The organism is Cytobacillus oceanisediminis 2691 (genome assembly GCF_007678455.1).
Classification (GTDB): domain Bacteria; phylum Bacillota; class Bacilli; order Bacillales; family Cytobacillaceae; genus Mesobacillus; species Mesobacillus oceanisediminis_A.
This window is the reverse complement of the sequence record NZ_VEEP01000005.1, coordinates 46380-272630: the sequence shown is the minus strand read 5'-3', so window position 1 is coordinate 272630 and position 226251 is coordinate 46380. Positions and strand designations below refer to the sequence as shown.

The 226251-nt window shown below is 44.6% G+C and carries 214 protein-coding genes, 1 tRNA gene, 2 riboswitches and 5 other annotated features; of the genes, 41 read left to right on the top strand and 174 right to left on the bottom strand.

Annotated elements, in window-relative coordinates; all coding sequences use genetic code 11:
• Positions 1-360: 360 nt before the first annotated feature.
• From FS736_RS12355 to FS736_RS12225, 27 genes are all read right to left on the bottom strand, one after another.
• A complete protein-coding gene (locus tag FS736_RS12355; protein ID WP_144477657.1) occupies positions 361-573 on the bottom strand; it encodes a hypothetical protein in 213 nt (70 codons plus the stop codon).
• Between the two features lie 200 nt (positions 574-773).
• Positions 774-2039, bottom strand: coding sequence for an ATP-dependent protease ATP-binding subunit ClpX (clpX, locus tag FS736_RS12350; RefSeq protein ID WP_144477655.1), 1266 nt, complete (start codon positions 2037-2039; stop codon positions 774-776).
• A 362-nt stretch (positions 2040-2401) separates the two neighbouring features.
• A complete protein-coding gene (locus FS736_RS12345) occupies positions 2402-2581 on the bottom strand; it encodes a hypothetical protein (protein WP_144477653.1) in 180 nt (59 codons plus the stop codon).
• A 56-nt stretch (positions 2582-2637) separates the two neighbouring features.
• The gene (gene tig / locus FS736_RS12340; protein ID WP_144477651.1) at positions 2638-3927 is read right to left on the bottom strand and encodes a trigger factor; all 1290 of its coding nucleotides are present in this window, start codon (positions 3925-3927) and stop codon (positions 2638-2640) included.
• Between the two features lie 157 nt (positions 3928-4084).
• Complete coding sequence (locus tag FS736_RS12335; RefSeq protein ID WP_186326765.1) at positions 4085-5107, bottom strand: tetratricopeptide repeat protein; 1023 nt, start codon at positions 5105-5107, stop codon at positions 4085-4087.
• 155 nt (positions 5108-5262) lie between these two features.
• The gene (gene leuD / locus FS736_RS12330) at positions 5263-5859 is read right to left on the bottom strand and encodes a 3-isopropylmalate dehydratase small subunit (protein WP_144477647.1); all 597 of its coding nucleotides are present in this window, start codon (positions 5857-5859) and stop codon (positions 5263-5265) included.
• 209 nt (positions 5860-6068) lie between these two features.
• Positions 6069-7478, bottom strand: coding sequence for a 3-isopropylmalate dehydratase large subunit (gene leuC / locus FS736_RS12325; RefSeq protein WP_144477645.1), 1410 nt, complete (start codon positions 7476-7478; stop codon positions 6069-6071).
• A 73-nt stretch (positions 7479-7551) separates the two neighbouring features.
• Positions 7552-8664, bottom strand: a complete 1113-nt coding sequence (gene leuB, locus FS736_RS12320; protein WP_144477643.1) for a 3-isopropylmalate dehydrogenase — start codon at positions 8662-8664, stop codon at positions 7552-7554.
• A 33-nt stretch (positions 8665-8697) separates the two neighbouring features.
• Positions 8698-10236, bottom strand: a complete 1539-nt coding sequence (locus FS736_RS12315; protein ID WP_144477641.1) for a 2-isopropylmalate synthase — start codon at positions 10234-10236, stop codon at positions 8698-8700.
• Complete coding sequence (gene ilvC, locus FS736_RS12310) at positions 10223-11245, bottom strand: ketol-acid reductoisomerase (RefSeq protein WP_144477639.1); 1023 nt, start codon at positions 11243-11245, stop codon at positions 10223-10225. Before ilvC ends, FS736_RS12315 begins: the two co-directional genes overlap by 14 nt.
• Before the next feature lie 38 nt (positions 11246-11283).
• On the bottom strand, positions 11284-11799 hold the full coding sequence (gene ilvN, locus FS736_RS12305) for an acetolactate synthase small subunit (RefSeq protein WP_144477637.1): 516 nt from the start codon (positions 11797-11799) through the stop codon (positions 11284-11286).
• Complete coding sequence (ilvB, locus tag FS736_RS12300; RefSeq protein ID WP_144477635.1) at positions 11796-13511, bottom strand: acetolactate synthase large subunit; 1716 nt, start codon at positions 13509-13511, stop codon at positions 11796-11798. Before ilvB ends, ilvN begins: the two co-directional genes overlap by 4 nt.
• An 85-nt stretch (positions 13512-13596) precedes the next feature.
• Positions 13597-13833: a binding site (T-box leader), on the bottom strand.
• A gap of 74 nt (positions 13834-13907) precedes the next feature.
• On the bottom strand, positions 13908-14810 hold the full coding sequence (ilvE, locus tag FS736_RS12295) for a branched-chain-amino-acid transaminase (protein ID WP_144477633.1): 903 nt from the start codon (positions 14808-14810) through the stop codon (positions 13908-13910).
• A gap of 326 nt (positions 14811-15136) precedes the next feature.
• Positions 15137-15213: transfer RNA gene (locus tag FS736_RS12290), tRNA-Arg, on the bottom strand.
• A 120-nt stretch (positions 15214-15333) separates the two neighbouring features.
• Positions 15334-15858, bottom strand: a complete 525-nt coding sequence (locus FS736_RS12285) for a metallophosphoesterase (RefSeq protein WP_144477630.1) — start codon at positions 15856-15858, stop codon at positions 15334-15336.
• A 5-nt stretch (positions 15859-15863) separates the two neighbouring features.
• Entirely contained in the window at positions 15864-16457 is a 594-nt protein-coding gene (locus FS736_RS12280) for an XTP/dITP diphosphatase (protein WP_144477628.1), read from the bottom strand.
• Positions 16458-16470: 13 nt separating this feature from the next.
• Entirely contained in the window at positions 16471-17226 is a 756-nt protein-coding gene (gene rph, locus FS736_RS12275; protein ID WP_144477626.1) for a ribonuclease PH, read from the bottom strand.
• 113 nt (positions 17227-17339) lie between these two features.
• Positions 17340-18410 (bottom strand): GerMN domain-containing protein, encoded by a 1071-nt coding sequence (locus FS736_RS12270; RefSeq protein ID WP_144477623.1) that lies wholly within the window; start codon positions 18408-18410, stop codon positions 17340-17342.
• A gap of 127 nt (positions 18411-18537) precedes the next feature.
• Positions 18538-19335 (bottom strand): glutamate racemase, encoded by a 798-nt coding sequence (gene racE / locus FS736_RS12265; protein WP_144477620.1) that lies wholly within the window; start codon positions 19333-19335, stop codon positions 18538-18540.
• Positions 19336-19345: 10 nt separating this feature from the next.
• On the bottom strand, positions 19346-19804 hold the full coding sequence (locus FS736_RS12260) for a MarR family winged helix-turn-helix transcriptional regulator (protein WP_144477617.1): 459 nt from the start codon (positions 19802-19804) through the stop codon (positions 19346-19348).
• A 189-nt stretch (positions 19805-19993) separates the two neighbouring features.
• A complete protein-coding gene (gerE, locus tag FS736_RS12255) occupies positions 19994-20218 on the bottom strand; it encodes a spore germination transcription factor GerE (protein ID WP_019154738.1) in 225 nt (74 codons plus the stop codon).
• A 258-nt stretch (positions 20219-20476) separates the two neighbouring features.
• A complete protein-coding gene (locus tag FS736_RS12250; protein ID WP_144477591.1) occupies positions 20477-20944 on the bottom strand; it encodes an acyl-CoA thioesterase in 468 nt (155 codons plus the stop codon).
• A gap of 130 nt (positions 20945-21074) precedes the next feature.
• Positions 21075-23363: a DUF6359 domain-containing protein gene (locus FS736_RS12245; protein ID WP_144477589.1), complete on the bottom strand. Its 2289-nt coding sequence runs from the start codon at positions 23361-23363 to the stop codon at positions 21075-21077.
• Between the two features lie 213 nt (positions 23364-23576).
• Positions 23577-24158, bottom strand: a complete 582-nt coding sequence (locus tag FS736_RS12240; protein WP_144477586.1) for a class D sortase — start codon at positions 24156-24158, stop codon at positions 23577-23579.
• Between the two features lie 190 nt (positions 24159-24348).
• Positions 24349-25110 (bottom strand): succinate dehydrogenase iron-sulfur subunit, encoded by a 762-nt coding sequence (gene sdhB / locus FS736_RS12235; RefSeq protein ID WP_144477583.1) that lies wholly within the window; start codon positions 25108-25110, stop codon positions 24349-24351.
• A gap of 6 nt (positions 25111-25116) precedes the next feature.
• Complete coding sequence (gene sdhA, locus FS736_RS12230) at positions 25117-26874, bottom strand: succinate dehydrogenase flavoprotein subunit (RefSeq protein ID WP_144477581.1); 1758 nt, start codon at positions 26872-26874, stop codon at positions 25117-25119.
• A 94-nt stretch (positions 26875-26968) separates the two neighbouring features.
• Complete coding sequence (locus tag FS736_RS12225) at positions 26969-27577, bottom strand: succinate dehydrogenase cytochrome b558 subunit (protein WP_144477578.1); 609 nt, start codon at positions 27575-27577, stop codon at positions 26969-26971.
• A 455-nt stretch (positions 27578-28032) separates the two neighbouring features.
• On the opposite strand from FS736_RS12225, the gene FS736_RS12220 reads away from it, so the two are divergent.
• The gene (locus FS736_RS12220; protein WP_144477576.1) at positions 28033-28485 is read left to right on the top strand and encodes a YslB family protein; all 453 of its coding nucleotides are present in this window, start codon (positions 28033-28035) and stop codon (positions 28483-28485) included.
• A 245-nt stretch (positions 28486-28730) separates the two neighbouring features.
• On the opposite strand, the gene FS736_RS12215 is transcribed toward FS736_RS12220, so the two are convergent.
• The 19 genes from FS736_RS12215 to FS736_RS12130 all read right to left on the bottom strand — a co-directional run bounded on the left by FS736_RS12215 (position 28731) and on the right by FS736_RS12130 (position 50341).
• On the bottom strand, positions 28731-29963 hold the full coding sequence (locus FS736_RS12215) for an aspartate kinase (RefSeq protein ID WP_144477573.1): 1233 nt from the start codon (positions 29961-29963) through the stop codon (positions 28731-28733).
• Positions 29964-30122: 159 nt separating this feature from the next.
• Positions 30123-30300, bottom strand: a riboswitch (Lysine riboswitch).
• Positions 30301-30369: 69 nt separating this feature from the next.
• A complete protein-coding gene (uvrC, locus tag FS736_RS12210) occupies positions 30370-32142 on the bottom strand; it encodes an excinuclease ABC subunit UvrC (protein ID WP_144477570.1) in 1773 nt (590 codons plus the stop codon).
• A gap of 15 nt (positions 32143-32157) precedes the next feature.
• Entirely contained in the window at positions 32158-33618 is a 1461-nt protein-coding gene (locus FS736_RS12205) for a hypothetical protein (RefSeq protein WP_144477567.1), read from the bottom strand.
• A 94-nt stretch (positions 33619-33712) separates the two neighbouring features.
• Positions 33713-34642 carry an FTR1 family iron permease gene (locus tag FS736_RS12200; protein WP_144477564.1) on the bottom strand — a complete coding sequence of 310 codons (930 nt, stop codon included), beginning with the start codon at positions 34640-34642 and terminating at the stop codon, positions 33713-33715.
• 35 nt (positions 34643-34677) lie between these two features.
• The gene (locus FS736_RS12195; protein WP_144477561.1) at positions 34678-35430 is read right to left on the bottom strand and encodes a hypothetical protein; all 753 of its coding nucleotides are present in this window, start codon (positions 35428-35430) and stop codon (positions 34678-34680) included.
• Positions 35431-35480: 50 nt separating this feature from the next.
• Positions 35481-36260, bottom strand: a complete 780-nt coding sequence (locus tag FS736_RS12190; protein ID WP_144477558.1) for a glycosyltransferase family 2 protein — start codon at positions 36258-36260, stop codon at positions 35481-35483.
• The gene (locus FS736_RS12185) at positions 36247-37722 is read right to left on the bottom strand and encodes an alkaline phosphatase family protein (protein ID WP_144477555.1); all 1476 of its coding nucleotides are present in this window, start codon (positions 37720-37722) and stop codon (positions 36247-36249) included. Before FS736_RS12185 ends, FS736_RS12190 begins: the two co-directional genes overlap by 14 nt.
• 1 nt (position 37723) lies before the next feature.
• On the bottom strand, positions 37724-38665 hold the full coding sequence (locus tag FS736_RS12180) for a lysylphosphatidylglycerol synthase transmembrane domain-containing protein (RefSeq protein WP_144477552.1): 942 nt from the start codon (positions 38663-38665) through the stop codon (positions 37724-37726).
• Positions 38652-39605 carry an NAD-dependent epimerase/dehydratase family protein gene (locus tag FS736_RS12175; RefSeq protein WP_144477549.1) on the bottom strand — a complete coding sequence of 318 codons (954 nt, stop codon included), beginning with the start codon at positions 39603-39605 and terminating at the stop codon, positions 38652-38654. Before FS736_RS12175 ends, FS736_RS12180 begins: the two co-directional genes overlap by 14 nt.
• A gap of 110 nt (positions 39606-39715) precedes the next feature.
• On the bottom strand, positions 39716-40909 hold the full coding sequence (locus tag FS736_RS12170; protein WP_144477546.1) for a hypothetical protein: 1194 nt from the start codon (positions 40907-40909) through the stop codon (positions 39716-39718).
• 233 nt (positions 40910-41142) lie between these two features.
• Complete coding sequence (trxA, locus tag FS736_RS12165) at positions 41143-41457, bottom strand: thioredoxin (protein WP_144477543.1); 315 nt, start codon at positions 41455-41457, stop codon at positions 41143-41145.
• Between the two features lie 161 nt (positions 41458-41618).
• Positions 41619-42596 (bottom strand): electron transfer flavoprotein subunit alpha/FixB family protein, encoded by a 978-nt coding sequence (locus FS736_RS12160; RefSeq protein WP_144477540.1) that lies wholly within the window; start codon positions 42594-42596, stop codon positions 41619-41621.
• Positions 42597-42634: 38 nt separating this feature from the next.
• Complete coding sequence (locus FS736_RS12155) at positions 42635-43408, bottom strand: electron transfer flavoprotein subunit beta/FixA family protein (protein ID WP_144477537.1); 774 nt, start codon at positions 43406-43408, stop codon at positions 42635-42637.
• An 87-nt stretch (positions 43409-43495) separates the two neighbouring features.
• Complete coding sequence (locus tag FS736_RS12150) at positions 43496-44269, bottom strand: enoyl-CoA hydratase (protein WP_144477534.1); 774 nt, start codon at positions 44267-44269, stop codon at positions 43496-43498.
• Between the two features lie 122 nt (positions 44270-44391).
• A complete protein-coding gene (locus FS736_RS12145) occupies positions 44392-44994 on the bottom strand; it encodes a TetR/AcrR family transcriptional regulator (protein WP_144477531.1) in 603 nt (200 codons plus the stop codon).
• A gap of 212 nt (positions 44995-45206) precedes the next feature.
• On the bottom strand, positions 45207-46910 hold the full coding sequence (locus FS736_RS12140; protein ID WP_144477528.1) for a long-chain-fatty-acid--CoA ligase: 1704 nt from the start codon (positions 46908-46910) through the stop codon (positions 45207-45209).
• Positions 46911-47193: 283 nt separating this feature from the next.
• A complete protein-coding gene (locus tag FS736_RS12135) occupies positions 47194-47598 on the bottom strand; it encodes a DUF350 domain-containing protein (RefSeq protein WP_144477525.1) in 405 nt (134 codons plus the stop codon).
• A gap of 77 nt (positions 47599-47675) precedes the next feature.
• Complete coding sequence (locus FS736_RS24315) at positions 47676-47849, bottom strand: hypothetical protein (protein ID WP_186326764.1); 174 nt, start codon at positions 47847-47849, stop codon at positions 47676-47678.
• 137 nt (positions 47850-47986) lie between these two features.
• A complete protein-coding gene (locus tag FS736_RS12130) occupies positions 47987-50341 on the bottom strand; it encodes an endonuclease MutS2 (protein WP_144477522.1) in 2355 nt (784 codons plus the stop codon).
• 87 nt (positions 50342-50428) lie between these two features.
• On the opposite strand from FS736_RS12130, the gene FS736_RS24310 reads away from it, so the two are divergent.
• Positions 50429-50566 (top strand): hypothetical protein, encoded by a 138-nt coding sequence (locus FS736_RS24310; protein ID WP_186326763.1) that lies wholly within the window; start codon positions 50429-50431, stop codon positions 50564-50566.
• 198 nt (positions 50567-50764) lie between these two features.
• On the opposite strand, the gene polX is transcribed toward FS736_RS24310, so the two are convergent.
• The 3 genes from polX to zapA all read right to left on the bottom strand — a co-directional run bounded on the left by polX (position 50765) and on the right by zapA (position 53444).
• Complete coding sequence (gene polX, locus FS736_RS12125; RefSeq protein WP_144477519.1) at positions 50765-52486, bottom strand: DNA polymerase/3'-5' exonuclease PolX; 1722 nt, start codon at positions 52484-52486, stop codon at positions 50765-50767.
• Positions 52487-52633: 147 nt separating this feature from the next.
• Positions 52634-53176 (bottom strand): CvpA family protein, encoded by a 543-nt coding sequence (locus FS736_RS12120; RefSeq protein WP_144477516.1) that lies wholly within the window; start codon positions 53174-53176, stop codon positions 52634-52636.
• A gap of 7 nt (positions 53177-53183) precedes the next feature.
• On the bottom strand, positions 53184-53444 hold the full coding sequence (gene zapA / locus FS736_RS12115; RefSeq protein ID WP_144477805.1) for a cell division protein ZapA: 261 nt from the start codon (positions 53442-53444) through the stop codon (positions 53184-53186).
• A gap of 132 nt (positions 53445-53576) precedes the next feature.
• On the opposite strand from zapA, the gene rnhC reads away from it, so the two are divergent.
• Positions 53577-54506 (top strand): ribonuclease HIII, encoded by a 930-nt coding sequence (gene rnhC / locus FS736_RS12110; RefSeq protein WP_144477513.1) that lies wholly within the window; start codon positions 53577-53579, stop codon positions 54504-54506.
• A gap of 339 nt (positions 54507-54845) precedes the next feature.
• On the opposite strand, the gene pheT is transcribed toward rnhC, so the two are convergent.
• The 3 genes from pheT to FS736_RS12095 all read right to left on the bottom strand — a co-directional run bounded on the left by pheT (position 54846) and on the right by FS736_RS12095 (position 59442).
• Entirely contained in the window at positions 54846-57260 is a 2415-nt protein-coding gene (gene pheT, locus FS736_RS12105; protein ID WP_144477510.1) for a phenylalanine--tRNA ligase subunit beta, read from the bottom strand.
• A gap of 19 nt (positions 57261-57279) precedes the next feature.
• Positions 57280-58317, bottom strand: a complete 1038-nt coding sequence (pheS, locus tag FS736_RS12100) for a phenylalanine--tRNA ligase subunit alpha (RefSeq protein ID WP_144477507.1) — start codon at positions 58315-58317, stop codon at positions 57280-57282.
• A 55-nt stretch (positions 58318-58372) separates the two neighbouring features.
• Positions 58373-58616 (bottom strand) — a binding site (T-box leader).
• A 70-nt stretch (positions 58617-58686) separates the two neighbouring features.
• Positions 58687-59442, bottom strand: a complete 756-nt coding sequence (locus FS736_RS12095; RefSeq protein ID WP_144477504.1) for a TrmH family RNA methyltransferase — start codon at positions 59440-59442, stop codon at positions 58687-58689.
• A gap of 124 nt (positions 59443-59566) precedes the next feature.
• Here FS736_RS12095 and sspI point away from each other — a divergent pair, with 124 nt between their 5' ends.
• A complete protein-coding gene (sspI, locus tag FS736_RS12090) occupies positions 59567-59779 on the top strand; it encodes a small acid-soluble spore protein SspI (RefSeq protein WP_144477501.1) in 213 nt (70 codons plus the stop codon).
• 286 nt (positions 59780-60065) lie between these two features.
• On the opposite strand, the gene FS736_RS12085 is transcribed toward sspI, so the two are convergent.
• Together FS736_RS12085 and FS736_RS12080 are read right to left on the bottom strand one after the other, a co-directional pair.
• Entirely contained in the window at positions 60066-61151 is a 1086-nt protein-coding gene (locus FS736_RS12085; protein ID WP_144477498.1) for a M42 family metallopeptidase, read from the bottom strand.
• Positions 61152-61226: 75 nt separating this feature from the next.
• Positions 61227-61718, bottom strand: coding sequence for a dUTP diphosphatase (locus tag FS736_RS12080; protein ID WP_144477495.1), 492 nt, complete (start codon positions 61716-61718; stop codon positions 61227-61229).
• A gap of 175 nt (positions 61719-61893) precedes the next feature.
• Between FS736_RS12080 and FS736_RS12075 the strand changes: the two genes are divergently transcribed.
• Positions 61894-62292, top strand: coding sequence for a sigma-w pathway protein ysdB (locus tag FS736_RS12075; protein WP_144477492.1), 399 nt, complete (start codon positions 61894-61896; stop codon positions 62290-62292).
• A gap of 61 nt (positions 62293-62353) precedes the next feature.
• On the opposite strand, the gene FS736_RS12070 is transcribed toward FS736_RS12075, so the two are convergent.
• From FS736_RS12070 to infC, 5 genes are all read right to left on the bottom strand, one after another.
• Positions 62354-62926, bottom strand: coding sequence for a TVP38/TMEM64 family protein (locus tag FS736_RS12070; protein WP_144477489.1), 573 nt, complete (start codon positions 62924-62926; stop codon positions 62354-62356).
• Positions 62927-62983: 57 nt separating this feature from the next.
• Positions 62984-63259, bottom strand: a complete 276-nt coding sequence (locus FS736_RS12065) for a DUF1294 domain-containing protein (protein ID WP_313959720.1) — start codon at positions 63257-63259, stop codon at positions 62984-62986.
• A 386-nt stretch (positions 63260-63645) separates the two neighbouring features.
• Positions 63646-64005 (bottom strand): 50S ribosomal protein L20, encoded by a 360-nt coding sequence (gene rplT, locus FS736_RS12060; RefSeq protein WP_102263819.1) that lies wholly within the window; start codon positions 64003-64005, stop codon positions 63646-63648.
• A gap of 37 nt (positions 64006-64042) precedes the next feature.
• Positions 64043-64243 carry a 50S ribosomal protein L35 gene (rpmI, locus tag FS736_RS12055; RefSeq protein ID WP_023627047.1) on the bottom strand — a complete coding sequence of 67 codons (201 nt, stop codon included), beginning with the start codon at positions 64241-64243 and terminating at the stop codon, positions 64043-64045.
• A 16-nt stretch (positions 64244-64259) separates the two neighbouring features.
• Entirely contained in the window at positions 64260-64763 is a 504-nt protein-coding gene (infC, locus tag FS736_RS12050) for a translation initiation factor IF-3 (protein WP_144477486.1), read from the bottom strand.
• A 131-nt stretch (positions 64764-64894) separates the two neighbouring features.
• Positions 64895-65021: a sequence feature (ribosomal protein L20 leader region), on the bottom strand.
• 255 nt (positions 65022-65276) lie between these two features.
• On the opposite strand from infC, the gene FS736_RS12045 reads away from it, so the two are divergent.
• The gene (locus FS736_RS12045; RefSeq protein WP_144477483.1) at positions 65277-65480 is read left to right on the top strand and encodes a hypothetical protein; all 204 of its coding nucleotides are present in this window, start codon (positions 65277-65279) and stop codon (positions 65478-65480) included.
• Positions 65481-65887: 407 nt separating this feature from the next.
• Here FS736_RS12045 and thrS read toward each other — a convergent pair whose 3' ends face one another.
• The 5 genes from thrS to FS736_RS12020 all read right to left on the bottom strand — a co-directional run bounded on the left by thrS (position 65888) and on the right by FS736_RS12020 (position 71540).
• Complete coding sequence (gene thrS / locus FS736_RS12040) at positions 65888-67819, bottom strand: threonine--tRNA ligase (protein ID WP_144477480.1); 1932 nt, start codon at positions 67817-67819, stop codon at positions 65888-65890.
• Entirely contained in the window at positions 67749-68102 is a 354-nt protein-coding gene (locus tag FS736_RS12035) for a hypothetical protein (RefSeq protein ID WP_144477477.1), read from the bottom strand. Before FS736_RS12035 ends, thrS begins: the two co-directional genes overlap by 71 nt.
• A 75-nt stretch (positions 68103-68177) precedes the next feature.
• On the bottom strand, positions 68178-69053 hold the full coding sequence (gene ytxC, locus FS736_RS12030; protein ID WP_144477474.1) for a sporulation protein YtxC: 876 nt from the start codon (positions 69051-69053) through the stop codon (positions 68178-68180).
• A 133-nt stretch (positions 69054-69186) separates the two neighbouring features.
• The gene (gene dnaI, locus FS736_RS12025; RefSeq protein ID WP_144477471.1) at positions 69187-70119 is read right to left on the bottom strand and encodes a primosomal protein DnaI; all 933 of its coding nucleotides are present in this window, start codon (positions 70117-70119) and stop codon (positions 69187-69189) included.
• Between the two features lie 5 nt (positions 70120-70124).
• On the bottom strand, positions 70125-71540 hold the full coding sequence (locus FS736_RS12020) for a replication initiation and membrane attachment family protein (protein ID WP_144477468.1): 1416 nt from the start codon (positions 71538-71540) through the stop codon (positions 70125-70127).
• 163 nt (positions 71541-71703) lie between these two features.
• Here FS736_RS12020 and FS736_RS12015 point away from each other — a divergent pair, with 163 nt between their 5' ends.
• The gene (locus FS736_RS12015; protein ID WP_144477466.1) at positions 71704-71889 is read left to right on the top strand and encodes a hypothetical protein; all 186 of its coding nucleotides are present in this window, start codon (positions 71704-71706) and stop codon (positions 71887-71889) included.
• Between the two features lie 76 nt (positions 71890-71965).
• Here FS736_RS12015 and nrdR read toward each other — a convergent pair whose 3' ends face one another.
• The 18 genes from nrdR to FS736_RS11925 form a co-directional block, all read right to left on the bottom strand.
• Positions 71966-72424 carry a transcriptional regulator NrdR gene (nrdR, locus tag FS736_RS12010; protein ID WP_144477801.1) on the bottom strand — a complete coding sequence of 153 codons (459 nt, stop codon included), beginning with the start codon at positions 72422-72424 and terminating at the stop codon, positions 71966-71968.
• Between the two features lie 127 nt (positions 72425-72551).
• Positions 72552-72956, bottom strand: coding sequence for a hypothetical protein (locus tag FS736_RS12005; RefSeq protein WP_144477463.1), 405 nt, complete (start codon positions 72954-72956; stop codon positions 72552-72554).
• 105 nt (positions 72957-73061) lie between these two features.
• Positions 73062-73442, bottom strand: a complete 381-nt coding sequence (gene speD / locus FS736_RS12000) for an adenosylmethionine decarboxylase (RefSeq protein WP_144477460.1) — start codon at positions 73440-73442, stop codon at positions 73062-73064.
• Positions 73443-73827: 385 nt separating this feature from the next.
• Positions 73828-74859 carry a glyceraldehyde-3-phosphate dehydrogenase gene (locus tag FS736_RS11995; RefSeq protein WP_144477457.1) on the bottom strand — a complete coding sequence of 344 codons (1032 nt, stop codon included), beginning with the start codon at positions 74857-74859 and terminating at the stop codon, positions 73828-73830.
• A 347-nt stretch (positions 74860-75206) separates the two neighbouring features.
• Positions 75207-75803: a dephospho-CoA kinase gene (gene coaE / locus FS736_RS11990; protein WP_144477445.1), complete on the bottom strand. Its 597-nt coding sequence runs from the start codon at positions 75801-75803 to the stop codon at positions 75207-75209.
• Positions 75804-75828: 25 nt separating this feature from the next.
• Positions 75829-76461 carry a sporulation membrane protein YtaF gene (gene ytaF, locus FS736_RS11985; RefSeq protein WP_144477442.1) on the bottom strand — a complete coding sequence of 211 codons (633 nt, stop codon included), beginning with the start codon at positions 76459-76461 and terminating at the stop codon, positions 75829-75831.
• Between the two features lie 85 nt (positions 76462-76546).
• The gene (gene mutM, locus FS736_RS11980) at positions 76547-77374 is read right to left on the bottom strand and encodes a DNA-formamidopyrimidine glycosylase (RefSeq protein WP_144477439.1); all 828 of its coding nucleotides are present in this window, start codon (positions 77372-77374) and stop codon (positions 76547-76549) included.
• A 38-nt stretch (positions 77375-77412) separates the two neighbouring features.
• Entirely contained in the window at positions 77413-80043 is a 2631-nt protein-coding gene (gene polA / locus FS736_RS11975) for a DNA polymerase I (RefSeq protein WP_144477436.1), read from the bottom strand.
• 115 nt (positions 80044-80158) lie between these two features.
• The gene (gene hflC / locus FS736_RS11970) at positions 80159-81094 is read right to left on the bottom strand and encodes a protease modulator HflC (protein ID WP_144477799.1); all 936 of its coding nucleotides are present in this window, start codon (positions 81092-81094) and stop codon (positions 80159-80161) included.
• Positions 81087-82055 carry an FtsH protease activity modulator HflK gene (gene hflK, locus FS736_RS11965; protein WP_144477433.1) on the bottom strand — a complete coding sequence of 323 codons (969 nt, stop codon included), beginning with the start codon at positions 82053-82055 and terminating at the stop codon, positions 81087-81089. The genes hflC and hflK overlap by 8 nt, the downstream gene beginning before the upstream one ends.
• Before the next feature lie 285 nt (positions 82056-82340).
• On the bottom strand, positions 82341-82907 hold the full coding sequence (locus FS736_RS11960; protein WP_395883515.1) for a DUF4256 domain-containing protein: 567 nt from the start codon (positions 82905-82907) through the stop codon (positions 82341-82343).
• A 73-nt stretch (positions 82908-82980) separates the two neighbouring features.
• Positions 82981-84747 (bottom strand): two-component system histidine kinase PnpS, encoded by a 1767-nt coding sequence (pnpS, locus tag FS736_RS11955; protein ID WP_144477426.1) that lies wholly within the window; start codon positions 84745-84747, stop codon positions 82981-82983.
• On the bottom strand, positions 84744-85460 hold the full coding sequence (locus tag FS736_RS11950) for a response regulator transcription factor (protein WP_144477423.1): 717 nt from the start codon (positions 85458-85460) through the stop codon (positions 84744-84746). Before FS736_RS11950 ends, pnpS begins: the two co-directional genes overlap by 4 nt.
• A gap of 135 nt (positions 85461-85595) precedes the next feature.
• Positions 85596-86072 carry a MaoC/PaaZ C-terminal domain-containing protein gene (locus FS736_RS11945; protein WP_144477421.1) on the bottom strand — a complete coding sequence of 159 codons (477 nt, stop codon included), beginning with the start codon at positions 86070-86072 and terminating at the stop codon, positions 85596-85598.
• Positions 86073-86252: 180 nt separating this feature from the next.
• Positions 86253-87191, bottom strand: coding sequence for a malate dehydrogenase (gene mdh, locus FS736_RS11940; RefSeq protein WP_144477418.1), 939 nt, complete (start codon positions 87189-87191; stop codon positions 86253-86255).
• A 90-nt stretch (positions 87192-87281) separates the two neighbouring features.
• Positions 87282-88550 (bottom strand): NADP-dependent isocitrate dehydrogenase, encoded by a 1269-nt coding sequence (icd, locus tag FS736_RS11935; RefSeq protein WP_144477415.1) that lies wholly within the window; start codon positions 88548-88550, stop codon positions 87282-87284.
• Positions 88551-88721: 171 nt separating this feature from the next.
• The gene (citZ, locus tag FS736_RS11930; protein ID WP_144477412.1) at positions 88722-89837 is read right to left on the bottom strand and encodes a citrate synthase; all 1116 of its coding nucleotides are present in this window, start codon (positions 89835-89837) and stop codon (positions 88722-88724) included.
• A gap of 372 nt (positions 89838-90209) precedes the next feature.
• A complete protein-coding gene (locus FS736_RS11925; protein ID WP_144477409.1) occupies positions 90210-90668 on the bottom strand; it encodes a DUF441 domain-containing protein in 459 nt (152 codons plus the stop codon).
• 296 nt (positions 90669-90964) lie between these two features.
• Here FS736_RS11925 and ytvI point away from each other — a divergent pair, with 296 nt between their 5' ends.
• Positions 90965-92092: a sporulation integral membrane protein YtvI gene (gene ytvI, locus FS736_RS11920; RefSeq protein WP_144477406.1), complete on the top strand. Its 1128-nt coding sequence runs from the start codon at positions 90965-90967 to the stop codon at positions 92090-92092.
• Between the two features lie 97 nt (positions 92093-92189).
• Here ytvI and FS736_RS11915 read toward each other — a convergent pair whose 3' ends face one another.
• The 8 genes from FS736_RS11915 to dnaE form a co-directional block, all read right to left on the bottom strand.
• Positions 92190-92576: an FxsA family protein gene (locus FS736_RS11915; RefSeq protein WP_144477403.1), complete on the bottom strand. Its 387-nt coding sequence runs from the start codon at positions 92574-92576 to the stop codon at positions 92190-92192.
• A gap of 507 nt (positions 92577-93083) precedes the next feature.
• Positions 93084-94844 carry a pyruvate kinase gene (gene pyk, locus FS736_RS11910; RefSeq protein ID WP_144477400.1) on the bottom strand — a complete coding sequence of 587 codons (1761 nt, stop codon included), beginning with the start codon at positions 94842-94844 and terminating at the stop codon, positions 93084-93086.
• Between the two features lie 33 nt (positions 94845-94877).
• On the bottom strand, positions 94878-95837 hold the full coding sequence (gene pfkA / locus FS736_RS11905; protein ID WP_144477397.1) for a 6-phosphofructokinase: 960 nt from the start codon (positions 95835-95837) through the stop codon (positions 94878-94880).
• A 381-nt stretch (positions 95838-96218) separates the two neighbouring features.
• Entirely contained in the window at positions 96219-97196 is a 978-nt protein-coding gene (gene accA / locus FS736_RS11900; protein ID WP_144477394.1) for an acetyl-CoA carboxylase carboxyl transferase subunit alpha, read from the bottom strand.
• Positions 97181-98059, bottom strand: a complete 879-nt coding sequence (gene accD, locus FS736_RS11895; RefSeq protein WP_144477392.1) for an acetyl-CoA carboxylase, carboxyltransferase subunit beta — start codon at positions 98057-98059, stop codon at positions 97181-97183. Before accD ends, accA begins: the two co-directional genes overlap by 16 nt.
• 219 nt (positions 98060-98278) lie before the next feature.
• Entirely contained in the window at positions 98279-98902 is a 624-nt protein-coding gene (locus FS736_RS11890; RefSeq protein ID WP_144477389.1) for a FadR/GntR family transcriptional regulator, read from the bottom strand.
• A 7-nt stretch (positions 98903-98909) separates the two neighbouring features.
• Positions 98910-100148, bottom strand: coding sequence for an NADP-dependent malic enzyme (ystJ, locus tag FS736_RS11885; RefSeq protein ID WP_144477386.1), 1239 nt, complete (start codon positions 100146-100148; stop codon positions 98910-98912).
• 221 nt (positions 100149-100369) lie between these two features.
• Positions 100370-103729 carry a DNA polymerase III subunit alpha gene (gene dnaE / locus FS736_RS11880; RefSeq protein WP_144477383.1) on the bottom strand — a complete coding sequence of 1120 codons (3360 nt, stop codon included), beginning with the start codon at positions 103727-103729 and terminating at the stop codon, positions 100370-100372.
• 169 nt (positions 103730-103898) lie between these two features.
• Between dnaE and ytrH the strand changes: the two genes are divergently transcribed.
• The 3 genes from ytrH to FS736_RS11865 all read left to right on the top strand — a co-directional run bounded on the left by ytrH (position 103899) and on the right by FS736_RS11865 (position 105874).
• Entirely contained in the window at positions 103899-104228 is a 330-nt protein-coding gene (ytrH, locus tag FS736_RS11875; RefSeq protein ID WP_144477380.1) for a sporulation membrane protein YtrH, read from the top strand.
• 1 nt (position 104229) lies between these two features.
• Entirely contained in the window at positions 104230-104733 is a 504-nt protein-coding gene (gene ytrI / locus FS736_RS11870; RefSeq protein WP_144477378.1) for a sporulation membrane protein YtrI, read from the top strand.
• 817 nt (positions 104734-105550) lie between these two features.
• Complete coding sequence (locus FS736_RS11865; protein ID WP_144477375.1) at positions 105551-105874, top strand: hypothetical protein; 324 nt, start codon at positions 105551-105553, stop codon at positions 105872-105874.
• A gap of 38 nt (positions 105875-105912) precedes the next feature.
• On the opposite strand, the gene FS736_RS11860 is transcribed toward FS736_RS11865, so the two are convergent.
• Positions 105913-106848 carry a DHH family phosphoesterase gene (locus tag FS736_RS11860; RefSeq protein ID WP_144477372.1) on the bottom strand — a complete coding sequence of 312 codons (936 nt, stop codon included), beginning with the start codon at positions 106846-106848 and terminating at the stop codon, positions 105913-105915.
• 368 nt (positions 106849-107216) lie between these two features.
• On the opposite strand from FS736_RS11860, the gene FS736_RS11855 reads away from it, so the two are divergent.
• Positions 107217-107513 carry a YtpI family protein gene (locus FS736_RS11855; protein ID WP_144477369.1) on the top strand — a complete coding sequence of 99 codons (297 nt, stop codon included), beginning with the start codon at positions 107217-107219 and terminating at the stop codon, positions 107511-107513.
• A gap of 44 nt (positions 107514-107557) precedes the next feature.
• On the opposite strand, the gene FS736_RS11850 is transcribed toward FS736_RS11855, so the two are convergent.
• From FS736_RS11850 to FS736_RS11840, 3 genes are all read right to left on the bottom strand, one after another.
• Positions 107558-108877, bottom strand: coding sequence for a CBS domain-containing protein (locus FS736_RS11850; protein WP_144477366.1), 1320 nt, complete (start codon positions 108875-108877; stop codon positions 107558-107560).
• Between the two features lie 149 nt (positions 108878-109026).
• Positions 109027-109275, bottom strand: coding sequence for a hypothetical protein (locus FS736_RS11845; protein ID WP_144477364.1), 249 nt, complete (start codon positions 109273-109275; stop codon positions 109027-109029).
• Between the two features lie 102 nt (positions 109276-109377).
• Positions 109378-110058 carry a metal-dependent hydrolase gene (locus FS736_RS11840; protein ID WP_144477361.1) on the bottom strand — a complete coding sequence of 227 codons (681 nt, stop codon included), beginning with the start codon at positions 110056-110058 and terminating at the stop codon, positions 109378-109380.
• A 210-nt stretch (positions 110059-110268) separates the two neighbouring features.
• On the opposite strand from FS736_RS11840, the gene FS736_RS11835 reads away from it, so the two are divergent.
• On the top strand, positions 110269-111366 hold the full coding sequence (locus FS736_RS11835; RefSeq protein WP_144477358.1) for a M24 family metallopeptidase: 1098 nt from the start codon (positions 110269-110271) through the stop codon (positions 111364-111366).
• Positions 111367-111655: 289 nt separating this feature from the next.
• Here the strand turns inward: FS736_RS11835 and queF are convergent, their stop codons facing one another.
• The gene (queF, locus tag FS736_RS11830; RefSeq protein WP_144477355.1) at positions 111656-112153 is read right to left on the bottom strand and encodes a preQ(1) synthase; all 498 of its coding nucleotides are present in this window, start codon (positions 112151-112153) and stop codon (positions 111656-111658) included.
• Between the two features lie 95 nt (positions 112154-112248).
• A riboswitch (PreQ1 riboswitch) is annotated at positions 112249-112295 on the bottom strand.
• A 266-nt stretch (positions 112296-112561) separates the two neighbouring features.
• Here queF and deoC point away from each other — a divergent pair.
• The 3 genes from deoC to FS736_RS11815 all read left to right on the top strand — a co-directional run bounded on the left by deoC (position 112562) and on the right by FS736_RS11815 (position 114444).
• Positions 112562-113236, top strand: a complete 675-nt coding sequence (gene deoC / locus FS736_RS11825) for a deoxyribose-phosphate aldolase (RefSeq protein ID WP_144477352.1) — start codon at positions 112562-112564, stop codon at positions 113234-113236.
• Between the two features lie 36 nt (positions 113237-113272).
• Positions 113273-113695, top strand: coding sequence for a cytidine deaminase (locus tag FS736_RS11820; RefSeq protein ID WP_144477349.1), 423 nt, complete (start codon positions 113273-113275; stop codon positions 113693-113695).
• A 134-nt stretch (positions 113696-113829) separates the two neighbouring features.
• Positions 113830-114444 carry an AmiS/UreI family transporter gene (locus FS736_RS11815; protein WP_144477346.1) on the top strand — a complete coding sequence of 205 codons (615 nt, stop codon included), beginning with the start codon at positions 113830-113832 and terminating at the stop codon, positions 114442-114444.
• Positions 114445-114524: 80 nt separating this feature from the next.
• Here FS736_RS11815 and FS736_RS11810 read toward each other — a convergent pair whose 3' ends face one another.
• The 3 genes from FS736_RS11810 to FS736_RS24305 all read right to left on the bottom strand — a co-directional run bounded on the left by FS736_RS11810 (position 114525) and on the right by FS736_RS24305 (position 117281).
• A complete protein-coding gene (locus FS736_RS11810) occupies positions 114525-115454 on the bottom strand; it encodes a manganese-dependent inorganic pyrophosphatase (RefSeq protein WP_144477797.1) in 930 nt (309 codons plus the stop codon).
• Between the two features lie 159 nt (positions 115455-115613).
• The gene (gene ald / locus FS736_RS11805; protein ID WP_144477343.1) at positions 115614-116735 is read right to left on the bottom strand and encodes an alanine dehydrogenase; all 1122 of its coding nucleotides are present in this window, start codon (positions 116733-116735) and stop codon (positions 115614-115616) included.
• A 390-nt stretch (positions 116736-117125) separates the two neighbouring features.
• On the bottom strand, positions 117126-117281 hold the full coding sequence (locus FS736_RS24305; protein ID WP_186326762.1) for a hypothetical protein: 156 nt from the start codon (positions 117279-117281) through the stop codon (positions 117126-117128).
• A 105-nt stretch (positions 117282-117386) separates the two neighbouring features.
• On the opposite strand from FS736_RS24305, the gene FS736_RS11800 reads away from it, so the two are divergent.
• Complete coding sequence (locus FS736_RS11800) at positions 117387-117836, top strand: universal stress protein (RefSeq protein WP_144477340.1); 450 nt, start codon at positions 117387-117389, stop codon at positions 117834-117836.
• Between the two features lie 42 nt (positions 117837-117878).
• Here FS736_RS11800 and argH read toward each other — a convergent pair whose 3' ends face one another.
• Together argH and FS736_RS11790 are read right to left on the bottom strand one after the other, a co-directional pair.
• Entirely contained in the window at positions 117879-119255 is a 1377-nt protein-coding gene (gene argH, locus FS736_RS11795; RefSeq protein ID WP_144477337.1) for an argininosuccinate lyase, read from the bottom strand.
• The gene (locus FS736_RS11790; protein WP_144477334.1) at positions 119252-120457 is read right to left on the bottom strand and encodes an argininosuccinate synthase; all 1206 of its coding nucleotides are present in this window, start codon (positions 120455-120457) and stop codon (positions 119252-119254) included. The genes argH and FS736_RS11790 overlap by 4 nt, the downstream gene beginning before the upstream one ends.
• 198 nt (positions 120458-120655) lie before the next feature.
• On the opposite strand from FS736_RS11790, the gene FS736_RS11785 reads away from it, so the two are divergent.
• Positions 120656-120973, top strand: coding sequence for a hypothetical protein (locus FS736_RS11785; RefSeq protein ID WP_144477331.1), 318 nt, complete (start codon positions 120656-120658; stop codon positions 120971-120973).
• Positions 120974-121321: 348 nt separating this feature from the next.
• On the opposite strand, the gene FS736_RS11780 is transcribed toward FS736_RS11785, so the two are convergent.
• The 10 genes from FS736_RS11780 to sppA all read right to left on the bottom strand — a co-directional run bounded on the left by FS736_RS11780 (position 121322) and on the right by sppA (position 130404).
• A complete protein-coding gene (locus FS736_RS11780; RefSeq protein ID WP_260983588.1) occupies positions 121322-121681 on the bottom strand; it encodes a GNAT family N-acetyltransferase in 360 nt (119 codons plus the stop codon).
• A 702-nt stretch (positions 121682-122383) separates the two neighbouring features.
• Positions 122384-122896 carry a MogA/MoaB family molybdenum cofactor biosynthesis protein gene (locus tag FS736_RS11775; RefSeq protein WP_144477329.1) on the bottom strand — a complete coding sequence of 171 codons (513 nt, stop codon included), beginning with the start codon at positions 122894-122896 and terminating at the stop codon, positions 122384-122386.
• 3 nt (positions 122897-122899) lie between these two features.
• A complete protein-coding gene (locus FS736_RS11770; RefSeq protein ID WP_144477326.1) occupies positions 122900-123736 on the bottom strand; it encodes an EcsC family protein in 837 nt (278 codons plus the stop codon).
• Between the two features lie 98 nt (positions 123737-123834).
• Entirely contained in the window at positions 123835-125022 is a 1188-nt protein-coding gene (locus FS736_RS11765; protein WP_144477323.1) for an acetate kinase, read from the bottom strand.
• Positions 125023-125281: 259 nt separating this feature from the next.
• Entirely contained in the window at positions 125282-126271 is a 990-nt protein-coding gene (locus FS736_RS11760; RefSeq protein WP_144477320.1) for a class I SAM-dependent methyltransferase, read from the bottom strand.
• A 409-nt stretch (positions 126272-126680) separates the two neighbouring features.
• Positions 126681-127181: a thiol peroxidase gene (gene tpx / locus FS736_RS11755; protein ID WP_144477317.1), complete on the bottom strand. Its 501-nt coding sequence runs from the start codon at positions 127179-127181 to the stop codon at positions 126681-126683.
• Between the two features lie 140 nt (positions 127182-127321).
• Positions 127322-127837, bottom strand: coding sequence for a GerW family sporulation protein (gene ytfJ / locus FS736_RS11750; RefSeq protein WP_144477314.1), 516 nt, complete (start codon positions 127835-127837; stop codon positions 127322-127324).
• Between the two features lie 18 nt (positions 127838-127855).
• Positions 127856-128554, bottom strand: a complete 699-nt coding sequence (locus FS736_RS11745; protein ID WP_313959719.1) for a DUF2953 domain-containing protein — start codon at positions 128552-128554, stop codon at positions 127856-127858.
• Between the two features lie 71 nt (positions 128555-128625).
• The gene (locus tag FS736_RS11740) at positions 128626-129075 is read right to left on the bottom strand and encodes an RDD family protein (RefSeq protein ID WP_260983591.1); all 450 of its coding nucleotides are present in this window, start codon (positions 129073-129075) and stop codon (positions 128626-128628) included.
• Positions 129076-129393: 318 nt separating this feature from the next.
• The gene (gene sppA, locus FS736_RS11735) at positions 129394-130404 is read right to left on the bottom strand and encodes a signal peptide peptidase SppA (protein ID WP_144477311.1); all 1011 of its coding nucleotides are present in this window, start codon (positions 130402-130404) and stop codon (positions 129394-129396) included.
• Between the two features lie 144 nt (positions 130405-130548).
• Here sppA and FS736_RS11730 point away from each other — a divergent pair, with 144 nt between their 5' ends.
• Positions 130549-131349, top strand: a complete 801-nt coding sequence (locus FS736_RS11730) for an NAD kinase (RefSeq protein WP_144477308.1) — start codon at positions 130549-130551, stop codon at positions 131347-131349.
• 44 nt (positions 131350-131393) lie between these two features.
• On the opposite strand, the gene rarD is transcribed toward FS736_RS11730, so the two are convergent.
• From rarD to ezrA, 7 genes are all read right to left on the bottom strand, one after another.
• Complete coding sequence (gene rarD / locus FS736_RS11725; RefSeq protein WP_144477305.1) at positions 131394-132329, bottom strand: EamA family transporter RarD; 936 nt, start codon at positions 132327-132329, stop codon at positions 131394-131396.
• Between the two features lie 105 nt (positions 132330-132434).
• Positions 132435-132755, bottom strand: a complete 321-nt coding sequence (locus FS736_RS11720) for an iron-sulfur cluster biosynthesis family protein (protein ID WP_144477302.1) — start codon at positions 132753-132755, stop codon at positions 132435-132437.
• A 131-nt stretch (positions 132756-132886) separates the two neighbouring features.
• Positions 132887-134467: an acyl-CoA synthetase MbcS gene (gene mbcS, locus FS736_RS11715; protein WP_144477299.1), complete on the bottom strand. Its 1581-nt coding sequence runs from the start codon at positions 134465-134467 to the stop codon at positions 132887-132889.
• 195 nt (positions 134468-134662) lie between these two features.
• A complete protein-coding gene (locus FS736_RS11710; RefSeq protein WP_125479516.1) occupies positions 134663-134869 on the bottom strand; it encodes an alpha/beta-type small acid-soluble spore protein in 207 nt (68 codons plus the stop codon).
• A gap of 91 nt (positions 134870-134960) precedes the next feature.
• Positions 134961-136169, bottom strand: coding sequence for a tRNA uracil 4-sulfurtransferase ThiI (gene thiI / locus FS736_RS11705; protein ID WP_144477296.1), 1209 nt, complete (start codon positions 136167-136169; stop codon positions 134961-134963).
• The gene (locus tag FS736_RS11700) at positions 136166-137311 is read right to left on the bottom strand and encodes a cysteine desulfurase family protein (protein WP_144477293.1); all 1146 of its coding nucleotides are present in this window, start codon (positions 137309-137311) and stop codon (positions 136166-136168) included. Before FS736_RS11700 ends, thiI begins: the two co-directional genes overlap by 4 nt.
• 130 nt (positions 137312-137441) lie before the next feature.
• Positions 137442-139133, bottom strand: coding sequence for a septation ring formation regulator EzrA (gene ezrA, locus FS736_RS11695; protein WP_144477290.1), 1692 nt, complete (start codon positions 139131-139133; stop codon positions 137442-137444).
• A gap of 161 nt (positions 139134-139294) precedes the next feature.
• Here ezrA and hisJ point away from each other — a divergent pair, with 161 nt between their 5' ends.
• Entirely contained in the window at positions 139295-140134 is an 840-nt protein-coding gene (gene hisJ / locus FS736_RS11690; RefSeq protein ID WP_260983587.1) for a histidinol-phosphatase HisJ, read from the top strand.
• A gap of 58 nt (positions 140135-140192) precedes the next feature.
• Here hisJ and refZ read toward each other — a convergent pair whose 3' ends face one another.
• A complete protein-coding gene (gene refZ / locus FS736_RS11685) occupies positions 140193-140795 on the bottom strand; it encodes a forespore capture DNA-binding protein RefZ (RefSeq protein ID WP_144477288.1) in 603 nt (200 codons plus the stop codon).
• A gap of 153 nt (positions 140796-140948) precedes the next feature.
• Between refZ and FS736_RS11680 the strand changes: the two genes are divergently transcribed.
• Positions 140949-141428, top strand: a complete 480-nt coding sequence (locus FS736_RS11680; RefSeq protein WP_144477285.1) for a GAF domain-containing protein — start codon at positions 140949-140951, stop codon at positions 141426-141428.
• A gap of 56 nt (positions 141429-141484) precedes the next feature.
• Here the strand turns inward: FS736_RS11680 and megL are convergent, their stop codons facing one another.
• Positions 141485-142696: a methionine gamma-lyase gene (gene megL / locus FS736_RS11675; RefSeq protein WP_144477282.1), complete on the bottom strand. Its 1212-nt coding sequence runs from the start codon at positions 142694-142696 to the stop codon at positions 141485-141487.
• A 285-nt stretch (positions 142697-142981) separates the two neighbouring features.
• Positions 142982-144868, bottom strand: coding sequence for a sensor domain-containing diguanylate cyclase (locus tag FS736_RS11670; RefSeq protein ID WP_144477279.1), 1887 nt, complete (start codon positions 144866-144868; stop codon positions 142982-142984).
• Positions 144869-145319: 451 nt separating this feature from the next.
• Between FS736_RS11670 and rpsD the strand changes: the two genes are divergently transcribed.
• Positions 145320-145922 (top strand): 30S ribosomal protein S4, encoded by a 603-nt coding sequence (gene rpsD / locus FS736_RS11665; protein WP_079510073.1) that lies wholly within the window; start codon positions 145320-145322, stop codon positions 145920-145922.
• Between the two features lie 313 nt (positions 145923-146235).
• Here the strand turns inward: rpsD and tyrS are convergent, their stop codons facing one another.
• Entirely contained in the window at positions 146236-147495 is a 1260-nt protein-coding gene (gene tyrS, locus FS736_RS11660) for a tyrosine--tRNA ligase (RefSeq protein ID WP_144477276.1), read from the bottom strand.
• 73 nt (positions 147496-147568) lie between these two features.
• Positions 147569-147788, bottom strand: a binding site (T-box leader).
• A gap of 142 nt (positions 147789-147930) precedes the next feature.
• On the opposite strand from tyrS, the gene FS736_RS11655 reads away from it, so the two are divergent.
• Positions 147931-150852, top strand: coding sequence for a transglycosylase domain-containing protein (locus FS736_RS11655; protein WP_144477273.1), 2922 nt, complete (start codon positions 147931-147933; stop codon positions 150850-150852).
• Positions 150853-150950: 98 nt separating this feature from the next.
• On the opposite strand, the gene acsA is transcribed toward FS736_RS11655, so the two are convergent.
• Positions 150951-152669, bottom strand: coding sequence for an acetate--CoA ligase (gene acsA, locus FS736_RS11650; RefSeq protein WP_144477270.1), 1719 nt, complete (start codon positions 152667-152669; stop codon positions 150951-150953).
• 225 nt (positions 152670-152894) lie between these two features.
• Here acsA and FS736_RS11645 point away from each other — a divergent pair, with 225 nt between their 5' ends.
• The 3 genes from FS736_RS11645 to FS736_RS11635 are packed head-to-tail and all read left to right on the top strand — an operon-like array spanning position 152895 to position 155383.
• Positions 152895-153527: a GNAT family N-acetyltransferase gene (locus FS736_RS11645; protein ID WP_144477268.1), complete on the top strand. Its 633-nt coding sequence runs from the start codon at positions 152895-152897 to the stop codon at positions 153525-153527.
• A gap of 39 nt (positions 153528-153566) precedes the next feature.
• Positions 153567-154214 (top strand): acetoin utilization AcuB family protein, encoded by a 648-nt coding sequence (locus FS736_RS11640; RefSeq protein ID WP_144477265.1) that lies wholly within the window; start codon positions 153567-153569, stop codon positions 154212-154214.
• On the top strand, positions 154211-155383 hold the full coding sequence (locus FS736_RS11635; protein ID WP_144477262.1) for an acetoin utilization protein AcuC: 1173 nt from the start codon (positions 154211-154213) through the stop codon (positions 155381-155383). The genes FS736_RS11640 and FS736_RS11635 overlap by 4 nt, the downstream gene beginning before the upstream one ends.
• Positions 155384-155777: 394 nt before the next feature.
• On the opposite strand, the gene ccpA is transcribed toward FS736_RS11635, so the two are convergent.
• Both ccpA and FS736_RS11625 read right to left on the bottom strand, forming a co-directional pair.
• Complete coding sequence (ccpA, locus tag FS736_RS11630; protein ID WP_144477259.1) at positions 155778-156776, bottom strand: catabolite control protein A; 999 nt, start codon at positions 156774-156776, stop codon at positions 155778-155780.
• Between the two features lie 260 nt (positions 156777-157036).
• Entirely contained in the window at positions 157037-158110 is a 1074-nt protein-coding gene (locus FS736_RS11625) for a bifunctional 3-deoxy-7-phosphoheptulonate synthase/chorismate mutase (RefSeq protein WP_144477256.1), read from the bottom strand.
• A gap of 372 nt (positions 158111-158482) precedes the next feature.
• On the opposite strand from FS736_RS11625, the gene FS736_RS11620 reads away from it, so the two are divergent.
• A complete protein-coding gene (locus FS736_RS11620) occupies positions 158483-160642 on the top strand; it encodes a cell division FtsA domain-containing protein (protein ID WP_144477253.1) in 2160 nt (719 codons plus the stop codon).
• A 23-nt stretch (positions 160643-160665) separates the two neighbouring features.
• Here the strand turns inward: FS736_RS11620 and ytxJ are convergent, their stop codons facing one another.
• The 3 genes from ytxJ to FS736_RS11605 all read right to left on the bottom strand — a co-directional run bounded on the left by ytxJ (position 160666) and on the right by FS736_RS11605 (position 162141).
• Positions 160666-160995, bottom strand: coding sequence for a bacillithiol system redox-active protein YtxJ (gene ytxJ / locus FS736_RS11615; protein WP_144477250.1), 330 nt, complete (start codon positions 160993-160995; stop codon positions 160666-160668).
• 166 nt (positions 160996-161161) lie between these two features.
• Positions 161162-161644, bottom strand: coding sequence for a YtxH domain-containing protein (locus FS736_RS11610; RefSeq protein WP_251544734.1), 483 nt, complete (start codon positions 161642-161644; stop codon positions 161162-161164).
• A gap of 17 nt (positions 161645-161661) precedes the next feature.
• Positions 161662-162141, bottom strand: coding sequence for a DUF948 domain-containing protein (locus FS736_RS11605; RefSeq protein WP_144477247.1), 480 nt, complete (start codon positions 162139-162141; stop codon positions 161662-161664).
• Between the two features lie 1001 nt (positions 162142-163142).
• Here FS736_RS11605 and FS736_RS11600 point away from each other — a divergent pair.
• Positions 163143-164258, top strand: a complete 1116-nt coding sequence (locus FS736_RS11600; RefSeq protein ID WP_144477244.1) for an aminopeptidase — start codon at positions 163143-163145, stop codon at positions 164256-164258.
• A 55-nt stretch (positions 164259-164313) separates the two neighbouring features.
• Here FS736_RS11600 and FS736_RS11595 read toward each other — a convergent pair whose 3' ends face one another.
• The 9 genes from FS736_RS11595 to FS736_RS11555 all read right to left on the bottom strand — a co-directional run bounded on the left by FS736_RS11595 (position 164314) and on the right by FS736_RS11555 (position 174812).
• Positions 164314-164523 carry a hypothetical protein gene (locus FS736_RS11595; protein WP_144477241.1) on the bottom strand — a complete coding sequence of 70 codons (210 nt, stop codon included), beginning with the start codon at positions 164521-164523 and terminating at the stop codon, positions 164314-164316.
• A 54-nt stretch (positions 164524-164577) separates the two neighbouring features.
• Positions 164578-165879 carry a UDP-N-acetylmuramate--L-alanine ligase gene (murC, locus tag FS736_RS11590; RefSeq protein ID WP_144477238.1) on the bottom strand — a complete coding sequence of 434 codons (1302 nt, stop codon included), beginning with the start codon at positions 165877-165879 and terminating at the stop codon, positions 164578-164580.
• Positions 165880-166142: 263 nt separating this feature from the next.
• A complete protein-coding gene (locus FS736_RS11585; protein ID WP_144477235.1) occupies positions 166143-167243 on the bottom strand; it encodes a nicotinate phosphoribosyltransferase in 1101 nt (366 codons plus the stop codon).
• An 83-nt stretch (positions 167244-167326) separates the two neighbouring features.
• Complete coding sequence (locus tag FS736_RS25160; RefSeq protein WP_260983586.1) at positions 167327-170752, bottom strand: DNA translocase FtsK; 3426 nt, start codon at positions 170750-170752, stop codon at positions 167327-167329.
• A 205-nt stretch (positions 170753-170957) separates the two neighbouring features.
• On the bottom strand, positions 170958-171752 hold the full coding sequence (locus tag FS736_RS11575; protein ID WP_144477231.1) for a DUF1444 domain-containing protein: 795 nt from the start codon (positions 171750-171752) through the stop codon (positions 170958-170960).
• A gap of 86 nt (positions 171753-171838) precedes the next feature.
• The gene (locus FS736_RS11570) at positions 171839-172153 is read right to left on the bottom strand and encodes a thioredoxin family protein (protein WP_144477228.1); all 315 of its coding nucleotides are present in this window, start codon (positions 172151-172153) and stop codon (positions 171839-171841) included.
• 321 nt (positions 172154-172474) lie between these two features.
• Positions 172475-172978 carry a hypothetical protein gene (locus tag FS736_RS11565; RefSeq protein WP_144477225.1) on the bottom strand — a complete coding sequence of 168 codons (504 nt, stop codon included), beginning with the start codon at positions 172976-172978 and terminating at the stop codon, positions 172475-172477.
• A gap of 177 nt (positions 172979-173155) precedes the next feature.
• Positions 173156-173674, bottom strand: coding sequence for a DUF84 family protein (locus FS736_RS11560; RefSeq protein WP_144477222.1), 519 nt, complete (start codon positions 173672-173674; stop codon positions 173156-173158).
• A gap of 64 nt (positions 173675-173738) precedes the next feature.
• Positions 173739-174812 (bottom strand): M42 family metallopeptidase, encoded by a 1074-nt coding sequence (locus tag FS736_RS11555; protein WP_144477219.1) that lies wholly within the window; start codon positions 174810-174812, stop codon positions 173739-173741.
• A 200-nt stretch (positions 174813-175012) separates the two neighbouring features.
• On the opposite strand from FS736_RS11555, the gene FS736_RS11550 reads away from it, so the two are divergent.
• On the top strand, positions 175013-175327 hold the full coding sequence (locus FS736_RS11550) for a PepSY domain-containing protein (protein ID WP_144477216.1): 315 nt from the start codon (positions 175013-175015) through the stop codon (positions 175325-175327).
• Positions 175328-175359: 32 nt separating this feature from the next.
• Here FS736_RS11550 and FS736_RS11545 read toward each other — a convergent pair whose 3' ends face one another.
• Complete coding sequence (locus FS736_RS11545) at positions 175360-176199, bottom strand: YtnP family quorum-quenching lactonase (protein WP_144477213.1); 840 nt, start codon at positions 176197-176199, stop codon at positions 175360-175362.
• A 333-nt stretch (positions 176200-176532) separates the two neighbouring features.
• Positions 176533-177177 (bottom strand): tRNA (guanosine(46)-N7)-methyltransferase TrmB, encoded by a 645-nt coding sequence (gene trmB, locus FS736_RS11540; RefSeq protein ID WP_144477210.1) that lies wholly within the window; start codon positions 177175-177177, stop codon positions 176533-176535.
• Positions 177178-177324: 147 nt separating this feature from the next.
• Here trmB and FS736_RS11535 point away from each other — a divergent pair, with 147 nt between their 5' ends.
• A complete protein-coding gene (locus FS736_RS11535) occupies positions 177325-177603 on the top strand; it encodes a YtzH-like family protein (RefSeq protein WP_144477207.1) in 279 nt (92 codons plus the stop codon).
• Between the two features lie 6 nt (positions 177604-177609).
• Here FS736_RS11535 and FS736_RS11530 read toward each other — a convergent pair whose 3' ends face one another.
• The 5 genes from FS736_RS11530 to thpR all read right to left on the bottom strand — a co-directional run bounded on the left by FS736_RS11530 (position 177610) and on the right by thpR (position 183351).
• Positions 177610-178383: a phosphotransferase family protein gene (locus FS736_RS11530; protein WP_144477204.1), complete on the bottom strand. Its 774-nt coding sequence runs from the start codon at positions 178381-178383 to the stop codon at positions 177610-177612.
• Between the two features lie 227 nt (positions 178384-178610).
• The gene (gene pulA, locus FS736_RS11525) at positions 178611-180752 is read right to left on the bottom strand and encodes a type I pullulanase (protein ID WP_144477201.1); all 2142 of its coding nucleotides are present in this window, start codon (positions 180750-180752) and stop codon (positions 178611-178613) included.
• Positions 180739-181719 (bottom strand): diacylglycerol/lipid kinase family protein, encoded by a 981-nt coding sequence (locus FS736_RS11520; RefSeq protein WP_144477198.1) that lies wholly within the window; start codon positions 181717-181719, stop codon positions 180739-180741. Before FS736_RS11520 ends, pulA begins: the two co-directional genes overlap by 14 nt.
• Before the next feature lie 48 nt (positions 181720-181767).
• Positions 181768-182739, bottom strand: coding sequence for an NERD domain-containing protein (locus FS736_RS11515; RefSeq protein ID WP_144477195.1), 972 nt, complete (start codon positions 182737-182739; stop codon positions 181768-181770).
• Between the two features lie 36 nt (positions 182740-182775).
• Entirely contained in the window at positions 182776-183351 is a 576-nt protein-coding gene (thpR, locus tag FS736_RS11510) for an RNA 2',3'-cyclic phosphodiesterase (protein WP_144477192.1), read from the bottom strand.
• A gap of 222 nt (positions 183352-183573) precedes the next feature.
• Here thpR and cysK point away from each other — a divergent pair, with 222 nt between their 5' ends.
• Entirely contained in the window at positions 183574-184509 is a 936-nt protein-coding gene (gene cysK, locus FS736_RS11505; RefSeq protein ID WP_144477190.1) for a cysteine synthase A, read from the top strand.
• 1111 nt (positions 184510-185620) lie between these two features.
• Here the strand turns inward: cysK and speD (FS736_RS11500) are convergent.
• The 3 genes from speD (FS736_RS11500) to pepV form a co-directional block, all read right to left on the bottom strand.
• Positions 185621-186469: an adenosylmethionine decarboxylase gene (gene speD / locus FS736_RS11500; RefSeq protein WP_144477187.1), complete on the bottom strand. Its 849-nt coding sequence runs from the start codon at positions 186467-186469 to the stop codon at positions 185621-185623.
• Positions 186470-186666: 197 nt separating this feature from the next.
• A complete protein-coding gene (gene dat, locus FS736_RS11495) occupies positions 186667-187521 on the bottom strand; it encodes a D-amino-acid transaminase (protein WP_144477184.1) in 855 nt (284 codons plus the stop codon).
• Between the two features lie 32 nt (positions 187522-187553).
• Positions 187554-188969, bottom strand: coding sequence for a dipeptidase PepV (pepV, locus tag FS736_RS11490; RefSeq protein WP_144477181.1), 1416 nt, complete (start codon positions 188967-188969; stop codon positions 187554-187556).
• A 479-nt stretch (positions 188970-189448) separates the two neighbouring features.
• On the opposite strand from pepV, the gene FS736_RS11485 reads away from it, so the two are divergent.
• Entirely contained in the window at positions 189449-189670 is a 222-nt protein-coding gene (locus tag FS736_RS11485) for a DeoR family transcriptional regulator (protein ID WP_079510115.1), read from the top strand.
• Between the two features lie 77 nt (positions 189671-189747).
• Here the strand turns inward: FS736_RS11485 and FS736_RS11480 are convergent, their stop codons facing one another.
• Positions 189748-190464 (bottom strand): pseudouridine synthase, encoded by a 717-nt coding sequence (locus FS736_RS11480; protein WP_144477178.1) that lies wholly within the window; start codon positions 190462-190464, stop codon positions 189748-189750.
• 104 nt (positions 190465-190568) lie between these two features.
• Here FS736_RS11480 and FS736_RS11475 point away from each other — a divergent pair, with 104 nt between their 5' ends.
• Entirely contained in the window at positions 190569-190817 is a 249-nt protein-coding gene (locus tag FS736_RS11475) for a hypothetical protein (RefSeq protein WP_144477176.1), read from the top strand.
• Between the two features lie 42 nt (positions 190818-190859).
• Here the strand turns inward: FS736_RS11475 and FS736_RS11470 are convergent, their stop codons facing one another.
• The gene (locus FS736_RS11470) at positions 190860-192488 is read right to left on the bottom strand and encodes a putative polysaccharide biosynthesis protein (protein ID WP_144477173.1); all 1629 of its coding nucleotides are present in this window, start codon (positions 192486-192488) and stop codon (positions 190860-190862) included.
• 269 nt (positions 192489-192757) lie between these two features.
• Here FS736_RS11470 and FS736_RS11465 point away from each other — a divergent pair, with 269 nt between their 5' ends.
• Positions 192758-194026, top strand: coding sequence for a BaiN/RdsA family NAD(P)/FAD-dependent oxidoreductase (locus FS736_RS11465; protein WP_144477170.1), 1269 nt, complete (start codon positions 192758-192760; stop codon positions 194024-194026).
• Positions 194027-194547: 521 nt separating this feature from the next.
• Here FS736_RS11465 and FS736_RS11460 read toward each other — a convergent pair.
• The 6 genes from FS736_RS11460 to FS736_RS11435 all read right to left on the bottom strand — a co-directional run bounded on the left by FS736_RS11460 (position 194548) and on the right by FS736_RS11435 (position 202706).
• Positions 194548-194733 carry a sporulation protein Cse60 gene (locus FS736_RS11460; RefSeq protein ID WP_144477167.1) on the bottom strand — a complete coding sequence of 62 codons (186 nt, stop codon included), beginning with the start codon at positions 194731-194733 and terminating at the stop codon, positions 194548-194550.
• Between the two features lie 56 nt (positions 194734-194789).
• Positions 194790-195101, bottom strand: a complete 312-nt coding sequence (locus tag FS736_RS11455; RefSeq protein ID WP_144477164.1) for a rhodanese-like domain-containing protein — start codon at positions 195099-195101, stop codon at positions 194790-194792.
• Between the two features lie 179 nt (positions 195102-195280).
• Positions 195281-197695 carry a leucine--tRNA ligase gene (gene leuS / locus FS736_RS11450; RefSeq protein WP_144477161.1) on the bottom strand — a complete coding sequence of 805 codons (2415 nt, stop codon included), beginning with the start codon at positions 197693-197695 and terminating at the stop codon, positions 195281-195283.
• Between the two features lie 74 nt (positions 197696-197769).
• Positions 197770-197989: a binding site (T-box leader), on the bottom strand.
• A 190-nt stretch (positions 197990-198179) separates the two neighbouring features.
• Positions 198180-199511, bottom strand: a complete 1332-nt coding sequence (locus tag FS736_RS11445; RefSeq protein ID WP_144477158.1) for a (Fe-S)-binding protein — start codon at positions 199509-199511, stop codon at positions 198180-198182.
• On the bottom strand, positions 199508-200920 hold the full coding sequence (gene glcD, locus FS736_RS11440; protein ID WP_144477155.1) for a glycolate oxidase subunit GlcD: 1413 nt from the start codon (positions 200918-200920) through the stop codon (positions 199508-199510). The genes FS736_RS11445 and glcD overlap by 4 nt, the downstream gene beginning before the upstream one ends.
• A 91-nt stretch (positions 200921-201011) precedes the next feature.
• Positions 201012-202706, bottom strand: coding sequence for an L-lactate permease (locus FS736_RS11435; RefSeq protein ID WP_144477152.1), 1695 nt, complete (start codon positions 202704-202706; stop codon positions 201012-201014).
• Positions 202707-203003: 297 nt separating this feature from the next.
• Here FS736_RS11435 and FS736_RS11430 point away from each other — a divergent pair, with 297 nt between their 5' ends.
• The 4 genes from FS736_RS11430 (at position 203004) to FS736_RS11415 (ending at position 206802) form a co-directional block, all read left to right on the top strand.
• The gene (locus FS736_RS11430) at positions 203004-203738 is read left to right on the top strand and encodes a FadR/GntR family transcriptional regulator (protein ID WP_144477149.1); all 735 of its coding nucleotides are present in this window, start codon (positions 203004-203006) and stop codon (positions 203736-203738) included.
• Positions 203739-203914: 176 nt separating this feature from the next.
• Positions 203915-204631 (top strand): (Fe-S)-binding protein, encoded by a 717-nt coding sequence (locus FS736_RS11425; protein WP_144477147.1) that lies wholly within the window; start codon positions 203915-203917, stop codon positions 204629-204631.
• A 24-nt stretch (positions 204632-204655) separates the two neighbouring features.
• Entirely contained in the window at positions 204656-206086 is a 1431-nt protein-coding gene (locus tag FS736_RS11420) for a LutB/LldF family L-lactate oxidation iron-sulfur protein (RefSeq protein WP_144477144.1), read from the top strand.
• A complete protein-coding gene (locus FS736_RS11415) occupies positions 206080-206802 on the top strand; it encodes a LutC/YkgG family protein (RefSeq protein WP_222125069.1) in 723 nt (240 codons plus the stop codon). Before FS736_RS11420 ends, FS736_RS11415 begins: the two co-directional genes overlap by 7 nt.
• Before the next feature lie 174 nt (positions 206803-206976).
• Here FS736_RS11415 and FS736_RS11410 read toward each other — a convergent pair whose 3' ends face one another.
• The 5 genes from FS736_RS11410 to FS736_RS11385 all read right to left on the bottom strand — a co-directional run bounded on the left by FS736_RS11410 (position 206977) and on the right by FS736_RS11385 (position 212802).
• Complete coding sequence (locus FS736_RS11410; protein ID WP_144477138.1) at positions 206977-207753, bottom strand: 3-hydroxybutyrate dehydrogenase; 777 nt, start codon at positions 207751-207753, stop codon at positions 206977-206979.
• Between the two features lie 16 nt (positions 207754-207769).
• Positions 207770-209089 carry a GntP family permease gene (locus tag FS736_RS11405; RefSeq protein ID WP_144477135.1) on the bottom strand — a complete coding sequence of 440 codons (1320 nt, stop codon included), beginning with the start codon at positions 209087-209089 and terminating at the stop codon, positions 207770-207772.
• 351 nt (positions 209090-209440) lie between these two features.
• On the bottom strand, positions 209441-210805 hold the full coding sequence (locus FS736_RS11400) for a sigma-54 interaction domain-containing protein (RefSeq protein ID WP_144477132.1): 1365 nt from the start codon (positions 210803-210805) through the stop codon (positions 209441-209443).
• Between the two features lie 90 nt (positions 210806-210895).
• Positions 210896-211423, bottom strand: coding sequence for a CueP family metal-binding protein (locus tag FS736_RS24300; protein WP_251544753.1), 528 nt, complete (start codon positions 211421-211423; stop codon positions 210896-210898).
• A 188-nt stretch (positions 211424-211611) separates the two neighbouring features.
• Positions 211612-212802 (bottom strand): MDR family MFS transporter, encoded by a 1191-nt coding sequence (locus tag FS736_RS11385; RefSeq protein ID WP_144477785.1) that lies wholly within the window; start codon positions 212800-212802, stop codon positions 211612-211614.
• A 91-nt stretch (positions 212803-212893) separates the two neighbouring features.
• On the opposite strand from FS736_RS11385, the gene FS736_RS11380 reads away from it, so the two are divergent.
• Positions 212894-213118: a hypothetical protein gene (locus FS736_RS11380; protein ID WP_144477126.1), complete on the top strand. Its 225-nt coding sequence runs from the start codon at positions 212894-212896 to the stop codon at positions 213116-213118.
• Positions 213119-213592: 474 nt separating this feature from the next.
• On the opposite strand, the gene FS736_RS11375 is transcribed toward FS736_RS11380, so the two are convergent.
• From FS736_RS11375 to FS736_RS11305, 15 genes are all read right to left on the bottom strand, one after another.
• The gene (locus tag FS736_RS11375) at positions 213593-215026 is read right to left on the bottom strand and encodes an ammonia-forming cytochrome c nitrite reductase subunit c552 (protein WP_144477123.1); all 1434 of its coding nucleotides are present in this window, start codon (positions 215024-215026) and stop codon (positions 213593-213595) included.
• Complete coding sequence (locus FS736_RS11370; RefSeq protein ID WP_144477119.1) at positions 215019-215543, bottom strand: NapC/NirT family cytochrome c; 525 nt, start codon at positions 215541-215543, stop codon at positions 215019-215021. The genes FS736_RS11375 and FS736_RS11370 overlap by 8 nt, the downstream gene beginning before the upstream one ends.
• A 94-nt stretch (positions 215544-215637) precedes the next feature.
• Entirely contained in the window at positions 215638-216144 is a 507-nt protein-coding gene (locus tag FS736_RS11365; protein ID WP_144477116.1) for a TlpA family protein disulfide reductase, read from the bottom strand.
• A 16-nt stretch (positions 216145-216160) separates the two neighbouring features.
• Positions 216161-216292, bottom strand: a complete 132-nt coding sequence (locus tag FS736_RS11360) for a CcmD family protein (protein WP_144477114.1) — start codon at positions 216290-216292, stop codon at positions 216161-216163.
• Positions 216293-216312: 20 nt separating this feature from the next.
• Positions 216313-217023 carry a cytochrome c biogenesis protein CcsA gene (gene ccsA / locus FS736_RS11355; RefSeq protein WP_144477113.1) on the bottom strand — a complete coding sequence of 237 codons (711 nt, stop codon included), beginning with the start codon at positions 217021-217023 and terminating at the stop codon, positions 216313-216315.
• Complete coding sequence (locus FS736_RS11350) at positions 217023-217706, bottom strand: heme exporter protein CcmB (RefSeq protein WP_251544756.1); 684 nt, start codon at positions 217704-217706, stop codon at positions 217023-217025. Before FS736_RS11350 ends, ccsA begins: the two co-directional genes overlap by 1 nt.
• Positions 217703-218407 carry a heme ABC exporter ATP-binding protein CcmA gene (gene ccmA / locus FS736_RS11345; RefSeq protein WP_186326760.1) on the bottom strand — a complete coding sequence of 235 codons (705 nt, stop codon included), beginning with the start codon at positions 218405-218407 and terminating at the stop codon, positions 217703-217705. Before ccmA ends, FS736_RS11350 begins: the two co-directional genes overlap by 4 nt.
• Positions 218408-218421: 14 nt before the next feature.
• Entirely contained in the window at positions 218422-218763 is a 342-nt protein-coding gene (locus FS736_RS11340) for a hypothetical protein (RefSeq protein ID WP_144477107.1), read from the bottom strand.
• A gap of 5 nt (positions 218764-218768) precedes the next feature.
• Positions 218769-219146 (bottom strand): hypothetical protein, encoded by a 378-nt coding sequence (locus tag FS736_RS11335; protein WP_144477104.1) that lies wholly within the window; start codon positions 219144-219146, stop codon positions 218769-218771.
• Positions 219147-219158: 12 nt separating this feature from the next.
• The gene (locus tag FS736_RS11330; RefSeq protein ID WP_186326759.1) at positions 219159-219629 is read right to left on the bottom strand and encodes a cytochrome c-type biogenesis protein CcmH; all 471 of its coding nucleotides are present in this window, start codon (positions 219627-219629) and stop codon (positions 219159-219161) included.
• A gap of 5 nt (positions 219630-219634) precedes the next feature.
• Entirely contained in the window at positions 219635-221608 is a 1974-nt protein-coding gene (locus FS736_RS11325) for a heme lyase CcmF/NrfE family subunit (RefSeq protein ID WP_144477098.1), read from the bottom strand.
• A gap of 21 nt (positions 221609-221629) precedes the next feature.
• Positions 221630-222079, bottom strand: coding sequence for a cytochrome c maturation protein CcmE (locus tag FS736_RS11320; RefSeq protein WP_144477095.1), 450 nt, complete (start codon positions 222077-222079; stop codon positions 221630-221632).
• Positions 222079-223038, bottom strand: a complete 960-nt coding sequence (locus FS736_RS11315) for a hypothetical protein (protein WP_144477092.1) — start codon at positions 223036-223038, stop codon at positions 222079-222081. The genes FS736_RS11320 and FS736_RS11315 overlap by 1 nt, the downstream gene beginning before the upstream one ends.
• Before the next feature lie 293 nt (positions 223039-223331).
• Positions 223332-223511, bottom strand: a complete 180-nt coding sequence (locus tag FS736_RS11310) for a glycogen biosynthesis protein GlgD (protein ID WP_144477090.1) — start codon at positions 223509-223511, stop codon at positions 223332-223334.
• A gap of 17 nt (positions 223512-223528) precedes the next feature.
• Positions 223529-223792: a YtzC family protein gene (locus FS736_RS11305; RefSeq protein ID WP_144477087.1), complete on the bottom strand. Its 264-nt coding sequence runs from the start codon at positions 223790-223792 to the stop codon at positions 223529-223531.
• Between the two features lie 254 nt (positions 223793-224046).
• Here FS736_RS11305 and mnmL point away from each other — a divergent pair, with 254 nt between their 5' ends.
• Positions 224047-225021 carry a tRNA modification radical SAM protein MnmL/YtqA gene (mnmL, locus tag FS736_RS11300; RefSeq protein ID WP_144477084.1) on the top strand — a complete coding sequence of 325 codons (975 nt, stop codon included), beginning with the start codon at positions 224047-224049 and terminating at the stop codon, positions 225019-225021.
• A complete protein-coding gene (gene mnmM, locus FS736_RS11295) occupies positions 225011-225583 on the top strand; it encodes a tRNA 5-(aminomethyl)-2-thiouridylate-methyltransferase MnmM (RefSeq protein WP_144477081.1) in 573 nt (190 codons plus the stop codon). The genes mnmL and mnmM overlap by 11 nt, the downstream gene beginning before the upstream one ends.
• Positions 225584-226251 lie beyond the last annotated feature (668 nt).

Below are 226251 nucleotides of genomic sequence, written 5' to 3'. Positions count from 1 at the left end.
CGCTAAACCTGTCCGAAGTTGGCTCTGATTCTGACAGCTTTTCCTCTTTCACCGCTAAACCTGTCCGAAGTTGGCTCTGATTCTGACAGCTTTTCCTCTTTCACCGCTAAACCTGTCCGAAGTTGGCTCTAGTTCGGACAGCTTTTCCTCTTCTACCACTAAACCTGTCCGAAGTTGCCTCTGATTCTGACAGCTTTTCCTCTTTCACCGCTAAACCTGTCCGAAGTTGGCTCTAGTTCGGACAGCTTTTCCTCTTCTACCACTAAACCTGTCCGAAGTCGGCTCTGATTCTGACAGCTTTTCCCTTTCCACCGCTAAACCTGTCCGAAGTTGCCTCTGATTCTGACAGCTTTTCCTCTCTTAACACTTAACCTGTCCGAAGTTCGCCATGATTCTGACAGCTTTTCCTCTCTTAACACTTAACCTGTCCGAAGTTGCCTCTGATTCTGACAGCTTTTCCTCTTTCACCACCCAAGCTGTCCGAAGGTGGCTCTGGTTCGGACAGCTTTTCCTCTTCCACCACCCAAGCTGTCCGAAGGTGGCTCTGGTTCGGACAGCTTTTTCTCTATTCATTCCAAACCTGTCCGAAGGTGACCCGGGTTCGGACAGCTTTTACTCTTCCACTACTAAACCTGTCGGAAGTAGGCTCTAGTTCGGACAGCTTTTACTCTTCTACCACCAAACCTGTCCGAAGTTCACCTCCGATCGTCCCAGCAATCGGAATTTTTCACACTAAAAAATCCCGGTGAGCACTCACCGGGATTTAAGAAGCATTAAGCTGAATTTCTTTCGTCTTTCAGGACTGTACCGTCTTCTAGGACTAGCTTTGGCGGCATGTTGTTCTCGACTGTTTCCTTCGTGATGATGCACTTAACAATATCGTCACGTGATGGAAGGTCGAACATGACATCAAGCATGATGCCTTCAATAATGGAACGCAGTCCGCGTGCTCCCGTCTTGCGCTCGATTGCCTTTTTCGCAATCTCGATTAAAGCATCATCTTCAAAATCAAGCTCGACATCGTCCAGCTCAAGCATTTTCTGATATTGCTTCACAAGTGCGTTCTTCGGCTTTGTCAGGATTTCAACCAGTGCTTCTTCGTCAAGCGGAGTTAGGCTCGCAATCACTGGAAGACGGCCAATGAATTCAGGGATCAAACCGAACTTCAGCAAGTCTTCAGGAAGCACTTTTGACAGCAATTCCTTCTTGTCTAGGTCTTCTTCTTTTTTATCAGAACCGCCGAAGCCGATTACTTTCTGGCCAAGGCGGCGTTTGATAATTTGTTCGATACCATCAAATGCCCCGCCGCAAATGAACAGGATATTCGTTGTATCAATCTGGATGAATTCCTGATGAGGATGCTTTCGTCCACCTTGTGGCGGAACGCTTGCAACTGTTCCCTCAAGAATTTTAAGGAGCGCCTGCTGCACGCCTTCACCGGATACATCTCTTGTAATAGATGGGTTTTCGGATTTTCTTGCGATTTTATCGATTTCATCGATATAAATGATTCCTTTTTCAGCTTTTTCCACATCATAGTCAGCTGATTGGATCAGTTTCAACAGGATATTTTCAACGTCTTCACCGACATATCCTGCTTCAGTCAATGATGTTGCATCCGCGATTGCGAAAGGAACATTAAGAATACGAGCCAATGTTTGGGCAAGTAAGGTTTTTCCGCTACCTGTCGGCCCAATCATCGCAATATTACTCTTTGACAGTTCAACATCATCAATCTTGCTGTTTGAGTTGATACGCTTATAGTGGTTGTAAACGGCTACAGAAAGGTTTTTCTTCGCCTGGTCCTGGCCAATTACATACTCATTAAGGATATCACGGATTTCCTGTGGCTTCGGAACATCCTTGAACTCAACTTCTTCTTCAGTACCAAGTTCTTCTTCAACGATTTCTGTGCATAATTCAATACACTCGTCACAGATATAGACACCTGGACCGGCTACCAGCTTGCGGACCTGATCCTGAGTCTTGCCGCAGAAAGAACATTTGAGCTGTCCTTTTTCATCATTAAATTTGAACAATGCCTTCACCCCTTGAGAACTTCTAAAACATATATAAAGCTGCGATTCATAAGCAAACGAACAGTTAAGTGACGGTTTTTCTGCTGCATTGTAGCAGGTATGTATTGCATTGTATCATATTTTGCCAGGGTACAGGAAATAATAACCCTCGGCTATTTCAGGTTCGCGCTTATGAATCGAAAAAAAAATATGTACTAACTCATCTTAACCATAAATCCGGCCATTAAATCGGCTTACAGGAAATTGCTAAAAAATTATGTATGTATATTGGTGATAATGGTAGAAAACAAGGCACGATTTACTCGCGCCTTGTTTCTATCTTTTATACTAAGTATAAAATTCACTTTGAGAAATGTCTAGCTTCAGCGCCTAGCCCCTCGAGTCACTTGTCTAGTGTCGCCTCCTAGAAACTCCGAAACTTCAACTCCGCCGGCAGAAGCAAAAAGCGCTTCTTTGTCGAAGTCTCCAGTTTCTGCGTTTCTGGACAGTCGGCTATACTTTTCGATTTCGGTCCGCCCAATGAAGTCAAGGAACGACTTCACCGGTCGGCCCTCCAGTGCTTGTCGGGGCTGACCAAGGCGCTTACGCTTTTCTAATATTATGCAACAGTTTTGCTGTTTTCTACAAGGAAATCAACTGCTTTTTTCAGTTGAAGATCGCCTTTGATTCCTTCAAGGCTTCCGCCTAGTGCTGCCTGGATTTGGTCAGCAGTCATATTGTACATTTCAGACATCTTTTCAAGCTCTGCATTTACTTCTTCATCAGTTACTTCGATGTTTTCAGCTTTTGCGATTGCTTCAAGAGTCAGGTTCACACGAACGCGTGTAGCAGCTTCTTCTTTCATTTGTTCGCGAAGAGCAGCTTCATCTTGTCCTGAGAACTGGTAGTACAGGTCAAGGTTCATGCCTTGCATTTGCAGGCGCTGTTCGAATTCGTTCACCATGCGGTCGATTTCAGTGTCGATCATCGCTTCAGGAACTTCGATTTCAGCATTAGCTGCTGCCTTTTCAACAACAGTGTCGCGCTCGAAATGTTCTTTCTGGTGCGCTTTGTCGTGTGCAAGACGATCTTTGATTTTTGTTTTAAGCTCATCTAAAGTTTCAACTTCTTCGTCAGCATCTTTAGCGAACTCGTCATCTAGAGCTGGAAGTTCTTTTCCTTTGATTTCGTGAACTTTCACTTTGAAAGTTGCAGGCTTACCAGCAAGTTCAGCTGCATGGTACTCTTCTGGGAAAGTAACCTCTACATCTTTTTCTTCGCCAGTAGCTGTTCCAACTAGTTGTTCTTCGAAACCTGGAATGAATGAACCTGAACCAAGTTCAAGTGCATAGTTTTCAGCTTTGCCGCCTTCGAAAGCTTCGCCATCAACGAATCCTTCGAAATCGATGACAACATTGTCGCCATTTTCAGCTGTGCCTTCTTCTTTAACAACAAGCTCAGCCTGCTTTTCTTGCATTGCTTTCAATTCGTTCTCTACTTCTTCATCTGTAACGTTTGTGTCGAATGCTTCTACTTCAAGTCCTTTGTATTCGCCAAGCTTCACTTCCGGCTTAACTGTTACAGTTGCCTTGAAGATCAGGCTCTTGCCCTTCTCGATTTGTTCTACATCGATTTCAGGACGGTCAACTGGCTCGATTCCAGTTTCGTCGATTGCACTTGCATATGCTTCTGGAAGAAGGATATCAATTGCATCCTGATATAAAGATTCTACGCCGAAACGCTTTTCGAACATTTGGCGTGGCATTTTTCCTTTACGGAATCCTGGTACGTTAATTTGCTTAACGACTTTCTTGAATGCAGCGTCAAGACCCTGGTTGACCTTTTCTGCATCTACTTCAATTGTTAGAACCGTTTGGTTCCCTTCTCTTTTTTCTACCTTTGCAGACATACAGTTCCCTCCAACAATAATCTATTGTCATTTTCATTCGACGATGAATACTCTTGTTAACCAAGCAATATTCCAGATTAAATGTAAAATAGAATGATTTTTACATAATACAACCACTACATTATAACACAGGTTTATTTCGTTTCAACAGCCTGGACTATATTATCGGGTAAGAAATTTCTTCTAACTCTCTGATAAACTCAAGAACCTTTGCTGCTTCAACATGGTGACTGCCGTAAAGATCAGCAAACTCCTCAAGCGGATCATCAAATCCATAGTACTCGTTGGCAGTGAAATGAACTGCAGCAGCCCAGGCAGCAGGCTTGCCGACAGGAGTTTTATACGGATAAACCAGAAAAAAATACCGCTCAACGAGGCTTTGCACCTGGTCATACAATACAGGATCATCATTTTCAATCTCATCGGCTAATAACTGAAGCACTCCGCTGTCCTCAATGTACTCCTTCACATCAGGTAAATGAGTGGGGGTAAAAGATTCATTCCAGCCGAATTTACTTACACCAATTTCCTCTGAATACTCTTGTTCTCTCAATATATTGACCAGCATGGTTTTTATAAAGGGATGGCCCTCTTCTGAACCTGCAAATTTTTTCAAAACCTTGATGAACGGACGAATGTTCACATTGGTGAGACTTCCTAAAGCCAAAACCTGCTTATTTATGTCTTCCGATTCAAACAGATCTAGTTCCTGTTCTTCTGGTTGTTCATCATCCATCTCAGCAGTCTCATATTTTTCTGTCCCATCTTTCATCTTTCGGCCAAACTCAAGCATTTTCATAAAATGCTCATGCTTATCAACAGGGATTTCCCGATCTTCGAGCAATGCTTCAATCGCAGTAACTACTTCACTGTACTCATTCAACTGGACGAGGATCATCAAATACATTTCGATCACCTGGATATAATCACCTCGGCCGCTCTTTAGCATATCCGCCGCGATTTCCTTGGCCATCTTTAGGTTGCCCGTTTCATAATGGACGAGTATGAGTCCTACATATATATCGCTGTTCTCAGGTTCGTGCTCCAGGGCTTGCTCCAGACATTGAATGGCTTCCCTGTACTTTTGCTGTTTTAAATAATCCAGGCCTTTTTCCAAAAGCCTCTTTCCCAGACCGGGAAACAGGATCAGATTATCCTTATTTGAATCCCGTTTTTTCATACACATACCGCCTTACTTATAAAAAAATATCTATTTGGTAATCGATTTTGCACTTCAGCTTTTTAGAAAGTGTAGCACGATTTCTGGAAAAAACAAAAAGATTCACAAGCAGAGCCTGTGAATCTTTTAATTTCTATAAAGTTTAGTTGCCAAAACTAGCATCCTATCTTCGCAACCCCATCCTCATATTCCTTAATGCTTCCTTCGAGCTGGAGGGTCAATTCGATTTCGTCCCATCCGTTCAGGAGCATATTATACCAGTAAGGGTGAATTTCAAATTCTGCCCTAAAACCCTCATTGTCATAAACACATTTCTGCTCAAGCGAAACGGTCATCTCATACTCCTGCCCGGCTGCTTTTCCAAGCAGGCAGGTTACTTCCTTTTCAGACAATACCACAGGGAGAATTCCATTTTTAAGGCAGTTCTGCTTAAATATGTCTGCGAATGATGGAGCAATGATCACCCGGAACCCATAATCCTGCAATGCCCATGGCGCGTGTTCCCTGGAGGAGCCACAGCCAAAATTTTCGTTGGCGATTAAAATCGATGCTCCCTGGCTGGCAGGGTGGTTGAGTTCGAACCTTTCATCTGGTTCACCATCTGGCTTGAAGCGCCAGTCGTAAAATAAATATTGACCAAACCCGGTCTTCTCGATTCTTTTCAGGAATTGCTTCGGAATGATCTGGTCTGTATCTACGTTGGTCCGGTCCATTGCAGCAGCTTTTCCTGTCATTTCTTTAAAACTGGACATTTCAGGCTCCTTTCATCGTAAAATTTTTCCTTGCGAATTAACTTTTAGGAAGCGGCCGGAAATTGCGTAGAGTTCCGGACTATTTTTTAAGCTATTCTTTCTTCTGGAAGACTTTGCATTAAAAGATAGCGAGAATAGTGTCTTTCGTGCCGTTAATTGCAATACTCATGGTCATTAATTGCGCCATCAGTCACTATTTGGTATAAACACTAAACCGTTACTCCAGCCATCGACCTGACATCAACAAAGTGTCCGTTAAGCGCAGCTGCAGCTGCCATAGCCGGGCTCACTAGATGCGTCCGTGCTCCAGCACCCTGTCTTCCCTCAAAGTTCCGGTTTGAAGTGGAGGCGCAATGCTCCCCGGCTGGTACGATATCAGCATTCATGCTGAGGCACATGCTGCAGCCTGATTCCCTCCACTCAAATCCTGCTTCGATAAAAATAGCGGCTATGCCTTCTTCTTCTGCTGCCTTTTTCACCTGCTGGGAACCTGGTACGACAATCGCATTTACTCCTGCAGCGACCTTCTTCCCTTTGACAATCTCGGCGGCAGCACGGAGGTCCTCGATCCTTGAATTCGTACAGGAACCGATGAATACTTTCGTCACGTGGATATCTTTGATAAGCTGACCTTCCTCAAGTCCCATATATTCAAAGGCTCTTTGAACGGATTTCTTTTCTGCATCCGTTTCACATTCTGCTAAATATGGCACTCTTTCCGTAACCGGGGCCGTCATCGCTGGGTTCGTTCCCCAGCTGACCATCGGTGCGATTTCTCTTCCATCAACTTCAATCACATCGTCATGCTCCGCATCTTCATCAGAGGCAAGCTTCTGCCATTCAAGGATATGATCAAGAAACGCATCTCCCTGTGGTGCATACTTCCTTCCATTAAGGTAGGCGAAAGTCTTTTCATCAGGAGCAACGATTGATGCTTTTGCCCCGCCCTCGATTGACATATTGCAAAGCGTCATCCTTTCTTCCATCGACATATTCCTGATCACATCGCCGCAAAATTCAATAACATATCCTGTACCGAATTTGACGCCATATTGACCGATAATAAACAGAATGACATCTTTGGCGCTGACTCCAGGGCCGAGTGAGCCGGAAACTTCTATTTTCAATGTTTTCGGTTTTGTCTGCCAGAGCGTTTGCGTAGCAAGTACATGTTCAACCTCACTTGTTCCTATCCCGAAGGCAAGTGAACCGAAGGCTCCGTGTGTCGATGTGTGGCTGTCTCCGCAGACGATGGTCATCCCTGGCTTCGTCAAACCGAGCTCAGGCCCGATGACATGGACGATTCCCTGTTCCGGACTGTCAAGGTCAGCGAGCGGAATTCCGAACTCCTCGCAATTATTCCTTAATGTGTCCATCTGGTTCCTGGCAACCTGGTCATTGATCTCCCGGCGATTAAGGGTGGGAACATTGTGGTCCATCGTCGCAAATGTCAGGTCAGGCCTCCTTACTGTCCGATTTTTCATCCTCAGCCCTGAAAAAGCCTGCGGGGAGGTCACTTCATGGACAAGATGCAAGTCAATGTATAATAGGTCCGGCCTGCCCTCTTCCATATGGACGACGTGCTTCTCCCAGATTTTTTCAATGATCGTTTTTCCCAAAATACCCTCCCCTTTCATTTGTATATAAGATAGATTTATACTCAGTTAAGATCTTAGAATCATTAACACCGGTTTAAGCATAAGCACCCATGATATTGAAAATTGCTTCATTATCAAGAAGGGCAGCTTTGATTTCTTCGGCCATTTGTTCAGTTGTGACCGGGAAGCTTCCCATTACAGCGATATCACGTGTCCTGCTTCCTGATTCAAGAACCTGCTTCACGGCGTTCTCGACTGCTTCTGCTTCCTCATCCAGCCCAAAAGACATTCTCAGCATCATCGCAGCTGAAAGGATCATCGCGATTGGGTTGGCAGCATTCATTCCGGCGATATCTGGTGCTGAACCATGGATCGGCTCATATAAATATGGTCCCTGGACTGAAACGCTGGCTGACGGCAGCATGCCAAGCGATCCGGTCAGCACCGAGGCTTCATCACTTAAAATATCTCCAAACATGTTTTCTGTTACAATTACATCGAACTGCCGAGGATTTTTGATCAGCTGCATTGCTGCGTTATCCACGAGCATATGGTCAAGCTGCACATCCGGGAACTCTCTCGCGATTTCTTCAGCTGTTTCCCTCCACATTCGGCTTGATTCCAGGACATTGGCCTTATCCACTGAAGTGACCTTGCTTTTGCGCGTTGCGGCCAGCTCGAACGCGTAGCGAATGACTCTCTCCATCTCTTTTTTCTGGTAAAACAAAGTATCTACTACAGAAGCTTCACCTTTTTGGACTGTCCGCTCACTCGGTTTCCCGAAGTAAAGCCCGCCTGTCAGTTCCCTGACTACGACCATATCAGCACCCTCGACGACTTCCTCGCGAAGCGGAGATACACCGGAAATACTGGAGTAATATTGGACTGGCCGGACATTCCCGTACAATCCAAGCTCTTTCCTGATTTTCAACAACCCTTTTTCAGGACGCAGATGCCCGGGCATCCCATCCCATTTCGGTCCGCCTACTGCCCCTAAAAGAACAGCATCGCTGGTTTTACAAAGATCCAGGGTGTGCTCCGGAAGCGGGGTTCCATACTCATCGATGGCTGCGCCGCCAATTTCTCCATACACACAATGGAATTTGTGCCCGAAAAGCTCGGCTACTGCCTGGAGGATCGTGACCGCCCCCTTGCTTACTTCTTTACCTACGCCATCTCCTGGCAGGATTGCGATCCTTTTTTCCATTACACTCGCCTCCACTTTTTTAGTAGTTGTTGATCAGCCGTTAACGGCAACCTTCTTTGTTTCTTCCATATAAAGGACTCTGTTGACAGCATTGAGATACGCCTTCGCAGAAGCTTCAAGCACATCCTGTGCGAGGCCTCTTCCGCTTGTCTCGATTCCCCCGAAATCCAGTTTCACGTAAACCTGTGCAAGAGCATCCCTGCCCGCCCCGACTGACTGGATCCTGTAATCTAACAAGCTCGCTGTTTCTTCCATGCATTTTTCAAGCGTATTATATAAAGCTTCGATACTTCCGGAGCCTGTTGAAGCTTCCTGGATTTTTTCATTCTGACAGCCAGACAGGGTGACCGTTGCAGTAGGTACCTGGTTGGTCCCGTACTGTACCTGAATGGAATCGAGCCGGTAATACTGCTGTTCTTTAGACAGCTTCTCTTCGAGGATGATGGCTGCAAGGTCATCATCAGTCATTTCCTTTTTCCGGTCTGCCAGCTCCTTGAATACAGAGAATAAGTGATTGATCTCTTGTTCTGGAACAGATAGCCCAATTTCATTTAATCTGTTTCGGAATGCATGTCGTCCAGAGTGCTTTCCGAGTACCATCGAGTTATTCTGAAGGCCGACCAGCTCTGGAGAAATGATTTCATAAGTCGTTTTCTCTTTCAGCACTCCGTCCTGGTGGATTCCCGACTCATGAGCGAAGGCATTCCGGCCGACCACCGCTTTGTTCGCCGGAACCGCCATACCCGTGAGCTTGCTGACAAGGCTGCTTGTTCTGCTGATTTCCTTGAGGTTCATCCTTGTTTCCGCCTCGTAAAAATCTTTACGGATATGGAGGGCAACAGCGAATTCTTCGAGTGCTGCATTCCCTGCCCGCTCGCCAATTCCGTTAATGGTTCCTTCCACCTGTGAAGCACCCGCAGATACAGCGGCAAGGGAGTTGGCGATTGACATCCCAAGGTCATCATGACAATGCGCTGAAAGTTCGACCTTACTAATAGAAGGAACGTGTTCCTGCAAGTAAGTAAAAATCTGTCCATATTCCTGCGGAGAGATATATCCAACAGTATCTGGAATGTTGATCACATTTGCACCTGCCCTGATCACCTCTTCAACAATCTCAGCCAGGAAATCAAGCTCAGTCCGGCAAGCATCCTCAGCAGACCATTGAATGACCGGGAATTTGGCTGCCGCATATTTCACCGTTCTTATCGCTGTTTCGATCACTTCTTCTTTGGTCTGCTTCAGCTTGTGGACCCTATGAATAGGCGAAGTTGCGATAAAAAGATGCAATCTTGGTTCTGCACCATGCCTCAAGGCTTCCCACGCAGAGTCAATATCCGTTATAACCGAGCGCGCGAGCCCTGTCACCGAACAGTCTTTGATCTCACGGGCAATTTCCGCAACTGAGGCAAAATCCCCTTTGGAAGCGGCCGGAAACCCGGCTTCAATGATATCGACATTCAGCCGCTCAAGCTGTCTGGCAATCTCTAGTTTTTCCGTGAAATTCAAATTGACCCCGGCTGACTGCTCCCCATCACGCAATGTCGTATCAAAAATTTTAATTTTTCGCACTGGCAGCCACTTCTCTCTGCTTTTGTTTGTTGACAAACGGCATCATCTTTCTTAGTTCTCTTCCCACCTCTTCAATCTGGTGGCTGTTTTCTTTTTCATTGATCGCATTGAAGACCGGTCTGTTGTTTTCGTTTTCTTCAATCCAGCCTTTTGCAAAGGTTCCTTCCTGGATGTCTGTCAAAACTTTTTTCATTTCCGCTTTCACCTGATCATTTACAACCCTTGGCCCGCTGACAAAATCGCCCCATTGTGCCGTGTCAGAAATGGAATAGCGCATTCCTTCCAATCCGCCTTCATACATCAAATCAACGATCAGCTTCAGTTCATGCATCGTTTCAAAATATGCCAGCTCCGGCTGGTATCCTGCTTCGACAAGTGTTTCAAAACCCGATTTAACGAGTGAAGTCAACCCGCCGCAAAGCACAGCCTGCTCCCCGAATAGATCTGTTTCCGTTTCCTCCTTGAAGGTTGTTTCCAATGCTCCGGCCCTTAATGCTCCAATTGCTTTTGCATAAGCGAGCGCTAGTTCCCTTGCTTCTCCCGATACATCCTGATGGATGGCGAAAAGCGCTGGAACGCCTGCCCCCTCTTCATATGTCCTTCTGACAAGATGTCCCGGCCCTTTTGGAGCGACCAGCAACACATCACAAGTTTCCGGCGGAACGATCTGGTTAAAATGGACATTAAAACCATGGGCAAACATCAAAGCCTGATTTGAAAGCTGGGGTTCAATTTCATTTTTGTATACTGCTGTCTGCCGCTCATCCGGCAGCAATACCATGACCACATCTGATGAGGCAACTGCTTCAGCCACTGTCTTGACCTCAAAGCCATCTTCAACAGCCTTTTCCCATGACTTTCCTGATCTTAAGCCAACAACAACCTCAACGCCACTGTCGCGGAGATTCTGTGCGTGCGCATGTCCCTGTGAGCCATAACCGACAACCGCAACCCTCTTTCCGTTGAAATAAGCCTCATTTGCATCACCGTTATAGTACATTTTCGCCATATTCTCTCTCCCTTTCTATTTTAAAAATTGGTTTTTGATCAGACAAAAGAAAATGTTTTTTGCTGGCTGGTCCGCTGGTTCCCCCGCGGGAATGCAGTCGTTCCAGTCCGGGCCAGCTCCCTGATTCCATATGGTTTGATCAGATCGATAAATGCCTCGATCTTTTCCGTTTCACCTGTCAATTGGATGATGATGCTATCCTTGCTCACATCAATCACTGATGCCCGGAATGGTTCAATGATGGAGTAGATTTCTGCCCGATTCTGGGGAAGGACCGGCACTTTCACAAGAACCAGCTCACGGGCGACTATCGCCTGGTCGCTGATATCCGCCACCTTCAGCACATCGATCTGCTTGTTCAACTGCTTCGTGATCTGCTCAACCATCCCGTCATTCTCCACATGGACAACACAGGTCATCCGGGAGACTCCTTCCTGCTCTGTAAGACCAACCGAAATGCTTTCAATATTGTAATTTCGTTTTGTAAAAAGATTGGTGATCCTGTTCAAGACTCCGGGCCGGTTCAGGACCGTCATCGTTATGATTCGCTTCATTTCCTCACTCCCACCATTTCGTGGATTCCTTTTCCTGGGGCAATCATTGGATATACATTTTCAGCTCCATCGACCCTGAAATCGAGCAGCACCGGTTCATTGTCATTGAGCACTTCATCCAGGATGGCATGCGCTTCAGCTTCGGAGTGGATTTCAAACCCTTTGATGCCATATGCTTCAGCCAGTTTTACGAAGGATGGCTGTATCGGATTTTTGCTGTGAGAATACCTTTCCTGGTAGAAAATCTCCTGCCATTGCCTTACCATCCCAAGTGCCTTGTTATTGAAAATCGCAATCTTGATCGGCAGCTGGAATTCGGCAATCACAGCCAGCTCCTGGGTTGACATCTGGAAACCGCCATCACCGAGAACGGCGACTACGCAAGCCTGCGGGTCTGCCAGCTGTGCGCCTATACTGGCTGGAAGACCAAATCCCATTGTTCCGAGCCCTCCTGAGGTGACCCATCGATCAGCTGTTTTGAACTGATAGTATTGAGCAGCCCACATTTGATGCTGACCGACATCGGTAACGACAATCGCTTCGCCTGCTGTTTTTTCATATAGCAGTTCCATGACCTTTTGCGGTTTTAGAATTTCATTGTCTTCGTAATGAAAAGGAAATTCATTTTTCCAGGACTCCAGAGTTTCAATCCATTCTTGCTGCTGCGGAGGTTTCCCTTCGAGCTTGAGCAGCTGTTTTAAAGCTTCCCTGGCATCTCCTACAACCGGAATCTTCGTAGGCACGTTCTTCCCGATTTCCGCAGGGTCTATATCAATATGGGCGACAGTTGCTTTTGGCGCAAAGTGCTGCAGGTTGCCTGTCAGCCGGTCATCAAAGCGTGCCCCGATATTGATCAGCAAGTCACAATGATAGAGAGCCATGTTGGCCGTATAGCAGCCATGCATCCCCGCCATCCCCATAAACTGTTTATGTCCTGCCGGAAATCCACCCAAGCCCAGCAGTGTGTGGACAACCGGAATGTTCTGCTGTTCAGCGTATTCTTTTAATAGATTTGATGCCTTTGAATGAAGGATGCCAGCTCCAGCGAGGATGACTGGTCTTTTTGCCTTGCTGACTGCTTCTGACAGCTTTCTGACTTGCAGGAAATTCGGCTCCGTTGTCGGCTGATAACCTGGTAAATAAATTTCCTGATCTGCCGACTCCGGTTCTGCCAGTATTCCCGACGCAAGGTCCTTTGGAAAATCGATGACCACCGGACCAGGCCGGCCGCTTGTCGCAATATAAAAAGCTTCCTTGATGATCCGTGGGATGTCTTTGATCTCCCTGACCTGATAGTTATACTTCGTGATTGGGGTGGTGATTCCCAGAATGTCAGCTTCCTGGAAGGCATCTGTACCGATGACCCCTGTCGCCACCTGGCCGGTGAAAACGACCAGCGGCAGCGAATCCATCATCGCATCGGCAATGCCGGTGATGATGTTGGTCGCGCCCGGACCAGAAGTTGCGATGACCACACCCGGTTTCCCGCTGATCCGCGCATATCCTTCAGCCGCATGGATTCCTCCCTGTTCATGTCTTGGCAGCACATGAAGGATCTTAGAATCATAGAGTTTGTCGTAAATCGGGAGGACAGCTCCTCCTGGGTAGCCGAAAATGACTTCGACGTTTTCCTTTTCCAGAGCCTTTAGCAGCAAATCTGCGCCGCTCACTTTACTCGTTTTAGCCTTTGTTTCCTTCAAGGCAGCTTCCATTTATCGAACCTCCCATATTTGGATTCACTGTATTTTTTCAAAATAAAAAAGCCCATCCATCTCCATATGCCTAAGGTTTCCCAGGCAAAGGGATGGAATAGGCTTTATCTCCTTGTTCCACGGTACCACCCTTCTTCACGCTTAACGCGTGCGCTCGTGATTTTGATAACAAGTGCGTTGCACTCGACCAGTTTTACTAGTATCCTTTCAAACTGGCGCTCCAGGGTGAGTTCATTCAATACGGCATCACCGGCTTCCAGCTAACCCGGCTCTCTGTGCATGCTGATCGCATTGAATTACTTGTCCCTGTCTTCGCTTTATCTATATTCGATTAAAAACCCAGATAGGTTGATGTTGTTTGCAACATAATCAACTAAGCTTGACATAAAACTATATTTAACTGACTTGATGGGCTGTCTCCGGATAGACCTGGATGCCATCGGCTACAACAGTAGCCCTGAATTCCTTCAGGATGTTTTGGGTATGCTCGCCTGGCATCCCATCGCCGATGACTCTTCCATCCACTTTGACAACGGCGATCACTTCGGCTGCAGTTCCGGTAAGGAACACTTCATCTGCCGTGTAAACATCATGGCGGGTAAACGGTTCTTCCTTCACCTCGTATCCTAGTTTAGAAGCAATTTCAATCACCGCGCTCCTTGTGATTCCTTCAAGGGCCCCTACATAACTAGGCGGGGTAAGGAAAGTGTTGCCTCTTACGATAAAAATATTATCCGCGGACCCCTCGGCAACATAGCCCTGGTCATTCAGCATCAGAGCCTCGCTCACATTGGCCAGATGCGCCTCAATCTTTACGAGGACATTATTTAAATAATTCAGTGACTTCACTTTCGGGCTTAAAACATCAGGACGGTTTCTTCTAGTCGCCACCGTAACAATCTCAAGTCCGCTCTCATACAATTCCTTCGGGAAGATGGACAGCGGCTCCACAATGATAACGACATTCGCATTAGGGCACTTATACGGATCCAGTCCCAGGTCACCAACACCCCGTGACACGACCACCCGGATATAGGCATCTCTTAATTGGTTCCGTTCTACTGTCTCTACTACAAGATCAGTGAACTCCTCTTTAGAGTGTGGCATATTCAGCATGATGGATTTAGCTGACCGGTAAAGACGGTCCATATGTTCTTCCATCCTGAAAATATTGCCGCTGTATACCCGTATCCCTTCAAAAATACCGTCTCCGTATAAAAATCCATGATCATATACCGAAATCTTAGCATTTTCCTTGGTGACGAATTCCCCGTTTAAGTAGATCCACTGCTCGGGCACAACACAACACTCCTTTAATGAATAGACGCTTTAAATGAATAAAATTAGGTTTAAAAAAAATACAATTTTACACAATGGGCTGTTGCAAAAACTGCATTGGTGAAACTTGTATTTTTATATTTGAGGATTATCTTACGCCCATTTATCAGCCTCGTCAACACCCTTTTTCTAAATTATTTGATAATTTTGACTTGTTGACCAATCTGTATACGCTTACATTGTTGATATATTCACATTTATAATTTTTTATTTTTTTTCTCTTTAGGGTTCCTGAGCATAAAAAAAACTCACCTTCCATGAAGGTGAGTTAAGGTATGTAGTTTAAATGGCGTCCCAGGAGAGATTCGAACTCCCGACCGTACGCTTAGAAGGCGTATGCTCTATCCGGCTGAGCTACTGGGACATAGTTGTTTTTTAAAGACAAGATTTATTATATTAGGCTAATAACAAAATGTCAATATGAAACCTAAACTTTTTTCCGAGGGGAAAGATTGATTCCCCTCAGAAAACTATTATAGTAGTATCAGTCTTTTTTGTGAAGTGTAAACTCCTGCCTTAAGTCGGATAATTCTCCGTTACCATAGTCAAAGATCCTAAATAAGACTTTATTACTGTCCAGCTCGAGGATCACATAGGTCTTTTCAATTCTGCCGCGAGGAAGTCTGATGCTTCCCGGGTTGATGAAAAGCACATCATCGACCATTTCAGCACCGAGAATATGCGAGTGTCCAAAACAAACAATATCTGCCTCTGCTTCTTTGGCCTTATAGTACAGGTTCACGAGTGTGGATTTCACTGAGTATAAATGCCCGTGTGTCACAAGAATTTTCAGGCCGCTTAAGTCGTGGACTTCATTGTCAGGATAATTGCCGTAAAAATCGCAATTCCCTTTGACTGACCTGAAATTCATAATGGCAGGATCCTTCTCGGAAAGCTCCGAATCACCGCAGTGAATCATCAGGTCTACATCCCTTCCGTGCTCTCTTTCGATTCCTTCCAGCACCTCTGTTGACCCATGGCTGTCACTGACAATCAGCACTTTACTCATATCGTTTACTCCCGTTCCTTGAGAACTTCATCCAGTTTTCTGATCGCATTGGCCCGGTGGCTGATGCTGTTTTTTTGCTCTGAAGTCAATTCTGCCATGGCTTTCCCTTCTGTCTCAACGAAGAAAATAGGGTCATAGCCAAATCCATTGCTGCCCCTTCGTTCACGAAGGATTCTCCCCTCACATGTCCCGAAAACCGTCAATGTTTCCTTGCCAGGCTCAGCCATCGCCAATGCACAGCAAAATCTGGCAGTCCGTTCGTTTTCTGGCACATTTTGAAGTCCATCGAGAACTTTGTCGATGTTTGCTTCGTCATTCTTTTCAATTCCTGCATATCGTGCCGAATAGACACCAGGGCGGCCATCCAGCGCGTCAATTTCAAGTCCTGAATCGTCTGCGATCACCCGGACTCCGAGTACTCTGGCAATTGTCTCGGCTTTCAGGACTGCATTCTCCTCGAAAGTCGAACCAGTTTCTTCAACATCCTCAAGCTCCGGGTAGTCAAGCAGTGTTTTTACAGTAAGTCCTTTAGGCAAAAATAACTTCTCGAACTCCTTTGCTTTCCCCTTATTTTTTGTTGCGATAATAACTGATTCCATTTTTAGATCTCCCCTAGCGCTTTTTTGCTCTCTCGATCTTTGCGGCCAATTCCTCACCGAGTGCAGACTTTTGCAATTCGAATAATTCCGTAATCCCATCCTGTGCAGCCTTCAATAGCTCCTGCAGCTGACTGTAGGAAAATGTAGCTTCCTCTCCTGTTCCCTGCAATTCAACGAATTCTCCATTGCCCGTCATCACCACATTCATGTCGACATGGGCAGCCGAATCTTCTACATAATTCAGGTCCACAACAACTTTTCCATCTTTCAAGACACCAACGCTTGTTGCTGCCAGTAAATCATTTACCGGGAAAGCAGACAGCTTCTTTTGCTTACTAAGCTTCTCAAGAGCCTGTGCCATGGCAATAAATGCTCCTGTAATCGATGCCGTCCGGGTGCCTCCATCTGCCTGGATGACATCACAGTCAACCCAGACCGTCCGCTCGCCAATAGCCTCCAGATTCACGACCGCGCGCAAAGCCCTGCCAATCAGACGCTGGATTTCCATTGTTCTTCCAGAAATTTTCCCTTTTGCCGCCTCACGAATATTCCTTTGCTCTGTCGCTCTAGGCAGCATGGAATACTCAGCCGTGATCCATCCTTTTCCCTCGCCGCGCATGAATGGCGGCACCCGATCCTCAATGCTCGCGGTACAGATTACTTTCGTATCGCCCACAGAAATCAGCACAGAGCCCTCAGGGTGTTTTAAATAATCGGTTTCTATATGTATTGGTCTTAATTGTAAGGGTTCTCGCCCATCGTATCTCATTTAAAGCCCTCCTTAGCATGTTCAAGCAGTTTGCCTGGAACAACAATAAATAAGAGGCAGGAAAATCGCCTGCCTCTTTGAATGTCTTTAATTAGTATATCAAAATTTTGTTATTAAAAACTACCTGTGTTTACTTTTTCAGGTCTTGTGACTGGCTCTGCCAGTTTCTCGCCCTTTTCTGACAGCACATCTGCCTTTCCATTCACCGTCAGTGCCACACTCTTGACACCTTCCTGCTCTGTCAGTGACAACACAAGAGAATTCAGCAGATGTTCAGATACCATTTTTTCTTCCAGGCTTCCGAAAATAGATTCGTTGAAGTTCAACGTTACCTTGCCATCTTCGATCTTTGGCTCATCAAGCAGCTTCACACCGGACTGGAAATCCGACAGCAGATTCGAAGCATATGCTGGACCCTCAACAAGCTCATTGACAATGGCAGTGATATTATCTTTCTGATCATTGCTGACACGCTTGGTTACCGGAACATAGTAGTACGCGCCTTCTTCACCGCCAATATAATAAACGGTCACTGCTTTCGTATTAGTGATATCTACGACATCTGAATTGTCGACATTGATGCCATCAGCACGGCTCAACTCTTCGCCGATTGGAGTTCCATTCACAGGCATCGCTTCGAGCGGCGTGCCATTCATCTGGAGTTTCACCTCATCGATGGAATCAAATTGTGTAAGCGTCCAGGTCACCGCTTGAAGGATTCTTTTCTCATCCTCTTTTTTGTAGGTTGCGAATTCCTTTGAAAAATCAACCGTTGCTGTCCCGTCCTTGATGTTCAGTGTCATTTGCGTGTCAGCTGGGAGGACGGCCCTGAAGCCATTAGGGAGCATTTGCTCCACAGGGCCATTGGCCACGAGGTATTCCAATGCCTGCTTGGCGACACTCTCTGTTTTTGGAAGTTCCATCGTCTGGGAGACGACATATCCATTTTTATCAATCAGGTACAGTTCTGTCTGGATGGATGTCTCCACCGCTTCTTTACCATTCTCTTTTGTTTCAGTCGTAACATTTTCATCAAGCGCTTCCCCATTCTCCATGAGAGTCACGTCCTGAGGCGGGTCGATCTTCTTCTTCTCCTCGCCCCCGAATAGACCACAGCCTGACAGGAATACAGTAGTTGCCAATGTAGCAGCTGTAACGACCACAGCCTTTTTATTTTTTGACATATAAATCCCTCCAAAGACAGTTTGTACTATCATGTATACGAGCCTTTCGATATTTTAGACCCTCTTTGGTAAGATTTTTAGTATAAACTGAAAACAAAAAGACCTCCATCTCTGGAGGTCTATAACATCATCCTAATTTGATTTTCTCCGCGTTCTCGATTGGCCGTTCGAGCCACTGTGAAGCGATCGTGGTAAAGATCGTCCTGGATCCAGTCATGTAAAATGAATGCTCAGGCAGCTCGTCCCGGTCTGCAAACATATCGTTGTGGCCAAGGATCGTACTTACTTCGCGTGCGGTTTCCTCTCCAGAACTGATGACCTTCACTTCAGGTCCCATGACTTCTTTGATGAGCGGCTCAAGCAAAGGGTAGTGGGTGCAGCCAAGGATCAATGTGTCGAGTCCTTGTCGCTGCAATGGCTTCAGGGTTTCCGTTACGACTTTCTTGGCAACACGGCCATCAAATTCCCCGCTTTCCACCAGAGGCACGAATTTTGGGCAGGCGAGTGCTTCAACCGCAGTCTTTCGGTTGATTGATTTCAAAGCATGCTCGTACGCACGGCTTTTAACCGTGCCTTCCGTCCCGATAATCCCGATTTTGTAATTATCCGTTACCTTGATGGCTGTCCTTGCGCCCGGCTGGATGACACCCAGTACCGGTATGGAGAGCTCTTCCCTGATTTCTTCCAGAACCACCGCGGTCGCTGTATTGCACGCGATGACTAGCATTTTAATATTCTTCTCAAGCAGGAACCGGGTCATTTGCCAGGTGAATTTTTTCACTTCCTCAACAGGCCTTGGTCCATAGGGACAACGAGCAGTATCACCGACGTAGATGATCTGTTCGTAAGGCAACTGTCTCATGACTTCCTTGGCAACGGTTAACCCGCCTACTCCTGAATCAATGATTCCGATTGGTCGATTCAAAAAACTCGCCTCATTCTCCACGCATTTCTTGATGTAATTTTGCCAGGCCTTCCTTAAGTGACACGATTTCTTCGCCGGAGAAATCCTTCAATACCTCTTGAAGGTACAGCTGGCGTTTCTTGATCACTTCATCGATGATCCTTTCGCCTTCCTCCAGAAGATGGATGCGGACCACACGCCTGTCATTCGGGTCCTTCACCCTTACAACCAGCTGATTCTTTTCCATCCTGTCAACAAGGTCCGTCGTCGTGCTGCAGGCGAGGAACATTTTGTTCGACAATTCCCCGATTGTCATATCTCCGTCTTCAAACAGCCATTGCAGGGCAATGAACTGGGGTGGTGTAATGGTGTAATTGCTGAGGATCTCCCGGCCCTTCTGCTTAATGATTCCTGATATGTACCTTAGATCCTTTTCAATACCAGCTACCGTCTCCAGCCCTTTATTTTTTTCTACCCCTTCAAGTTTCATCCGTAACAACTCCTAAAAAAATCTAATTCTATAATCAATTAAAACTTGGTATCCAAGCCGAGATGATTTTTACTATTGCCCTTATTTTCTACTTTTTTCGAGCAAATTTCAAGAAAGAATTCCGATACTCGCCTGTTTTACCCCTATAAACATCTTAACCGGCCCACCTCTAGGGTTGGCCGGTCATGATTAAAGTTCTAGCTCTCCCATTCGCAGGAGCTCTACAACAGCTTGGGAACGCCCCTTTACACCAAGCTTTTGCATGGCGTTTGAAATATGGTTCCGAACTGTTTTTTCGCTGATAAATAATTCACTAGCGATCTCTTTTGTTGTTTTGTCTTGTACTAACAGTTCGAAAACTTCTCTTTCGCGTTTAGTGAGTAATGGCTTGTGAGTATATTCATTTTCCTTCAAGTATTGTAACCCTCCTTGCCTTCGCCAGCTGTGAACTGCGGGGTGGGTATAAATTTAGTCAAAATATCATATGTGAAGGAAAGTAGTGGAGTGACAATAATTAAAGGACTTCAGCCAATTTTTATAATTAGGCTAAATTCCAAGTCCATATTCGTTTTCAAATACCTTATTTTATTGATTTACCAGGCGCTAGCAGCAGACTTAAAATCTCTGCAAATTAATTTTTTAAGCTTTACGAAAAATTAATTTCACAACACCTTATTGAACGGTGGATTTTTTGCTTTTTAAAAATAGCTCCCTCATTTCTTCTGTCCAGGGTTCGCCCTTGCCTGTTTTCTTGGAAATCTGGACAATCGTCCCCCTGCCAGTAAGGCAAATGGAACCATCGGCTTTCTTTGCCATATAATGAAGGTCTACCGAGGAATTGCCGACTGAGTTGGCCTTGACAAAAATCCTCAGGTCTTCATCAAAAAAGATCTGGCTTAAATAATCGCATTGCAGATCTGCTACAACCGGGATTGTTTTGTTTTCCGGCTTTACCCAATCCTGCATGAATCCCTGACTCTTGAAATATTCAATCCTCGCCTGTTCAAAATATGTAAACGGAACGGTGTTATTTAAATGTCCGAACATATCTGTTTCAGAAAAGCGCACTTTCACCTGGTAAAAAAAATCAAATTCCTTTTCCCAGCTGACAATCTCATCAATATATTCCATCTTCTTCATGTTGAAACCTCCCGAAAACTGAATGAACATTCATTCTTTTCTTTATTATAAGTATTTTTATGAATTTTGGAAATAAAAATAGATGAAAAAACGAAAAGGAAGGATTGGGAGTCCCAATCCTTCCTCTTCATTAGCCTGCGCTTCTATACCCGCAAGCCTTTGCTTTTTTATCGTGTCCCAAGTGTTTTCCGTTATTATCCATTACCTTGTCTTTCGCAGGGTTACCACTTTGTTCCGGACACTGATTCTGTCCAAAATCGATTTGTACCAATACTGGATCATGGTCGCTTGCACGTCCATGTTCTTCCATATACAAAGAATTGATATTGACGATATCAGCAACACTGCTGCCTGCAAGGTGGTTGGATACGAGAATATGGTCCAGCACCTGTGAATTCCCTTGATAATTGTACGTGAACCTTTCCCCAGATGGCAATGTTTCAATCATATTGGTTAGTTGGCCGTTTTCAAGGGCATCAATTGGATTTGAAAATTCGAAGTCGTTCAGATCACCAAGTACGACTACATTTGCTTCAGGATCTTGAGCGTGTATCCCCGCCACAAATTCATTCAGCAATCTGGCAATCTCGATTCTTTTCACTTCACTATCAAGTACTGGCGGCTGCGTTTTGCCGAATATTGGGTCATCTCCGCCTTTAGAGTTAAAATGGTTGGCAATGACAACCACATCATCCCCTTTGAACTCAAACTCTGCTGCCAGTGGTTTTCTAGTGTCTTCAAAAATAGAATTCTGCGGATCGATTCTTCCTGGGTTCAATGTCAGATCCCCATTCTCATAGGCAACTGCTTCTGTCGAAGTGCCTTTAGGGGCATCTTTCAATTGCACTCGTTCCGGGTTAAATAAGTATCCGACACGTATATTTCCGCCTGGTGCCCCTCCGTCCTGATTGTATTCAGGAGCAATATCCGTCCACTTGTATACAGGCCCGCCCTGCGCCGCGATTTCATCGATCAGTGTCTGGTAACTCTGGGATGCATCTGCGGATCCGCTAGCTGTCTGGCCGTCATTATCCTGAACTTCTACCAATCCAATGATATCAGGCGAGTTCAAATTTTGGATGATTGAACCAGCAATTCTTTTTGTCTTAGCTGCGTCAGTTTCAGCGGAGAAGTTTTCAATATTATAGCTGGCGATTGTCAGTTGATCTTTTCCCGCTTCCAACTCCGAATAATCTTCTACAAATTCAGCTTCATTTAACTCAGGCAGAGTTTCCTGGTCCACCAATATCTTAAAATTGGAGAAGCTATAACTTACAACACCTGTGACCAATCCATCAAAACGGTCTCCTGCCTTTGCGATAAAGTCTCGATTGATCAGCAGGAACAATCTTTCAGGGTTGCTGCTTTCCTTCGTCAGCAAAATTCCGCCTTGAGGGCTATATACCTTCCCTTCAACCTGATTGGCGATGACAGGTACTTCGCCATACTTTTGAGGGCCGATTACCTGGGGACTTTCAACCCCGATCCTCATGCCTTCAAGACTTTCATAAAAATCGATCCCATCTTCTTCTGGATCAAAAACACCAAACTGATCATTGTCAATGACCCTGGTTGGCTGCATTCTATCTTGATCAATGATGACCGGCTCGGGGAGCTCCGTGCCTGAAGCCAGCTTTGTTACGGCAGTCGCATTGATTTCAGTCATCGCCAGATCCGTTTGCAGCTTATCGCCGTACCCATCAAGAACCCATTCCTTAACGAGTCCATCCACTTTTACCAAATCACCCACAGCAAGCCCATGAGATTTTTTGTATACGTAGATAGCTTCAGAAGTATTAGGGTTCCCATCTCCTTGTGGTTCCTGCATAAAGAAGGCGCTATTACCCTCTATTTTTGTCACGACACCTGTTACACCGGCAACATTCTGGTCCTTATATGGAGAGATATGACCTTCACCCTGAATATCATGGATTTTTAAATTAGTAACAGCCGGGGGCTCAGGTTCTCCTGGGTCACCAGGGTTCCCGCCGCTGCCATCTGCAAATTGCATCGCTGTTGGGGATTTGAGGCCAGGTACAGTGAAATAAGCTTCGAGAGAGCCTGTAACCTGAACTTTTTTACCGATGAGATCCGGATTTGACATTAAACCAAATTCAGCCCTGAAAGTAGTCTTAATCTGGACTGGCAGGATCTTTGATGCATCTTTTTCATCGGGGCTGTCTGCAAGCGCAAAGTTGTAATCATCTTTGAAAGGAGCTTCAAAATCATACGAATTAGTTCCTGTTGTATGGGCAACTATGTATCCTTCAACCGTTACGGTACCGCTATTATTTTCTATTGCCTGCTGGACAGTCAGTATGCCTTCTGCAGATGTTTGGCCTGTAAAGGGCATACCAATACTGATCACCAAAATAACAGCTGTCAGCAATGAAAAAAGTTTCTGTCGAATCTTCCCCACATGTATTCCTCCTCAGATTTTTTTATGAAATATAAAGCTTTGTCAGAAGGAATATAACATGGATAAATCAGCTATTCCATGAAGGTACTGTAAATTATGACTATTTTTTGAAAAATGAGTCAATAGTATGAAAACGCTATCAATTCCTATAGTTACCATCTTACCATTTTAAAAACCGTCCAGGACTTTTGATCCTGGACAGTTTTTGTTAGATTAATTACCTTCTGCTATTCTCTTGGCATAGATAATATACCGGTCAGGAGCATCCCCAACATAACTGAAAGGGTAGCAAGTTGTCAGCACGAGTTCTTCTTCATTATTCTGAAGTGTTATGATGCTGGTATCATCTGCGCTGACAATTTTTGTGCTGACGATCTCGTATGAATAATCTCCGTACGGCATTTTCACTGTCAAAAGATCCCCCACTTTCAAATCACCTGCTTTTCGGAAAACAGTATCACGATGACCCGAAAGCACGATTTGACCATTTTCATCAGGATAAAAAGAGTCTTTAAAATGGCCTACACCTTTTTCAAGATCATCCGGTTCCGTTCCTTCTACAATCGGCAGTTCTGCTTCAATTTTTGGGATTAATAGCAGGCCTGATGTCTCACCTGTTTCCGGCTTAAATTCTTCATTTTTCACGGACTTTCGATCTTCTTTAACCAATTCTCTGGCAGCTTTTAGCGAAGCCTGCTCCTGGCGCTTCATATCCCATAATTGGAACAAACCAATTCCGAGAACCAAGATTCCACTGATGACAATTACAATAGCCAACAATTTTGTTAGTTTCATATACTGCTCCTAATTGAGTTCTTAGTCTCAGTATACCAAGCTGTACTTATGTAAAAAAAGCATAAATTGAAAAGCCTCCTCTTCCATAAAGAAAGGGAGGCTGTGCTTTACAATGGATAAAGTTTTCAAATCCAATTAGACTCCAGCTCCAGAACTTGCCGGGGACTGACCAAGGCGCTTTGGCTTTTCTTTACACCTGGTCGCTTCCGAAGAAGTTCTTGAAAGATTGGAATGTTGTATCACGGTTCAAGGCAGCAATTGATGTCGTCAATGGAATGCCTTTAGGGCAGGACTGGACACAGTTCTGGGAGTTACCGCAGTTTGCAAGTCCACCGTCTCCCATGATGGTTTCAAGGCGCTCGCCTTTGTTCAATGCTCCAGTTGGATGAGCGTTGAACAGACGAACCTGTGATAATGACTGTGGACCAATGAAGTCTGATTTGCTGTTTACATTAGGGCAAGCCTCTAAGCAGACACCGCAAGTCATACATTTCGAAAGTTCATATGCCCATTGACGCTTTTTCTCCGGCATACGAGGTCCTGGTCCAAGATCATACGTTCCATCGATTGGAATCCATGCCTTTACCCGCTTCAACGAGTCAAACATGCGGCTGCGGTCAACCTGAAGGTCACGGACAACCGGGAATGTTCTCATTGGCTCAAGTCTGATTGGCTGCTCAAGCTGGTCAACCAGCGCTGAACAAGACTGGCGCGGACGGCCATTGATGACCATCGAACATGCACCACATACCTCTTCAAGACAGTTCATATCCCAGGCAATTGGTGTTGTCGCCTCACCTTTAGCATTAACCGGGTTACGGCGAATTTCCATCAATGAGGAAATGACATTCATATTTGGACGATACTCAAGTTCAAACTCTTCCTGATAAGGGGCTGAATCAGGAGTCTCCTGGCGGCTGATGATAAAACGGACAGTCTTTTTCTCTGACATACCTTATTACTCCCCTTTCTTCTTGGAATAATCGCGCTTACGCGGTTTGATTAAGGAAACGTCAACATCTTCATAATGGAAAGCCGGTGCTGAATTTGCATCAACAAACTTAGCCATAGTCGTCTTCAAGAACTCGTCATCATTACGGTCAGGGAACTCTGGCTTATAGTGTGCTCCGCGGCTTTCATTACGGTTATAGGCACCGATTGTGATAACACGTGCAAGCTGAAGCATGTTTTGAAGCTGGCGTGTGAACACCGCACCCTGGTTGCTCCATTTTGCAGTATCGTTGATATTGATATTTTTGTAACGCTCCATCAGTTCAACGATTTTATCATCGGTTTTCTTCAGTCTGTCATTGTAGCGGACAACTGTGACATTGTCTGTCATCCATTCGCCAAGCTCTTTGTGAAGGACGTATGCATTTTCAGTTCCATCCAATGACATAACATTGTTCCACTTTTCCTGTTCCATCTTGATTGCATCATCAAACAGAGCTGATGAAACAGCATCTGAGCTCTTTTCAAGCCCGTTGATGTAGCGGATTGCATTCGGTCCTGCCACCATTCCGCCGTAAATTGCGGACAATAATGAGTTGGCGCCAAGACGGTTTGCACCGTGCTGTGAGTAATCAACTTCACCGGCAGCAAACAGGCCAGGAATATTGGTCATCTGATCATAATCAACCCACAGTCCGCCCATGGAATAGTGAACAGCAGGGAAGATTTTCATCGGAACTTTTCTTGGGTCATCACCCATGAATTTTTCATAGATCTCAATGATTCCGCCAAGCTTGATATCAAGCTCTTTAGGATCCTTGTGTGATAGGTCAAGGTAAACCATGTTTTCGCCGTTGATGCCAAGCTTCTGGCTTACACACACGTCAAAGATTTCACGTGTAGCGATATCACGCGGTACAAGGTTGCCATAAGCAGGATACTTCTCTTCAAGGAAGTACCATGGCTTACCATCTTTGTAAGTCCATACTCGTCCACCCTCACCGCGGGCAGATTCACTCATCAGACGAAGTTTGTCATCGCCAGGAATTGCCGTTGGGTGAATCTGGATGAATTCACCGTTTGCATAATAACCACCCTGCTGGTATACGATCGCAGCTGCTGAACCAGTATTGATAACCGAGTTAGTCGTTTTACCGAAAATAATGCCAGGGCCTCCAGTTGCCATGATTACGGCATCTGAAGCAAATGATTTGATTTCCATTGAAGTCAGGTTCTGTGCTACAACTCCGCGGCACACACCTTCCTCATCCTTAACTATTCCGAGGAATTCCCATCCTTCGTACTTGGTAACCAAACCAGCCACTTCATGGCGGCGAACCTGCTCATCCAAAGCGTATAATAGCTGCTGGCCTGTTGTCGCACCAGCGAAAGCTGTACGGTGATGCTGTGTACCTCCGAAACGGCGGAAGTCCAGCAATCCTTCAGGTGTACGGTTGAACATTACACCCATACGATCAAGAAGATGGATGATTCCCGGTGCTGCTTCAGCCATTGCTTTTACAGGAGGCTGATTCGCAAGGAAGTCACCGCCGTAGATTGTATCATCGAAGTGCACCCATGGAGAGTCACCTTCACCCTTTGTATTTACTGCACCGTTGATTCCGCCCTGTGCACAAACAGAGTGGGAACGTTTTACCGGCACAAGAGAAAACAGTTCAACAGGAGTTCCTGTTTCTGCAACTTTTATAGTAGCCATTAAGCCAGCCAAACCGCCGCCGACTATGATAACCTTACCTTTACTCATCGTGACTCACTCCCTTAAATCCAAGTCTGTCTTTCATATCCGTTCATGGGTAAATCTATTTTTTAGCATAAGCTTGTTCATTTTTTAAAAAATCTTATACAAATGCCAGGATCGCACGGACACCAACGATGGAAAGCGCAATGAATACACCGATTGTGACATAAGTGGAAATCACTTGAGAACGCGGTGTAACAGTGATGCCCCAGCTTACGAAGAATGACCATAATCCGTTAGCAAAGTGGAAAGTAGTAGAAATGATACCAATCAAGTAGAACCATAGCATGAATGGACTTGAAAGAATTGTCTCCATCATCTGGAAGTTAACAGCAGCACCGAAAGCCGCAGCAATACGAGTTTCCCACACATGCCATGCAACGAAGATTAAAGTGATCACCCCGGACACACGCTGAAGCATGAACATCCAGTTTCTGAAATAGCCATATTGGCCTATATTGTTTTTAGCTGTAAAAGCAATATAAAGACCGTAAATAGCATGGAATAATAATGGTAAGAAGATAATGAAAACTTCTAGAAAATACCTGAAAGGCAACTGCTCCATGAAATGTGCTGCATTGTTGAATGATTCCTCTCCCCCAGTAGCAAAGTGGTTGACTACAAGGTGCTGCGTGAGGAAAAGACCTACCGGAATTACACCCAGCAATGAATGCAGCCTCCGCCAATAAAACTCTTGTCTACCTGCCATATGTATACCCCCCTTGAAATTTGGCCGTGATGTTAAGACTTCTCTCCCCATCCCTATTAACCTAAGAGATTGAAACAGCCTCACATCAAAAATATAAGCATTTCTTACAATTATGTGACATGTTCATTTTACTCCCATCATATTGGAGCGTCAAGAAAACGTATACATAAAAATGCTTATATAAATAAAATTTTTAAAATATATTGATATCGTAAAAATCCCACTTTTTATTTATTCCCACCTCAGAAAGAGTACATTAAAATAATACTATTGCCCTTTGCAGCCGAATGACACAAAATTAATTTTTGAAATTCCGAGTTACGGGTATGGTATAAACATGGAAAAAATTTATAAAATTCTTTATGGAAACAAAAATTAACAGTTATTTATTTTTATCAACGCCAGTGTTTTTTTGGCAAATTGTTTATAATAGATTCATAGAAAGAGGGGAGAACATGAGCGAAACAACAACTTCAGAGCCAAAAACCGAAAGCGAGCCACTCGCTGTCAGCGCTTTCGGATATGAATTGATCAGGGAAGAATTATTGAACGAACTGCTTGGCAAAGATACTCCAGAAATCCTTTACTGGGCCGGTAAACGCCTCGCCCGCAAACATCTTTTGTCCAACTTGGAGGAGACCATCCAGTTTTTCCAGGACGCCGGCTGGGGCCGTCTCACCATCAAAGAAGAATCCAGAAGAGAAATACTGCTGGAACTCAGCAGTGAACTGATTTCCTCCCGACTGAAAAAAAACCCAAATACCACATTCCAGCTGGAAGCCGGTTTCATCGCCCAGCAAATGGAACACCAGAAAAAATTTACAGCAGAAGCATTCGAGCACCCCAATAAGAAAGCATCAAAAGTCCAGTTTACAATCAAGTGGGATAAGACTGATATTATTGAGTAAATATAAGAGGGCACAGTGAAACCGTTACTGTGCCCTTCCGCTTTAATGTGACGATAAACTCTCTTCTGCCCTTTATCCGCACATAATCCGCTTTAATGTAACGATAAACTCTCATTCTGCCCTTTTATCCGCATATAATCGTCTCTAATGTGCCTATAAACTCTTGAGGGACACTTTTACGATCACACAGCAGCATATATAAAAGCTTTCCTGGGGGGCACCCAGGAAGCTTTAAGCATGATTTATTAGTTCGTCTTAACCGCTCCTGAATAAAGCTCGAATGCCTCATGGAGTGATTCGACGGCATGGACCATTTGTTTTTCGTTTACGACTGTGGAAACTTTGATTTCGGATGTGCTTACCATTTTGACCTGGATGCCGTTTCCTTCAAGGACTTCAAACATTTTCGCGGCAACCCCGGGATTTGAGACCATGCCTGATCCGACAATCGATACCTTTGCAAGGCCAGTTTCTGATTCGACGGATTGATAATTCAATGATTCTTTATTCCGTTCCAGTACGTCCAGTGTTTCTGTCAGATCATTGCTCTTGATGGAGAATGAAATATTGGCTGTGCCTGCTTCTGTGCGGCTCTGGACGATGATATCCACATTGATATGATTTTGGGCAAGTGTGGTGAAGATCGTAGAAAGCCCTTTTAAAGAAGTGCTTACTCCCAGTACTGATACTCTCGTGATCTGGTCTTCAAACGCTACTCCACGTACAACTAGATTTTGTTCCATTTCATTCTCCTCCTCGATCATTGTGCCTCTTTCTTTTTCCATACTGGATCTTACTTCAAGCGGCAGTCCGTAATTCTTGGCGAATTCGACCGCACGCGGGTGGAGCACACCTGCTCCCAGGTTCGCCAGCTCAAGCATCTCGTCATATGAGACACTCAGTAACTTCCTTGCACTTTTCACAAATCTTGGATCGGTCGTGAACACGCCCGTTACATCTGTATAAATATCGCATTTATCAGCCTTCAATGCGGCTGCAAGCGCGACGGCTGTTGTATCTGATCCGCCCCTTCCAAGTGTGGTGATTTCCCCGTCCTCTGTTACACCCTGGAATCCGGCGACAATGACCACCATTCCTGACTCCAGCTCTTTGGAAATCCTGTCTGTGTCAATATCGATAATCCGGGCGTTTCCATGGATGGCTTCGGTCTGGATTCCAGCTTGCCAGCCAGTAAAAGAAACTGCGTCTATTCCGCTCTGTGCAAGAGCCATTGAGTAAAGCGCGATGGTGATTTGCTCTCCCGTCGTCAAAAGCATATCCATTTCCCTTTTGGATGGCGCCCTTGAAATATCGTTCGCCATGTCGACAAGATGGTCGGTCGTCTTGCCCATTGCTGATACGACTACGACAACATTATTGCCGTTCCTCAATTCTTCTGCTGTCCTTGAGGCAGCATTCCTGATCTTTTCAACACTGCCAACCGATGTTCCGCCGAATTTCTGTACAATCAATCCCATTAGTTTCCCCTGCCTCTTTTTCAGTATTTTGCCTCTGTAAGAGCTTCATGGCTTATCTGCATATGTATTTTCCCCGAGCCTTTTAAAAAAAGAGCCGTAAAAACAGAAAAAGCAATGGAAGTGGCTCCCATTGCTTAATAAACGTGTATATACGCTGCAACATGAGATAGCACTCCAAGATGGCAATCTTGACAATCCAGCGTTTATTCAACGAAGGACCAGCGAGAAAATGGATAGGCATCTCCTCACTTCGGCAAGCATCCCCTTTCAAAGCCCTTCCCAGAATCCTATAATTCTCCGGCCTTTTACTCTTGAAGCTTGCACCTCTATCTTCACTTTAATACTCTAAAGTGATAGCAATATGAAATTTTTATCATTATAGCATACAAAAATATAGATTGCTACATTAATCCTGTAATTTCTGATATAGTTCCTGAGCAACATTCGCCGGCAGCCCGGCTGCACTCAATTCCTCAACAGAGGCTTCTCGCATTTTTTTGACTGAACCGAAATGTTTCAGCAGCGCTTTCTTCCGCTTTTCGCCAATGCCTGCGATATCATCGAGGATCGATTGGAAAGCGCTTTTTCCCCTCAGCTGGCGGTGGAAGGTGATGGCAAAGCGGTGCACCTCATCCTGAATCCTTTGCAGCAGGTAAAACTCCTGGCTGTTCCGCGGCAATTCAATCACCTGCAATGGATTGCCATATAGCAGCTGGGAAGTCCTGTGCTTATCATCCTTGGCCAGGCCGGCAATCGGAATATCAAGACCTAATTCATTCTCCAGGACATCCCGGGCGGACTCGATATGCCCTTTTCCGCCATCGATGATGATCAAATCCGGCAGCGGCAAACCCTCTCTCAACACCCGGGTATACCGGCGGCGGACGACTTCCCTCATCGACTCGTAGTCATCTGGCCCCTTCACTGATTTGATTTTATATTTCCGGTACTCCCTTTTCTCGGGTTTCCCATCAATGAATACGATCATCGCTGAAACCGGGTCAGTTCCCTGGATATTGGAGTTATCAAATGATTCGATCCGATGGGGTGTATAGATCCCCATTTGTTTCCCAAGGTTCTCAACTGCGTTAATGGTCCTTTCCTCATCGCGCTCGATCAGGGAGAACTTTTCCTGAAGGGCGATCCGGGCATTTTTTGAAGCCAAGTGTACAAGCTCTTTTTTCTTGCCGCGCTGAGGCTTGAGGACTTTTACACCAAGCAATCCCTCTGCCATTTCTAGGTCGACGCTTTCGGGCACCAATATCTCCTTTGGCTTGAAATGCTCATTTTTCGAATAAAATTGGCCAAGATATGTGAGAATATCTTCCTCGGGTTCATTATGGATCGGGAACATCGAAACTTCCCTTTCAATCAATTTCCCCTGGCGGATAAAAAATACCTGAACACACATCCAGCCCTTATCGACTGCATAGCCAAACACATCACGGTCGGTAAAGTCTGTCGTGGTCATCTTCTGCTTTTCCATTGTTGCTTCAATATGGGCAATCTTGTCGCGGAACTCCTTTGCCCTTTCAAAGTCAAGTTCCTCGGCAGCGGCAGCCATTTTTTCTGTCAAATCAACCTTGATTTCCTTGTATCCGCCATTCAGGAATTTCGTGATTTCATCGGTAATCTGCTTATATTCTTCCTTGCTGACGTCCTTGACACAGGGTGCCAGACATTGGCCCATATGATAGTAGAGACAGACCCTGTCTGGCAGTGTCGAGCACTTCCTGAGCGGATAAATCCTGTCGAGCAGCTTTTTCGTCTCATTCGCTGCCTGAACATTCGGGTATGGACCAAAATATTTTCCGCTGTCTTTTTTGACCTTGCGGGTAATGATCAGTTTTGGATGCCGCTCTGCCGTCAGCTTGATGAAGGGATAGGTCTTGTCATCCTTGAGCATGATATTATACTTCGGGTCATATTTTTTGATTAGATTGATTTCAAGCAGCAGTGCTTCCATATCGGAAGAGGTGACAATATACTCGAAATCCTCGATTTCATTCACAAGCCGGAGCGTCTTGCCGTCATGCGATCCGGTAAAATAAGAGCGGACCCTGTTTTTTAAAATCTTGGCTTTTCCCACATAAATGATGGTTCCCTGCCTGTCCTTCATTAAATAACATCCTGGCTGCGCAGGAAGAAGAGCAAGCTTATTCCTGATTTGCTCATTCATGCCATTCACCTCCTGTTACGGTGTCCATTTATATAAAATAATCTCATGATAGACCGGGTCAAAAATTTCATTTGACGAAAATGTTTTCACTTCTTCAAGCTTTCCGCCTGGATTGATACCCTGGGACCGGAAGCCGTCTATTACACTATTTGTTAAATATATCGTTTTTCCTTCATATAATCCCTGGTCATGAAGAAAAATCTTATAAGTATAGATTCGTTTATGGGGATAAGGCATTCCCAAGAACTGAAGCACCCTTGTTTCCTCCCATGTATAAAGGACAAACTCATCATGCTGTTCCTCAAGATAATTCGCGAGCTGGTAGACAGCGGGTGATAACTCAGCCTGTTCCTGCACATAGCTTGATGAAACAATTGCCTGGGCAATGATTACAGCAAGCGCTAGATAACGTGTAAATTTCTCTGCTCTTTTTTTAAAAAAGACGAGCATGCAAAAAAATACAATCAGCAGCGCTACGGGCAATATATGCCTCGGCTTGTCGATATTCTGGGCAAAAAGCGCCCAGCCTCCATAAGCCAGCATCAGCAGCAGACTTAATTGGACATTGCCTTCTTTAAAAATTCCGCTTTTGCGGGATGGCCATAAAATAATGCTGCCAATAACTATATATAATACCATCAAAACAGTTGTTCGTGAAAATATTCCCCACCACAAAATGTTGGTAAACACGAATGCCTTCAACCTTGCAAAAATGGAAAGTTCGTTCGATGCCGAGGTGCCACCCCATTCCTGAAAATGGCCGCCGGTGAATCCGAATGCCAGCTCCAGGAAATTGGCGACACTTCCTTCGGTGAGAATCAGACCTCCAACCCAAATCAACTGGAACAAGCCGGCAATAGCCGTAAGTTTTATCATACCTGGCAAAGTAAGCTCTTGTTTCGTCCATTTTTTATAAAAAAGATAGATGAGGCCAATCCCCATCGGAATATAACTCAATCTGATCCCCAATAGCACACTGAATAAAAACAAGGGAAGGAGCATCCATTTCCCTGAAGATTTTGTTTCTGCAGCTGCTATGCTCCAGAAGTACCACCAGAATGCGGCAAGTGCAGCACCTTCAGACATCGGCTGATTGACGATAATCAGCGGATAGCTCGCTGTGTAAATAATGCCTGCAACGAGAAAGGCATTTTCCTTTGAAACGACTTTTGACGCCAGCAGGTACACGGGCAGTATCGAACTCGCATATACGAGCACATTGAATGCTACCAGCGCCTGTCCTGGATTCTGCACGAATTTATCCGTGAGCAATCCACCTAAAATGAAGTAAGGATAGCCAGGAAAATGGGGTTGCATTGCCCTTAAATCATATCGATCAAGCGCTAGGGTAAAGTCTACCTGATCCCAGGATGAGACGAAGGGATTCAGATTGCCAAGCTGCGTCATGAAAACATATAGGATAGCAAGCAAACTCACTCCTGAGATCAGGACTCGGTTTATTTTTGCGAAATTCATCTTACAAACACCAACTTTGTTTTTACGTATGAAAAAAGTACAAGGAATATCCCTGTACTTTTTCTGGAGAGAGGAGAGTTACACCTCAAAACTTTTATTTTACTTGTGGCTTCAGTACATTGACCTGCTTCGCTTCTGCCGTTTTTTCAGCAGCCTGCTGTTTCTTGGAGCTGCGTGATGATGTCAGCAGGAAAATTGCCGCAAAGTAGCCAATATAAGCAATGACTTCCTCGATGGATGGCATTGAAGAATATCCGAACAACGCCTTCAGGAAGATTCCGACATCACCGGATATGAGCGGTGCTGCACCGGTGTCCCGGAGATAGTGTGCATAATCAATCGGGTGTTCAGGCAACAGCCATGTAATATCGTAAACATGGTACATGACGCTTCCAATCAAGTTAATGTCCTGCATCATTGAGATTGCCTGTACAAGCAAACCGGCAGATATCAGGATGATGAAAGCTCCTGTAATCTGGAAGAATGTCTTGAGATTCACCTTCATTGTGCCTTTGAAGAACATATAGGAAACGACTACAGCAATCAGTGTTCCGGTAATCGCTCCCCATCCCTGCATCGCAGCACCGATGTTACCGCCGGTGATCGCTGCAAAAAAGAACACTGTCTCGATTCCTTCACGCAAGACAACGAGGAATGAATGGATGACCATACCGACAATATTGCCTGTCGAGATGAATTTATTCATTTTCCCTTCCATATTGCCTTTAAGGTTTTTGCTGTGGCTCGCCATCCAAAATACCATCTGGGTCAGAAGGACCGTCGATACAATCATGATTCCGATCTTGAGGTAGATCTCGCTGCCCATCGCTGCGAATCCGGTGAACACGACCTGGAACAGGATCGCTACCCCGATGCTCGCAAGAACGGCAAGACCCGCTCCCAGCCACACATACTTCGTATATTTGGAATGATCCATCCTTTTTAGATAGGTTGTGATGATCCCGATAATTAATAATGCTTCCAATACTTCACGAAAAGTAATCAATAACGCTTGAACTTCCATTGCTGATTCTCCCCTCTCCAAGGTGTCATCAAAATTTATGCTCTTCTTCTCTTTATGCCAATGGCCACTACTGCCGCAATCACTCCAATGATGATGATGATTGGAATCCAGTTGCGGAAATTCGATAAATCCGTCCAATCCTTTTTGCCCGTACCTTCTTGTTCAGTTGCACTTTCAGCAAAGTGACCTACTTCCAGGCTGGCGAGATTGAACTCCTTTTGTAATGAATCGAGGATTGCTTCTTTTTTTTCTTTAAAAGTCTCGATGTCCGATGGTTTTTTCCCGACGCCAAACAATCCGGGATTCCCCAATGCTTCCAGTGCAGCATCAAAATCAGCTTTGATCTGTTGGTCCACTTCAGCATTTTGCGCCTCTACCTTTGGCGATAACGCTTGATATGTAGCAAATCCTTTCGCAAGGAGCTTTTTGGAGTTGTCAAATTCCTCAAAATTCTTTTCGATGCTTTCAAGTCTTCTCGCTATATTCAATACGAGGAGTTTTTCCATATTCTCAATGGTTGCTTCTTTATCTTCATCATCCAGGCTTTTCATGATGACTTCTCCTGGCTCAGTTCCCATATGCATGTCAATTTCTTCCTTGACTGTTCCGAACAGGGATTTTGCCGCTGTGAAATTCGGAGGGTTCTCATCCAGCTTCAATTGCATTTCCTTATAGACTTCTGCAACCTTTTCTTCATTGGGATCCCCATATGAATATGCGCTGGCAGACAGCGGAATGTTACTGAGAATCAATATCAGTGAAAAACAAAAAAATATGGCTCTTTTCATTCGTTGTTTCCCTCCTACAATGATAATGATAATGATTATCATTATGAATGTCAATCATATTTGATAACCGTCACCTTTTTGTCACTTTTTTTACTGCCTTTACGTTGAAAAATCTCTTCTCCAGCAAGTTTAGATACCGGCCTGGACATTTCCCGGTAGACGGCAGGCACCACATTCGTCATATATTTTTTGAACGAAATAAAGGATGTGCCCGTTGTCCTCACGCGGTATTGGATTGGCACCTCCAGCACCCTGAAGCCTTTTCGGACAAGGTTCAGTGTCAATACTTGCGCATAATTGTAATCATGGATGATTTCCGCATGCTTGAGGACCTGCCGTGAAAACGCCCTCATTCCAGATTGTCCATCATAAAGCCATTTTTTCAATAATAAGGTTTGCAAAAATGTGAAAAAATAATTCCCCATCCTGCGGTGAAATTTCATTCCTTTTATTGTGCCCATAAATCTTGAGCCCATTGTATAATCTGCTTCGCCATTCAAGATTGGTTTGACGATATCAGGAATTTGCCATGCAGGATATTCTCCATCTGCATCAATCATTACACCGACATCTGCACCCATCTTATAGCACTCTTGTATTCCCTTTCGGACCGCGGCACCCAGGCCGCGGTTTTTTTCAAAGCTGATGACATGGTCTGCCCCTGCTTTTTTTGCTTCAGCAACTGTTCCATCGTTAGATCCATCGTCAATGACCAGCACTTCCACCTGAGCAGCACCGGCAAAACTGCGCGGTATATTGCCAATCACTTCAGCTATTGACTCTTCCTCATTAAAAGCCGGTAAAAATACGATCACTTTATTCAAATTCATTCTCTTCCTTCTCTGCTTTGATTGCGTCCATTAAGACTTTGCCCCTGCTGCTTGCTGGATACGGCGCTCCCATCAGATAGGAAATCGTCGGAGCAAGTGAGACGAGGCTATGCTTTTCCTGGACTTTATTTCCCTTCCTGATATGCGGCCCATGCATGAAAAATGGAACAAATCTTTCACCTTCATCAAGGTGGCCATGGCCCCCGATTCCGTCAGCCTGCCCATGGTCTGCACAAACGACAAGCGTAGTGTTCTCCATTTTTCCTTCTGCCTCGAGCCATTCAACAAACTCCTTAATCAGTGCGTCGGCTTCCTCGATTTTTTCAATATAATCATCATAGAGGACTCCGCGGCTGTGTCCAACCTGGTCTGTCCCAATCATTTGCACGACAAACATGTCAGGGTCCTGCTCGTCCATGATTTTTCTTGCCCTGGCGAGCATATTAGTGTCAGCTTTATCCTTATGCATCACAGCCGTCACGGTCTCGACATCGCTTCCCATTGCATCAACCAGATGGGCTATGCCAAGCAGTCTTCCCCTTTTGCCAACTTTCCTCAGCGAGTCAAAGATCGTTTCCGTATTGACCCCAAGCTTATAGACCATATTGGATTTTATGCCATGCTCAAACGGATAGGTACCGGTAAACATTGAACTGAAGCACACCACGGTTCTCGCAGGGTACAATGTTTCCATATTCAGATATTCCGTGCCATTCTCTTTTAACTGGTCGAGAAAAGGCGTATTCGCCTCGTAAAAACGTTCCTTACGCATTCCATCAATGACGATGACAATCACCTTATCGGACAGGCCATTTTGAGGAACATCAGGCCCCTCATCCTTTGTATACGTTTCATAAGCCTTTGGTTTCCAGTCGAATAAATATTTGTGCAAAATAAAGGCAAACAATAATATGAAGCCATAAAAGATCGCCAAATCCGCCAGGGGAAGACCAGAGCCGCCAGAAATCGCGGTATATGACAATTCCCATACGGAGAGCAGCAGCAAGAACTTCGGAAGCTGCTCCTGGGCATTACCGCTTGTCGAATCACTGTTCTTTAAAACGAGCTTCCAAAATCTCGTGAAGTTCAGCCAGGAAGTGCCAATTCTTAAGTGGTAATAAAACGTCCCCCAGAAAAACACGGTAAAGAAAAAATAAAGGCCAGCTGCAAACAGCAGCAAACTTAAGTTAAGATCAGGCCAAATAACGATAAATACGATAAACGGAATCCATAGATAGTTTCTCAAAAACAAAGGAAAATCATAAATAAAATACATGATAAACAGCGGCAGGACTGTAAGCAGGGCGAAAAGGAACTCTGTGAACCTTCCCGCGCTGCCCAAATCGCCGATGTGGAATAATACCATGGTGCCAATCGTGAAAATTGGCGTGAATGGCTTCCCTTCATTAAGCAGATTCCAGCTTCGGGCCGCAAATTTTTCAAATTTAGATGCACTTTTCATTTTAATCCTTCTTTCTCCCTGACCTGAAATTCCTTAGTTCCCTGCGAAAATATGCAGGAGAGGAAATCAATAACAGCAGGCCAGTAAAATATGAAAAAACAAATTTAAAGCCATGGCTTAAAATGGAAGCTGTATAGGCCTCCCTGGTCCCAATCCCCAAAATGGCCAAAGCGGATGTCATAACTGATTCATACGTTGATATTCCGCCAGGTGTAATTTGGAAAACCTGGCCTCCAACAGTAAGGGAATTGACCCACAAGCCTTCAATGAAAGAAAAAGAGATCCCCATGGACTTTGCGACATTCCAGATGACGAAGCTCTCCAATACCCAACTGATGATGACCAATGGGAATAGATAGAGACTCCTTTTTTGGGACAAAGCATCCTTCAACATTATCAGATGCTTTTGGACAAAACCAGAAAAAAAACGGTTTAGAAGCATAATTCCGATGACAGCGAGAATCGCGAAAGCTGCCAATAATGGCAAGGAGAGATTGAAGACAAGATCTTTGCCTAAGATCAATAATCCTGCTCCGGTAATGGATGCCAATGTAACTATATCGAGGAACCGCATAAAAATCACGGAATTGGCGGATTCATCGCCGGTCAATTCTTGTTCCTTGGCGGCCAGGAACCCCGCACGAAAAAAATCCCCTGCTTTGACAGGCGTAATATGATTGATGAATAAGCTTAAAAATATAGCCTGCACACAGTTCAAGTACTTCACTTGTTTCGGAATATATATTTTCCATGCCAGGGCCCTGATTAGAAAAGCAAGGAGGTATGTAAATGCGGCACCCCAAAACAGAAAACCTGACCTCCAAAAATGGATGCTCTCGTCTATCAATGTGCCGATATGGAAGTACCTGAATGAAAAGATTGCAAAAATGATTACAAGAATCATTCCAACGATTTTAAAAAGTAAGGACTTATTCCTTGCCATAGTAATCAACTGCCCACTTCACTGTCCTGGCCAACCCTTCATCGAAAGGTATTTTGGCCTGGAAACCCAGCAGTTCCTTCGCTTTGGAGGTATCAGCCCAAGTCGAGGTCACATCCCCCTGCCTGAACCCTGCATGGTGAATCTTCATATCTGGAAAATGTTTTGCGATAGCCTCTATCAATTCCTCGATGGAAACTGGGCAGGAAGATCCTAAATTCATAATATTCGTTCCACGCGCTTTATGGATTGCTGCATAAATCCCTTCAATTATATCATCTATGTAAGTATAATCACGTGATGTCCCATTGCCATAAACCGTGATTTCTTCACCGTTCAAAATTCTTTCTATAAACTTTGTGATCGCCATATCTGGCCGGCCCCATGGACCATACACTGTAAAGAACCTAAGGATTGTCATATCATACTTGTACATGCTAGCGAATGCATGGCAAAAGGATTCGGCACCATATTTAGCTGCAGCGTAGGGTGAGATCACTTTGCCAGTTGCCATTGCTTCTGTTAATGGTTTATTCGCCTGTTCTCCATATACAGAAGATGAGGAAGCGTAAATGACCTTCTTTACATTCGACTCGCCGGAGAACTTCAGGACGTTGACGGTCGCTTTTACATCATAATCGACATATTGCCCGGGGGCTTCAAGTGAGTAGCTGACTCCAGGCAATGCTGCCAGGTGAACTACACAGTCTGCCTGAAATTCAAGGAAAATTCTCCGGATATCCTCCTCATCATCCAGGAGGTTCTTTTCCTCAAATCGATACGGTCCCGCTTCTCCAATGTAATCCAGCTGGTCCAATTTCCTTTTTTTTGAGTAATAAGGATGGATTGCATCTATGACCAGTACCTCATTGCCTTCTTCCACTAACTTTCTTGATAGGTGGCAGCCGATGAAACCGGCACCGCCTGTAACGATTATTTTCAAAGAATACACCTCAGTCACGATTGTCTCTGCCATTCTATATTATAGAGAAATTTAGAAGCAGAGTAAAAAAGGAAAAACCTTGTCAGGGTACAAGGTTCTTCCGGCAAGCATTATTTTGCTGAATCGATTACAGTCTGAAGAGCTGCTTCTACTTCTTTCCTCAAAACTTCTCCATTTTCTTTATCTTTTGCTTTGGCAGCTTCGTAATATTTTTGGGCGTTCTCTGAAAGTGAAGCATATACCTCTTCACCGACCAGGCGCTTAATGTCTTCACCAATAAGGTCAGTGAACAGAGCGCCTTCAAGAGCTGTGATTACCCCTTTATCCTCGCCCCAGTTCTCTTCGCTTTCTTCTAATTCATGGAGAGCAATTTTCGCAAAACCTCTGACTGCAGCATTATTTACAGCTGCCGGGTCAATCGTCTTCACATCAGTTTCCAGGTTGAACTGTTTTTCAATAATCTCTGCTTCTTCCGGTGCGTTCTTTACAAGGTAGCTAGCAATTGACTGGTAGAAGGCCCATCCTTCTGCCTGTTCAACTTTAGCCGCTTCGGCATCTTCTTTTGCCTCATTTGCGGCTTTAGTAGCATAACCATTTGGAACTGCAGCAGTTGCAAGGTAGAATGTCTTCATTAACGTTTTATCGACAACTTGTTGTCCAAGCTTGAATGCTAATTGGTCATCTGCCTCAACAGCCTTTTCCATTTCAGCGAACCCGCCGGAAATTGCATCCTTCATGTTCGTGCCATTAGCATCATCGCGTTTTTGGACTGTACCTTCAATGATTGCGTAAAATTCTTTTGCCTCTTCAATTTCTTCCTTCACTGCTTCTTTATCATCCCAGTTTTCAGCCACTTCGATAAATTCATGTTTCATCGTAGTATAAAATACTTTTTGCATAAGCTTATCGAAAATTTGTTTAACAACTACCTTATCCATTGAACCATCTTTTCCAGCCTGTAATGCTGTCGTGATGTGCTGGTCAACTGTATCTTCAAATTCCTGATCTCTCTTCTGGACTAGGCTTTGAAGATTTTCGTTATAAAGCTTTGTTACTTTATCAAAGTCGACATCCTTGTTTTCCTTGGCTTTTTCAAGCTCGGTGACAGCTTCCTTATATACATCACCATACTCGACTTCTGTTTCCGCTTCTTCAGCTTCTGTCGTTTCTTCCTTTTTTACGGTTTCTTCTTGCTTTTTATCCTCAGGCTTTGAAGCTGTATCTTTATCCGCGCCACATCCAGCCAATACAGCACTCGCCATTATGAAACTAGCAAAAACTATTTTAAGATCTCGTTTTTTCATGATTGTATGCCCCCAATTGATAATTTCTTTTTTAAATGATAATGATTTTCAATCACAGTTGTTATTATAATCGAGAATGATTTTCACTGTCAACGAACTTTGTGAGAAAACTTTGACAAACTAATGAACATTGAAATTATCATGCCCTATTGTTAGAATTTCTGATGAATCTTCATCAACGCAAAAAAATCCCGCCATCAATGAGATGGCGGGATTTTTTTGTTGCTAGTTGATTAGATATGCTGCTGAAGACGTCCTGCAAGTGCTTCTTTTGGCTGGAAACCGATTACTTTATCAACCGGCTGTCCATCTTTAAGGACAAGCAATGTCGGAATGCTCATGATGCCGTATTGTGCTGCAGTTTCCTGGTTGTCATCCACATCAAGCTTCACGATTTTCACTTTGTCGCCCATTTCTGAATCTAATTCTTCAAGCACAGGAGCGATCATCTTACAAGGGCCGCACCATGGTGCCCAAAAATCAACAAGCACTAGGCCTGATCCTGTTTCGTTAGCAAAAGTTGCGTCAGTAGCATGTGTAATAGCCATTTGAATGCCTCCTAAAAAATCTGGATAATATCGTCAGTATATCATCGTTTACCAATTGATGCTATCTATATGCTCTTGTTGTAATTTACCCTCTTTGCATTTGAATATTCTTTAAAAAATGAAAAAACGGACGCTGTTCACGTCCGTTTTAATGTATTATTTTAAGCATTGACTTTGAGTTTTTTGAACTCTTCAGTAAGCATTGGAACGACCTCGAATAAGTCACCAACGATTCCGTAGTCTGCCACTTTAAAGATATTTGCTTCCGGATCTTTATTGATCGCTACGATGACTTTGGAGTTTGACATACCTGCAAGGTGCTGGATTGCTCCAGAGATACCAGCAGCGATATATAAGTCTGGTGTTACAACCTTGCCTGTCTGGCCAATCTGAAGTGAATAGTCACAATAGTCAGCGTCACATGCACCGCGGGAAGCGCCAACCGCTCCGCCAAGGACGTCTGCCAGTTCCTTGAGAGGTTCGAAGCCATCTTCACTCTTGACACCGCGTCCTCCAGCTACAACGACCTTTGCTTCTGACAGGTCTACGCCTTCAGTTGCTTTGCGGACAACATCCTTGATGATTGTTCTTAAATCCTTGATTTCTGCTGAAACAGTTGATACTTCACCGGATTTGCCTGCATCTTTTTCCAAAGGAGCAATATTGTTTGGACGGATTGTAGCAAACAATAATCCATCAGTGACAATCTTCTTTTCAAAAGCCTTACCTGAATAGATTGGGCGAGTGAATACAAGATTGCCTCCCGCTTCCTCTACCGCTACCGCATCTGAAATGAGTCCTGAGCCCAGTTTGCTTGCGATTTTCGGTGCAAGGTCTTTTCCAAGGGATGTATGTCCGAAAATGATGCCTTCAGGATTTTCCTGCTCGATGACAGCCATCAATGCCTGTGAAAACCCGTCTGGTGTATATTGTGCCAGTTTGGCATCTTCTACAGCCACAACTTTGTCGGCACCATATTGATATAGGTCATTGCCTAATGAACTTACAGATTCGCCAAGCAAGACTCCAACTACTTCTCCGCCCTCAGCAACTGTTTTTCCAGCCGCGATCGCTTCAAAAGAAACATTCCTAAGCTGTCCGTCACGCGCTTCTCCCAATACTAATACTTTTCTCGCCATTTGATTTACCTCCTGCGTATTTATTCTTCCTATATGTCTTAAACGACTTTTGCTTCTGTGTGAAGCAGGCTGACAAGTTCCTTAACCTGGTCGGCTAACTCACCTTGAAGGACTTTTCCTGCCTCTTTTTGCGGAGGAAGATAAATTTCGATTGTTTTCGTCTTAGCTTCCACATCGTCTTCATCAAGATCAAGATCATCAAGTTCTAGCTCTTCAAGAGGCTTCTTCTTCGCTTTCATGATTCCCGGAAGAGATGGATAACGCGGCTCGTTCAAGCCCTGCTGCGCTGTTACAAGAACCGGCAGGCTTGTCTCAATGACTTCAGAATCCCCTTCTACGTCTCTAGTGATTGTAGCAGTAGTTCCGTTGATTTCCAGTTTAGTAATGGTCGTTACATAAGGCATACCAAGTTGTTCAGCAACTCGTGGTCCTACCTGTCCGGATCCGCCATCGATTGCGACATTTCCGCCAAGGATCAAGTCGGCTTCTTTATCCTTCAGGTATTCAGCAAGGATTTTTGAAGTTGTGAACTGGTCTCCGTCTTCTATGTCATCTTCGATATTGATCAATACTGCTTTATCCGCCCCCATTGCCAGGGCTGTACGAAGCTGCTTCTCTGCTTCCTCGTTTCCGACAGAAACAACTGTTACTTCTCCGCCATGGGCATCCCTGACCTGGATAGCTTCTTCGATTGCATATTCATCGTAAGGGTTGATGATGAATTCCGCACCATCTTCATTGATTTTGCCGTTTGAGAGCGTGATTTTTTCTTCTGTATCGAATGTCCTCTTCATTAGAACGTAAATATTCATTTGTTCCCCTCCTAAGTATTCAAACATTTTAGCTGTTCTAAAGATTAGAAAAATTTATAACAAAAAATTTTGATGCTAAAAGTTTGCTTATCTGCCTTTAAACTCCGGCTGTCTTTTTTCAAGGAATGCCTTGATTCCTTCCTGGCCATCCTCTGACAGGAAGACATCGCCGAAGAGTTTCGCCTCATCTTTGACCCCTTTGTAAAAGGCTTCATGCTTCGTATAGTTTAAGAGTTTGATAGCTGCCCCAATGGATACAGGACTCTTCTTCGCAATCTTGCCGGCCAGCTTGTATGCGTTTTCAAGCAATTCCTCTTCTGGGTAGGCGTGGTTGGCGAGGCCGTATTGTACTGCTTCCACCCCTGTGATCGGATCGCTTGTGAACAGCATTTCCGCTGCTCTGGCAACACCAACATATCTTGGAAGACGCTGGCTCCCTGCAAATCCAGGAACCAATCCGAGCTGCAATTCGGGCAATCCTAATTTAGCATTTTCTGCGACAAGCCTGAAGTGGCAAGCCATTGCAAGCTCCAGTCCTCCACCCAGTGCAGCACCATGGATAGCTGCGATAATCGGCTTCGGAAAGTATTCCATGCGCTCAAAAAGATCTTGTCCATACTCTGCGAGCTTCCCAAAGTCTTCACCGGTTTTGATTGTGGTGAATTCCTTGATATCTGCTCCTGCAGAGAAGAATCTCCCTTCACCATGGATCAGGATGACCCTGACTTCTTCATTTCCCTCGATTTCATCAAGCACTGCCGATATTTCCTTTAGCAGTCCTGAAGCAAGGGCATTCGCTGGCGGACGGGCAATCGTAATTGTTGCAATCCTGTCCTCCGTAGACCATTTAAGATACTCCACATTTTCCCCTCCTTTTACATTAAGACAGGTTTCGCACAAGGGATGGGCCCCATGTGCGATACATGCCTTTTTACGTACCGTTTCCATAAGACCTGATAAACAGGAAGATGGAAAGGACTTGATTAAAGGACCGGTTTGGCACCGTGGTAACCGCAGCCGTTGATCAGCAGCTGGTGTACCGCTTCAGCCAGGTCTGGCAGATTGTATTTCTGTTCATTCATTACCCATGAAGTCACAGTTTCATCCACCGTACCAAAAATCATCTGCCTAGCAAGACGCAAATCCAGGGAGCCTGAAAACTCTCCATTCTCTATGCCTTCCAAAATGATTTTGTCGATCAGCATTAAGTAGCCTTTCAGCACCTCGTTGATTTTATGACGGAGGTCCTTATTCGACTGCCTTAGCTCCAGCTGGGTCACAATTGCAAGATGCCGGTCCTGGGAAAGCATTTTGAAATGCGTTTCGACCAACATGTATAATTTCTCTGTTGCTGTCTTTTTTCCTGCAATTTTTTCTTCGATATTTTCTACGAAGTAACCCATCTTCTCCTGGAACAGAGAAATCAGTATGTCTTCTTTATTCTTGAAATACAAATAAATGGTCCCGTCAGCCACTCCAGCCTGCTTCGCTATTTTAGACACTTGCGCCTGGTGATAGCCGTTTTCTGCGATAACGACGACTGCTGCATCAATTATTTGCATATACTTCGGCCTGTTTTTTTTCAATTCACTCACTCCCGCTCCAGGAAAAGCACAAGCAATAAATGCTAAAGTGGCACACTCCCGATTACGATTTTGTCTGCGTTACTTTTTACTGAATGAATCGTCATTCATATTTTTATAATAGTATTCACTCACATTTCTGTCAAGGAAATGTGTTTCAATTGGACAAGCTTTCTTTGTCAAAAAGAAAGAGCCGATTAAGCCGGCTTTTAGTGTTAAGCTCGCTTTTGCTGATCTTCTAAACTTTTTGCTTTTTCTTCGTCTACAAGTGCTCTTCTGAGAATCTTGCCCACTGCTGTTTTCGGCAATTCTTTTCTGAATTCATAAAGTCTTGGTACCTTATAGGCCGCCAGATGCTTGCGTGAATACTCGTTGAGTTCTTCCTCGGTCGCCTCTGCACCTTCCTTCAGCACAATATAGACTTTTACCGTTTCTCCTCTGTAAGGATCTGGTATACCAGCCGCTACAACCTCCTGGACCGCAGGATGCTCGTAGAGGACTTCCTCGATTTCACGCGGATAGATATTGAAGCCTCCGGCAATGATCATGTCCTTCTTCCGATCGACGATATAAAAATAACCTTCGTCATCCATATAGCCAAGGTCGCCAGTCAGCAGCCAGCCATCCTTTAGGACCTGCTCTGTTTCTTCAGGCCTGTTCCAGTAACCCTTCATCACCTGCGGACCTTTTACAGCTAATTCGCCGATTTCACCAGGCGGCAGCGGCTCGCCAGTCTCCATAGAGAATATAGCGGCATCTGTATCCGGCCACGGGACGCCTATACTTCCTTTCACACGCTTTTTATCCCACAGGAAGTTAGCATGAGTAACCGGTGACGATTCAGTCAGGCCATATCCTTCAACGAGCTTCCCGCCTGTTACTTCCTCGAATCTTTCCTGGACCTCCACAGGCAGTGGCGCAGAGCCGCTGATACAGGAATCAATCGAGGACAAATCATATTTCTTAATATCAGGATGATTCAACAACCCAATGTAAATGGTTGGCGCGCCAGGAAAAAGTGTCGGCTTTTGTTTTTGAATCGTCTTTAACGTCGTTTCAGCGTCGAATTTCGGCAAAAGCACCATTTTTTGTCCCTGCATGACAGACAAAATCAAAACAGCTGTCATCCCATACACATGGAAAAACGGAAGGATCCCCAGGACGGTTTCTTGCCCCTCTTTACATTTATACAGCCAGGCATTGCTCATTGCCGCATTTGCTATCAGGTTTTTATGCGTCAGCATGACCCCTTTCGGAAATCCGGTTGTTCCGCCTGTATATTGCAATAAAGCCAAGTCTTCTTCAAAGTCAAGCTCGTATTCCTTAATTTTGCCCGCAGGCTTTTTCATAATCTCGGTAAAAAGATGATTCTGGCCTTCATGCTTCACGTTCACGATAATACCATACTGTTTTTTCTGGATGTAAGGGTAGACAAGATTCTTTGGGAATGGAAGATAATCCTTGATAGCGGTTACAATTACATTCTCTAAATCCGTATTGGCAATGACCTTTGACACCCTAGGGAATAAAATATCCAGGGTGATAATTGCTTTGGCACCGGAATCTTTCATCTGGTACTCAAGCTCTCTTTCCATATACAGCGGATTTGTTTGGACAACGATTCCGCCGGCCATCAGGATTGCATAGTAACTGATGATTGACTGAGGAGTATTTGGGAGCATGATCGCGACTCTGTCCCCTTTTTCAATTCCTAAGTCTTGTAAATAGGCAGCCAGTTTCTTCGCATAGTTGTAGACTTGCTTATACGTCAGTTCTTTGCCCATGAAATGGATGGCAACCTTCTCGGGGTACTTCTCAGCAGTTTGCTTAAGGTAATCCTGGACAGTTGCTTTTTGGAGATCCAAATGAGCAGGGATTTCCGGAGGGTATTGCGACAGCCACGGCTTTTCTACTTCCATCTTGACGCCTCCTTATTTAAAATTTTTTGAAAATTCTATCTCCCATTATAATATAATGGTCTTTTTATGACAATTAGAATAGTTTTTTGTAGGATAATAGGGACAAACACCCAAAAAATAATCAGATAGCGTTCATTTTGCCCATTAAAAAAACCGCCATAAAAGGCGGTTTTCTACAGTTTTATGCAAAAAACATCATATAGATGATGCCGACCAACAGAAAGACTCCGCATAGGATCAGCAAGATTTTTGCCAGTTTTTCCATCTGTTCTGATCCTCCTGATTAAATTCCCGCCCCGATGATATACGACAGGCCGATAGAGATGACCATGGAAATCAGGCCAACTGCACGGTTGTCATTTTCTATTTCTATATCGATGTTGAACTTCGGTGTCAGGAATTCAAAAATAAAGTATCCAATCAAAAGCAGCAAGAAGCCGAAAACTCCCCAGCCAACCATCGTGAGAAGTGAATCATGCTGGTTGATAGAATGGCGGAAGATATTGGCTACACCGAAGATTTTCCCTCCGGTTGCCATCGCGACTGAAATATTCCCCTTTTTGATTTCATCCCAGTTCCGGTATTTAGTGACCAATTCAAAGACAGCCAGGAATACAACCATGCAGAGAATCGCCACACTGTAATAACCTGCTGTCACTACATATTCATTTTCCCAGAAATGCTTCATGTCCAATCTCCCTGAATATATTTTACCCCTAAGCCTATTATAATGGTTTCTGGAGTGGATTAATATTTTTTTCTCTGTTAAACAAGACTGTTGATTTTCGTTCCAGGCGCTTCGCTTTCCGCGGGGGAAGAATTATGAAAAAGCTCAAGTGCCAGCTTTTTCAAAGACCAAATTCTTCTTGGCTGGCGCTGAGCCTCCTCGTCGCTTTGCTCCTGCGGGGTCTCACCTGACCAGCTGCGCCCGCAGGACACTGAACAGCTTCCTCGAATCTGCCCACGCACGATGGAAATGCGTTAGCATTTTCGGAGGAGTCTACGCGCCTTCCACTACAATCAACAGGTGCAAAATCAACATTGGGCTTTAACAGAGCCATTTCTTTATCGTGTCATTATTTGAATTCCACTACCGTTACACCTGTTCCGCCTTCTCCAGCGTCTCCGAAGCGGATTTTCTTGACGGAGCGATGGTTGCGCAGATATTCCTGGACTCCCTGCCTTAAGGCTCCTGTTCCTTTTCCGTGGATGATGTTAACGCGCGGGTAGCCGGCAAGCAGGGCATCATCAATATATTTCTCGACTCTCATAAGCGCATCTTCATAGCGCTCTCCTCTTAGGTCAAGCTCAAGGCCTACATGGAAGTCCTTCCCTTTCACGGTGGCAACCGGTCTAGTTTCCACCGGCTTAGGCGTATTGATATATTCCATATCAGACTCTTTCACTTTCATTTTAAGAATGCCAATCTGTACTTGCCATTCTTTATCATTTACGCGGTCCACCAGGTGCCCTTTTTGGCCAAAGGTCAGAACATTGACCTCATCCCCAGGCTTGAATTCATGGCGGGCAGACTTCGCTTTGCCAGCATTCTTTACCTGGCTTAGCTCTGGTGTTGCCTCACTTAGGCGCCTTTTGGCATCAATCAATTCATGCTCTTTGATTTCAGCCCCTTTTTCCAGTCTCAGCTTCCGGAGCTCACGAATGACTTCTTCTGCTTCATCCTTTGCTTTTTCCACGATGGATGCCGCTTTGACTTTTGCTTTATCAGCAAGTTCCTCTTTTTTCTGATAATATTCAGCCATCTGCTTCTGCATGTCTCTATGAAGGTTTTCGGCATCCTTCAGAAGCTGGTGGGCCTCATCCCTGTCCTTTTCCGCCTGCTTGCGGCTGGATTCCAGGGAAGCAATCATATTTTCAACCTCATTGCTGTCAGCGCTGATATAAGACCTTGCTGTTTCGATGACAGAATCCTTCAGTCCCAGTCTCTTTGAAATCTCGAAGGCATTGCTTCGTCCCGGTACACCAATCAGGAGTTTATAAGTCGGGCTCAGTGTTTCGACATCGAACTCTACGCTGGCATTGATGACACCCTCGCGATTATAGCCATATGCCTTCAGCTCTGGATAATGGGTTGTCGCAATGACTCTTGCTCCGCACTTGTATACTTCATCGAGGATTGATATTGCAAGGGCAGCACCTTCCTGCGGGTCGGTTCCGGCTCCAAGTTCATCGAAAAGCACAAGACTGTTATAGTCCACCTTATTTAGGATTTCCACGATATTGACCATATGGGACGAAAAGGTACTTAAGCTTTGCTCAATTGATTGTTCATCCCCGATATCCGCGTATACTGAACCAAATACAGCGATTTCCGACCCATCAAGCGCAGGGATTTGCAATCCGGCCTGGGCCATGAGTGTACAAAGGCCGACTGTCTTCAATGTAACAGTTTTACCCCCGGTATTTGGGCCGGTGATGACAATCGTCGTATAGTCACTTCCTAAAGTGATGCTGTTCGGGACAACTTCGTCTATTGAAATCAATGGGTGCCTTGCCTGAAAAAGATTGATTCGGCCTTCGTCATTGACGATTGGCTTCGAACCCTTGATCTTGCTTCCGTATCGGGCCTTCGCAAACATGAAATCAAGCTCGGCCATGATGACCACGATCTCCAGGAGCTCATCATGATGCTCAGCGGTCAGGGCTGAAAGCTCAGACAAAATCCGTTCAATTTCCTGCTGTTCTTTTACCCGGATGTTCTGCAGCTCATTATTCAGCTGGACAACCGATTGTGGTTCGATGAACAGCGTCTGGCCAGAAGAACTCTGGTCATGGATAATGCCGCCGTAATGGGATCGGTATTCCTGCTTGACCGGAATGACGAATCGATCATTTCTGATGGTGATGATGGCATCAGAGAGCATTTTTGAAGCACTTGATGAGCGGATCATGCTCTCCAGTTTCTCCCGTACCCTTGATTCTCTTGTCCGCATTTGCTGACGGAGCGACCTAAGTGCTTCACTCGCGCCATCAAGAACTTCGCCGCCTTCATCGATTGCATTCCTGATCGACTCCTCCAGGTTCGCCAGTACGATGATGCCTTCAGTGTAGCTCAGCAAAATCGGCACTTCGGTCACTTCCTGAAGATCTTCGACGAAACGCTTCATCTGTCTGCTGGCATGCACCGTGCTTGCCACCTGCACCAGCTCAAGGGGACTGAGCGTCCCGCCAATCTGCGATCTTTTCACATGTGGCCTGATGTCGTGAATGCCGCCTAACGGTATATTCCCTTTTAGCCTTAGAACCTTTGCTGCTTCATCTGTTTCCTCCTGCAAACGGGAAACCTCGTCAAAATCGACCGAAGGCAACAGGGCTACTGCCTTTTCCCGCCCCAATGAGGATGATGTATGTTCTACCAGCTGGCTCCTGATTTTATCAAATTCCAATGTTTTCAAAACTCGTTGCTGCACAAAAATTTCCTCCTTCTTCCTAAGCGAAGGTTATTAGCAAAGCTTAAGCGCTTTGGTCAGCCCCGACAAGCGCTGGAGGTCCTGGAAGTGAAGTCGCTCTTTGACTTCATTGCCAGGACCGAAATCGAAAAGTATAGCCGACTGACCAGAAACGCAGAAACTGGAGACTCCGACAAAGAAGCGCTTTTGCTTCTGCCGGCGGAGTTGAAGTTTCGGAGTTTCTAGGAGGCGACACTAGACAATTCGAAAAGCGGAGGCGACTGCCCAACTCCGACAAGCGTTGGAGGGCCTGCCAGTGAAGTCGTTCTTTGACTTCATTGGCAGGACCGAAACGTCTCGAGGAGTTAGGAGCCGCAGCTAGACAAGCGTCTCGAGGGGCTATGCGCTGAAGCTAGACATTTCTACAAAAGAATTAAAATTCCCTTATTGATCCCGGCCGTGCAGGAAATCTAGCAAACCTTTCAAGTCCAAAGCATTCAGGACAGATGATTTCTTGATCCATCCCTTTCTGGCGGCCGTTACGCCAATTTCCATGTGTTCCAGCGTGTCCACTTTATGCGCGTCCGTATTGATGACGATTTTAACGCCTTCATCCTGCGCTTTTTTTAGGTACTCCGCCGCAAGATCAAGCCTGTTAGGATTGGCGTTCAGTTCAAGCGCCGTATTCGTTTCCTTCGCGAGTTTGATCAGCATATCGATATCAACAGAATACCCCTCCCTGCGGCCAATCAGCCGTCCAGTTGGATGGGCGATGATATCAACATGTGCATTCTCTAAAGCAGTCTTCAGCCGATTCATGATTTTTTCTACAGGCTGTGAAAAAGAGGAATGGATCGATGCGATAACCAAATCCAGGTCAGCAAGCAGTTCATCCTCGAAATCCAGTGTTCCATCCGGCAAAATATCCATTTCAATTCCCGTCAAAATCGTGAAGTCATCGAATTTCTTATTCAGTTCTTTCACTTCTTCCATTTGCTTCCTTAAGCGTTCGGGCGTCAAGCCGTTCGCTACCTTCAGATACTGTGAATGGTCGGTGATGGCCATGTATTTATATCCTCTCGCAATACATTCCATCGCCATTTCTTCAATTGAATGGCCGCCATCGCTCCATGTTGAGTGCATATGAAGATCCCCATTGATGGCATCAAGTGTAATGAGTTCCAGATCTTTTTTGTATAACTCAACTTCCGAGCCGTCCTCCCGCAATTCTGGCGGAACGAAAGGAAGTCCAAAATATTGATAAAATTCCTCTTCTGACTTGAATGTGGTGACTTCCCCCGTCTCTACGTTCTCCACACCATATTCGCTGATTTTCTCTCCTTTTTCCTTCGCCAGCTGCCGCATTCTCACATTGTGGTCCTTTGAGCCGGTAAAATGGTGGAGGGCTGTCGCGAATTCCTCAGGATCAACAAGACGGAAATCCACATTGACATCATAATCAAGCCCAAGGGTAACAGAAACCTTCGTATCGCCTGCAGCAATGATTTCTTTGATTTTTGGAAGCCTGACCAGCTCGTCCTTAACAGCAGACGGATCAGTGGAAGCGATGATAAAATCCAGGTCCTTTATTGTCTCTCTCATCCTCCGCAAGCTGCCCGCTCTTGAAAATTGTTCGATATCTTTTATCTTTTGAAGATACGATTCAATTAATTCAGCAACCGGAAGCATATAGGCAAGCGGAAGCCTTTCCGGTCTCGTACCAAAATTTTCAACCGCAGCGAGAATCTTTTCTTCTGATTTTTTGCCAAATCCTGCGAGGTCCTGGATTTTCCCCGCCTTCGCAGCTTCCTCCAGGTCATGGATACTCTCCACACCCAGTTCTTTATACAGCTTGGCGATTTTTTTGCCGCCCATTCCAGGCAGCTGCAGCAACGGAATGAGACCGCTCGGTACCTCTTCCTGTAATTCTTTCAGCTCGGTCGACTGACCTGTTTCCATGAACTCCTGGATGACTCCTGCAGTGCCTTTGCCAATTCCTTTGAGTTCAGTCAGATCGCCTATTTCCGACATGCTCCGTTCATCACCCTCCAGAGCTGCCGCAGCTTTTCGGAACGCGGATACTTTAAATGGGTTTTCACCTTTTAATTCCATATATATAGCAATAGTTTCAAGTAATTGCACGATATCCTTTTTATTAACAGACATGAACTCCACCTGCCTTTTCGATTTCTCGACCGTTTTTTATAACCCGGACTTGGTCATTGTCTTCTATTTTATAGAAAACAAGCCCCACTGTGAAATTAAATGAAAACTTTTCGGCACGATAAAAAAAACTTCTCCGCAATAGAGAAGTTATGCAGCCATGTATTCAATCCAGAGTTGCTTGATTTGCTGAGAGAATACCGGCGTATTTTTTATGATGTTTTCGGCTAGAATTGAATCGTTCAATGGTCCCTGGATCGCCTGGATTGGCAGCAGGGCTGCAATGTAAAGAACGATGAACAGCAGCAGGTAAACTTCGATAAAACCTAGAAACCCTCCTGCCCAGACATTCAACTGCTTCAGGATTGGCAGGTGTGCCACAAAATCAAGCATGGATCCGATAATCTGGAGCAGGATTTTCACCGCGAAAAAGATAGCCGCAAACGCGATAGCCCGATAATAGGCATCTTCTAAATTGGCATTCTCAAATATGAGATTCAATGTAGAATTGCTGCCGAGGTTCGGATATGGAATCCATAGAGTCAGCTTGGGAGCAAGCTGGTCGTAATATAGGTACGCAACAACGAAAGCTGCGATGAAACCGGCCAAATGGATGGTTTGCAGGATGAACCCCCTCTTCAGTCCTACAATGAAGCCCATGACCAATATAGCCAAAACAGCAAGATCAAGCATGAATTATTCAGTCCTTTAGCCTTTTAATTTCCGCTTCGAGCGATTCAACACGATCTTTCATTTTTATGTAATCATTAACAGCATTCACAGCCGTCAACACAGCTAATTTACTAGTATCAAGTGAAGGATTCGCTGAACCGATTTCCCGCATTTTATCATCTACCATTGAGGCAATGAGCCGGATATGGCTGGTGCTTTCTATGCCGACTATTGTATATTGCTGTCCATATATATCGACAGTCGACCGATTTTTTTTTGTGTCTGACAACATTTATGCCCCCATTCATAAGAATCCTATTCTATACTATATCATGAACGTAAAACGCTGGGAAGTAGTTGCCTGTCAGATTGATATGGTTTTTGGAAGAAAATGTCTAACTTTAACAAGGAGTGTAGAGCCATGGGAAATAGTGTCCTTCAGAAAAAACCGGAAGAAATCAGAAAGATGAAAGAATATTACAGCAAGTTCCTGATCGATAAACTTCCGCCCGGCAGTGTTTTTGCCGCAAAAACACCTTCCTGTGCGATCACTGCCTATAAATCAGGAAAAGTTTTATTCCAGGGGAAAGATGGAGAAAGTGAAGCAGCAAAGTGGGGCACTGCATCAGCACCTGCAGCTAAAAAAAGTGCTGCGCCAGCACCGGGAGCCCATTTGCCGAAAAATATCGGGGAAATGGCGATCATCGGTTCGGATGAGGTGGGCACCGGCGACTATTTCGGTCCGATCACGGTTGTCGCCGCCTATGTCAGGAGACAGGATATACCTGTGCTGAAAGAGCTTGGAGTCCAGGATTCCAAGAATCTCAAGGACGATAAGATCATTGAGATTGCGAGACAGCTAGTCACCTTTTTGCCTCACAGCCTGCTGACCTTACATAATGAAAAATACAACCAGATGCAAATGAAGGGCATGTCACAAGGGAAGATGAAAGCCCTGCTGCACAATCAGGCCATCAACCATGTTCTTGATAAAATCGCCCCAGAAAAACCGGAAGCGATCCTGATTGATGAATTCGCTAAAGAACCTATTTATTTTGCACATTTGAAAGGCCAACGTCAAATCATCCGGGAAAATGTCCTGTTCAGCACAAAGGCAGAAGGAATCCATCTAGGGGTCGCAGCCGCATCGATGATTGCCCGTTATGCTTTTGTTCGACATTTTGAAAACCTTAGTAAACGCGCAGGTTTCACCATTCCAAAAGGCGCCGGCGCTGCAGTTGATAAGGCAGCGGCCAGGCTGATTCTTGAAAAAGGTGTGGATGTGCTGCCCGAGTTCGTCAAACTTCATTTTGCTAATACTGAAAAAGCGAAGAAGATTGCGCGGGTGTAAAACGAAAGCTGGAATTTTTTGCTCGGGTGTTGACCTGGTAATTGGAAAATCACTCGGGTGTTGACCTGGAAACTGGAAAAAATGAGCTGTTTTTTCCAGTACGCGGAATTATGCTGGATTTTCACGGAATTAGTATCAAGTTTCGCGGGAATCCCTAGCTGGATCGCGGAATCCCATCGCTAGCAGAGTTCAAACGCTATGATTGACTGTAATCACGTTGATTTTCTCGGTTGATTAGCTATTCACCAAGATTTCCACCTGGTCATTGGATTATATTTTCGCGATTCTCCCTCAGAATCCCATAATAAAAAGGCAGCCCGTGGGCTGCCTTTTTAACATTTATCCTCTTAATACTGCTCCAGCTTTTTCTTCAAGTGCAGCAAGGACTTTATTGTGTGCTTTTGCAATGTCTTCATCTGTCAGTGTCTTTTCTGGATCAAAGTATTTCAAGGAGAACGCAAGTGACTTCTTGCCTTGCTCCATTTTTTCACCTTCGTAAAGATCGAAAACATTTACTTCTTTTAAAAGTGATCCGCCAGCTTCGGTGATGATCTTCTCCAGGTCACCGGCTGCCGTCCCTTTGTCAACAACAAGGGCAATATCCCTTGTGATCGATGGGTAGCGCGGGATTGCTGTGTATTGAAGCGGTGCCGTTTCAGCTTCCAACAGAGCTTTAAGCGACAATTCAAAAACATATGTTTCTTTCAGGTCGAGTGATTTTTGCATGGTTGGGTGAACCTGGCCGATAAAGCCGATCACTTTATCGTTCAACAAGATTTCACCCGTACGTCCTGGGTGCAATCCATCAAGCTCAGCCTTCTGGAATCCAAGCTGGCTCTCTAGGCCAATCTTGGCAAACAAACCTTCAACGATTCCTTTGAGAACAAAGAAATCAACAGGCTTCTTCTCGCCCTGCCATGGATGGCTTTCCCACAGGCCAGTGATCGCGGCAGCCAGGTGCTCTCGCTCTTCAGGCAGCTCGTCATTGCTGTTCTTCAGGAAGACTGCTCCTGTTTCATAAACAGCGACACTATCAATCTGGCGAGCATTATTGTATTTCAACACTTCCAGCAGCTGAGGCACGATGCTCAGGCGTAGAAGGCTTCGGTCTTCACTCATCGGCATTGCCAGTTCAACCGGTTCGCGCTGGTCCAACGCATACTGTGTTGCTTTTTCAGCGCTTGTAAGTGAATAAGTGACTGCCTGATACAAGCCTGCTCCTTCCATGAAACGGCGGACCACACGGCGTTTTTTCTGGTATTCAGAAAGATGCCCAGGTGTGGATGGACCTATAGGAAGAGTAGTCGGCAGATTGTCATAGCCATACAGACGGCCTACCTCTTCGATTAAATCTTCCTCGATGGTGATGTCGCCGCGGCGCGTCGGCACAGTCACCGTGATTGTCTCATTGTCGACGGAAGTTTCGAACTTCAGTCGGGCAAAAATTTCTTCGACCTGCTTCATTTCAAGTTCTGTACCGAGAACTTTATTGATTTTTCCAAGAGTGGTTGAAACAACTGCAGGCTTAACCTCCAAAGCATCAGCTTCGACAACTCCGCCTAGTACTTCACCGCCGGCAAGCTCGATCATTAGTTCAGCAGCACGTTCTGCAGCAGGACGGACTCTCTCAGGATCCACACCTTTTTCATAGCGAGAGCTTGCTTCGCTGCGCAAGCCATGGTCTTTTGAAGCTTTGCGGATCGCTCCTCCTGTGAAATAAGCGGACTCTAACATGACAGTCGTTGTGTCACTGCTGACCTCTGAATTCGCTCCGCCCATGACACCTGCAAGAGCTACTGGCTCAGTACCGTTTGTGATGACCAGGTGGTCCGGAGTCAACATACGTTTTACATCATCAAGCGTTTCAATCACTTCGCCATCCTTCGCACGGCGCACAAGGATTTCTTTTGAGCCCAATTTATCGTAATCGAATGCGTGTAGCGGCTGTCCGTACTCCAATAAAATGAAGTTTGTGATATCAACTACGTTATTGTGTGGACGGATGCCTGCAGCCATCAGCCTTGTTTGCAGCCAAACTGGAGATGGACCGACTTTGACATTCTTGATTACTTTCGCAACGTATAGAGGATTATCTTCTTTTGCATCCACTGTCACATTGATATAGTTACTTGCTTGTTCTGATGAAGTTTCAGGCTGTGGATTTGGCAGCTTAACTTCTTCTCCAAGGATGGCTCCAACTTCGTATGCAACACCAAGCATACTCATCGCATCAGCACGGTTTGGCGTCAGACCAAGCTCAAGGATTTCATCATCCCTGTTTAAGACTTCAAGAGCGTCCTGGCCGATTTCTGTCTCAGGAGTGAAATTGTAGATTCCTTCTGCATACTCTTTCGGCGCAAGCTTGCCTTCAATGCCAAGTTCCTGAAGTGAGCAAATCATCCCGTGGGATTCTTCTCCGCGAAGTTTTGCTTTTTTAATTTTGAAGTTGCCCGGCAGAACAGCACCAACCGTTGCAACCGCCACTTTTTGGCCTTTGCCGACATTCGGTGCGCCGCAGATGATTTGTACCGGTTCACCTGTACCGATGTCAACAAGTGTCTTGTTCAGTTTTTCAGCATTTGGATGCTTCTCGCATTCAAGAACATGCCCGACAACGACGCCCTTCAAGCCTTCATTCAATTTTTCTACGCCTTCTACTTCGATGCCGCTTTTGGTGATTTTTTCGGCAAGCTCTTCAGCAGATACGCCTTCCAAATCGATATATTCCTGCAGCCATTTATATGATACCAACATGGTTTTACCCTCCTAATCCTTATTCTTCAACCGAAAATTGCTTCAAGAAGCGGACATCGTTCGTGTAGAAATGACGGATATCATCGACGCCATACTTGAGCATCGCAATACGCTCAGGCCCCATACCAAACGCGAATCCAGTGTATTTCTTTGAATCGTATCCAGCCATTTCAAGTACATTAGGATGGACCATCCCTGCTCCAAGGATTTCGATCCAGCCAGTTCCTTTACATACGCTGCAGCCTGAGCCGCCGCAAATTTTACAAGAGATATCCATTTCGACAGATGGCTCAGTGAAAGGGAAGAAACTTGGACGCAGACGGATTTCTCGGTCTTCGCCGAACATTTTCTTCGCAAAAACTTCAAGCGTTCCTTTCAGATCGCTCATTCTGACATTCTCATCGACGACAAGGCCTTCAATCTGCATGAACTGGTGGGAGTGAGTTGCATCGTCGTTATCGCGGCGATACACTTTCCCTGGGCAGATGATTTTTACAGGACCCTTGCCCTGGTGTTTTTCCATCGTCCTTGCCTGGACAGGAGATGTATGTGTGCGCATCAATGTTTCTTCGGTGATGTAGAAGGAATCCTGCATGTCACGTGCCGGATGTCCTTTCGGAAGGTTCAGCGCTTCAAAGTTATAGTAGTCTTTTTCGACTTCAGGTCCTTCTTCAACTGTATAGCCCATGCCGATGAAAAGATCTTCGATTTCCTCGATGATGCTTGTCAGCGGATGATGGCTGCCCGTCTTAACAGGTCTTCCTGGAAGAGTAATATCGATTTCTTCAGCTGCCAATTGCTTTTGGACGGCTGCTTCCTCAAGATCCTTTTGCTTTACTTCGATCTGGCCGGAAATCGCATCGCGGACTTCGTTGGCCAGGGCACCCATCTTCGGTCTTTCCTCAGCCGATAACTTGCCCATCCCTTTCAAGACTTCTGTGATTGGACCTTTTTTTCCAAGATAGGAAACGCGAATATCATTCAATTCCTTTAGGTCAGCAGCTGCGGCCACTTTTTCAAGCGCCTCAGCCTGCAGTTCTTTTAACCGATCCTGCATTGGTAAATCCTCCTTCATTTTCTCTTTTTTGAACACAAAAAGACCTCATCCCGGATAAAGGGACGAGGTTCATGGTTATCGCGGTACCACCCTTTTTAACAGGCAATACAGTTATGTATTACGTGTTCGCTTCATTGAGATAACGGCTTGTGCCGATGCATCTTTACGCTAAAAAGCGGTCCCGATGCCAACTCTGGAGGTGAACTTCGCTTGTCTGTTCCATAAAAATGCTTCCAGTCACCGGCATTTTCTCCCTGAATGGCCATCTTCAAGCTACTTTTCTCCGTCATCGTTTTTGAAATATTAATTTTGCTGTTAATTATAGTATATTCTTTCCGCAGTATCAAATGGTTTTATGAAAAAACGAGCCTATTTTGCTGTTTTCAAATAATATAGCAGGATACCTGCTGCGACTGCGACATTCAGCGATTCGCTCTGGCCGTAGATTGGGATATAAAGATTTTGCGTTGTTTTATCCAGCAACTCTTTATTAACGCCGCTTCCTTCATTTCCAACGAGCAGGGCGAAGGCATCATTATTTTCAGCCTCTGTAAAAACAACTCCATTTTCTAGAGCCGTTCCAAAGACTGGGATGTTTTCAGACTGAAGTTCAGAAATCCATTCTGAAAGGTCTCCACTTATAACCGGCAAATGGAAGTGACTTCCCTGCGCAGAGCGCAATACCTTCGGATTATACATATCGACACTGCCCTTCCCAACAATGACTGCATCAATCCCTGCAGCATCAGCCGTGCGGATCATCGTCCCAAGGTTGCCCGGATCCTGGACAGAATCAATAAGTAAATAGGTTTTTCCATTTGTTTGCGGGTTCTTTGGCTGTCGGCATATAGCAAATATGCCCTGAGTTGTCTCAGTGTCAGCAAGCTGCCTGCTGATTTCATCCGTTACCACCGTAACAGGAATGGAACCGTAATCCAGGCTGGAAGGCAACTCCGTTTTTTCGCTTAAAATAATCTCTTCAACATCTTCTTTTTTCGATAGTGCTTCTTCAACTAAATGGAAGCCCTCAACAAGGAACATGCCGGTCTTATCGCGTTCCTTGCGCGTAAGCAATTTCTTCCACTGTTTAACTTGCGGATTTTTATCAGATTGAATGTACTTCAATTCTGGCTCTCCTTTATTATGGCTTGTTCAATTTTACTATTATAGCTCAAAACGGATACATAATAAAACCAAAATTGTTAAAGCTATAACCAGCAATGGAAATTTGAAAGGAGTTTGAGCAAAGATGAACCTTAACCTTAGAAACGCTGTTATTTCAAATGTAGCAGGAAATACGCAAGACGAGCTTAAAGATACAATCGTCGATGCCATCCAGAACGGCGAGGAAAAAATGCTTCCTGGACTTGGAGTGCTGTTCGAAGTCATCTGGCAGAATGCTTCTGAACAAGAAAAGCAGGAAATGCTGGATGCTCTGGAATCAGGCTTAAAAGGGAAATAGTTTTTTGGAAGGACTCCTTAATGTTTGAGGGGTTCTTTTTTTATAAAGTAAACATCTCGTTTTCTATTTTATGGAAAAAGCAGAGAATAAGGTTATTTCCGTAGAGATTCTGGCTGTTTTTGTAGAGATTATTATTAATTCCGTAGAGAATATAGTCATTTGCGTAGTGACTTTCCCTAACTCAGGAGTAAATACCGGTCCAAAATGTAGTGATGAAAGAGAACTTTCGTTTATAGGCAAAAAAAATTGTCCAGAAAACATTTTCTGGACAACTAAATCTCATTTTTTATTCAAAAGTAAGTTTTTCAACTGTTTCTTTATCAAGTCGTTTGATGACTTCAATGATCAATTTAACTGCGTTCTCGTAGTCATCACGGTGAAGCATCGCTGCGTGTGAATGAATGTAGCGTGTCGCGATTGTGATGGACAGCGCAGGTACACCGCGGTGTGTAAGGTGGATCGCACCTGAGTCTGTGCCGCCGCCAGCTACTGCGTCAAACTGGTATGGAATGTTCAGCTCGTCTGCCAAATCCGTTACAAAATCACGAAGGCCTTTGTGTGACACCATTGATGCATCATAAATGATGATTTGCGGACCGTCACCCATTTTGCTTAGAGCTTCTTTTTCAGTAACACCTGGAGTGTCGCCGGCAATACCTACATCGACACCAAAACCGATATCAGGCTCGATTGATTGGGCAGATGTTTTCGCTCCGCGAAGACCAACTTCTTCTTGAACGGTTCCTACGCCATAGACAACGTTTGGATGCTCAGCATCTTTTAGACCTTTTAGGACATCGATGGCGATCGCACAACCAATGCGGTTATCCCATGCTTTTGCAAGCAGCATCTTTTCGTTGTTCATAACTGTGAATTCGAAGTAAGGAACGACCATGTCGCCAGGAGTGACTCCCCATTCCTTCGCTTCATCACGGCTTGATGCACCGATATCAATGAACATATCCTTGATATCAACAGGCTTTTTACGAGCTTCAGCAGGAAGGATATGTGGCGGTTTAGAACCGATCACCCCAGTTATTTCACCTTTGCGGGTTACGATTGTCACACGTTGTGCAAGCATAACCTGGCTCCACCAGCCGCCGACTGTCTGGAAGCGGATGAATCCTTTGTCATCGATGCTTGTCACCATGAATCCTACTTCATCAAGGTGGCCAGCTACCATGATTTTAGGGCCGTTTGCATCTCCAACCTTCTTCGCAATCAAGCTTCCCAGGCCATCTGTTGTTACCTCATCAGCAAATGGAGTTATGTATTTCTTCATTACTTCCCTTGGCTCACGCTCATTGCCGGGAATGCCTTTGGCATCGGTCAAATCTTTTAGCATTGTTAATGTTTCATCTAATTTAGCCATTATTTCGACTCCCTTAATATGTATTTCCGAAACCTATTATACTAGACAAGAGGTGCAATGTACAAAAAATTCTGCCTAATACCCTTTTCGCTGCCTATCATAATTTACTTCATTTTTTTGAATATATGCCTGTTCAATTTGATCTTCGTGCAAGTCAAGCAGTTCCGCAAGTCTCATGTAACTTTCAAAAAGTCGGACATAGTCTTCCTTGCTGCGGCTGTCCCTGAATTTTTGTACCGACTCATATACTGCAAGGAACTGGTTGCTTGTGTCTGTCACCGTTGGTCTGTCTGGGGTAATGTATTCAATATCTTCATAACCGCACTCAATTCCCAGTGACAGGATGAAGTGTACTCCATCCACAAATTCCTCAAGGATTACATCCTTTTCAGATGAAGGTTTCACACTCCAAAACTTGAAGCACCTTGTCTCATTAGCAAGTTCCCCGATTTCAACAAGCAGCGCCAGGACCTTTCTGTCAATTAAATCATCATTCTCTAACTTGTGCTGCGTTTCAATATGACTGTCGAGTGCTTTTTGCATTTTAAATAGTGTTATTGTATTCATGATTCAGCTCCATCGTTTTATTATCACTAAAAGCAGGCTTCTGGATTCCGCCATTCAGGTTTTCTCCTTTTAACAACACAGCTCTGCAATAAAAAGTATATATTAATTATAAATTTGTTGAAACTATTTGGAATCTCATCCGTAAATAAGGAAAGTTCGCATTGGAGGGGCAGTCATGATTCTGCTTTTACGTCTTATTTTCTTGCTATTATTCATTTTCCTGATATACAGCGGGGTAAAGTATTTATTCCACCCGAAACGGAAGCTTGAGCTTGCTCATGAGCAGAAGCGCTTCTTTTTACTGGATGACCCGGACAATGTCCGCAAAAACTTCTTGATCACTTATAAGGGTGTTTTGTTCGAGGGTGAAAAGTATTTAGGTACGACTCCGTCTGCGTTTGAGGTCGTTTCCATTTTCATTTGGCCTAAAAAAACGTCTGCCTTGAAGGGACTCGTGCTTGAAGACTTCCAATTCATCGAACGAAAAATCCGCGAGAACTATCCTGTCGCCAAAATCGACTGGAAAAGCCCGATCAAGGAATTTATGGCTAATCATGAACAGGATGAGGAATAATCAAATATAAAAGCGTCCGAACATGAGTCGGGCGCTTTTCCTTTGTGCATAAATTCCTACTTCAAGGTGTCGTATCGAAAAACTCCCGCCATTTAATGAGGGTACTCTTTTCTCTGAACAGATAGGTGAGCAGCAACAGGCAAATAACCACAAAGCTGCCCGCAAGCGCATCAAAACGTCCAATGCGCTCCCCGAATATGGTAAAAAAGATTACGAATGGAATGTTCGCTAAAAAAGATGCCATCATAAATTCCTTAAACTCTTTTTTCCGCTCATAAAGGCAAAAGCTCAGTAGCTGATAATGAATCAGCGGGATCAGTCTCAGCAACGCAACCTGCAGTACGGTCAGATCCCTGAATCGCCCCATCAGACGCTTTTTCAACCTGCTTAACTTTTGCATGGTGTCCGGAATTTTTTCCATCAAGAAATAGAATAATATACTGGCCCCCGTCAAACCAAGCATTGAATAGATGATTCCCGGAACCACCCCAAAAAGCAGACCGCCCGCGACGCAGACAACTGCAGGCGGAATGAGTATAAACTGACGGAAAACATGAAGAAATACAAACAAAACTGGTGCAAACCAGCTTCCAGATTCCACAATAATCAGCAGCATCGACCACGCATCATCCATTTATGTCACCTGCCTGCGAATCTCTGTTGCTACTAGCATATAGAATCAACCAAGCTGTTATGCCAACAGCATAAATAAATATATAAAAATACCAATCTCTAAAACAGCCAGCACCGGCAAGCCATACTTGAACTGCACATGCTTCGTCTTATGCCTGAAATGATTCATGCCTGCAGTGGCCCCGATTGCCCCTCCAAGCAAAGCTATGGTCCATAACGTTCTTTCGCTGATTCGATAATCATGGTTTTTTGCCCGCTTTTTATCCATGCCCATAATCAAAAAGCCAGCAAGACTCATTACGATGATCAGACCAGCCAATATCCAGATTTCCACGTCTTCACGTCCTCTTAAAATGATGTTAGTACTGCTTCATTATAACGCGCCATCCATCTGTATCGGACATTTTCCACGAGACTCCATTTCTGTTTTTCCGTTAGAGGCCGCCTATCGGATATTTTTCTCGTGTTTCGACTTCTGTTTGTCCTTTAGACCTCCTATATCGGACAGTTTTCTCGTGCTTCCACTTCTGTTTGTCCATTAAAGCCCTTCTATCGGACACTTTCCATACGACTTCGCTTCTGTTTGTCCATTAGAGCCTCTCTATCGGACATTTTCCCCAAAACTTCGCTTCCACTTGTCAGATAAAAATACGCGAATGCTTATGTATCTAAAAAGAAAAAACCATCCTCAATATGAGAATGGTTCATCTTATCGTTTAATTACTTGTTGAACTGTTGCTTAGCTGTTTCAGCCAATTGAGCGAATGCTGCTGCATCGCTTACTGCTAGTTCAGCAAGCATCTTGCGGTTTACTTCGATACCTGCAAGCTTAAGGCCGTGCATCATACGGCTGTAAGAAAGGCCGTTCATGCGAGCTGCTGCGTTGATACGAGCAATCCAAAGTTTGCGGAAGTCGCGCTTCTTCTGGCGACGGTCGCGGAATGCATACATTAGGGATTTCATAACCTGCTGGTTAGCAACTTTGTATAATGTATGTTTAGAACCGAAATAACCTTTTGCTAATTTGATGACTTTTTTACGACGCTTGCGCGTAACTGTACCGCCTTTTACACGTGGCATGTAATTTCCCTCCTATATAAATCGAGATTCCTCGAGTTTACTTAATGTTGTCAAGCATGTGACGAATACGTTTGAAATCGCCTTTTGAAACAATTGCAGATTTGCGAAGCTTACGCTTAGCTTTTGTAGATTTGTTAGCAAATAAGTGGCTAGTGTAAGCGTGTGAACGCTTAAGCTTGCCAGTTCCAGTTTTCTTGAAACGCTTGGCAGTGCCGCGGTGTGTTTTCATTTTTGGCATAGGGACTTCCTCCTCGTTACTTTTCAGTTTTAGGTGCTAGTACCAAGAACATGCTTCGGCCATCCATCTTTGGATGTGATTCGATTGTCGCTACATCTTTGCAAGCTTCAGAGAAGCGATCAAGAACACGCTGACCGATTTCCTTGTGAGTGATAGCACGGCCTTTAAAACGGATTGATGCTTTAACTTTATCGCCTTTTTCCAGGAACTTGATGGCATTGCGCAACTTCGTGTTGAAGTCATGCTCATCAATTGTCGGGCTAAGACGGACTTCTTTAGTTGTGATGATTTTTTGGTTCTTACGTGCTTCTTTCTCTTTCTTTTGCTGTTCGAACTTGAATTTTCCGTAGTCCATGATTCGGCCTACAGGAGGCTTCGCGTTCGGAGCAACAAGCACAAGATCAAGATTGACGCGCGCTGCGATCTCAAGAGCCTCAGCTTTGGATTTGATTCCTAATTGCTCGCCGTTTTGATCGATCAGACGAATTTCGCGAGCACGAATTCCCTCGTTTAATAACATCGCATCTTTGCTAATAATTAGCCACCTCCAGGGTTTTATCGAATACATTGTCAAGGAGAAGAAGTACATTGAAAGGACAAAGCCTTTATCTTGCTCACACAATGACATACGATATGGTCCATTTTTATTTTGCAATAAAAAAAGTGCAGGCGACGACACCCACACTTACGGAAACAAAATAATTAGACGTTTACGTATTACCTGCCAACAGCATTATTGCGTCAGCCAGGTGAGAAGCGGGTGCTTCTTCTTTCCTAAAACTTGTATTCAGTTCACTCTTGCTAATATAGCATAAAGAAATTGATGTGTCAAACGAATCACTTTTCGTTAACTGCAACAAAAAGTATTGTATCAGATAGGATTTAAGGCTGCAATACTTTTTTCAGGCGAAATTAAATTTATCCGAAAAAAAATATGTCGAAGGATCATAACAATACGTTAATTTGTCACTGCCTAATTGCTTCTTTCTTGCTATAATGATTGGTAGAATTATACAAGAAAGCTGGTGTACAAATGCTGATCGCAATTATCATTACCGGTGTGGTCACTGGACTGCTCGCTGGTACTGCATTGAAGTTTTTCAGGACTGGCTATGGTTTTTCAAATGATATTGATAACACGCCTGTTAATATAAAATCCTGCCGGAATTGCGGTGAAAGAATCCAGCGCAGCTATACAAAAAATCTATGTCCCACCTGTTCCAAACCTATTGAATAATCCCATAAAAATAAGAGGAGCCAGTTGGCCCCTCTTATTTTTTTGTCCAGCTCCAGCGCCTAGCCCCTTGAGACGCTTGGCTAGCTGCGGCTCCTAACTCCTCGAGACGTTTCGGTCCTGCCAATGAAGTCAAAGAACGACTTCACTGTCAGGCCCTCCAACGCTTGTCGGAGTTGGGCAGTCGCCTCCGCTTTTCGAATTGTCTAGTGTCGCCTCCTAGAAACTCCGAAACTTCAACTCCGCCGGCAGAAGCAAAAAGCGCTTCTTTGTCGGAGTCTCCAGTTTCTGCGTTTCTGGGCAGTCGGCTATACTTTTCGAATTCGGTCCGCCCAATGAAGTCAAAGAACGACTTCACTGAGCGGCCCTCCAGCGCTTGTCGGGGCTGATCAAGGCGCCCTCCGCTTTTCTTATTTCTTCGCTTCTTTCCTGAATGATTCAAGGAACTCATCGAAGGAGATAGTTTCTGAATTCTGTTCGCCGTATTTACGGACATTGACTGCTTTGTCTGCAACTTCATTGTCACCGACAACCAGCATGTAAGGGATTTTCTGCATTTGCGCTTCACGGATTTTGTAGCCGATTTTTTCGTCACGGCCGTCAATTTCGACACGGAAGCCTTCTGCTTTCAGCTTATCCTGGATTTCCCTGGCATAGTCATAGTGGACTGCAGGTGAAACCGGGATGATTTGCGCCTGGACTGGAGCCAGCCATGTAGGGAACGCTCCTTTGTATTCTTCGATCAGGAAGGCTACAAAACGTTCCATAGTCGATACTACGCCGCGGTGGATGACAACCGGACGGTGATGCTTGCCGTCTTCACCGATATAAGTCAGGTCGAAGCGTTCAGGTAGCAAGAAGTCGAGCTGTACAGTTGACAGTGTCTCCTCTTTGCCAAGCGCAGTTTTGACCTGGACATCAAGCTTCGGACCGTAGAATGCCGCTTCGCCTTCTGCCTCGAAATAGTCGAGTCCTATTTCATCCATCGCTTCTTTTAACATTGCCTGTGCCTTTTCCCACATTTGGTCGTCATCGAAGTATTTTTCTTTGTCTTCAGGATCACGGTAAGAAAGACGGAACGAATAATCATTCATGTCAAAATCTTTATAGACTTCAAGCACTAGCTGGACAACACGTTTGAATTCTTCCTTGATCTGGTCAGGGCGGACGAAAATGTGAGCATCATTCAATGTCATTCCGCGGACACGCTGCAGGCCAGCCAATGCACCTGACATTTCGTACCGATGCATTGTTCCAAGCTCGGCAATCCTGATCGGAAGCTCCCTGTAGCTATGGATGCTGTTTTTGTACACCATCATGTGATGAGGGCAGTTCATCGGTCTTAATACTAACTGTTCATTATCCATATCCATCACCGGGAACATATCGTCCTGATAGTGGTCCCAGTGGCCGGAAGTTTTATAAAGCTCGACACTTCCCATTACCGGAGTGTAAACATGGTCATAGCCGAGGCTGACTTCTTTATCGACAATATAGCGCTCAATGATGCGGCGGATCGTCGCGCCTTTCGGAAGCCAAAGCGGAAGACCCTGTCCAACCTTCTGCGAGTTTGTAAACAGGCTAAGCTCTTTGCCAAGCTTGCGGTGGTCGCGTTCCTTCGCTTCTTCAAGCAGTCTTAAGTGCTCTTTCAGGTCTTCCTTTTTGAAAAATGCTGTTCCGTAAATACGCTGCAGCATCTTGTTGTCGCTGTCGCCGCGCCAGTAGGCACCGGCAATGCTCAGCAATTTGAATTCTTTCAGCTTGCCAGTTGATGGAACATGGACTCCGCGGCAAAGGTCTACAAAATCGCCCTGTTCATAAAGAGTGACTTTTTCATCGGCCGGAATTGCTTCAATCAATTCAAGCTTATATGGGTCACCAAGCTCCTTGAAGAATTTGACAGCCTCCTCACGACTTACCTCTTTACGGACAATCTCTATGTTCTCATTGATGATTTTCTTCATTTCCTTTTCAATTTCCGGCAAATCTTCCGGTGAAAGGGAATGCTCCATATCGATATCATAGTAGAATCCGCCTTCAATCACCGGTCCTACTCCGAGGTTCACATCTTTATACAGGCGTTTGACTGCCTGTGCCATTAAGTGAGCTGTACTGTGGCGCAGGATTTCAAGTGCTTCCGGGTGTTCCGGAGTGATGATTTCAATTGAAGCATCTTCCTCGATTGGTCTCCTGAAATCATACGGCTTTCCATTCACCATACCGGCAATGGCTTTTTTCTTAAGGCCCGGGCTGATTGAACCGGCAATGTCTTCAGTTGTTGTGCCTGCAGGAAACTCCTTCACTGCTCCGTCTGGAAACGATATTTTCAACATGTCTGCCATTGGCTTTTCCTCCTTTTGAAATGTGGCGCATATTTGCGCAAAAAATAAAAAAACCCGTCCCTGAAACAGGGACGAGTTTGATCACACGTGGTTCCACCCAATTCCCACTCTTGCGCATAAATAACGCAGGAATGGCTCTGGTTGCGATAACGGCTTCTGCCGCCAGCCAATACTTGCCTTGCAGGCGTTCACAGCTGGAGTTCAGAGGTGGTAAGCGTTTCTTTAGTGTTAGGAAGTTTTCAGCCGTGCCTTCCCTCTCTGCAAACCTTTCAAGAATGCCCATATCCTCATCATTACATTTACTATTGGTTCAGTATGTACGTAATTATAGTTTGTAATGTTTTGAAAATCAAGTGGGCTATCGTATATTTTCATGGTCCTCATTGAAAAAATCCAATCTTTCCTCTTCGAAAACGGAAATTGGCTTAATCTTGACCCGCTCTTCAAAAAGGTTGATAATGGTCCGCACTAATGGCTGGTGCGAATCATCGGTATACAGGAAAATCGTCTGTGGCGCGATCGACAGGAGCGGCGCAATCGTTCCGGAATCGACGTAGACCGGGTGATTGACAAGCAGCCTCCGGTCAATCGTTTTAAACAGCTCGCTCCGCTTCATTTCCGTGAACTCTTGATTAAAAAATGTCATGTTTTCTTCGATGACCAAGTACAAATATGGCATTTGCGGTTTTCTGCCTTTCAGAAAACTTCTCAATGTATGAAGGAACACCTGATACTCCTGTTCCATTTTATACTCATCGATTGCGACCTCTGCCCAATTCGAAAGCTGCTCAAAATATGATTTTAGCCTGAATACGACAAAGGAATCGAATGAAAATGAGACTCTCTCATCAAGTATTTCATTGATTGCTTTTTTAACGATCCCTGGTTCTTCGGCACCCTCCATAAAAGGTGCCAGATCCTTTCGGTTCCCTTCCATGACAGAGTAAATGATATCAAGGATTTGATCCTGCTCTTCACTTTCCGTGTAATAAAAAGATTCTGCAAGGATGTTTCTTAACCAGTCATCCCGTTTCAGCTTAAGAATAAAATCATATACACATTTCTTCAGTCCCGGTATTTTTTCTTTCATAAAAAAATCTTCTGGAATCAGGACTCTATTTTGATCTTCATTAAGAAGAATTGAATTCTTTTCCTGCAACGAAGCAAGCCTGGCGACTAAGTGATGGTATAAATTCCAGGCATCCTGCTTTTTTTGGAAGATGATTTCAATCAACCATATCCCCCCTTTTTAAATAATCCCTGATTATATATATGGGGGACTTGGACAATTTAGAAGTATCCATATCGCCGCTGGATGATTAAAGCGCAAAAAAATAGGCTGCAGCCTGTTTCGCTGCAGCCTATTGCTATACTCTTCGATTCTTTCCTTCTACTTTAACCGGCCGTGCAAGATACTTGATCCGTTCCATGATCCTCGCTGCCTTCAGCTGTTCCTCTTCTCCCCGCTGGCTGTGGGTCAGATGGTGTTCAAGCCCGCTAAGGTCGAAGTTGGAAGTAAAGAAGGTTGGAAGGTTCTCAAGCATGCGGAATTGCAGGATTGTTCCAAGGATTTCATCCCTCGCCCAGCTGCTCATCGTTTCCGCTCCGATATCATCGAGCATCAGGACATCAGATTTTTTGATTGCCTCCAGCTTGTCGTTGACCGAATGATCCCCGATTGCATTCTTCATTTCCCTGAAAAACTCCGGAACATATACGATCAAGGAACTGACCTGCTTCTGTGCCAATTCATTCGCAATGGCGCCAAGCAGGTATGACTTACCCGTTCCGAACGGGCCATGAAGGAACAAACCTTTTTGTTTCTGGCCGGATTCATAATTCTCAACAAAATCCTTCGCCATTTTTATGGCCTTGAATCTCCCCGCGTCATCAAGCTCAATATCCCCGAATGAAGCTTTCAGGATTTCCTTCGGCACATATATGCTGTTAATCAGCCGGGCGTTCTTTTGCTGCTCATCGTACATGACCTTCTTTTTACAGCGGTCATATTTGACATCAATGTAATTCCCTTTGATGAAAAGCTGTGGTTCATAGCCTTTGATCATATTCTTGCAGGCTGCGAGACTTTCGCATTTATCACAGTCCTTGCTCTGGGTGGAAAACTCATACAGCTTGGACATGCTGCCGTCAAGCATTTCCCTGGTTATATAGTCCGCATTCTCATCCAGGAATTCCTTTATACGCTGATCCTGCATGACCTGTCTTTTAAGTGTTTCATATCGTTCCTGGAAGTTTTGGTTATTAGCAAGCTTCTTCAGCGTTTCATTTATGTTTTGCAACTGAATCACCTCCCGGATTTGAATTTTTTCAGCTCTTCTTCAAGCTTTTTCTTTTCTATTTCAAAGTCAGGATCCTCTCCAGCCGCAGAATTTTGCTGTTGGTCCGATCCATTCTCGCTCTTTTTCTCAAACCAGTCCGGCAAGACTTCCTTGCGGACAGGTTTCCGTTTTCCTGACGCAGCGGTCGTTTTCTTTCCTTCTGCCCAATCGAGGTATTGCCTGTGCTCACTTTTCGCCAGCTCCATGGCATCCCTTACAGTCGAGATTTTTTTCCTCGACCAGTGGCTGGCGATTTTCTCAATATAGCCTTTTGCCAGCTTCATATCCGTTTTGATCATAACATATTGCACCAAAACATTCACGACACCCGGAAGCAGCTTTTGTTTGAACATCACTTCTTCAATGATCTGCAGGTCGGATTTTGAAGGCTCGGCACCTCCTGATAAGTCGATCAGCAGCTGCCTCGGTGATGTTTTTTCAAAATAGAGAACCAATTCCTCTTCTTTTGTTTTTGGCTTCTCGATTCCAGCTTTGTGCTGAAGAGGCTGGGTCCGGTCCAAGAGTGCCGGCAACTGGTCCTGGTATTCAAATTGGTACCAGTCCCGGGCCGCCTTTCTCAGCTCCTCGATATCGATTTCATTATCAGCTGTTACGGCACTCAAGACGATATTCTTCATCTTCAACGCATCAATTCCATAAAGGAAGGCGAGATTGCTGACCGCTTCTTTGACCTTCGTTGTAAAAGCTTTTTTGGGGATCAAAGAATCCTGAAGACCTCCCAATAACAGATCGAAATTAAATTCCGAAGGGTCAATCTGTATTTTGTCAGACTCCCTCCTGCCGATGAAGGATTGTGCTTCATCCTCTCCAAGGTCGGCAGCTGAATCACTATTATGCATGAGTGCTTGAGGAGGAACAGACAGGAACACATCCTGAAAAGCCCTGGTAATTTCAGAATATCCCTCCTCTGCCTCGGGCAGCTTGTCACTGAAAAACCGTTTAAGCCTCAAAAACTGATTCTTTCCGATTTTTCGATACAGATAGACATTCAGCATGCCATCCAGGAAAAATTGTTCAGGAGTCAACGGCGGCTGTAATTCATAAATGAATGAACGGCCATCTTCACTATTTTTGACATATGTCTTCAGCAAACCCATCCCCTCAAGCTTCTGGCGGGCGTGATAAATCTCCTTCAAATTCATATCCATGATTGTCATCAGGTTATGATGGGTACCAGACTGTGACCATAGCCGATTCTCTTCAAGTTCGGCCCATAAGGTCATATAAAGGCTCAAACAAGCTGGCCCAATCAACGGCTGGTACAAAAAGGTGAGCACCTTGCGATCATAATCATGCAGCAGGCCGCCGGATGCAACAATATATTGGTCTACAGGCAAAGTCTCCTGCCAATGCTGAGCCATCCTATTCCCCTCCACTCTGTCCGGTTAAAAACTATAACAATACCACTATGCGGAAAATCAAATCGTTCACGCGCGCCTTAAAAAGAGCCGAAGTTTCCTTCAGCTCCCTCATGGAAAAGCGTAAGCGCCTGATCAGCCCCGACAAGCGTTGGAGGGCCTGGCAGTGAAGTCGCTCTTTGACTTCATTGACAGGACCGAAATCGAAAAGTATAGCCGACTGCCCAGAAACGCAGAAACTGGAGACTCCGACAAAGAAGCGCTTTTTGCTTCTGCCGGCGGAGTTGAAGTTTCGGAGTTTCTAGGAGGCGACACTAGACAAACGTCTCGAGGGGCTAGGCGCTGGAGCTAGACAATTCTCTAAGTGAAAATTTATAAAGCGCAAGCGCCCTGGTAAATATACTTCATTGGTCTGGACCCCAGCTTTATCATTGTTCTTTCTTCAATAACTCTTTTAATTCATCGATGAATACATTGATATCCTTGAACTGCCGGTAAACAGAGGCGAAACGGACATAGGCGACTTCATCGATCTTAGCCAGCCTGTCCATCACCATCTCGCCCACTGCTTCGCTCTTGACTTCGGATACTCCATGGCTTCGCAATTCTTTTTCCACCTCGGAGACCAGATCCTCAAGCTCTTTTAGGGCGACCGGTCTTTTTTCACACGCTTTCAGCAAACCGCGAAGGAGTTTCTCCCGATTGAACTCCTCGCGAGTACCTTCTTTTTTTACAACAATCAATGGGATTTCTTCAACTTTCTCAAAAGTGGTAAAGCGAAATCCGCAAGCTTCACATTCACGTCTGCGTCGAATTGATCGGCTATCGTCAACCGGTCTTGAATCAAGAACCCGGGTAGAGTTATTTTGGCAAGTTGGACATTTCATCTCGATCAGCTCCGAATATTTTGAAATATAGAATGAGCGAAGGACCATTCGCTTTATCCACCAATACGTCCATAAGCATTATCCTTACTATTATCTTATAAAAAAGAAGCTGATGGGACAAGAGGAACTATTGATTCCCATATTTACCTGAACCGATGAACGTAAGTGTTCTATCCAATTTTTCATATACCTTGATTACTTCTTGTCTCAATGCAGGATTGATTCCTGCCAAAGAAAACTTTTCCGTGGAGATATGTAAATCGACCGCTGTCTCAAAGGGCTTTGTCGTAATGACAGTCGCGGTTAAAAAACTCCTGACCCTGCCGTTTAGCTCAGCTGAGATTTCTCCATGTTCCTTTGATACACTTGTGATCCGGGCTGCAGGGTCAGCTTTAAGCAGATCCTCGACTGATTGGAATACCAGATTAAAATTTGCTTTATAGTAATGGGTCCGCAATTGTTCATCGCTGTTATTTTCGCTCGTCCCGCTGAATTTCTCGTATCTTCCTGTTATGGATTTCAAAAAAGACATCAAAAATCCTCCTGCAGATTATTTCTATTTACAGTTTACCTTAATTTTGGCACAAAATAAAAAGAGGTGTATCACTACACCCCTTGTAATTTTTCATATTTTCAATTATAGAGCCTTCGCTTGTGCCTGTTTCACATGCACTGGACCCATGCCGCGTGGGATTTCGATATTCTCACGTGTTTGAGCGCTAAGAGCTTCAGCAATATAGTCAGCTGCAATATTAGGATCGAGATCGCCGCAAGTGTAAACATCAATGCTGGCGTACCCGTGCTCCGGGAAGCTGTGAATAGTTAAATGAGATTCAGAGATAATGACAACTCCGCTTACACCCTGTGGTGCGAATTTGTGGAAAGCCACTTCGCGGATTTCAGCACCAGATTTCAGCGCTGCTGAAACGAAAGTTTGTTCAATAAAGTTCATATCATTCAATTTTTCAAAATCGCAACCCCAAAGTTCAGAAATTACATGACGACCCATTGTTTCCATATTCAATTTCCCCCTCTAACAATATTAGAATGAAATTCCTAGTTTCAATGGTATCTTAACTACCACGGGGGAAAGTTAGTCCAGAGAGGTCCTAACCCTTTAAGTAGCCAATTGGTACCGTTATTAAGAAGTTCACGATGACTAGTATACTTTGTTTATATTTTTTTTGCAACACATGAAAATAAAATTTTTTCAATGAATTTCAGCTTGCTATATCAAAAGGTTTTTAGATAGCTATTTTAAGGATATCCCCGGGAATCGATTGATTACCTTTGTAAGATTAAAGAGGTTTTTCTGAAGAGGGAAGACGGTAATCTGATACAAAACGAAAGCGTCATTAAACAAGCCTGCCGGGAGCGGCAGGCTTGTTTAATGACTATTCTAATTATCCAACTTTCACGGCTGTTGAAGCAGACATTGCCTCGGCAACATGTTTTACCAGGTCTACCACCCTGCTTGAGTATCCCCATTCATTGTCATACCACGCAAGTACCTTGACTTTGTTGGCGCCAATGACCATTGTAGACAGTCCATCAATGATCGCTGAGTGCTCATTTGTGTTGAAATCGATGGATACAAGTGGATCTGTTGTAATATCCAGTATACCCTTAAGCTTTCCTTTTGCGGCAGAATAGAACGCATCGTTCACCTCATCCACAGTTACCTCTCGCTTCAAGTCAACAACCAGGTCTACAAGTGAAACGTTTGGCGTCGGCACCCTTAATGACATGCCGTGAAGCTTTCCTTTCAACTGCGGAAGAACAAGGGAAAGCGCCTTTGCCGCCCCTGTTGAAGTAGGGATGATTGATTGGCCGCAAGAACGCGCCCTGCGCAAATCCTTGTGCGGATTATCGATATTATTTTGGTCATTTGTATAGGCATGAACAGTTGTCATCAATCCGTTTTCAATTCCGAAAGTATCATCCAGAATTTTTGCGACAGGTGCCAGGCAGTTCGTTGTGCATGAAGCATTGGAAATGATGTCATGTTCTTCAATTTTTAATGCGCTTTCATTTACGCCCATCACAATCGTAATATCTTCATTTGTGCCCGGTGCTGTTATAATGACCTTCTTTGCGCCTGCTTCCAGATGAAGTGCAGCCTTGTCACGTGAGTTGAACTTTCCTGTGGCCTCTATGACAATATCAACCTGCATTTCTTTCCACGGAAGCTCAGCAGGATTGCGATTGCTCAAAAGTTTGACAGTTTTCCCATTGACTACTAGGTGATCATCAGCAGGGATAATCTCACCTGCAAATTGACCATGGGTTGAATCATATTTAATCAAATGCGCCAGTGTTTCAGCCGGATAGCTCGCATTAATCGCTACAACCTCAAGATTTTCCTCAAGAATGGCTCTTCTGAATACCATTCTGCCAATTCTCCCAAAACCGTTTATCGCTATTCTCGCCTTCATTGTACGGCCCCTTCCGAATTAGTGTTATACTTAATAACCCTTTGTTATGGTATTAGTATAACATATTAAAAATTATTTGTGATATATAATTGCACACATTTAAAATTTAAAATAATTCTGATAATAATTATCAGTAAAGACAAGTATTTCTTGAGTGGATTTTATTGAAACGAAGATTAAAAATCCTGAAACAAAGATGATATTGAGCCAACAGGTATTTATTTGGGCTGTAACAGGGGTATAACCGGAAGCTCGGCCATAGCGGAAGGTGTACTGACCAGAAGGGCTTTTAGTAATATGGCAATAACCAGGTTAACGGCAAAAGAAAAAAGAGCCTATTCGGCTCTTTAGATTCCCCATTTATTCAGGATTTTCTTCAATTGCTGCCTTGATTGCTCAATTGTTCCTGTGTTGTCGATGACTTCATCTGCCAAATCCACTTTATCCTTCAAAGGCATCTGCGACTTGATCCTTGAAAGTGCTTCATCTTCGGAGAAACCATTCCTGGACATCAGCCTCTCCAGTTGGGTCTTCTCATCCACGTAGACAACGATGATCTTTTCGACCAGGCCTGTGAGCTTGCTTTCAAACAGCAATGGTATGTCCAGGACCACTGCTTTTTCATTGGCAGCTTCAGCTTGCTGCCTTTTCATGGCCATCCTCTCACGTACGGCGGGATGGACGATTGAGTTGAGCAGCAACCTTTTTTCCTCATTGTTAAAAATGATCGACCCTAAGGCAGGGCGATTGATAGTGCCATCTTCTTCTAAAACTTCTGTGCCAAAATGGCTGACAATATCATTGTATGCTTTTTCTCCTGGCTCAACAGCAAGCCTCGCTTCGATATCAGCATCGATCACAGTGATGCCAAGCTCAGTGAACATGGCCGATACCGTGCTTTTCCCGCTCGCTATACTTCCGGTTAATCCAATGATTAATGACATTTGTTTTATCCTTTCAAACAGACCGCTAAAGCTTGAGCAGTCCAATTATGATCAATAAGATTCCAGGTACGAATGAGAACTTCTGCAGCCAGCTCCTCTCTGAAAAATAGCTGCCCATTCTCATGCCGGCATAGACGAAAAATGAACTCATACAGGCAACCGTCAAAGCCAGATAGCCGGGCGAAAAGCCCAATAAGGCAGCACCGATCCCGGCTCCGAATGCATCAAGAGACAGGGCGAGACCGAGCATGACGGCTTCGATTCCATTGATTGTACCCGATCGGTCAAAGTCTGCCGACATCGGCTTCTTCAAAATATTGATAACAATGCCAAGTGATTTAATCTCAAAATTCAGGATGATTTTTTCATGACAGAGCATCTCTGACTGGTCATTGCGAAAAAACTGGAATAACACCCATCCGCCCAATACTATCAAGACAGTGCCACCAATTGTCTCTGCCAATTCAGGTGAAAAAAAGCTCTCAAGAAAATGTCCGATCATCATGGCAGCCATCAGAACGGCCGCTGAACAGACCGCAATAACAGCAATCGATTTAACCGGGATTTTCATTTTCCGCAATCCATACGTTAACCCTACACTGAAACTGTCAAGACTGACAGCGAATGCAAGTAAAAGCAGGGAGATTATTTGTGCCATAAACTGAGCTCCTTCCTGTCAATCGCTACGTTAGTATATGGAAGGAGCCTAGATATGGTGAGAAAATCAACAGGCGATTATATGTTCACAGTTTTTGGCATGTTGGACAGAAGTGGGTACCCCGTCCTCCGACGACTGTTTTTTCCAGTGGTGTGCCACACACCTTGCATGGTTCATTTTTTCGGCCATACACCAGCAGCTGTAGCTGGAACATGCCGATCTGCCCCTGTGAATTTACATAGGATCGTATTGTGCTGCCGCCCTTCTCTACAGCCTCAGAGAGAGTACTGACAATTTCCCGGTAGAGGACAGCTTCTTCCTCCCGAGACAATGAGTTCGCAATTCGTTCCGGGTGGATTTTCGCCCGGAAAAGCGCCTCATCGACATAAATATTCCCGAGACCGACAAGGATCTTTTGATCAAGCAGTGCAGACTTTATTTTCCGGTTGGTCCTTTTAAGCTTTTCCGAAAGCCATTCTACTGAGAAGTCTCCTGAAAATGGCTCAGGTCCCAAATCAGCGAGCGGCTGCGAATCGAATTCCGTCCCTTTGGCGTAAAGGTGCATTGTCCCAAATTTGCGGACATCCTTATAGCGCAATTCTTTCCCATCGGTAAAATGAAAAATGACATGGGTATGTTTTTCAACAGGTTCATCTGCGCTGAACAAACCGTATTTCCCTTCCATTCTAAGATGGGAGACAAGCGCATAGTCATCTGTATAAAATATCAGGAATTTGCCTCTCCTGCCGATTTCACTGATTGTCTGACCGCGTAGGGCATCATTAAATTGCTCAACTTCACTCGGCTTTTTGATCATCTTGGGCCAAAAAACCGACACCTGGCTAATTTTTTTGCCAACTGCAAGTACCTCAAGCGTGCCCCTGACGGTTTCTACTTCTGGAAGCTCAGGCATCCTATCCCGCCTTTCTTTTTTTCTCTCTTGTCTTTCCTTTACTTCGCATCATACCAGGTTGGACCGTATGAGAAGTCCACCTTCAAAGGAACCTTTAATTCGATTGCATTTTCCATGACATCCGGGACTATTTTCTTCAGCTGCTCAATTTCATCCTGCGGCGCCTCGAAAATCAATTCATCGTGCACCTGGAGGAGCAGCCTAGTCTTCAAGCCTTCTTCACGCAGCCTTTCAGCCATATCGATCATCGCTTTTTTGATGATATCAGCAGCGCTTCCCTGTATAGGCGTATTCATCGCTGTCCGTTCCGCAAAACTTCTCAGGTTGAAGTTGCGCGCAGTGATTTCCGGTATATACCTGCGTCGGTGCAACAATGTCTGGACATACCCTTTCGCCTTCGCATCTATCACGATTTCATCCATATAGTCTTTTACCCCAGGGTAGCTCTCAAGATAGCGTTCGATGAATTCTCCGGCTTCCTTCCTCGTGATGTTCAGGCTCTGGGATAAACCATAATCGCTGATTCCGTAAACAATCCCGAAGTTTACCGCTTTCGCATGGCGGCGCATATTTGAAGTGACCTCATCTTTTCCGACATGGAAAACTTCCATCGCTGTCTTAGTATGAATATCCATGTCATGGCGGAATGCATCGATCAGTTTTTCGTCCCCGGCTATATGGGCAAGGACACGCAATTCAATTTGCGAATAGTCAGCCGCAAAAATCACCCAGTCTTTCTCTGAAGGAACGAATGCCTGCCTGATTTTCCGGCCTTCTTCAAGTCGAATCGGAATATTCTGCAGGTTAGGGTCCGTTGAACTGAGCCTCCCTGTAGCGGTGAGGGCCTGGTTGAACCTTGTATGGACTTTTTCGGTTTCCTTATTTACAACCTTTTGCAGCCCCTCAATATAGGTTGATTGCAGCTTGCCAAGCTGGCGATAATTTAGGATTTCTTCGATGATTTTATGCTTAGGCGCCAATTTTTCCAGTACGTCTGCTGAAGTTGAATAACCGGTCTTCGTCTTTTTGGCAGCAGGAAGACCCAGTTTTTCGAACAGAATGACACCTAATTGCTTCGGTGAATTGATATTGAATTGTTCTCCTGCCATTTCGAAAATCTTCATTTCGATTTCAGCAAGACGCCCTTTGATTTCTTCGCCCATGTTTTCAAGGCGGACCATATCAAGCTTGACGCCAAGGTATTCCATATCCGCCAGCACCAGTGACAATGGCATTTCCAGGCTGCTGAACAAATCATGCTGGTCATTATCCCACAGTTCCTGCTCAAGCTTTTCCTTTATGGACACCAGAACATCTGCTTTGCGCACCAGGTGTTCCCCTAGTATTGTTTCATCCGGGATCTTCCGTCTGGCGCCTTTTCCATAGACCGCATCATCAGACTGTACGCTTATGAAGCCATGCTGCCTGGCTATGGCAGCCAGGTCGTCCGGCGATTCGGAAGGATTGATGATATAGGATGCTAGTGACACATCGAATTCGGCGCCTTTCAGATGGATTCCGTGATGGCGCAAGGAAACCTCGGAACGTTTCGCATCATAGACTGTCTTTTTGCTGGACTCATCTTCTGCCCATTTTTTGAACTCTTCAGACTCCAAAGCGGTTTGCACAGGCAGATAATAGTGCCCGTTTTCATTCACGACCGCAAAACCGATGATATCTGCATAGTGATAGTTATCCTCAAGCACCTCGACATAAAAGCCGTTTTCTTTCGCAAAAATGTTTGGATCGACTGCCTCGAGCTGTTTGAACTCAATGTCTTCAAGCTCGACATTTTCAGTCACTGCTTCCGCGCCAAGCTTGTCCAATAACGAGTTGAATCCCAGTTCCTTGAACATCTTCACCAGCTTCTCGTTCTCTGCGCCTTCATATTCAAGTTCGCTTAACTCGATTCCCACCGGAGCTTCACGGGTGATGGTCGCAAGTTCTTTGCTCATGATCGCCTGGTCTTTGAATTCCTCAAGCTTTTCCTTGAGTTTTTTCCCGTTGACCTGATCAATCGATTCAATCAGCTTTTCAAGCGTGCCATGCTCTTTCAGCAGCTTGATAGCCGTCTTTTCCCCTACACCAGGAACTCCCGGTATATTATCTGATGCATCCCCCATAAGCCCTTTCATATCGATGATTTGTTGTGCTGTCAGCCCGTATTTCTCCAGGATATGTTCCGGGGTGTATTCCTCGATATCCGTGATGCCCTTCCGGGTGATGCTGACAGTCGTTTTGTCGGAGCTCAACTGAGTCAAGTCCTTATCACCCGATATGACCTTCGTTTCAAATCCGTCTTTTTCGGCCAGCAAACTTAATGTACCAATGATATCATCGGCTTCATAATTTTCCAGCTCATATTGGGCGATCCCGTAAGCCGTCAGTAATTCACGGATGAATGGGAATTGCTCGGAAAGCTCCGGCGGCGTCTTTTGCCTGCCACCTTTATATTCACTGAATGTTTTATGCCTGAACGTCGTTTTTCCTGCATCGAACGCAACGAGAATATGAGTAGGCTTTTCATCCTCGAGAATCTTCATCAGCATCATGGTAAAACCGTAAACTGCATTTGTATGTATCCCTTTTTCATTATTCAACAGCGGCAAAGCGAAAAATGCGCGGTAGGCGATACTATTGCCGTCGATCAATACAAGCTTCTTGGACATGTCATTCCTCCTCCAGTATCATGGGAATTTTATATAAAAAAAGACCGTTAGATTCCTTCCTATTTTATCATGAGAGATGATAGAAAGAAAAATAACGGCCTTTGTCAGCCTTCTATTAATCTGTGTAACCCATCAGCATCCTTGCGTAAGGTGAATCAGATGGGAGGACAATGACGGTCTCGCCGTTGATTGTCTTTTTATAGGATTCCAGGGTACGGAACATGGTATAAAACTCTGGATCTTTTGAGAATGTTTGATTATATACTTTTGCGGCTTCCCCTTCTCCTTCACCGCGGATGGTTTCTGCGTCAGCTGTCGCCTTTGCCAAAATCTCTTTTACTTCACGGTCTGTCTGGGCAATGACCCTGTTCTTTTCAGCATCACCCATTGATAGATATTCCTGCGCCTTTGTTTCACGTTCGGAGATCATACGAGTGAAGACCGATTTCTCGTTTTCCGCAGGAAGATCTGTTCTTTTCATCCGGACATCTGTAACAACGACACCATAGTTGCCGCCAGCCAGCAATTCATTGACCTTTTCAGTCACCCTGTCATTCAATGAACCACGTGAGGATTTTTCATCGTTGATGATTTCATCATAGTCTAGCTGCCCCAGTTCAGAACGGACAACAGAGTAGATGAATTCTTCCATGCGCGATTCCGCACCTTCAAGCGTCCTTGCATTGGAAATCATTTTTTTCGGATCTTCAATTCGCCAGATCGCGTAATTATCAATGAGGATTCTTTTTTTGTCCTTTGTATTGATTTCTGCCTGCGAGACATCATAGGTCATTTGATACTTTGGCAGAGTGGATACGCTCTGGATAAACGGGACTTTGTAGTTAAGCCCAGGTTCCTTAATAATCCGAACGACCTCACCGAACTGTCTGACGACCTTGTACTCGCCTTGTTTTACCACGAAAACGTTGGTGAAAATGAAAACAAGAAGGGCAATGAGAATAATCAGGAAAATCCCCATCTTGGTATAATTTCTCCAATTGAACGAACCGCCGCCTCGTTCCTTCAAATCAATCACTTTTTGATCAGCCATTATTCTTCTCACTGCCTTCCTTCTCTGACTTAGGCTTTTCTGTTTCAAGCGGGCGAATCGGGAAGTACTTCATTGTATTTCCGTCATCATTCATGATGTATATTTCCGTTCCCGGCAGAACCTGCTCAAGTGTTTCCAATATTAGACGCTGTCTGGTGATTTCCGGATCCGATTTATATTCAACATACAGCTTATTGAATACGGCCACGTCACCGCGCGCCCTTTCTATTCTTGCAGCTTTTTCACCTTCTGCCCTTGAAATGAGCGCATCCTTTTCACCCTGTGCTTCGTTCAGTTTCTGGTTACGGTACTTCTTCGCTTCATTTATTTTGGTATTCATCGTCTCACGGGCATCCGTTACATCGGTAAAAGCTTTCCGGACTTCTTGGTTTGGCAGTTCAACATCCTGAAGTTTTACACCAAGGACGGAAATCCCCATATCGTATTTTTCAATCAATGATGACAATAAGTCACGGACATCTGCTTCAATTTGTGCCTTCCCGGATGTAAGGGCATCATCAATTTTGGAACTGCCAATGATACTTCTGACAGACGCTGAAGTTGAATCATACAAAATTTCTCTAGGATTATCCGCATTGTATAAATATTTTGCCGGGTCAGTAATTTTCCATTGAACAACCAGGTCGGCCAGCACAATATTCTCGTCACCGGTGATCATTTTCGTTTCATCTGGAAACTCGACGATTTCTCCATTTTTCTCTTCATAGCCGAACTGAAGGCTGAATGTTTCCTTCGATAACTTCTCAATACTCTGAATCGGCCAAGGAAGCTTGAAATGCAAGCCAGGTTCGCTGATTCCTTCCTCCACCTTGCCAAATGTCAAAATGACCGCCTGTTCTGATTCATCGACCGTATACCAGGTCGTAAAAGCAGAAAGTCCTAAAATAATGGCAAGAACGACAATCCCGCTCGTCACGTAAATCTTTTTTAGGCTCACCATCTGATTCCCCTCTTCCTGTGTTTCTGTCTATGTTGATTTTTACGTTTATAAGTCAGAAAAGTTTCAAAATGCATGAGATTTGTAATATTATTTTGCCGGAGTGGAATTTTTGGGTATGAAAAAAGCACAAGCGGGGTCTGCTTGTGCTTCTTTCGGCTCCTTGGATGAAGGGGTTTTCACTAATGATGATAACAAGAAAGTGTTAAGAAAAATTAAATCCCTTGTTAAGACTATGTAAATTTGGAAAAACCTCTCTTCACCAAAGCTTTTTGGCCAATTGCGAACTTACACCTTGAGGACTCCGCGGAATCCTCTTGCAGCGTAGTACGAATCTGCTCCATTGTGATATAAAAACACCATATTGTAGCGGCGGTCACAGAAAACTGCGCCTCCAAGGCTTCTAATATGATCAGGTGTTTGCACCCAGCTCGATGTTTTCAAATCGAAATTCCCGAGCTCTTGCAGCTTTCTATATTGCTGCTCTGTTAAAAGTTCAATTCCCATGTCAGCTGCCATATCCATGGCGTTATTTTCAGGTGGATGCTTTTTCCTGGACTCAAGCGCTTCACGGTCATAACAAACACTTCTGCGGCCTTTTGGACTTTCAGCTGAGCAGTCGTAGAAAAGGTATGCTCCTGTCTCTTTCTCAGTGCCAACAACATCCGGTTCTCCGCCTGTTCTTTCCATCTCGTTGAGTGACCATATTTTTTCCGGGTTCAATTCAAGCCTGGCTTGTACATCCTCCCAGACAATATCTTTATGCCGATTCATATTTTTTTCAAAACGTGTTTTTAAAATCAGTAGCAGTTGCTCTTGCTCTTCCAGAGGCAATTTCTTCGATTTGTCTGTCATTTCAATCCTCCTATTCATTAAGTTTCTGCTTTCACTTCTCCCAAGCAGGCAATGAACACCTTCAACCATTTCCTTATTGAGGCAGCTTCTTATAAAGCTTGATGGTAAAGGTGGTTCCTTTGCCGACTTGACTGGTTACCTCAATTTGTCCTCTATGGGCTTCCACGATATGTTTGACGATGGCAAGGCCAAGGCCTGTTCCCCCAGAATTCCGGCTCCTTGCCCTATCCACACGGTAAAAGCGTTCAAAGATCCTTGGAATCTCACTTTTTTCAATACCGATACCTGAATCTTTTACCAGAATAGACACAGTGTCATCCTGATCAATTAAAGAGATTTCCACACGGCCGCCATTTGGTGTATACGTTATGGCATTGCTGATGAGATTGATCAGTACCTGCTTCAGCCTGTCAGCATCTCCTTCAATGACTGCCTGACGGTCTTTCTGGTCAAGCGTTAGCACGATATCCTTTTGTGCAGCTTTTCCTTCTAAAATCTCAATGACTTCAGCTGCTTGCTGGCGGAGATCCACACTTCCAGCTGACAGATGGAAACCATGCTGTTCAATCTTGGAAAGGTCAAGCAACTCCTGTATCAATACTTGCAGGCGGTCACTTTCTTTCAAGATGATTTCAAGGAAAGCTTCCAATGTATCTTTATCATGCATCGCGCCATCCAGAAGTGTTTCCGAAAAGCCCTTGATCGAAGTGATGGGCGTCTTAAGCTCGTGCGAAACGTTGGCCACAAAGTCTTTCCTCATCTGCTCGAGTTTTTTCAGTTCCGAAATGTCATGGAAGACAAGGAGAATTCCTTTCCAGACATTGTTTGTCCCGATGATTGGCACTCCGTACACTTCAAAATGGCGTCTTTCAATCTCAATCGGAAGAACAACTTGCTTCCTTACTTTTTGCTCAGTCATGAAAATCTCTTCGACCATCCTGATTATTTCCTCATGGTCAATGACTTCATAATAAAGTTTATACAGATACTCAGAAGGTTCCACATTGAAAATTTCCTTGTAGGGCTTATTGATCAAGTTGATAAATCCCCTGCTGTCAATCAGGATCAGACCGCTGCCCATATTTTCTAACAATGTTGTCAGTCTATCCTGCTGGGATTCCTTTAGCTTCATCAGTTCCTGAAGGTTTCTGGCCAGGATATTGATGGACGAACTGAGCATCCCCGTTTCATCTATATGATCTTCATAAGTCCTTGCACGGTAGTTCCCTTTTGCCAGTTCGATCGCTACATTTGTCGCAGACTCGATTGGTTTCGTATAGCGGTTCGTAATCCTTGTACCGAGGAGGATGATCACAACCAAGGCCAAGCCAAGACTAACGGTAAGAATCCACCAGATTTGGCGATATGCTTTCTGCAGCTCATCGATTTTTGTAGTTAGAAATACATAGCCTTCTTTTTTACCTTCATGGCTGAGCGGATTCCAATAATAATGCAGGTCGAAGCCTCCGCCTACTTCAAGGTCGCTCTCTGATTTCGGTGGATTTTCCACAATATCCCCAATAATATCCCTATGCCTGCTGATTTTGGTACTTGATAGTTCACCAGTGTCGTAACGAATATCGCCGTCCAGATCAACGATGGTGATCCTTGAATTCAACAACCGGCTCATCCTTAAAATTTCTTCTTTATCCAGCGAATCAAGCCCTCCGTTTTGCTCGATATTGGAAGTTAAAAGATTCATTTCAATCATCAGGCGTTCATTGAATGAATTGATATAATAATTCTTGAATAATTGCCCCAACACAAGGCCCAGGCCTATTAACACGATGATGATCAAGGAAATGAGGGCAAATAAAAGTCGTGTCCGGTACTTTGTCATTCTCCCTTCGGTTCCTCCAGCTTATAGCCAAGACCACGAATGGTTTTGATATAGGACGGCTTTTTTGTATTCTGTTCGATCTTTTCGCGCAAGTGGCTTATATGTACATCTACAATTCTTGTGTCTCCGGCAAAATCATAATTCCAGACCGCACTTAACAGCTGGTCACGCGTCAGTACCCGGCCTTTGCTTTTGGCCAGATAGAGAAGCAATTCGAATTCCTTCGGTGTCAATTCGAGCAAGTCTTCCATGAAATAGGCTTCATAGAAATCCGGCATGATCCTGAGTTCGCCTATTTTGATCTGGGCTTCGTCCTCAGGCTTCTCCTCGACGGGATCCGGCACTGCCTGCACCCTTCTAAGAATGGCTTTTACCCTTGCAACAACTTCCCGCGGGCTGAACGGCTTCGTCATGTAATCATCTGCACCCAGCTCCAGGCCAAGTACTTTGTCAAACTCGTCATCCTTTGCCGTCAGCATTAATATCGGTACATTGATTTTCTGCTGCCTAAGCTGCTTGCACACTTCCATGCCATCAAGCTTCGGAAGCATCAAGTCCAGGACCATCAAATCGGGTTTTTCTTCAGCAGCAAGGCGAATCCCTTCCTCACCGTCCATTCCTGTCACAACGGAATAACCAGCCTGCTCCAGATTATACTTCAGCAGTGTCACAATAGATTGTTCATCATCCACAACCAAGACCTTCTTGTTCATATAAGCCTCCAAAAAAGTTATTACCCCTGATTCATCCAATTAGCTCTATCTACATTATAATATCAACCCGCTGTCTAAAATCAAATTTTAGAATAAAATGAAAAAGGATGTACAAATGAATGTACATCCCAAAACTCAAAAATTCTCCAATGCCTTACCGTCCAAGCGCTGTACTGGATATGGCGGACAGACGAGCATCCGGCCTTTTACCACTGTCTCATCATCTTCATTTTTTCCAGTAACCGTGATCTCAACATTATGCTTGCTCTTGATGACTTCGGTCACTTCAAACAAGAATTGCACTGTCCCATAATGATAGACAGGTTTCAAATACTCTATATCCTGCTTAAGAATATGGCTTCCAGGTCCCGGAAGATATTTGGAAACAGCCGAAGTGATGATCCCATTCAGCATGATTGCAGGAACAATCGGCTTTTCATATGGTGTTTGTGAAGCATAATCATGCTGGATATACAAAGGATTCGCATCATTCGTCAAACCCAAATACAACAGAAGGTCTTTATCCTCAATCTTTTCTGTTAATGTCAATTTTTCTCCGACAGTCATTTCTTCTATTTTCCTGCCAAGCTTACGTTTTCTTCCAAGCAGCATAGCACTTACCCCTTTGCAATAGAAGTTCGATTTAGTTGCATTATATTCCCCTGTCCGAAAACAATATACGTCCCATATTGGAAAAAAATCGGGGAAGGTTCCCCGATTCTTTTTAGGCTGTTTTCGAACCGATTGAGTCATAGCATGTGATGTAAAAAGTTTCCCGAATGAATGACCGTATTATGCCAAAACAGCCATCACATTACGGACTGATTCTGCTGATTTATCGAGGGCAGCTTTTTCATCTTCTGTCAGTTCAAGTTCAATTACTTTCTCGATTCCCCCGGCTCCAAGAATCGTTGGAACTCCCAGATAGATTCCTTCATATCCATATTCGCCTTCAAGATAGGCAATCGCCGGAAGAACACGGCGCTGGTCTTTAAGGATTGCTTCGCACATTTCTACCAGCGAAGCTGCAGGTGCATAGTAAGCGCTGCCATTTCCAAGAAGGTTGACAATTTCGCCTCCGCCTTTGCGAGTGCGCTCTACAATCTCTTCAAGGCGTTCTTTTGGAATTAATGTCTCAAGAGGAATGCCTCCTGCATATGAATAACGCACAAGTGGTACCATATCATCTCCATGGCCTCCAAGGACAAAACCAGTAACATCTTTTACGGAAAGGTTCAATTCCTGGGCTACGAATGTACGGAAACGTGCTGTATCCAATACGCCTGATTGGCCGATTACGCGGTTTTTAGGGAAACCGGACTCTTTGAAAATAGTATACGTCATAGCATCAACTGGGTTAGTCAACACAACGATGAAACTATTAGGAGAGTGCTTAGCGATTTCCTGGGCAACACTCTTCATGATCTTTTGGTTCGTCTGAACCAGGTCATCACGACTCATGCCGGGCTTGCGGGCAATACCAGCTGTTACAACTACGATGTCAGAGTCTTTAGTATCTTCATAGCTTGAAGTACCAGTAATGTTAGCATCGAAACCTTGAACAGGGCTCGCTTCAAGCATATCAAGCGCTTTCCCTTTAGTAGGGTTTTCCATTTGAGGAATATCGACTAATACTACATCCCCAAGTTCTTTTTGCGCCAGTAAAAATGCTGTAGTTGCTCCAGTGAATCCTCCACCAATGACAGAAATCTTTTTGCGTTTCAATGACATAAGGCTTCCTCCTCAGAACGAATATATTTTTAAAAATATATGATATTTATGTAAAGGCTATCCTTAAAAAGGATAGCCTTCCGCACATTTTTAGCCCATGTTCTTGATCAGTTCATCACCGAACTCAGAAGTCTTGACTTCTGTAGCGCCATCCATCAACCGTGCGAAGTCATATGTTACAACCTTTGAAGCGATTGATTTTTCCATTGACTTGACGATCAGGTTAGCTGCTTCAGTCCAGCCAAGGTGTTCAAGCATCAGGACGCCTGAAAGGATTACTGAAGACGGGTTAACTTTATCTAAACCAGCATATTTCGGAGCTGTACCATGAGTCGCTTCGAAAATAGCGTGGCCAGTTTCATAGTTGATATTTGCTCCAGGAGCGATACCGATACCGCCTACCTGTGCTGCAAGTGCATCTGAAATGTAGTCGCCGTTAAGGTTCATTGTTGCAACAACATCGAACTCTTTCGGACGTGTAAGGATCTGTTGAAGGAAGATATCAGCAATCGCATCTTTAACGATGATCTTGCCAGCAGCCTCTGCATCAGACTGAGCTTTGTTTGCTGCATCCGTACCTTGTTCTTCTTTAATCTTGTCATACTGAGCCCATGTGAATACCTTATCACCGAATTCTTTTTCAGCAAGTTCATAACCCCAGTTTTTGAACGCGCCTTCTGTGAATTTCATGATATTGCCCTTATGTACAAGCGTTAATGACTTACGGCCTTCTGTGATGGCGTAATTGATCGCTGAACGTACAAGGCGCTCTGTTCCTTCTTTGGAAACAGGCTTGATACCGATACCTGAAGTTTCAGGGAAACGGATTTTATTTACTCCCATTTCGTTTTGCAGGAATTCAAGAAGTTTCTTGACTTCGTCAGATCCGCTTGCATATTCGATACCCGCATAGATATCTTCAGTGTTTTCACGGAAAATAACCATGTCAGTGTCCTGAGGACGCTTTACAGGTGAAGGTACACCTTCGAACCAGCGAACAGGACGCAGGCACACGAATAGGTCAAGTTCTTGACGCAGTGCAACGTTAAGGGAACGGATTCCGCCACCGATTGGTGTTGTAAGAGGTCCCTTAATCGCGATTAAGTATTCATTGATCAACTCTAATGTTTCACTTGGAAGCCACTCGCCAGTCTGGTTGAATGCCTTTTCTCCAGCAAGAACTTCTTTCCAGACAATCTTGCGCTCACCCTTATAAGCTTTTTCAACAGCTGCATCAAGAACTCTAACCGACGCTGCCCAAATATCTGGACCTGTTCCGTCACCCTCGATAAATGGAACGATTGGATTATTTGGTACGTTTAATACTCCATCTTTGACTGTGATTTTTTCACCTTGCATTGTTTTCTCTCCCTCCAAAATCCTCATTCAATTCATAATCAAAGGTTAGCAGGCTTGTATGCCTCTAACCTTTTCTCAGGGAAGCCAGGCAATAATGACTGACTGCCCTCACTCTCCTATTACAGCAATTTTTCACCCAAAAGTAAAATATTGCTCCTCTATTTCTAAAAATTATCTCATTTCAACGGGAACATATTCTTGCTTTCCAGGACCTGTATAATCAGCACGAGGGCGGATCAGACGGTTGTTGTCATACTGTTCAAGGATATGCGCAAGCCATCCGGATACACGGCTCACAGCAAAAATTGGCGTGAACAGGTCATGGTCGATGCCAAGGCTGTGATATACGGATGCAGAATAGAAATCCACATTCGGCGGCAGGTTCTTTTCGCCTGTGACGATTTCTTCGATCTTAGTGGACATATCGTACCAATGTGGTTCGCCAGTAAGTTCAGTCAATCTCTTGGACATTTCTCTCAAGTGCTTTGCGCGAGGGTCGCCCTGGCGATATACACGGTGGCCGAAGCCCATGATTTTTTCCTTGTTCGCAAGCTTTTCACGGATTGCCGGCTCTACATTTTCAAGTGTGCCGATTTCAGTCAGCATTTTCATAACTGCTTCGTTAGCTCCTCCGTGAAGAGGTCCCTTTAATGCACCGATAGCAGCTGTTACACCAGAGTAAACATCTGATAGTGTCGCAACACATACGCGTGCTGTGAATGTTGAAGCATTAAGCTCATGATCAGCGTGCAGGACAAGAGCTTTGTTCATAGCTTCTACAGCTACATCTTCAGGCTCTTCGCCTGTCAGCATATACAGGAAGTTTGCTGCGAAATTAAGGTCTTCCCTTGGAGCAATTGGCTCAAGGCCTTTTCTAACTCTTGCAAAAGCGGTAACAATAGCTGGCATTTTCGCCTGAAGACGAATTGCTTTGCGGTAATTCGCTTCTTTCTCCATGACATCTGCTTCATCATCATATAATCCTAAAAGAGATACTGCCGAGCGAACTGCAGCCATCGGATGGACTTTATCGATCGGGTACATCTTGAAATGCTCAAGCACTTCCTTTGGCAATGCTGCATTCTCTGCGAGCTGCTTCTTCAATTCGTCCAACTCTGCCGCTGTAGGAAGCTTGCGGTGCCATAATAGGTAAATCACTTCTTCGAAACTAGCATTTTCAGCTAAATCGTCAATGTCATAGCCAACATAAGTCAGCGTATCATCGATGATAGAACTGATAGAAGATGTTGTTGCCACTACCCCTTCAAGACCACGTGTTACTGTCATACTCAATCTCTCCTTTGTAGTTTAATTTCCCCATATCCCATAATTTGTCTGTATGTTGAATTGCTGTTCAGAACAGCGATCAGAAAAAAGAAATTTCTGACACTTTATACGAAAAGCCGAATCATACGCCGGCGACAGACCGTTTCCGACCGGATTTGCCATACACAAGATGGTATCGAGCGCTTGCTCAGGCAGCCGTCAAAAAAAAGAAAATGCTTACATTTTATGAAATGAATAAAACCGTGGATTCCGCTTCTCTCCTTAGCCTATATAAGAGAATGGAAGCAGTTACAAGTCCTATTATAAACAATTATCTGACATTTGTGAATGAAAACAACTTAATTCAGCAGAAAATATTATTTTAAAAAAAGGCTATTTAAGAAAATCAAAGATTTTCATTGCAGCATAGGCAATCCCTGCGCCGATCAGCGGACCGACAGCTACACCTTTGAAAATTGAAACCGCCAGTATCGTTCCAAGGACGAGTGCAGTAGTGATATGCGGATCTTCAGCCAGCAATGTAACCCCGCCTTTTGCAAGCAAAGCAACTGCCATTCCGGAAATGAGGGCAATCCATGCATATGGCGACTTAAACGCACCTGATAAATCCTTGAAGCCAATATCCCCGCTCGCAATCGGAGCCAGGACGGCGATCGTGATGACGGTAACTCCCCAGTTAATTCCTTTTCCCTGTATAAGTGAAAACGTTTTAGCCTCAAATCCAGCAATCTTCATTACAAGGAGGACCAATACCGCAATGATTAATGATTGGTTCTTGGCCACAAAGGCAATCACCAGCAAAGTTAGTAAAAATAGCATAGGCTCCAGCATAAAATTTGTCATCCTTCCACGGTTAAAACTATTGTAACATAATTTAAAATATTGCACCAAGCAAGTAGTATCCCTGGCATTGCATCTATTAATATACGCTGCAATTCTTTGTCCGTATTCACTATTATATTCTTCATGCAGAAGAGGTTTTTAAAGGGATTTTCATATAGAGGTCGAATCTTTTTTATGGACAGACCGTATATTGTAGAAAAACTTTCAGGACTGGCATCAAGTTTGCAGGACGTACAATTGGAAACACCCCCACCAGATTGGCCATTCCAAAAGGAGGAACCTGCTTGAACCTCGTATATCTTCATCGAACACTGCGCTTTATTCTGGTCATCAGCGTGATTGTCGCAGGAGCATTAGCCTTATTTTTTGTCTCAAAGGTCACCTATCCATTCATCATCGGGTTTCTGATTGCATTTATGATGAACCCACTCGTCAACTTTTTTCAAGAACGGGTGAAAATGCCCAGGGCCCTGGCAGTGATTATTGCCCTTGTCCTGATTATGTCATTGTTTGCCGGACTGATTACTTTGCTTATTGTAGAAATCGCTTCTGGAGCTGAATATCTCGCAAAGGTTGTTCCCGAACACCTTGTTACACTGATTGATTACGTAGAGCACTTATTCGCTGCGCAGCTCATTCCGCTTTATAACCAGTTGGCTGGAATGTTCCAGAACCTTGAAGCGGACCAGCAGGATACGATCATGAATAATATCCAGAATGTCGGCGCCAACATCGGAACCACTGCAGGGAATTTCATCAAGAACTTTTTCGAAAAAATCCCCAACATCCTATCATGGTTCCCAAATGCAGCTACCGTTCTTATTTTCTCACTCCTGGGGACTTTCTTCATCAGCAAAGACTGGTACAGATTATCCGCTTTGAGTAACCGGCTGCTGCCGAAACGGGCAAGGACAAGCAGCAGAACCGTTTTTATCGATTTAAAAAAGGCGTTATTTGGTTTCGTGAAAGCTCAGGCTACCCTGATATCGATCACAACGGTCATCATCCTGATTGGCTTGCTGATCCTTCGTATCGATTATGCCATCACAATTGCCCTTGTTACAGGGATTGTCGATATTATTCCCTATCTAGGCACAGGCGCTGTGTTTGTTCCATGGATCATTTATGAAGCAATCGCCGGTGATATGGCTACCGCAATTGGTTTGGGTGTTTTATATATTGTCGTCCTCGTGCAGAGGCAGGTCATGGAGCCGAAAATCCTGTCTTCCAGCATCGGGCTGGATCCGCTCGCAACCTTGATTGCTCTTTTTGTCGGGTTCAAGACCATCGGCTTCCTTGGTCTGATTGTCGGTCCTGTCGTCCTGGTTGTCTTTAATACCCTGCAACGAGCGAATGTATTCCAGGATGTATGGACATTCATCAAAGGGAAGGATGAAGTGATTATCAAATAATTATATTACAGGGAACTTGCGAGCTTTTATTCCGAAGAGCAGGAATTTTCACCGTGTAAATAACAAAACGCCAACAATAGATGTTGGCGTTTTTATATTAGCGTATAACCTTTATGGTTCCTTTATCCATCCAGTTACGGAACAGCTTTAACATCAATGCTTTAAAAAATTTCCTTGTAGGTGGCGCCAGAAGTAAAATTCCCAGAATGTCAGTAATGAATCCCGGTGTCAGAAGCAGGACTCCGCCAACAAGGATGCTTACTCCATCGAGAATAACATCTCCAGGCATCATGCCTCTCCTTAATTGATCCTGTGTTCTTCTGATGGTTTCCAATCCTTGCTGCTTAGCAAGGTAAGCGCCAAGGAAGCCTGTAAGGATAATGAGTAAAATCGTAGGCCAAATGCCGATTGTTTGCCCTGAAAGCAGCAGGACAGCGATTTCAGCCGCCGGAATAATAATTAAAAACATAAAAATGTACTTCATTTTCCACCTCAATGTGTTGGAATAGGCTGTCCTTCTATTATACGTGGCGAACTGGCGATAATACAATAATATGATTGCCCAGACATGAAAGCTTGGTGAACACTGGTATTAGATTCCATGAAAGATATAATGCGAGGTGACTTCGGATACTTTCCCAAAAATCCGCTGCCGTCTTGTCCGAACCTTGACCTGCTCAGCAATTCACTCGATGGAACCCCTCTATTTTTTTCGGGTCCTTTAGTGAATTGAGTTATTTATAAAGGCTGTTTTAGTAAAGATTGTTGTTAAAATCTTAAAGGCGATTTTAACGTGCTATAAGCAATTTTGCAGTTCGTTTTTAAGTGTGCAAGCTCTTTTCTCATAATAAGCTTGAATTTTATAAAGAAAACTAGGTCATTCAATCCAATTTAGTAGTCAATAGCAACAAAGTTTGAGAAAAGAGCCTTTATAAATAAAAGCGTGAAATCTGTAGATTTCACGCTAAATATTTTTGAAGGATTATTTTACTTATAGTACGCTTGCATGTCCTTTGTATATGACACCTCTAGCAGAATCAACGGTGATTTCCTGTCCATCCTTGAACAGGCTCATCGCATTTTCTACACCTACGATGACTGGGATTCCGAGGTTCAGCCCGACAACAGCAGCATGGCTGGTCAAACCGCCCTCTTCCGTGATCAACGCGCTGCACTTTTCAAGAGCAGGTACCATTTCGCGGTCAGAGCCAATTGTTACAAGGATGCTGCCTTGTTTTACCTTGCTGATCGCTTCTTGTGCGTCTTTTGCCACGACTACTCTTCCATATGCAGATTTGCGGCCAATACCTTGTGCTTTTGCCAGGATATCGCCAACCACATGGATCTTCATCAAGTTCGTTGTGCCTGCTTCACCTACTGGTACACCTGCAGTAATGACTACCAGGTCACCATGGGAAACATGTCCGCTGTTGACACTTTCTTCGACTGCGCTCGCAAGCATTTCATCCGTTGTTTCTGCCTTTTCTCCAAGCTGTGGATACACTCCCCATACAAGGGCAAGACGGCGGACCACATGATCATTAGAAGTAACCGCAATGATCGGTGCCTTTGGACGATACTTTGAGATCATACGTGCAGTATGCCCACTTTCAGTTGGTGTGATGATGGCATTCACTTCAAGATTAAGAGCCGTATGTGCAACCGATTGTCCGATGGCATCGGTGATATTGTGGTCTGTCTCTTTACTGCGGAATGACAGCAATTCTTTATGATTAAGCGCCTCTTCTGCACGAGAAGCGATATTATGCATGGTCTGAACAGCTTCTACTGGGTATTGCCCAGCTGCTGTTTCGCCAGATAGCATGATTGCGTCAGTTCCATCAAAAATCGCATTCGCAACGTCACTGGCTTCTGCGCGAGTCGGGCGCGGGTTGCGCTGCATCGAATCCAGCATCTGTGTAGCAGTGATGACTGGCTTTCCTAGTGTATTACACTTTTTGATCAGGTCTTTTTGAACGAGTGGTACCTCTTCTGCAGGAATTTCCACTCCTAGGTCACCACGAGCAACCATGAGACCATCGGAAACTTCAAGAATTTCGTTGATGTTGTCAACGCCTTCCTGGTTTTCGATCTTAGGAATGATCTGGATGTGTGATCCGTTGTTTTCTTCCAATAGCTGGCGGATTTCCAATACATCAGTTGCGCGGCGCACAAATGATGCTGCAATGAAGTCCACTCCCTGCTCGATTCCGAATAGGATGTCTTTAGCATCCTTCTCCGTGATTCCTGGAAGATTCACAGAAACACCCGGCACGTTTACACCTTTTTTATTTTTAAGCGTACCCGTGTTCAGGACTTTGGTTTTAATCTCATTATTTTCCTTGTCGATGCTGATAACTTCAAGACCGATTAAGCCGTCATCAAGGAGGATTTTGGCTCCTGGATGGACATCATCGATCAGCTGGTCATAAGTAACAGAGAACTTATCAACTGTACCCAGAACCTCTGTCATTGATACGATGCATTCCTGGCCTGTCTTCAGTTCAATTGCACCATTCTCCATATCATTTGTGCGGATCTCAGGGCCTTTAGTATCAAGCAGGATCCCTACCTTCTTCCCTGTTTTCTCCGCAGCTTCTCTGATATTTTTGATACGTGCTGCATGCTCTTCATGATTTCCGTGAGAGAAATTCAAGCGGGATACATTCATTCCTGCTTCAATCAGCTGAGTTAATTTTTCTACACTTTCACTTGCGGGACCAATCGTACAAACAATTTTTGTTTTGCGCATAGATTGCAACCTCCTGGTTTACTGTAAAAGAAATTAAATAGAAAGCTCTTTTGATAATTTATATAAGTTCAAATCAAGAGTGTGTTCTTTTGCCAGTGCTTCAATGATGTCATAGTCCACCAGCTGGTTCTTCTCAATACCGACTGCCCTTCCGCCTTTTCCTTCCAATAGAAGCTCTACTGCACGGGCGCCAAGACGGCTAGCCAGTACACGGTCAAATGCAGTCGGAGAGCCGCCGCGCTGGACATGTCCAAGAACCGTTACTCTCGTATCGAAATCTGTCTCTTCCTTTAATTTCTTCGCGAATTCGTAGCCGTTCATGACACCTTCAGCCACAACGATGATGCTGTGCTTCTTACCGCGTTCATGGCCTTTTTTTAGACGGCTGGCAATATCCTTCATATCATGAGGGTCTTCAGGGATGAGGATCGTTTCAGCTCCGCCTGCCAAACCTGCCCACAGTGCGATATCTCCAGCATTACGTCCCATAACTTCCACTACAAAGGTTCTTTCATGTGAAGAGGCGGTATCGCGGATTTTGTCAATTGCATCGATTACTGTGTTAAGTGCAGTATCAAAGCCGATTGTAAACTCCGTGCCTGAAATATCATTATCAATTGTCCCTGGAACTCCGACACATGGAAAGCCTTGCTCTGTCAGGGCCTTTGCACCACGATAAGATCCGTCGCCGCCAATGACGACCAGGCCATCAATGTCAAATTTCTTTAGTTGTTCAATTCCCTTTTGCTGGCCTTCCTTGGTCTTGAATTCTTCACTGCGTGCGGAATAAAGGAAAGTTCCTCCGCGATGGATAATGTCACCTACGGAACCAAGCTCCAGCTTTTCGATATTTCCATTCATCAATCCAGCGTAACCGCCGATTACGCCATAAACTTCGACATCATGATAAATACCTTTTCTTACTACAGCACGAATCGCAGCGTTCATCCCTGGTGCATCCCCGCCGCTCGTCAAAACACCAATTCTTTTCATTTCATTCACCTCATTCGGTATATCTATGTACTTTGCTGCTCTTTCGAATGGTTCCTTCCATATTTCAACTGTAAAGTTCATCGAAGTCTATTATTTACTCTTGAATATAAAAGCAACGAATCCGGAAAAACATACATAAAACTAATTACTGTGTATTCTGTTAGCTTCTCTTATTATGAACAGAATACCCGGGAATATTTCTAAAATAACATGTAGGGTGCGGTATCTCAACTGAATCCTCAATATTGACAATAAGTTGGAATTATCACGTAATTGCAAGCGCTTTATTATAGGGTTGTATGGAATAAGAAACGCGAAAGCGCCTTATTCTGCCCTGGCAGCCTTCTCAAAAAAAAAATAAAACGTGCACGATAGCACGTTTTATTTTACCCCGATAAATTCCGTTGGAAACGAAAACTCGCCAATTCGTTTATATTTCTCATAGCGCTGGCTCAGCAATGTCTCTTCATCCAAAACCAGAAGTTCTGACATCGAGTCTTTTAGAATTTTATCCATATACTTTGCCTGCTGTTTTAAATCTTTATGTGCCCCGCCTTTTACTTCTGGGATGATTTCATCAATGATCCCCAGTCCTTTAAGGTCAGGAGCAGTGATTTTCATCGTTTCAGCAGCTTTCTTCGCCAGCGAAGAATCTTTCCAAAGAATCGCTGCCGCACCTTCTGGAGAGATAACGGAATATGTGGAGTTTTCCAGCATGTGAATATAATTGCCTACACCCAGTGCCAGTGCTCCGCCACTTCCACCTTCGCCAATGACCACACAGATCACTGGAACGGTAAGTCCAGCCATCTCGAATAGATTACGGGCGATCGCTTCACTTTGCCCACGCTCTTCTGCTGCTTTACCAGGGTAAGCACCCTTAGTATCGATGAAACAAATGATCGGACGCTTAAATTTTTCTGCTTGCTTCATCAAACGCAAAGCTTTTCTGTAACCTTCAGGATGCGGCATACCAAAATTCCTGCGGATATTTTCCTTTGTATCTTTCCCACGCTGATGGCCAATGACTGTCACGGGATAGCCATGGAATTTGGCAATTCCCCCAACAATCGCTTCATCATCTCCATATAATCTGTCGCCGTGACATTCGAAGAAGTCGGTAAACAGCAATGAGATATATTCAAGGGTCGTCGGACGATTTGGGTGACGGGCAATCTGCACCCGGTCCCACGGTTTCATGTTCTCATAAACTTCTGATTCGAGCTTTTGCAGTCTTGCTTCAAGTTTATCTATTTCTGATGTGAGATCCACATCCGTATTTTTGGTGAATTCCTTTAGCTCACTGATTTTTTTCCTTAATTCCAATACCGGTTTCTCGAATTCTAGTTCTCCTGCCATTCGAACGTCCCTCCTGGCTGATGGATTTCAAGTATTCCCGCAATCTTTTCCTTCATATCGACTCTCGAAATCACTGCATCAAGCTGCCCATGCTTCAGCAAAAACTCGGCTGTCTGGAAGTCTTCCGGCAGTTCCTCTCGAATTGTCTGCTCGATGATCCTTCGTCCTGCGAAGCCGATCAGTGCTCCTGGTTCGGCGAAATTATAGTCCCCCAGACTGGCAAAACTTGCAGAAACTCCTCCAGTGGTGGGGTGGGTCATGATGGAGATAATCAACCCTCCGTTATCGCTGAATCTTTTCAAAGCCACGCTGGTTTTCGCCATTTGCATCAGGCTTAATACACCTTCCTGCATTCTTGCTCCGCCTGATGCGGTAAAGATGATGAATGGAATGGACAATTCATCAGCCTTCTCGATCGCTCTCGTAATCTTTTCGCCTACAACCGATCCCATGCTTCCCATTCTGAAAGTAGCATCCATGATCGCGATGGCGACATCATATCCGTTCACAGTGCCTATGCCAGTAACTACTGCCTCATTTAGACCCGTTTTCTCCCGGTCCTTTTCAAGCTTTTCTTCGTATCCAGGAAATCCGAGCGGATTGCCGGATACCATTTCCCGATCCAGTTCACGGAAGCTTTCTGAATCCAGGAAACTTTCGATTCGTTCTGCAGAATTCATTTGATGATGATAACCACACTGTATACAAACCTTGCAGTTTTTATTTAGTTCTTTCGTATACATGATTTTTTTGCAGTTCGGGCATTTTGTCATGATTCCTTCAGGAACATCCTGCTTTGCTGCTTCAGAAGGAATTGTCGCGTACTTTTTCTTTTTCGTTTTCGTAAAAAGTTCCTTAAGCAATGTATAACCCCCTCCGAATAATACTGGTTGTTTTGTAATATCCTAAATTGTAAGGCTTATCTTCCACTTGTTTTTTCAGTTGCGAAAAGAGCCTTAGTCATAAAGCCCCAGGTGGTCAGACCACTACAGCAAAAAAGAAAGAGAGACTGCCATCCTGGCACCATAAGCATGTCCACAAGTATATAACATCCTCTCTTCGAAAGATGTTACTTCATGTCGTCATTCCGTCGACATTTTCCGCAGCATGCGATGCCTATTCAGAATCAGTTCTCCATTTTTTGTTGCAAGCGAGTCCAGCAACAGATGGTATTCTTCTTTTTCAGCTGGAATTGCTTTCAGCTCAAGTGCCTTGTAATAATCATTCAATATATACCAAATTCGATAAAAAAGGTGATTGTCAGCAAGTTCGGCAATTTTCCTGAAAAATTCCTCGTCCTCAAAATTATGGTCATCAATCCAGACCTTTAATCTTCTGATTTCATCTTCCCGGATCTTTTCAGCAGCCAGATATAGACAATCTGCCTCGATCATGTTTTTCGTTTCCACCACATCATCTTTGGCTTTTTTATCCTGCAGAATAAAGGTACTTAATAATTGGACCAGCTGGTTGCCGCGGAAGTCCCTTATAAAGGTTCCTTCTCCCCTTCTTGTCTCGATCAGCCCGAGGAGTTCAAGGGCGCGCAAGGCTTCGCGAACAGAGGAGCGCCCAGCATTCAGGCGCTCTGAGAGTTCACGTTCGGAAGGAATTTTATCTCCGGGCTTCAAGCCGTCTTTATTAATCATTTCCCTTAGCTGCCTGACGATTTCAACATATACTTTCGTGCTCTTTTCAGGCTGTGCCACTAAGAAATCACTCACCTTTTCCAATCAATGCAAGGCGTTCAGTACGCTCCCTGACTTCCTGAGGATCCACTTTGATTCGTGCAACCCCTGTTTCCATCGCGGCTTTCGCGACAGCTGCTGCAACAGCAGGTGCTACACGAGGATCGAATGGGCCGGGGATCACATAATCGCTTGAGAGTTCTGATTCCTCAATCAACCCAGCGATTGCTTCCACTGCAGCCACCTTCATCTTTTCGTTGATATGGGTAGCCCTTGCATCCAACGCTCCACGGAAGATTCCAGGGAAGGCGAGAACATTATTCACCTGGTTAGGGAAATCGGAGCGGCCAGTACCAATTACAGCAGCCCCGGCAGCCTTTGCTTCCTCTGGCATGATTTCCGGCACCGGATTAGCCATCGCAAAGATGATTGAATCATTATTCATTGTTGCGACCATTTCTGATGTCAGTGCTCCAGCAACAGAAACGCCGATGAAAACATCTGCACCTTTGATCGCATCAGCCAGGGAACCTTCAACATTGTCGCGGTTAGTGAATTTCGCTACTTCGTCCTTGATTGCATTCATGCCGTTTGGGCGTCCTTCGTAAATCGCGCCTTTAGTATCACACATAATGATGTCACGGACACCGTATGAATACAGAAGCTTGATGATGGCAATTCCTGCAGCTCCTGCTCCGTTGGCAACCACCTTGATTTCATTCATTTTTTTCCCGACGATTTTCAGCGCATTGACGAGACCTGCCACAGTCACAATTGCCGTTCCATGCTGGTCATCATGGAAAATAGGGATATTAGTCTCTTTTTTCAAACGTTCTTCTACTGCAAAACAGTTTGGTGCAGCTATATCCTCCAGGTTGACACCGCCGAATGTTGGTTCAAGCAGCTTCACCGTTTCAACAATTTTATCTACATCCGTTGTGTTTAGGCAGATTGGAAAAGCATCTACACCAGCGAAGCTTTTGAAAAGGACAGCCTTTCCTTCCATTACAGGGAGCGCGGCTTCAGGACCGATATTTCCAAGTCCAAGGACAGCAGTGCCATCGGATACGACCGCCACCATATTGCCCTTCATTGTATAATCATAAACAGTTTCTGGCTTATCATATATTTCCTTGCAAGGCTCCGCGACACCCGGAGAATAGGCAAGGCTTAAATCTCTGGCATTCCTTACAGGCACTTTCGATTTCGACTCTAATTTCCCTTTATTCACACGATGCATGTGCAAAGCTTCTTCACGTAAAGTCAACTCAGGTCCACTCCTTAATTATGGGCTCTCTCCGACAATATCATTGCATTCATCATATTCCGCACTCTTGACTACGGCAGATTCTCTTCGATGAAAAATGCGAAAGATCAGCGACACAATAATAGGCGAACGGCCTGATTATTTAAAAAAGCTGCCTACTTCAGTGGTCTGACCACACATATCCTTTTCCAATATAACACATCTATTATACTTGTAAAGAACTAATTTTTCAGGACAACATTCTTGTCACCCAATATCTTTTTTAATTCTCCCACACTTCCCCGTTCGGGATTCACGCAGAACTCATTTGGCAACAGCATCGATTTCTCGTTCTCTTCGTTATACACAATAACCGGAACAGTGCCTTGATGTTTTTTCAATAAAGCTTTAAGTTCATTCATTTTACCGGCGCTGTCGGCACCCTTCGCGATTCGCAAATACAAGACCGGCTTTTTCTGTCCGTTTTTCGCTTCTTTTTCAAGGTCAAGCACTTGCTGTACGATAAATTGGCTCCTTCCATCCCGTTCATCGAACTTTCCTTCCAGAAGCGCCATCCCGCCCTGCTTCAAGACATGTCCATACTGCTTGTAGACAGTTGGGAAAACAACAGCTTCTGTTTCTCCGCTTGCGTCACTGAGAGTGAGGAAGGCCATGGCTTCTCCTTTTTTTGTGCGGATTTTCTTCTGTTCCGTTATATAGACGCCAAGCCTTATTTTGCTCCCTGGAGCCTTTGACGCAATCTTTTTAACCCCGGCGGCCTCGAACTCCTTCTCATGGATGGAAACAGGATGCCTGGAGAGATAGACTCCCAGGACCTCTTTTTCAAGGCTGAGCTTGTCTTCTATTCGCATCGGGTCAACCTCTATATACTTCGGCTTTAGGGAAAACTCTGCTTCTGCGAACATATCGATTTGCCCGTTGTCATCCGGAGCTACAAGCTGTGCGTGTTCAAGCGCCACATCTATAGTCGCTAAAAGGACGGCACGGTCCTGCCCGAATTCATCGAAAGCACCTGAATAGATCAGAGCTTCAACCACTTTTCTTGTTGCGGCCTTTTGCGGCACACGGATGCAAAAGTCGAAGATATCCTTGAAATGCCCTGTTCTTCTCGCCTGAAATATTTCCTTTAGTGATGCGATCCCCACGCCTTTGATTCCTGCAAGGCTGTATCGAACACTGTCCCCTTCCGGCTGGAAGCTGAAAGCGCTTCTGTTGATGGAAGGAGGCAAAAGCTTGATTTCCATTTGCTGAAGTTCCCTTGCATACTGGGCAATTTTGGTGTCATTGCCGATGGCGGATGTCAGCAGGGAAGCCATGAAATAAAGCGGATAATGTGTTTTTAGATAGGCCAGCTGATAGGCGATCATGCTGTACGCGACAGCATGGCTGCGGTTGAAGCCATAATTGGCGAAACGGACGATTAAATCATAGACCAGATTCGCGGTCTGTGTATCGTATCCCTTTCTTAACGCGCCATTCACAAAATGTTCCCGTTCCTGAGCCAGGACTTCTTTCTTTTTCTTCGAGACCGCTCTTCGGAGCAGATCTGCTTCTCCGAGTGAGAAACCAGCCATCTTAGAGGCAATCTGCATGATTTGCTCCTGATAAACAATGACTCCATATGTATCGCGCAGGATTGGTTCAAGGTCCTTATGATAATAATCGATATCCTGTCTCCCATGCTTGCGGTCAATGAACAAAGGAATATTCTCCATTGGGCCCGGACGATAAAGGGCGTTGACTGCGACGATATCTTCAAATCGTGTTGGTTCCAGCCTTGTCAGTACTTTCCGCATTCCTTCAGACTCAAGCTGGAAAATACCTGTCGTCTCGCCTCTGCCGAGCAATTGAAACGTTTGTTTATCTTCACCCGGGATATCATGGACAAGAAGCTTTTGCCCGGTTTTATGCTGGATCGAATGCAGAATGGAATCAATTAAAGTCAGATTTCTTAAGCCAAGGAAGTCCATCTTCAATAAACCTATTTCTTCAAGATGATCCATTGAATATTGGGTAAGGAACACTCTTGACTGGCCTGATTGGATCGGAACGACATTCGTAAGCGGCTGTTCACTGATGACGACACCTGCAGCGTGAGTGGAAGTATGTCGCGGCAAGCCCTCCAGTTTCATCGCCGTTTCAAGGATTCTCCTATTCTTTGAAGATTCTTCGATAAACTCCCTAAGTCCGCCAGATTCATTGATGGCATCCTTCAGAGTGATTCCCAATCGTGATGGAACAAGCCTGGAGAGCCTCTCGAGTTCCTTAGTGTTCAGACCGAAAACACGGCCTACGTCCCTGACCGCCGCCTTGGCTGCAAGTGTTCCGAAGGTAGCGATCTGCGCGACATGCAGCTCCCCATATTTTGCTGCAACATATTCTATAACCTCATCCCTGCGATTATCAGGAAAATCGATATCGATGTCGGGCATGGAAATTCGTTCCGGATTCAGGAACCTTTCGAAGAGAAGATTATGTTCAATCGGATCGGCATCGGTAATGAACAGCACATAGGATACAATCGATCCCGCTGCTGAACCACGGCCAGGACCGATCAGAATCCCCTTTTCTCTCGAATATTTGATGAAATCCCATACAATCAGGAAATAGTCGCTGAAGTTCATTTTCTTAATGATGGATAATTCATATTCAAGTCTTTCCACATGCTGCCGTGACGGGTTTCCGTAACGTTTTTCGAGTCCCTGGAAACAGAGTTCCTCAAGCATCCCATCGGCACTTTTCCCCGGTTCGACCGGAAACTTCGGCAGATGCCTTGTACCAAAGTCAAGCATGACATTGCACTCTTCCGCTATTTTCAGCGTGTTTTCCAAGGCTTCTGGATAATCCGAAAACAAATCGCCCATTTCCTTTGAGGGTTTCAGGTAATACTCGCTGCTGCCAAGCCTTTCGCGGGCATCATCCTGAAGTTTATCGCCATTCTTGATCGCAAGCAGGCATTCCTGGGCAAAGGAATCCTCCTTGTCCAGATAATGCACCTGGTTCGAAGCAGCCAATGGCGTGTTTGTTTCCGAACCTAGACCAGCCAGTTGTTTGACCAGCTCCTTCTGCCCGGGGAGACCGTGATCCTGTATGGCCAGGTAAAAGTTATCGTTTCCAAAGATTTGTTTATATGAAGCAACTGTATTTAATGCTTGGTCTTTTTCTTCATTTGCCAAATAATATTCTATTTCACCCCTGGTACCTGGTGTCATCGCAAATAGTCCTGCGGCATAATGCTTCAGCCACTTCACCGGAATTCCTTCGGGGGATTTCGTCTGTACAGCACTTGAAATCTTGATCAGATTCTGGAATCCCTCATTGTTTTTCGCAAGGAGAACAAGCGGGAAGGATTCATTTTCCAGAGAGGTACTGACGACATCAACTGTCAGGCCAAGCAATGGCTTGATTGAATTCCTCAGGCATTCTTTATAAAATGCAACCGTTCCGTACATTACATTATGATCTGTCAGTGCGAGTGCGGAAAAGCCTTTTGCCTTTGCATCGCGGACAAGCTGCTCGACTGTAGCCGTACTGGTGAGCAGGCTGAATGCACTATAGACATGAAGGTGAATAAACGGCATATCTCTCACACCCTTTAGGTAAGGTTCATCTTCTTTCATTATAGGCTTTTAAGACCAAAAAAGAAAATATGTTCTCCTTTATTCACGTAAGTTTAAACATATCGCAGGCTGATTGTCCATATGATGAAGTACGAGGTAAAAAATCGACTTTTTACAAAGGGTGTATACGATGAACCAGCCATTTATCCCGGGTTTGTTTGAAGCATATTTCATTGCGCTAGGCGTTTTGCTGGGCGGCTCTTTGATCGGAGGGTTAGCCGCTTTTTTAACAGGACAGCCTTTAATGACGGAAATCGCCCGTTTCTCCAGCTCCATTCGGATCTGGGCCATCATCGCTGCGATTGGCGGCACATTTGATACTGTCTACAGCTTTGAAAAGGGACTTTTACACGGAGAAACAAAGGATATTTTCAAACAGTTTCTATTGATCCTCACGGCCATGGGCGGTGCCCAGACTGGGGCCCTTCTCATTGACTGGCTGACACAGGAGCATGTCTGATATGAGGGTTCCTCCTTATTACCGAAAGCCAGAATGGCAGCGATTCTTTTCCGGTGCAGCAGTTGGCGCACTCGTAAGCTGGGTTTTGTTTTTATATATGAATGGCGCATGGATGGAAAAACACGCGAAAACGATCGAGCAGCAAAAAGATGAAATCGCAGACTTGAAAAGTGACATCGAAATCTGGATGGAGGATTATGAAGAATTAAACAAAAAGAACCAGGAAAAGCTCACCGTGCAGGAAATCAAGGTGAAAATCGTCAATGATAAAAAGTATAAACAGCTGGATACACTCAGCATCTACGAAATCGAGGAGGAGACCAAAGGACAATTAAACATGCTCCTCGCCAAAGACCTCGATTCTGTTTTCAAAAGCAGGGAACTGATTACAAAGGTGATTGAAAATAAATCAATCAGAATCAGTGACAAACGCTATAAACTGAAAATCAAATCAATGGTCATTTATACATCAGTCAGCATACTGGTGGAAATCAGTCTGGATTGACCGGGTTTGCGAGACAGTTTTTGGTTAGAGCTCGGACACCTCATTGGAGGATACAGCTTATAGGACAAAAAGAGGAAGATGGCCGGAAACCTGACACGATTCCGCGTTTTCTTGACAGCTTTGGCCTTTGAACCCTGAAACCTGTCACGATAACAGTGTTTTCCTGACAACTTTGGCCCTTGAACCCGGAAACCTGTCACAATAACTACGTTTTCTTGACAGCCTTGGGCTTTGAACCTTGTAACCTGTCACGATAACCGTGTTTTCCTGACAACTTTGGCCTTTGAACCTTGTAACCTGTCACAATACCGATGTTTTCTTGACAACTTTGGCCGCTGAACCCTGAAACCTGTCACAATAACTAGGTTTTCTTGACAGCTTTGGCCTTTGAACCTTGGAACCTGTCACAATTACCGTGTTTTCTTGACAGCTTTGGCCCTTGAACCCGGAAACCTGTCACAATAACTACGTTTTATTGACAGCTTTGACCTCTGAACCTTGAAACCTGTCACAATAACTACCTTTTCTTGACAGCCTTGGCCTTTGAACCCAGAAACCTGTCACGATAACTACGTTTTATTGACAGCTTTGGTCTCTGAACCCGGGAACCTGTCACAATAACTACGTTTTTTTGACAGCTTTGGGTACTGAACCCGGAAACCTGTCACAATCACCGCGTTTTCTTGACAGTTTTGGGCTTCCCACCCGATATCCATAAACAAAGGTAATTTATTCCATTCGTTATCTACTCGTGTGACTCTTGCAAGATACGGGAATCATACATTATCAGAGCAAGTATAGACAGGAGGGATTTCAGATGAGTTTTAACAACGGAGCTGGAAATAGTGGTAGCGGCGTCGGAGGTGGTTTATTCCCGCCTTATGCGATGAACAATGCTGATTCTGATAATCAGGTAAAACTAAATGAAGATCAGTATGATGTTTATGTGAATGATGATTTTATCGGACAAAAAAGCCTTAAGAACCAGGGTGAGCATCTATCCGACATTGATGACTTTTTAAAACTGCAGGGCATCGCTGATTTTACCTCGTCCCTCGATGGTGACCATTATACAATCAGAACCGATGGAATGGATGCCGATATTGCTGATGCTTTGCGGGTTTATTTTAACAATAGATGATTGGAAAGGTGCGTTTCTGAATGAAACGCACCATATTTTTATTCTCTGCAAGCTTCGATAAGGTCAGCCAGGACACGGTCGACATCATCCCATGAGTAAATTGACGCCCCTGCAGCGAGCGGATGTCCGCCGCCATTATATTTCCTGGCAATCGTATTGATGACAGGTCCTTTAGAGCGGAGACGCACACGGATTTGGTCTTCTTCTTCGATAAAGAACACCCACGCTTTGATTCCCCCAACATTGCCCAGTTCACTGACAAGCAACGATGCTTCTGAAGGTTTCACGGAATACTGGTCCAGTAATTCCTGCTTCATTACGACCTTCGCAGCACCATTTTCGAGCAACTCAAAGTTCTGTAAGATGTATCCGTTCAACTTCACCACATTAGGTGCGAGTTCATACATTCTGTCATATAGCTCTGTGCGTGAGAAATTGTAGTGAATCAGTTCTCCCGCATAGGCAAATGTCTTATTGGTCGTGCTTGGATAAAGGAATCGGCCCGTGTCTCCGACAATACCGGCATAAAGCAATCTTGCTGCCTCATCAGACATCCTTAAGCCCCTATCCTTGAAAGTAAGGTAAAATTCATAAATCATTTCACTCGTGGAACTTGCTGTAGTATCAACCCATTGAAGGTTACCATATGGATCTTCATTTGGATGGTGGTCAATCTTCACAAGCTGTTCTCCCAGGCGGTAACGCTCGTCACAAATCCGCTCGGCATTAGCGGTGTCACAGACAATGACAAGCGCACCTTTAAAAATATCGTCCTGAACAGAGTCAAGCCTTCTCAGATAATGAAGTGATGGTTCCTCTGCGCCAACAGTGTAAATATTCTTTTCAGGATAGGAAGCCTTTAAAATCTCGGCAAGTCCCCCCTGGGAACCGTACGCATCAGGATCAGGCCTCACATGGCGGTGGATAATGATGGTCTCATAATTTTCAATTGCCTCAAGTATTTGCTCTTTCATTTAAATGCTCCTTCACCTTTTTCATATCTCAATTATGAACATATTTTTTGGAAAAGAAAAGCATGAAGACATTTTACGGGGAGTGTGGAGCTGAAAAAAAGCCGTGTTTTTTTCCAATTTGCGAATGGTGGTTTTTGCGAATAAAATTCTTTTTTGCGATTAAAGTCCTTTTTTTGCGATTAAAATTATCTTTTTGCGAATAAATAATTTTTTTGTGACATAATTATTTCTTTTGCTTATGTGGGAAGGGTTTAATCGAAAATAATAGATTTTAACCTTTATATAAGGCCGCTACAAGGACAACTGTATGGCATTCTGCTTAAATAAACGGTAAAATAGAGTAGATTATTGAATTTGGAGGAATTGCAATGCCTATTCTCGTACTTTTGATCGTTCTTTCATTCGTCTTTTATATCTTTTACAAGATTAAATATGTCCGCAGCAAACGTCCTGCGGAGCGTAAATGGCTTTCTGCCAAATCCAGCATCGCCCTGGGACTTTTCGTCGCATCTTTCGGGATTAACCAGCTATTCCTTTTCCAGACAACTGTCACCTACATCGTTGGTGCTATATTCATTGCCATAGGTTCATTGAGTGTATGGGGCGGGATTAAAGCCTACAAGTTCTATCTTCCCCATGCCGTGAAGGAAGCGCAGGAAAATTAACGTTCAAAAAAGCCGATCCAATCACGGATCGGCTTTTTAATCTATTAATGTCTGTCGATCAGCTGGCACATCATCATCGCCTTGCCGACAAGAACTCCGTCATTGAAGGCTTCAATATCGACCTTCCCAAACTTCCTTCCTACCTCGAGAACCTTCGGATAAATTTCTATGACACTGTCAATTTGTACAGGCTTGATAAAATAAATCGTCATATTCTCAACGACCAGGTCACCTTTTTTATATCCTCGCAACACACGGTTCGCTGCTTCTGTCACGATGGTTGTAAAAACACCGTATGAAATGGTCCCAAGGTGGTTCGTCATCTGCGGAGTCACCTGGCAGCGGAAAATATCTTCATCCTTGGTTTTTCCTTTTGCCAGGACAAGCTGGTTCGTCACTGTATCGTCCAGCGTCTCCCCTACCTGCGGCTGGCGCTGGACCATCTGAAGGGCTTTCAATACATCCTGTCTGCTGACGATGCCCTGAAGCTTGTTTCCATCATCAACAACTGGCAATACCTCAATTCCTTCCCACACCATCATATGGGCAGATGAAGCAACACTCGTCGACCCGCTGACGGTCATTGGGCTTTTCGTCATGATTTTCTCGATCAAGGTATCCTGTTCATGGCCCATGACATCCTTTGAAGTGATCATCCCAATCACTTTCATATTGTGGTCGACGACAGGAAAACGGCTGTGCAGCGTTTCGTCCTTATGGCGATACCAATCTGATACAGTGTCATTCGCCTTAAGGAAAACCGTTTCGGCTACCGGAGTAAGGATATCCTCGACAAGGATGATTTCTTTTTTGATCAGTTGATCATAAATTGCACGGTTGATCATCGTCGCGACTGTAAATGTATCATAACTGCTTGAGATGATCGGCAGCTGCAATTCATCGGCCAGCTTTTTGACATGGTCCTCGGCATCGAAACCGCCAGTCACCAATACGGCTGCTCCGGCTCTTAGCGCATGCTCGTGCGCTTTATCGCGGTTCCCGACGATCAGCAGGTTGCCCGCGCCTGTATAGCGCATCATCGCCTCCAGTTTCATCGCCCCGATGACAAATTTATTCAATGTTTTATGAAGCCCTCCGCGTCCCCCAAGGACCTGTCCATCAACGATGTTGACGACTTCTGCGAACGTAAGCTTCTCGATATTTTCTTTCTTTTTCCGCTCAATCCTGATGGTGCCGACACGTTCAATCGTGCTGACATACCCTTTATTTTCCGATTCCTTTATGGCTCTGTATGCAGTTCCTTCGCTTACGTTAAGTGCCTTGGCGATTTGGCGCACCGATATTTTTTCACCTATTGGCAATTCATCTATATATTGAAGTATTTGTTCATGCTTAGTTGCCAAGACTTTCACCCTTTATCATAATTTTCCGTTCAATGTAGCTCTATCCATTTACATTATAAGGTTTTAAAGGGTTTGATTCAATTGTATTAGGGTCAAGGCCATAATTTAGAAGAATGATACTCTTAAAAAGAAAAACTGGCCGATTGAAATCAGCCAGTGTAGACGCGCGATTTTCTTTTCTGGTTGCTTCCCATTTTTCCGCTTCCTGTGCCGGCCTTCTTTTTCGGCGTGTATAAGAAAGCCGCCAGATTCCCGGCAAAAACCAGCAGAGCGAGAAACAGCCAGAAGCCTGCAAACAGGGCTTCCTTTCCTCCCGCCTGGAGATTAATCTCCGGCAATGCGATGTAAAGCATGACGCCGCATAACAGCAGGTACAATAAGTAACGGTTCTTCTTCATTCTTGCCCTCCTATAGGTTGTCTTAATTCATATCTATGCTTAACAGGCAGAAAAAAGCATGGTAAATAAAAAAGCCGCACAAATTTTGTGCAGCCATGGGTATTACAATTCAATCGCTTCTCCCGCTTCAAGGACACGACCTTCATTGTTTTTCAGCATTTTTACGAAGGCATGGGGATCCTGCTTGATTGGCGGGAACGTATTGAAATGGATTGGCACAACTTGCTTTGCGCCTAGAAATTCAGCAGCCAGTGCCGCATCTTCTGGTCCCATCGTAAAATTGTCGCCAATCGGCAGGAATGCCAGGTCAATTGGATGCCTTTCGCCAATCAGCTTCATGTCAGAAAACAGACCAGTGTCGCCCGCATGGAACACTGTTTTTCCTTCTGCCATGAACAGGATGCCAGCAGGCATGCCTCCATAAATCACTTCATTGTTTTCCGTGACCATACCTGTTCCATGGAAGGCCTGGGTCATCTTGACTTTGCCAAAATCAAATTCATACGCGCCGCCAATCGACATCCCATGTGTGCTCAGGCCTTTCCAGCTTAAATATGTAGCGACTTCGAAATTGGCGATTACCAGAGCATCATGTTTCTTCGCCAATTCAAGGGTATCCCCGAGGTGGTCTCCATGCGCATGGGTGAGGATAATCACATCTGGCTTCACATCCTCCACCTTCAGATCGGTCAGGTCATTTCCAGTAATGAATGGATCAATCAGGATGGTTTTCCCATTCGATTCAATTTTAACAACAGAATGGCCGTGATAAGATACTTTCATATTATCGCTCCTTTCATTGGGCTATTTTCACAAAAATCACGTTAGAAACCTTGCAAAAATCAGCCATATAAATAAACTATTTCAACACCCTTTGACAATCTCCTGCTTCCATTTTCTTTTTACCCAACAACTCTTATCATTAAAAGTTTTACTTTTGACCAGGTAATTGCTACTCTCATAGTGTGATGTACATATAGAGGAGGAATATCTATGACTGAAAGATTGGCTGCGTTATCAGGATGGATGAAGGACAATGATGTGGATGTCACATTTATTACATCCCCTGATAATGTATTTTATTTGAGCGGATTTTTAAGCGATCCACACGAAAGATTACTGGCTGTTGCCGTGTTCCAGGATGCTGAGCCTTTCATGATCTGCCCGGCTATGGATAAGGAAAATGCCAAGAATGCCGGATGGGAGCTTGAAATCCTTGGCTACAGCGACACAGATGATTCAATGGAACTTGCCTTCAATGCGATGAAGAAGCGTATTTCTTCCATCAAGAAGATTGCAATTGAGAAGGAACAGCTGAATGTCGAGCGTTATGAGAAGCTGACTGGACTTGTAGGCAATGGTGAATTCGTTTCAGCAGAGGAAAAACTGCGCCTGATGCGGATGGTGAAAACTGAAGAAGAATTGCAAAAGCTCAGAAAAGCTTGTGAACTGGCTGATTTTGCGATTGAGACAGGAGTCAGCGAGATCAAGGAAGGCAAAACCGAGCTGGATGTCCTTGCTGCAATTGAGTATGAATTGAAGAAAAAAGGCGTTACAGAAATGTCATTTTCAACAATGGTACTCACAGGAAAGAATGCTGCAGCTCCGCATGGCACTCCAGGGCTGACAAAGATCAAGAAAGGCGACCTCGTCTTATTCGACCTTGGCGTTGTGATGGATGGCTACTGCTCAGATATCACAAGGACCGTTGCGTATGGCGAGATTAATAAACAGCAGGAAGAAATCTACAACACCGTGTTGAAAGCACAGCTGAAAGCTTTGGATACAGCTCGTGCCGGCATAGCCTGCTCAGAGGTTGACCTTGCTGCACGCAAAGTGATTGAAGAAGCGGGATACGGCGACTACTTCCCGCACCGCCTAGGCCACGGACTCGGAGTCAGCGTCCACGAGTATCCATCATTGACTAGCACGAATCCATTACTAATGGAAAAAGGAATGGTGTTCACTGCAGAGCCGGGAATCTATGTGCCAGGCGTCGCGGGCGTAAGAATTGAAGATGATGTGGTCATCACCGAGGATGGAATTGAAATTTTAACGAAATACCCTAAAGAATTGGTATTTGTATCGTAGAATAAGCCCAAAAACCGCCTGCTGTCATGTGATCCAGGCGGTTTGTTTTTGATTTTCATTGAGGAAGCTTCTTTTTTAGCGAGTTTCGATTTTTTATAGCGGAAATTTCCTTTTTTATATAGCGAAAAAATTTTTTATAGCGACTTTCCTGTTTATACAGCGAAAATTTCTTTTTTATAGCGACTTTCTTTTTTATATAGCGACTTTTGAATTTTTATAGCGAGTTGGAAAAAATCCGTGTTTTTTTCCAGTTAAAAAAGAGCAGCATCTGCAGCTGCTCTTTTCCTATTTAGCGATTATCGACTTTTTCCGGGTACATATCGTGGTTCATCATCCGGTAGTTAGCCATTTCCTCGTATTTTGTTTCTGGCTTTCCGTAGTTTGTGTATGGATCGATCGAGATTCCGCCTCTTGGCGTGAATTTTCCCCAGACTTCAATATATCTTGGATCCATCAGCTTGATTAAGTCATTCATGATGATGTTCATGCAATCCTCGTGGAAATCACCGTGGTTCCTGAAGCTGAATAGATACAGTTTCAAGGACTTGCTTTCTACCATCAGCTTATCCGGGATGTAACTGATATAAATCGAAGCAAAATCCGGCTGTCCAGTGATCGGGCACAGGCTCGTAAATTCCGGTGTATTGAATTTCACAAAATAATCCCTGTATGGATGCTTGTTTTCGAAGGTTTCCAATATTTCAGGGCTGTATTCAAATAAGTATTTGGTCCCCTGGTTTCCAAGCAACGTCAAATCTTTCATTTCCTCATCTTTTCTTCCTGCCATTATAAAGCCTCCACTAATGTCCGCAAACGCTAAACGAGGCCGAAAACCCTGCTAATGAAAAAACCACATCCTCATGGGTATGGTTGAAATTATTCAAATCCATAGTTTTTTATAGAGGGTGTCCGCTATGAACCTCTCCCGCGATGCAGGATTTGTATTCAATTTATATTGCCACTATAAAGAAATGTCCTGTTAAAGTCAAAAGAAAATTTTACAAAGACAAAAGGAGTTATGACAATCCCGTGTATTTCCAGTTTTTATTTTTACATATGTTCATTAGGTTATTTACATTTGTTCAACCACCTGATATATTATTCATGTAAGTAACACATAATAACTTTGTGCTATATATTTTTGCTCATTATGAAAGCGTTTCATTACATTTTTTTTGGAAAGGGAATGAATTATATGATTAAAGATTTAGCGGGTATGATTGATCACACATTGCTTAAAGCAAATGCAACTGAAGCAGAGATTGTAAAGCTGGCTGAGGAAGCAAAAGAATATAAATTCGCTTCTGTCTGTGTTAACCCAACATGGGTAAAGACTGCTGCTGAAATTCTTAAGGATGCTGAAGATGTAAAAGTTTGTACAGTAATCGGCTTCCCTCTTGGAGCTGCAACTTCTGAAACAAAGTCATTCGAAACAAAAAATGCAATTGAAAATGGCGCGACTGAGGTTGACATGGTCATCAACATTGGTGCTTTGAAGGACAAGCAGTATGACCTTGTTGAAAAAGATATCAAAGCTGTTGTTGACGCAGCAAAAGGCAAAGCATTGACTAAGGTGATCATCGAAACTTGCCTTCTTAATGATGAGGAAAAAGAAATGGCTTGCAAGCTTTCTGTTAGTGCAGGAGCTGATTTCGTCAAGACATCTACAGGATTCTCAACAGGAGGAGCAACTGTGGAGGACATCGCTTTGATGAGAAAAACAGTGGGCCCTGATATCGGCGTTAAGGCATCAGGTGGCGTTAGAAGCCTTGAGGATGCACAAAGCATGATCGAAGCTGGTGCAACAAGAATTGGTGCAAGCTCTGGCGTAGCAATTGTCAACGGATTGTCTTCTGACTCTTCATACTAAGCAACAAAAATACCATTTGGGAATGGGGAATGGACGATGGATAAAAAGACGCTTGTTGAAAAAGCTATAGAAGCAAGAAGCACAGCATACGTTCCATATTCTAAGTTTCAGGTTGGCGCAGCAATCATTACGAGCAATGACAATGTCTATCTTGGCTGCAATATTGAAAATGCCTCTTACGGACTGACAAACTGTGCCGAAAGAACTGCCATTTTTAAGGCTGTATCCGAGGGTGATACAGAAATCAAGGCGATTGCAGTAGTCGCTGATACTGAAGGTCCTGTTTCTCCTTGCGGTGCCTGCCGCCAGGTTATTGCAGAATTTGCGACTGAGGATACTAAAATCTATCTTTCGAACCTGAACGGTGATGTGAAGGAAACGACAATTGATGAGATCCTGCCGGGATATTTTACATCCAAGGATATGGACAAAGTCGATCAGTCGAAGAAAATGGTTTAATAGCTGCAAGTTAACATAAGGAGCAATTCCTTTCATCCTCGAAAATAGGGTTTTGGAATTGCTCTTTCTTATTTAATCTATCGCTGCTCGATAAAGGAGGAAAGAGCCGTCCATTCATCAGGACGGCATACATCATGGGAGACGCAGGTTTATTATTATCAGGCGCAGCACTTTTCCTGAACAGCTTGATGCTTCTGGGAAAAGCGAATGCGAAAAGTGTAGCAGTATTCAATTTATTTATCGGAGCCATGCAGGTCATCGTTCCATTCTATTTAATCATCGCATCTGACCAAAGCAATTGGACTATATACAGCCTTGCCAGCATCTTTCTGTTTGGCTTTACTTATTTATATGTTGGCATGACCTTATTGAAGGACCTTGATGGCAGCGGACTGGGCTGGTACTCTCTTTGGGTGGCTGTCATAGCCCTTATTTACGCATTCGTTGCATATATCCATTTTGGAGACATCGTCAATACGCTTACTTGGCTGATGTGGGCCTATCTCTGGTTCCTGTTCTTCCTGTCGATGGGAATAAACAAAAAAATCGATGCGTACGTCGGCAAGGTAGCAATGGTTCAGTCATGGCTGACTTTGACTTTCCCGGCATTGCTGTCCATGACCGGCCTCTGGAAGACTGATCAGGTAGCGCAAGCATGGATCTATTTCTCGATTGCAGCTTTTGTCTATTTTGCCTATATTACATTCAAGCTGAAAAAAGCAACTGCAAGATCTGAGAGATTCGCTTAGCCAAGATGGGTTTATCTGACCCCCCAAAAAGCAAAAACCGTCCTGCCGATTTGGCATGGACGGTTTTCTTTTGTTGGCGATTATTTAGCCAATACGTTTGTCAGTACTGGAACGACTTGCTTCTTGCGGGAAACGACGCCTTTAAGTGTCGCTGTATTGTCTTCAAGCGTCACATTGAATGCTTCTTCGACTGCTGAAGCCTTTTCACCAATCGCAAGTGCAGCAGAATCATTTGTTAAAATATCCGTGATGACCAGCAAGAATAAACCAAGCTTCTTCTCAGCCACTTTCTTGTTCAATGCATCCTCAAGCTCCACCTTGCGTGAGAGAACATCATTGACGTCCACTGTGTTCACCTGGGCGATTTCAACCTTTGACTCACCCATTTGGAATTCCTTTGCGTCAAGGGAGATGAGCTCTTCAATCGTTTTGCTGCTAAGATCAGCGCCAGCCTTCAGCATTTCAAGACCGTATTCTTCTGCATTCACTCCAGCAATTTCAGCCAGTTCACGAGCAGCCGCCACGTCCTGGTCTGTGCAGGTTGGTGATTTGAACAGCAAGGAATCGGAAATGATTGCAGACAGCATCAATCCGGCAATGTTCTTATCGATTTCAACATTGTTTTCCTTGTACATCTTGTTCAGGATTGTCGCTGTGCAGCCAACTGGCTCAACACGGAAATAAAGTGGATCGCTTGTTTCAAAATTGGCCACACGGTGGTGGTCAATTACTTCAACGATCTGTACATCAGTAATATCTTCCGCACTTTGCTGACGTTCGTTATGGTCGACAAGGATGACCTTGTCCACTTCTTCAGAAACCCTTCCAGCAAGGCGAGGTGCCCCAGCCTTGAAATAATCTAGTGCATATTGAGTTTCTCCATTGACCTGGCCCAGTCGGACTGCTTCTGCATCGACACCAAGCTTTTGCTTTAAGTTTGCATACGCAATCGCAGAGCAGATTGTATCTGTATCAGGATTTTTATGGCCAAAAACAAGTACTTTTTCCATCATGACACTCCTCAAGTTACAATTTATCACGGACATTCCATTAAAGAACCCGTATCCCATAAATAATATACGCTAAAATTGAAAGATTTTAAACAGCTTTGTCCAAAATTGGCCCATATAAAAAGATCCGGATGCTTGGCTCCGGATCTCAGTGAATCATTAGATTTGTTCCAATAATGTTTTTGTTTCAGAATATACAAGGTTATGCGCTTCAGCGACCGCCTGGTATGTTACATAGCCATTAAGCGTGTTGATTCCTTTCAGCAACGCTTCATTATCCAGGCAAGCCTTCTTGTACCCTTTGTTCGCAATCTGCACAGCATAAGGCACTGTTACGTTTGTCAGTGCGATTGTGCTTGTCCGTGGAACTGCTCCAGGCATATTGGCAACTGCATAGTGCACAACACCATGCTTTTCATAAGTTGGGTTGTCGTGAGTCGTGATTCTGTCAGTTGTTTCAAAAATTCCGCCCTGGTCGATCGCGATATCAACAACGACTGATCCCGTGTTCATGGACTGAATCATTTCTTCAGTCACAAGCTTAGGAGCCTTAGCGCCAGGAATCAACACAGCACCGATCACTAAGTCAGAAGCTTTAACTGCTTCAGCAATATTCAAAGGATTGGACATTAAAGTTGTAATATCAGATCCAAAAATATCGTCTAAATGGCGAAGACGGTCAGGATTCAAGTCGATCATAGTAACTTCAGCACCAAGTCCGACTGCCATTTTCGCTGCATTCGTCCCGGCTACACCGCCGCCGATAATGGTAACCTTTCCTCTTTGTACACCAGGAACTCCGCCAAGAAGGATTCCTTTTCCGCCATGTACCTTTTCAAGGAACTGAGCGCCGATTTGTGTGGACATACGGCCAGCCACTTCACTCATAGGCGTCAGCAATGGAAGTGAGCCGTTTGCCAGCTGAACTGTTTCGTAAGCAATACCGACTACCTTGTTCTCGATCAATGCTTTTGTCAGCTCAGGTTCTGGAGCGAGGTGTAAATATGTAAATAAAATTAAACCCTCACGGAAATATCCGTATTCTTCTGGCAGAGGTTCTTTAACCTTCATGACCATATCCTGTGCCCATGCTTCTTGAGCGCTCTCGACGATTAAAGCGCCAGCAGCTTTGTAATCCTCATCCGTAAAACTTGAGCCGATTCCGGCACCTGTTTCGATATAAACCTCATGCCCGAAATTCACAAGGTTGACGACTCCTGCAGGCGTCATCGCCACACGGTTTTCATTATTCTTTATCTCTTTAGGTACACCGATACGCATTCTTGCATACCTCCTATGTATTAGATTGCTCTTCCATTTCAAGCTGCTTCTTCATACTATTTTAAAAGTGGAAAAAAGTAAAAAGAAACAAGATTGAAAACACTTTCATTTTAGTAGAAAAAAGAGCTTTTGGCAAAACAATTCGTATGAACTTCCCTAAAATATACTATTCTGAATATTAAAGATATTATCTCTCTTAATTATATTTCATATTGACGGTTAACTTTTAAAATCACTCTCTTTTACATTATTCCAACTGCAGCCATCTACCGTTTGCAAAAAAATTGCTATCCTTTTAAAAGTCAAAGGCTTGCTAAGAACACTAGATTAACAAGCCCTTACTACTTTTTCTATAATTTGCAGGACCTTTCAGGCTGATTTCCCTAAAAACTATCTCATTTCCTCATCGGCTTCTGCGGCTGCTTTCATCTGTTCCTGGGGTACTATTCCGCTGTTGTAGGAATCCATGATCTGCTGGCTGACTTGCATAATACCCTGGTCATCATAATCATAGGATGACCGGCCTTGTCTCTCCTTTTTATCCATATTGGTTCCTCCTTTGATGTGATGCTTGCATATATAGTTTTCGTTGGATTGTCACAGCTATACCAAGGAAACTGTTGTATAATATAGGTAAAGGAGGCGAGAACTATGGCGCTATATTATAAGAATATTTTAGTTGCCGTTGATGGTTCTAAAGAAGCAGCATGGGCTTTCAAGAAAGCCATTGAAATCGCAAAAAGGAACGATGCCAGACTGGTCATGACCCATATCATCGACTTGCGCACATTTGCCACTGTTGAGGCATATGACCGCACAATCTCTGAGCGTGCGAACCAGTTTGCCACTGAGTTGATGGAAAGCTACAAACAACAGGCAACCGATGCCGGCATTAAAGATGTAAGCTACGAAATCGATTATGGTTCACCAAAGGTCAAGATTGCGAAGGATGTTGCGAAAAAATACAACGCCGACCTGATTATTTGCGGGGCAACAGGAATGAACGCAGTGGAACGCTTCTTTATAGGAAGTGTGTCTGAACATATTACCCGCTATGCATCCTGTGATGTCCTAGTTGTTAGAACAGACAAAAATGATTAATTACCATCATGAATAAAGCACGCAGCAAAAGCTGCGTGCTTCTTACATTTTAATGGACGCTTTTGCTTTTCCGATTTGAACCTCGACCTGTGAAAAACCGGTGCCTCCAGCACTCTTCCTTCGTTCTACCGCATTATACGGATTCAATGCATGATAGATATCTTCCTCGAATAAAGGGTTCATATCTTTATATGTCTCTAACGGGAGATCCGCAAGGTAACAGCCTTTTTGTATGCAAGTCAGCACAAGCTTGCCGACGATTTCATGGGCCTCCCTGAAAGGAACTCCTTTAGCCGCTAGATAATCAGCCAATTCCGTTGCATTGGAGAAGTCATTTTTTACAGAGCCTTCCATCTTCTCTTTCTTAACCTTCATCGTACTGATCATCCCAGCAAAAATCTTCAGGGAGCCTCTGACTGTCTTGACTGTATCAAACATTCCCTCTTTATCTTCCTGCATATCCTTGTTATAGGCTAAAGGCAAACCTTTCAATACGGTCAGCAGACCCATCAGGCTGCCATACACACGGCCAGTTTTTCCCCGGATCAATTCGGCCATATCAGGATTTTTCTTCTGCGGCATGATGCTGCTTCCAGTAGTAAAAGCATCGGATAGCTCGATGAACTGGAATTCCTGGCTGGTCCAGAGAATGATTTCCTCACATAATCTTGAAAGGTGCATCATCAAGATCGAACTGTCCGACAGGAACTCAAGAATGAAATCACGATCACTAACCGCATCAAGGCTATTTTCATAAATACCGGCAAACCCCAGCATTTCAGCTGTCATATGGCGGTCAATCGGAAAAGTAGTCCCAGCGAGTGCCCCGGCACCAAGAGGCGAAAGATTGATCCTTTTCAGGCTATCGATAAAACGCTGTTTGTCTCTATCCAGCATCCAAAAATAAGCCATGAGATGATGTGCAAACGAGATAGGCTGTGCTCTTTGCAAATGGGTGTACCCTGGCATCAGTGTCTCGATATTTTGCTCAGCCTGATCGACGAGTGTTTTTTGGAAATCAGTGATCAGTGCAATGATTTCCGACACCTGCTCTTTCAGGTACAAATGCATATCAGTTGCAACCTGGTCATTCCTGCTTCTTGCTGTATGGAGTTTCCCGCCAGTCGGACCAATCAATTCTGTCAGGTGATGCTCCAGATTTAAATGAATATCTTCCAGTTTAGCTGAATAATCCAGTTCACCTTGCTCAGCTTGCTGCGCAAGTTTTTTCAATCCTTGAATGATTTCGTCCGCCTCCGCTTCTGTGATGATTCCACAGGCAGCAAGCATTGTAGCATGGGCGACGCTTCCCTCGATGTCCTGCTTCGCCAATTCCTGGTCAAAGCCGATCGATGCACCGAACTCATCTACCCATTCTTCTGCAGATCCGGTGAATCTGCCGCCCCATAATTTTTTCACACTGTCACCTTCTTGCCCTGGACCATGCTGTGGACAACTGTTGGCAGTCCCCAAAGGTTGATGAAACCAACCGCAGCATTGTGGTCAAACTCGTCATCTGCAGTATATGTCGCCAATTTCTCATTGTATAGAGAATAAGGTGATTTTCTGCCCTCGACGATGGCGTGGCCTTTGAATAACTTGACGCGTACTGTGCCAGTGACATGCTTCTGGGTTGACTTCAGGAATGCAGCCAGCGCTTCCTGAAGCGGGGAGAACCATAACCCTTCATAAATCAATTCTGTCATTTTTTTCTCAATTACCGGTTTGAAATGGGCCACTTCTTTTACAAGTGTGATATCTTCCAATTCTTTATGTGCCTTGATCAGAGTCATCGCAGCAGGTGCTTCATACACCTCGCGCGACTTGATGCCAACAAGGCGGTTTTCCACATGGTCAATCCTTCCAACACCATGCTTGCCTGCAACGGAATTCAATTCAAGGATCAATTCTGAAAGAGAATATGCTTTGCCGTCAATGGCAGTCGGCACTCCTTCAACAAACTCAATCTCGATGACATCAGGGGTATCAGGTGTATCTTCCAGCTCGGCAGTCAATTCATATGCCTCGACTGGAGGTGCCTGCCATGGATCTTCCAGGATTCCACACTCATTGCTTCGACCCCATAAATTCTGGTCGATAGAGAATGGGCTGTCCAGATTGATGGGAATCGGTATGCCATTGTTGGCCGCATAAGCAATTTCTTCTTCACGTGACCATTTCCATTCACGTACTGGAGCAATCACCTTAAGTTCAGGATTCAATGCTTTGATGGATACTTCAAATCGAACCTGGTCATTCCCTTTGCCCGTGCAGCCATGGGCTACAGCAACAGCGCCTTCCATTTCTGCAATTTCTACTAGTTTCTTAGAAATAAGCGGGCGAGAAAGTGCCGAAACAAGCGGATACTTCCCTTCGTATAACGCATGTGCCTGGAGGGCGAAAAGTGCATATTCGGTGGCAAACTCTTCTTTGACATCCAAAACGTATGATTGAACTGCCCCTACTTTCAAAGCTTTTTCTTTAATAAAATCAAGGTCCTTACCTTCACCGACATCAAGGCAGCACGCTACTACCGCGTATCCTTGATCCTTTAGCCATTTAATCGCAACAGATGTATCAAGCCCGCCAGAGTAGGCAAGCACCACTTTGTTTTCAGTCATTTTGTTGATCTCCTTTTCTAGTTCGGATATTTATACATGTATATAAATTTTTATTCATGTTTATAAAATTAACAGGTTTTATCGAACTTTTCAAGGCTAAATTTTAATTTTCCAAAAAACTTCTGATTGGCTAATGTAGAAGAGGAAATAAAAGTATAGTAGAATGTAAGCATGTTTACCGGAATGGGGGCTTCACGAATGGATCAATATTTTCTTTTTAACAGCCGACTGGGCATACCCCTGCCTGATTTTAAAAAGAACTGGGAAGAATATGACCTTGATACACAGCACGCCATCCTGCTTCACTGGGAAAAAATACGCGGAGGCATTCCTGATCGGATTGCCGAGCTTGAACAAACAATCAACCATAAGCAAGCACAGCTTTCCAATGAAAGTGACTTTGTCATTTCATGTCAATTGAACAGCGAAATTGCAGAGCTCGCATCCATCATCAACGACCTGTGGCTCTGGTACCGAACACATCAGGATATTACTTCAGAGAAGATGCACGGATAACACATTTAATTCCATAAAAAATAGCCTGAGTGAGCCTCAGGCTATTTTTGGTGTCTCTGCTTTTTGCCTATATTGATCGCGCTAATAAGAACAGTCGTACCCTTAATCAGCCATTTCCCATCAGGCCGAGTTCATTGACAGAGGAACCAATCAAAATATTTCCTATTACGGCAATGAATAAGGCAATGATTAGTTTCATCTCAATTGCTTTCCCATTATGACATAAGGCTGTCCATTTTCATTTGGGTAAAACGGCTGTTTAATGACGCGCCATCCCAATGTTTCATATAAACCCCTAGCAGAGTCGTTATCAAGTTGTGTTGTTAATACCGCTGTCTTATGACCTGCTCAATCCAGTAAGTGATTTACCAGCTCTTTTGCCAGTCCTTGATTCCTGAATGCCGGAAGCACACCCAATTCAACGAATTCAAAACAATCTGTCAGCCAGGTTTGTTCCTCTTCTGGATTTAACGCTTCTGAGAGTAATCCATGATAATACTGACCCGGTAGAGAAGAATAGCCATATGCATATCCAGCAATTTCCCCCTGATTGGAAATTGCCACAAACCCTCTGTAGTCAGCATAGCCTGCATGCCTCGTAACTCGTTCCTTGATTGAAAGGTCCTCTTGAGCCCATACTTGTTGATATAAGTCCGCTACTTGGTTTAATAACTCTTCATCTGTATTTATTTCTCTTAACTTAAACATTCCCAGCATCCCCCTTGTTCCCTTCAACCTATTCCAGTGTTTTTTTGACAGCCTTTCCTCCGAATGCTTCAAACCTGTCTGAATTCAGGGCTTTATTTGACAGCTTTTACTCTGAATGCTTCAAACCTGTCTGAATTCAGGGCTTTTTTTGACAGCTTTTCCTCCGAATGCTTCAAACCTGTCTAAATTCAGCGGTTATTTTGACAGCTTTTCCTCTGAATGCTTCAAAACTGTCTGAACCCAGGGCTTTTTTTGACAGCTTTTACTCTGAATGCTTCAAACCTGTCTGAATTCAGGGCTTTTTTTGACAGCTTTTACTCTGAATGCTTCAAACCTGTCTGAATCCAGGGCTTTTTTTGACAGCTTTTCCTCTGAATGCTTCAACCCTGTCTGAATACAGGACTTTTTTTGACAACTTCTCCCCTTATTGCTTCAAACCTGTCATAATCCCGAACTTATTTTGACAGTTATAACACCAAATGGTCCAAACCTGTCAGAATCCAGGCTCTTTTTACAGCTTCCCCGTTTTTCTCTCTAACCTATCAAATGATTGACTACCTCAGTCGGCTTTAGAGTCTCCTTTTATCAACACTTCAACTTCCTTTTCTCTGGAAACTTCTATACTTAATTCTACAATTTTTACCAAATCCCTTTTCACCACAAAAAAAGATGAAATCCGTTAAGATTCCATCCACTTAGTAATTATAAATCCTTCTTCAATTCTCTTACAACATGCCCAATCTCTGGGATAATCAGTTTTTCCATGGCCAGGCGGACTGCTCCTGTTGAGCCTGGTGTTGAAAAGACCGCCCGATCGTTCACGACTCCTGCTGCGGCCCTTGACAGCAATGCAGCTGAGCCAATATCCTCCTGATAGCTTAACATCCGAAAGATCTCACCGAATCCCGGGATTTCTTTTTCAAAGAGGCTCTGGACCGTTTCGATCGTGACGTCACGTTTGGCGATTCCAGTACCGCCGTTTGTCAGGATGACATCCACTTCTGGGTTGGCGGAGCCTTTCAGGACTTCGGACCTGATTGGTTCTGCTTCATCTTTGACAATCACATAGTCGACGATTTTGTGGCCTGCTGATTCAAGGTACTCCATCATCAACTTTCCGCTTTTGTCGGTTTCGGGTGTCCTTGTATCGCTTACTGTTATGACTTTGCAGCGCACTTGGCTTGGTGCAGCCTGCTTATGCTCTTGTATGCTCATTTCCTACAATGCCCCTTTTTCTTTGAAATATCTCATTTGGTAAAATCTATGGGCAAAATCGGTGACTCTCCTTGTCAATTGATAGTTTGCCCCTGCGCCGATTGCCATCGAGATGATCGGCATCCCCTGGACATGCTTTTTGCGGAACATCAAGATTGCCATACCCTTGAAGACTTGCTTAATTGGCTGTTCAAGCCATGTTACGTCTGTAAGATCGTCATTTCCTTCGTAAAAATAGAAGTCTTCTGCCTGGTCAAGGTCATTTTTCAATTCTTCCCAGCCGGCACTTTGCATCCTCGAAGGCATTGTGGCAGTATGGAAGACCTTCAGCGCGACCATCATCTCAAACGGTGTATTCACCTCGAAACCGTATGTCATCGCAACAAGCTGAACAATTCGCAGATTGATGACCGCCATCGCCGGCATATCGACCCCCAGCACAAGGTTTCCGCCGCTTCCTGACATTCCTCCCTGTACAAAGGAATAGAGTCTATGGCGGGCAATTTGCTGCTTGGCGATGAATTCCAGCTGCTCAATAGGCAGTTCTCTCAGGTCTTTGATCGTATCTAAGTCCGGATCGAATACCCGTCCAGCAGAAAGAATCCGTTCCTTGGCATCCATTTGCAATTGCGAACCCTGGATCAAAGAATGAAGGTGGAAAAGCCAGCTGTCGAACAACGTAAAAAAGCGCTCCTGGACCTCGACTGGCAATGATGTAAAAGAACGTTCAAGATATCGGTCATATGCCAGTTCAAAGTCATTCGGTTCATAGTCATACAGCTTGTTTTCCCAAGCATTCAATTCATCCAGCACCTTTTGTTCCCGTTGAGTCAAAGGCATCGAAAACCCTCCAGCTAGTGTGAATTTTCTTCCAGTATAGCATAAATTCGGATTCAACATTAAAAGGCAGGAGCACTCAGCTCCTGCCTGAAATCAATTTATTTCGCCAAACGCACAACATCACGTGCAATCATGACTTCTTCATCTGTCGGAATGACCATTACTTTCACTGGTGAGTGAGGATAGCTGATGAATGCTTCTTCCCCGCGAACTTTATTCAAAGCTGGGTCCCAGTAGATACCCATGAATTCCAGTCCCTGCAATACGCGGGCACGGATTGCTGAACTGTTTTCACCGATACCAGCTGTAAAGATGATGGCGTCAACACCGCACATGCGGGCTGCGTATGATCCAATGTATTTATGGATTCTGTCAGCAAACACCTTCAACGCAAGCTCTGCACGGTCATTTCCTTTTTCGGCTTCGTCTTCGATGTCGCGAAGGTCACTTGAGAATCCGGATACACCTAGCATACCGCTCTCTTTATTCAGGACATTCAATACTTCATCCGCACTCTTATCTGTTTTTTCCATGATGTATGGAATCAATGCAGGGTCAATATTTCCTGAACGAGTTCCCATCGTCACACCTGCTAAAGGTGTGAATCCCATGGATGTATCGATAGATTTCCCGCCTTCGATTGCCGCAATACTAGCTCCATTTCCAAGGTGGCAGGAAATCAGGCGAAGGTGCTCCACAGGACGGCCAAGCATTTCTGCAGCACGCTGGGAAACATACTTGTGCGAAGTTCCATGGAAGCCGTATTTACGGATACCGTACTTTTTATAGTAATCGTAAGGAAGGCTGTAAAGGAATGAGTTTTCAGGCATCGTCTGGTGGAAAGCCGTATCAAACACAGCAATCGCCGGAACATTCGGCAGTACCTGCTGGAATGCACGGATACCAGTCAAGTTTGCTGGGTTGTGCAGCGGTGCCAGCTCGGAAAGCTGATCAATTTTCTGTAAAACCTCTTCTGTGATCAAGATAGAATCACTGAATTCCTCGCCGCCGTGAACGACACGATGTCCGATTCCTTCGATTTCATCCAATGACTTGATAATTCCCAGTGTAGTCAGTTTATCAAGAAGGATTTTTACCGCAACCTCATGATTCGGAATATCGGTAACTTCTTTGTTTTTTTCTCCATTCACACTGATTGTGAAAATTGAGTCCTTCAGACCGATCCTCTCGACGATTCCTTTTGTGATAACCTCTTCGCTCGGCATTTCGAACAGTTGGAACTTAAGTGAAGAACTGCCGGCATTGATTGCAATGATTTTTGCCATTTTGTACCGCTCCTTTTATATAACAACCTGATTAAAAATCCAATGAAATAGTACACCTTTATTGTGTGCCACAGGCCGTGAATATATCTCTCAATACCCCATTTAAACACTGTCTTTTTCACATTTCAAGAAAAGCTTGCTTAAACGCAAAATGAGTTTTTATTCTGATACTTCTAAGGATTAGAAAAAAATATTATCATGGTGTATTTACCCTTTTGAACGACAAAAGAACCGGCAATAACCGGTCCTTTTCGTTATTTTACTGCCTTTTATTCTCTTTATACCATTGGTCAATTTTATCCAGAACCCGATTGACTGCTGGTCCATCTGAGAATTTCGGCAGCTCGGCAAGGAGAGCCTGTTTTGGAGGCTTCACTTCGTCACCCTTTTTCTGAAGAATCAGGATGCTCTTAGCAGCCTGCTTGGTTTTGAACAAAGAAGCTGGAAGCTGTAAAACACCCTGAACAATCAGATGATCCTTAATGAATTCATGCAGCATTGGAGCTTGCTCGCTTTCAAAAAGTCCATTCGGGATCATGAAGAACAAGTACCCGCCATCTTTTAGGTGCCTTGTGCTTTGCTCAATGAACAAATGGTGCGAATACGTATGTCCTTCTGCTGCTTTGACCTCATAATCCGCAGCCCTTAGGTCATTTGGATAATAGCCAACCGGAAGGTCGCAAATGACCACATCCGCCGGATCGACAAACAATGGTTCAAGACTGTCCTGGTTAAAAAATTCAACCGGATGCTTCTGCAGATTGGCATTGACGAATGCGAGGCGGATGAGGAGATCATCAATCTCAACACCTACAGATTCGATTTCTTTATTGGTCTGCTGGTTCAAAACCGTGGCCAGCAGATTCCCCGTGCCGACAGCCGGATCAAGCAGCCTGAATGATTTCTTGTCAACAAATTTACTGACGAGATATCCGATGAACATGCCGACAGAATCTGGCGTCATCTGGTGATTAGGCTGAATATGCTCCTTCATGCCCTTCAGGGTCGCCAACTGGAAGCCTTTGCGGATTTCCTCTTTGCTAAAAGAATCAAGAATGATATCTTTGTATGCTTTTTCAAGCCTCTTCTTTGTGACTTCATCTAATTCGTCCTGAAGCACCGTGCCCTGGAAAATATTTTCCCCTGTTTCAGCCAGCGCCTCTAAATATGTACATGAAAGTTCTTCTTTTAAAATGTCCGCTGTAGTATTGAATGCGGTAAATAATTGTTCGACCGGAGTCATACTCAATTTACTTCCTCCCGATTTGAATAGATATTTATCTATTTTAGCCATGTTTCTTGTTCTGTACAAGGTATATGGCTGGAATGTCTCAAGCCATATAGCATTTGTCATGTGGGATTTATGATTCGTCTTCTCTATATCCCTAAATGACTTTCTTTTGAAATTCTACACGTTCCCAGTCTTCTGTTTGTCCGTTAGAGACCTTCTATCGGACACTTTTCTCGTTCCCAGCCTTCTGTTTGTCCGTTAGGCACCTTCTATCGGACATTTTTCACCTTTTCAGCCTTCCGTTTGTCCATTAAAGACCTGTTATCGGACCTTTTTCTCGATTCCAGCATTCCGTCTATCTAATCATAATAATAACAAAACAAGCCGCAGTTTTATTCTGCGGCTTGTTCCATGATGACTGATTGTTTTAGTTTGCTTGTTTTGCAGCTTCTACTGCGGCTTCGTAGTTCGGGTGGTCTGTTGCTTCGCTAACATATTCTGTGTAAGTTACTTTGTCGTTTGAGTCAACAACGAATACTGCGCGAGCCAGCAGGCGAAGTTCCTTGATCGCTACTCCATATGCTTCACCGAAAGAAAGTTCGCGGTGGTCTGATAGAGTCTGGACGTTCTCGATTCCTGCGGCTCCGCACCAGCGCTTTTGTGCAAATGGTAGGTCAACGCTTACGGTAAGAATCTTGACGTTATCAAGGTTCGCAGCTTCCTCGTTGAAACGGCGAGTCTGTGCGTCGCAAACACCTGTATCAAGTGATGGTACCACACTGATTAGTCGTACTTGTCCTTTTGAATCCTGGAGAGTGACTTCAGAAAGGTCGTTTGCAAGCACTTTGAAATCAGGTGCCTGGTCTCCTACCTTTACTTCATTTCCTAATAATGTAACTGGATTCCCCTTAAATGTAACAGATGCCATACCTGCTCATCCTCCTTGTCCATTTTATGTACAGTGTTAATATATCTTTTAAAGAATTTTTTTGCAATTATTTTAAAATGTACTGACGTCACCAATGACATAAGTAAGCTGCCTCTTCAATTTGAAAAGGCAGCATGGTCTTAAAACTCTAGGTCAGTTTTTGGTCCGTTGTAGTCGTTTTGGTTTTGGCTCTTGTTCTGGTTGCCTTCCTGGCTGCCCTGATCTTTCTTGGACATCATTTGCTGGATTTTTTCCACTGCTTGTGGTGCCAGATCAAGAATCTTTTCGTATAGATGCGTGCTTTCATCTAGGTGGAGCATCTTGACGCCTCTTGAACTTACAATCAAGAAAGCGATTGGCGTAATGGAAACCCCTCCGCCGCTACCGCCGCCGAACGGGTGCTGTGGTCCTCCTTGCTGTCCTCCTGAGCCACCTGAGCCACCAGAACCGCCTGAGCCGCCGGATCCTCCCTTTGAACTTTCCAAAACGAATTCACTGCCTCCAGCCGCAAATCCGAAACCCACCTTTGAAACTGTCAGGATTACACTTCCATCCGGTGTTTCTACAGGGTCCCCAATGATTGTGTTGACATCAATCATTTCCTTTAAGCTTTCCATAGCAGTTGTCATTAGTCCTTGAATTGGATGGTCGGACATTCCTGTTTCCTCCTTATTTTAGACAGAATTAGTATTGTCACCGGAAAGTGCGGACAATTGCTTTGATTTGAAGTCAGGCCAGCCGCCTTTCCAATATTTAACCAGCTTTATTCCTGCTAAAATAGCATGCCCGACTCTGACTTGAAACATACATTTAAAACTAGTAATTGAAATGGTTTGCTGAAAACTTGGCGTGATTGTCATGACCGGCATCTCTTTTAGTTTCATATACTGGCTCATAATCCCGATCACACCGCCCTTGGCTGCCCAAAGAGCACCGGTGATCACCGCCGTGGCTGCTGCGTCACCCACGCCAACCATAGTATGCCATTCTATATTGCGGATCGTTACTTTCTTCAGAAATCCCCTGATGATTTTGTGAAAGCCAGCAATATGTGTAAGGAGCTGCCTGATATCATGGATGCTGTTCAGTACATCATTTTTGTCTACTTGAGTGGTTTGATCTTTTTTAATGTTTTCATCAGGACCTGTTTCCGTTTTTTTCTCGGCAACGATAGAAGGGGAATTGTCATCAATTTTTATGACAGGGACGTCAATCTTGTATTTTATGAGTCCACCCCAGGCTTTTAATGTCACTTTTAGATGATCATTATCATTGCCGTGGAAATAATCCAGAAAAATCTTAACTCTAGTAAAAAGGATTATAATGGCCAGCACTGTTAAGAGCAGTATGGCAAGCAGCACCCATTTCATCATCCTCCACAACCTTTCAGCCTATTATTATCAACAAAAAAGCAAAAAAATAAACCTGCCGCAGCAGGTTCATTTTAGCGTGGTTCATATATGACAGTGGTATCAGCGAACAGGTCATGCACTCCCTGCTTCTTGTTTGTAAAAGCAACGACAATATACAGCACAAAAATTGTTGCTGAAATGAAGCGGCCGATCCACTCGCGGAAAATGACAGTGCCCCATGTCAGGCTTGTGCCATCCAGTTCCACCACTTTCAGTCCAAACACCATTTTCCCTAGAGTCTGGCCGAGATATTTTGTCATCAGAACAAAATACAAATAGAAAACAACAGCCGTGGCGATGGTCATCGGTGAAAAGACCCCTTCCTCCAGTAATGGGATATCCAATGCCCGGAAAACAGGATTGATGATCAGCCTGTTAATACTCCCAATGACAATCAAATCCAGCAAATAGGCCCAAAAACGCGTCCAGAATCCGGCATATTGGCCAGCGAATAAATGATTCTCTCCAGTTGGCCTGCCTATTTCATCATTAACGGCATTTGCATAATCTGCCTGTGGTGCCGATTTTTCAGATTCTGTATAACGAGTACTGTCGCCTTTAAGTCGGATGTTTTCATGTTCTTTATGGTTTGTACGATCAGTATCTGTCGCAATTCTGTCATGTTCTCTATAATTTGAACGATCACCATCCATTAGGATGCTGTCATGTTCTTGATGTAAACGATCCGCATCAGCCAGGGTGTCGCCAGATTCTCCTTGAATATCATTCCGCCCAAGTTCAGCCGAATCCCTCGTTTCATCTTTATCAAATTCTTTGGAATTCATTTTTTGTCCCCCCCCTTATTCAGCGTATAAGTACATTAGACGTGGAGAATTAGGCTGGGATAATAGTTTCATCAGGCCTGCCATTTCTGCGTCTTTCCCCATGATTTTCTGTGTCCCCATGCTGAAAAACGAACCAAAGCCCATGCTTTCCGTATACTTTACTACAGTCGCATCCCCAAGCTTCTCATCTTTCCTGACGTTGTCAATGACATCTTCCAGATAGCCGAATCCATCGATCAAGTTCAGCTGCTTGGCCTGGCGTCCATCATAGATGCGGCCATCGGCAATTTTTTTGACCTGCTCGACAGACATGCCGCGTCCTTCAGAAATGACTTTGACGAATCCTTCATAAGAGTTGTTGATCATGGACTGAAGGATTTCCCGTTCTTCATCCGTCATCGGTCTTGTTGGGCTCATGATATCCTTGTATGGACCACTCTTAATTGTCGTGAATTCGACACCGTATTTTTCTGCAAGCCCTGCATAATTCACGCCTTGCATGATGACGCCAAGTGAGCCTGTCAGTGTTTCGGGACTTGCAAAGATTTTATCGGCAGGAGCAGACACATAATATCCGCCCGATGCTGCCATTGAACCCATCGATACATAAATCGGCTTTTTCGTTTCTTTCTGGATTTCCTTGATCTTGTCGTGGATTTCTGCGCTTTCCACAACACCCCCGCCTGGAGAGTTCACCTGGAGGATAATGGCTTTCACATCATCCGATTCTTTTACATAATCAAGCTGCTCCATGAATACCCGATGATTATAGAGTGGGCTTTCAAAGAACGATTGTGCATCCCCGGTATCCTGGATGACTCCGTTAATGGTCAATACCGCAATTTTGCTCAGCATGTCACCCTCTTCGATGACTTCTTCAGCAAACATTTCTTCCGAGACAGCGAACATATCTTCAAACGCATTTTCCGCGTCGCTGAATGCGAATGTTGATAGTAGATTAATCACAATTGACGCAATAAATAAACCAGCGGCTATTCCTAATGCCGCCCACCTTTTACCATTCATTTTGAATCCCCCTTGAAAATTCCTTGTACTTTCAAAACCTTATGAAAAAATGATAAACTAATGTCAATAACCTATATTTTAGCAAAAGTTTTTTATTGTGGGTAAAAATTTGGAAGAAATACATAATGTTTGGAGGAATCAGTAATGCCAGATCGCCGCAATATTTATTTTCACCATACCCCTGACACAACTATGCTGGAAAAAGTACAGCCCCTTTACGAACTAGCCCGCAGATATGATTTCAATATTGTCACTGACCACAAGAATGCCAATATCATTGTCAGCATTGGTAACGATGGTACCTTTTTGGAGGCAGTAAGGAAAACTGGTTTCCGCGATGACTGTCTGTACGCAGGCATATCAGTCACTGGCTCCCTCAATATGTACTGTGATTTCCATCTTGAAGATACTGATAAAATGATCCAGGCCAGTACGAATTCAGAAATTGAGGTAAGGCGCTATCCGACGATCGAGGTAACCATCGACGGAGAAACATCGTTTGAATGCTTGAACGAATTCAGCGTCCGTTCCGCGATTATAAAGGCTTTCGTAATGGATGTATTCATCGATGACAACCATTTTGAAACCTTCCGTGGTGACGGAATGATTGTCGCAACCCCAACAGGCAGCACCGCCTATAACAAGTCCGTGAACGGAGCGGTTGTGGACCCGCTGCTGCCGTGCATGCAGGTGAGTGAGCTTGCGTCAGTGAACAATAATCATTACCGGACACTCGGCTCATCCTTCATCCTTAGCGGTGACCGCAAGCTTACCTTCAAGGTTGCCCAGGACGGCAACGATTATCCAATCATGGGGATGGATAACGAAGCGCTGAGCATCCAGCATGTTGAAAAATTCGATGTAAAATTGAGCAATAAATTCATCAAGACAATTAAGCTCAAGGACAATTCTTTCTGGGAAAAAGTGAAAAGGACATTTTTATAAAATCCTATTAAGAAAGAGCTGCGGATCCCCCGCAGCTCTCTTTTTTACATATGCATGCCTTTTTCTTTTTTTAACTTGAGGGTCAGGGCCGCTGCCAGTTTTGTCCGGGATAGTGAGTACAGGATCAGTGCCGACCAGATAAAGGTAAAGGCAAGCAGATGGACCGCCGAAAATGTTTCGTGATAAACGAATACCCCTAAAATAAGTGTCAAAGTTGGTGCGATATATTGCAAGATCCCAAGTGTAGCAAGTGGGATTCTCTGTGCACCTTTCGCAAAAAACAGCAAAGGAACCGCCGTTGCTGCTCCTGCTCCGACAAGCAGCAGCGTTGTTGTCCACGAACCTGAGAACAGCGAATTTGTCCCCTGGGCAACTAGATAGCCAATGTAAATGGCGGAGAGCGGCATCACGACCAGCGTTTCTAGCGCGAGGCCGACCGAAGAATCAACTTTGATCAATTTCTTTGCAAGTCCATACAGGCCAAATGAAATGGCCAGTGATAAAGCGATCCACGGGAATTGCCCGTAAGAAATCGTCATGATCAGCACACCGATGGCTGCAAGGAGAAATGACAGGTACTGCGGCAGGGACAGTCTTTCCTTAAGGAAAACCATTCCTAAAAGCACACTGACAAGCGGATTGATATAATAACCGAGACTTGCCTCGATCATTTGATCGCTATTGACAGCCCAAATATAGATGAACCAGTTGATGCTGATCAGGATTGATGCGATAGTCAGTGCCGCCAGCTGTTTTTTGTTTTGCGAAAGCCCGAGGAGGGTCCCAGTAAAAAGACTCCATTTTTTATTCAGGAGCAATATGAATGCAACAACGAAAAATGACCAAAACACGCGGTTTGCAAGAATTTCATCAGCATTCACATGTTGCAATAGCTTCCAATAAACCGGAAGAATCCCCCATAGTATATATGAAAAGGCTGCGTACAAGACGCCAGCCTGTTGTTCGGTCCTGTTATTCATCCGAACATCCCCCTAATCTTTCTAGACTCGAAATAATATCAATTATAAGGGGGATGCTCCGGGCTGACAATCATTTTTTTTGAATCAATATATTCAAAGCCGGAATTATTTCGTGGTTCGTGGGTTTAATTTAAAGTTGTAGCCAAATGTTTCTTCCGGGGAGGAAATCTTATAGCCCAGCCCCTGCTTGAAATCCAAAAAGATTCTGCCTGGAAGGGACTCAACTGATTTCTTTGGAACGAAAAAATGGATACCTGATTCTGATATCACTTCATCATCTTCCTGCTTTTCTTCGATTTGAAGCTGGATATCTGTCGCGATGGAACAGGTGCCTACAAACTCCGCTAATATTCTTATGCCTTCTCCATTACCGAATTGGACTTTTTTTAACTGTTCCAATGCAGCCTCTTTTATATCGATTTTCAAATTGCCTCACCCTTTCTTATTAAAAATATACCCAAGTTTTGTTGTGTCACTCATCTCTCAATCTAAAAGTAAAATCTTGAGAATGCCAACAAAAAAACAGACCTTTTGGCCTGCTTTTTCATGGCATTCTATTATCTTGCGCCTTCTAATTCTTTCTTGCGCAGCTCAATGCGGCGGATTTTACCTGAAGTTGTCTTTGGAAGTTCTTCAAGGAACTCTATTTTCCTCGGATACTTATATGGAGCGGTCAAATCCTTGACGTGCTGCTGCAAATCAGAAACTAGATTTTCCAGTTCGGGGCTGACACCGTCACGCAGGACGACAAAAGCCTTGACGATATGTCCGCGGATTTCGTCAGGTGACGCGACAACTGCGCATTCTTTTACATATGGATGCTTAACGAGTGCATCCTCGACTTCGAAAGGACCAATCGTATACCCTGAACTGATGATGATATCATCGCCGCGTCCCTCAAACCAAAAATATCCTTCTTCATCCTTACTCGCTTTATCGCCTGTTACGTAATAATCCCCGCGGAACTGCATGGCTGTCCGCTCTGGATCCTTGTAATAGTTTTTGAATAAAGCAGGTGTTTCAATATGGACAGCGATATCACCAACTTCACCCGGTGCACATGGTTCTCCGTTTTCATTAATAATTTCAACCCGATTGCCAGGTGTAGGCTTACCCATTGATCCAGGCTTTAACTCCATGCCCTTTGTTACACCGACAAGCAGTGTATTTTCTGTCTGGCCATAGCCGTCGCGCACCTCAACATTAAAATGCTTTCTGAATGTGTCGATGACTTCACGGTTCAGCGGTTCTCCTGCGGATACCGCGCTATGAAGACCAGGCAAACTGTAATCACCAATATTTTCGACTTTGGCCATCAGCCTGTATTCAGTTGGGGTGCAGCATAGAACATTTACATGATACTTTTGCAAAAGCGATAAATATTTTTGCGGCTCGAATTTACCTTGATAAACGAGGCCTGTAGCTCCCGTTCCCATGACGGACAGGAACGGACTCCAGATCCATTTTTGCCAGCCAGGACCGGCAGTAGCCCAGACAGTGTCCCCATCCTCTATGCCGAGCCAATTTGTTGCCGCTGTCCGCAAATGAGCATATGCCCATCCATGTGTATGGACAACACCTTTCGGATTGCCCGTCGTACCGGAAGTATAGCTGAGGAATGCCATATCATCACGGTCGGTGTCGGCAAGCTGAAGCTCTTCGGAAGCAGTTTCCATTTCTTTATCAAGTTGAATCCAGCCTTCTTTTTCTGCCCCAATAATGAACTTAGGCAGCTTTTCCACTTCGTCGATTCCATCGAACTCGCCGGTAAAAGGAGCATAACTGACGATAGCTTTTACATCGCCATGGTTGATTCGATATTGAAAATCTTTTTTTCTCAGCATTTCTGAACTTGGAATGACAACAAGTCCCATTTTCAGTGAGGCAATATAAACCTGATACGCTTCAATAAGTCTTGGCACGACAACAAGCACTACATCCCCTTTGGCCAAACCATTTCCTAAGAAAACGTTTCCAATTTTATTGGCGTTCTTTAGCAGCTCCTGGTATGTAATTTCTTTTGTACTTCCTGCTTCATTTTCCCAGAGAATCGCTTTTCTCGCCGGGTCCTGGGCGAATCGCTCCATTTCTGATACAAGATTATACTTTTGAGGTGCAATCAATTGTTCCCTTTTCATACTCTTCCCCCTGATTATCATTTTTTTCGCTTGTCTTTGAATGAGAAAACAAGCTTTCATATCCCCATAACCCATTATACTAAATTATTCAAAAAATTTAAAATTATATGATAATGTTATTCTGAAATAATTTTACACAACAAAAAGAGCAGGGCATCCGCCCTGCTCTTTGTAGCCATGTTATTCTTTTTTTGATTAGCGAGAGAATCCGCCACCAAGTTGTTGTTCAGCCATTTGAACCAAACGCTTAGTGATCTCTCCTCCTACAGAACCGTTAGCGCGAGAAGTAGTTTCTCCGCCAAGCTGTACTCCAAATTCAGTAGCGATTTCGTACTTCATTTGGTCAAGAGCTTGTTGTACTCCAGGAACTAGAAGTTGGTTTGAGTTGTTGTTGTTTGCCATGTGTTTCACCTCCTTGTGAGTATAGAGTGTGTAGAAACACATGGCTTAATTCAAAACTTTAATTGGTAAATGTTCACAAATCTTTAACAAGTTAGAATAGATCATCCACCGGATTATCTTCTCTTTCAGAAGCCGGTTTGACGATAATCCGCTCTGTTCCTTCAACAGCTCTCTGAATCAGTTCTTCAAAGTCGAAGAAGCTTTCAAAGTTCTGGACTTTATCCAGCTTAGGCTTCGTTTTAGGCGATGAAGGGACAAAGACCGTGCAGCAATCTTCATATGGGCGGATTGATATATCATGGGTATCGATTTCATGGGCGATATCCATAATCTGCAGTTTGTCCATTGTGATTAACGGCCGGATAATGGGAGTTGTTGTCACTTCGTTGATGGCGTACATGCTTTCAAGTGTCTGAGAGGCAACCTGCCCAAGGCTTTCGCCAGTTATGATGGCAAGTCCTCCCTGCTTTTCCCTGATTGCGTCCGTTATACGCAGCATTAGTCTTCTTGTTGTAGTCATCGTATAGTTTTCCGGTATTTGCTTGTGAATGGCTTGCTGGATTTCAGTAAAAGGTACGATATGAAGCGCAAAATGTCCGTTTACTTCGGCAAGCTTCTCAGAAAGGTCGATTACCTTTTGCTTGGCGCGTTCACTTGTGAAAGGCGGACTGAAAAAATGGACCCCTTCCACTTCAAGGCCTCTCTTCATGGTCAGGTAGCCGGCAACCGGGCTGTCAATCCCGCCGGAAAGCATCAGCATCCCTTTGCCTCCGGACGCGGCAGGCAGCCCTCCTGCGCCCTTGATCGTTTCCGCTGAAATATAGGCTGCTTCTTTTCTGATTTCAATCTGAAGGTTGATATCAGGATTCCTCACATCAACTTTCAGGCCTTCCACATTCCTCAGTATATGGCCGCCAAATTCCGAATTGATTCCGTTCGTATCCAATTCAAAAGTCTTATCAGATCGTTTGGCGGATATTTTGAAGGTCTGTCCTGGCTGGTGGATTTTCTTGAAAAGCTCCAGAGCAGCATCCTTCATTTTTTCAAGGTCCTTGTCCACTTTAACGGCGGGGCTGAAGGACTGGATCCCGAAAATTTCCTTGAGCTTCTTTCCAATTTCATCGCTGTCTTCACCATTAAGCAGGATGAACATCCTGTCGCGTTCCGCTTTGATGACAGCATTTGGATAGTCGCTCAATGCCCTTTTGATATTTTTTCTTAGGCGGTCAATGAATTTATTTCTATTTCTTCCTTTGGTCGATATTTCACCATACCGAACCAATATACGGTCATACATCATTTCTTGATAACCTCGCTTAAATGTTTTACAGTCCCGGCGATTGCCTTTGCCGCTATTTCTGCTTCTTCTGCTGTATTGCTGTATGTCAGGCTGATCCTGATCGCACTTTCCGCTTCTGCGACAGGAACTCCCATTTCCAGGAGCGTCTTGCTGGCAGCCTTTTTCTTCGAGGAACAGGCACTTGTCGTTGAAACATAAATATCCTTCTCTTCAAGAGCATGAACGAATGTTTCGGCCTTCAATCCGCTGATGGAGAAATTCAGGATATGGGGAGCGCTTTTTTCCTCTGGCGTGTGAATGGTAATTTCCTTGATATGGCTGATGCCGTTTCTTAATATTTCCATTGCTGACTTCATTTGATCCAGCTTTTCTGCCCGCAGTTCAAGCGTCATCCTGAGCGCTTTTGCCATGGCTACCATTCCTGCGACGTTTTCGGTCCCGCTCCGTTGCTTCCATTCCTGATTGCCGCCGGATAATAAAGGAGACAGCCGGACCCCTTCTTTCATAAACAAGGCACCCGTCCCTTTCAGCCCATGGAATTTATGTCCGGAAATCGTGGCTAAATGGACCCCCGAATTGTATAAGTCCAATGGCACCTTCCCAATTCCCTGGACGAAATCAACGTGAAAAAATGCCTTTGGATACTTTTTCAAAACTATCCCCATTTCCTCGATTGGCTGGATTGTGCCGACTTCATTATTGACATGCATGACAGACACAAGGATTGTATCCTCACGAAGTTCCTTCTGGATTGAATCCGCACTGACAAAACCGGTGGAATCTGGTTTCACATATGTTATTTCATACCCGAGCGATTCGAGCTGTACCATGGCGTTATGGACAGATGCATGTTCAATGCTTGTCGTGATGATATGCCTGCCCCTCTCCCGGTGAGCCATCGCAATCCCCTTGATGGCAAGGTTATTGCTCTCTGTTCCTCCTGAGGTGAAAAGGATTTCCGTCTCTTTGACCCTCAGCAGCCTGGCCACCTGGGACCTTGCCTGCTGAAGCAGCTTTTCTGCCTGTCCTCCGATTTTATGGAGTGAAGATGGGTTTCCATAGAAATCCTCTGAGACTTTTATAAATGAATCCAATACTTGTTTATAAGGTTTGGTCGTTGCGCTGTTGTCAAGATAGATCATCAGTGTTCCCCCTTGCTCCAAGACCTTGCTAACTAAAAATCATATCATAATAACATTTCAATGAGAAATGATGAAAAATTCTAAAATCCATTCCCAAAAAAACAGGCCTCCAATCGGAGACCATGCTTTATCACTTTTTATCGGAGAGCATATGCTCTATTTTCTTTATTGCACCTGGATCCACTTCTTCAATAGATGTAGCTGCCTGTTCAAGTGCTTCGCGATAATCGTAATTCCGGAAATGCTCTTCTGCTTCACGTAACCCTCTTTCGACAGAAGGGTAACGGCTGCGGTATCTGTTGCCATACTGGATGACGCGTTCAGCCAGCATGACTGTCTCGACGATTTCCTCAGTCGAGGTTTCAAGCTTTTCAACTGTCAGGACGGCGATTTCCAGATATTGCTGAACAGCAGGAATATCCAGCGGCTTTTCCTCAAGCTTATCATTGACCTGCTTGATGCTTTCATGCGCATCTTCCAGCAGGTATTTGTATTCCTGTGAAAGGCCAGGCATATTGCTTTTGGAGACAGTGCGGATCAGTTCGGAAATCTTTTTAGAAAGTCCCCTTACTTTATCACGTGCTGCCAATTCATCCTTTCTCAGGGCGCTTAGCTTTTCCATCAATTCTTTTTGCTCTACTACTAGCTGATCAAGCTGTTCTTTCGCTTCTTGAAGCTCCAATTTGATCATGCTTTGTGCTGTATCGTTTTCGGTAATTCTATGGTCGATCAGTTCAAAGCGCTTAAGCAGGCCCTTGAGCTGCTGCTCAACATGAGTTTGTGCCGAAAGCTCTTTTTCAGTCAGATGATAACTCTCCTGTATATGCTTTGTTTCTTCCTTGAGTGTCTTGTTTTCAGTGATTGCTTTCACAAGTACTTCTTTCGCAACATGTTCCGTGTTTGTAATATATTGCTTAGCCAGGACTTCTTCTTCAAGCATGTCGAACAGTTTTTCAAGTCGCTCCTTCAAACCCTGGATGCCCTGTTCGGCGTTCTCGACATCACCTTTTTCAAGAGAACCAAGATAGCTCGCCAATTCATTGCTCATTTCCTCGATTTCACTATCGGCATTCAGATGATCCAATACATAGCCCTGTTCCTTCATCTCTCTTACGCCGTCTTTCAGATCGCTGACCTGGGCCGGGATGGCCGACTGGCAATCATGCAGAAGTGCAGGAATGGATTCCATTTTCGCGGATACCTGTTCAAGCAATGACTGGATGGACAGAACCGTTTCCCTTGCTTCAAGATAATTTCCGTTTTCGGTCTTCTCGTCAAACTCGATGAACTTTGCCTGAATCTCTTCAAGCACAGCCTCGAGGCTGGCTTCTGCACTTCCATAGCTATGGCGATGCGTGAGAAGGTTTTTCTTATTCTCTCGATAATTCTCTTTAAGACCATCGATTTCCTCACGGTTCTTTTCTTCGCTTCCTACAAGTTCATTCAACTCGCCTAGAATCTTCTTGATCTTATCTTCTGTTTCAGTCAGCTTTCGGTCAATGACTGCCAGAGATTCCTTCGCCTTCTTGAACCTGTACTTATCGATATACTCCTCCGCGTCAAACAGGTAATCCTCGATGCCCGGAAGCTTTGAAGTAACAAGCTCGTCCCACTCCTGGCGCCAGCGCTCAAAAAGCTCTTCTGTTTGCCCGGTCATGTTCAGCTGTTTTACCTTTGACATTTCATCCAGTACAGGCCGGTTCATGATATCGATTTTCCAGGACTCATAGCGATCGACCTCACTGTAATATTTTCGTTTCATAAAATAGCCGATTAAAAAAAGAATGATTAGTATCGCGATACCGCCAATTATGTACTCCATTATTATCCCCCTGGCCTCACAAATTCCAAGTTCTGAATCCTTCTATATAAAATCTCTTGATAAATGCGTGTATAATGTAATTATATTACCATGTTAACGACAATTTTTGACTATTAAATTCATATTTTTTGTTGAAATTGTCCGAATTAGGCCGATTTAACTTGAATTCTTACAAAAGAAATCACTTCTGGAGGTGCATTTCCCTGAAAGACGGACATGTCCACACGGCTTTTTGCCCTCACGGGACAAATGACAAAATCGATGATTATATACAAAAGGCCCTTCAGCTCGGCTACAGTGAAATCACGTTTGCCGAGCACGCTCCATTGCCGGAAGGGTTTATCGACCCGACGCCATTACAGGACAGCGCAATGGCGCCCGAAGACCTGGATTCCTATTTTCAAACCATCGCAGAAGCAAAGAAGAAATATGCGGGAAAAATAAAAATCAATACCGGATTTGAGATTGATTTTATCGAAGGGTTTGAAGGACAAACGGCCGATTTTCTGAACAAATACGGGCCGCTTCTAGATGACGGCGTACTGTCGGTCCATTTTTTAAAGAACGAGTCTGGTACATATGATTGCCTGGATTATAGTCCAGACCATTTCGGGAAAATGGTGGAAGCTTATGGTTCAGTGGAAAAGGTTCACCGGCATTATTATCAAACAGTACTGAAATCAATCCTCGCTGATTTGGGGCCGTATAAGCCAAAAAGAATCGGCCATGTGACCCTGGCTAATAAATTCCAGCTGAAATACCAGCTCAGAAATGATTGTACAGATGAAATCATTGAAATAATGGAGAAGGTGTCAGAACTTGGCTATGAACTGGATTACAACGGAGCCGGTACGGCAAAGCCATTATGCCGTGAACCCTATCCGCCCGAATGGGTAATCAGTGAAGCCAAAAAACGCGGAATCCAGCTCGTGTACGGATCTGATGCCCATCAGGCAAAGGAACTGGGACAGGGACTGGAATTCATGGGGATAAAAAAATAAGGAAACCGGCAGATTTTCCGGTTTCCTATATATTTATTAACATTTTCTGATGAGCCTGCTATTCCGTGCAAAGGGTTCCTTTGATCCAATGTGAAATCTCATCGCTGTATTTGTCCGCAAAATATTTTTCATGCGGCTGTACATGAAGAACTTCTGTAACATAATGGGTATTCAAAAACGGCATCTGGAGAAGACCTTTTAACTGCAAAATACTGTACTGGACTGAATGCTTTTTGAATTCTCCGTTCTCAATCCCGGCTTCAAGGACCTTTTTGAACATATAACGTTCTTTTACATGGTAGGTCGACATGATTTCCCTGACAACTTGCGAGTCGATCGTCATCTCTCTTAAAATGAACCTTGTTAATTGAATGTTTTCGCATTGGTATCTCAATACATTTTCAACCATCGCATTCAGGCAGTACTCTGGACCGTATTCAAGGAAAGAAAAACCTTTCTCCAGCTCTTTAAGATAGCTTTCAAAAAAAACCGTAAAACAATTTTCGAGGAGTCCATTCTTGTTCTGGAAGTAATATGAGATATTCGCTGCATTCACGTCTGCCCTTGCTGCAATGTCCCTCACTGATGTTCCATTGAACCCCTTCGTATTGAATAAGTAGATGGCCGCATCAATAATCGCAGCTTTTGAATTTTTTCTCATTGCTCCGCCCCTCGCTTTCCGCAATTAACCTTACTGTTTATCTTTCTGGAAATCATTAAAATTTCCTTTATAAAAAGCTCGACAAAGTCTCCATTGTTTCGCCGATTTTTGATACAATGTAGAGTAAAACTTCATGAATTAGGGGGAATAACGATGTTTAACGTCGAAACATACAGCGGAAGCCGCGAAAAAAATTACGACTTGGTGATTAAACAACTGAAAGCACTAATTGAGGATGAAAAGAATTCTATTGCCAACTTGAGCAATGCTTCTGCACTTTTGAACCAGTTTCTTGACCGCATCAACTGGGTCGGCTTTTATCTGATGGAGGATGGCGAGCTTGTCCTCGGACCGTTCCAGGGACTTCCTGCCTGTGTAAGAATTAAACTTGGAAAAGGTGTTTGCGGTACGGCTGCATCCAAAAGAGAAACAGTAAGGGTTGAAGATGTCCATGCCTTCCCTGGCCATATCGCCTGTGATGCTGCCTCCCAATCTGAAATCGTCGTACCAATCCTGAAAAATGGAAACGTTATTGGTGTCCTTGATATCGACTCGCCTGAAAAAAATCGTTTTGATGAATTGGACCAGCAAAAGCTGGAGGAATTCGTTGAAGTGCTTGCACAGTCTATCTAAATGAACGAACATACTGAACCCCTCCTGGATTTCCGGGAGGGGTTTGATTTGTTTTATTAAATAGAGCCTGTTTCCATTGTGCTTTCTTTCCTTACTGATTCAAATGCCATCTCAAGGTCATCCCTTAAATCTTCCCACGCTTCCAGTCCAACCGAAAGCCTTAGCATATTCTCTCTGATCCCCATTTTTTCTCTCGCTTCCTTCGGCACGACCGCATGTGTCATTGTCGCCGGATGCTGGATCAATGTTTCTGCATCACCGAGGCTGACGGCGATTTTAATGAGTTTTAATTTGTTGATGAATGCCTGTGCCTCTTTCTGGCCACCTTTTATGTTGAAGGAAATCAGTCCGCCCGGTTTGCGCATTTGCTTTTTCGCGATCGCGTAATCAGGATGCTTTGGATCGCCAGGGAAAATGACTTCTTCCACTGCCGGATGCCCGGACAAATAGGATGCCAGTTTTTCAGCATTTTCACAGTGACGGTCCATCCTTACAGGAAGTGTTTTCAAGCCGCGAAGCAGCAGCCATGCATCGAAAGGTGAAATCACCCCGCCGATATCCTTTTGGGTAGTCATCGCGATTTTAGACATGATCTCCTTAGGACCTACAGCTACACCAGCAATCACATCTCCATGCCCGCAAATATATTTTGTTGCGCTATGGATGACGAAATCGCATCCAAGCTCAAGCGGATTCTGCAGATATGGTGAACTGAAGGTGTTATCGACGACGACCGGAATACCCTTTTCTTTCGCGACGTCTGCAACCATCTCCAAGTCAACCAGTCTCATCGTTGGGTTAATTGGTGTCTCGATATAGATGACTCTTGTCTCCGGGGTAATAGCGGCCAGCACTTCTTCCCTTGTCGCCATCATCGAAAAATCATGATTGATATCATATTTTTCTTTCATAAGCTGCAATAGGCCAAATGTGCAGCCATATACACCCTGTGAGCAAAGTATATGGTCCCCAGATCTCGTCAGTGCCACTAATATCGCAGAGACAGCAGCCATCCCTGACCCAAACGCAAGTGCCTTTTCCCCTTTTTCAATCGCTGCCATCCTCTCTTCCAGCATGGCAACAGTCGGGTTTCCAAGCCGGGAATAGATGAATCCCTCTTCCTCTCCGGCGAAACGCCTTTCCCCTTGCTCCGCGCTGTCAAAAGTGAACGTGCTGGTCTGAAATAACGGGGGAGCAAGACTTCCCCTGAATTCGTCCGATTTATATCCTGCATGGATTACTTCTGTCTCGAATCTTTTCTCTCCCATTTCGATTCCTCCTATATTTGTAAGCGTTTACAAAATACCCCCATAAACAGGATATGATATTTGCCCTGATATGGAAAGTGATTTCACTCACAGCAGCTGAAAAAGTCCTGTGTTCTGCTAAACGGAAAAAGCACTCATTTCTGAGTGCTTCTTAGAAAGGCGTGAGCGCCTTGATCAGCCCTGACAAGCGTTGGAGGTCCGCCAATGAAATCGTCCTTGACTTCATTGGCGGACCGAAACGACTTGTGGGACTAGACGCTAGCTGGCCAATTCCCAATGTTAAATTTAAACCTCATCACTAAAATCAAACTGGTTTTCATTCTGGACCACTACTTTGTTCTTACCGGAGCCTTTTGCTTTATAAAGAGCCTGGTCGGCCCTTTTGAACACGGTCTTGGTCGTATCTTCCTGTCCCCTGATCCATGTGGAAACGCCGCATGAAATCGTGACATTTGGATTCGTATGTTTCTCGACTTTATCGACAAGCCTGTTGGCAATCATGACTCCGATTTCCAGTGGAGCTCCTGGCAGGTAAATCGCAAGTTCCTCCCCGCCCCATCTGGCACCAATATCCGTGCCGCGGATATTTTTGGCTATCTGCCGGGCCAGCTGGATGAGCACTTCGTCTCCAACCTGGTGGCCATACTGGTCATTCACACATTTAAAATTATCAATATCAATTAAGATGAAGGTTCCCTGCGCATCCTCAAGCATCGACAGATTCATTTTTTCATCCAGATAGCCTCGGGAATACAGCTTTGTCAAATGATCCGTCACGACCATTTTCTCCAATTCTTCACGAAGCATCGAATTGGTGAAAGCTAAAGTCGAATGGTGGATGAGGGACTGCAGCAGCTTGAATGTATCGAATGCAAAGTGATATGGCTCCTCATGCATGACAAGCGCGAACCCCTTTAAATCACCGCTCTGGATCATCGGTACACACATTACCGAGCGGAAATGCGTAGAAGCACCCCCGATATCATATGAAATATCCCCTATGAACAATGGTTCCAGATCCTGCTTGACCCGTTTGGCGACTTTCAAAATATAATTGGAAGCCTCCTTTGAAAAGAAGAAACTGGTGCTTCCCTGAAGGACGGAGTAATCAAGATTGTCTTCATCAAGCATGATAAAACCGACTTCCCTGGCATCGAAGGACTTGATGATCCTTCCGCATATAAACTTCATCGTATCTGTGAGGCGAAGGCTTGTATTCAATTGATGAGATGTTTCATTAATTAGCTGCAAATCTGCAATAAGCTTCCTTGATTGCTCGTAAAGCTTCGCATTCTCCAGTGCGCTTCCGGCGGTATTTGCAAGGAGTTTAATGAATTCTACTTCGTTTTGCGGAAACACAAGCGAGTCCGGGGCAATGACCTGCAGCACTCCGTATACGCCCTGTCTTCCTTTTAAAGGTGCATACATGATGGAGTTTTTATCAATGACTGAGTCCTCGAACTGGATCTGACCGCTCACATAAGATTGCATGGCAGTCTGATTTTCACTGTTGTACTCAAGGTCTTTTACCGGCAACTCTCCGTAGCCCTTGTGGTCATGGGACAGCAGGAGATAATAGGTGAACGAAGGATACACTTCTCTTAATGTGGTAATGATTTCATCGAGCACAGCATCCATATCCATTGTCGAGTGGAATTTTTTCGTTACCCTGAATAATTGCTTATACCGTTTTTCTTCTTCCGTTGTCTCCGCAAGGGTGTGGATTTTTTTTATGAACAAAGCACACTCGTCAACAAGCCTTTCCAGAAGGCTGTCCGAAAGGCGCTCACCTGAAGCGCCATTCATTTGAATAGCACATAAATTCTTAACATTTCCCTTTGCATCTAGGACAAACGCTAAATCATATTGCGGGAGAAATTCTGGATTTTTTTTAAATGATTGTGGGGTTTCAGTCAGTTTGCCTATGAGACATTCCGGGAAATTACCCGTAATTTCCTCATTCAGATCGCTGCGGGTCGTGGCCTCAAGAATCATGCCATGCTCCCATTCCTCGCATCTATATAAATCGACCTCAGCTGCCTGGAGAAGTTCTTTTAGCAAAGTCAACATTTGCGAGAGGATGTCCGTGACAGACAATCTGCCCGTGCTGATTAATTCAAAGAACCTGCTTTTCAATTCCAATATTGTTTCCCGTTCTACCAATTCTTCCATATGTATCACCTGTTTTAAAATCACTTCACAGCGATTTGTAAGTAGCTGTTTTACAGGCAGCAGCCTGATTAAGAGAAAATGATTCATCACGTGGCAAGGCAATATCCAAATATTTGAAAAATAAAATAATTACTATTTATTATATCATAGACCTAGTAAAATAGTATGATATATAAACCAAAGTTTTCGGAAGAATTTCATCTTAAAAAGGCAATGACTTGAAATATCCCCTTGACTTTATTGGCACAGAAATTATATAATACTCTTTGTGTAAAATATCGCAGCCTATGTGATCTGCATGATGTATGTATTTTGTTCCTCAAACCTGGTTTGATGGTGTATCTCGTAACCCGCTGCTGCTAGGGCGAAGGTACATGAAAACAAAATACCCATGATGGTTAATCACAATCTGTTTTTATTTTACAAAATAAAAACTAAGGAGGAGTCATTCATGGCTCGTTATACCGGCCCAAGCTGGAAACTATCCCGCCGTCTTGGAATTTCACTAAGCGGTACAGGTAAAGAATTAGAAAAACGCCCTTACGCACCAGGTCCTCATGGTCCTAACCAGCGTAAAAAGCTTTCCGAATACGGATTGCAACTTCAAGAGAAGCAAAAGCTTCGTCACATGTACGGAGTTACTGAGCGCCAGTTCCGTAACTTGTTCGACAAAGCAGGCAAAATGCCTGGTAAGCACGGTGAAAACTTCATGATCCTTCTTGAAGCTCGCCTTGACAACGTTGTTTACCGTCTTGGTCTTGCTCGCACTCGTCGTGCAGCTCGCCAGTTAGTAAACCACGGCCACATCATGGTTGATGGCGCACGCGTAGACATCCCATCTTACCGCGTAGCTCCTGGCCAGACAATCACACTTCGTGAAAAGTCTCGCAACCTTGATGTAGTTAAAGAAGCAATCGAAGTAAACAACTTCGTACCTGACTTCTTGACTTTCGATGCAGACAAGCTAGAAGGAACTTTCACTCGTATGCCTGAGCGTTCTGAACTTCCAGCTGAAATCAACGAAGCTCTTATCGTTGAATTCTACTCTCGTTAATAGAGTGTTTGAAAAACCCCTGCCGATTTGGCCGGGGTTTTTTGTTTCATTTATTCCACCAACATTTCACATGAGCCAGCCTATTATATTCGGGTTGGTCGATATCTACTCAATTGTGGTCGATATATTTGAAAATCCGCCGATATTTTTGAAAGTATGGTCGATATATTTAAAAATCCGCTGATATATTTGCAAAAGTGGCCGAAAAAGTGAAAAACTGATTTCATTCTTATAGAAGAAACAGCCTCCCGGTATCCCAGGAGGCTGTTTTTACGATGTTCTCCGCATAAAACATCAAAATTAGCGAAAAACTCTAGTATTTAATCATAAAGTACTTCTTCTTGCCGCGGCGGACGATCGTAAACTGCCCTTCGATCTTATCGGCATCGCTTAGGACGTATGCTGTATCGGTTACGCGCTCTCCATTAAGGGAGACTGCTCCATTTGATACATCTTCACGTGCCTGCCTCTTCGATGGCGAGATTTTGGCAGCCACCAGCAAGTCGACCAATCCTTGTTCTTCTTCCCCTTCTACTGTAAAAGAAGGAACATCTTTGAAGCCTTGTCTGATTTCGTCCGCACTCAGGTTTTTGATGTCGCCGCTGAAAAGTGCTGCGGAAATCCTGATTGCCTGTTGAAGGGCTTCTTCACCATGGATCATGCGAGTCATTTCTTCAGCAAGAGCTTTCTGTGCCTTGCGCAGATGCGGTTCTTCTTCAACTGCTTTTTCCAGAGCTTCAATTTCTTCCTTTTCGAGGAAAGTAAAGAACTTCAAGTATTTCACAACATCTGCATCGGCGGTGTTGATCCAGAACTGGTAGAACTCGTATGGAGAAGTTTTTTCAGGATCGAGCCATACTGCTCCGCTTTCTGATTTGCCGAACTTGGTTCCATCAGCTTTCGTTACAAGCGGAATCGTCATACCGTATGCCTTGGAGCCTTCTGCAGACATTTTACGGATCAGTTCAAGTCCGGTGGTAATATTGCCCCACTGGTCACTTCCGCCAATCTGCAGTTTGCAGTCATGCTTTTCGTATAAATGGAAGAAATCCATTGCCTGCAGGATGGTGTAGGTGAATTCTGTGAAGGAGATCCCTGTTTCCAGTCTTGAAGCGATCGTATCTTTTGCCAGCATGTAATTCACGCCGACATGCTTGCCGAAGTCACGCAGGAATGTCACTACATCCATGGAACCTGCCCAGTCGTAATTGTTGACCATCAGTGCACCATTATCGCCTTCTACGTCAAAAATTTTACCTAGCTGCTTCTTAATTCCATCAACGTTAATCTGTACTTGCTCCAGCGTTTGCAGTTTACGCTCCTCACTCTTGCCGCTCGGATCGCCAATCAATCCGGTTGCTCCGCCAACAAGGACGATCGGACGGTGGCCCGCATTCTGGAATCGGCGCAGTGTCAGGAATGGAAGAAGATGCCCGATATGCATGCTGTCAGCTGTTGGATCGACACCACAGTACAGTGAGATTTTCTCCTTTGAAAGCAGGTCCTTCATTCCCTCTTCATCTGTTTGCTGGTAGATAATCCCGCGCCACTCGAGGTCTTTCAATAATTCCATTTCTAATTCCTCCATTCAAAATATATTTCGTAACCGGATTTTTTGCGAAAATAAAAAACGCCCCTGCAATAAATGCAGGGGCGCTAAATGCGCGGTACCACCCGGCTTGAAAACTAAAATAAAAAGTCTTCCACTCCATAAAATAACGGTTAAACCGTCCGCGGCTACTATGAATCCAGTTCACTGCGGCGCTCGGGGAGGTAATTCATCCTTCTGTTTGTACCGGCTCACAGCGGCCGCCGGCTTTCTGGAACATGGACAGAAGCACTACTTATTCCCTTCAAAGCTTTTTGCTATAAAGTTAATAAAGCATTTTTACCATAAAGCGATATATGTTGTCAAATTCGACATAAGTTTTCAGAAAAATTAAGATTAGAGTCTATTCGACAGCTTGTTTATGCTATAATGTATGTGATTTTAGGGGGAATGATATGAATGCATGAAGGAAAACAGGCTTGGAAAGAGAAGCTTAAATCCTTTGGTGCTTTTTTTACGAATAAAAAGACCGTAAAAGGAGCCCGGATTACTTACTCGGTTGTCTGGAACATATTGCTTTTATTGATTATTGTACTGGTCCTCGGTGCGGGCTTTGCCGCAGGAACAGGGGCCGGGTATTTTGCATCCCTTGTCAAAGATGAACCAATCCGGCCATATGAAAATATGAAGAAGGATATTTACAACTATGAAGAAACATCGGATTTATATTTTGATAACGATGTTTATCTTGGCAAGCTCAGAACCGACCTTTACCGCGAGGAAGTAAAGCTTGACGATATGTCAAAGTATTTGGTCAATGCGGTCGTGGCAACAGAAGATGAGTATTTTTACGAGCATGATGGTGTCGTGCCTAAAGCGATCCTGCGTGCCCTTTTCCAGGAGGTCACAAACTCGTCGACATCCTCCGGGGGAAGCACACTGACGCAGCAGCTCATCAAGAACCAGATCCTGACGAATGAAGTTTCATTCGAGCGAAAAGCGAAAGAAATCCTTCTCGCCCTCCGCCTCGAAAAATTCTTCGATAAAAAAGAGATTCTCGAAGCTTATTTGAATGTCGCTACATTCGGCCGTAACGCGAACGGCAGCAATATTGCCGGTGTCCAGGCCGCAGCAAACGGGATTTTCGGAAAAGACGCGAAAGACTTGACTCTGCCTCAAGCTGCTTTCATCGCCGGACTTCCACAGAGTCCATTTGGCTACACGCCATTCAGCAGCGACCACGGCAAGCTTAAGGATCCTGCAGGACTTGAACCTGGCGTGTCGAGATACAAGACCGTCATCACAAGGATGCACGGTGCCGGCTTCATTTCCGATAAGGAGTTCAATGAAGCAATCAACTACGATATTACGAAAGACTTTGTGAAAGAGGTTCCAAGTGATAATACAGTTGAGGAATATCCATTCCTTACATTTGAAATCGAGAAACGCTCAATCGATATTTTGGCTAATCTTTTAGCTGAACGTGATGGCTATGAAGCCGACGATTTGAAAAAAGATGATGAATTGATGGCTGAATATGAGGCACTAGCCAACCGTGATCTTCGTCAGAACGGCTATAAGATTTACACAACCATCAATAAAGAGATTTATGAAAAAATGCAGGAAACTGCGAAAAATTATCCTTACTATGGAAGCGAAAAACCTCAGGAAGTTCCTGATCCTGATGATCCGGACAAAATGATGGTTGTCAAAGAACCTGTGGAAATCGGCGCTACTCTGATTGAAAACAAAACGGGCAAAATCATCAGCTTTGTCGGTGGCCGTAACTTTAAACGGGAACAGACGAACCATGCTACAAGGGCTCCAAGACAGAACGGATCGACGATGAAGCCGCTTCTGGTGTATGCTCCTGCAATGGAGCTCGGTAAATTGCATCCCGGTTCTGTTTTACCGGATGTTCAAGTATTTTTAAATGGAAAGGGCAAAGCGTGGCCAAATAACTATGACATGAGATACAGCGGTTTGACCTCTGCCAGACATGCTTTGATGAAGTCTTACAACGTACCTGCTGTCCTGGCCTATAAGAGCATCCTCGGCCAGAGACCCGCGAATTTCCTGGATAAGATGGGCTTTAGTAATCTGCAGCCTGATGACTATTCCAACTTATCGACTGCAATTGGTTCCCTTCGAGGCGGTGTTACTGTTGAAGAAAACACCAACGCATTCGGTACATTCGCAAACAACGGGAAATTCATTGATGCATATATGATTGAAAAAATCGTCGACAAAAATGGCGAAATCGTTTTCCAGCATAAATCTGAACCAGTCGATGTCTTCAGTCCGCAGACATCATATCTGACCATCGATATGATGCGTGACGTCATCAACCGTGGTACTGCCACCGCTGTAAAAGGAAGATTGAAATTTGGTTCTGACTGGGCTGGCAAAACAGGTACTGGACATGAGTATATTGATTCATGGTTTGTGGCAACCAATCCGAATGTCTCCTTCGGGGTATGGCTTGGTTACGATACACCTAAAGCACTCGAAAAAAGATATAAAGGACTTTCCTATGGCGTGCGTACTCAATACATCTGGGCTGACCTGATGAATGCGGCCTATGATGTCGATCCTAAGCTGGTCGATCCGGAAGAACGCTTCAAGATGCCTGGAGGTATTGTCAAACGATCTTATTGTGCCGTTTCCGGTTTGCTTCCTTCAAGTGCATGTTCGAAAGCAGGCCTTGTGGAGTCAGACTATTTCATAGCGAAATACGCACCAACGAAGGTTGATGACAGTTTGGTTGAAAATAAATTCGTTACTGTAGGAGACAAGCGCTATATTGCCCTTGATTCAACGCCAGCAGAGTTTACAGATACAGGTGTCATTTTGAACCCCGAATATATGGAAAGCTACATCGGCCATAAAATCGGGAATCCGCAGCAGTTGATCCCTAAAAAGGATGCCTGGAACAAAATACTCGTTGCGAATGATAAACTGAGTGAAAATGGCAAGACTCCAGCAGCGCTCGGAATCAAGCTTTCCGGAAAAACAATTGCCTGGGGCAAACACCCAGAAAATGATATTGTCGGCTACCGAATCTATAACAATAAGAAAAAAGTCGGCAGCATCAAAGCAGGAGAAAAACTGAGTTTCAATGCAGGAGACGGCGTATTCTATGTCACAGCTGTCGATATAGCTGGAAAAGAATCCGCGCCATCGAATATCATTGAAATTGGCAAAAAACCAGAACCTAAGGATCCTCCTAAGGACGACAAACCGAAGGATCCAAAACCGAAAGACCCGCCTCCAACCGATCCAAAACCAAAGGATCCTCCGAAGCCTCCACCACCTCCACCACCGCCTGGTGATGGTGATGGGACCGGCGGAGGAGACGGCGGCGATGGAACTGGAAACTAGCTATAAAGAAAAACACCGCGTCCAAATGGATGCGGTGTTTTCCGTATTAAGATGTAAAAAGAGCGTGAAACTTGTTCACGCTCTTTTTAACGGTTCAATTAATCTTCCATTGTAGACAGGTCGCCGGTTGGAAGGTCAAGTTCCCATGCCTTCAACACGCGGCGCATGATTTTCCCGCTTCGTGTCTTAGGAAGCTTATCGCGGAATTCGATTTCACGAGGTGCTGCATGTGCTGCAAGACCTTTTTTCACGAATTGGCGGATTTCTTCGATCAATTCGTCGGATTGCTCGTAACCGTCACGCAATGCGATGAACGCCTTGATGACTTCGCCGCGGACTGGGTCCGGCTTGCCGATGACACCTGCTTCAGCGACTGCAGGGTGTTCAACGAGCTTGCTTTCTACTTCAAATGGTCCGACACGCTCACCTGAGGTCATGATGACATCATCGATCCGTCCCTGGAACCAGAAGTATCCATCCTCATCCATGTATGCTGAGTCACCGGAAACATACCAGTCGCCAGGCATGAAATACGATTCATACTTCTGCGGGTTGTTCCAGATTGTGTGCATCATCGATGGCCAGCCTTTTTTGATTGCCAGATTGCCCATTCTGTATGGAGGCAGTTCATTTCCCTGGTCATCAACGATTGCCGCTTGAACACCTGGGATTGGCTTACCCATTGAACCAGGCTTGATTTCCATGCTTGGGTAATTACAGATCAGCTGTGCACCGGTTTCAGTCATCCACCAAGTATCATGGATGCGCAGGTTGAACACTTTCATTCCCCATCTGACTACCTCAGGGTTCAGCGGTTCACCAACACTCAGGATATGGCGCAGACAGCTCAGGTCGAATTTTTTCACGACCTCATCGCCCGCACCCATCAGCATCCTGAAGGCTGTCGGAGCACTATACCAGACAGTCACTCCGTACTCTTCAATCATCTTGTACCATGTCTCAGGATTGAAACGCCCGCCAATAATTACATTTGACGCTCCTGCAAGCCATGGTCCGAAGATTCCGTATGATGTCCCTGTTACCCATCCTGGATCCGCTGTGCACCAGTAGACATCCTCTTCTTTAAGGTCTAGAACCCATTTTGCGGTCTGGTAATGCTGGATCATCGCATTATGGACGTGCAGTACCCCTTTTGGCTTTCCAGTTGAACCGGAAGTGTAATGCAAAATCAGTCCATCCTTGCGGTCAACCCATTCGATATCCAGCTTTTTGCTTGCTTCAGAAAGCTTTTGTTTAAAATCAATATACCGATCATTAGCTTCCAGGTTGTCACCAACAAGAAGAATATGCTTCAAGTCTGGCAGCTCATCGACAGGAACACGTTCCAGCAGCTCAGGTGTCGTGACCAATACCTTTGCACCGCTGTCTTGAAGCCTGTCCCGGACAGCTCCCTCCATGAACGCTTCAAATAATGGGCCTACGATTGCACCCAGTTTTACCGCCCCGAGAACTGCAAAATACAGTTCTGGAGAACGAGGCATAAAGATAAATACGCGGTCCCCTTTTTCCACATCCGCGTATGTTTTAAATACGTTACCAGCTTTATTGGTAAGCTCCTTCATTTCTTTGAAGGTATATTTTTCCTTGCGCACCCCATCCTGATAGTATAGCGCAATCTTATTTTTCCTGAAACTTTCTGCATGGCGGTCAATTGCTTCATATGCAATGTTGACCCTTCCTGTATCAGACCAGGAAAACTCTTTTTCAGCTTCACCCCAATCAAATTGGCCATGAAGCTCTTCATAATTTTTTAAGTTATGATTCCCTTGCGTCACTGGCAGCGCTTCCACTTTCATGTATCCATCCCCCTTGGCTTATTTATTTAAAATACATTATAGTATAAAAATTCGATTTTCTCAATTTTTAAAATATTAGTAGAAAAGAAAGTCTGGTTTCCCTGCCAGCTTTTTCTGCTGATAAAGTCCTTGTCTAAAAACAGAAAATTTTGTGAAAGCGCTTTTATTTGTTAGATTTTATGTATAATAGAATTATCGTTTTAATTGTTGACGGGTGGTGACTGAATGGAACATAAAAAGACTTATAACGCAAAAGAACTGAAGACTCCTCATGGCCGTTTGATCATTGAAGGCCCGATTTCTCCTGAAAAACTGGCAAGCTATGAATTCCACGAAGATTTGGTGGCTTTCCGGCCTCCAGCCCAGCAGCACAAGGCGCTGGTTGAGATTTCCGGTCTGCCTGAAGGACGGATCATTGTGGCTCGTTCAGGGCATATGATCGTCGGCTATGTAACTTATCTGTATCCAGACCCGCTTGAGAGATGGTCTGAGGGAAAAATGGAAGATTTGATCGAACTTGGTGCAATCGAGGTCATACCTGAATTTCGCGGGTGCTCAGTCGGCAAGAATTTGCTGATGGTTTCCATGATGGATGACGCGATGGAAGATTATATCATTATAACTACTGAATATTACTGGCATTGGGACCTGAAAGGAACAGGGCTCAATGTATGGGAATATCGAAAAGTCATGGAAAAAATGATGAATGCAGGCGGTCTTGTCTGGTACGCGACAGATGATCCTGAAATCAGTTCGCACCCGGCAAACTGTCTTATGGCACGGATTGGCAAGAGAATTCCCCCTGAATCTGTGCAAAAGTTTGACCAACTGCGGTTCATGAACCGTTTTATGTATTAAAGCTTAAAAGATACCTCATCAGTCAAGGAGGAAGGAATTATGATCGTCGAGGAAATTATGAAAAAGAACGTCACGACGCTTTTTCCTGAAGATACCATTGCAGCCGCGATCAAACTGATGGCGGAAAATAAAATTCGGCATATTCCCATCGTGAATAAGGACCACGCAGTGATCGGACTCGTTTCGGATCGCGATATCAAGGATGCTGCCCCGTCGGTTTTCCACTGGGATGAACATAAGGGGGAGCTTGATAATCCGGTAAAATCAATTATGACCACAAATGTGATCACCGGGCACCCTTTGGATTTCGTCGAAGAAATATCAGCTGTGTTCTATGAACATAATATCAGCTGCCTTCCAATCATCAATGACAGGAAGCTGGTAGGTATTGTAACAGAAACAGATCTGCTGCATACGCTTGTAGAGCTTACAGGCGCCCACCAGCCCGGCTCCCAGATTGAAGTAAAGGTTCCCAACAAAGCAGGCATGCTTTGCGAGATAGCATCCTTGATCAGTATGCGGAAGGCAAATATCCAAAGTGTACTTGTCTACCCTGACCAAAAAGATGAGCGGTACAAAATCCTCGTTGTAAGGATTCAGACGATGAATCCAATCGCAGTGATCGAGGATCTGAAAAAAGCGGGACACCAAGTACTCTGGCCTAATCTCCCAGGTGTTTCATCATGACCGACCGCTCTGTGTTTGTCTTTTCAGACGAGCTGCTGAACTACCGGTTCAGCAGCAACCATCCTTTTAACCAGATGCGGTTGAAGCTTACGCTGGATTTATTGCGTAAAATCGGCGCAATTGAGGACAGTCAGATTGTTGCGCCACGGATGGCCACGGATGAGGAACTTCACCTCGTCCATGATCCCAATTTTGTAAACGCTGTTAAGCTTGCCGGCCAGGGAAAGCTTAAAGCTGAAACCGCGGAAGGATATGGACTGGGAACGGAAGACACGCCGATTTTTGACAATATGCATGAAGCAAGTGCTTTGCTTGTTGGCGGCACGCTGACGGCAGTGGATTATGTGATGAACGGAAAGGCTGATCATGCTTTGCACCTAGGCGGAGGCCTTCATCATGGGTTCCGCGGCAAAGCTTCGGGCTTCTGCATTTACAATGACAGTTCTGTTGCGATTAAATACCTGCAGAAAAAATACAATGCACGGGTTTTATATATCGATACCGATGCCCATCACGGCGATGGCGTTCAATGGTCATTCTATGATGACCCGAATGTATGCACATTATCGATCCATGAAACCGGCCGCTATCTTTTTCCCGGTACAGGCAATGTGAATGAACGCGGGCAGGGCAAAGGCTACGGGTATTCTTTCAATATCCCGGTCGATGCTTTCACAGAGGATGACTCATGGCTTGATGCCTATCGAACATCACTGATTGAAATAGTCGAATTCTTCAAGCCTGATGTCATTCTGACGCAAAATGGGGCGGATGCCCACTATCTTGATCCATTGACCCATCTGTCGGCAACGATGAAAATCTATCGGGAAATTCCCAAGCTTGCCCATGAGGTTGCCCATAAATATTGCAGTGGCAAGTGGATTGCGGTTGGCGGCGGAGGCTACGACATTTGGCGCGTGGTACCAAGAGCCTGGTCACTGATCTGGCTTGAGATGATTGAAAACTCAAACTGTTATGGCAGTTTGCCGCAGGAATGGATCGATGAATGGAAGGATCAGGCACCTGTTGAATTGCCGCTTGAATGGGATGATCCAGAAAACTTATACCCGCCAATCCCGCGAAAACCGGAAATTACAGAAAAGAATGCCCAGACAGTCGAAAAAGCATTGTATCCAATCCGCTCTAATAAAAAATCAGAAACTGTCTAAGTGCGAAACCGGGTGTTTGTATCCCGGTTTTTTGTTTTACAGAAGGGAGATATGCTGCAGGCAAGGTCGACATTTCGAGTTGGTCGAAAAAACTTGAAATGTGGTCGAAAAAACCGAAAATGTGGTCGAATTAATTTGAAATGTGGTCGAAAAAACTGAAAAAGTGGTCGAATTAATTTGAAAAGTGATCGAATTAATTCAAAAAGTGGTCGGCTTACTTTAAATTGTAGGCGTTAAGGTTAAATAAAAGCAGCCGAGACTTTCATTGGTTAGTGCTGTATCAGAAGATTTGGCAGTATTTTTTTATATCACGTTGGATTTCATCTTTTATAAGAGGATTTCACGTAATTTTGCTAAAAAAGCCCCTTGCATTTGCTGCAAGAGGCTGCTCAGATTATTTCGTTGAATCCCTGTTTTCGATCCGGTGTGGCAGGACGACGATATTCTCATCCACTTTTTCTTTGTTCATGTATTTCGTCAATAAGCGCATGGCAACTGCTCCGATATCGTATAAAGGCTGGACAACCGTTGTAAGCTGAGGGCGTACCATTAATGTCAATCTTGTATTGTCCGAAGCGATTACTTCGAAATCTTTTGGAACGCTGTATCCTCGGTCAAAAGCACCGTGGATGACTCCAAGTGCCATTTCATCCGACCCGACCAGGATTGCTGTTGGCTTCTTGTCGAGCTCGAGGATTCTTTCAATTGCCTCGAGACCTGAATCATACGTATAATCTCCCTCGACCACAAGCTCTTCGTTATACTGAATTCCTGCGTCTTTTAATGCACGCTTGTATCCTTCAAGCTTTTTATCCTTGTTGATTGGCTCCAGCTGCGGCCCAATCACGAATGCAATTTCCTTATGGCCTTTTTCTACAAAAGTAGAAACTGCATCGAATGTCGCCTGCTCATAGTCGATATTTACAGATGGTATTTCACCTGTTTCCTCGATTGAGCCTGCGAGGACGATTGGCACTGGTGACTTTTTGAATTCCTCAACATGTTCTTCCTTAATATTGCCGCCCATGAAAACAATTCCATCAACTTGTTTGCCAAGCATAGTGTTCAGCAAATGCAGCTCTTTTTCAATGTTTTGGTCAGAGTTGCTCAAGATAATGTTGTATTTGTACATTGTAGCAATATCTTCGATTCCCCTTGCCAGCTCCGCAAAAAACGGGCTTGCAATATCGGGAATGATCACGCCGACAGTTGTTGTCTTCTTGCTTGCCAGTCCGCGTGCAACTGCATTTGGACGGTAGCCAAGACGGTCAATGACCTCCATGACTTTCTTTCTTGTTGCTGGCTTAACATTCGGGTTTCCATTGACAACACGTGAAACCGTTGCCATTGAAACGTTCGCTTCCCGTGCAACATCATATATTGTAATATTCATCTATTTCACTCCTTAAGGTAATAAACGGCATTTTTCGCTTAGTTTACAGCAAAAATTGAAACTATAATCATTTTTTGAGTTTGTGATTATATGTACAAGTTTAATTATGTTATTAATCATACGATATCCACAACAATCCCGCAATCTGAACATCTTATTTTTATATATTTTTATTGCGATCTGGATATTGTCTTCTTTTTAAGTTACCCCTAATTGCTCATGAAAAAAACCTTCCTTTTTAAAGGAAGGTTTCTTAAACTTTACACTCTTACAAATGGAGTGGATTTTAATCCCTCTAAAAATTCATCAAACTGTTTAAGATCCATTTGCTGTGCGTTGTCGGACAAAGCGACTGCTGGATCTGGATGCACCTCTGCCATGACGCCATCTGCTCCGATTGCCAGTGCGGCTCTAGCTGCCGGCAGCAATAAATCCCTTCTGCCAGTTGAGTGGGTAACGTCCACCATGACCGGCAGATGTGTTTCCTTTTTCAGGATAGGCACTGCGGAAATATCAAGCGTATTCCGGGTAGCTTTTTCATATGTCCGGATTCCGCGCTCGCATAGAATGATTTGGCCATTTCCCTGTGCCATGATGTATTCAGCGGCATTAATGAATTCTTCAATCGTAGCGGCAAGCCCGCGTTTTAATAAAATCGGCTTGTTCACTGCCCCTGCTGCTTTAAGAAGCTCGAAGTTTTGCATATTGCGGGCACCGATCTGTATGACATCCAGATAATCCACGGCAATTTCAATGTCAGCAGGTGTGACGATTTCACTGATGACAGCTAGATCATACTCATCCGCAACTCTTTTTAAAATCTTCAGTCCTTCGACACCTAATCCCTGGAAGTCATAAGGTGAAGTCCTTGGTTTAAAAGCACCGCCGCGAAGCAACTTGAAGCCTTTCGCTTTAACCGCTTCCGCCACTGTGGCTACTTGTTCATATGACTCTACTGAACATGGACCGAAAACAAAGTCCGGAGTTCCATTGCCAATTTTCAATCCTTTAATATCTATTATCGTATCTTCAGGCTTTTTCTTCCTGGAAACAAGAAGAGCTTTGCGGTGGTCATCTGATTGAAGTTCAAGTCCGGCTTTGAAAATTTCCTTGAAGATATGCTCAATCGTGGAATTTTCAAAAGGCCCATTATTGCTTTCCTTGATCAAATCGAGCATTTCTCGTTCACGAACAGGGTCATAACGATAGACGCCCTGTGTTTCTTTTGCACGGCCAATTTCCTGGACGAGCAGGGCTCTTTCATTAATTAATGAGAGAAGCTCTAAATTCAATTCATCCACACGATTCCTAAGCTGGTCAAGATTTTTTGTCATTTTCCTTCCCGTCCTTTCGAAATTCATTTTAGCCCTACCTTTAAGAATCATCAAGAAAAGAACACCAGGTTCTTTTAATGCCAGGATGAGAAACAGTGATCACCTGAATCTTCTTTATAGCGATAGAGTTGTATGGTGCTTTTTTAATATCGTCGGCTTTCTGGAGCCCTGGCCTAAAGCAAAGGCATCAGAGACCGATAATATTAAGAGGGCCTTATGTAAAGAGCCTCATCTACTGTGGTTAAGCTATACAATATAATAAAAGTAATTATATCTGAAAAAAATATCGTTGTCACGCATTTTTCTTTAATAATTAAACGCTTTTAAGCGATAAAGCATCATATGATACTTTAAGTTAGAGGGTGCACGAATTTGCAAGTTAATAATAAACTGTTTGCGTTAGATATCGGGACGCGTTCCGTAGTGGGAATCATCCTGGAAGAAACTGATGGACATTATGAAGCAATCGAAATCATAATCCGTGAACACAAGGATCGAGCGATGCTGGACGGCCAGATCCATGACGTCCTCTCCGTATCAGACATCATTTCTGAAATCAAAGAAGAATTGGAAGTTACACATGGCCCGTTAACCAAGGTTTGTGTGGCTGCAGCCGGCCGCGCCTTGAAAACAGAACGTTCAAAAGCAATTATCGATATTTCTGGCAATCCGATGTTTTCGAAGCAAGATATCCTCCATCTTGAACTAAGTGCTGTCCAGCTTGCACAAGCTGCCGTAGCTGGAGAAAAAAGCAATGATCTGGGGCATCACTATTATTGTGTCGGATATTCTGTGCTTTATTACCAGCTTGATGGAGAAGTAATCGGGAGCCTGATCGATCAGCGCGGATCAGAGGCTTCTGTTGAAATCATTGCAACCTTCCTTCCTAAAGTGGTCGTGGAGTCACTGCTTGCCGCTTTGGATCGGGCTGGTCTGGAGATGGACGCCCTGACACTCGAACCGATTGCCGCAATCAATGTATTGATACCTGCTTCAATGAGAAGATTGAACGTTGCCCTCGTTGATATCGGTGCGGGGACATCAGATATCGCGCTCACGGATTCAGGGACTGTAATCGCGTATGGAATGGTGCCAGTTGCCGGAGACGAAATAACTGAAGCTGTCAGCGATGAATTCCTGCTCGACTTCCCTCTTGCTGAAAAAGCAAAGCGGGAGCTGCTCGAAAATGAATCCATTACCATTACCGACATACTTGGGTTCGAGACTGTCATCAGCAAAGAGGAAGCGATCGAAAGGATCACCCCTGCGATTGACCGCCTGGCAGAAACGATCGGTGATGAAATCCTGAGATTGAATAACGATAAATCACCAAAAGCAGTCATGCTTGTCGGTGGGGGCAGCCTGACACCTGATTTGACCAGAAGGCTTGCAAACAAGCTGAACCTGCCGGACAACAGAGTTGCCATCCGAGGTCTTGATGCCATCTCATCTGTTTCATTTGCGAGCCATATCACGAAAGGACCCGAGCTTGTCACGCCAATCGGAATCGCGATTGCGGCAAGACAATCCCCTGTCCAGTATCATACGGTATACGTGAATGGACAGCCGGTGAGGCTTTTCGAAGTCAATAAATTGACCGTAGGAGACTGTCTGCTGGCCGCAGGCATCAAAATGAATAAGCTGTACGGCAAACCGGGACTTGCGATGATTGTCAGCCTGAATGGCAAGAATGTGACCATACCCGGCAAACATGGGCAGCCACCTGTTTTACTGAAAAATGATATACCTTGTACTTTTGATGATCAGGTGGATGGAGGCGATCAGCTGACTGTCGAGAAGGGTCAGGATGGTGTCAGAACAGCGCTGACACTCGAAGATTTGATTGGAGAGCTTCCTGCCAAAACTATCATCCTCAATGGAGAAAGGTATGAAATAAGGTCAAAATTGACCTGCAATGGCCTGCGTGTCCCGATTTCACAGCAAGTTGCCGACAGGGACGAAATCAGCTTTGAGATGGCAGACACAATTGAAGACGCACTGAAGGAACTCAATCAGGCAGAAATCCTTAGGGATACACGCCCTTTCTATGTCAAGATTGACGGGAAGGAACAAAAGATTGCGGAGTTCATGGGAAAAATTCATGTGAATAATGTGCCAGCCAGCCTGAATAATAAATTTGACCACCTTGATACGATACGCTTTGAAAAGGGAACAGAACCCACACTCCGAAGACTTACAGAGTTACTTGGCATACGTGCGATGGACACTATGCCTATCTTCTTTAATGGACAGCAGATCCAGCTGGAGCACGAAATAACAGCGTTCGTCAGGGAAGGTACCAGGATTGGGATGGACGAGCAAATCTTTAACGGAGACCAGATTACTACAAAACAAAAAGAGGTGCAGCCATTCATATTCCAGGATGTTTTCAATTTTGCCCAAATCGATATTCCCAAGGAGACACGCGGATTCACTTTGTTGAAAAACGGTGATAAAGCAGCGTTTGACGATTGTCTTGCACCAGGGGACGAGTTAAATATCACTTTTGAAAATCCGGTCAGTATAAAGTAAAAAACATCCTTTCGGATGTTTTTTTACTTTAGATTCTCTTCTTTTGCCGCAGACAGCGATTTTGCCGTGATTTTAAAGTGAGAAGCATGCCAAGCGACATCAGAATTGACAAATAGAATAGCCTGTGGCGATTCATGCTTAACATGGAATTTCTCGGCAATATGGTTTGATAGATCGCGGGAATCCTGGACAGTTAAATAATATAATTGGCCGTTGCTTTTTTGCTCGAACTTGGCAAACTCATCATACCCAGTTGCGCTGATTGGACAGGTTGTGCTGTGCTTCAGCATGAAGAACGTTTCACCGGAATCGACAAGCTTATCGAATTCTTCAATGGAATTAATTTTTTGCATCCTACTCTCTCCTTTTTCATGGCTCTGATCGCTTTGCCTATTTATCATTCCTGATGATTCGCGAATACTTTGCAGAACGTTGAAGTGATTATCTATGCGAAAAAAGCTCTTTAAATAAAAATAAACGGTGAAGTAATCTTACCACTTCACCGTTTACAAGACAAACTTACTGATTCAGTTTGCTTTCTGTTTCATCAAAAGCCTTTTGTGTTTCTTCAAGCTTTTTCTGAATTTCTTCTCCAGTGGCCGTATGCGTATTATCCATGGAGCTTGTCTCTGCCATGGAAGTTGGCACTTCCTGCAGCGGGTCTTCCTCGGAAACAGAAGAAGATGTTCCGTCCTGGTTTTTCATGTCCTTCACTTTGTTAACAAGATTAGAAGACTGCTGTGTCACAGTTTCTTTTAGCCCGCCTGCCTTCTCCTTCGCTACAGAAGCTAGATCCACGCCCTTGGTTTTAAGTGTTGAAGTTTGCTCATTGAGCGATCCACGCAACTCTTTCCCTGACTTCGGAGCCAGCAATAATGCCGCGATTGCCCCGGCAAGGCCGCCAACAATCGCACCAGTAACAAAATCTCTGGAATTGCTGTTATTACTGTTACTGTCCCTCATTGATCCATTAACATCATATTGACTTTGTTCCCTGTTCATTTTATCTCCACCTTTCATTAATACCTAACTCGTTCTCTTTGCCTCGCTACCATCTCTTCGCCTTCCATTTGATGGTCAATTCGTGCTGTTTTTTTTGACTGCCATTTGTCCTTCAACTCAAGGAATACATTGCTCCACTGAACAACCTGTGAAATCTTGTCCTTATTCCTGTCAATCTGAAGGTCAACCATTGTTTGAACATTATGGATCGATTGGTTGAATCTCTGAACAGAATTTCCTACATCCTTCACAGCATTAATGACACCGTTCAAGCTCTCAGATTTTCTGGAAATATCGTCAGCCAAATTGTTTGTTTTATGCAGAAGCTCCGTTGTTTCACGAGTCACACCATCCAACTGCTTCTCCAGGCCATCAAGCGTGCCTGACACACTGTCTAAAGTTGTTTGCAAAGATTTTAGAGTTTTGGATAATGAAACTACCAAAACTAAGAATGCGATTGCTATTACCGCAACACTTAAATACAAAATAATTTCCACTGTTGAACACCTCCGTTAGCATATGTACATTTTACCCAGCATAAGGCGACGTAAACCACCTTGTCCATTAACTATTTCAATAGACACATCCCCTTTTCCTTCCTCTCTTAGCATATCTTTCTACAACATAAAATTCCAGTTAAGTGATTATATATATTTAAGTTTTGCAGGAAGATAATATGGTTAAAAAGTGAGATTTCTTGCATTGCTGATAGCTTTCTGGGCATCCCTGTTTGAGGTGCGAAGCTGAATTTAACAGGTTTTCTCATATATCTGCTCAACCTGTCAAGATTCCATGCCTTTTTTGACAGCTTTTCCACTTTCCCTGCTCAACCTGTCAAAATCCCATGCTTTTCTTGACAGCTTTTCCCACTCAACCGCCCAACTTGTCAAGATTCCATGCTTTTTTTGACAGCTTTTCCTCTTCACCAGCCAAACCTGTCAAGATTCTCTGCTTTTTTTGACAGCTTTTCCCCTTCACCCGCTCAACCTGTCAAGATTCTCTGCTTTTTTTGACAGCTTTTCCTCTTCACCCGCTCAACCTGTCAAGATTCCATGGTTTTTTTGACAGCTTTTCTCCTTCACCAGCTCAACCTGTCAAGATTCCATGCTTTTTTTGACAGCTTTTCCTCTTCACCCGCTCAACCTGTCAAGATTCCACGCTTTTCTTGGCAGCTTTTCCACTTTTCCTGCCCAACCTGTCAAGATTCCACGCTTTTCTTGGTAGCTTTTCCACTTTTCCTGCCCAACCTGTCAAGATTCCATGCTTTTCTTGACAGCTTTTCCGCCTATCCAACTCAACCTGTCAAAATAAACTGCTGATTCTGACAGCTTCCCTCCTTCTCGAGTCCAACCTGTCAAAATCCCATGCTTCTTTTAACAGATGTTTCCCTTTACCAATCCAAACTGTCAGAACTCTTGAAAGGAATTGAGCACAAATTTCGGCGTTTCGGTTACAATATGATTATGTGTTAAATTTTACATACTTAGGAGTGATTCATTTGAAAGACCCACGTATACAGAAGCTGGCGAAAAACCTGATCAATTACTCTGTCAAGCTTCAAAAAGGAGAAAAAGTCCTGATTGAGAATTTCGGCCTTCAGCGCGAGCTTGTTACGGCCCTTGTAAAAGAAGCCTACGAGGCTGGCGGTTATCCATTCGTATCCTTGAAGGACCACCAGGTGGACCGGGCGCTGCTTATGGGTGCTCAGCAGGAGCAGTTTGATATGATTGCTGACTTTGAAGCCAATGTAATGAGTAAAATGGATGCGTACATCGGGCTGCGTTCTGGAGATAACATCAACGAGCATGCTGATGTCCCGGCAGACAAAATGAAAATCCATGGCAGTACAGTCGGCAAAAAAGTCCATCGGGATATTCGCGTTCCAAAAACGAAATGGGTTGTCCTACGCTACCCGAACTCAGCAATGGCACAGCTTGCTAAAATGAGCACGGAAGCTTTCGAGGACTTCTATTTCGATGTCTGCAACCTCGATTATGGCAATATGGACAAGGCAATGGACAGCCTTGCAGAGCTGATGAATCGCACAGACAAGGTAAGAATCACTGGACCAGGGACAGACCTGACTTTCTCCATCAAGGATATCCCGGCAGTTAAATGTGCCGGCGAGCTGAACATTCCAGATGGCGAAGTTTATACAGCACCTGTACGCGATTCGGTCAATGGTGTGATTACATACAATACTCCTTCCCCTTACCAGGGTTTCACCTTTGAAAATGTGAAGCTGACCTTCAAGGATGGAAAAATCGTGGAAGCGACTGCGAATGATACAGATCGCATCAACAAGATTTTCGATACCGACGAAGGAGCAAGGTATGTTGGAGAATTTGCGATTGGCGTGAATCCATACATCCTCCACCCGATGCAGGACATCCTGTTCGATGAAAAAATCGATGGAAGTTTCCACTTCACACCAGGACAATGCTATGATGATGCATTCAATGGCAATCATTCCAACATCCATTGGGATATGGTCAATATTCAGCGTCCAGATTACGGCGGCGGAGAGATCTATTTCGATGATGTCCTGATCCGAAAAGACGGCCGATTTGTCATTCCGGAATTGGAAGGCTTGAATCCCGAAAACCTAAAATAACAACAAAAAAGGATGCGGCTCACTTGGCCGCATCCTTTTTTAGTATCAGTAAGTATTAATTTTTTTCTTTGAGAATTGTCCAGCTCCAGCGTCTAGCCCCTCGAGACGCTTGTCTGGTGTCGCCTCCTAGAAACTCCGAAACTTCAACTCCGCCCGCAGAAGCAAAAAGCGCTTCTTTGTCGGAGTCTCCAGTTTCTGCGTTTCTGTACAGTCGGCTATACTTTTCGATTTCGGTCCTGCCAATGAAGTCAAAGAACGACTTCACTGTCAGGCCCTCCAGCGTTTGTCGGGGCTGACCAAGGCGCTTACGCTTTTCGCGTTACACTTGCAATTGTTTTTCATATGCTTCCTGGAACTTCTGGATATCGCCTGCACCCATAAACAGGATGACTCCATTGTCATGCTCCTTCAGCAATGTTGTATCATCTTCTGTGATGATTTCAGCGTCATCGATTTTATCTTTAAGATCCGTAATCGATAGTTTTCCATGAATCTCACGGGCTGAGCCGAAGATTTCGCAAAGATAAACCTTATCTGCCTTGTTTAGGCTTTCGGCAAACTCATTCAGGAATGCCTGTGTCCTTGTAAAGGTATGCGGCTGGAATACAGCAACAATTTCACGATCCGGATACTTTTGCTTTGCCGCATCGATTGTTGCTTTGATTTCTGTCGGATGGTGTGCGTAATCATCAATGATGATCTGGTCGGCAACCTTCTTTTCAGAGAATCTTCTTTTAACCCCTTCGAAGGTTTCAAGCTGTTCCTGGATGACCTTTGAGTCGATGTTCTCATAATGGCATAATGCAATGACACCAAGTGAGTTCAGCACATTATGGTCTCCAAATGCCGGAATCGAGAACGTGTCATAGAACGTATTCCGGACAAAGACATCAAAGGTAGTCCCACTTGTTGATTTAATGATATTCCGGGCCTGGAAATCATTTTCCTCCCCAAAGCCATAAAATACGACTGGCACCTTCGCCTGGATTTTTTGAAGCTGTTCATCGTCACCACATGCGAAAATACCCTTTTTGACCTGCCATGACATCTCCTGGAAAGCCGAGAAGACATCCTCGATATTGGCGAAGTAATCCGGGTGGTCGAAATCGATATTCGTCATGATCGCGTAATCAGGGAAATAGGATAGGAAATGGCGGCGATACTCACAGGCCTCAAATACAAAGTATTGAGCATCCTTATCACCTTTCCCGGTTCCATCACCAATCAGGAAGGATGTTGGTTTGGCACCCCTCATTACATGCGCAAGCAAGCCTGTAGTCGACGTTTTGCCATGTGCCCCTGTAACCGCCACACTCGTGAAGTTCTGCATAAAATCACCAAGGAAACGGTGGTATCTGATGATCGGAAGGCCGAGTTTCATTCCTTCCTGAATTTCTTCGTGGGTATCCGGATAGGCATTGCCGGCAATGATTGTCATCCCAGGCTGTATATTTTCCTTATTAAACGGAAGGATCTTTATTCCAGAATTCTCAAGGGCAACCTGGGTAAAAAAGTGCTTGTCATAATCGGAGCCCTGTACCTGATAATCCATATCATGGAGAACTTGAGCCAAAGCACTCATTCCAGACCCCTTTATACCTACAAAATGGTAAATAGTCATATAAAGAACCTCCAACAACGTCTGTATGTAACACAGTATATGACAGATATCCTGTTTTGCTCATTTAGCCTGTCTCCCTTAAGAAACTGCCGCACGAGCCAACTTAATCTTATCTATCTTATCTCTCATGTATTGAATCATTATAACATCATTACTGTAAATTACACAGTTTCATTCTTATTTCAAAATTATTATAGAAAATGGCAACATGGATAAATGCACTTTTTCCCTAAGTGAGTTTCTTTTAAACTTCTGTGCCGCGATTAGAATTCAACTTTTTCAAGACGAGGGTTTGGCCTGAACCTTCTCCCAGATTTCGCCTGATGTTTTCCATTCAGCATCACATTGTCACCGGTAAAACCAATCTTCAATTTTAAAAGGCTGCCGCCTACTCCATACATGTCGACTGGAACATTATGCTTTTCGAACTCAAGGATCCTTTTTTCACTGAAGCCGCCGCTGACGACAATTTTCACATGTTGAAAACCTTCATCATCAAGTGCTTTCCTTAAGGCGAAAATCAATTCAGCATTCACACCGCGAGGATCAAACGTTCCAAGCAGATGCTGGTTCCTGAGGAAATACTGGTCGATCATTGTACGAGAAGTGTCAACCCTTACTCCTTTTAACTTTTCCCCAAATTCCCTCGCGACTTTCAATGAATCTGTAACCGCGTCATTATTATAATCCACCAGAGCAATCAGATCATCTTGAGGAAATGTTTCATGATAAGCCTTGGTTGCTGCCAGGATATCACCGTCGAACATCTGGATTAAAGCATGAGGCATGGTTCCCATCCCCTGCTTGCCCCACCATTCGTTCATCGCGTGTGTGGCCTGTGCTGTGGCTCCTCCAATGTAGGCAGCATACCCATCTCCGGCTTGTGTCGTATAATGATCATCACGGTCCCCCATGAAAATCACCGGCTTTTGCTTGCCTGAATGGCTTGCAGCCTTGACGACATTATAAACATTCGTTGCTACAGATGTCCTTCTGGCCAGGATGCCGTCAATGATTCCTTCAAGATAACCGAAACTCTGGTAAGGACCTGTAATGGTCAGGACCGTTTCGAATGGAGAAATTTTATCTCCATCCTTAAGTGAGTAAATCTCAAGTTCCTCAGGATGGTCGGCAAATGTTTTTACCAGGGCGATGACTTCATCTGTCCCGCACAGGACTGCCTCATCTTTTTGAAAAAATTGCATGGTGATGATATTGTCTTCCTGGTATTTCTTCACTAGCTCTTGAGTCTTGAGAAAATACACGGCTGAAAACCAGCCATCCCGGATCCTTTCATCAAACTTGAATGTATGATTGGTCAGGCGGCTGATTTTCCCCTGCATTTTCAATTCAATTTCTTTCATCCAAAAAGCTCCTTCAATAACAACCCAACTTCTATATCAGTTATTCCTTATTATAAGTACATGCTAATAAAGAATACCATTTATTAATTGAATGTACTAGTTTCCTGGAGGGACTCAAGGTCCGAAGCCGTAATAAGGACGTCCCTTGGCTTGCTTCCCTTGCCTTCAGAAATGAACCCTTGCTGCTCCATCATCTCAATCAGTCTTGCCGCACGGTTATATCCGATTTTGAAACGGCGCTGGACACTTGAAGTAGAAGCGCCTCCCTGATCGATGACAAATTCGCATGCTTCATAAAAGAGTTCATCTTCGTCTTCAGTCACCTGGGCTTTTTTCAGCAGTTCATCCTGTTCAAACAAGTATTGCGGGTCCCGCTGCTCCCTGACAAAAGCAACAATGTCATCAATCTCATTGTCCGTAACGAATGTACCCTGCAGACGGAATGGCTTGGATGAACCATTTTCTAGGAACAGCATATCCCCGCGGCCGAGAAGCTTTTCGGCTCCGCTGATATCAATGATCGTTCTTGAGTCCACCTGTGAGGAAACAGAGAACGCTATTCTTGTTGGGACATTCGCTTTAATCAATCCTGTAATGACGTCAACAGATGGACGCTGTGTCGCAATGATTAAGTGAATACCGCAGGCACGCGCTTTTTGGGCAATCCGGCAAATCGCCTCTTCGACATCACCAGGAGCCATCATCATCAAATCTGCCAGCTCATCGATGACAATGACGATATACGGAAGCTTATCAGAAAACCTGCGATGCTTCTCGGCAAGTTCATTGAACCTGCTGATATCACGGACACCTGTATGTGCGAACAATTCGTAACGGCGTTCCATTTCCTCAACTGCCCACTTGAGCGAGGCTGTCGCTGCTTTTACATCAGTGATGACCGGGCTTACTAGATGAGGAATTCGGTTGTAAGGTGCCAATTCAACCATTTTCGGGTCAATCAGCAGCAGCTTCACCTCATCTGGATGGGCCTTATAAAGCAGGCTGACCAGCATCGTGTTGATGCAGACACTCTTTCCTGACCCGGTCGCACCGGCAATCAATCCGTGCGGCATCTTTTTCAGGTCAGTGACGATTGGATTTCCGGCTATATCAAGTCCCAGAGCAACCGACAACGGAGATTCAAGATCCATAAACCCTGCTGACTGCAAAATCTCACTCAATAATACCGGTCTGCTCGTATGGTTCGGCACCTCGATCCCAATCGTGTGCTTCCCAGGTATCGGCGCTTCAATCCGGATATCCTTTGCCGCAAGGCTTAGCTTGATATCATCTGATAGATTGGTAATTTTATTGACTTTTACTCCAGGTTCGGGCTGTACCTCAAATCTGGTAACAGATGGTCCCTGCGTCACGTTGACCACTCTTGCGCCAACATTGAAATTCCTCAGAGTTTCATTGAGCATATGTTCCTGTTCTGCAAGCCATTCCGGGTCTGGAGCCTTGAACACAGGCGGATTCAACAAATCAAGCGGAGGGAAGTCATATACCGCTGCCGGACGGACTTCAGAAGGACCATCCGAAATTCGGCCTGCTTTTTCTTCAGCCATAACCGAAGGTTGTGCCAACTCTTCCGCCGGCTGGCTTGTATGCATTTTTACCCCTTGTGCTTCTTGTACTAGTACTGTGACCACTTTCTCCTGTGCTGCTGGTTCTGCATTACGTTCGAACGACTGTGCATCCGTCCTTGTCTCGACTGGATGTGCCTCACGTTCGAACGACTGAGCATCAGCACTTCCCTCGACTGGCTGTGCCTCACGCTCGAATGACTGAGCAACAACGCTTCCCTCGACTGGATGTGTCTCACGCTCGAACGACTGAGCAACAGCGCTTCCCTCGACTGGATGATTTCCCTGCGTGACACTGTTCGCAGAAGAGGTCACAACTAATGAAGATTCCTCAGTTTCTGCCTCTGGATGGACTTCGTTCATTTCTTCAGTTGGCTGCTTTTGTGCATCAGCTTTTCGGCCATCTGTCATGAAAGAAGGATATTTAGACATATTGCGTGCTTCCCATTTCCTTTTATCCTGCTTAAGCATGAGGACATTGAAAGGAAGCTGCCTTTTCGGTTCTGCCGTTTTTTCCTCCTCCTGCTGGAGGTCTTGATCCGTTACAGGCTCTTCGGATGAGTTCTCAGATAGAAGAGTTTCCTCTTCTTCATAAGGCTGAACTGTCTCAGTGTAAGAAATCGCCTCTTCTGCTGTGTTTACCTGAGGGACATTTTCTTGTTTTGCCTCTGCGAAGGTTTGATGATCCTTCTCTTTAGGATTTTCAGATGATGGAGCAGTCAGCTCTATCGCTCCCTGTACTTTCTCAGCATCATCCTCATGATGTACGAATACTTCTGACTCTTCACGAACCACTGCCGACACATGTTCGTTTTGACGAGGAGTCAGTACATCTGTAAGTTCATTGACCGCTACGGATTCAGCCGGGAGTTTAACGTCTTCTTCAAGTTCATTCCCTTTTGCGAAAACTTGATGATCGTTCACTTCACCACGAAGGATTACATCAAGTGCTTCTGTTTCGAGATTGAATTGAGCAATTTCATCCTCTATTTCAGGTGTCTTGATGTCCTGGGTTTCTGCAAGATCATCTTCTATGTAGTGATCTTGCTCCAGAAGTTTTCCCTGCATTTCAATCTGGGCTGGCTGTTCTAGCAGGACGCCTTCCTGCTTTTCAATTTGGTCTGCCTGCTCCAGCAGAACTACTTCCTGCTTTTCTATCTGGGCTGGCTGCTCTAGCAGAACTTCCTCCTGCTTTTCAATCTGGGCTGGCTGCTCTAGCAGAATACCTTCCTGCTTTTCCGTTATCATTGGCTGTTCTGGCTGAATCGTCTCTTTTTGGATAAAATCGATATCACTTCGTATGGGTTGTGATGCTTTGTTTTCCTGTGCCTTTTCAAACCCCGTCAATTCATACTCTACATCTTCCAGGCTCTTTTGATTCTGCTCTTTCCTTGGCGGCCTGTTGAATGCATAAATCGGAGATGGAATTTCTGTTGGCTTGAATGGCTGCGTGAATTTCGGTTTGCTGTCTTTTCGCGGTTCATATCGAAATTTCGAAGCAGCTTCCTCTGTTCTTCCAGTCTTCAATGGTTCCTTCACTTTTTCCGCTCGTTTTGTTCTGTGTGTGTCCTTAGTGTCCTCTACAGATTTTCGGCGCGGTCTTTGGTTGGAATCCTGCCGGGGGATACTGTCATTTTTAAAGCTGAACGAGCCTTTTTCATTGATAAAAGGCTTTATTTCTTCAACCGGGCCAACCCTTTCTTTCCGTTCTTTTCGCGGAGTCTCATTCCCTGGGTTACCATCGGGAATCAAAGGGAACCGGAACTGCCCCTTTGGATACTGGTACAATACCTTTGCCTCAAGATCCTTCTTTTGGCTGCGATCTTGTTTGACTGGTTTTTGAACTGATTGTTCTCTCTCAATATCATCAAATTCATCATCATCATTTTGGAACATCGTAAAAATTCTTTTAATCCAACTCAATTTAAATCACTCTTTCTTTCGCATTTCATTCTTTATTTTAACAGTAAATCAATATTTTTCGAGATAAATTGAAAGAATGAGCATTTTTTACGAGAAGAATTCTCCTGAGAGAATCAACTTTAGGCTCAGATATTTACAAAAGCTTACATCAGAAGTACATAAAGGAAAAAAAGCCCGTATTATCGGGCTTCATCTCCTGTCTATCCTATTCCTTTTTTGTTTTGCCCAAAATAAAGATTGGTTCCAATTCACCGTCTTCATATAAAAAGCTTAAGGCTGTGATCGGTACCCTTCCACTCGCAAAAAAGCTCATGGTCATCTGGGCCAGGATATCATAGCCAGTGTTGTTCTCCACATCAGCGATGATCAGGACATCCTGGTGGGGAACGGCCACCGCCATGTTCCCCTTCATTTTTTTCTTCATTTCATTCAAAAAGCTTGTATTCAGGATACGGCTCGCATCATAGCCGTCATTGGTATTGAGGAAATAAAAGGTATTATCAGCCACACGGTCCTCTTTCAGTTTGACGGAAAGCGAACGTACATTGAACAAAGCTGTCTCACGGACCTGGCCTGCTGACCATCCCTCTTTTTTAAGAAGCTTTGAATCAATCAGCCTGTATGTAGTGCCTAAATCCAAAGCATAATAGATCCTTGTTTCAGCGGTATGATCATCATAAAGGAAAGGTGTCCCTTCCTCAGCTTCCGATGGAAATGACGTCGAGCGGATGACAGGGAAGATGTTCTTTTCCTTGCCTGACAGTTCAAGCTGGCTTTCCATCGCATTTAAACCTTCCGAAACATAGTAGACAACTTCATCAATTGCCTTTTCTTTCTGATCCTGCCACTTAGCAATAATCCCGGGCAGGGCAATCGTAATGCCGCGTCCAGTGTTTTTATGTTCAATCCTTAACTGATCCTTTTCCCGGTCATAAGAAAAAGTCCGGTCAGGATGCTGCAGGCGGTTTTCAAGCTCTTTACGCATTTTTCTGCTGTCCATTGTTGTATCCCTCCACTTCTCCAGGAGTTTCTGCAAACTCATTTTACATGAAATTTCCCTCCACCTCAAAAGATGGAGGGAAAGAATTAAGCAAGACCTTCAATGAAATTTTCAATCTCAGTCTGTGTTTTTCTGTTCTTGCTGACAAAACGGCCAAGCTCTTTGCCATTTTCAAATGCGATGAAGCTTGGGATTCCGAATACATCAAGCTGGATGCACAAATCGATGAAGTCATCCCGGTCTACAGAGACGAATTCATAGTCACTGTACTTGCTTTCGATTTCAGGCAAGACTGGCTCGATCACACGGCAGTCCGGGCACCAGCCCGCCGTAAATAAAAATATATGTTTTCCATCGTTTTTCAACGTTTCGAATTGTTCCATTGACTCCAAGTTTTTCATATTGGTACCTCCCGGTTAAATCTCATTTTACTTATCTTATTGTACCCATGCAGGGTGAAAAAAGAAACTAATCTGATTACGAGAAGGGATTCTTACCCACACCTGCAATTGGCGGCAATTGTGTAAGTATAAGAAGATAGAGGGGAGACAACTTAGGTAAAAAAATACTATAAGGAGTTTGAACACGACTCTACTTTGGACAGCTTTCACGTGAAATTGCAAAAACCTGTCCGAACCCTGCTCTACTTTGTATAGCTTTCACATGAAAAAACAAAAAGCTGTCTGAACTTATATTAGCTTCAGACAGCATAGGGCCGAGGTTTATTTTACTTTCACAGAATTCGCGATTTCCATCATGGCTTCTGCATCTTCTTTTACGTTTTCGGTTTCTGTGGTCAGCTTGACACCGCCGATACCGACAATTAACTGATACTGATTTTCCTTCAGCTGCTTGACCAGCATATAGCCAAATTTGCCATTTTTACTGAATGTCTCATTGGCGTCCCATTCTTTCTGCTGCTTGACAGTAGATTCATAGACCACTTTACTGTCTTCTTTCTCGTGTTGATTATAGAAAAGAATATATGTTTTTGAGCCATTATTGAACAGGACATTATTTGGCGTTTCCTCTTCCACTTTAAACTCGGATGGCAAGTAATACTCTATGTCTTTAGTACTATTATTCGTTTTCTCAGGCTGAGTTTCAAATGTATTTGAAACTTCTTTTTTTATTTCAGCCTTTTGCTCTGAAAACTGGGCAGAACAACCGCTCAGCAGAATTACTCCTACTATAACGAGCCCAAATGCCCTACTGAACTTCATCATACTTTTTTCCCCCTTGCTAAGGACTTAACCACTCCTTTTCTATCATACCTTGCTTGTTTGATGGGTGACAAGACTTCTCAAGCATTTTTTGTTGGAAATTAAGATATTTTTCAGAAATTTGTCGATAAATCTTTATATTCGCCATTTTTTATATCAAAACTATAAAAGACAGCCTCTTTAGACTGTCTTATCCGTATTATATTCATATTGTCCAGCGAGCAGTTTCATGACATGAGTGAACATTTCGCTTCGGTCGATTTGTCCATTTGTAAAGATCCCGATAGCTCCTTCATTTTTACGGACATTTTGTTTTTTTGCGTAATCGTCCATCACTGGCCCGAGTTCGGAACCTGCCAACAATTGCTGTGCTACTTCATCCGGAAGCGGAATCCTGGCTCCTCCCGCAATGATCGGCTCCATCCCTTTCACTGCCAAAGCTCCCCAATTGCATAGCATTAGTCCGTATGGAGTTTGCTGGACTCCTCCTTCGAGGCCAATGCCAATTCCTGCTTCTCCTTTTTCGGCAGCCTCGATGGCTCTGTTGACAGCACCTCTGATGGTTTCCTCATCTGACATTGGCTGGTCGCTTACCCCAGATTCAGCATCTATTGAGACAATCTCATAATCTGTTTCTTGAAACGCTGCCTTAACTGCATTGATTTTTGCCGGATTCTTTGAACCTACTGCCACTTTCATATCCATTTCCACCTTTCATCCATGAAAAAGGAGCAGTGATCAGCTGCCCCTCATTTTGAGTAGATTAACTATTGTTTTTGATGGTTTCTACCGTTGTTTTATCAGCTGCTTTGACAAGTTTGACGAGCAATTCCTTCGCTGCCGCATAGTCATCGAAATGGATCATGGACGCTGCTGTATGGATATAGCGTGAACAGATGCCAATGACCGCACTCGGGATTCCCTGATTGGAAGTATGGACTCTTCCTGCATCAGTTCCACCCTGGGAAACGAAGTACTGGTAAGGAATATCATTGGTTTCAGCCATGTCGAGGATGAATTCCCTCATACCTCGGTGCGTGACCATCGAACGGTCGAGAATTCTCAGCAATGTTCCCTTTCCAAGTTGGCCAAATTCATTTTTATCACCTGACATATCATTGGCCGGGCTCGCATCTAACGCAAAGAAGATGTCCGGGTCGATCATATTGGCAGCCGTCTGAGCGCCTCTTAAGCCGACCTCTTCCTGGACAGTCGCACCAGAGTAAAGCATATTTGGCAATTGGATGTCCTTTGTTTCTTTTAGCAATTCGATTGCCAGACCGCAGCCATAGCGGTTATCCCAGGCTTTTGCGAGAATCTTCTTTTCGTTTGCCATCGGCGTGAACGGACAGATTGGCACGATTTGCTGCCCTGGTTTAATCCCGATCCTGATCGCATCTTCCTTATCATCTGCACCGATATCTATCAGCATATTCTTGATTTCCATTGGTTTGTTGCGCTTCGACTCATCCAATAGATGAGGAGGGATCGATCCAATTACACCAGTAACTGGCCCATTTTTCGTAATGATCTGGACGCGCTGTGCAAGAAGCACCTGGCTCCACCAGCCACCAAGTGTCTGGAATCGGATCATTCCGTTTTTCGTGATCGAAGTTACCATGAAACCAACTTCATCCATATGTCCGGCGACCATGATTTTCGGGCCATCCGGATTTCCCTTTTTCACGCCAAATACACTTCCCAATTTATCCTGGATCAATTCATCAGAATATTGTCCAAGCTGCTCGCGCATAAATTTACGAACAGGATGCTCATTGCCCGGAGCTCCAGGCAATTCTGTCAAAGTTTTAAACAGGCTTAATGTTTGCTCGTTCATATGACTGCTCCTTTTAAAAAAGTTTAGGTTTGCTAAACATTATGTATACCATCCATTTTACAGAACATTTCCTCTGCTTGCCAGTCATATTCCTGCCAATCACATGAATAGTACGGTCATTAATCCTTTGCTCCAGCATAGGGATTTGTTATGATGAAGTTAACTTGAAATTCCATATATAACCTTGGAGGTACTTGACTATGAACTGGAAAGCCTTTGTCCTCGGCGTTGGCGCCGGCCTTGCTGGTGCATATGCAGTAAAGGAACTTGCCTCACAAAAAGAAACAGTCTCAGCTGAAAAAGTACTGAATGATGCAAAGGCCGCTTTTAAAAAATCCGGACCCATCAGCGGTTCATGGATCAATATGACGGTTGAAGCCTTCTCCAAACCGCCAATTGAATACCAGGTATACAAAGGCGGTGTCTCACGCAATGTTGACGGCAGGGTTGAGCAATATGAGTTTATCGCAGATGCAGCAACCGGTGCCATATTGGACGCCTACCCATTAAATTAGACGAAAAGAAACCCAGACCTGCCGCGGCAGGTCTATTTTTTTCTTTCAATGCTTTCAGTTATCTTCCCATCTTGGTCGAATTTGACGGCCCTGTACACAGAATCATGGTAAAAAGTAAACCAGGCGTTCCTGCTTATTCCATATTCCAGCCACTTCTGCTTGGCAAAAATCGAATCCATCGGATAATCATCGTACGCCATCACCCAGAGAGGGTTTTGATGAGCATGGGTCGGCATGATATCAGCCATGTGGACGACGGTTGAATCTCCATCCTCAATGATCAGTATTGAATGGCCATCACTGTGTCCTCCAGTGTGAATCATCTTGAGCGGCCCAAACGACCATTCTTTTTCAAAAGCCTCTACCTGCTGCTCGATTCCCTGCCAGTTTTCTCTCCAGTATGTACTCTTGGAACGGATATTCGGATTGCGCATTTCATCCCACTCGACCTGAGAAGTGATGATTTTTGCATTCGGAAAAACGGATGCCAGTTCACCATCGATCACTTTCGTCAATCCGCAGGCATGATCAAAATGCATATGCGTCATCAAAACAAAGTCAATGTCAGCGGCAGTCAGCCCCAATCGCTCCAGTTCCGCATCAAGGCTTGATTCTTCAAGGACACCAAAATTCCGTTTTTGCTTCTCATTCAGTTTCCCATTTCCAATCCCGCTTTCAACCAGGAAATTCTTTCCCTCTGCCTGAATAAGAATCGGGTCTGTCCTCAGTTCGATTTGATTTTTGTCATTCACTTCATATTTTCTGGTCCAAAGCGGTTTCGGTACAACGCCGAACATCGCTCCGCCATCCAGGTGGGTCACCCCGCCCTTCAGCCACTTTAGCTTAACATTTCCTAGCTCCAGATTTTCCATTGCCAATCCCCCTTTTTTCTTATGATTGTATCACTGGAATTTTAAATCTTTAAATAATTCAACTTCTATTTTGATTTTGATATAGAATCGCTGCTCATTTTTGGGGCTTCATTCCACGGAATTCTTTTAATTGGCGGAGTTCACAATATTATTGGCGATAATCTATTTTTATTCGGTGATTTTCAGATTTTATTGGCGAAAATAAATTTTTATTGCGCGGCTTTCCAATTTTATTGGCGAAAATAAAATTAATTTGGCGAACTGAAATTTAATACGCCTTTTTTTCAATTTAAAAAACCGGTCGATGTAAAATCGCCGGTTCGGTCGTCTTCATTATTTAGAAATAAATTGCACTTCACAGCGGTAAATCCGGCTGCCTCGTGACGAGAATTTTTCTTCGTATTCCGTCATGATGTTGCCTTCGAAGTCGCTGTTGTGAAGGTCGAGGCTGACGTAATTCAGCTTCATGCCATAATGTGAAAAGCTTACGAGCGAATACTCGAACAAGCCCTGATTATCTGTCTTGAAGTGGATTTCTCCATTCTTCACAAGGATGGATTCGTATACTTCAAGGAAGGATTTGAAAGTCAGTCTGCGTTTTTCATGGCGTGTTTTTGGCCATGGATCAGAGAAATTCAAATAGACCCGGTCGACGTCTCCGCTTTCAAAATACTTTGCAAGTTCAGCCCCGTTCACATTCATTAGTTTGCAGTTTGGCAAATCTTCTTCAATCAGCCTGTCCAGTGCACTGACAATGACGCTCTCCTGCAGTTCAATGCCGATATAGTTAACGTCCGGATTGGCTTTGGCCATTCCTGTGATGAATTGGCCTTTACCGGTACCGATCTCGATGTGAAGCGGCTGGTCTTTTTCAAAAACTTCTCCCCATTTTCCGCGGTGCTGCTCCGGCTCCTGGATCACAAAATTAGAGTATTCCTTCAATTTATCTTTAGCCCAAGGCTTGTTTCTTAGTCTCATCCTGACACCTCTGTACTATTTTCATTCGTTTCAAACAATATCATGCAACCCAACTGTTTTCAAGGTGAAATTTCTCCCGGCTGTATAAACGCAAAAAGGAATCCACAATCTATATGTGAATTCCTTTTAAAAGAAAGGGTGATCATTGTGCCTTTAAGCCACCATGACCAGGTAAATTTATTAAAGGATATATTAAGCAACCAGCACACTGACTGCTGCGGATCGGTTGCAGAGTATCAACAGCTGGAACGTCTGATTAAATCGCTGATGGTCAACACGAATGTGGATGGCAACATCAAAACGATCCTCCAGGATGTTTACCAGTATAGCCAGAACGGAGTAAATGCTTCCGACCTGGAACAGCATATCGAGACGAATCGGAATCAGTTATCCCAATGGGTCGATGATATCGGTCAATTCTCCTAAGAAAAATTAAAAAAGTGCCTTTAAGAAATCAATCCATTTTTCCATCTCTGGAATGCGATTCTGGTTCTTGTGCCATTGAATCGATGAAAGCGACTGGGCGAGCGCGTACCATTTCATTCGCAGCCTGAGGTTCTCTGTCAGGCTGATGCCGTACTTGTCCAGCCACGCTTCCCATTCCTCCAATGGTATATAGGAATAGAGGAGAAGCCCCAGATCGATGGCGGGATCAGCGATCATCGCGCCGTCCCAATCGATTAAATACAACTGGTTGTCTTCGGTAAGCAGCCAGTTGTTATGATTCACATCGCAATGGCAAACCACTTTTTCAGCGTGGTCGACATCGCCGACATATTCAGTCAGGAACTTCATCGCATCGATTACTGCAGGCTTCGTACGCAGTTCCACATCCAAATCTTCATTTAAGGCTTGAAGGAACATCTCGGGCTTCAGCGGACTCTTTCCCAGCCTTGTGAGCATCCCAAGAAGCGGATCTGACGCATGGATTTTCTTCAACAGCCTGGCCACACGGTCATTGTTCATATCCCCTGGCTTCAGCTCTCTTCCATTCATCCACTGCTGCGCCGTTATAACATCTCCGTTTTCTAACCTTTTAGTCCAAACAAGCTTGGGTACGATTCCTTCTGCGGAGAGTACAGCAAGAAAAGGGGATGAATTTCGTTTTAAAAACAGCCTTTGTTCTTCATGCTGTGCAAAATAGGCAGCACCGGTTGCGCCGCCAGCAGGAACGATCTCCCAATCCTGTCCAAATAAATGTTCCAAAGTTAGTCACCTTCATTTATCACTATTTCCCTTGTGCTGAAAACCGGAAATGGATTCTATAAAATCAAAAATCACCGTTGTTCTTATTATCGGAAATAAAAAGACAGCTATTGATAGGAAAATGCACACAATAGCTATCTTATAAATTTTATCCCCAGAGGCTCGGTACGTCAACCCCAACAGCACTAAATTAATATTGTTAAAAAGTTATCAAATCAAGGATCCTGCTATTTTGCCGCCACGAACAGTGAGCATGGCTCCAGCAAGACCTTATTCCCTTCCATATGGCGAAATGGCTCTGCAGACGCATTTTCATGGTCAACCAGGACATTCCATTTCGCCTCTTCCGGAAGTTCGGCCAGCTGCTGGTCCATTGAAGGATTGATCAGCACGATGATTTTTTCCCATCCTGCGCCTGCTTGCAGTTCATATCCGATCAACGGTGCCTGCAATGGCAAAAACGCCATTCGCCTGCGGATTTCTTCGCTGTCTCCAAGCCTGAAAGCTTCGTTCGCTTTTCGTATCGCAATGATCCCTTTGATGTAGCTGATATTATCCAGGTTTTCATCACGAAGGTCCCAATCTAGCCAGTTTATGTCGTCAGGAGATCGATAGCTGTTGCCGACTCCCTTCTTCGTCCTGAAAAATTCCTGGCCGCTGTGTAAAAACGGGATGCCCTGTGCCAGCAAGACCATCGATGTTGCCAGTCTGTGCTGCTTTTTCAAAATAGCATCCTCCACATCGGGAGTGCATATTTTCAGCTTATCCCACAAGGTATGGTTATCATGTGACTCAATGTAATTCACCGACTGGCCAGGCTGGAGGAACAGGCCGCTTTTCCGCTTGCCGATTCCAACGCTTCCTGCCATAACCTGTTTAGCTGCTTCCAGATACCGCTCATTTCCCAGTGCATATCCTTTGTCATAAATATTAAAGGTACTGCCCTTAATAGAATCTCGGAACCAGTCATTGAACTGGCCAATCCCCGGAAGCTTCCCCTGGTTGGCAATATTGGCTTTCCGGTCACCCGGCAGCGGGGTATTGAGATCCCAGCCTTCCCCAATAATCAGCATATGGGGTTTTACACCATCCACGGCCTTCCTGACGGCCGTCATCGTCTCAACGTCAAGGATTCCCATCAAGTCGAAACGGAAGCCGTCAACCTGGTACTCATTCAGCCAGAACAGGACTGAATCAACGATGTATTTCCTCACCATCAGTCTTTCAGAGGCGATATCGTTCCCCACTCCCGTTCCATTCGAGGGAAGACCATGTTCATCATGACGGAAAAAATAACCCGGGACTATTTTTTCAAAAGGGGAACCTTCCCGGATGTAGACATGATTATAAACCACGTCCATGATGACACCCAGATCCATTTTGTGTATCGCAGAAATCAGCTGCTTAAGTTCGGTTATCCGGCTGTAGGGATCTTCCGGATCCGTCGCATAGCTGCCATCTGGTACATTATAATGGACTGGATTATACCCCCAGTTATAGGAACCGAAAGTGTCCAGTTCATCTACCCCTTCGAAATCATGGAATGGAAGAAGCTCGATATGGGTGACACCGAGCTGGCGTATATATGCAAGGCCGGTACTCTCCCCCAACGGAGTCATGGTGTCCATTTCTGCAGCGCCCAGGTACGTCCCCTTCCTGGAAGCCCCACTGTTCGGATGCATGGTTAGATCCCTGATATGGGCTTCATAGATAATCGCATCCACCGGATTTCTCAATGGAGTAAAACCGTCCTGTACCTGGCTTGCTTTGGTTGGGTCGACCACAACTCCATATTCACCATTAACTGTTAAAGCGATTGCATACGGATCAACCGCCTCTCTCCATTCAAGATTGATACACACCAGGAACGAATAGCGATAAAGCTGCAGATTCCTTTCAACCGTAATGCTCCATACACCTTTCCCGGATCTTTTCATATTAATGAATTCAGAGTTTTGCCAATCATCCCGGAACAGCTTTAGCCTGATTTTCCCGGCGGTCGGAGCCCATAGCTTGAAAGTGCTTTTTTCAGGTGTATAGCTGACCCCAAGATCATTTCCCTCGTAAAAAAATAACCTGTCAAATTCCTCCGTACGGATGACTGCACCGATTTGCAGATCGGTTTCGCCGCCATGATCATCTGATACTTTATATGGTTTACCGATTTCCGGCCTGACACTGGCCAAACAAATATATTTCACTGTCTCCTCAAGGTATACCTTTTCCTGGATTGCCAAAGGCAAATCAACGCCCTCTCCTTTGAGCCGGAACTCTTTGGAGTCACCATCAAAATAAGAATAAGGCAGCAAAACTGTAATGAGATCTACTTGATCAAGATAGGCGTAAAACTCCCTTTCAATGGCAATCATTTATTTTCAACTCCTCGGTATGCCCTGGATGGTTTTTTTCTGTCAAAATCCTTGCTGCTTTTGGACATACATGGATTTTCAAAGGTGTATGCCCAATTGCTTCACCATCGGCATGGGCCAACACTGCCTCTGGTGATTCGATGGTAATGGACTTGCCGGTATATTGCTCAACTTCCTTGAACTTTGTGTGCTTTCCCCAGAAGACACTGGCGAAAACCAGCAGCAGCTTCCATCTGGAGATCCTGTGAACAACGGTAACATCGAGAATCGCATCATCCGGCAGAGCCTCCGGAGCGATCTTCATGCCCCCTCCGTAGTATGGCTGGTTCGAAACGGTCACAAACCACGCATTATCAAAATGAAACCCTCTCCCGTCAATCGTTATATAAAGAGGGAGGGTTCGGAAAGTGAGCAGTTTTTTTGCAAGAATATAAACATAGACAAGCCTGCCCAGCGAAACACGGTTCAGCAGCAGTTTCATCCTTGATTCATTGGATTCTTTTGCGACCGCGGCATCAAAGCCTACCCCCATATTATTCATGAAATAGGTTTCATGTAATTCCTTGTGCTGGATTTTTCCGAGGTCGATTTCAAAAGTCCGGGAATTGCTCTGGTCAATCACCAAACGCAATGCTTCGGATGCTTTTCGCGGAATGGAAAATCCCCTTGAAAAATCATTACCGGACCCGCCGGGAATGAAACCAATATTAATATTAGGATACGTTGCCGTGCCATTCACCACTTCATGCAGCGTACCGTCTCCCCCAACTGCCGTGATTGTTGCCTGCCTGCCGCTTAACTTGCGCGCAATTGACCCGGCGAGCTCTTCCGCATGTCCCGCTCGTTCGGTAAAAAAGGCAAGGTACGGGATATCCATGGTTTCGAGCTCTGCCTCTAGCCTTCTCCAAATCTCCCTGCAGCTCCCATTTTTCGCATTCGGATTGACGATGAAATAGATTTTCTCCATATGACCAAACCTTTATCTATTTATTAGGTTCTTAACTTGTCAAATCTCTTACTTTTCTTCCCCAGGGCGGTTTTCCCATTCAAGTCTCCTGACCGATGTTGTCTGGCAAAATTGGAGCAGTACCTGTGCCGCTTTTAATTGCATATGCTTTAATGGAGATTTCATTCCTCTCTGGGCCAAGAACCATTCCTCGAAATTTCGTTTATCGATGAACTGCACCCCATATGGCGGCAAAGGATAGTCAAAGTAACCATTTCGGCTCAACAGCAATTTTTGCACAGGCAGATCCACCCCGTACATATCAAAAAGAGATTTGACGATTTTCTCTGTTCTGTTCAAGGCAATGAGCGGATTGAGGATTTTCGTTTCCTTATTTTTTGTCTTTTTGATCCAGAATCGGTCCTTCGAGCCGACAAAAGCAGCATCCTCTTCTGCTTCAACAAATGAAATACAAATAGCTGCAGAAGGAGTGACCAATACCAATTCTGCTTCAACCGGCGCTTTTTTCAGTAAAAAGATAGGTTTATATAAAATGAGGAAGGTATCCGGAAAACGCTGAAGCAAAAACTTCAGGGTACGGTCATGGGTGAATTCTTTTGCGATAAAGGATCTTTCCATCAATGTGGAACTTGCCCACTTCAGCTGGAATGGCAGCAAATTATCGAGGAAATGCTGCTTCAATTCATCTTCCGTTTTAATGCTGCTGATAGAAGTTAATGCATCGGCATCCATCAGAATGTCCTGATCATCACTCTGTCCCGGGCTTTCAGGAACAATTTCCTCATCCTTTACTGTTCCGGGCTGGCGGATCCTGCTCTTGATTTTATCAAGGATAGAATCAGGCAGTTCTGGTGATGATTCGTTCTTTAAATCTTTATATGGCTGCCCATGTCCGTTCTCCCATTTCTCCTTCAATCCCTCCCATTGCTTTTTCTTCAGCCGGACATATCTCGAAGGATAAAGATAAATATCCTGAGCATAGCGTGATACATAGTCTTGTAGTTTGATTAATTGTGCCATAGATTGACCTGCCTTTATACCTGTATCCCAGTGGCTTTATTTACCGGGAGCAAGCGGGAATTGTTTGATTGGTTCATATTTAGGACTTTTCCCCAGATGGGTCTTGTACAAAACGACCCTTCCGGCCTGAAAAGAAATTTGTTCGTTTTTAAATGGGTTCACTGCCTCAAGTGTTTCAGTAGAAAAAGGGGTTTCCCCCATCCACTTCCTGGCGATGGTAATATGAGGACTGAAGGGACGCTTTTCAAGGGTGAATCCTGAATCGAGGCAAGCTGAGAACACATCCTGCCTTACTCCCCTCAACTCCTGTGATTCTTCGAGCCCCGCCCAGAAAATCCGTGGTGCGTCCCTGCGGCCAAAAAAGCCAAGATGATCGATTTTCATCTCAAGTGGGGTCTTCAACTTTATAGCTGCTTCAATTCGTTCACTGGCTGCTTTCATTTTGTCATCGGGAGCATTCCCAAGAAACGCCAGTGTGATATGTAGATCCTGAGGATGGACCCAGGTTTTGAATGGTAATTCTTCCTGCAGGTGTTCGATTTTGCTCTTGAATAATTCTTTGACTTCCCCAGGAAGTTCAAGAGCATAGAAAAAATGAGCATGCTGTCCCATCAACGAAATACACCCTTTCTCGTCCACTTGAATTTATTGTAGCAAATGGCATGTAATATTGGCAGAAATTCCTTATGAACATTTATAATCCCTACAAGTTGATAGGAATAGTCTTTTTTTATATGATAAAGAGAAGTTAACATTATTTTTCAGTTGCTGATAATCAATTATTCACTTAGATGGAATACTAAAGCAATCGAGTACATTCAAGGAGGCTATCTTATGAGAGTCGTTAATAATATTGCAGCATTAATCGGTGAAACACCGCTGTTAAAATTAAACCGCCTGGCACCTGAGAGCGGAGCATCAGTTTATCTGAAGCTTGAATACTTCAATCCGAGCAAAAGTGTAAAAGACAGAGCTGCCTTTAACATGATCGTTACAGCAGAAAACGAAGGGAAGCTTAAGCCGGGCTCAACCATCATCGAGCCAACAAGCGGCAACACCGGAATCGGACTGGCGATGAATGCTGCGGCAAGAGGCTACAAAGCAATCCTCGTCATGCCCGATACAATGACAATGGAGAGAATCAACCTGTTAAAAGCTTACGGCGCAGAAGTCGTACTCACACCTGGAGATGAAAAAATGCCAGGTGCAATCAAAAAAGCAGAAGAGTTATTGAAGGAAATACCAGACAGCTATATGCCAATGCAGTTCGAAAATGAAGCTAATCCTGATGCCCACCGGATGTCAACGGCAAAGGAAATCATCGAAGCGATGAAGGAACTAAAAAAACCGCTCAGCGCGTTCGTGGCTACAGCTGGAACAGGAGGCACAATCACCGGAACGGGTGAGGCATTAAAAGAAGAATACCCAGACGTGGCAGTGCACGTTGTCGAACCAGCAGGGTCCCCTGTCCTGTCAGGCGGCAAGCCAGGGAAGCATAAACTGGTTGGCACAAGCCCCGGATTCATTCCCGAGATCCTTAATCAGGATGTTTACGAAAAGATCCATAAAATCGAAGATGAGGACGCCTACGAAACCGCAAGAAGGCTCGCCAGGGAGGAAGGAATCCTAGTCGGCCCATCATCAGGCGCCGCATGCTTCGCAGCCATCAATGTCGCAAAACAGCTTAAGCCAGATGAAGTCGTCATCTGCATTGCATGCGATACCGGGGAAAGATATCTTTCAAGCGATTTATTCCGGTTCGATGAGTAATCTATAGAGGACTCGCCATGAGATGGCGAGTTTTTTTATAGGAGATTCATACCTTCTTGGTGTTTTAGTACCCTTATGTGTTCGGTTTCTCCTGCATAAGGGTATCTTTCGGGCTTAATTGTACCCTTATCCATCGGTTTTTTCTGCCATAAGGGTACCTTTCCGGCTTTATCTTGCCCTTATGCATCCGGTTCCTCTGGCATAAGGGTATCTCCCGGGCTTTTTCTTACCCTTATGCATCCGGTTCCTCTGGCATAAGGGTATCTCCCGGGCTTTATCTTGCCCTTATGCATCCGGTTCCTCTGGCATAAGGGTATCTCTCGGGCTTTATCTTGCCCTTATGCATCCGGTTTCTCTGGCATAAGGGTATCTCCCGGGCTTTTTCTTACCCTTATGCATCGGGTTCCTCTGGCATAAGGGTATCTCCCGGGCTTTATCTTACCCTTATGCATCCGGTTTCTCTGGCATAAGGGTATCTCTCGGGCTTTTTCTTACCCTTATGCATCCCGTTTCTCTGGCATAAGGGTATCTCCCGGGCTTTTTCTTACCCTTATGCATCGGGTTCCTCTGGCATAAGGGTATCTCCCGGGCTTTATCTTACCCTTATGCATCCCGTTTCTCTGGCATAAGGGTATCTCTCGGGCTTTATCTTGCCCTTATGCTTCCGGTTCCTCTAGCATAAGGGTATCTCCCGGGCTTTATCTTACCCTTATGCATCCGGTTTCTCTGGCATAAGGGTATCTCCCGGGCTTTATCTTGCCCTTATGCATCCGGTTCCTCTGGCATAAGGGTATCTCCCGGGCTTTATCTTACCCTTATGCTTCCGGTTCCTCTGGCATAATGGTATCTCCCGAACTTTATCTTACCCTTATGCATCCGGTTTCTCTGGCATAAGGGTATCTCCCGGGCTTTATCTTGCCCTTATGCATCCGGTTTCTCTGGCATAAGGGTTCCTTTCCGGCTTTATCTTACCCTTATGCATCCGGTTTCTCTACCATAAGGGTTCCTTTCCGGCTTTGGGGTCTCTCTTGTACCGACAAAATGAAAAACTGCAGACAAACAATAGTTCGTCTGCAGTCTTAATGATTTATCAGCACATGCCTTCTTAGTGCTATTTGTCCATCTCTTCGTCTTCTTCTTCAAAAATCGTCCCAGAATGGAGTGTCACTCCGGACACGATTTCTTCCATTTCAGCCTGGATCCTTTCGGTGATTTCTTCCCGTTCCTCGGGGGACAAAGATTCTTTCGTATAGCCGAAAAGATAATTATCTAAATCAAATTCTCTTAGCTTGCATTTGGTATGGAAAATGTTTTCCTGGTAGACATTGATATCAACCATATCAAATTGGTCTTTCACATTTTCCGGAATGTAGTTTTGAATCGAGCTTATGTCGTGGTCGATGAACAGCTTGTTCCCTTCTTTATCCCTCGTAAAGCCTCTTACCCTATAATCAATCGTCATCACATCGGTTTCGAAGGAATGGATAAGATAATTCAGGGCTTTCAGCGGTGTGATTTCTCCGCAGGTGGAGACATCGATATCGGCGCGGAATGTACTGATTCCTTCATCCGGGTGGAACTCCGGGTACGTATGGACCGTGATATGGCTTTTATCAAGCTGTAAAACTACATTGTCCGGAAGCGGCCCGGGCGATTCATCATACGCTTCATCCGGCACCTCGACGACCGGCCCTTCGGATACGAGGATGGTCACGCTGGCTCCCTGGGGCACGTAGTCCTGCTTGGCCACATTAAGGACATGTGCTCCAATGATATCCGCAACATGAGTAAGGATTTTGGTAAGCCGTTCTGCACTATACTGTTCATCAATATATTCAATATAAGCTTCACGTTCTTCCTTCGTCCTCGTATAACAGATGTCATACATATTAAAACTTAATGATTTTGTGAGATTATTAAATCCATGCAGTTCGATATGCTGTTCAGGTGTGAATTTCATATCTGTTCCCCCTGTTCGGTTTTCCTGCTGTACATTGTCTGAATGAACAAAAGCAGTCCTGGTGTTTTAAATATTTTTATGATACCCATTCCTGCCAAGAAAAAACAAAGCAAGCGATAATGGCAAAAGGGGTTCTGAACTGAAATGAATCTTACCGCATTAAAAAAACCTGCAGCTTTTAAGCCGCAGGTTCATGATCAGATATTTCCGCATTGGCGTTCGATTTCTGCTTTAAAAAGGGTTTGAAGCTTCCTCGTGACTGAACCAGGCTGCCCGTTTCCGACAGGTTTACCGGCCACCTCGACAACTGGCATAACTTCGACGGTTGTACCAGATGAGAAGACTTCATCGGCTGAAGATAATTCCTCAAGCGTATATGCTCGCTCCTCAAAAGGAATGCCTTCATTCCTGCAGATTTCCAACACCTTTTGCCGTGAAATGCCATTCAGAATATGGTTGTCAGCCTGGTGGGTGATGACCACACCATCTTTAACAATCGAGATATTGGAATGGCTGCCCTCCGTAACAGTTTCTCCGCGATGGAGAATAGCCTCGAAACAGCCTGCTTCTGCCGCTTTTTGTTTCGAAAGCAAATTACCTAGCAAGTTCAGGCTTTTGATGTCACAGCGAAGCCAGCGGATATCTTCGTCAAGGATAGCACGTACACCTTTCTCCATCGGATCCACAGGGCGCGGTACCTTGCGCGTATATGCAACAAAGGTTGTCGCCACTTCTTCGCCTGGAAAAACATGATTTCGGGGTGAAGTTCCCCTTGTGAATTGCATGTACACGGTTCCGGTTTCCACTTCGTTTTTCGAAATTAGCTCTTCCATTCTTGCTAAAAGTTCTTCAGGGCTGTACGGGAGCTTCATCCTGATTTTTTCGGCACTCTCTGCAAGCCGGTTCAAATGCTCAATCCCGGTGAACATCTTCCCGTTGTATACACGAATGACCTCGTATACGCCATCACCAAACTGATAGCCTCTATCCTCAATATCCACCTTGGCTTCGGTCCTGTCCAGCACCTTATCGTCTACAATTACATATTCCATTCGATTTCCCTCCTTGATTTTTAAAAAAACTATTATTTTGCCAATTCATAAATAGCCTGCGCGTAGATCGCCGTTGCTCGCAAAAGGTCCTCAATGATCATATACTCATCCTTCTGGTGTGCGATATCAGGTCTGCCAGGGAACAGCGGGCCAAATGCAACGCCGGATTTCAGTGACCTTGCATAAGTTCCCCCGCCAATCGAGATCAGCTTAGCCTTTTCACCAACCTGCTCTTCGTAAACCTTTTTTAACGTCTGGATCAGGAAATCATTTTCATCGACATGATGCGGATTGGAATTCGAGAAATTCTCGATGGCCAATCCTTCAGCCTCCAAAAGCTGATGCAGGATTTCTTTCGTTTTTTCTAGATTCGTCGTAACCGGATAACGCATATTCAATCCGGCACGGCCCCCGGTCTCGCGGGTATATGAAAGTTTGCCGACATTGATCGTCAAGTCTCCGGTGATATCATCGGAAAATGCCACACCCAATTCCCTGCCTCGTGAATCCTTGCCCAGGTATTTAGCGGCAAACTGAAAGAATTTTTCACTGTCTCCATCAAGACTCAATTCCGAAAGGAAGGCAGACATGAAAAGTCCTGCATTTTTTCCGTTGTCAGGCTCCATGCCATGGGCTGAAACTCCTTCCAGCTCAAGGACTAGCCTGCCGCTCTCGACGGTCACCTTGCCATCCAGTTCATTTTTTCGCTTAAATTCGTCAAAGCGCTGGACAATATCTGTCTGGCCCTGCTGAACAGCCAGCACAGCTTTTGCAAAATCAGGCACCATATTATATCGGCGTCCGGATGAAAATTCGATTACTTCGGCATCAAAGCCTTCTTTTTCTATACCAGCGGCCTTGCACACTAAATCATAATCAGCGATTCCTTTTTCAGCATAGATGATCGGAAAATCAGCATCCGGAGCGAATCCCATCGAAGGCATTTCTTCATGCTCAAAATAGTGGTCGACACAACGCCAGTCGCTTTCCTCATCTGTGCCAATGATCATTCTTACACGCTTATTAAGGGGCAAGCCCAATTCTTTGACGATTTTCATAGCATAATATGCTGCCATGGTTGGACCTTTGTCATCGATTGCGCCGCGGGCATAGATTTTCCCATCACGAATTTCAGCGCCATAAGGGTCGCTGGACCATCCATCCCCTTCTGGCACGACATCGACATGACAGAGAACACCCACAATATCATCTCCCTGCCCGAATTCGAGATGGCCGGCAAGATTGCCAACATTTTTGGCGGTAAAGCCATCCTTTTCACCCAATTGAAGCATGAAATCCAATGCTTCTTTTACACCTTCACCAAGCGGCGCGTCTGGAGTGCTGTTCTCTTCATCAAGAACACTCTTGATTTTCAACAGGTCCTGAGCATCTTTGATCAAATCCGCTTCTCTTTTCTCTACTTCCTTCGTCCAGTTGATCGAAGTCATGGTCAAAAACCTCCAAATGAGAGTTATATGTATATCTTTCTTTCCCCTGAAAGGATTCACCTAAGCGGGAAGATGTTCTTATTGTACCGCAAATCCCCACTTGAAAACTTGAATTTTATTTTACTCCTTCCATTCGCTATTCGTAAACTTTCAACCTCAATAAACTTTTCAAATTTTCTAACAACTGTCATATTTAGCCTGTTTAAAACCATATCGTTAAGTATATAAACCATATAGAGGGAGGCAGATAAATAACTAATTGTTAAATTTTCATAAAAAACAGTGAATAATCTGGAATTTTGTATTATTTAAGTGTAAAATAGTCCAAAAGGTAGGACATCTTATGACTTCCTTTTTAAAATGGACGCAAAAGGAGCTGTCTGGAAAGAAGAAAACTACATACTTGAGGATTCGTCTTCAATCAAAGTCGGTTGCAGGAAAATGACAAAGGGGTTTAAAAAAGGATAGGGAGTGGTTGTTTGAAACCTTCGACTAACCGGATGATAAACCGCATCAAATCCATCTACATGTATATATGTCAGAATGGAACTGTCACAACTCAAGATCTTGTAGAGGAATTCGGAATTACTCCTCGAACCATCCAGAGGGATTTGAATGTCCTGGCTTATAACGACTTAGTGAAAAGTCCGAGCCGAGGTAAATGGACAACGACCCGGAAAAAAGTAAAGATGTCGTCATAGCAGAAAAATAGAAACGTATGGCACTAAACAATTAAAAATAAGAAAAAAATCGCCGGGGGAGCACCCTCGGCGATTTTTTATACTTCATAGTTTTGCAGCATTTCGACTTCTTCGTCGGTAAGCTCCCTGTACTCTCCAAGTTCGAGTGTTTCATCAAGCTCAAGCGGGCCCATCGACAATCTCTTCAGGTATACAACCCTTTTCCCCACTGCCTGGAACATCCTCTTCACCTGATGGAACTTCCCTTCTGTAATAGTCAGTTCGATATCGGAAGTCAAACCGGATTTTAAGATGACAAGCTCCCCAGGTTTTGTCTCATAGCCGTCATCAAGGGTGACACCCTGTTTAAATGCTTCAATGTCCGCTTCTGTTACTTCCCCCTCGATCACTGCAAAATACGTTTTCGGAACATGCTTTTTAGGCGATAGCAGCCTGTGGGACAACTGTCCGTCATTCGTGATCAATAGCAGGCCTTCCGTATCCTTATCAAGCCTTCCGACCGGAAAAGGCTCAAAGACCAAATCCTCCATCTCAAGCAGGTCGATGACCGTCTCATCATGGTTGTCTTCAGTTGCAGAGATGACACCAGGCGGCTTGTTCATCATCAAATAAATAAACTCTCGATAATGAATTTCCTCTCCATTCAAAGTGATGAAGTCTTTTTCAGGGTCAACATGCTGTTTAGCATCCTTGATGGCTTCGCCATTCACTTTAACAGCACCATCTTTTAAAAGTTTTTTCACATCTTTCCTGCTCCCATATCCAAGGTTGGAAAGCACTTTATCTATTCTCATGGTATACCCCCTCTAATTCACATGGGCATAAGCCCATTCCATTTCCTTTTGCCATACATAGACTAATATCATAATTTACATCAGATTACGAGGAGATGACCTTAATGAATTACCGACAGCAAGGGCAAGGCTTGTACATTCCCCTTCCCGGAGTGCCAGGCGGAGGCTATCCAGGAGGTGGATATCCTGGTGGCGGATATCCTGGCGGCGGAGGCCAATTTAATCAGAGGCTCAACCAGCTCGAAAGGCAAATCCAAAGATTGAACAATCAGATCGACCGGCTGGACCGCAGGGTCGACAGGATTGAGCGCCGTCTTAACATCCGCGACAATGACCAGCAGTTTTACTATTAGGATGCATTAAAAATGGCCTTCATAAACGAAGGCCATTCTTTATTAAACCGGCAGCCTTAATTTGCGCTTGATTTTTGTGACCCGATCCCCAAAGAGCCTGTCCACCAGTTTGGTCCGGAAACCAAGATAAAAATACACACCCGCACCTACAACAGCAGAAATAACAATGATCATAATGGATTCGAACTTTCCTGCCGGTGACAGGAACTGGACAAGCACTCCATAGAAGGCAGCCGTTACGCCTGCCATTAACCCTGAGAACACAAGGATCAGGATAATCCTTCTCGTTACAAATCCCATTGGATACCTTGCGAACTTTTTGATCACCACCATATTGATGATGATTGCAACAATGTAACCTATCGCAGTAGAGATCACTGCCCCCTGTGTTTCATACAGCTTGATCAACGGCATGTTAAGGCTCAATTTTACCAGCAAACCCGTCAACAGGCTTAAAATCGTAAAACGCTGTTCATTGATTCCCTGCAGGATTGCCGCTGTTACGGAAAATAGCGCAAACAGGATGGCAACTGGGGCGTATGTGGCCAGTACTTCTGTTCCAAGATCATTATGTGCATAGAAGACGGTATACATTGGTTCCGCCAGAAGGGCAATTCCAACTGCAGCAGGCACAGTCAGATACATCAGGACCTGGAACGTTTGGTCAAGCTGCCTCCTCATTCCCTTACGGTCGTTCTCCGTAAAAGCTTTCGTGATGCTTGGCACCAGCGTCAATGAAAAAGCCGTAGCCAGAGAAACTGGAATGATCACTAGCTTATGGGATTGGAAATTCAGCACTGAAAACGCCGTATTCGCTTCATTCTGGCTATTCCCAATTGCCATCATCGCTCTGTTGAAGGTCATCATATCAATAAACTGGAACAAAGGATTGGCAATCCCGACAAATACAAATGGCGCTGCATAAAGAAGGATTTCCTTATAAATGTCCTTCAAGGAAATATCCATCGTCTTTTTATCTTCTTCCAGCAATTTATCCAAATGCGGTTTTCTTTTGACCCAATACCAGCCAAGCACCCCAAGACTGCCGAGTGCACCTATGAACGCAGCAAACGTAGCTACGCTGACCGCGGTAACCATATCACCTTCAATTACGTTCAGAACAAAAAATGCACCTGCAAGGACGAAAACAATCCTTACAATTTGCTCTACCACTTGCGATACGGCTGATGGTCCCATCGATTGATGTCCCTGGAAGAAACCGCGGATCAAGCTCATGAATGGAACAACGATCAGCGCGAAACTGACTGCCCGTATCACCGTTGTCACATCTTCAGCCGTTATTTTCGCATTTTCTTCCCCACTAGTGTTCATGACTATATCAGCCAGACCCGGAGCCGTTACATACATGATCAGGAACGACAAAATGCCTGTCGCAAGCATGACAGCGACTCCTGATTTGAATAACTTCCTGCCGACGGCATACTCCTCAAGAGCATTATATTTTGCTATGAACTTTGAAACAGCCAGCGGCACACCGGCTGTGGCGATGCTTATGAAAATTGTATATGGAATGTAAGAGAACGAATATAGGGCGGTCCCATAATCTCCTACGATCGCAAAAAAGGGAATAACATAAAACAATCCCAGTACTTTGGATAAAATCGTGCCAATTGTCAGTATGAACGTCCCTCGTAATAGCTTAGATGACATATAATCCCTACTTTTCAATCTATAAAATAAAATCAGTTTACAAACTTGTATTTTACCATAAACACTATCCGGCACTATGATATTTATCAACGGATGCAGAAATTTCCTGCATTCCCTAGTTTACTCCTTCTTCAGCCTGACTGCCAGTTTTCAGGCTGAAGAGATTTGAATTTCTCAGTCAGGGAAATGTTTTTAAAGAAGAGATGCATTATAATAAGAAAAGTGCGCAATTGCATTTATAAATAGTGAAACGAAAAGTTGGTGAAGCAATGAAATACGATGTAATCGTCCTTGGCGGCGGGCCTTCTGGCTTGATGGCTGCGATTGCTGCTGGCGAGAAAGGTGCAAAGGTGCTGCTGATCGATAAAGGGGACAAGCTCGGCCGAAAGCTGGCCATCTCCGGCGGCGGACGCTGCAATGTGACAAATCGCCTCCCTGTCGATGAAATCATTAAACATATACCCGGAAACGGGCGATTCCTATACAGTGCCCTTTCGATTTTCAGCAATGAGGATATCATTTCATTTTTTGAAGGGCTCGGAATCAAGCTGAAAGAAGAGGACCATGGCCGGATGTTCCCAGTCACAGATAAAGCCCAATCGGTTGTCGATGCTCTTTTATCAAAGCTAAGAGAGTTAAAAGTAGAAATTAAGACAAATACTCCTGTGGCCGATGTGCATTACAGGGACGGAAAAGTTGATTCAGTGGAATTAAAAAATGGAGACAGGATTTTAGCAGACAGCGTGATCATCGCAGTAGGCGGGAAATCCGTTCCCCATACCGGTTCGACTGGTGATGGATACGCCTGGGCGGAAAAAGCAGGCCACACCATCACCACCCTGTTCCCTACAGAAGTGCCCGTAACCTCTTCTGAACCCTTTATTAAGGAGAAGATTTTGCAGGGGCTTTCCTTGAGAGGGATTGCGCTCAGTGTCCTGAACCCTAAAGGAAAGGCGCTTATCACACACAAGATGGACATGATTTTCACCCATTTCGGAATCAGCGGCCCTGCCGTGCTTCGCTGCAGCCAGTTCGTCGTCAAAGCGATGCAAAAGTGGAATCTGAAAGAGATCGTCATGTCCCTGGACGCTCTTCCTGACATGAAGGAAGAAGAATTGTTCCAGGAAATCAATAAGTTGATAAAAGCTGAGCCAAAAAAAGCGCTGAAAAATCTGCTTAAGGGACTTTTGCCTGAACGCTATTTATTGTTCCTGTTTGAGCGGAATGAAATTGACCCAGCAATGCAGGGCGGACAGCTGGGACATGAAAAGATCAGGAACTTTGCGAGTTCGGTGAAACAATTCGAGTTCAAAGTCAACGGCACTCTGCCGCTTGATAAAGCATTCGTCACCGGCGGCGGCGTATCCGTCAAAGAAGTCGAGCCGCAAACAATGGCATCCAAGAAAGCAGAAGGACTATATTTCTGCGGGGAAATCCTCGATATCCACGGATATACAGGAGGATACAATATCACATCCGCGCTAGTTACCGGAAGGCTCGCCGGAACCAATGCAGCTGGATTTGCGCTGAGGAAATAGAGATTTGTATTTAGTGTCCACACGCACTTTGCGTGGTGGACACTTTTTTTGTTTTTTTCTGTTTTTCTGTCCGTCATGGGATTGATGAAGGACACTTTTTCTCGGTTTCCATCCGTTTTTGTCCGTCATGGACCTGATGACGGACACTTTTGCTAGGTCTCCATCCGTTTTTGTCCGTCATGGACCTGATGACGGACACTTTTTCTCGGTTTCCACCAGCTTTTGGCCATCATAGACTGGATGACGGACATTTTTGCTAGCTCTCCATCTATTTTTGTCCGTCATGGACCTGATGACGGACACTTTTTCTCGGTTTCCACCAGCTTTTGGCCGTCATAGACTGGATGACGGACATTTTTGCTAGCTCTCCATCTATTTTTGTCCGTCATGGAGCTGATGACGGACACTTTTGTTCGGTCTCCATCAGCTTTTGTCCATCATGGCTTGGATGACGTACACTATTCCCCGTTAGTACCTTGTCACGAATCTTTTTCACATAAAAACAGAGCCTGATTCAAGGCTCAGGCTCTGTATACAATCATGGCTGAAAAACAGTAAATCTGCTCTTCATCCTCTTCTTCAGGTATGACCGCGACATTGTATTTAATGTCGAGCAGTTTTTTTTCATCTAGTTTTTCAAGAAACACGTTCATATCCTGTTCGAGATCTTTTTCATGCTCATGATCAAACACTCTGACCTGGATCAAGGTAATCTTCCTTCCTTTTTACCATCCATTCTGGCCAGATTTTCAGAATTTTATAATTATGGGCGCTTTGTTTCTCCGCCCCAGCTCATCATGCCGCCAACCATGTTACGGACTTTGTAGCCTTGCTCGTTCATGTAGTGGCAGACATTGCCGCTGCGTGCGCTTGAACGGCAGATGAAGATGTATTCCTTGTCCTTGTCGAATTCGTTCATTCTTTCAGGGATTTCGCCCATTGGGATGTGCTTGGCTCCAGGGATCATGCCGGATTCAACTTCGTCATGTTCACGTACGTCAACCATTTCAAGCTTTTCGCCTGCTTCCAGTTTCTTTTGAAGCTCTTCAGTTGAGATTGTTTCAATTTTATTCATAAGTCATTTCCTCCAATTTTCAATAAAATTTATCCTTATTATTCAAGGATCCAATACCATATTGTATTTTCCCCTATTTATTATATAAAAACTCTTTTTATAATACAAAGGAAAAACCTCATGGGGTATTTCAATTTTATAAAACAAAGGACCGCAAAAGCGATCCTTTGCAAAACGTATTAGTTAGCGACAATGTTGACAAGCTTTCCTGGTACTGCGATCACTTTGCGGACTGTCTTACCGTCGATTTGTTCTTTAACGGTATTATCGCCCATAGCAATCTGCTCAAGAGTCTCTCTGTTGGCATCGGCAGGTACCATCATTTTTGCTTTGATTTTGCCGTTCACCTGGACAACGATTTCGACTTCGTCATCAACAAGCTTGGCTTCATCATATGCTGGCCATGCTGCATAGGTGATAGACTCGCTGTGCCCAAGCTTTTCCCAAAGCTCTTCTGTGATATGCGGTGCAATCGGAGCAAGCATTTTCACAAATCCTTCTACATATCCCTTAGGAAGTTCCTCAGCTTTGTATGCTTCGTTGATGAAGACCATCATCTGTGAGATCGCTGTGTTGAAACGAAGTCCTTCATAGTCTTCTGTTACTTTTTTAACCGTCTGGTGGTAGACTTTTTCAAGGTTTTGGTTTTCCACATCCTTGATCTTCGAGCTCAGGCTTCCGTTTTCATCGACGAACAGGCGCCAGATACGGTCAAGGAATCGGCGTGATCCATCAAGTCCATTTGTTGACCATGCAATCGATGCCTCCAGCGGTCCCATGAACATTTCGTAAAGGCGAAGTGTATCCGCACCGTGGCTTCCGACGATTTCATCCGGGTTGACGACATTGCCTTTTGATTTACTCATTTTTTCATTATTTTCACCAAGGATCATCCCCTGGTTGAAAAGCTTCTGGAATGGCTCTTTCGTATGGACAACACCCACATCGTAAAGAACCTTGTGCCAGAAACGAGCGTAAAGCAAGTGAAGTACTGCGTGCTCCGCGCCTCCAATGTAAATATCGACAGGCAGCCATTGCTTTAATTTTTCTTCATCGGCAAGCGCCTGATCATTCTTCGGATCGATGTAGCGAAGGTAATACCAGCAGCTGCCAGCCCATTGCGGCATGGTGTTCGTTTCCCTGCGGCCCTTTTTGCCTGTTTCAGGGTCAACCACATTCACCCAGTCAGCGATATTGGCAAGCGGGGACTCGCCTGTGCCTGATGGCTTGATTTCAGTTGTTTTAGGAAGGACAAGTGGCAGCTGATCATCTGGAACTGCTGTCATTGTGCCATCTTCCCAGTGGATGATTGGAATCGGCTCACCCCAGTAACGCTGGCGGCTGAACAGCCAGTCGCGAAGGCGATATGTGACCTTCTTTGTACCAATGCCTTTTTCTTCAAGCCAGGCAATCATCTTGCTGATGGCATCTTCCTTATTCATGCCGTCAAGGAATTCAGAGTTTACATGATCACCGTCGCCAGTATAGGCTTCTTCCTGGACGTTTCCGCCGGCTACAACTTCCTTGATTTCCAACTCGAATTTTTTAGCAAACTCGTAGTCGCGCTCGTCATGCGCAGGAACTGCCATGATTGCGCCAGTTCCGTATGACGCAAGAACATAGTCTGCGATCCAGATTGGCATTTTTTCGCCGTTTGCTGGATTGATCGCATAAGCCCCGGTGAAGACTCCAGTTTTGTCTTTTGCTAAATCGGTACGCTCAAGATCGCTCTTGCTCTTGATTTCATCAATATATTTTTCTACTGCAGCTTTTTGTTCAGAAGTAGTGATTTTATCAACCAATTGATGCTCTGGTGCAAGCACCGCGTAAGTTGCGCCGAACAGTGTATCCGGACGGGTTGTGAAAACCGTGAATGTTCCCTCATGTCCTTCGATGTTGAAAGTGATTTCCGCACCTTCTGAACGGCCAATCCAGTTGCGCTGCATATCCTTCAGGCTCTCCGGCCAATCAAGTAAATCAAGATCCTCAAGAAGACGGTCTGCATACGCAGTAATCTTTAACATCCATTGTCTCATCGGACGGCGTTCCACCGGATGTCCGCCGCGCTCGCTTTTACCATCGATTACTTCTTCGTTCGCTAAAACTGTTCCAAGTGCCGGGCACCAGTTAACAGCGACTTCGTCAATGTACGCTAGCCCTTTTTCATAAAGCTTAAGGAAAATCCACTGAGTCCACTTGTAGTATTCAGGGTCAGTCGTGTTGACTTCGCGGTCCCAGTCGTATGAAAAGCCTAATGCCTTGATCTGGCGGCGGAACGTGTTAATGTTCTTCTCCGTAAATTCTGCCGGGTCATTCCCTGTATCAAGTGCATACTGCTCTGCCGGCAGTCCGAATGCGTCCCAGCCCATTGGATGAAGGACGTTGAATCCCTGCATCCTTTTCATGCGGGAAAGGATGTCTGTTGCCGTATATCCTTCCGGGTGTCCAACGTGAAGGCCGGCACCTGATGGATACGGGAACATATCAAGCGCGTAAAACTTCTCTTTCCCTTTATCTTCAGTTGTTTTGAACGTTTTGTTCTGTTCCCAATAAGCTTGCCATTTTTTCTCGATTTCCTGATGGTTGAAACTCATCGTCATGTCCTCCTGTTTGGTTTCGATTTATTTTAGCGGATGAATTTTTGCAAATAAAAAACTCCCGCCCCTGTAAAAGGGACGAGAGGTTATGTATGATCTCCCGCGGTACCACCCAAATTAGTGTGTAACACTCGCTTCATTCATCCTTAACGCGGAAAACGGCAAACGCTACTTGTGTGTTCACGTCTGCGACTCAAAGGCGAGTTCATGATGGTCCCGTCTGGCTTGCACCAACCGCCAGCTCTCTTCCTCAGGTTTATCACCACTACTACTCCTTGTCGAAGTCTTTCATTATGATATAGGGATATTGTAATAAAATTCCCCTGCAGATGCAAGCAGGGAGGAAAATAAATGATTATAGAGAGTATTATACGAATAAGCCGGCTTGGCGGTGCGGGTCTTTATACCTGTTCATCATGCAAAATTAAATCCCCTTATGGATAAGTGCCCATCTCTGCAAATAGAGATGGGCCTTCAAAGATCACTTCTCGGTTTGTGTAGCTTCCAATAGCAGGTCCACAATATGCACGCCTCTCATTCTTTCAGAGAGTCCTTCGCGCTCAATTCCAAGCTTCATCTGCAGCAGACATCCCGGGTTTGCGGTTACAATCGTCGTTGCATGGGTGGCCTTTGCCTGAACCATTTTGGAGTCTAGTAACTGCATGGACATTTCACTTTCGACAATATTATAGATTCCTGCCGAGCCACAGCAACGGTCGGCATTCTGCATCTCGCTGAATTCTGCCCCTTGGATTGATTGCAGCAGCGTCCTGGGCGCTGAAGCTGTTTTCATCACATTGCGCAAGTGGCATGAATCCTGGTACGTAATAGTTTGCGGCGACAGTTCCAGCTTCACTTTTTCATGAAAACCGACCTCCATCAAAATCTGCGATATATCCTTGATTTTATCAGTAAAGGCCTGTGCCCTTTCCTTCCATTCCGGATCATCTTTAAGCAAGTGGTCATAGTCGATCAGGAAGGCGCCACAGCCTCCTGCATTCGTGATGATAAAATCAACTCCGGTATCCTCGAAGGCTTTAATGTTCCGCCTCGCAAGTGCTTTCGCATCTTCCTTTTCTCCGCTGTGTCCATGAAGCGCTCCGCAGCATGCCTGATCCTTAGGGATGACAATTTCACATCCTGCGAGCTGCAAAAGCTTCATCGTCGCATTGTTAGTTTCGAGGAACATTGTATCCATCAGGCAGCCGCTGAAGAATGCGACCTTATGAGTCTTCGGGCCGATTGGCTCAAGAAGTTCAGGCCGATTTTTCATTTCCTTCATTGTAGGCACCTGAGGGAGTACTTTCTCCATCGTGGCGAGCGATTCAGGGAAAAGCTTCATCACTCCTATGCCGCGTGCAACCTTCTGCAGGCCGGAGCGCTGATAGAAGCCTATAAGGCCAGTCAGCCCCCTCATCCGCTCCTGGTGAGGAAAAAGTCCTTTAAAAACAGCTTTCCTTACCATTTTAACTGGCATTGAGAATTTCTTGTTTTGATTGACAATATCCCGGGCATCTTCAAGAAGATGTCCATAATTCACCCCGGACGGGCAGACCGGTTCACATGCCCGGCAGCCAAGGCAAAGATCAAGTGACCGCTCAAAATCTTCATCAGGTTCGATAAGGCCATCGACTACTGCCTTCATTAAAGCGATGCGGCCCCTGGGCGAATGGGATTCTTGATAGCCAGATTCGATATAGGTGGGACAAGTCGGCAGGCAGAACCCGCAGCGCATGCAGTTCAATAGCTCATCCTGGTTCATCTTTTCCTGGAATTGTGTCTGGATTCTTTGCTGTTCCTGTACCGTTGTCATTTTGTTACCACCACTCGTTTCCTGCTGTCTTTCGCAAAAATCTTTCCGGGATTCATGATATTGTTTGGATCGAGTGCCATTTTTACAGCCTTCATGGCTGTGATCCCTTCTTTTCCCAGCTTAAGCTCGAGATACGGTGCTTTCATGACCCCGACTCCGTGCTCGCCCGTAATTGTACCGCCAAACTCGATTGCCTTCTCAAAAATTTCCGCAAATGCCTTCTCGACCCTTTCCATTTCCTTATGATTGCGTGAATCAGTCGGACAAGTAGGATGAAGATTTCCATCTCCTGCGTGACCAAACGTGCAGATATCCAAATCATACTTTTTCGCGATTTCATTGATTGCATTGACCATTCTGGCGATCTCTGATCTTGGCACAGTGGCATCCTCCAAAATGGTCGTCGGCTTTAACCTGGCCAATGCAGATAGGGCACTCCTGCGCGCAGTCCTTAGTGCTTCCGCCTCAGCTTCAGATTGCGCCAGCTGCACAGACACAGCCTTTTCTTCTTTGCACACCTCGGCAATCCTGGCCATGTCACGCTCGACAACTTCAATCGGGCCATCCTGCTCGATCAATAGAACCGCTTCAACATCTGTTGGCAGCCCGATTTTGGCAAAATCCTCGACAACCCTTAAAGTCGGCTGATCAAGGAATTCCAGCGTAGCAGGGATGATTTTGCTCGCAATGATCTTTGATACCGATTTAGCTGCCGCTTCAAGATCTTGATATAGAGCAAGCATCGTTTGTTTTGTCTCAGGCATCGGAATCAATTTAAGGATAGCTTCAGTAATGATGCCAAGCGTACCCTCGGAACCGACGAGCAACCTGGTAAAATCATATCCCGCGACATCCTTTGCCAGTTTCCCTCCTGTACGGATGATATCCCCATTTGGCAGCACTGCTTCAAGACCGATTACGTAATCTCTCGTCACCCCATACTTCAATCCGCGCAGGCCGCCGGAATTTTCGTTGATATTGCCGCCGATGGTTGATATTTTCATAGAGCCAGGATCTGGAGGGAAAAACAGCCCTTTTGGTTCCACCGCATTGATTAAATCAAGCGTTACCACCCCGGGCTGGACGGTGGCAGTCAGATTCTCTTCATCCACCTCAAGGATTTTGTTCATGTGTTTAAAAAGAAGCACGATTCCGCCTTCTGTCGGGCAAGTGCCTGCGCAAAGATTCGTCCCGGATCCGCGAGGCACAATCGGAATTTTATATTCATTGCAAAGTTTAACAACCTCAGATATCTCCTGTTTGTTCCGCGGACTTACAACGGCATCCGGCATTGATTGAAAGTTAGGTGTTGCATCATATGAATAGACCAGCCGACCCGTTTTGGAATCATCAAAATTAGCAGCAGTTACGATTGTGATTATTTTTTCTTTCACTGTGTTTGGAAGCATGAAAGTTCCCCCTAAAATAGATAAATAAAGCCAGGCTTCTTTTCAAACTGAAAGAAGCCTGGAATTTTTCCTGTAAATTTTTCACTTATCTTTATGGAATCATCCAGGACAGGACGCTATTTTGCAGGAATGTAAGAATTCCGACCAGCGTCACAAGGAACAAACTGTGTTTGATCGTGAAGCGGAACAGTTCGGATTCTTTTCCAGCAAGACCTACTGCTGCACAGGCGACGGCAATCGACTGCGGCGAAATCATTTTTCCGGTTACACCTCCCGAAGAGTTCGCTGCCACAGCAAGGATCGGATCCATGCCAACGGAAGTCGCGGTGATTTTCTGCAGGTTTCCGAATAAAAGGTTAGCAGATGTATCAGAACCAGTGATGAAAACGCCAAGCCATCCAAGGAATGGAGAGAAGAATGGGAACAGGACAGCACCAGTTTTTGCAAGCGTCATGCCAAGTGTCGTGCTCATCCCGGAAGCATTTGTCACATAAGCGAATCCCACGACCGAACCGATGGTGATGACAGGATACTTTAATTCATTCAGCGTCTCTCCAAAGGTAGCAGCCCAGTTTTTCCAGGAGATGCCGACAACGAATTTAGTAAGTATAGCGGCGATCAAAATCGCTGTCCCTGCGGCTCCGAGTACCTCCAGTTTAAATACGGCAGCAATCGGGGCGCCTTCAGAATTGATGATTCTGTTATTCAAGAAAGGTACTTCCGGTGCATATGTCAGTGAATGTCCTAAAGAGTTGATTGCCTTTAAAATCGAATTTGTTCCTTCATAATGGCCTATCAGGGCAAGCTTGATGGAAGGGATGCCCCATACAGAAATGATTGCAGTCAAAATAAGGAATGGGGACCAGGCTTTGAAAACTTGTGCCCCCGTATTCTGCTGTTTTGTTTTTACTGGCAGATTAACAGCTGATGTGGCTGCCATTTCCTCTTCTGCATCAAATCTGAAAATAGTCTTTGGCTTCCAGAACTTGAGGAAGATTGCCAGCGCGAACAATGAAACAAGCGCTGATAAAATGTCAGGCAGCTCCGGTCCAAGGAAGTTTGATGCCACGTATTGAGTAAGTGCAAATGAAACTCCGGAAACGAGGACAGCTGGCATTACTTCCATTGCCCTTTTGAACCCTGCCATGATCACGACCAGGTAGAATGGGATAAAGACAGATAAGAATGGCAGCTGTCTGCCGACCATTTTTGAGATTTCCATCGCCGGAATGCCGGTAGGGCCTTCAACAGCAATAATCGGAATACCAATCGCACCAAATGCAACTGGTGCTGTGTTGGCGATCAGGCAAAGTCCTGCAGCGTAAAGCGGCCTAAAACCCAATCCCACCAAAAGAGCAGCCGAAATCGCTACCGGTGCTCCAAAGCCAGCGGCACCTTCAAGAAATGCCCCGAATGAGAACGCTACCAAAAGTGCCTGCAAGCGGCGGTCTTCTGTTATAGACAGTACTGAATTGCGGATAATGTCAAACTGGCCAGTTTTAACTGTCAGCTTGTACAAAAATACGGATGTAATGATGATCCAGCCAATCGGGAGGATACCATACACTGCCCCCTGTGAAGCTGACATCAAAGCCATTCCCGCAGGCATTTTAAAAGCAACAATTGCAATAAGCAAGGCAACAGCAAGTGTTGTCAGGCCCGCTATGTACCCCTTCATCTGTTTGATAGCAAGTGCCCAGAAGAAATATAAAATCGGAATCAGTGCGACGATTGCGGACAAGGCCAGGTTATCCCCTACCGCTGTGAAATTTTGTGTGAACGACATACTTTACCCCCTGCTTTGATGATTTTTCTTTTAAAAACATTTTCCAGCTTAAAGTCATCAAGTAATCGCTTACATAAAATGATAAGGTCATCTGATGACTAGGTCATTAACTAATTTGAATTATAGAATGGACTTTACAAAATTATCAATATATTTTTTGAAATTTAGTAAAATATAATCAGAAGCGAGTACGGTTCTTTAAATTGAAATTTCCCGCTTATAGTGATAAACAATATTACAGAGCTGAGGAAAAATTGTATAATGGGAGTCAAGAGAACGAACTTTGGAGGCTTTACTTTGCAATATAAAAGAATCAAACCTAAAAAGATATATGAAGAAGTTGCCGAAACAATCCATGGCATGATCAGGTCTGGACAACTGAAACCAGGCGATAAACTGGATTCGGTCCAGCAGCTGGCTGAGAATTTCCATGTAGGGCGCTCTGCCATCAGGGAAGCATTGAGTGCCTTAAGAGCTATGGGACTCATTGAAATAAAGCAAGGAGAAGGGACATATGTCAGGGAATTTGAAACTGAACAAATCAGCTTCCCCCTTTCCACTGCTATACTGATGAATGTCCATGATACGGCGCATCTTCTGGAAGTGAGGAAGATCCTGGAAGCCGGCACTGTTTTTTCAGCAGCAAAAAAACGGACTGAAAAGCAGCTGCAGACAATGAGAGAGGCGCTGGAGGAAATGAAACATGCTAACGGCGATGAGGAGCTTGGAGAAAAAGCGGATCTGCAATTCCATTTGGCGATTGCCGAAAGTTCGCATAATCCGCTGCTGATCAGCTTGATGAACCATGTTTCCGGCTTGATGGGCGAGACGATGAAAGAAACACGCCGGCTCTGGCTTTACTCGAAACAAACAACGACCGCCCGGCTTCATGATGAGCATTATGCCATCTACGAGGCAATACATGCGCAGGATTCCGAAGAGGCAAGGAATTTGATGCTAAACCATATCGAGAGTGTGGAAGACATTCTCCATAAATACATTAACCAGGCAAAAACAAAACCAACACTCTAACCACATTTCTCACCTGGAAGTGTGGTTTTTATTTTATGATTAAAATTCAATCCTTCACGCAAAATTTTCTGAAACCCCTTTCATAGAGGGATATTTTTGTAGTACTATTAATTTCAAATACAGTATTCAGGTCATCAGATGACCTGTTAATTATCATTCAGGAAAGAGGTTGGACAATGAAGGTAACCCTTTTTGCTACTTGTTTGGTCGATATGTTCCAAAGCAGTGCGGGCAAAGCAACAGTCGAACTGCTGGAGCGGCTTGGCTGTGAAATCGATTTTCCGGAATCACAGGTTTGCTGCGGTCAGCCAGCTTATAACAGTGGATATGTGAAAGAAGCAAAAGAAGCAATGAAATCTATGATCGATACATTTATTGATGCTGAATACGTCGTATCCCCTTCCGGTTCATGCATTACCATGTTCCGTGAATATCCTCATGTCTTCAAGGGAGATCCCGTTTGGGAACCAAAAGCGAAGAAACTTGCGGCCAAATCCTATGAATTGACGCAATTCATTGTAAATGTCTTAAAGATTGAAGATGTCGGGGCCAGCTTTCAAGGCAAGGTTACCTATCATACATCCTGCCACATGACGAGATTGTTAGGTGTCAAAAAAGCCCCTATGATTCTATTAAGCAATGTCAAGGGCCTCGAGTTCACAGAACTTCCGGGCAAGGAGCAATGCTGCGGCTTCGGCGGGACCTTCTCCGTCAAAATGGCCCAGATTTCCGAGCAAATGGTTGATGAAAAGGTTCGGCATGTAGAAGAAACGGGTGCCGAATATTTGATCGGAGCTGATGCTGGCTGCCTGATGAACATTGGAGGCCGCATCGAAAGGCAAGGAAAACCAATCAAGGTGCTTCATATAGCAGAAATATTGAACAGCCGATAAATCTTGGAAAAGGGGGAATTTCCTATGCCAATGAAAATTGGATCAGATAATTTTAAAGAGCGTGTGGACCAGGGTATAAATGATTCATTCATGAGGGGCGCAGTTGCCGGAGCCCAGGAGCGGATGGGCACCCGGAGACAGGATGTTACTGAAGAAATGGGAAACTGGGAAGATTGGCGCAGCCATGGCGAAGAAATCCGCCAGCATGTCCTCGAAAATCTTGACTTTTACCTTGAACAGCTCAGTGAGAACGTTGCAAAGCGCGGCGGCCATGTTTTCTTTGCACAGACTGCCGAAGACGCTAATGAATATATAAAAGGCGTTGTCGAAAAAAAGAATGCAACAAAAATCGTAAAATCCAAATCAATGGTCACGGAAGAAATCAGTTTGAACACAACGCTTGAACAGGCTGGTTGCACCGTTGTAGAAACGGACCTTGGCGAATACATCCTCCAGGTTGATGACCATGATCCGCCATCACATATTGTCGTTCCTGCCCTGCATAAAAACAAGGAGCAAATCAGGGACGTTTTTACAAAGAAGCTTGGCTATCAAAAAACGGAAAAACCGGAAGAACTGGCCTGGCATGCACGCGAAATGCTCCGGCAGGAATATTTGACAGCAGATATCGGGATTACCGGCTGCAATTTTGCCGTTGCCGAGACAGGCTCCTTCAGCCTTGTGACCAATGAAGGAAATGCCGACCTCGTTACCTCCCTCCCAAAAACCCAAATCACGGTTATGGGGATGGAGCGGCTTGTTCCCACATTCGAGGAAATGGAAGTGCTCGTAAGCCTGTTGACAAGAAGCGCTGTCGGCCAGAAGCTGACAAGCTATATCACTGTACTGACTGGTCCACGGGAAGATCATAATGTCGATGGTCCTGAGGAATTCCACCTCGTCATCGTCGATAATGGACGCTCAAAAATCCTTGGAGGCGAATTCCAGTCTGTCCTCCAATGTATCCGTTGCGCTGCTTGTATCAATACTTGCCCGGTTTACCGACATGTCGGCGGACACTCTTACGGTTCGATTTATTCAGGGCCGATCGGAGCTGTTCTATCGCCGTTGCTCGGAGGATACGATCAGTATAAGGAGCTTCCCTATGCTTCCACCCTTTGCGGAGCCTGTACCGATGTTTGTCCTGTAAAAATACCCCTTCACCAGCTATTGCATAAACATCGGCAGGTAATTGTCGAGGAGGAAGGAAAAGCGCCTATTTCCGAGAAACTCGCCATGAAGGCTTTCGGTCTTGGAGCCGCTTCCCCGATGCTGTACAAACTGGGGTCAAAGGTTGCTCCTGCAGCGATGAATCCATTCACAACCGGCGATAAAATTTCAAACGGCCCCGGCCCATTGAAAGCCTGGACTGAGATCAGGGAATTCCCTGCCCCGAATAAAGAAAGATTCAGAGACTGGTTCAAAAACAGGGAAAAAGGAGGCAATGAATCATGACAGGAACAATCCAAAACCGTGAAGCGTTTTTAAATAATATCGCAAGTTCGCTCGGAAGAAACCGTATAACCGGCAACATCAAGCCGCCAGTCTGGAAGCACGGTCCGCAGGATGAAGTTTTAAAGGATGCGACACCAGATGAATTGATTGATGTCCTGAAAACTCAATGTCTTAAAATCCACACAAGCCTGGTCATGACAGATGCCAAGAATCTGCCTGAAACCTTGAATGAAGTTGTAACCAACTATGGAGGCGGACCGGTCGTTTCCTGGAAGGATGACCGATTCGCAAAATGGGGTCTTGACTCCCTGATGAAGCAAGAATGGCCTTCGAAAAACATCGAAGTCTATGATTGGGACCATACAAAAGGCAAGGAAAACATCCGCCAGGCTGAAAGAGCGAATGTCGGACTCACCATCAGTGAAATGACCCTCGCTGAGTCAGGGACAGTCGTATTATTAAGCGATAAAGATAAAGGCCGGACCGTCAGTTTCCTGCCTGCCACTTATATTGCACTCATTCCAAAGAGCACAATTGTGCCAAGGATCACCCAGGCTGCCCGCAAACTTCGGGAGATGCACCTTTCCGGCAAGCAAGTTGCATCTTGCGTCAATTTCATCACCGGACCGAGCAACTCAGCCGATATCGAATTGAACCTTGTCGTCGGAGTTCATGGACCTGTTAAAGCGACATATATTGTGATCGAGGATTTATAGTTTTTAAGTTTTAAAGCCGGTCTCCCAAAAAGGAAGCCGGCTCATTTTTTCGTTAATTGCACATTAACCCAGTTATATTACAAGCTCCAACTGCTAATTGCATGGTTATCCCCGAATTGCACCGGCATCCTTATATTGGAAATGAAAACCGATCCTCAATTAGAACCCTGAGTATTATTGAACCGTATACCCTCCATCTATGACGGCGGCCTGGCCGGTGATTCCTTTTGCAGCATCACTGGCCAGGTATTGAACATAACTGGCGATTTCCTCGACAGTCAGCAGGCGTTTCTGCGGCACGAGCGGAAAAATGACTTCTTCGAGCACTTTTTCAAGTGGGACATTCCTTGTCTCCGCCAGGCTTGATAGCTGATTGCGGACCAATGGAGTATCGACATATCCCGGGCAGACGGCGTTGACGGTGATCCCGTGCTCTGCGGTTTCAAGTGCAGCTACCTTCGTCAAACCAATGACCCCATGCTTGGCACTGTTATAAGCTGCCTTACCAGCAAACCCCACTAGCCCATTGATTGATGCCATGTTGATTACCCGGCCAAAACCTTGCTTTTTCATGACCGGCAATACATGTTTCAAGGCTACAAACGGGGCTGTGAGCATTACTTTTATCAGCAATTCAAATTTTTCCGTTGGGAAGTCTTCAATCATGGATACATATTGCAGACCTGCATTGTTGATAAGAACATCGACACGGCCAAAGTGGTCGACGCATTTCACAACTGCCTGCTCAATGTCTTTTTCGCTGGTAACATCACATTTCCAGCCAGCAGCTTCGAATCCTGATTCACGCAAACTAGCTGCTGCTTCTTCCACCGTTCCTTCCTGTAAATCCGTTAAAAATACCTTCCCGCCCTGTTCAGCAAAACTTTTGGCGATCTCATACCCGATTCCCTGGGCGGCACCGGTTATCAGGACTACTTTATCTTTTACCATCGGGAAGCTCCTTTCTCTAAATACCTAATCCTAGTGTGAATAGTACAATCGCGATTGCCACACCAATCAGCGGTACAATGACGGTCACTGCTGCCACTGGATTGTAGGCATCCTGATGGGACTCGCCGCAAATCGCCCTGACAGTCGTGACCACATAACCATTATGCGGCAGAGAATCTAGCGCTCCCGAGGAAATGGCCGCTACCCTGTGCAATGCTTCCGGATTGACGCCCATATCCATGTAGTGTGGTGCGAGTAGTGGAAGTGCAATTGCCTGACCTCCGGAAGCTGAACCAGTCATCCCTGCAATGACACTGACGGCAATCGCCGCCCCAATCAACGGGCTTCCAGGTATATTCGTCATCGCATCTACCGCTGTCTGGAAAGCCGGAACTGCCTTCGCCACGCCGCCAAACCCAACGACTGCAGCCGTGTTGCCGATCGCAATCAAAGCACCCATCGTTCCTTCTGATAGTGCTTCCCAGAAATTTTTGAAGTACTTGCGATTTAGCAAATAGGCGGATATAACACCTCCTAGCAAAGCGATGATGAGTGCTGATTGTTTTAATGAGTCATGGAAAACGAAGGAAATAACCAATACCACTACCAAAGGAATGAGACCCATTAAAGGATGAGGAAGTTCTCGTTTTTCCAGCATTGGATCGGTCTTCCTCGCTTCAAACTTCTCCCCTTTTGCGATGGCTTTTGTGATCATTCGTTTCAGCCACCAGTATCCAAAGATCATCATAAAGACTGCAACGATGGCGCTGACCTCCCAGCCTGCAAGCGGAGAAGTATTGAGGAACTCAATCGGAATCCAGTTCTGGATTTCCGGAGAACCTGCAGAAGTCATTGTGAACGTAACCGAACCGAAGGCCAATGCAGCCGGAATGAAACGCCTTGGCAAATTGGCCTGCCTGAACAAGCTCAATGCCATTGGATAAACAGAAAATGCTACGACAAACAAGCTCACTCCGCCATATGTCAACACAGCGCAGGCAACGACAATCGCTAGCACGGCATATTTCATCCCCAGCTTCTCGACGATAAACTCAGATACGCTGTCTGCTGCTCCGCTATCTTCCATCACCTTTCCAAAAATCGCCCCAAGCAGGAACATCATGTACCATGCGGTAACGAAACCCGAAAAACCAGACATATAGTTCCCGACAAAGTTAGCAGCCCCTTCTTCAGCCAGCTGCGGAAACAGCGGCATCCCGCTGAAAACAGCTACAAACAACGCGGAAATCGGCCCGACAATAAGCAGGTTCATCCCTCTCATCGTCAGGTAAATCAATAAAGCCAGACCGCCAATCAATCCAATCATACTCAGCATTCTTTTTTCCCCCTTGTTATGTTAAAGTGAACAACTAAAAAAACTGCCCTCCTTGCCGAAAGTGATGGTAACGCTTACAAAAATCTAGAATAAAATTGCTGTATTATCTTATTGCAACTATCGTGCCAACTTTTCGAATCAGGCGGATCGGTATGTATTCATAATTTTCAGTTACCTTTTTCCGGATTTCCGGACTCTAGCATTCTTCTATTCCTTTTACTTAATAGGAATCTGTTTTTTTGATCTGTCCTTTTCCCGCTGATAAACACCATTCATACAGTGAGAACCCTTTTAAATATTGCTAGAAAACAGAGAAGTCCGGAAACTCGGACAGCATTCCGAGTTTCCGGACTACAAGAGACCGTATTTATTCAATTTTTCATAAAGTGTTGATTTGCTGATCCCCAGCTCCCTGCCCACCAGCATTTTGTCGTCATTATTCCTTTCAAGACTTTGCTTCAATACCCATTTTTCTGTTTCTTCAACAATATCTTTTAGCTTCTTGTTCTTGAATCGATAAATCGCTGTCTGTGATTGCAGGTAATCCGGCAAAGAATCCAGCGTAATTTGTTCTCCTTTAGTCAAATGAACGGCAGCTTCGATGACATTTTGCAGTTCGCGGATATTCCCCGGCCAACTGTATGATTTCAGGATTTCCATCACATTTCTTTCCATTCCTGCAATCCGCTTGCCTAACCGGTTTGTGACCTTTTCGATAAAATAGGCGATCAGAAGGTTCAAGTCCTCCGCACGTTCTCTTAATGGAGGGACGCTGAAAGGGACGACATTGATCCGGTAAAATAAATCCTCTCTGAATCGTTTCTCCTCGATCATGTTCTCAAGCGGCCTGTTTGTGGCAGCAATGATCCTTACATCAACTGAAACTGGTTTAGTAGAGCCAATCGGTTCAATCTCTCCATCCTGCAAGGCACGCAACAGTTTTACCTGCATGCTCAGCGGCATGTCGCCAATCTCGTCAAGGAAGAGGGTGCCGCCATTTGCCAGCTGGAATTTCCCCTTTTTCCCGCCTTTTTTCGCGCCTGTAAAAGCTCCTTCCTCATAGCCAAACAACTCTGATTCTAGCAGGTTTTCGGGGATTGCTCCGCAGTTTACCTTGATGAAAGGCTTCTGGCTCCGGCTGCTTAACTGGTGGATGCTGTGGGCAAACAATTCCTTCCCTGTGCCGCTCTCTCCCCTGATCAAAATTGAAATATCGCTGTTTGACACCATTTTCACTTTCTCTTTTAAACTGACAATCTGCTGCGACTCGCCAAGGATGTCATCGAGCGTATATTTCACGCCAGAATCAATTTTTTGAATGTAGGGCTGCATTCTCGTGAGCAGACTTTTTACATGGCTGTCCATTTTCATCCATTCCTGTGTGTCCCTGAAGAAGACAGTGCCGAACGCTGCAACTACCTCGCCATTTTTGATGATGGGCACCCTGTTGGCAATCATGTAATTGCCTTTGATATATTGCAGGTCGGCCAGTTCTTCCTGGCCGGTCTTGGCCACAATATGCATCCTGGTATTCTCGATCACTTGTGTCACATGCCGGCCAATCGTTTCTTCCCGATTGACTTCAAGAAATTCACAATAATTATGGTTGATATAAATGATCCTTCCTTCTTGATCCACGACCACAAGCCATTCAAATGCATTCTCGACGATAGTTTCAATAATGTCTGCAGGGATATGTAAAAGCTTTGTATTCATAATCCGCCACCTGGTTTTTCTTTTGATTTTATCACAATTTTCTGAAAATAATAACTGATACAAAAAAAGCACCTGAAAAGGCGCTTTCGTCTACATTAACTGCATGGTCGTGATGCAGGTCGCATCGTTTTCAAAAGTGGATATTTCTGATTCAACACTTTTACCGTCATATCCAATCTTTGTTTTGTACTTTTTATCACGCGGAAGCCATAAATCGATGAAGCCATTCGGCTGGGACATCATCTTCTCGTCAACAACTACGTTTCCTTCCTCATCCTCAATATATACATCAAACTCTTTTTCAACCAATTCACCTTGACAACCTGTCAAGCTATGATTCGTTCAAGGATGGGTTTGATTTTCATAAGGTGCGATTGAGACGAAGAAGTCTTCTTCTGAGATGTCATAGACTTGCTTGTCCCCTTCACTGTCAGCAATCGTCAGCTCATGTGAGGTGATGGATGCCTTGTGGTCCTTGTTTTTGCCCGCGCTGTAATCACTCACCAATTCCTTGATGTTTTGTTGTTGTTTTTCAGGTTCAGCAGATTTTTCTCCGCCATTGCAGGCAGTTAACAGTCCTGCAGCCAAAAACGCCATTCCTAGAATTTTAAATTTCAACCCATTCACCCCCTTATCTTTCAAAGTATGATTATATCATAATCCCACATTCCTATATTAGATGCAAAATATGCATTTTTTATCGAGAAAAAATGCATATTTTGTGACTGATTAGAAAGGGAGCTGGACCCCCTTCGGCCCAGCTCCCTGTTGTTTTTTAGGCTTGTGCTGCACGTTTTGAGATTCTTTTAACTTTGCGTTTGTGCAGCAACATTATGAGATACCTTCATTTTCCGGTCGTAAACAAGTGTAGTGAAAATCCCGATAAACATGATCGCAATCAGGATTGCGAATAACATGGGCATACCGTACAGGTCGACAAGGATTCCGCCCATAAGCGGGCCAATCATCCTTCCGCCCGTAGCGGTACTGTTGACGATTCCCTGGTAAAAGCCTTCCCGTCCTTTTGGCGCCAGGTCATTTGCAATGGTCGGAACGGCCGGCCAAATCAGCATTTCCCCAATCGTCAGGATCACCATGCCAGCAACGAAGCCTGAAAATGCTTGAGCTCCCGCCGCCACTGCATAGGAAACCATGAAGATGACCATTCCGATGATGATCTGCAGCTTCAGCTTATTCTGGAACGGCTTGATCAGCCTGTTCACAATTGGCTGGCCAAGGACGATCAATGCGCCGTTAATTGTCCAGAGAATGCTGTATTGGTTCAAGGAAATATTCAATTCCTGAGTATAAGCTGCAATCGTTGTTTGCCATTGTACGTACCCCACCCAGCAAAGCAAATAGCCAACAGACAGAATCAAAAGAGCATACAGCTTAGTATGGCTTTTTACCGCGCCGTTTTCCTGGAGGACGTTCGTTTGCATCGCAGCCCTGGTGTCGATGCTGCGATAGCCCAAAATAGCAATCACCATGAAAATCAGGTACATAGCTACGTTCGCTATGAAAATCAGCTGGAATGAATAGGATGCGACAAGCCCGCCAAGCGCTGCCCCAACCGCGACCCCAAGATTCTGAGCCACATAAATAGCGTTGAATGCTTTGCGGCCACCCTCTTTCCAGACCGACCCAGCCATTGCATACATAGCCGGAAAGACGATTCCAGAACCAAAGCCAACCAATGTCAAAAAGAAAATATACTGCGGCCAGCCAGGCCAAAAAGTCAAGCCAAGCAGTGCCAAAATGGTGATGCTGATTCCAAGAATGATAGATTTGTAGCCGCCGATTTTATCAAAAAGACTCCCGCCAAAAAGATTGCCGATGACGCTGGCAGCTGAATTCAGCATCAATACGATTCCAGCAACAGACAATGATTTGCCGAGGTGCTCATGTATATAGATTGTGTTCAAAGGCCATAAAAAAGAGGAACCAGTAACATTGACTGCCATCCCGATAATCAAAAGCCACAAGGCTCTAGGCATCATATAACGCCTTCTTTCACTAAATTAATTTCGAAAAAACAAAAAGCGAAAGCGCCTCGTTCAGCCCCGACAAGCACTGGAGGGCCGACCGGTGAAGTCGTTCTTTGACTTCATTGGGCGGACCGAAATCGAAAAGAATAGCCGACTGCCCAGAAACGCAGAAACTGGAGACTCCGACAAAGAAGCGCTTTTTGCTTCTGCAGGCGGAGTTGAAGTTTCGGAGTTTCTAGGAGGCGACACTAGACAAGTGACTCGAGGGGCTAGGCGCTGGAGCTGGATTAAGAAAAACATATATAGTTATCCAAACAGTATATAAATTAAATTTCCAATGCAATACCAAAGTAATTTTAGTGGTTTTTATCGTGGGTTGCAATAGGAATTTATACAGGGATTTGAAGTTGAAATTTTCTATTTTTTTGGTAGTGAAATTGGAAAAAATATTTGATTATTTCCACTTCGCGGAATTAGGGGGATTTTCGCGGAATTGGATTGTTCTTTCGCGGAATCTAGTAGTGTTTTCGCGGAATTGAAGCTTAATAACATAGGATTTTTCATAAATTGTAGACTTTATTCGTGGAACCAAGCAAAACTTACCCCAAATCAATGCAGAATCCAGACGTGTTTTTATCAAATCAAACGGTGTTTTCGCCCGATTCCATTTAATCAATAAAAAAACTAATCAAGGATGATTGACACTTCTCATGTTTTCTGCAAAACTAAAGAAAACACCGTACAAACTAGCATTTGCACAGTGTTTTCCTATTTATCTATTCTCTAAATTTACTATTCTCTATTTTTTTGGAGCTGGCTGTTGGGCCGGGAAGTAACTGTTGATTGCTTTGTCTTTCTTCTTGAAGTTATCTTTTTCGTCGTAAACAGCCTTCTTCACCTTTTCAATCTCTGTCTTGACCTCTTCTAAATTGACGCCTTTTTTGGTCAATTCTTCGATGGCAATATTGATGGCTGCGTTTGATTCTTCAGTCGAAATCCTCAATGAATCCATTGATCCCTGCGGATTATGGAAACCAGCCGAACTTTCAGCCGCTACGATATCCCAGAACCATTGTCCTTTTCTGATATGCTCCTGAGCCTGCTTTATTTTTTCTTCGCTTACTCCTGATGTGATCATCTTATTCACGTAATAGTGTGAGGTAATCGAAATATCCTCTGCCTTATGAAGGGCTTCCATATGAGTATCCTGAATACCGATTACGCGTTCTTTCAGCTCATCCATATCCCTGTTGGTATGGCAGGTTGCGCAGGATTGATCCATTGTCTTCAGAGGCGATGTCCACCAGTGTGAACTGATTTTCTTTTTGCCGTCTACTCTGTCATATGGCATGTGACAGTCTGCACATGTGACTCCAGCCTCGCCATGCGGACCTTCGATATGTGTCTCAAAGTCAGGGTGCTGGGATTTCAGCATTGGCGTTCCGGAAATATTGTGAACCCAGTCTTTCTCAAAACCTTGTTCCTTGGCAGTTGTCTCATAGTATTCATACATATCTTCAGGCTTGAATCCATTCGCCCAAGGATAGGTAACTTCACTATTGTCAGCTGCAAAGTAGTACTCTACGTGGCACTGTCCGCAAACATAGTTCCTCATGTCATTCTTTGTTGGGTTGGACATGTCGATGCCCTGTGATTCCATTGCCTTGATGAAGCTTGGGCGTGTGACGCGCAAATCCATCGTCTGCGGATCATGGCAGTCTGAACAGCCGATTGGCGAATGGCCCATTGCTTCTGCTTTCGGCCAGATGTCTTTGTTAAAATTGCCGCTCCAGTAATCGTCACCCATTTCCTCGATCATGTGCGGTACGGCAGTCGATTTACATGTCAAGCAGGAACCGACCGACTTGTCAGTGATCCTCGCGATCGCCCGGACGTCCTCATTCGCGTAAATATGGCCGCGATCTTCATTGTATTCAGTCGCAAAGCCATAGCCGTTAAAAAGGACTGGCAAATACGGTTCCTTGTCATGGTCGAATTTGCTTCGTTTCACGGAACCGCTGTATTTTGTGTCTTCCATCTTTTCGTTTTGTTTGTAGCTGTCATATTGAAGCGGGAAAAGATCCTTGAAGGCTTCATTGCTGATTTCATCTTTGCTAAGCCCCGTTTTTAGCTCACTGGCTGAAGTGGCTTCTTCATCCGAGCTGGAGCAGCCTGTAATGATGAGCATGACAGCCGCAAGGAGCAAATATGCCCAGCGGAAATTTCTAGCCATTGTTCATCGTACCTCCTTTTTTCTCTAAAAGCTCGCCTGGTTTAGGCGGTTTAAAATAATCCTCTGTCTTGAAGCCTTTTCCATGCGGCACTGCCTGGTGGCAGCTTGAACAGCTGTCTTTGGCATCATGCGATATATTTTCCAGTGTATTTTCATGGCAGCTGATACAGTTTTCATTTATGACTTCGTCAGAGCTTTCTGTTGCGTGGAGCACCTTCGGTATTTTTGCTTCCCCTAGTGTATTGAAATACACATGTGTCATGCCCGCCTTTGCCTTATAGGTATATTTTTTGACCATATTCTCGTGTGGCAAATGGCAGTCCCCGCAGGCCAGACCGGCGTGGTTGGAATCGGAAAACGAGTCATGGACCTCTGTCATGATATGGCAGCTTGAACAGAATTCAGGTGAATCCGTATAAGCGAGTGTCTTGACAGTGACGACCGAAACAATGATTCCAGCGAACACACCAATGAATAACAGCATCTTTTTGTCTATTCCCAGCAGCTTTTTCAGCATTCTCTTTCACCTCCCTTATAGCCAACTACTAAAAACTGTTTCCGCATTCATACGAAAACAGCCTTATTAAAACACGATTGTGCTTTAACCAAGGTCATGGTGAAACTTTTTCCTGGATCAGACTGATTAAATCATCCTTCGTTGTCGGCCCGGAAAAGCGTTCGACTATCTTGCCGTCCCCGTCAATGATGATGGTCTCAGGCTGTCCGATCACATTGTAATCTTTAGAGATGTCTTCTTTTGTGTCTAAAAGATACGTAAGCTTAGAGCCACTTTCTCCGATATATTTTTCCATCCGTTTTTTCGATTCGCCTTTTGCGAGGATCAAAAGTTTTGCATCCTTGTATTCTTTGCCGAAAGCTTCCAATTCAGGCGCTTCATCAATGCATGGCGCACACCATGTCGCGAAAAAATTCAGGACGACCGGCTGGCCCTTAAAATCAGAAAGTTTATAAGTATTGCCGTCGATATCCTGCAGTTCAAAATCGATCGACTGGTCACCAGGCTGGGCGGATGCTTTCCCGCCCAGTCCGCTGACCAAAAAGCCAAGGACTCCGATGACAGCAGCAATCACGATGACCGGAACGATTTTTTTGCCCATTTTCATCACCCGCTTTTTAAAAATCTGAGTTCCATTCTTCCAGTAGTTCGATCTCTTTTTTCAGCTGCTTCTGGCGGCGGCCAAGGACAACGACATATCCCGCTATCAACGTCCAGATCACTGTATAACCCATGAATAAGTAAGTCATTTTCCATTCCTCCTTAATAGTTAGCCCGCAAGCTTTTCAATAGCTTTTGACTTAGCCTTTTTGACGATATGTCTCATTTTTTCAATTTCGATGCCTTTTCGCATCAGGAACGTGTACAGCAAGGTGATTGTAAAAATCGAGAACAGCAAGGTGACAAGCATTTCAGGCTCGATCCCGCCTCCTGATTGGTTTTTGCCTTCACCGAACACAATTGGATGAAGCTTCGTGTTCCACCAGCGAATCGCCATGAAGACAATTGGCACATTGATGACACCAACGATGCCAAAAACAGCTGACAGCCTTGCGATTTTTTCCATTGAACCGTCCATCTTGCGGACGAAAAGATAAGCGACGTATATGAACCAGAGGATCAGTGTTGTCGCGAGGCGGGGTTCCCATGTCCACCATGTATTCCAGCTTGATTTTCCCCAGATCATCCCGGTGATTAATGTGATTGTCGTGAAAAGGACGCCAATTTCAGCTGAGATTCCGGCATTGATATGGTACTGAAGCCTTGGTTTTATCAGCACTCTCACACTGTAATAACCAACTACACCGAAAGCGAGGAAAGCGACCCAGGCACTGCCAACATGGAAGTAGAATATTTTTTGCGTGGCACCCATCATTTTTTCAACAGGCGACCAGATGAAAATCAGGTAAAGCGCGATAAAAAATGATGGTATCAGCGTAAACAGCAAGATTCGGTCAATCAAACCAGCATTTTTTTTCATCAAGATCCCTCCATAATAAATTCAAATAAGAAAAAGCATGCGGCTAAAAATAACAAGTCATAAGCTCCCATTAATCTGATCCATGACGCTGCATCAGCAATCACTTCATTTTCCAGAACGATTCTTGTCGCCTGGACTCCGGCAATCAGCAATGGGCTTAAAAGCGGAAGCAGCAACACCGGCAATAACATTTCACTGTTTTTGGCATTCGCTGACAGGGCAGCCAGGAATGTGCCGACAATGATAAAGCCCAGTGTCCCGATGACGACAACGAGAATGAACCAGCCTATTTTCCCAAAGAAGCGGTAGTCGAACAGCAGGAACAGCACCGGAATGCTCACAAGCTGAACAGCTGTGACGAGGATGAAATTCGCCAGCGCCTTCCCCAGATAAATACTCGAAGGATCGATGGGTGCCGAGCGCAGTCCAGTCAGGGCATCATTTTCATGCTCCGAAAGAAACGAGCGGTTCAGGCCAAGAATCCCGGAAAAGACAGTGATCAGCCAGACCAGACCTGGAATGACAGCCTTCACCATATTGTTGGTTGGATCGAAGGCAAAGCTGAAAATGAGGACAACCAGACTGGAGAAAATGACCATCATCCCAATCGTCTGCTTTGTCTTAATTTCATTGCGAAGGTCTTTGCTGGCAATCGTCCAGGCATCTAGAAGAATCGACATCATGAGCTCTTCACCTCTGATTCATACCATTGCTTCATCTCTGCCAGGCTGATCCCATCACCAAGTGGCCTGGTCGCGATGATTCTCCCCTTTTTCAGCAGGGCAGCCCTGTCAGCAAGGGCATGCACCTGTTCAAAATCATGTGAGATGATGAGGATGGACGTTCCGCTGTTCTGTTTGTTTTTAATGATTTGATTCAGGAGCGCAACGGCTTCCTGGTCAAGTCCGGTGTGCGGCTCATCGAGCATCAGGATTTCGGGATCAGGCAGCAGCACCCTGGCAATCGCCAGCCTCTGCAGCATCCCTCTTGAGAATGAGCGGATTGGCATATCGCGGAACAGGTACAACCCAACCTCCTTTAAAAGCTCATTCGCTTTCCTGTCAAGGTCCTTCACCTTGTAAAGCTTTCCGTAAAATCTAAGATTCTCGAGCGGGGACAGGTTATTGTACAGGAAGGATTCATGACCTAAGAACCCAATCCGCTGCTTGATCTGTGCAGAGTTTTTCCTGACGAGCTTTCCATCAAGGAGAATCTCTCCGCTTGTAGGCTGCAGCAATCCGACCGTACATTTGAAAAACGTACTTTTCCCGGCACCGTTTGGCCCTATTACCGCGAGGATCTCCCCTTTTTGGAGTGTAAGGGTGATGTTTCGCAGTATCAGTTTATCTCCCAGCATTTTGGTCATTTTTCGCAGTTCAAGCATGGTCCCCAACTCTTTCATCCAGTGTATTGTTCCAATTCCTTGTTCACCTGGTCCAGTCGGCCCTGGTAATCAAGCATTTTTTTATTTATTTCTTCGGTCATTCCTGCTGAGCCGAGCCTGCCTTCCAATCCGGCAAGCTCCTCCTCAATCACTTTTTTCCTTAGTAAAAGGTGCCTGAACAGTTTCTCATTATCGTCAATCACCTCATGTACAGCAGTCCGTTTTCGTTGAAAAAACCACAATAGAGCAATTACAACTACCAGAAACATCAGCACATAATGAGGATTCAACAAGTTCAATCCAGGCGACGTCAGCCAAAAGTTCACGAGCCATTCAGGGTGATAGGCAGGAGCCATTCAACTCACCCCTTCTGCTGGCGGAGTTTTTTCAGTTCCCTGAGAATTTCTTCTTCCGCATCGTCAGCCTGCATTTTCGCTTTGCCTTTTGGCAGTTTGGTTTTGCCTTGCTTAAGCGTTTCTGTTTCTTCCTTTAATAGGTCAGCTGCCAGCAATTGATAATTTTCTTTCATTTTTTCAAAATCATCACTATTGATTTTTTTCATCAGAAAGTCCATTTCCAGCTCATTCACTGCGCTGTACACCTGCTCCAGAGTCAGCTTTTCACCTTCTGCTTCCCTTCCTACGGGCTGGAATTCACCTGAGGAAAAGAAGGGAGAAATGATAAAGTAAAAACAAGTAATGATCACGAGTGATCCAATTATTAAAAATACATAATCCATTTTCATCAACTCCTAGAAAAGCTTTCGGCGCTCATCGTCAAAAGTTTTGGATGCAATTTCCTTCTCGATTTCGGAATCCCATCCTGCTTTGGCTTCAACGTTTACTTCCGCCTTTTTGAGTGTCAATTTCCTGATCCAGACCCCGACGATCACAGTTCCGATGCCAAATCCTGCAGCCGGCATTCCCCAGGCAATCCAGCCGCTAGTGCCGCCGCCAGGTGTTCTCAAGGCTGCCTGCCCGTATTCATCAACATAAGATTGGATGATTTCCGGCTCTGATTTGCCGCCATTCAGCATTTCTACCACTTCGTCATAATAAATTTTCTTGATTGAACAGGTGGATAGATCATGATCTGCATGACCCTGCATATCAAGCTGGGTGATGACGTGCTTGAATTCTTTTGAGTTATAAGTGAAAGCAGATGTCAGACCAGGAATCAAGATGAAGCAAAGGAATGTCGCAACGAAAATTTTCTTTTTCATCTTCATCACCTTCCCGCAAATTTATTGGTCTGGTAGCGGATCGATGCCGGTCTGCCTCCAATTAACGCGAATGCAGTGCCAATCACCATGATGATACCGCCCATCCAAATCCAGCTGACGAATGGATTCACTTTTACCATGAAGGTAACTTTGTCTTTGTTTTCCCAGGAACTGAGCACCACGTACAAGTCCTGGCTCCAGTTCGTCTTGATTGCTACCTCTGTTGATGGCTCAGGCCATGTTTCGTAAAAGATTTTTTCCGGCTTGATTTTGCCGATATCCTTGCCTTTATAAGTTACATCCACATCCGCGGCGACTACGCCATTTCCATTTTTCATATGCTCGGTCAGTTCATTGAATTTCAGGGTGTATTCGCCAATCTTGATGCTGTTCCCGGCGTCGACGGTTTTCAATATTTCTGTTGAGTAAGAGTGAGAAGATATGACTCCCACCGCAATCAGCGCAATCCCGATATGGACGATATAACCGCCATAGCGGCGCTGGTTTTTCACCGTCAGCTTGAAAGCGGCTTTCAGGATGTTTTCCTTTGTCGCTTTCCGTCTTGCGCCAATGCCCCTAGCGAATTCAAGCAAATGTGTACCAAACATGAAGCTTGTTGCCGATAACCCGATGATTGCGTATATTCCTTTAACACCGAAAACGAACAGGAAGATGGCAGTCGCAATGCCCATCGCAAGCGGCCAGAGAATATTTTTCATGAACTTTTCAAATACGGCTTTTTGCCAGGCAATCAGCGGACAGATTCCCATCAGCACAATCAGCACCAGCAAAATCGGGGCCATGACTTTATTAAAGTAAGGCGCTCCAACATTGACCTTAGTCCCGGTGAATGTTTCTGAAATCAATGGATACATCGTGCCCCAGAAGACAGCGAACGCTGCGGCCACAAGAATCAGGTTGTTCAGCAGGAAGCTGCTTTCCTTTGAAAAATAGGCTTCGATCGGACTGCTCTCTTTCTTGATCAATCCATATCTAGTCATGACGACATATAGCGAAAACAGCATCATGAATGCCATGAACACAAGGAAGTAGGTTCCGAGGTTACTGTCCCCAAATGCGTGGACACTGGTCAGGACTCCGCTTCGGACAAGGAATGTTCCAAACAATGTCAGGATGTAAGACAGGATGATCAAGCTTACATTCCACGTTTTCAGCATATTTTTCCGTTCCTGTATCATCACTGAATGCAGGAATGCTGAAACGGTCAGCCATGGAAGGAAGGAAGCATTCTCAACCGGGTCCCAGGCCCAGTAGCCGCCCCAGCCAAGCTCAAGATAAGCCCACCAGCCTCCGATCACGTTTCCAAGTGTCAGGAACAGCCATGCCAGCAAAGTCCATCTTCTCGTCAGCTTGATCCACTCCGAATCCATTTTCTTGAGGATCAGTGCCGCAATCCCGAACGCGAATGGAACCGCCAGTCCGACATAGCCCATATAGAGCGTTACAGGATGGAGGATCATCCCCGGATTTTGAAGCATCGGATTCAACCCTTTTCCGTCTGCCGGGATTTTATCAGTCATTTCAAATGGATTGACATTGAGGGCCATCACCGTAAAAAAGAATAGGATATTCACCAGCAGGATGCTTGAAACATATGGCATCATAGGGTTCTTCTTTTCTTTTGAAAACACGACCATTGCCGCATAAATCGATAATAGGAAAGCCCAAAGCAGCAGGGATCCGGCATTTCCAGCCCAGAAGGCTGTCAGTTTGTAAGCCATCGGCAGGCTTTCGTTTGTATAGGAAGCCACATATTTATATTGGAACTGGCTTGTTCCGAGAAGATACAGCAGCAGGAACGAGGCGATGCTCGAAACGAAAGCCAGTGAGAGGACCGCTCCTCTTGCACTTTCAAGCCATTTGCTGCTTTTCTTCTTTAACCCGGTAAGGTTGGCGATAATTCCATACAGGGAAATCGCGATTCCTAGGTAGATTGAGATATTCCCGATCAGATACATACAGATAACCACCCATCTGTTTTATTCCTTCTTGTCATTTTTGTACATTTCCTTATGCATTTCGCTGTCATAGTTCTCCATGTCTTCGCCTTCATATTTTGTCGGGCATTTCGTCTGGACTTTTTCCGCTTCGAACACTCCGTCTTTCTGAATAAAACCTTCGACTAAAACAATGACATCTTCGGAGAAGTTATCTGGCTTGATTCCTTTATGGAAAACCTGCAGTGTCCCTACGCCTTCTTCGTAAAGTTCGAAACGAAGCTCCAGCTTATCCGCATCCCATTTCACCGATTCCTTATTGAGCAAGCCCTGAGTCATAATATAGTCGCCTTCATAGTTCGATCCGTTTTTGCTCAGGTCTTCAATCGTAATTTCCTTGCTTCCCGCACTTGGCATCGTTGAAAACATCATGATGACGAACGCAATTGCTGCAAGTCCCAGCCCGATCACGATTTTTTTGTTTTTGGACATCACTTTTTACCTCCCAGCTTTTTAAGCAGTTCATTGTATTCAGTTTCCGTTATGCTTCCTTCAACGAGCATCGCCCGGAGTTTTGCCTTTTTAGCTTCCAATTCAGATGAAGCTTTGTCCTGCACTGGCTTTGTTTTCTGCCTCTTCATGAAGAAAACTAAGAACAAAGCTGCGATGATTGTGATACTCCCGACTACCGTGATAACCAGCCATAAAGGCATTTTTTCGTCGTTCTGTTTAACAGTCCCAGCCTTTTTTGCATCCCCGGCCATGTCCTCCATGATCTCAGCGGTCGTCCTGTCGTCAGTTCGTTTGTATTCGAGCTTGATATTCTTTGCTTCACCGGCTTTAATTCCCTGGCTCTGATAAAGGAACATATTCATGTTGTAGGAATTTTTCTGCTGCTGCTCTGAAGCCGGTTCAAGCTTGAAGCTTTCCGAATTGAGCGGTTCAACGAAAATCAGGTTCAGCAAACCGATTTCCGTAAAGCTTGTAAAATCGTAAGCAAGCTTCTTTGTGCCGTCTTTCTCACTGATGCTGTCGGTGTAGTACTCAATCACAAATTTGTAAATCTCACCCGGCTGGATTTCCTCACTCGTTTCCCAGGAAATTGTTCCTTTTTCCTGATCCAGCTCGTATTCGATTTCATTCATTTCGGTGAGGTCCCGCGAATAATCACCGGCAAAACCAATCCTGAAATTCTTCTCATCCATTGGGAGCGGAACGACCACCTGGCCTTTTTGCGGCTGTTCAGCATTGTTTTTAAGAGCGCCATGGTATCCCACCAGCAGTGGCGGATTCTTCTTTTTATCTTTCGGATGGTAGGAATACTCAGGCATCACCTGGATTGTGAGCTCCTCCATATTTAAAACATCTGGATTAGCCTCTGCTTCAGCCAAACCAGGAAGCTGAAAAATGAATAATAAGATGAAGGACATTATTAGCTTCGGAACTTTCATTTTCTTGACTCCTTTCTATATGTGACGAATTCGTGAATAGTTTCACAAGACAACTTTCATTTAAAAACAATTATTTCATCTACTGGCGTTTTTAATTTCTTGCTCGTGCTTTGCTACCTTATTTAAACCATTTCTCAGAGCCCTCAATCTGTGATTTAAATCACGAAATTTCCGTCAGTTTTATCCGAATTGTGAACGGGGGGTATTTGTTAAATGAACAATACTGCCGCCCTTCTACTATTGACACAATAAAAAAACCCCACTTCCTTTCTGGAAGTGAGGGTGTTACAAATTTATGAAGATTGCCCTGGTTCGGGATGGAATTTTGACTTTACAGGCTGCCCGCCACTTTGTTCATACATCTTCTTGGATTCTTTGATTGGATCATGCTCCATTCCAAGTTCAATATCCTGGTTGTTCATTCCATTCCGTGTCTTTTGTTCAGGATTATTCTGCTTTGAGCGCTTTTTCAAAGTTTATCCCTCCCGTTTTAATGATCAAGCAATATCATATTGTTTTGAACCTGCTGCAGCTGCAGTCTCATTCTGTGAAGCTGGTCACGCTGCTGTGCATTCGCACTGAAGGCGAGCTTGGCAAGATCATTATAGGCAGCTTCAATGGCCTGAAGAGCGTTTGTGAAATCGCCGTCATTATAATGCTGTTGGGAAGCAGCGCTTTTGTATTGTTCCTGGGCAAGATTGATGGCATCCTCACATTGCTGAAGTAGCTGGTCAACCGATTGACGTGTTGCCAATTTTAGCCCCTCCTTTTCTTGATGCTGAAGCAAGTCTGCTTCTTCTTTATTTTGTTCACAATTGATTTTCCTATCACGTTTTTGTCAATATTTAATGCTGGCAATAGCTTTGACAGAGAATTAAACTGCAGAATTCGAAAAGCAGCTATTAATTCGAAACAGCCTTTTGTAATCTTTTTGCAATTGGATTCACCCATCCTAAGTGGTACAATTTTTATTATTACTGACTGACAGGTTATAAGGAGGTTTCTGGCATGAAACAGGCCAACCCTTTTCCATACGCAACAGATGATAAACGATACCACACATGGAATTACCATTTGCGGAACCATTTTGGCCACAAGGTTTTCAAGGTGGCGCTTGATGGCGGCTTCGATTGTCCGAACCGGGACGGCACGGTAGCCCACGGCGGCTGCACATTCTGCAGCGCAGCTGGTTCAGGCGATTTCGCCGGTGACCGGGTAGAAGATCTCGGCACACAATTCAAGAAGATAAAAGAAAAAATGCATACAAAATGGAAAGACGGCAAATACATGGCCTATTTCCAGGCTTTCACCAATACCCACGCACCGGTCGAGGTCCTGAGGGAAAAATACGAAACCGTTCTGAATGAGGAAGGTGTCGTTGGCCTTTCGATTGCAACCAGGCCTGACTGCCTGCCGGACGATGTGGTTGAATACCTTGCTGAACTGAATGAACGCACGTATTTATGGGTTGAGCTTGGTCTTCAGACTGTCCATGAAAAAACAGCCAATCTAATCAATCGGGCCCATGATTACCAGACATACAAAGAAGGAGTGGACAAGCTCCGCAAGCACGGCATCAGGGTTTGTTCGCACATCATTAACGGATTGCCTCTGGAAACACCGGAAATGATGATGGAAACGGCTCAAGAAGTTGCCAAACTTGATGTCCAGGGCATCAAGATCCATCTTCTCCATTTGCTGAAAGGTACACCGATGGTCAAGCAGTATGAAAAGGGGATGCTTGAATTCCTTAGCCTTGAGGATTATGTAAAATTGGTCTGTGACCAGCTCGAAATCCTGCCTCCTGAAATGATCATCCACAGGATTACAGGAGATGGCCCGATTGAGCTGATGGTCGGCCCGATGTGGAGCGTCAACAAATGGGAAGTGCTGAATGCGATCGACAAAGAAATGAAACGCCGCGACAGCTGGCAAGGTAAATTCTATACTGGAAACAAAGTGGTGATTGAAAATGAAGCTTGAGAGGATTCTTCCATTTGCACGGAATCTCCTTGAACTTGCGGTTAAACCAGGGGATATTGCGGTGGATGCTACTGTTGGAAATGGCCATGATACGTTATTTTTGGCTAATCTCGTAGGCCCGGCCGGCCGTATTTATGGCTTTGACATTCAGGATGAAGCGCTTATGTCATGCAAAACAAAGCTTCGCGAGCACGAATTGCAGGATCAGGTCACCCTGTTCCATACCGGACATGAAAACATCACAGAATGCATTCCCCCACTACATTTCGGTAAAATAACCGGTGCCGTTTTCAACCTTGGCTATCTGCCAGGCGGGGATAAAAACATTGTCACCGTGCCCGAAACCACCATCCATGCCATCGACCAGCTGCTCGAAATCATGGCGCCAGAAGGAATCATCGTGATTGTGATTTACCACGGACACCCGGAAGGCAAAGTAGAGAGGGAATATTTATTGCGTTATGTAAAATCACTGGATCAAAACATCGCACACGTTTTAGAGTATAAATTCCTGAACCAAAAGAACAATCCGCCGTTTATTATTGCGATTGAGAAGAGATAAGAGAGGTTCCCTGAAATGGGGGGCTTTTTTTCTTTAGGACAGCTTTTCTTCTGTAAGCACTGAAGTTGTCCTAAATTGGCTCTATTTCGGACAGCTTTTCGCCTGTAACCACAAATGTTGTCCGAAGTCGCACTCAGTTCAAGCTGAAAGGTACCCTTATGCAATCGAAGCTATCCTCATAAGGGTACCATTCAAGCTGAAAGATACCCTTATGCACGCGAAATTGTCCACATAAGGGTACCATTCATGTCGAAAGATACCCTTATGCAGGCAAAGCTATCCTCATAAGGGTACCATTCAAGCCGATAGATACCCTTATGCAGTTGACATTGTCCACATAAGGGTACCATTCATGTCGATAGATACCCTTATGCACGCGAAATTGTTCACATAAGGGCACCATTCAAGACGATAGATACCCTTATGCAGGCGAAATTGTTCACATAAAGGGTACCATTCATGTCGATAGATACCCTTATGCAGGCGAAATTGTTCACATAAGGGTACCATTCATGTCGATAGATACCCTTATGCAGGCGAAATTGTTCACATAAAGGGTACCATTCATGTCGATAGATACCCTTATGCAGGCGAAATTGTTCACATAAGGGTACCATTCATGTCGATAGATACCCTTATGCAGGCGAAATTGTTCACATAAGGGTACC

What these genes read in the sequence shown, in the direction of transcription:
- FS736_RS12355 (WP_144477657.1), bottom strand. Translation starts at nt 573, where the DNA reads ATGAATAGAGAAAAAGCTGTCCGAACCAGAGCCACCTTCGGACAGCTT.
- tig (WP_144477651.1), bottom strand. Translation starts at nt 3,927, where the DNA reads ATGTCTGCAAAGGTAGAAAAAAGAGAAGGGAACCAAACGGTTCTAACA.
- FS736_RS12335 (WP_186326765.1), bottom strand. Translation starts at nt 5,107, where the DNA reads ATGAAAAAACGGGATTCAAATAAGGATAATCTGATCCTGTTTCCCGGT.
- leuD (WP_144477647.1), bottom strand. Translation starts at nt 5,859, where the DNA reads ATGTCCAGTTTTAAAGAAATGACAGGAAAAGCTGCTGCAATGGACCGG.
- leuB (WP_144477643.1), bottom strand. Translation starts at nt 8,664, where the DNA reads ATGGAAAAAAGGATCGCAATCCTGCCAGGAGATGGCGTAGGTAAAGAA.
- ilvC (WP_144477639.1), bottom strand. Translation starts at nt 11,245, where the DNA reads ATGGCGAAAATGTACTATAACGGTGATGCAAATGAGGCTTATTTCAAC.
- ilvN (WP_144477637.1), bottom strand. Translation starts at nt 11,799, where the DNA reads ATGAAGCGAATCATAACGATGACGGTCCTGAACCGGCCCGGAGTCTTG.
- ilvB (WP_144477635.1), bottom strand. Translation starts at nt 13,511, where the DNA reads ATGGAAGCTGCCTTGAAGGAAACAAAGGCTAAAACGAGTAAAGTGAGC.
- FS736_RS12285 (WP_144477630.1), bottom strand. Translation starts at nt 15,858, where the DNA reads ATGAGTAAAGTGCTGATTGTCAGTGACAGCCATGGGTCAACAGAGGTG.
- FS736_RS12280 (WP_144477628.1), bottom strand. Translation starts at nt 16,457, where the DNA reads ATGGAATCAGTTATTATCGCAACAAAAAATAAGGGGAAAGCAAAGGAG.
- rph (WP_144477626.1), bottom strand. Translation starts at nt 17,226, where the DNA reads ATGAGATACGATGGGCGAGAACCCTTACAATTAAGACCAATACATATA.
- FS736_RS12270 (WP_144477623.1), bottom strand. Translation starts at nt 18,410, where the DNA reads ATGTCAAAAAATAAAAAGGCTGTGGTCGTTACAGCTGCTACATTGGCA.
- FS736_RS12260 (WP_144477617.1), bottom strand. Translation starts at nt 19,804, where the DNA reads ATGAAACTTGAAGGGGTAGAAAAAAATAAAGGGCTGGAGACGGTAGCT.
- FS736_RS12250 (WP_144477591.1), bottom strand. Translation starts at nt 20,944, where the DNA reads ATGAAGAAGATGGAATATATTGATGAGATTGTCAGCTGGGAAAAGGAA.
- FS736_RS12240 (WP_144477586.1), bottom strand. Translation starts at nt 24,158, where the DNA reads ATGAAACTAACAAAATTGTTGGCTATTGTAATTGTCATCAGTGGAATC.
- sdhB (WP_144477583.1), bottom strand. Translation starts at nt 25,110, where the DNA reads ATGTCAGAGAAAAAGACTGTCCGTTTTATCATCAGCCGCCAGGAGACT.
- sdhA (WP_144477581.1), bottom strand. Translation starts at nt 26,874, where the DNA reads ATGAGTAAAGGTAAGGTTATCATAGTCGGCGGCGGTTTGGCTGGCTTA.
- FS736_RS12225 (WP_144477578.1), bottom strand. Translation starts at nt 27,577, where the DNA reads ATGGCAGGTAGACAAGAGTTTTATTGGCGGAGGCTGCATTCATTGCTG.
- FS736_RS12220 (WP_144477576.1), top strand. Translation starts at nt 28,033, where the DNA reads ATGAGCGAAACAACAACTTCAGAGCCAAAAACCGAAAGCGAGCCACTC.
- FS736_RS12215 (WP_144477573.1), bottom strand. Translation starts at nt 29,963, where the DNA reads ATGGGATTGATTGTACAGAAATTCGGCGGAACATCGGTTGGCAGTGTT.
- uvrC (WP_144477570.1), bottom strand. Translation starts at nt 32,142, where the DNA reads ATGAATGAGCAAATCAGGAATAAGCTTGCTCTTCTTCCTGCGCAGCCA.
- FS736_RS12205 (WP_144477567.1), bottom strand. Translation starts at nt 33,618, where the DNA reads ATGAATTTCGCAAAAATAAACCGAGTCCTGATCTCAGGAGTGAGTTTG.
- FS736_RS12200 (WP_144477564.1), bottom strand. Translation starts at nt 34,642, where the DNA reads ATGGAAGTTCAAGCGTTATTGATTACTTTTCGTGAAGTATTGGAAGCA.
- FS736_RS12195 (WP_144477561.1), bottom strand. Translation starts at nt 35,430, where the DNA reads ATGAAAAGAGCCATATTTTTTTGTTTTTCACTGATATTGATTCTCAGT.
- FS736_RS12190 (WP_144477558.1), bottom strand. Translation starts at nt 36,260, where the DNA reads ATGAATTTGAATAAAGTGATCGTATTTTTACCGGCTTTTAATGAGGAA.
- FS736_RS12185 (WP_144477555.1), bottom strand. Translation starts at nt 37,722, where the DNA reads ATGAAAAGTGCATCTAAATTTGAAAAATTTGCGGCCCGAAGCTGGAAT.
- FS736_RS12180 (WP_144477552.1), bottom strand. Translation starts at nt 38,665, where the DNA reads ATGGCAAGGAATAAGTCCTTACTTTTTAAAATCGTTGGAATGATTCTT.
- FS736_RS12170 (WP_144477546.1), bottom strand. Translation starts at nt 40,909, where the DNA reads ATGAAAAAACGAGATCTTAAAATAGTTTTTGCTAGTTTCATAATGGCG.
- trxA (WP_144477543.1), bottom strand. Translation starts at nt 41,457, where the DNA reads ATGGCTATTACACATGCTACTGACGCAACTTTTGCTAACGAAACAGGA.
- FS736_RS12160 (WP_144477540.1), bottom strand. Translation starts at nt 42,596, where the DNA reads ATGGCGAGAAAAGTATTAGTATTGGGAGAAGCGCGTGACGGACAGCTT.
- FS736_RS12155 (WP_144477537.1), bottom strand. Translation starts at nt 43,408, where the DNA reads ATGAATATTTACGTTCTAATGAAGAGGACATTCGATACAGAAGAAAAA.
- FS736_RS12140 (WP_144477528.1), bottom strand. Translation starts at nt 46,910, where the DNA reads ATGGAAGTAGAAAAGCCGTGGCTGTCGCAATACCCTCCGGAAATCCCT.
- FS736_RS12135 (WP_144477525.1), bottom strand. Translation starts at nt 47,598, where the DNA reads ATGAAGCATTTCTGGGAAAATGAATATGTAGTGACAGCAGGTTATTAC.
- polX (WP_144477519.1), bottom strand. Translation starts at nt 52,486, where the DNA reads ATGTCTGTTAATAAAAAGGATATCGTGCAATTACTTGAAACTATTGCT.
- FS736_RS12120 (WP_144477516.1), bottom strand. Translation starts at nt 53,176, where the DNA reads ATGCTTGATCTTGCTGTTTTGGCTATATTGGTCATGGGCTTCATTGTA.
- rnhC (WP_144477513.1), top strand. Translation starts at nt 53,577, where the DNA reads ATGGGAAATAGTGTCCTTCAGAAAAAACCGGAAGAAATCAGAAAGATG.
- pheT (WP_144477510.1), bottom strand. Translation starts at nt 57,260, where the DNA reads ATGTTGGTATCATATAAATGGCTGCAGGAATATATCGATTTGGAAGGC.
- pheS (WP_144477507.1), bottom strand. Translation starts at nt 58,317, where the DNA reads ATGCAGGATCGGTTAAAAGAACTGCAGGCTGAGGCGCTTGAAAAAGTG.
- sspI (WP_144477501.1), top strand. Translation starts at nt 59,567, where the DNA reads ATGAACCTTAACCTTAGAAACGCTGTTATTTCAAATGTAGCAGGAAAT.
- FS736_RS12085 (WP_144477498.1), bottom strand. Translation starts at nt 61,151, where the DNA reads ATGGCTAAATTAGATGAAACATTAACAATGCTAAAAGATTTGACCGAT.
- FS736_RS12080 (WP_144477495.1), bottom strand. Translation starts at nt 61,718, where the DNA reads ATGAATACAATAACACTATTTAAAATGCAAAAAGCACTCGACAGTCAT.
- FS736_RS12075 (WP_144477492.1), top strand. Translation starts at nt 61,894, where the DNA reads ATGATTCTGCTTTTACGTCTTATTTTCTTGCTATTATTCATTTTCCTG.
- FS736_RS12070 (WP_144477489.1), bottom strand. Translation starts at nt 62,926, where the DNA reads ATGGATGATGCGTGGTCGATGCTGCTGATTATTGTGGAATCTGGAAGC.
- rplT (WP_102263819.1), bottom strand. Translation starts at nt 64,005, where the DNA reads ATGCCACGTGTAAAAGGCGGTACAGTTACGCGCAAGCGTCGTAAAAAA.
- rpmI (WP_023627047.1), bottom strand. Translation starts at nt 64,243, where the DNA reads ATGCCAAAAATGAAAACACACCGCGGCACTGCCAAGCGTTTCAAGAAA.
- infC (WP_144477486.1), bottom strand. Translation starts at nt 64,763, where the DNA reads ATGTTATTAAACGAGGGAATTCGTGCTCGCGAAATTCGTCTGATCGAT.
- FS736_RS12045 (WP_144477483.1), top strand. Translation starts at nt 65,277, where the DNA reads ATGCTGATCGCAATTATCATTACCGGTGTGGTCACTGGACTGCTCGCT.
- thrS (WP_144477480.1), bottom strand. Translation starts at nt 67,819, where the DNA reads ATGGCAGACATGTTGAAAATATCGTTTCCAGACGGAGCAGTGAAGGAG.
- FS736_RS12035 (WP_144477477.1), bottom strand. Translation starts at nt 68,102, where the DNA reads ATGGGCATTCTTGAAAGGTTTGCAGAGAGGGAAGGCACGGCTGAAAAC.
- FS736_RS12020 (WP_144477468.1), bottom strand. Translation starts at nt 71,540, where the DNA reads ATGGCTCAGCATTGGCAGGAGACTTTGCCTGTAGACCAATATATTGTT.
- nrdR (WP_144477801.1), bottom strand. Translation starts at nt 72,424, where the DNA reads ATGAAATGTCCAACTTGCCAAAATAACTCTACCCGGGTTCTTGATTCA.
- FS736_RS12005 (WP_144477463.1), bottom strand. Translation starts at nt 72,956, where the DNA reads ATGTCTTTTTTGAAATCCATAACAGGAAGATACGAGAAATTCAGCGGG.
- speD (WP_144477460.1), bottom strand. Translation starts at nt 73,442, where the DNA reads ATGGAAACAATGGGTCGTCATGTAATTTCTGAACTTTGGGGTTGCGAT.
- FS736_RS11995 (WP_144477457.1), bottom strand. Translation starts at nt 74,859, where the DNA reads ATGAAGGCGAGAATAGCGATAAACGGTTTTGGGAGAATTGGCAGAATG.
- coaE (WP_144477445.1), bottom strand. Translation starts at nt 75,803, where the DNA reads ATGTCATTAATCATTGGATTAACCGGAAGTATAGCGAGCGGGAAAAGC.
- ytaF (WP_144477442.1), bottom strand. Translation starts at nt 76,461, where the DNA reads ATGGCACAAATAATCTCCCTGCTTTTACTTGCATTCGCTGTCAGTCTT.
- mutM (WP_144477439.1), bottom strand. Translation starts at nt 77,374, where the DNA reads ATGCCTGAGCTTCCAGAAGTAGAAACCGTCAGGGGCACGCTTGAGGTA.
- polA (WP_144477436.1), bottom strand. Translation starts at nt 80,043, where the DNA reads ATGTCCAAGAAGCTTGTATTGATCGACGGCAATAGTATCGCCTACCGC.
- hflC (WP_144477799.1), bottom strand. Translation starts at nt 81,094, where the DNA reads ATGGCTGATCAAAAAGTGATTGATTTGAAGGAACGAGGCGGCGGTTCG.
- hflK (WP_144477433.1), bottom strand. Translation starts at nt 82,055, where the DNA reads ATGGTGAGCCTAAAAAAGATTTACGTGACGAGCGGGATTGTCGTTCTT.
- FS736_RS11960 (WP_395883515.1), bottom strand. Translation starts at nt 82,907, where the DNA reads ATGACAGACAAATCGAAGAAATTGCCTCTGGAAGAGCAAGAGCAACTG.
- pnpS (WP_144477426.1), bottom strand. Translation starts at nt 84,747, where the DNA reads ATGACAAAGTACCGGACACGACTTTTATTTGCCCTCATTTCCTTGATC.
- FS736_RS11950 (WP_144477423.1), bottom strand. Translation starts at nt 85,460, where the DNA reads ATGAACAAGAAGGTCTTGGTTGTGGATGATGAACAATCTATTGTGACA.
- FS736_RS11945 (WP_144477421.1), bottom strand. Translation starts at nt 86,072, where the DNA reads ATGCTGCTTGGAAGAAAACGTAAGCTTGGCAGGAAAATAGAAGAAATG.
- mdh (WP_144477418.1), bottom strand. Translation starts at nt 87,191, where the DNA reads ATGTCATTGAAACGCAAAAAGATTTCTGTCATTGGTGGAGGATTCACT.
- icd (WP_144477415.1), bottom strand. Translation starts at nt 88,550, where the DNA reads ATGCAAGGTGAAAAAATCACAGTCAAAGATGGAGTATTAAACGTACCA.
- citZ (WP_144477412.1), bottom strand. Translation starts at nt 89,837, where the DNA reads ATGACAGTAACACGTGGTCTTGAAGGGGTAGTGGCAACAACATCTTCT.
- FS736_RS11925 (WP_144477409.1), bottom strand. Translation starts at nt 90,668, where the DNA reads ATGCTGGAGCCTATGCTATTTTTACTAACTTTGCTGGTGATTGCCTTT.
- FS736_RS11915 (WP_144477403.1), bottom strand. Translation starts at nt 92,576, where the DNA reads ATGAAGTACATTTTTATGTTTTTAATTATTATTCCGGCGGCTGAAATC.
- pyk (WP_144477400.1), bottom strand. Translation starts at nt 94,844, where the DNA reads ATGCGCAAAACAAAAATTGTTTGTACGATTGGTCCCGCAAGTGAAAGT.
- pfkA (WP_144477397.1), bottom strand. Translation starts at nt 95,837, where the DNA reads ATGAAAAGAATTGGTGTTTTGACGAGCGGCGGGGATGCACCAGGGATG.
- accA (WP_144477394.1), bottom strand. Translation starts at nt 97,196, where the DNA reads ATGGCAGGAGAACTAGAATTCGAGAAACCGGTATTGGAATTAAGGAAA.
- dnaE (WP_144477383.1), bottom strand. Translation starts at nt 103,729, where the DNA reads ATGCCGTTTATTCACCTTCATGTCTATAGTGCATTCAGCCTGCTCACC.
- ytrH (WP_144477380.1), top strand. Translation starts at nt 103,899, where the DNA reads ATGAACCAGCCATTTATCCCGGGTTTGTTTGAAGCATATTTCATTGCG.
- ytrI (WP_144477378.1), top strand. Translation starts at nt 104,230, where the DNA reads ATGAGGGTTCCTCCTTATTACCGAAAGCCAGAATGGCAGCGATTCTTT.
- FS736_RS11865 (WP_144477375.1), top strand. Translation starts at nt 105,551, where the DNA reads ATGAGTTTTAACAACGGAGCTGGAAATAGTGGTAGCGGCGTCGGAGGT.
- FS736_RS11860 (WP_144477372.1), bottom strand. Translation starts at nt 106,848, where the DNA reads ATGAAAGAGCAAATACTTGAGGCAATTGAAAATTATGAGACCATCATT.
- FS736_RS11855 (WP_144477369.1), top strand. Translation starts at nt 107,217, where the DNA reads ATGCCTATTCTCGTACTTTTGATCGTTCTTTCATTCGTCTTTTATATC.
- FS736_RS11845 (WP_144477364.1), bottom strand. Translation starts at nt 109,275, where the DNA reads ATGAAGAAGAACCGTTACTTATTGTACCTGCTGTTATGCGGCGTCATG.
- FS736_RS11840 (WP_144477361.1), bottom strand. Translation starts at nt 110,058, where the DNA reads ATGAAAGTATCTTATCACGGCCATTCTGTTGTTAAAATTGAATCGAAT.
- FS736_RS11835 (WP_144477358.1), top strand. Translation starts at nt 110,269, where the DNA reads ATGACTGAAAGATTGGCTGCGTTATCAGGATGGATGAAGGACAATGAT.
- queF (WP_144477355.1), bottom strand. Translation starts at nt 112,153, where the DNA reads ATGGCAGGAAGAAAAGATGAGGAAATGAAAGATTTGACGTTGCTTGGA.
- deoC (WP_144477352.1), top strand. Translation starts at nt 112,562, where the DNA reads ATGATTAAAGATTTAGCGGGTATGATTGATCACACATTGCTTAAAGCA.
- FS736_RS11820 (WP_144477349.1), top strand. Translation starts at nt 113,273, where the DNA reads ATGGATAAAAAGACGCTTGTTGAAAAAGCTATAGAAGCAAGAAGCACA.
- FS736_RS11815 (WP_144477346.1), top strand. Translation starts at nt 113,830, where the DNA reads ATGGGAGACGCAGGTTTATTATTATCAGGCGCAGCACTTTTCCTGAAC.
- FS736_RS11810 (WP_144477797.1), bottom strand. Translation starts at nt 115,454, where the DNA reads ATGGAAAAAGTACTTGTTTTTGGCCATAAAAATCCTGATACAGATACA.
- ald (WP_144477343.1), bottom strand. Translation starts at nt 116,735, where the DNA reads ATGCGTATCGGTGTACCTAAAGAGATAAAGAATAATGAAAACCGTGTG.
- FS736_RS24305 (WP_186326762.1), bottom strand. Translation starts at nt 117,281, where the DNA reads ATGGATAAAAAGGAGAGACAAGGCCGGTCATCCTATGATTATGATGAC.
- FS736_RS11800 (WP_144477340.1), top strand. Translation starts at nt 117,387, where the DNA reads ATGGCGCTATATTATAAGAATATTTTAGTTGCCGTTGATGGTTCTAAA.
- FS736_RS11790 (WP_144477334.1), bottom strand. Translation starts at nt 120,457, where the DNA reads ATGACTGAAAACAAAGTGGTGCTTGCCTACTCTGGCGGGCTTGATACA.
- FS736_RS11785 (WP_144477331.1), top strand. Translation starts at nt 120,656, where the DNA reads ATGGATCAATATTTTCTTTTTAACAGCCGACTGGGCATACCCCTGCCT.
- FS736_RS11780 (WP_260983588.1), bottom strand. Translation starts at nt 121,681, where the DNA reads ATGTTTAAGTTAAGAGAAATAAATACAGATGAAGAGTTATTAAACCAA.
- FS736_RS11775 (WP_144477329.1), bottom strand. Translation starts at nt 122,896, where the DNA reads ATGAGCATACAAGAGCATAAGCAGGCTGCACCAAGCCAAGTGCGCTGC.
- FS736_RS11770 (WP_144477326.1), bottom strand. Translation starts at nt 123,736, where the DNA reads ATGCCTTTGACTCAACGGGAACAAAAGGTGCTGGATGAATTGAATGCT.
- FS736_RS11765 (WP_144477323.1), bottom strand. Translation starts at nt 125,022, where the DNA reads ATGGCAAAAATCATTGCAATCAATGCCGGCAGTTCTTCACTTAAGTTC.
- tpx (WP_144477317.1), bottom strand. Translation starts at nt 127,181, where the DNA reads ATGGCATCTGTTACATTTAAGGGGAATCCAGTTACATTATTAGGAAAT.
- ytfJ (WP_144477314.1), bottom strand. Translation starts at nt 127,837, where the DNA reads ATGTCCGACCATCCAATTCAAGGACTAATGACAACTGCTATGGAAAGC.
- FS736_RS11745 (WP_313959719.1), bottom strand. Translation starts at nt 128,554, where the DNA reads ATGATGAAATGGGTGCTGCTTGCCATACTGCTCTTAACAGTGCTGGCC.
- sppA (WP_144477311.1), bottom strand. Translation starts at nt 130,404, where the DNA reads ATGAATGGTAAAAGGTGGGCGGCATTAGGAATAGCCGCTGGTTTATTT.
- FS736_RS11730 (WP_144477308.1), top strand. Translation starts at nt 130,549, where the DNA reads ATGCCAGATCGCCGCAATATTTATTTTCACCATACCCCTGACACAACT.
- rarD (WP_144477305.1), bottom strand. Translation starts at nt 132,329, where the DNA reads ATGAATAACAGGACCGAACAACAGGCTGGCGTCTTGTACGCAGCCTTT.
- mbcS (WP_144477299.1), bottom strand. Translation starts at nt 134,467, where the DNA reads ATGAAAAGGGAACAATTGATTGCACCTCAAAAGTATAATCTTGTATCA.
- FS736_RS11710 (WP_125479516.1), bottom strand. Translation starts at nt 134,869, where the DNA reads ATGGCAAACAACAACAACTCAAACCAACTTCTAGTTCCTGGAGTACAA.
- thiI (WP_144477296.1), bottom strand. Translation starts at nt 136,169, where the DNA reads ATGATGTATGACCGTATATTGGTTCGGTATGGTGAAATATCGACCAAA.
- FS736_RS11700 (WP_144477293.1), bottom strand. Translation starts at nt 137,311, where the DNA reads ATGATCTATCTTGACAACAGCGCAACGACCAAACCTTATAAACAAGTA.
- ezrA (WP_144477290.1), bottom strand. Translation starts at nt 139,133, where the DNA reads ATGGAGTACATAATTGGCGGTATCGCGATACTAATCATTCTTTTTTTA.
- refZ (WP_144477288.1), bottom strand. Translation starts at nt 140,795, where the DNA reads ATGAGAAAAAATTCAAAAGCTGCGATTATTGATGCGGCCATCTACTTA.
- FS736_RS11680 (WP_144477285.1), top strand. Translation starts at nt 140,949, where the DNA reads ATGTTTAACGTCGAAACATACAGCGGAAGCCGCGAAAAAAATTACGAC.
- megL (WP_144477282.1), bottom strand. Translation starts at nt 142,696, where the DNA reads ATGGGAGAGAAAAGATTCGAGACAGAAGTAATCCATGCAGGATATAAA.
- FS736_RS11670 (WP_144477279.1), bottom strand. Translation starts at nt 144,868, where the DNA reads ATGGAAGAATTGGTAGAACGGGAAACAATATTGGAATTGAAAAGCAGG.
- rpsD (WP_079510073.1), top strand. Translation starts at nt 145,320, where the DNA reads ATGGCTCGTTATACCGGCCCAAGCTGGAAACTATCCCGCCGTCTTGGA.
- tyrS (WP_144477276.1), bottom strand. Translation starts at nt 147,495, where the DNA reads ATGGAATTATTGAAAGACCTCGAGTGGCGCGGGATTATCTACCAGCAA.
- FS736_RS11655 (WP_144477273.1), top strand. Translation starts at nt 147,931, where the DNA reads ATGCATGAAGGAAAACAGGCTTGGAAAGAGAAGCTTAAATCCTTTGGT.
- acsA (WP_144477270.1), bottom strand. Translation starts at nt 152,669, where the DNA reads ATGAAAGTGGAAGCGCTGCCAGTGACGCAAGGGAATCATAACTTAAAA.
- FS736_RS11645 (WP_144477268.1), top strand. Translation starts at nt 152,895, where the DNA reads ATGGAACATAAAAAGACTTATAACGCAAAAGAACTGAAGACTCCTCAT.
- FS736_RS11640 (WP_144477265.1), top strand. Translation starts at nt 153,567, where the DNA reads ATGATCGTCGAGGAAATTATGAAAAAGAACGTCACGACGCTTTTTCCT.
- FS736_RS11635 (WP_144477262.1), top strand. Translation starts at nt 154,211, where the DNA reads ATGACCGACCGCTCTGTGTTTGTCTTTTCAGACGAGCTGCTGAACTAC.
- ccpA (WP_144477259.1), bottom strand. Translation starts at nt 156,776, where the DNA reads ATGAATATTACAATATATGATGTTGCACGGGAAGCGAACGTTTCAATG.
- FS736_RS11625 (WP_144477256.1), bottom strand. Translation starts at nt 158,110, where the DNA reads ATGACAAAAAATCTTGACCAGCTTAGGAATCGTGTGGATGAATTGAAT.
- ytxJ (WP_144477250.1), bottom strand. Translation starts at nt 160,995, where the DNA reads ATGCAAAAAATTAATTCCATTGAAGAATTCGATAAGCTTGTCGATTCC.
- FS736_RS11610 (WP_251544734.1), bottom strand. Translation starts at nt 161,644, where the DNA reads ATGAACAGGGAACAAAGTCAATATGATGTTAATGGATCAATGAGGGAC.
- murC (WP_144477238.1), bottom strand. Translation starts at nt 165,879, where the DNA reads ATGACTATTTACCATTTTGTAGGTATAAAGGGGTCTGGAATGAGTGCT.
- FS736_RS11585 (WP_144477235.1), bottom strand. Translation starts at nt 167,243, where the DNA reads ATGAAAGAAATTGAATTGAAAATGCAGGGGAAAATCAGCCGCCTGACC.
- FS736_RS11575 (WP_144477231.1), bottom strand. Translation starts at nt 171,752, where the DNA reads ATGGACAGCAGAAAAATGCGTAAAGAGCTTGAAAACCGCCTGCAGCAT.
- FS736_RS11570 (WP_144477228.1), bottom strand. Translation starts at nt 172,153, where the DNA reads ATGAAAAACTTGGAGTCAATGGAACAATTCGAAACGTTGAAAAACGAT.
- FS736_RS11565 (WP_144477225.1), bottom strand. Translation starts at nt 172,978, where the DNA reads ATGATGAAGTTCAGTAGGGCATTTGGGCTCGTTATAGTAGGAGTAATT.
- FS736_RS11560 (WP_144477222.1), bottom strand. Translation starts at nt 173,674, where the DNA reads ATGAAAGTGGCAGTAGGTTCAAAGAATCCGGCAAAAATCAATGCAGTT.
- FS736_RS11555 (WP_144477219.1), bottom strand. Translation starts at nt 174,812, where the DNA reads ATGAACGAGCAAACATTAAGCCTGTTTAAAACTTTGACAGAATTGCCT.
- FS736_RS11550 (WP_144477216.1), top strand. Translation starts at nt 175,013, where the DNA reads ATGAACTGGAAAGCCTTTGTCCTCGGCGTTGGCGCCGGCCTTGCTGGT.
- FS736_RS11545 (WP_144477213.1), bottom strand. Translation starts at nt 176,199, where the DNA reads ATGGAAAATCTGGAGCTAGGAAATGTTAAGCTAAAGTGGCTGAAGGGC.
- trmB (WP_144477210.1), bottom strand. Translation starts at nt 177,177, where the DNA reads ATGAGACTAAGAAACAAGCCTTGGGCTAAAGATAAATTGAAGGAATAC.
- pulA (WP_144477201.1), bottom strand. Translation starts at nt 180,752, where the DNA reads ATGATTGCCATTGAAAGGGAGTTTTACGCCTATCTTGATCAAGTAGAT.
- FS736_RS11520 (WP_144477198.1), bottom strand. Translation starts at nt 181,719, where the DNA reads ATGGAGAAAATCTATTTCATCGTCAATCCGAATGCGAAAAATGGGAGC.
- FS736_RS11515 (WP_144477195.1), bottom strand. Translation starts at nt 182,739, where the DNA reads ATGGCACAATTAATCAAACTACAAGACTATGTATCACGCTATGCTCAG.
- thpR (WP_144477192.1), bottom strand. Translation starts at nt 183,351, where the DNA reads ATGGGACAGCATGCTCATTTTTTCTATGCTCTTGAACTTCCTGGGGAA.
- cysK (WP_144477190.1), top strand. Translation starts at nt 183,574, where the DNA reads ATGAGAGTCGTTAATAATATTGCAGCATTAATCGGTGAAACACCGCTG.
- speD (WP_144477187.1), bottom strand. Translation starts at nt 186,469, where the DNA reads ATGAAATTCACACCTGAACAGCATATCGAACTGCATGGATTTAATAAT.
- dat (WP_144477184.1), bottom strand. Translation starts at nt 187,521, where the DNA reads ATGGAATATGTAATTGTAGACGATAAGGTGCTGGACAGGACCGAAGCC.
- pepV (WP_144477181.1), bottom strand. Translation starts at nt 188,969, where the DNA reads ATGACTTCGATCAACTGGACGAAGGAAGTAGAGAAAAGAGAAGCGGAT.
- FS736_RS11480 (WP_144477178.1), bottom strand. Translation starts at nt 190,464, where the DNA reads ATGAGAATAGATAAAGTGCTTTCCAACCTTGGATATGGGAGCAGGAAA.
- FS736_RS11475 (WP_144477176.1), top strand. Translation starts at nt 190,569, where the DNA reads ATGAATTACCGACAGCAAGGGCAAGGCTTGTACATTCCCCTTCCCGGA.
- FS736_RS11470 (WP_144477173.1), bottom strand. Translation starts at nt 192,488, where the DNA reads ATGTCATCTAAGCTATTACGAGGGACGTTCATACTGACAATTGGCACG.
- FS736_RS11465 (WP_144477170.1), top strand. Translation starts at nt 192,758, where the DNA reads ATGAAATACGATGTAATCGTCCTTGGCGGCGGGCCTTCTGGCTTGATG.
- FS736_RS11455 (WP_144477164.1), bottom strand. Translation starts at nt 195,101, where the DNA reads ATGAATAAAATTGAAACAATCTCAACTGAAGAGCTTCAAAAGAAACTG.
- leuS (WP_144477161.1), bottom strand. Translation starts at nt 197,695, where the DNA reads ATGAGTTTCAACCATCAGGAAATCGAGAAAAAATGGCAAGCTTATTGG.
- FS736_RS11445 (WP_144477158.1), bottom strand. Translation starts at nt 199,511, where the DNA reads ATGACAACGGTACAGGAACAGCAAAGAATCCAGACACAATTCCAGGAA.
- glcD (WP_144477155.1), bottom strand. Translation starts at nt 200,920, where the DNA reads ATGCTTCCAAACACAGTGAAAGAAAAAATAATCACAATCGTAACTGCT.
- FS736_RS11435 (WP_144477152.1), bottom strand. Translation starts at nt 202,706, where the DNA reads ATGTCGTTCACACAAAATTTCACAGCGGTAGGGGATAACCTGGCCTTG.
- FS736_RS11425 (WP_144477147.1), top strand. Translation starts at nt 203,915, where the DNA reads ATGAAGGTAACCCTTTTTGCTACTTGTTTGGTCGATATGTTCCAAAGC.
- FS736_RS11420 (WP_144477144.1), top strand. Translation starts at nt 204,656, where the DNA reads ATGCCAATGAAAATTGGATCAGATAATTTTAAAGAGCGTGTGGACCAG.
- FS736_RS11410 (WP_144477138.1), bottom strand. Translation starts at nt 207,753, where the DNA reads ATGGTAAAAGATAAAGTAGTCCTGATAACCGGTGCCGCCCAGGGAATC.
- FS736_RS11405 (WP_144477135.1), bottom strand. Translation starts at nt 209,089, where the DNA reads ATGCTGAGTATGATTGGATTGATTGGCGGTCTGGCTTTATTGATTTAC.
- FS736_RS11400 (WP_144477132.1), bottom strand. Translation starts at nt 210,805, where the DNA reads ATGAATACAAAGCTTTTACATATCCCTGCAGACATTATTGAAACTATC.
- FS736_RS11385 (WP_144477785.1), bottom strand. Translation starts at nt 212,802, where the DNA reads ATGCCTAGAGCCTTGTGGCTTTTGATTATCGGGATGGCAGTCAATGTT.
- FS736_RS11375 (WP_144477123.1), bottom strand. Translation starts at nt 215,026, where the DNA reads ATGGCTAGAAATTTCCGCTGGGCATATTTGCTCCTTGCGGCTGTCATG.
- FS736_RS11370 (WP_144477119.1), bottom strand. Translation starts at nt 215,543, where the DNA reads ATGCTGAAAAAGCTGCTGGGAATAGACAAAAAGATGCTGTTATTCATT.
- FS736_RS11365 (WP_144477116.1), bottom strand. Translation starts at nt 216,144, where the DNA reads ATGGGCAAAAAAATCGTTCCGGTCATCGTGATTGCTGCTGTCATCGGA.
- FS736_RS11360 (WP_144477114.1), bottom strand. Translation starts at nt 216,292, where the DNA reads ATGACTTACTTATTCATGGGTTATACAGTGATCTGGACGTTGATAGCG.
- ccsA (WP_144477113.1), bottom strand. Translation starts at nt 217,023, where the DNA reads ATGAAAAAAAATGCTGGTTTGATTGACCGAATCTTGCTGTTTACGCTG.
- FS736_RS11350 (WP_251544756.1), bottom strand. Translation starts at nt 217,706, where the DNA reads ATGATGTCGATTCTTCTAGATGCCTGGACGATTGCCAGCAAAGACCTT.
- ccmA (WP_186326760.1), bottom strand. Translation starts at nt 218,407, where the DNA reads ATGCTTGAACTGCGAAAAATGACCAAAATGCTGGGAGATAAACTGATA.
- FS736_RS11340 (WP_144477107.1), bottom strand. Translation starts at nt 218,763, where the DNA reads ATGGCTCCTGCCTATCACCCTGAATGGCTCGTGAACTTTTGGCTGACG.
- FS736_RS11335 (WP_144477104.1), bottom strand. Translation starts at nt 219,146, where the DNA reads ATGGATTATGTATTTTTAATAATTGGATCACTCGTGATCATTACTTGT.
- FS736_RS11330 (WP_186326759.1), bottom strand. Translation starts at nt 219,629, where the DNA reads ATGAAAAAGAAAATTTTCGTTGCGACATTCCTTTGCTTCATCTTGATT.
- FS736_RS11325 (WP_144477098.1), bottom strand. Translation starts at nt 221,608, where the DNA reads ATGTATCTGATCGGGAATATCTCAATCTACCTAGGAATCGCGATTTCC.
- FS736_RS11320 (WP_144477095.1), bottom strand. Translation starts at nt 222,079, where the DNA reads ATGTCCAAAAACAAAAAAATCGTGATCGGGCTGGGACTTGCAGCAATT.
- FS736_RS11315 (WP_144477092.1), bottom strand. Translation starts at nt 223,038, where the DNA reads ATGAAAGTTCCGAAGCTAATAATGTCCTTCATCTTATTATTCATTTTT.
- mnmL (WP_144477084.1), top strand. Translation starts at nt 224,047, where the DNA reads ATGAAACAGGCCAACCCTTTTCCATACGCAACAGATGATAAACGATAC.
- mnmM (WP_144477081.1), top strand. Translation starts at nt 225,011, where the DNA reads ATGAAGCTTGAGAGGATTCTTCCATTTGCACGGAATCTCCTTGAACTT.